Below are 230,686 nucleotides of genomic sequence, written 5' to 3' on the forward strand. Positions count from 1 at the left end.
GAGGGACCGATGCCGTGTGTTAATTGAAATTCTTTTGAAAACGGCTTAGCGGTCTGATCCTGGCTTAAAGCAATCATAAGAATCTTCTGGGATTGAGTGGCCGAGCGCCACAGCATTTCATAATGGGGTGAATCTTGGCGGGCAATAATGACCGGTAGTTTTTCAATCAAGGCCGGCTCTATGACCTTGGTCTCCCTGGCAGCGTCCCACATAACATTGCACAAACGCTGGATATTATAAGGGACATTATCACCGATATCAAAAATCCGTTTCAAATCCTCTTGATTTACCGCGTAACCGCCCTTTTTTAACCATTTCTGAATAAACCTGGTATAGACTTTGAGAGCAATCGGCCCCAGCTCCATGATGCGGCCCAACTTATAAAAAGCGCGCGTGCGGCCGCCGGTCATGGCCAGCATAACCGATTGCTCGGAACCGGAGAAAATATAGCCGATATGCGCGTGTTTCTGTATTTCAGACCGCAACGCTTTCTCAACTGTCTGGCCATTGAATTTTTCAAGATCGGAAAATTCATCAATGATGACCACCAGTTTATTTTTCTTTTTGGCGGCCAGATTTTCAGCGTGACGCAAACCTTCAAGCAGCGCCGAAAGGGCTTCTTTTTCGGCGATTGCAAGCTCAAGACCTGCGGTGATGTTTCCGTTCTGATCCACGCTGACTTTGGGTCGTAGCTTTTGAAAACCGGCAAACATCTTAAGGAGTTTGTCGGTATTCGTTTCCAGTGCTTTAGCGGTCAGGCCTGTCAGAGCTGTTGCAAAGCTTTTGACATCCGGATAGGCATTCAGGTCGATGTACACACAAGCGATGGCGTTGCGCTCCAACCTTTCGATGAGATTGAAAAGCAGGCACGTTTTGCCAAATCGGCGGGGAGACACCAAAAAGACCCGATTTAAGTTCAGCATTTCCCGCTTGAGCTCATTCATCTCAGTTCTGCGGTCCGCAAAGTAAGGTCCGCGAACGAGGCCGCCGTATTTAAAGGGGTTTTCCACCAAATGCTCCAATCATACGGTATTTACGATACGTTATTTACGTTTCGTAAAAACCGTATCATTAAATATGATTTTCGTCAAGAAGGTTTAGGGATGGAAAATTGCGCTAAGGGGGACAAAACAAGGAGGGCTCCTAGCGAGAAAGCCCTCCTAAATATGATCAGATTAAGTGAAGTGATTAGCTGCGGGTTTCTTCTTTGACCGAAACCGCAATTTTAAACAGCGCGGTCAAAACCAGAAAACCCATGGCCCACACGCCCAGAGCGATCACAACTTCCTGCCATGAGGGGATGTACTCGTTGACTTCATGCAGCGGTGAGGGGGTAAAACCGCCGGCGATCATTCCCAGCCCCTTGTCAATCCAGGTTCCCAGAAAAATAACCACACAGGCCACGGCCAGCACACCTTCATTTTTGCGGGTAGTAGGAACGACGGTCAAAATAATGCCGACGGTCATCAGGATAAACGAGGCCCACATCCAGGGTACATAGGCCCCATGGCCGTGCAGACCGACAAACAGGTATTTGATGTGATCCATGTGCTCGGGAATCTGGCTGTAAAACACCACAAAGACTTCACACAGGAAAAAGAACACATTGATGCAGATCGCATAGGCCACGATTTTGGCCAGAGATTGAATCTGCTCCCGCCCGGGATCAAAGCTACTTACGCGGCGAATGATCAGGCAGCACAAAATCAGCAGCGCCGGACCGGCCGCAAAGGCGGAAGACAAAAAGCGCGGCGCCAGAATAGCGGTCATCCAGAAGCCTCTACCCGGAAGGCCAGCGTAAAGATAAGCGGTTACGGTGTGAATGCTGATGGCCCAGGGAATGGACAGGTAGATCAGAGGCTTTAACCAGGGTTGGTAATGGACTCCGTTGCGCTCAGCCTCGAGCACATTCCAGCCGATGACAATGTTTAGAAACAGATAGCCGTTGAGAACGATAGCATCCCAAAACAGCACGGAGTTGGGTGTCGGGTAGAGCAAGACATTAAATGCCCGCATGGGCTGGCCCAAATCGATTAGGATAAAGGTCAAACACATCAGGACCGAAGCGATGGCCAAAAATTCGCCCAAAATGGTGACCTTACCGAATGCTTTGTAATCATGCAGATAATAGGGAAGTACCACCATCACCCCTCCGGCGGCCACACCCACCAGAAAGGTAAAATTGGCGATATAAAATCCCCAGGACGCATCCCGGGTTAGGCCGGTAATCCCCAGACCGAAATCAAGCTGTCTGAGGTACAGCAGAAAGCCGATGCCGACGATCACCATTAAAAGGGTCATCCAGCCGTAGTATTTTTTGCCGCCTTTAAGCGCTAATTCAAGCATTGTTCACCTCACACGATGTAATAGACACAGGGCTCGGTGCCCAGGGTTTGTTTTCGACGAATGGTAAAATGGGTTCGAATCAATTCGCGCACCTCCGATGCGGGGTCGTATAAATCACCGAAAGCCAGCGCGCCCTTGGAAACCTCCACACAGGCCGGTATCTGGCCCACCGCCAGGCGTTCGGCACAGAAATTACATTTTTCGACCACGCCTTTCATGCGGGTCGGAAATTTCTTGTTGGTTTCCTGGATAAAAGGTCGCGGATCCCGGTAGTTGAAGCTTCTGGCGCCGAACGGGCAGGCCGCCATGCAAAAGCGGCAGCCGATGCAGCGGTGAAAATCCATAAAGACAATGCCGTCATTGTCGCGTTTCCAGGTCGCCTGGGTCGGACAGGCCCGCACGCAGGGCGGGTTCTCGCAATGGTTACACAGCACCAGAAAGGGGCGATGCTCGACCTCTTCGGCTAAAAACCGGGCGGCCTTGCCCGGAAAGGCATTGTGAAAGTGCACATCCCAGATCCATTTGATTTCATGATTTTTGTTCTGCAATTTGGGGACATTGTGAATCTTGTGGCAAACATCAATCAAAGGCTCCACATCCGCCTCGGATTTTAGTTTGCGGGTATCGATGACCATGGCCCACTGTCTGGCTTTCAGAACATTGTCCCCTTCTTTAATAATGACTTCAGCCCCGGCTGCCTGCTCTTCTTTGGCGAAGGCATTCAAAACCGGCTTGGTGGTGGCCGCCAGAGCAGAAATTCCCAGTAATTGTAAAACGCGTCTTCTGCCGCTATCCATTAGCTCTTCTCCTTCGGGTTATCAATGTGGCAAGTCCAGCAATAGGGCCTGACTGAAGCAAAATTGTGACAGCGGTCACAAAATTCAGCTTTATTGGAATGACAGTCCAAACAGGTGTTGCTCAGGCTCATGTTAAATTCTTTGCCTTCGGGATTGACATAAATGCGTTTGCTTTCGCGCACCACTGAATCCCGCCAGATATCCAGCAACTGCATGTGCTCGGCACGCATGTATTCGGTCGAGCGCACGCATTTTTTGGCTGCCTTGGCCATGGGTGTCAATTCTACCTCCGGCATCGGGGCGGCTTTACCCCGCATGTACCAGAAGGGAAATAAAACGATGAGCAAAAATACGACCACTCCCGTTCCTATGAGTACTTTACTATTCATCAGCTTGTTCCTCCGACTCAACGTCTGATTCTTCCTCAGGTTCTTCAACGACTTCGCGGCCCGGAATGTCTTCGCCGCGCAGGTCGGTGGCGCGTTCGTTTTCGCCGGGCATAATCAGGGCATTGGCCACCATTTCATGCAATCCGGTGACATCGACTTCCGGCACCCAGTATTCCATCAGGGGGGGCAGTGCGGCCCGATCGATGGCGCAAATGCAGGCCAGCATGTTCACCCCATGTCTTTCGTGAACGTGTTTAACCGCGTTGGCGCGCGGCAACCCGCCGGTTAAGCGCAGTTCCATGTTCTCACCGGCATTCAAACCCGCACCACTGCCGCAGCAGAAGGTATTTTCGCGGATGGTGTTGGCCGGCATGTCGTAAAAATTGTTGCACACGTTATTAATGACATAACGCGGTTCGTCAAATATGCCCATACCCCGCGAGGGATTGCAGGAATCATGAAAGGTGACCTTTAGGTGATCGTTGCGGCTGGGATCCAATTCGAGCTTGTCATGTTTGATCAGATCGGCGGTAAACTCGGCAATATGGACCATTTTATTTGATCGGGCATTCTCGAATACGGTGCCGGTAATGGGTGATACCGGTTGCTCCAGAAAATCGGTCGGCCCGTTCATGGTGTCCATGTACTGGTTGATCACCCGCCACATGTGGCCGCATTCTCCACCCAGGATCCATTTGACCCCCAGGCGCTTTGCTTCGGCATACATCTTGGAGTTGAGCCGTTTCATGGTCTCATGCGAGGTAAAAAAACCGAAATTGCCGCCCTCGGAGCCATAGGTGCTCCAGGTAACATCCAGCCCGTATTTTTCCTTTAGATAATGAAACAGCATCAAATACCCCATGGCGGTGTAGGTGCCCGGATCGGCAAACACATCCCCTGAAGGGGTAATAAAAAGAATATCGGCGCCTTTTTTGTTGATATTGTAGTCCAACTGCACGCCGGTGATTTCTTCGATGTCTTCCACAAAAAAGTCGAGCATGTCTTTAAAGGCATGCGGCTGGATGCCCAGATGGTTGCCGGTGCGGTAACAGTTGGCCACCGGCGTGGCAATCCAGTCGATGTTGAGCCCCAGCAAGTTGAGCAGCTCGCGGCCCATGATGGTAATTTCGGCCGTATCGATGCCATAGGGGCAAAACAACGAACAGCGCCGGCACTCGGAACACTGAAACAGGTAGTACCACCATTCCTTGAGCACATCGAGGCTCATCGGCCGCGCCCCGTTGATTTTGCCCAGAATTTTGCCCATACGGGTAAAATCGTTGCGGTAAACGGATCGCAGCAGCTCAGCCCTTAAAACCGGCATGTTCTTGGGGTCACCGGTTCCGATATAATAGTGGCATTTGTCGGAGCAGGCCCCGCAACGCACGCAGATATCCATAAAAACCTTAAACGAGCGAAATTTTTCCAGGCGCTCCTTAAAGCCTTCATGGATGATTTCCTGCCAATTTTCGGGCAGCTGCCAGTCATCATCCAGCGGGTTCCACTGTCTGGCATTGGGCAGACCGATATATTCGACACTCTTGGGATTGGAGGCATAACAATACATGCCCTTGCGGATATTAGCCGGAACCTCCATCCAGTCCGTATTGGGCGGACGATGATCGATTTGGATGAGCTCTTCCGGTTTGGGTGTTTCGTCTGACATAGTTTACTCCTTTTCCTCTGCTGGCTCCGGTTCTGCGGCCGGCTCTTCCGCCGCTGCGGGTTCCGGCATTTTGTCAACCGGCAATCCGGCTTCAACCATTTTGTCCCTGAATTCGTCCTCGTATTCATCATAAGTATGCACCGACACTGGGTAATTCCAGGGGTTCACGTGCCGACGGGCCCTGGTGTCGGTGGGCAAATTGCGCGTGGGGCTTAAAAACACACCGCCCAGATGCATTAATTTGCTGAACGGGAAATAGGCAATCAAAATACTGACCAAAAAGACGTGCACATAAAAGATGGCGCTAATCCCATCCGGAATCGTGGGTCGGAAGGTGACCAGTCCCAGGGTCAGCTCTTTGGCAGCGGCCACATCGGTTTTGGTAAAATAGCGCATCAGAATACCGCTGAGTGCGATTCCGAAAATCAGAAACAGCGGAAAATAATCCGAAGCAATAGAGATGTATTTGACCTGACGCACAAAAAGCCGTCTTAAAAACAGATAGCTGACGGCCCCCAGCAGCACAAAGCTTGATAGATAGACTCCGGGCACACCGAATTTAAGCGCCGGATAAATAATCTCGACCCTGAAAAAACTGTCAATATTTTCAACTAGTTGAACAAAATATGGCACCGGCTCGGTGAAAAACCGCAAATGACGAATGAGCACCACCAGAAACGCATAGTGGAAAGCCAACGCGCCCACCCACAGGAAAATTTCAAGCTGGTATGACAGTCGTCCGCCTTGGGTTAATTTCATGTGGGTGTTTCTGAACAGCGAACGAAAGGTCAAAATTTCTAGCGCCATCCGCCCGACGACCTGCCAGCCCTTTGCCGGGCTGTCGAACTTGGAATGCTTTACCCAGGGCAACGATTTTTGCTGACCGCCCGTCGTGGGGATACTGAAGGGCACCGGTGAGCGTGACCAGTTGATCACGCGATAGGCAAATCCCAGCACAAAGGTAAGAATCGCCAGATAGGGGACAACAACCCCGAACACATATTGCAATCCTGACACCTGGGCGCCCAAATACGAAATCAGAAAAAGAATGATAACGGCAATCAGCGGAACGATGTACCTTAAATTCATTGAACAGCACCTCACTGTTTGGCTTCAGGCTGCCGGCACCGTCGGCAGTCCCGTTGCCGGGTTGTGTATATTATGGTTTAACGCCTTTTTGCTTTCGGGGCGCTTGTGAAGGGTCTACGATTAAGCCGGCCCGCTTAAAGGCTCGAAAGGTCTGGTTGCGCGTCTCGTTAGCGGCAATCTCGTAAACCTTTTCTCTGCATTCCATGTAAACGTCAAATGCCACCAGGCCAAGTTGATCAATTCTGGATTCAAAGGCTGCCAGTTCTTTTAGACGGGCGGTATCCTGGAGTTCATCGGCCAGACATTCCCTGAGAATCTCTTTTAAACCAAAGACAAAGGCAGTGGCCTGGGCGGCCGTAAAATCCTGCACGGCGCGGATGCGGATAATGGGATCCAGATGGGATTTGATTACATCCGAATCAAAATCGTTGAGCAATTGATCGAGTATAATGGGGAGGCCGTTAGAGGTGGCGCTACCGACCGGGTTGGCAAATGCGTCTTTCTGATCCTTGTAGAACCGCACAGTATCGGGTGCATATGTTTGAAGGGTGGCTTCAAACCAACGATGGATGATGTCCTTTTTCTTCTTTTCGATAAGTCCTTTCAGACTGTTTCCCATAAAAACTCCTGCAGACCCGATCAACATAGGCATTCGGACATAAATTTTTAGGATCAGGTCAAAGGGGTCCTTATAGACGACTTGCGAATTTCTGTCAAGAATAAATGGAAAAAAAGAGCTGTTAGAACCAAAATGGGGGCATGTCATATTTATCTAAAATAATTGCCTTTTTCGCCATGCTATTTTGGATGCGGGTTGGTTTCGGCTGGCCGTTAAAACCGGTGATCAGCCGGTTCCAGGGCCGAAAGCCTTAAAAGCGGAAAAAAATACCGGGTCATCTGATACAAGGAGGTGGTCAAATTAATTATAAGCGTATGAAATTAAACATAAAAAATTTATCTTAGATTTGGCATGAATCCTGCTAAATTAAGCTGCATTTTAGATCCGCAGCGCCTTTTTCCCTATGCAAGGTTACCCGGACACCAAAACAAATATACTATTAAAGGAATCGTGAGTGCATTTATTGACCGACCAGCATACGCTTTTGATCGTGGAGGATGATCCCGGTTTTAGCAGCTATCTAAAACGCTTGCTGCGACACAAGGATCTGCACATTTTAACGGCCAACAGCGGCCGACAGGCGATCGAGTGTATAGCGGACCACAAGGTTGATCTGGTCCTGCAGGATATCGGACTGCCCGATATTGACGGCTATCAGGTCATGGACCAGACCCTCAAAAACATGCCCGAGGCACTGGTGATCGTCATGACCGGTGAAGTCACAGTTGAATCAGCCATTCAGGCCCTTCGTCACGGCGCCTATGATTACCTGCGAAAGCCTTTTGAAGCTACCGAGCTGGTCAATACGATTGACAATGCCCTGGATCGCATAAAACTGGTGCGCCAGCACAAAGAAGCCCAGCAAAAGCTGCGTGAAAGCGAAGAACGCTATCGGCAATTGTTTGATAGCGAATCGGATGCGGTGGTCGTATTCGATGCCGAAACCCAGCAATTTGAAGATGCCAACCTGGCGGCACTGAAGTTGTTCGGTTATTCGAAAAACGAATTTTTAAAGCTCTGCGTTTTGGATTTATCGGCTGAAAAAGACAAAACAAAAAAATTTCTGCGTCAATTAAACCAAGCAAAACCATCAAAAAATTTCATCCCGCTGCGCTACTTGATAAACAAAGACGGCAGGGCTTTTCCAACCGAAATCAGTGCGGGTATGTTTATGGCTGACGGGCGCAAAAAAATCATTGGTGCCATCCGCGATATCACCGAGCGGCACCGCAAAGATGAAGAGCTGCGTCAGACCAAACAGCGTCTGCAACACATCCTGACATCCAACCCGGCGGTCATTTATTCCTGCAATCCAACCGGTGACTGCGCCACCACATTCATCAGCAATAATGTCCAGGCTGAGTTGGGCTATGACGCACAGGATTTCATCAATAATCGTCACTTTTGGATCGATCACATTCATCCCGATGATGTTCAATTCGTCAAAGCCGAATTTGCCAAACTGGTCGACCAGGGCAGTCATGTTCTTGAATACCGCTTCCAGCACAAAGACGGCACTTACCGCTGGATGCGTGACGACCTGCGCCTTTTATTCGGGGAGCAGAGCAATGCTGTGGAAGTGGTGGGTTCCTGGACCGATATTACCGACATGAAGCAAACCGAGGAAGCCCTGCGCAAAAGTGAGCAGCAGTTTCGGGATTTAATCGAAAATTCGCCGGTGTGCATTGCCATCTCCCAGGATGATCGGGTGGTCTATGAAAATCCGGAATTGAAAAAAATATACAGCCTGTCATCAGCAGACAACCTGCTTAAAGTTGTCGATTATGTCAATCCGGATGACATTGAGAAGGTCAAACACGCATATGCGCGCATGGTCTCAAATGAAACCGATATGGTGGACATCGACTTTCGTTTTCACCCCCCTACCAGCAATGGCGACAAAGGCGAATTGCGCTGGTTTCAGTGCCGGGTAACCCGCTTTTTGTATCAGGGGCGCAAAGCGTTATTGTTAAATGCGGTCGATATTACCGAAGCCAAACAACTCGAGCGTCAGCTGCTGATCAAAAATAAAATGCTCTCCCTGGGGCGCGTAGCTGCCGGCATTGCCCATGAAATTCGCAACCCCCTGACCGGTATTAACACCTATCTGTATACTATCGAGGATCTTTGCGACTCAGATCAGCTGGGTGCCGAAGATATAGAGATCATCCGGCAGGTCATCAGCCAGGTCCAGGTGGCCTCTAATAAAATCGAATCGGTTATCAAGCGCGTCATGGATTTTTCCAAGCCCGGTGCCCCCAGAATGGTCCGCACCGATATTAACGCATCACTGGAAGAAGCCATTGAGCTGTCGCTGGTCGCCATGCGTAAAAACGACATTAAAATTGAAAAATCCCTGGCTTCCGGTTTACCGAAATGCTACGCCGATCCGCACCTGATCGAGCAAGTGGTTCTTAATCTAATTACCAACGCCGCCCGAGCCATGGAAAAAACAAACGGTGGACCTAGATTGGTCGAAATCAAATCAACTGCCCACGATAATACCATCAGCATCCAGGTGGCTGACTCCGGACCCGGGGTGCCCGCCGAAATGCGCGAAAAAATATTTGATCCCTTTTTTACCACCAAAGAAGACGGTTCCGGTATCGGGCTGAACATCGCCCAGCGAATCGTTGCAGATCACAACGGCGCCATCACTCTGGGCAGCAGCCGGTGGGGCGGGGCCGAATTCACCATAGAACTTCCGATTGAACGAAGGATAAATAACTGATGAACCCTTATTGCATATATATTGTCGATGATGAAGCCCTGGCCCGCAACGGCCTCAAACTGGCTTTGAAGAAAAAGAACTATAACGTCCAGGGATTTGGCTCGGCCGAATCGGCGATTAAAGCCATTGATAAGGACCCGCCGGATCTGGTACTGCTGGATATCGGGCTGCCGGGTATGAGCGGTGTCGAAGCCCTAGAAATTATCAAAAAGCGGCACCCAGAAGTGATCATCGTCATGATCACCGCCTACGAAGACGTCCAGACGGTGGTGTCTTCCATGAAAAACGGTGCCTATGAATATGTGGTCAAGCCGGTTCAGATGGATGCCCTGCTGGTGATCTTGCGCAACGCTTTTGAAACCATCGCCATGCGCAAAGAAATTCAGGCCATGCATGAAAAATATCTCAAAGAGAACCTGCCCTGCTTTATTGGCGAAAGCAATGCCATTCAGGATGTCATGGAGCTGGTGACCAAGGTTGCCCAGAGCCCGGACACACCCATTTTAATCCTGGGGGAAACCGGCACGGGCAAAGAGCTGATCGCCAAAGCGATTCACTACAAAAGCCCCAACTTTAAGGGGCCCATGGTGGCCGTCAACTGTGCCGCCATGCCCAAAGAATTGATTGAAAGCGAGCTCTTCGGCTATGAAAAGGGCGCTTTTACCGGGGCTGAGCGTTCGGGCAAAGCCGGTCTGGTGGAAAAAGCGGCCCACGGTACCCTGTTCCTGGATGAAGTCGGGGACCTGAGTGCTGAAGCCCAGGTCAAGCTGCTGCGGTTTTTGGACACCGGCGAGTATTATCGGGTCGGCGGCACCAAAAAGCATGCCGTAAAAACCCGCATCATATCCGCCACCAATCGCGATCTGACCGCACTGGTGGCAACAGGCGAATTCAGAAAGGATCTCTACCACCGTTTTGCGGTGGTCAAACTTGAGGTTCCCTCCTTGTGCCAGCGACGTGATGATATCATACTGATGGCCAAACATTTCCTGGTGGAATTCAGCCAGAAGTTCGACAAATCATTTAAAGGTATCTCCGCCGAGGCCGAGGCCGCTTTAAAAAACTATGACTGGCCCGGCAACGTGCGTGAGCTGAAGAATCTGATCGAGCGCGGTGTGTTGCTGTCCGAGGGGCCGGAGCTGCTACTCGATGATCTGGGCTTAAAAAACAAAAATGGTCAGCCAAACAACAACCCACTGGTTGACAACCCTCAACTGCCTTCTGTTTCCCCTGAAGGAATTGATTTTAGTGCCATTATCGCCGACATCGAAAAAGCCTATTTTGAAGAAGCCCTCAAACTGGCCGACGGCAATGAGAGCAAGGCCGCCCTGCTGCTCAATCTGACCCGCGATAAATTCCGCTACCGCCGCCAGAAGCTCGATGCCATGAGTTGATATGTCTTAACCACAGAGCTCACAGAGACCTCAGAGAAAAACATAAAATAAAAATTTCAAAAAACCAATTCAATTTGCATATTCAGTCTCTTACCATCACATATGCCTTCACTGCAGACCTAAAACTATCTCACGTCATTTAAACCACGAAAGTTACGGAGAACTCCAAGGTGCACCTGCCTGAAAAGCTTGACATTTTGTATCGATCGTAGTTTTGTAAAACATATATTTTATCGATGGAGAATTTATAAAATGGAAGCCGTAACCATTTCCCCAAAATTCCAGATTGTCATTCCGCGTAAGGTCAGGGATTCCTTAAATTTGAAGCCGGGTTTAAAAGTTCAGGTCCTGGCTTACGGGAATCGGATCGAGCTCATTCCGTTAAAAGAGATTTCTGAAATGCGCGGATTTCTCGAGGGAATCAACACAGAAGTCGAACGGGAGCCGGACCGTATATGAACATCGTCGATTCTTCAGCCTGGCTTGAATATCTTGCAGACGGTCCCAATGCGGAGCATTTTTCTGATCCACTGATAGACGTCGATAAATTAATCGTACCGACGATATGTATATACGAAGTCTATAAGGTTGTTTTACGACAACGTGGCGAAGATGCTGCTTTGCAGGCGGTTGCCCTCATGAATCAGGGAATCACCGTTAATCTAACCGACGACCTTGCGCTTCAGGCTACCAAGATAAGCCTTGAATATAAAATTCCAATGGCAGATAGCATTATTCTGGCCACTGCACGCGCCCATAAAGCTATCCTTTGGACACAGGATCGTGATTTTAAAGATATGGAAAACGTTAAATACTTCCTAAAATGATGGGTTTGTTCAAACGGAACCATATATACCGGCATATTAACACCCCAATCAGTTCATAATATTCTCGCCTATAAGCTGCAGGCCGCTCCTTAATTGCGACGCTCATCAATCTGCCGTAGATTTGCTTCGCTCTTCCAGCAAAGCGACCTAAAAGCTTTTATAAACCAATAATTGAGTATTTTTCCGCAAAATTTTGCGTCAATTTCCACAATATCCTTCGCAGTATTGTCGAGCTATAACCACCGTACCTTCTAACCGTCTGATATTTAATGAATTATTTAAATAAATGCTTTTGGCACGCTTCCTCCTAAATAAACCACGGAACTCCTATATTCTAACGTGTTAACAGAAAAAATATTAATCTTTTCAATTAGTTATAAAAAGTTAAAACCTTACTAGTCGATGACGATGAGTTCATCCGGGACTCGCTCCGCATGGTATTTGATGCCAAGGGCTGTTTTATAAAAACCGCTGAAACCGCCGAAGAAGGCCTGCGGGCTTTAGAAAAGGAAAAATTTAACATTATCATCAGCGACTTGCGCCTGCCGGGCATGAACGGGCTGGACTTTTTAAAGCTGACCGGTGTGACCCACCCCAATGCCATCCGCTTTTTAATCACCGCCTACCGCGACGATCTTATGCTGTCTAAAGCCATCAGCAGCGGCATCGATCAGTTCATTGACAAGCCCTTTGCGGTTAACGTGCTTATCAATCTGCTGGCTGTAGCGCTCAAACAGCAGGCCAAAGGTGGACTCACGGAGCTTAATTAACGCACAATTTAAAAAAGTTAGCTTCGATCCAACCCATCATTAATTTCCTCTTTGCATTTATTTTCTTCAAATTTTCCCCGTGCTTCTTACGCCGTACACATTGTGCCTTAAATACATATCTAACAAATTGATATTATATGGAAAAAACTGCCAGTTTTGAGCCATTTTGCGCAATTTTTTGTGCCAAAAGACTCAAATTTGTCTGTCTCAAATTCAAATCAGAACCCAATTTGATATAAACATCTATAATCATTGAAGATAAAATTTTAATCCAATTTGGCACAGTGCCTGCATTCTAGCTATCGGACCCGTGAGTCCTAAAAACCCGACACAGAAAAAAAACACATATTTATAAAGACTTAATACACATAAAGACAGTGAAAGCCGATATCCAACGGCAAAAATTATTAAAAACCTAAAAACCCGATTAAAAGTTTAGCAGGCAAATGATCATTCTAAAAACAGCAAAATACAGAGCATGCAGTAAAAATCGGCGCTCTGATGCCGGAGGGATTCGGGCGCTTCAGTGCGTGCTTTTGCTGATGGTTGTTTGCGTCGGGATAGCCATGGTTCAGCCGGGCTGGGCCGCGGACACAGGATGGAAATATGCTGAAAGCGCTTCAAGTGACACTGGTTGGTCCAATTTTACCATAAAATATTTAGCCTCTTCTGATGACGCCTATGCAAGTAATACTTCCGGCAGGCCTTATGGATACTTATCGAGCTTTTCTTTTGGAGTTCCAGCCGGGGCAACAATCGATGGTATTGCGGTCGAGGTGGAAGGAGCCAGTCAGGGAACCACACCGTATTCTATACAGCTTTCCTGGAACTATGGCAATCCAACACCTAGCTGGACGACCGCCAAATCAGACAGCTTTACGAGCACAATCGATGCCACCGACACCCTGGGCGGCTCCGCCGATACCTGGGGGCGGACCTGGAACGATTCTGAATTTTCGAATACCAATTTTGGAATTCGATTATACCGCACAAATACCACCGCTGACTGGCGCATCGATCGCGTTCGAGTAATAATCTACTACACCCTCGTTCCCACATTTGACCAGGACAGCTTTCGGGCCCGCAATGATGATGGTAGCGAAAGTGCCGCCACCTGGCAGGCACCGGCCAATACCAACTGGACCCAGGCAGTCGATCATAATTTTAGGGTGCGCTTTGTGGTCCAGGAAACCAGTGGCTTTAGCGCGGCCGACAAAACTTTTCAGCTGGAATATAACCACAACGGCAGTGGTTGGAACGATGCAACCGGCGCTTCGTCGGTGGTGCGTTCCTGGATTTCTCCCAGTGTAGCCGATGGTGCCGATACCACACAACAAGTTGGTTCGGGCACTTTTGTGACCCCCAACGGCGGCTTTGATGAAGTTAATGGCCTTGCCGGCGGGGCTTCGCTGGATTTCAGCGGTAGCGATGAGACCGAAGTCGAATATTGCATCCAGATAAGAAGTGCGGATGTGTCCAATAATGACACCGTCCAGTTGCGTGTCAAAGGGCTTGACACCTACACCAGCACTCCCACCATCACCGTCAAAGAGACCGGCGTAGGGGGCGGTCGGGATGTGGCCATCTACCGGGACGCCACCGACACCACCAACTACAACAGCACCAGCGCAACGGATGTAACCTGGGACACTACAGTGCGAGAAGACACCCTCACCTATTCGCGCACCGGCGACACCGTAACACTTAAGCAGTCAGGTCACTATTTGGTCAACTGGAATTTGTCAGGAAATGAGAGTGGGGCCAACCGAGCCAAGCTGGAGGGTTTCCTAAATCTGGATGGCACGCCATCGGCGTATGGTCGTGGCTGGGGATATTTGCGCGATACAAGCACTACTACCGAAAGCTATGCCCAGGGCGCAACGATCATTGAGACAACTGCAGGCAGCGTCAACCTCAAGCTCCAGGTGTTCCGCCAGGATACCAACACAGCCTCTCAGGGCTGGGTGCGCCGAACCAACCTTTCAGGCATTTCGCTGCTTAAACTTGATGATAGCTGGTCCTATGCGCGTTACCGCAAAACCAGCGGCACACAATATGTAGACGTCATGGAAGCCACCGCCGTAACGCTGGCCTTAACGGTTACCGACGAGCAGGATACCGGCTTCAGCCGAACGGGCGGCACCATCACCTTGATCAACTCCGGACATTATTTGATCACCTATAACATCGGCATCGATTCCACCGGGGCTGCAGTGCGTCAGAATTATGTGGGGGCGGTATTTCTGGAGGGAACTGAGGTGCCCGGTACCCGCACCACGGGCTACATCCGCGAATCCGATGGAGATCTGGAAGGTGGTTTGTCGTTTACCGGCATAATCGTCGCTGATGCCAACGATGACCTGGAAATCAAGATCTGGGGTGATGCCAATGACGGCGACCCCACCGCCACGGTTGACCTGGGCACCACAGCGGTGGCCCTTGTCAAATTGCCTGATGATGCTGATTACATCCGGCTGAGCGGCACGGATGGCACACAGAATTTATCGACCAGTGAGTCCAATATCTCTTTTAACACCGAGGAAGAAGCGGACCCTTCGTTTGAATACAGCAGCGGCTCACCCGATGAAATCAAGGTTCTAACCGGCGGTGACTACCTGTTTACCTGGTCGGTATTTGCCCGCAAGCCCACCGCTGACGGCACCCGGGAGCACATCTGGACCAAATTGGCCAAAAAAGGGACACCGGATACCATTTATCAATGGGCGCTGGCCGGAAACTACATTCGCGGCAGCCAGGGCACGCCGGCTATCAACTGCCCATCGGGCGGCGCATCGGTAGGCGCCATTATTACGGTTGCGGCCGACGATGTTATTTTGCTCAAGCAGCAAAATGAGGCCAGCGATGCCAACGCTGTAATCGTCTCAGATCGCTACGCTATTCAGGGGGTCAATATCGACAGCCTTTTTGACACCACCTGCCGCTTTACCAAGTACCGCAGCATCACGATTCAATCCTCACAGGTGCTGGCGGATCTGACCGATTTTCCGGTGATGGTGACCCTGACCGGCGCCGAATTCCAGGCTGTCGAAGATGATGTCACCGATGCCCAGGGCGATGACATCATTTTCCGGGATGACCCCAACTACGGCGATCAGCTGTCCCATGAGATCGAAGTCTATGACACCACCAACGACAAACTGGTGGCCTGGGTCAAGGTACCCAGTGTATCGGGCAGCAGCAACACCACTTTCTATATGGTTTACGGCAACGCCTGCATCACCACATCGTCAGAGGATGCCGCCGGTGTTTGGACCGGCTATGAAGCTGTTTATCACATGGACGGCAGTGCCAATACCACCGATTCCACCGGCAACGGTCATACCGGCACTGATAATGATACCGATAGCATCGCCGGGCAAATCGCTGATGCCCGGGACTTCACAGCAGCTGATCCGGATCAAATCGATATTGCCAATTCAAATCAGATTAACACGATGACCGTTACCGTCCGCAGCTTCAGTCTGTGGTTTAAGGCCGAAAGCATGCCCGGTCTAAATTCAAAATATGTCCTTTATGAAGAAGGCGGTGGCACCCATGGATTTAACATATATTTGGACGATAGCAACGGAACCACCACCATTAAGTGCGGCCAGTGGGTGAGTTCCGTTGGTGGTTGGCTGTCGACGAGCTTCAGTGATACCAATAATTTGCACCACCTAGCCTTCTTATTTGACAGTGCTGGCACGCAAAAGATGATTCTTGACGGCGTCGAAGTCACCGGCTCTTACTCTGGTTCGGTACCCAGCCACTCCGGTGATATCACCATCGGGCGCTCGGGTGGCAATTCTGATTATCATGATGCCAACAATGATAGCAGCACTTATGCATTTGACGGTGTTATCGATGAATTTAGAATTGCCAACAGTTTTATCAGTGCCGACTGGATCAAAACCGAGCATAACAACCAGAACGCCCCCGGCAGCTTTTACCAGCTGGGCACCGAAACACTCATGGCCACCGCCGTTTCGCTGATATCTTTTACCGCTAAAGGCAAAGACCAGGCAATCAATGTCGAATGGCAGACCGCGCGCGAGTTTGACAATGTGGGGTTTCACCTGTACCGGGCCACCTCCCCGGCCGGACCCTATGAGCGGCTGACCGACAAGCTCATCTCAGCTACGGTAGTGCCTGGCAAAGGCGGCAGCTACAATTATGTGGACAGGCGGGTGAAGGTGGGCAGCCTGTATTATTACAAACTTGAAGACATCGACATCTACGGCAAGCACACCCGGCATGGGCCCATCTGTGTGGACTGGGATGCGGATGGGATGCCCGATGACTGGGAGATCACCCACGGGCTGAACCCCTGGGTCAATGATGCCGATTTTGATTATGACGGCGATGGACTTTCCAACCTGGAAGAATACGAGCGCGGCCTGGACCCGTTTAACGCCGACACCGATGGCGACGGCATCCCCGACGGTGAGGAAGACGGAAGGCTTCCTGCGCGGGACGATCCCGGTTCGCGGACCATCAGTCGCGGTGTTGAGGTGCTGGCTAAAGATGACAGCGGCATGACCCTTGTGCTGACCACCGGCGGGTTTGAAGCCGAGGTGATTAACGTCGGTAACGCAGAATATGAGCAGCTAAAAATTGCCGACTATGTGCACGGCTATACCGGCCAGGTGGGCGCACCCCAGCTGCCGCTTAAAGGGCTGCTGATCGATGTGCCGCCAGGCAAGGTTGTTGAGCTTACCGAGGTGGACAGCCAGGCAGAGCTTCACAGCGGATACCGAATCTATCCGGCGCCAGAAGCCGTTTTGGATACCGCCGGCGGCATGGCCGCGGTGGGCAGCAGCTTTTACCAGGATGATCTGGCCTACGGCAGCGATGGGTTTTACCCCCAGGCAGTGGCTGCTTTGGGTGACAGCTATCTTTTTGGCGATCAGCTCAAACAGCAGGTGATCTTTTATCCGACCAGCTTTAACCCGGCCTCCGGTCAGCTGCACCTGTACCGGCGCATTGAGCTGCGCATCGACTTTGTTGACAGCCTCTACGCCCAGTCAAAGCTCCAAGGCCAATCTCCCTGGCAGCCGCCGTCAAACAATCCCGGGGTGCTCTCACCGATTGCGCTGGGTCTGGCCGCAGCCCCGGCGCTGGTCAATCCCGCCAGCCCGCTGCTCTCAGCGCTGGGCGCAGCCATTACCGCATGGTGGAGCCCGCCGGATGAGGCTGCTGGGGATGTGTATAAGATTATCACCGATACAGAAGGCATTCACCGCCTTACCAAAGACTGGCTTGAAGCAGGCGGGCTCGACACCAGCACAATGAGCCTAAGTCATCTGCGGCTGTATCACCTGGGTGCCGAAGTGGCCATCGAGGTCTTTGATCAAAACAGCGACGACCAGATGGACGCAGATGATTATATCCGCTTTTATGCAGCCCCGCTCAGCGCAGCATATAGCAAATACAGCAACCAAAATGTCTACTGGCTCACCTTATCAGGAGGTACCGGCTCACCACTGCGCATGGACAGCATCCCAGCAGCGCCGGCCGGTGGAGATCTGGCCGCAGATTTTGCCGACAGCGCCCGGCATGAGCAAAACCAGACCATCTGGCTTAAGGCGCCGGGTGAAGATGACATCGAGCGCTGGTTTTTTAACACCTATGTGCAGGGCACAGCGCATGGCGGCGGCGGGCTGCCGGTGGCCTTTACCATCAATGTGCCCGATCCGACAAGCCTGGGCACCTTAGCGATCTTAATGGCCGGCCAGACCGAAACCTCTCATGAAGTTCGGGTGGCCATCAACGGGGTGCAGCAAGATTTTAGCTGGACCGGCATCAGCTACTACCAGGCCACGCTGCACAATGTGCCGTTGGTGGATGGCGACAATACCGTCACTTTGCAATGCTTGAGTGCCGACGGCAATGACTCCATCATTGTTGACTGGTTTAAGGTCGACTATTGGCGTGAGTATGTGACCGCAACCAATACGTTGAAGTTTACGCCCGACAGCGGCAGCCGCTATGCGATCGACGGCTTTAGCAGCGATACATTGCTGGCCTATGACATCAGCAATCCGGCAGCGGTGGCCATCCTCGATAACGCCGTGATTACCGGCACCGATCCGTACGCCATTGATTTTGAACCCGGCGTTTATGGCGACACCTATCTGGTGCTCAGCACCGATACGCTCAACATCCCGGTGGGGCTGATACAGGATACAGCGGCATCCCTGGCCGATGCGGCCAACGGCGCCGACTATATCCTGATCACCCACCGCAATGTGGGCTGGGACGGCAGTGGCGATCAACTCAGCTGGCTCACCGACCTGGTGGCTCATCGTGAGGCCCAGGGACTGCGTGTGTTTGTGGCTGACATTGAAGACATCTATGATGAGTTTAGCTTCGGTATTCAAAGCCCCCAGGCGCTTAAAGACTTTTTAGCCTATGCTTATGCCAACTGGACAGCCCCAGCACCTCAATACGTCATGTTGGTGGGCGATGCCACCTATGATCCCAAAGGCAACTGGAACATGGGCGATGCCACCGCCTATCTGCCCACCTATATGATCTACACCGACTTTAAGGGTGAAACAGTCACCGACCAGTGGTTTGTAACCTTCAGCGGTGAGGATGCCATCGCTGATATGTATATTGGCCGCCTGCCGGCAGCTGATGCTACCCAGGCGGCGGTGATGGTGGCCAAAATCATCGCCTATGAGAGCGCACTCAACACCCAGACCTGGCAAAACAATATGCTGCTGATTGCTGATAACCAGCGCCCGGGCAGCGCCTATGCTTACGAAGCCGCCTTTGAGGCCATCAACGAAGATGCCGCCGCCCTGATACCCGAAGCCATGGCCGATCCGTTCAGAGGCTATCTCAATGATTATGCCGCTACGGCCTTTTTAACCGATGACATCATCGATACCCTGAATGACGGGGCGCTGATCGCCAACTATGCCGGCCATGGCGCCACCCAGGTGCTGGCAGAAGAGCATATCTTTGATGCCGGTGATGTCTCGGCCTTAACCAACGCCGACCGGCTGCCCTTTTTTGTCTCCATGGCCTGTGAGGCGGGCTTTTTTGCCTATCCGGAAAACTGGGCCTTCCCCTCGTTGGCCGAAGCGCTGTTGCGTTCTCAAAACGGTGCGGTGGCAGCCCTGATGCCCACCGGCATGACTACCTCTGACGGCCAGCAGATCTTGGATGCCGCCCTGTTTGAAGCCATTTTTGTAAAAGACATCCGTCAGCTGGGGCCCGCCATTGCCGATGCCAAACAAACCCTTTTGGCCAATGGTGAAAGCGACTATGCCCAACTCAGCGATACCTTTTTGCTGTTTGGTGATCCGGCCACCAAGCTGAAGATCCCCTTGCCGCATGTACCTGGCGGAGTAAACGCGGACAAACAAGGCAACAAGGTACACCTCAGCTGGGATGCAGTCAAAGACTGCAACGACAGACCTGTGGCCGGCTACAACATCTATCGCGCTGCTTCGGCTGCAGGACCCTTTAGCAGAATCAACACGGAGCTGTCCACAGACAACCTCTATGTGGATAGCAGCGCAGTGGGCATGGCCGGCGGCGGCAGTGACAGCAGTTTTTATGCGGTCAGTGCGGTGGATGACACCGGTTTTGAAAGCGCCCACTCAACGGCAGTTAAACCTGCTTCGTATGCTGCATCTTCTGCATCAGCGATGTCTGGATGCTTTATATCAGCCACTCAACCGGCAGCGCCGTTACCCTGGATACTCTGGGTGCTGCTGATGGTCGCAGTGGCTACATATGTTTTGAAAAAACTGTCTGAGCGCTTTGCTATGAGAGCACTGTGATATAGGAGCGGCGCTTTGCGCCTTGAAGCCCAAAACCCTGAACTTATGAACCCATGAACGCTGAACCGAATAAAAAGATGGATGCCTTTGATGAATTAAAACAGGTGAAAACCCTGCTGGTCGATGACGATGAGTTTATTAGAAATTCCCTTGAGCTGGCCTTTAAAACCAAGGGCTGCCCGTTGCAGGTGGCCCAGAGTGCCGAAGAGGGTCTGAAAGCCATCAAGGAACAGCCGTTTGACATCATCATCAGTGATTTAAGGCTGCCGGGGATGAGTGGCCTGGATTTCTTAAAGCTGACCACCGTCACCCACCCGGATGCCATCCGCTTTTTAATTACCGCCTACCGTGATGAATGCACACTATCAAAAGCCGTTCGCAGCGGTATCCATCAATTTATTGACAAGCCTTTTTCTGCCAAAGCCTTCATTAATCTGCTGGCCGTCACCTTCAAACTAAAAAGAAAAGGGCGGCAACACGCAGTTCATTAATATTTCAATCCAATCGCTTATCTTTTTTGATGGCCCCTCTCTTCTACGCTCACAATCACCTCAATTTTATCTGTAGAACCTTGGAATTGACGATATATTTATTTTTAAAGCTATGCTGATGAGGAAGAAATTGCCGCTCGGGCGACTTTTTCCTTTATATTTGGTGTCAAAAGACACAAATTTGCCTACTTCGATCCCAAAATCAACCTCTCTCCATTTTAACTATTTGTAATTATTATTATTATTAACTTGGCCGAATTTGGCACAATGCCTGCAGAGCTGTTTTCAGACAATTTCTTTCCAAATAAAAATAGATAAATAAGCAATATTTTCAATAGATTAAAAAAATTAAGGGCCCTGCTGGTCGACGAAGATGAGTTCATCCGCGATGCACTCAAAATTGTTTTTGTCGCCAAAGGTTGCCCGCTTTAGGTCGCTGAATCTGTTGAAGATGGTCTTCAGCACAGTTTTTGATTACCGCCTATCGCGATGATCACATTCGGTCTGAAGCCCTACAAATCGGAATTCGGGGGTTTATCGCAAAACCCTTTTCAGTCAAAAAGCTCGTCAAACAACTGGACCTGGTCGTCAAAAACCAGGCGAAACATGACGCTGCGGTGGACTGCAGGACCGCATAGAAGGCTCCCGAAACAAATGATGACACTTACACGTACAAAAAAGAAAACTCATATACAGGGGCGGGGAGTGGGTAAGTTTGCATGCTTTTTTTTACTGATGGTAATCTGCACCGGACTCACAGCCGTACAGCCAGCCGAGGCTGCTTTTCCAGTTGTCCAGGCCATAAATACATCATCTGAACCTATCAATACAGCAAATCATACCGTTAATCTGCCCAGCAGTATCAGCTCAGGTGACCTCCTCATTGTTTTCTTTTCATGCGATGCCAATGAAACCGTAACCTGGCCTGGTGGTTGGACTTCCATTTTTCATCAAACGAATTCAAATACCCTCGATATCGGATATAAAATTGCTGACGGGGCAGAGGGTGCTGCAGTTACGGTTCTTACAGGCACTAATGAAAAATCGGCTCATCTTTCTTATCGAATAACCGGACATGATAGCGCACAGGCACCGCAAGCCTCAACCGGAGCAACCAGTACCAGCACCTCCCCCAATCCGGATTCACTGACACCGACCGGTGGGGCCAAAGATTATTTATGGATCGCCGTTGAAGGCAATGATGACGGTCGGGATTCGCCCAGCGTATACCCCAGTAGCTATACAAACGGGCAGACTAGTGCTCAGGGTTCTAGAGGTGGTGCCAATGTCGCGGTTGCTAGACGGGAGCTCAATGCTGCGAGCGAAGACCCTGGAGCATTCACCATTCCCAGTGAAGAATGGGTTGCCTGTACGGTTGCGGTTCATCCGATACTTATCCCCGACCTTAGCTGGACCACAGGGTCAGCCGACTTTAAAATATATCAGTCCTCAAACCTCACCTGGGATTCAGGAACTTTAGTGTGCTCCGGAAGTCTTAGCGATACGAACGGCGATACCATAGACTGTAATTCGGGAACCATTGCCAACTCCACCCAATACCGGGTGCAATTGGTATTGGATAATACCGGAACTGCAGATGCCACCATGGCATCTGGTGACTACGTGGATCACGTGGCGGTCAAAGGCGGCTGGGCCGGGACCTCACCCACCCTGGGCAATTGTGCATTTAATGATCTGGACAGCGATAATACTTCAACCACCTGTAGTGCGGCCTGGAATGCCACCAACAACGTGCGCATCACCAACACCGGCACCGAAGTCAAAATCGCCTATGCCGGCACCAACAATGCCGAAGGCTTTATGTATCTGATCACCACCGACAACGATGTGCCCGCCGCCCATACGGGCAGCTACATGAACGCCTCCATCGACACTATCACCGAGGATTCCAGTAAAATCAGCATCAGCGGGCCATCCAACCCTGCGCCCACCTGGGCCACGGGTTCAGCCGATTTTAAAATATACCAATCCTCAAACCTTACCTGGGATTCGGGGACCCTGGTGTGTTCCGGAACCCTTAACGACAATAACGCATCCACGATTGACTGTGATTCGGGTACGCTTGCCAACTCCACCCAATACCGGGTGCAGGTGGTCCTGGAAAATATCGGAACTGCCGATACCGAGATGTCCGGATCGGGTGAATACGTGGATCACGTGGCGGTCAAAGGCGGCTGGGCCGGGACCTCGCCTACTTTGGGCAATTGTGCGTTTAACGATCTGGACAGCGACAATGGTTCTACAACCTGCAGCGCGGCCTGGAACGCCACCAACAATGTGCGCATCACCAACACCGGTGGCGGCACCGTGAAAATCGCCTATGCAGCAACCAACAACGCCGAAGGGTTTATGTATCTGATTACCACCGACAGCGATGTGCCCGTTGGTGATTCGGGCAGCTATATGAACACTTCCATCGACAGTGTTACCCAGGATTCCAGCAAAATCAACATCAACGGTCCCCTGTCTGACCTCAGCTGGTCCATAGGTTCCCCTGAATTTATGATATATGAGTCCTCGAGCCTCACCTGGGATGCAGGGACCCTGGTGTGCGGCGGCATCCTTACCGATACCAACGGCGACACCATCGACTGCAAGCCCTTTACAATTGCAGACTCTACCCAATACCGGGTGCAGGTGGTCTTAGAAAATAACGGCGTTAATGATGCCAGGATGGCTGCCAGTGATTATATGGATCACGTGGCGGTCAAGGGCGGCTGGGCCGGGACCTCGCCCACTTTGGGCAACTGCGCTTTTTATGATCTGGACAGCGATAATACCTCTGCCACCTGCAGCGCGTCCATGAACGGCAATGATGTGCGCATCACCAATACCGGCACCGAGGTAAAGATCGCCTATGCCGATACCAACAATGCCGAAGGGTTTATGTATCTGATCACCACCGACAGTGATGTGCCCACATCAGATACCACCGGCTACATGAACGCCTCCATCGACACCGTCACCGAGGATTCCAGTAAAATAAGATTTAGCGGGCCCTCTCCAACTGTTCAGGACACAGCCAATTCTGCTCAAACCAGCAATACAGACACGCATACTGTTAGTTTGCCTTCAAATATCAGTGCTGGAGATCTCCTCATTGTTTTCTTTGCAGTCGATGCCAATCCAACGATTACCTGGCCTACAGCTGACGGTTGGGGTGTCATTTTTAGTCAAGCCAATGGAAACGTTAATAAACTCGAAATTGGATATAAAATTGCGGATGGGACAGAAGGTGCTTCAATTACGATTACCACAGACAGTACCCAAAATTCGGCGCATATCGCTAATCGCATAACCGGGCATGATCTATATGGGGCTCCGGAAGTTTCAAGCGGAGCAACCGGCAACAGTACCGCTCCCAATCCGGATTCACTGACACCCACTGGCGGTGCCAAAGATTACTTGTGGTTCGCCGTTGAAGGCAACGATGACGGCCGGGATCCGGCCAGCGCATACCCCGGCAGTTACACGGGCGGTCAGACAATGGCTAGTGGCGGGTCTGGCGGCACTAACGTCGCGGTTGCCAGGCGGGAGCTTAATGCTGTAAGCGAAGACCCGGGCACCTTCACCATTCCCAGTGAAACATGGGTCGCTTGCACAGTTGCCGTTCATCCAAGTACCGCGCCCACGGCTGTGGATCTGCTGTCTTTCAGCGCAAAAGGTGACGGCGCAGCAGTAAATGTGGAATGGCAGACCGCCAGCGAGACCGACAACCTGGGTTTTCACCTGTATCGCGCTACATCACCTTCCAGCCCCTATGAGCGGCTGACCGATAAGCTGATCTCCGCCACCGTCACCCCGGGCAAAGGCGGCACCTACAGCTACCTGGATACCGACGTTGCCGTCGGCACCCTGTATTATTACAAGCTGGAAGACATCGATGCGTATGGCAAGCACACCGAACACGGGCCCATCAGTGTCGACTGGGATGCGGACGGTATGCCCGATGACTGGGAGATCACCCACGGGCTCAACCCCTGGATCAACGATGCCGACCTGGACTATGACGGCGATGGGCTCTCCAATTTAGAAGAATACGAATACGACCTAGATCCGTTTAATGCGGATACCGATGGCGACGGCATCCCGGACGGCCAAGAAGACGGCCGTCTGCCCGCCAGAGAAGATCGCGGATCGCGCAGCATCGGCCCCGGTGTTGAAGTGCTGGCTGCTGATAGCAGCGGCATGACCCTGGTGCTCAATACCAGCGGCTTTGAAGCCGAAGTGGTCAACGCCAATAGCCAGGAATACGAGCAGCTGGCAGTTGCCGACTATGTGCACGGCTATACCGGCCAGGTGGGCGCTCCCCAGCTGCCGCTCAAAGGCCTGCTGATCGATGTGCCCGCTGGCAAAGCCGCTGAGCTGACCGTCATCAACAGTCAGGTTGAGCCCTACAGCGGCTACCGCATCTATCCGGTGCCTGAAACCGTTTTAGATGCTGCCGGCGGCATGGCGGCTGTGGGCAGCGCCTTTTACCAGGATGACCTGGCCTACAGCAGCGATGGGATTTACCCGGCTGCCATCGCAGCCCTGGGTGACAGTTATATCTTCCGTGATCAGCACAAGCAACAGGTCATTTTTTATCCGATCGGCTTTAACCCGGCCTCCGGCCAGCTGCTTTTGAATCGCAGAATCGAGCTGCGCATCGACTTTGTCGATGGCCTCTATGCGCAAGAGATTCCCACCGAGCAGATGCCCTGGCAGGTGCCTGATGGCAACCCCGGGGTGCTCTCACCGATTGCGCTGGGTCTGGCCGCAGCCCCGGCGCTGGTCAATCCCGCCAGCCCGCTGCTCTCAGCGCTGGGCGCAGCCATTACCGCCTGGTGGAGCCCGCCGGATGTGGCCGATAGGGATGTCTATAAAATCATCACCGACACAGAAGGCATTTACCGCATCTCCAAAGACTGGCTGGAAAGCTACGGGGTGGATACCACCACCATCAGCCTCAGTGCACTGCGGTTGTACCATCTGGGCGCAGAAGTGGCCATCGAGGTCTATGATCAAAACAGCGACGATCAAATGGATGCGGCCGACACCATCCACTTTTATGCCGCCCCCATCAGCCCGGTCTATACCAAATACAGCGATCAAAATGTCTACTGGCTCACCCTGTCGGGTGGCAGCGGTGCCCCGCTGCGCATGGCCACCATTGACGGCGACCGGCGCCGCGGCCGGCTGGCAGATGATTTTGCCGACACCGTCCATCATGAAAAAAACCAGGTCATCTGGCTAAGGGCACCGGGTGAAGATGACATCGAGCGCTGGTTTTTTAACACCTACGTGCAGGGCACCGAGCACAGTGGCGGCGGGCAGCCCAAATCCTTTACCATCAACGTGCCCGATCCGACCAGCAACGGCACTTTGACCATTTTAATGGCCGGTCAGACCAACACCAATCATGTGGTCGCTGTGGCCATCAACGGGGTGGAGCAGAGCTTTAGCTGGTCGGGGATCAGCTATTATGAGGCGATTGTTGAAGATGTGCCCCTGATGGATGGCGATAACACCGTCACCCTTCAGTGTTTGAGTGCCGATGGCAACGACTCCATTATCGTTGACTGGTTTAAGGTCAACTACTGGCGCAACTATGTGGCCCAGGGCGACACATTAACGTTTTCACCCGAAAGCGGCAGCCGTTACCGCATTGACGGTTTTAGCAGCGATACGGTGCTGGTCTATGACATCAGCGACCCGGTCGATGTCGCCAAAATCGAAAACGCCCAGATCAGCGGCAGCAACCCCTATTCAGTGGAGTTTCGACCCGACAAAGGCGGTGACACCTATTTGGCGCTCACGGCTGACACTGCCCAGATCCCCGTAGAGCTGATCCAGGATAGGGCGTCAAACCTGGCCGATAACGCCAACAGCGCCGACTATATTCTGATCACCCACGGTGAAGTGGGTTGGGATGCCAATGGGGATCAGCTCGCCTGGTTAACCGATCTGATCGCTCATCGTGAAGACCAGGGCTTGCGTGTTTTTGTGGCTGATATTGAAGACATTTATGATGAGTTTAGCTTTGGTATTCAAAGCCCCCGGGCGGTCAAAGACTTTTTGGCCTATGCCTACAGCAACTGGACAGCCCCAGCCGCGCAACATGTGGTGCTGGTGGGCGATGCCACCTATGACCCCAAAGATAACTGGAACATGGGTGATGCCACCGCCTATCTGCCCACCCATATGATCTACACTGGCCTCAAGGGCGAGACGGTCACCGATCATTGGTTTGTGACCTTCAGCGGCAAGGATGCGATGGCCGATATGCACATTGGCCGCCTGCCGGCCGCCAATGAAGCTCAGGCAGCGGTGATGGTGGCCAAGATTATTGCCTATGAAAATGCCACCACCCCTGAAAGCTGGCAAAACAACATGCTACTGGTGGCCGACAACCAAAGAGAGGGGTCAGAGTATGCCTATGAAGTCGCCTTTGAAACCATCAACGAAGATGCCGCGGCGCTGATTCCTGAGGCCATGGCCGATCCGTTCAGATTCTATCTGAATGATTATACGGCCACCGCCTACTTAACCGATGACATTATTGACGCCATCAATGACGGGGTGCTGATGGTCAACTATGCCGGCCACGGCGCCACCCAGATTTTGGCTGAAGAGCACATCTTTGATGCCGGTGATGTCTCGGCACTGAACAACAGCGACCGGCTGCCTTTTTTTGTCTCCATGGCCTGTGAGACCGGCTTTTTCGCCTACCCGGAAAACTGGTTTTACCCCTCACTGGCCGAAGCCCTGCTGCGCTCGCAAAACGGTGCGGTGGCCGCGTTTATGTCCACCGGCATGACCGCTGTCGAAGGCCAGCAAATCCTGGATGCCGCCCTTTTTGAGGCCATCTTTACCAAAGACATCCGCCACATAGGGCCGGTCATTGCACATGCCAAACAAACCCTTTTGGCCAATGGGGAAAGCGGCTTTACGGAGATCAGTGACACCTTTTTGCTGTTTGGTGATCCGGCCACCAAACTGAAGATCCCCTTGCCGCATATGCCCGCCGGGGTCAATGCCACCACCAAACCCAAAGGGGTCGCCATCAGCTGGCAGCCATCGTCTGACAGCAACCAGGAGCCGGTGGCGGGCTACAACGTCTACCGCGCCGATTCTGCCAGCGGTCCCTACAGCAAAATCAATATCGGGCTGGTCACAGACAGCGCTTATGTGGATACTGGTAGTAGTATCGCCGCGGCCTCAGGTAATGTCGTCAGCGGCAGCAGCTATTATAAGGTCAGCGCCGTCACTGACAGTGGTTTTGAAAGTATACAGTCCCTAGCCGTTAAACCCGCATCAGCCGGCGGCTCATCAAGTGGCGGCGGTGGTGGTGGGTGTTTTATATCTTCGGCTACGAGCACCGTAACGGTGAAAGTATCGTGGATGGTGTTAATAGTGATCGGGGCTGTTGTCATCTTTGGTGTCAGGTTTCAGGAAAAAAAGAAGGACTGAGCGTTGAGGACTGCGGACTGAGCATGTTGCCAAAAGCAAAAAGCCAAGCGCCAGAGGCCAGTAGCCAGAAGCACAAAGGTAATAGCTGATCTACCTGTTCTTAGCACTAACCTTTGACCCCAGAACCCTTGAACCTTTGAACCCTGAACCTTTGAACCCTGAACCTTTGAACCTTAAATATGGACCCATTTGAAGAACTGAAAAAAGCGAAGACCCTGCTGGTCGATGACGATGAGTTTATTCGCAACTCCGTTGATCTGGCCTTTCGAACCCGTGGCTGTGAGCTGCATGTGGTCGAAAATGCTGAAGACGGCCTTCAGGCCGTGAAAGACCGGCAGTTTAATATCATCATCAGTGATTTGCGCTTGCCCGGTATCAACGGTTTGGATTTTTTAAAACTGACCTCCGTCACCCACCCCAAAGCGATTCGGTTTCTGATCACCGCCTACCGCGACGACCGCTTTGTTTCCGAAGCCATTCGCAGCGGCATTCATCAACTTATAGATAAACCTTTCACTATTAACGTTCTTGTCAGCATGCTGGCTGTTGAATTGAAACGCCAATCCAAAGACAATTCCAATTAACACCCATTAAATTGCCAGCATTACACATGTAGCGCCCGCCAGATATTCCTTATTCTACTGCCCCTGTTCAACTTTTTTTGTTGTTTTACCGTGCGCCCTGCGCCTTTGGCCGTAGGCTTTAATCGCATATTGACAATGTGGTGTTGAAAAAGTACAAGATACTTAAATAATGATAGATTTTAATTTACTTAGCGCCTGCAGGTTGCACGCGCCCTCCAGAGGCGGTCAAGTCGGAGGCATTTATTAATTATTGAAATCAATATATTGTTTATTTAGATAATATGCTTAGAGTGATACCAAAACATCGTGTCTAACTTAGCATTCGATTTCATATAAAATTCAGGGATTAAAGGAGTAGACAATGGAGATTCAAAACAAAGTGGAGAACGGCGTGTTAATCGTTAGCATTGACGGCCGCCTTGACGCTGCAAATGCACCAGTTGCCGAAGATGAAATCAAAAAAGCGTTGGGAGAAGAACAAAACCGGTTGCTTTTTGACTTAAGCGAACTGGAGTACCTCAGCAGTGGTGGGTTGCGTGTTATCCTGGGGGCCGCCAAGGAAATCCGGCGCAGAGAAGGCAAAGTAGCACTTGCCGCCCTCAAAGAATACGTTTATGAAATTTTTGAGATCAGTGGGTTTAACGCCATGATTCCTATCAAAGATACCCTTGATGAAGGCATGACGGAAGTATCATCATAGCAAAGTGTTTTAGGAATTGGTTACAAAAGCTTTGCAGTATACGTTGTTGCAATTGAATTCTTTAGACAACGTAATGCCACTGGCTCCTAGCCACTGGCAAATGATTCGCTGCCTCCTGCCAGCCTGCGACGAGCCGTTCGGCCCTGAGCTCACGGCCGAGGGGCTCAGCCGAGTCGAAGCAAGAAGCGAGAAGCCAGGAGCAACAAAAGTTGACACCTGACACCTAAAGTAAAACCGGCCAGGTTATTTATAATCGGGGCGCATAAATGATGACCGAAGATAAAAATGCAGAAGAAGCCATCTTGCTGGTGGACGACAACCCCACCAATCTTCAGCTGCTGTTTGAAACCCTTGATGGCCGCGGCTATAAACTGCTGATTGCCAAGGACGGCAAATCAGCCCTGTCCATCGCCGGCAAAGCCCAGCCGAATCTGATATTGCTGGACATTATGATGCCGGAAATCGATGGCTATGAAGTCTGCCGCCAGTTAAAAGCCAATCCGGCCACTGCAGAGATACCCGTTATTTTTCTTTCAGCGCTGACCGAAACCAAGGACAAGGTGCAGGGGCTGGACCTGGGGGCAGTGGATTATGTGACCAAGCCGTTTCAGCCGGATGAAGTCATCGCCCGCGTCAACACTCACCTTACGATATACCGGCTTAACAAAAAGCTTCAGGAAGCCAACGATCTACTGGAAGAACGTGTCAAAAAGCGAACAACTCAGTTGGAAGAGCTCAATCGTGCCTATCAGCGTTTTGTTCCCCGGGAGTTTTTAAACCTGCTGATGAAGGAAAGTATCTTAGACGTTATCCTGGGAGATCAAACCGCCCAGCAGATGACCGTGTTGTTTTCGGACATCCGGGGCTGGACCACCCTTTCAGAAGACATGACCGCCCAAGAGAGTTTTAACTTTATCAATGCTTTTTTAAATCGGATCAGCCCGGTCATAACTGCCCACCAGGGATTTATCGACAATTTCCAGGGTGACGGCATGCTGGCGCTGTTCCCGGATTCAGCGGATGACGGTGTTCAGGCGGCGATTGCCATGCATGCAGCCGTTGCAGAATACAACAACGACCGCCAGAAAAAAGGTTATCAGCCCATCGGCATAGGCGTCGGGCTGCATATTGGTGATTTGATGCTGGGTATCATCGGCCACGCAGAGCGCATGCAGGGCACCGTTGTGGCCGATGCGGTCAATCTGGCCTCGCGCCTGGAAGGATTAACCCGCGTATATGGATCTTCGATCAGCATCAGTGAGCCCACCCTCAAACAGTTAATAGATCCAGACAAATATAAACATCGTTTTGTCGACAAAGTTCAGGTTAAAGGCAAAAAAGACCCGGTCTCGGTGCATGAGGTCTTTGACGGTGACCCACCCGCCACCATTGAGCTAAAAGAGCAGACCAAAGACGATTTTGAACAGGGGCTTTGTCTGTATTATGACCGCAAATTCTCCGAGGCCAGCGTCAAGTTTAACCAGGTTTTGGAGAAACACCCCGAGGATCGCGCCGCCCGCATTTATCTGAAACGCTCCGCCAACTATATGGTCAACGGGGTGCCGGAGGATTGGACGGGGGTGGAGGTCTTAACGCAGAAGTAATTTAAGTTGAGCGTTTCAAATTTAAAAATTGAGATAAATCTTTGTTATGAGGAATTCTATCCATCCTTATATTTTTAAATTTGAAAACCTTCGGGATTGCCGATCTTACTCCGCCTCAGGCGGATTAGATGCTATTCCGCATAGAAAACTATAGCGGAACAACATCTGCCGTGTAGCTTTGGGCTTCGCTTTCAGCTCTGCCCTAACAGGGCGGCAATCCTCCTAAGGCGGATCTTTGACCTCGACAATCGCTCAACTTAAATAAAAGCTATCTTAAAACCCCTGTGAAGCCATTGCCCGTTTGCCGGTTTAAAAAATAAGATTCGATCCTAGTCCTTTTCCAACGGGCGCAACCGGCAAACCTCTTTTAGGAAAACACCATGAAGCTTAAACACAAATTACTGCTATTGTACGCCGGAGCGGCGTTGTTTATCATGCTGGTCATCGGCAGCTTTCTGGCAACGGCACTAAAAGATATTACCATTGACCGCATCACCAGGAATTATCAACAACAGCTGAAACACATTGATTTCGGGCTGACCCGTTTAATCAAGGGCATGGAGCATGATCTGGAAGCGATTGCACAAAATGAATTCGTGCGCTCCCGCCAAGATCAAAATTTTACTTCTTTTCTGGAAGCGGACGAAAAAACCTTTGAGTACGACTACGGGGATATAGAGCAGCGCATCATTTCGATCTTAAACGGCTATCGCACGACCCATCCCTATGTCCATTCGGTCTATATGGGCCGTGAAAACGGCAGCTTTGTCCGCTCTCACCCACGCGCCCGGCCCACCCGCTATGATCCTCGTGTCCGGCCCTGGTATAAACTGGCCAAAGAAAATCCCGGTACGGTTGTGCGCACACCGCCGTTTCGCTCGGTCACCAGTCCCGATATCAGCATTGGATTCGTCAAAGCCCTGGTTGATGACGCGGACGAATTTTACGGGGTTGTGGGCACTTCAATCACATTAAATGAGCTGACTCAGTATATATCCAATATCAAGCTGGATTATAACGGCTACGTGGCGCTGGCGGATGAAAAAGGAACTGTTCTGGCTACCCCCAAACAAGCGCTTCTTTTTACTGACCTAAAAAAGACCGACCCCCAGCTTTTTGAAAATCTGTATACCAATATCGATGGACTAGCGGTTTTCGAGAGGGATGGGCAGGAGCTGTATGCATTTTATTATACCTCGCCTTTGATGGAATGGAAGATGGCCGCCATTGTGCCGGTTACCGAAATCAACAAGGTGATTTGGATATTTGTTTTAAAAATCCTGGCAGCATTATTTGTTTCGCTTTTGCTGCTCAGTATCCTGACAATGATGGGTCTGCAGCATTTTGTGATCAAGCCCTTAAAGCTGCTCAACGATGGGACCGACCACATCAAACAGACCGGTGAGCTCGATTACCGGATTGGCATAAAATCCAATGACGAACTCGGTAGTCTGGGTCAGTCGTTTAATGAAATGATTGGTTCCATAGACCAGGCCGAATCCGCGTTGAAGAAATCGGAAGCCGAACTTAAAAAACACCGCGATCACCTCGAAGACCTGGTTGAAGAGCGCACAGCCGAATTACAAGAAAAGCAGGATGCCCTGCGCAAGCAAAAAGATTTTATCGAGACCGTCATCGATAGCATCCCGGATTCCATTTCGATCATCGAAATCGACAGCGGCCGCATTGTCGACGCCAACGAAGCGTTTATCGCAGAAGTTGGAAAGCCACGGGACCAGGTTGTCGGTCAGTTGTGTTATGAGCTCACCCACAGCCTTTCAGAAATGTGTGCCCCGCCCCATCACACATGCCCCATGCTCAAAACCAAAGAGACCGGCCAGAAATGCACCGTGGAACACACTCACCAGCATGCCGACGGCCATGAAGTCATTGTGGAAGTTTCCACTTTTCCGATTAAAGATGAGGCCGGCATCTTTAGCCAGGTGGTCCATGTCGCCCACGACATCACCGAGCGCAAGCAAGCCGAAAGAACGCTGAAAGAAAGCGAAGAGCGAAATCGCATGCTTCTAGAGCGGCTACCGGAATCAGTTGTTGTTTATGACATGGAGGGTCGGACCATTTTTGTTAACTCAGCTTTTGAAAAAACGTTTGGATGGTCGCGTGATGCGGTATTGGGCAAGAAAATCGATTTTGTGCCGCCCGAACTGGTAGCCGAAACCCAGGCGGCAGTTAAAAAATTGCTGGCCGATGGAGAAGAGTCGGTGTTTTTTGAAACCAAACGACTGACAAAAAACGGCGACACCCTGGATGTGCAGATCAATACCGCACCTTTTCATGACTCCGCCGGTCGAAAAGTGGGCAATATCGTCATCTTAAACGATATCACCGAACGCAAAAAAGCAGAGGAAGCCATCAAAAATTCCGAACAGCGCCTATCCCAGATTATCAACTTTTTGCCGGATCCAACCATGGTGATTGATAACGATGGGACGGTAGTCACCTGGAACCAGGCCATGGAGAATCTGAGTGGCGCAAAAACAGATGACATGGTGGGCAAGGGAAATTACGAATATGCCCTTCCCTTTTACGGTGAAAGACGGCCGCTTTTGATCGATTTAGCTAAAGACTGGGATGAAGAATACGAAAAAAAATACCTGTCTGTTGAAAAGGTTGGGGAAAAACTTATTGGGGAATCCTATCACTCCAATTTGGGCGGCAAAGAAACATACCTACACGCCACGGCAGGATTAATCTATGACACTGCCGGTGAGGTGGCCGGTGCCATCGAGTCAGTGCGCGATATCACCGAAAAAAAGAAAGCCGACGACATCATCCGCGAAAATGAGGAGCGGTTGAGCAACATCCTTAAAACCACCAGTGAAGGCTTCTGGCTGATCGACACCGAGGACATCACCCTGGATATCAACGAAGCCATGTGCGAGATCCTGCAGCGACCGCGCGAAGAAGTTGTCGGCAGCAGTATCAGTCAGTACCTGGATGAGGAAAACGTCAAAACCGTTCACCGCCAGGAAGTCAAACGCGGCGAGGACGAAAAAGGTCTTTATGAAGTTTCAATAAATCGAGCGGATGGTAGCATTGTTCCCTGCCTGGTCAACGCCGCGCCGCTTTTTGATGCCGACGGTAATAAAATCGGCTCCTTTGGCATGTTTACCGACATTACTGAACGCAAGCAAATGGAGGATGAACTCATCGATGCCAAACACACCGCGATCGAGGCCAACAAGGCCAAAGGTGATTTTTTGGCCAATATGAGCCATGAGATTCGCACGCCCATGAATGCGGTCATTGGCATGACCCACCTGGCCCTGAAAACCGAATTGACTTCCAAACAGCAGGATTATCTGCACAAGATCCGGTCATCGGCCAACTCCTTGCTGGGCATTATCAACGACATCCTGGACTTTTCCAAAATCGAAGCCGGCAAAATGGATATGGAGTCGGTGAATTTTACCCTGGATGATGTGCTCGATAACCTGGGCAATCTCATCAGTGTCAAAGCTCAGGAAAAAGAAGATCTCGAGGTGCTATTCGCCACCGACCAGAACGTGCCGCACTTTTTGGTGGGCGATCCCTTACGCCTGGGGCAGGTGTTGATAAATCTGGCCAATAATGCCGTTAAGTTTACCGACACAGGTGAAATTGTGGTGTCTACCAAACTACTCCATCAAACCGAGGAAAAAGTCACGTTGCAATTTTCGGTCAGTGATACCGGCATCGGACTGACCGAAGAACAGGCGGGCAAACTGTTTCAATCCTTCACCCAGGCCGATACTTCCACCACCCGTAAATATGGCGGCACCGGATTGGGCCTGACCATCAGCAAGCGGCTGGTGGAAATGATGGGCGGCGAAATCTGGGTGGAGAGCGAGCCCGGCCAGGGCAGTTCCTTTATTTTCACGGCCTCTTTTGGCCCCGGTCAGGAGGATATGAAAAAACGCTTTACGCCCACACGCGATTTGCGCGGTATGAAGGTCCTGGTCGTCGATGATAATCCGACCTCCCGGGAGATATTACGGGATATGCTGGAATCATTTTCGTTTGAAGTTGCTCTGGCTGCGTCCGGCCAGGAAGGCATTGACGAAATTGAAAAGGCCGACAAAAATCAACCCTTTGAAATGGTCATCATGGACTGGAAAATGCCGGGTATGGACGGCATTGAGGCCTCACGGCGAATCAAGGAAAACAGCCGACTCAGCCATGTTCCCAATATTGTTATGGTCACCGCCTACGGACGGGAAGAAGTATTGCAAAAATCGCAAAAAATCGGCCTGGATGGTTTTTTACTTAAGCCGGTCAAACCGTCGGTGCTTTTTGACACGGTCATGCAGGCCTGTGGCGAGGACGTATCCGCAGCATCCCCGCTGGACCGCCAACAAGACGACGCTGCGGCCTTCGAACAAATCCGCGGCGCCAGAATCCTGCTGGCCGAAGACAACGAAATCAACCAGCAGGTGGCCAAAGAAATCCTGGAAGGCGCCGGCCTGATCGTCAGTCTGGCAGATGACGGGCAGCAAGCAGTCAATATGCTCAAAGAAAATTCGTATGATGTCGTTTTGATGGACATCCAGATGCCGGTCATGGATGGGTACGCGGCTACGAAAGCAATTCGCAAAGATGACCGCTTTAAAGAATTACCGATTATCGCCATGACGGCCCATGCCATGGCCGGTGATGAAGAAAAAAGCCTGCAGGCCGGCATGAACGGGCATGTCACCAAACCGATCGATCCGGATCAGTTGTTTGGTGCCTTGCAAAAATGGATCAAGCCGCCAGATGAGCGCGCACCGACTGAGCCCACGACAGAGGCCGCTCCCAGCGCTGCAGCAGGTGAACCCAAACCGGATGCGCCAGAACTTCCCGATACCTTGCCGGGTTTTGAGCTGGCCGAAGGGCTCAACCGGCTGCAGGGCAATCAAAAGCTTTACCGCAAACTGCTGCTGGATTTTGGTGTCAAATACACCACCGTAGCGGCCGAAATTAAAGAAGCCGTCACAGCCGGTGATTTTGACGCGGCCCATGGCCTGGTTCACAACATCAAGGGGCTGGCCGGCAACCTGGCAGCCACAAAGCTTCAGGCCGCCGCCGCGAATTTTGAAAAACTGATCAAAGGGGATCCCAAACCGTCACCTTCTCAACAGCAGCTTGACGGAAAATTCAGCATCCTGGAAGCGGCCATTAATCGCGCCCTGCAGGCCGTGCAATCCCTGGGCCCCGCTCCTGAGCAAGCTCCCGCAACGCCCTCCAAAGACGCTATGGCAGCCATTACCCCGCAACTGGCAAAGGAAGCGGCCGATTTACTCAAGGAACCCGTTGAGATGGGAGATGTCACCCAGATTAAAACCATTGCGGAGGCGTTAAAATTAAAATCCAGCGCATTTGAAGCATTCAGCGCCCAATGCATTCAACTGGCCGATGATTTTGATTTCGAGGGAATCGCGAAGCTGGTTGCAAAATTGGAAAAATAGGTGGGATCGGTTAACCCGTTGAGCCCGTTGAGCCCATATCATGTATTCGCAAGCGTATTATAAAAAAATTATGTGCCACGAATTTGTCAAGTCAATGTTTAGGAAGGCATGATAAGATAAGGTGGGATTCCGACTTTAACGCGCCTAACCGGCAAACGGGAAAACCGGCCAACCGTTATTGGCTATTCTACGATGGCCAATAACAACGCCTGATCATCATCCGCCGGACGGCCGTTGGCAAAATCGTTTACATCCTTCATAATTGCGGCAAGCAGTTCCTGGGGCTCAAGGTTTTCACCGGCTTCAAGCAGCCGCAGCAGCCGATCTTCCCCGTAGGTTTGCCCGTCCGTATTAAACCGTTCGGTAATCCCGTCGGTATACATCAGGATGCGATCACCTGGCTGCAGCTCAGCTTCAGTCACCGGCACTTGTTGGTAGGGATCTACTCCCATCGGGAATACCCCGCTGCAGGTATACTCGATCGCCTTTTTCTCAGCCGCCTGGTAGATCATCGGCGGCGGGTGCCCGGCCCGTGCAATCTTTAGGGTGCGGCTGCCGGCGTCGTAAACCACGTATAAAGCCGTGACAAAACTGGGGTCAGCAACCTTACACAAATGTTCATTCAGAAAATACAGCAGTTCACCGGGTTCGGCGGGCGGTTGCGGGTAGGAACGGAAAAGCGCGCAGGTCATGGCCATCATGACGGCTGCCGGTGCACTATGCCCCTCGGCATCGGCTACCAGAAAACCCCACTGGTCGTTTTCCATCTTGGCAATATCGTAATAGTCACCGCCGGCATACAGACTGGTTTCATAGTGAACGGCAAGCTTTAGACCCTCGATCTCGGGCAGATTCTTGGGCAGGAGCCGTCGTTGAACGTCGGAGGCGGCTTGCAGTTCATCTTCGAGGGCGTCTTTCTTTTCTTCGACTTCACGTTTGAGTCGATGAATGGTCATGTGGGTGTCCACCCGCGCGATAACTTCGTCGGGCTGAAACGGCTTGGAAACATAATCCACCGCGCCCAGTTGAAGGCCCTGGACCTTGTCTTTGGTATCGGTAAGAGCCGACAGAAAGATAACGGGTATATTGGCTGTGGCCGGGTCCGCTTTCAAGCGGCGGCAGACCTCAAAACCATCGATTCCGGGCATCATAATATCCAGCAGGATTAAATCCGGCGAAGCCTTTTGGGCAATGGACAAAGCGGTTTCACCGTTTTTGGCAACCAGAAGTTTACAACCGGTGGTCTCAAGGGTCTGGTAGAGAACTTGCAGATTGGTGGGGTTATCGTCTACAAGCAATAAAGATTCATTTTCTCTGTTATTTTCTGGCATCCGTAATTCCTTCAGCCGATCCTCTTAGATTGCATTTCAAGGGATTGATATAAAAAGGTAGGGGGTTAAGTGACTTCTTCAATACCCGCTTCAACAGAATCGGTAATGGGTATAATAGCGCCGAATCCGCTGACCTCAAAAACTTCCTTTACATACGCATTAAGCGCACAAAGCACAAATTTGCCCTCTTTGCGTTTTATTTCTTTGGCTGCACCTAAAACGACCCGCAAACCGGCACTGCTCAAATATTCAAGATCTGCAAAATCAAAAAGAAGCCGATTATATTCACCTTCCAGAATGCTTTTTACGACCTGTTCAGCTTCCATCGCTGACGACCCATCCAAACGCCCTTTAAAGGCCAAAAAAACAATTCCGTTTTCCTCTTTTTGACTGATCTCCATTACCAACCCCTTTTTAAATTGAATCAGGCACCATTGTGCAGCAGCAAAAGCCTTAATTTTGCAAGCGTCGGTGGCTTCCATCGGGTGAAAATTAATGAGATATACTGGTTTTCATCCATTTTACAAGCAGGTCGTTTGTTGGACCTCTATAACTTGCATGGCCTAAGGCCCATAATGGTTATCACATCTTCTCATTAATTTTGATGCAATATTTAGGCACAAAGTATTATCATATAACCATTTCCCCGACTAAATCAATACCTACCGACTGTATTCTGGCACCAGGCCACTATAATAGAAATGGTTACCCCTGCCAATAATTTATTTGCACCGTTTTTCTTTCGCCCCTCAAAAAGCAGCGACCGCCGGCCAAATGGGACCGAATATAAAGCTTGTGAAGAAAACCGATTAATGATAAACAAATTGAACTAAATGCTTATAAAATGTCATTATTGTACACTTTCTGGGATTCATCTTTGATTCAAGATTAAACTGCTTTTTAATTGATTAACTTGTCTGATAAGGGCCTTCTTCATATGTTATGAAAGCCAGCCCCAAGAAAATCGTACAGATGCTAAAGCACAGGAGGATGTCATATATGGCTGAAGGTCGTATCAAATGGTATAACGAGAAAAAAGGATACGGATTTATCGAATCCGAGGAAGAAGGGGATATCTTTGTGCACAAAACCGGCATCGTGGACCATGGATTTTTTACGTTGCGTGCTGATGACCCGGTGTCATTTGAAACAAAGCAAACCCAGAGAGGAAAACAGGCCGTCAACGTTAAGCGAATTTAGGCGTTCGCTGCCTAGTGTATAAACCAAAAGGCAGGGTCAGAATGGGCTCTGCTTTTTTATTTGATGAAATGGAGGATCATGAAACAACGTTATTTTATTTCCCGCGACGAAAAGACAAGTGAATTGACCATTGAGGAATACGCAGTGGTTGCTGGCAATATTAAACGCCATGAAATCACCGCAATTGCCCCGGATGACTTTACCCTGCTGTGCACTGAAACATACGAGGGAAAAGCCATCAAAAAGGCGATCTCAGAGGGCAAAGAAGCCCTGGTGACCATCTTGCGGACGGATAATTTGTACCCCATTGGGACTTATGCCAATGTGATTGCCGATTCGGTCATGGAAATTTACGGCAAAAATGACCATTCCTCAAAAGAGCTTTTGTTTGATGATCTGGATCTGTTCGAAACATTTCAGGAAAAAACTTCGCAGGATAAGGCTGCCGGTTCTTAGATCCGTATCAATCATCATATAAAAGCACTTGAGAACTGGCGTGGCGGGCAAAATTTAGGCAATGGATGAGTACCGATGAAAACCTTGCTCCTATACCCGTCCTTTCCGGATACTTTCTGGAGTTTTAAGCACGCCCTAAAGTTTATTCATAAACGATCTGCTTTCCCACCCCTGGGCCTGCTGACAGTAGCCGCCATGCTGCCTGTCGACTGGCCCAAGCGTCTGATTGATCTCAATGTAACCCCATTGACTGAAAAAGACCTGACATGGGCTGACGGTGTTTTTGTCAGCGCTATGGCCGTGCAAAGGGAATCCGCGCGCCAGGTGATTGGGCGTTGCAAAAGCGCCGGTTTGCGTGTCGTTGCCGGTGGCCCGCTTTTTACAGATGAACACGAAGCCTTTGAGCAAGTCGATCATTTTGTGTTGAACGAAGGGGAGCTGACGCTGCCGTCTTTTGTGCATGATCTGGAAAAGGGCTGCCCCCGTCGATTGTATCAAACCGCTGAATTTGCGGACCTGAGCCAAACACCGCCTCCGCTGTGGCGTCTGATCGATATGAAACGTTACGCCGCAATGAGCGTTCAGTTTTCGCGCGGGTGCCCGTTTAATTGCGATTTTTGCAATATCACGGCATTGCTCGGACATCGAACGCGCCACAAAACAGCTGTACAAATCATCACCGAACTAGACAGCCTCTACAACCTGGATTGGCGTGGAAATATCTTTTTTGTGGACGACAACTTTATCGGCAACAAAAAATATCTAAAGGCCAAACTGCTGCCGGCGTTAATCGATTGGCAAAAAGACAAAAACGCCATTCGGTTTAATACAGAGACGTCGGTCAATCTGGCAGACGATCCGCTTTTAATGGAAATGATGGTGGCAGCCGGCTTTGATGCGGTTTTTGTCGGCATCGAAACACCGGCCGAAGAGGGTCTGGCGGAATGCAACAAAAAGCAGAATAAAAACCGCAATCTGGTCGAAAGCGTCAAACGAATTCAACGGACCGGATTGCAGGTACAGGGAGGTTTTATCGTCGGTTTCGACAGTGATACAGCTTCCATTTTTCAACGCCAGATTGACTTTATCCAAAAAAGCGGCATCGTGACCGCCATGGTCGGTTTGCTGAATGCCCCCCCGGGCACGCGGCTTTATAGCCGGCTAAAAAAGGAAAACCGCCTGGCCGGCCTGGTATCGTGCAATACCGACGGCACCACCAATATCATCCCGCGTATGGATCTCAAAGTATTGAGCGACGGCTATAAGCGTATAATGGAACACATCTATTCACCCAAAATCTACTACGAGCGGGTGCGGACTTTCCTGACGGAGTACAAGGCCCCTAAAACAGATCTTTCCTTCAACATCCATGACTTGATGGCTTTTTTCCGCTCCTGCATCCGTCTGGGCGTTTTCGGCAAAGAGCGTTATCAGTACTGGAAGCTCTTGCTGTGGACGTTGCGTAAACGCCCTCAATTGCTGTCATTGGCCATTACTTTAGCCATCTACGGTCATCACTTCCGAAGAGTGTGCGAAATACACATTCTTTGAACCCGCCTCATCGCACCTGACCATATCTATCCATAGAAAAAATACCATCATTTACAGATCACTTTCGTTGCCAATGATTGTATTGACTGACACCACAATTTCGATAAAATGCCGTAATCAAGGTGTCAGGTGTTCCGTCGCAGGCGGATTCAGGTGTCAGTAGACACGGGATTGAAATCAGAAGAGATATAATGCGCGGCGACTGTAGTGGCTACTGAATAAAAAGGGCCCGAGACTGGCCACCGTAGGCCTGACACCCGAAACCTGACTCCTAAAAATTAAACCATGATCTTCATCGCCGGTGTTTCACCCAAAAAAAAGGTATTGGATCAAAATCCGCGCAGGTGTTCGGTGTGCGGATCCGACCAGGCCTACGAACAGCGCATCGATCACTACCTGAACTTATTTTTTATTCCCATACTCAGAGTCAAAAAAGGCGAGCCCTTTACCGTGTGTGACCGCTGCGCCCAGACCGGCCAAGGATTTGGACCGGACCCCTCCCGACAGCAAACCGAAGCGCCACGGACCTGCAGAAGCTGCGGAAAAGTGTTGGATTCAGGTTTTAAATATTGTCCGCAGTGTGGTAAGCGCGTATAAATAGGTTTCAGGTGTCAGGTTTCGGGTGTCAGGGCATACAGTTTATGTAGGGATTAGTGCCAGATTAAGCCGGAAAACGGCAAATCCAAATATGGCGCTGGGTTTCAGTCTTTGGCCCGGGGGCCTAACTTTGGCCTTGAAACCTGTGGACAAAGAGTATTTCAAGAGAAATTTCATTTCTCGGTTTAATAATCAGAACCCTGACACCTGACACCCGAAACCTGTACCACCTCAGGCGAAACTTTTGAATGCTGACACCTGAACACTTAAAAAAGTAGTAACCAATTTGACTCAAAAATCACAAAAAAATGAAGGCAGCACAGTTGAAAGGCATGTGGTTTTGGTGTCCCCGGAAATCCATTGGAATACCGGCAACGTCGGTCGTACCTGTGTGGCCACCGGATCCTATCTGCACCTGATCAAACCCCTGGGGTTTTCGCTGGACAGCAAACACCTCAAACGGGCGGGACTGGACTATTGGGAACGTGTCAATCTCACGATTTGGGATGATTTTGACAGTCTGCATTCTACCCTGAGACCACAGCCACAAGAGGTGGCGGTTTTTTCAAAAAAAGGCGCAAAACCATTTTGGTCGCTTCCGTCTTCCGCGCGCTTGTTTCTGGTATTTGGCTCCGAAACTCAAGGGTTACCCCCCGCCATTTTGAACATGTATGCCAATGCCACCTATCACATTCCCATAACCACAGACATCAGATCATTGAATCTTTCCACGGCTGTTGGCATTGCCCTGTATGAAAGCCTGCGTTTTGAAAACCCCTTTCATGGTTGGTCGGTGGATTGAATCCATAATTTAAAGTGTTGGATATTTTAGCAATTCAAGTATAATAGGAAAAGAGACAGGCCTATTGATGGCATCATTGTGGGATTGCAGTTACATTACTTTTATGCTATTGACATTTATAGTAATGTGATTATTTTCAAACAAATCAACGAATAGACACCTGATCTGTGTATATAGGAGGATGAGGAATAAATGCGCTTTGATAAATTTACCATTAAATCTCAAGAGCTTATACAAGTTGCCCAGTCACTGGCGTCCCAGCACAACAACCAGCAGATAGAACCCGAGCACCTGCTGGCCGCCATGTTTGATGAAAGTGATGGAATTGCCAGTGCCATGCTACGCAAGCTGGGCGCTTCTCCGGGTGAAATTGCACAGAAAATAAAGACTGCAGTTGATCAGCTCCCTAAAGTAAGCGGCAGCACAACTGCGGACGTTTATATTTCAACTAGATCCCAGGCGGTATTGGAACAGGCTTTTAGTGAAGCCACCAATATGAAGGATGAATATGTCAGTATCGAACATATTCTGTTGGCCATATCCGAAGAAAAGGTCGGTGAGGCGGCCAAGATTTTAACCGGCTCGGGGGTAACAAGAGATTCCATCTTGCAGGCTTTACGGGAAATCAGAGGGAAGCAGCGCATCACCGATCCCAATCCGGAAGACAAATATCAAGCTCTGGAAAAATTCAGTCGTGACCTGACCGATCTGGCGCGTCAGGGCAAATTGGATCCGGTCATCGGCCGGGATGAAGAGATCCGGCGCATCGTTCAGGTGCTTTCCAGGCGCACGAAGAACAACCCGGTGTTGATCGGTGAGCCCGGCGTCGGCAAAACCGCCATTATTGAGGGCCTGGCCCGCCGCATTGTGGAAGGGGATGTTTCCGAAACGCTTAAAAATAGACGCTTGGTTGCCCTTGATATGGGGGCCTTGATCGCCGGCGCCAAATATCGGGGTGAATTTGAAGATCGCCTCAAAGCCGTGTTGAAAGAGGTCGAAGGCGCCGAAGGTGAAATTATTCTGTTTATTGATGAGCTTCACACCGTTGTGGGTGCCGGTGCCGCTGAAGGCGCCGTGGATGCCTCCAATATGCTCAAACCCGCACTGGCCAGAGGTACGCTGCGATGCGTCGGGGCCACCACGCTCAATGAATATCGCAAATACATTGAAAAAGATGCCGCCCTGGAACGCCGCTTTCAACCGGTTCTTGTGAAAGAGCCCTCGGTGGAAGATACCATCTCCATCTTAAGGGGCCTGAAAGAAAAATACGAAGTCCATCACGGCGTTCGGATCCAGGATTCGGCTATCGTAGCAGCCGCCACCCTTTCGCATCGCTATATTGCCGATCGTTTTTTACCGGATAAAGCCATTGATTTAATTGATGAATGTGCTTCCAAGCTCAGGATCGAAATCGACAGCATGCCGGCTGAAATCGATGAGGTGCAGCGCAAACTTACCCAGGCCGAAATCGAACGTCAGGCCCTGAAAAAGGAAAAGGACCCGGCATCCAAAGACCGGCTTCAAAAACTGGAAGCTGAGCTGGCCGACATGAATGACGAGCTGACCAAAATGAAAGGCCACTGGCAAAATGAAAAAGATCTGATTCAGGCAATTCGCAAAATAAAGGAAGAGCAGGAACAACTGAGCACCGATGCTCAGCTGGCTGAAAGAGAAGGCGATCTGGCCCGGGTGGCCGAGCTGAGGTACGGCAAAGCCCTTGAGCTTGAAAAACACCTGGAAGAAGCCAATCAAAAACTGTCTGAGCTTCAGCAATCGAGCAAAATGCTCAAAGAAGAAGTCGATGACGAAGATGTGGCTGAAGTGGTTTCCCGCTGGACCGGTATCCCGGTCAGCAAAATGCTCGAGGGTGAGCGCGATAAACTCGTGCATATGGAAGAGCGGCTTCACCGGCGGGTGATCGGCCAGGATGAAGCGGTGGCAGCCGTATCCAATGCCGTGCGACGGGCCCGCTCCGGGCTGCAGGACCCCAACCGGCCAATTGGATCTTTTATTTTCATGGGGCCCACCGGTGTCGGCAAAACCGAGCTGGCCAAGGCCCTGGCGGAATTTATATTTGACAGCGAACAGGCCATCGTTCGCATTGACATGTCCGAGTATATGGAAAAGCATTCCGTTGCCCGGCTGATCGGCGCTCCTCCCGGATACGTGGGATATGAGGAAGGCGGATATCTGACCGAAGCCGTCCGGCGGCGGCCGTATTCGGTGGTTTTGTTTGATGAAATTGAAAAAGCGCACCCGGAAGTCTTTAATGTTATGCTGCAAATTTTGGATGACGGGCGAATGACCGACGGTCATGGACGCACTGTTGATTTTAAAAATACCATCGTCATCATGACATCCAATGTGGGAAGCCAGTGGATTCATGAGCTGGCAACATCCAACCGGGAAGAAATGGAAAAACGCGTGACCGAAGCCCTGCGGAGCAGTTTCCGGCCGGAATTTTTAAACCGTATCGATGAAATTATCATCTTTCAGAGCCTGTCCGCCAATGAAATTCTTAAGATTGTGGACATCCAGATGGCCCGACTGAGCAACCGTCTTGCTGATAAAAATATCGAGCTTATATTATCGCATGGCGCCAAGGAGCTGATTGCCAAACAGGGTTATGATCCGGTTTATGGGGCAAGGCCCCTGAAACGTGTGATCCAGCAATATATCGAAAACCCGCTGTCTTTGGAAATTCTAGAAGGCAAAATTACGGAAGGCGCGCATGTTAGGGCTGAGGCTAAAGGTGATAAGATCGTATTCAAGACCCCTTAACTGCAATTTAAGGTAAAAACCCGGCTCTTTGGGAGCCGGGTTTTTATTTACCGCATTAAATAATGAAAATCCTATTGTAATCTGGGTTCACCCATCGTAATATCCTTACGTTTATTATAGGAAATCAATTTCTTATGGGTCGATCAATCCCCGAAAAATTAAGACGCTTTTACGATCAATTATCCGGCAGCCATCAGGTGCTGATTGTGATTAATGCCGATCCGGATGCCATCGCCAGTGCCATGGCGATACGTCGTCTGCTTTGGCGTAAGGTGCCCAATGTGACCATATCAAATATCAACACCATCAATCGGCCGGACAATCTGGCCATGATACGGCTGCTGGGCGTCAAATTGATCCCCTTTGAAGATATCAACGCGGGCCAATTCAGCCGGGTGGTCATCGTTGACTCTCAACCGGACCATAATGAATTCATGGCCAGTTTAAACGTAGATGTCATTATCGACCACCACCCGGATTCAGGTTACAAGGCCCCTTTTGTGGATATTAGACCCCAGTACGGGGCCACCGCCACCATCTTAACCGAATATCTGCGTGCCGCCAAAATAAAGCCATCCGCCAAGTTGGCCACGGGTTTATACCACGGCATCAAGACCGACACCAATGATTTTAAAGGGAAAACCCAGATTGAAGATGTACGCGCTTTTCAATATTTATTCCGATACGCCAATATTCATCTGGCTCGCAAAATTGAGCAGGCGGATCTGCGTTTTGATCTTTTAAAATATTTCAAAATTGCCTTGCAAAACATGCGCCGGCGCAAGGGCAAAGTCTATGTCCATCTGGGCAATGTGGTCAATCCGGATGTTTGTGTATTGGTTGCTGACTTTTTTATGCGCGTAAATACCGTCACTTGGAGTATCGTATCCGGAATTTGCGACAAGAAATTAACCATCATTTTTCGCAACGATGGTATTCGAAAAAACGCCGGCAAGGTGGCCAAAGAAGGGTTTGGCATGCTGGGCAACGCGGGGGGCCATAAAAACATGGCCAGAGCAGAAATAGCCCTGAGTGAGCTGAAAGATCGCGTGGATGCCCGGGATGATAAAAAATTGCTGTCCTGGATTATTGGGAGGACTGCCAGACGCGCTGAACCCAAGTAGTTTCCAATCCTAAAAGGCCCTTTTTCCGAAGAGCTGCGTTCTCCGCGGGTTTTTCGTCTGCAACGTACAACACAGTACGCCTTGACGAAAACCCTTGTGCGGCCTGGCTCTTCGAAAAAATTTCTCATTTAGGATTGGAAACTTAGTAATTAATATAAGTAAAAGCTATCTCAAAAATAGTAGATCACGTCCAGGGGTCCGCCTCCGGCGGATTAGATGCATTTTTGAGATAGCTGTTAGTTAAATCATAACGGGTGGATAAAACATGGCGCAAAATCAACCAGGTATAAAGGTCACGATACTGGGTTCGGGGACCTGTGTGCCGTCGCTGGAGCGCAGTTCGTGTTCGGTGCTGATGCAGACAGGGGCCTCAAAAATGTTGTTTGACAGCGGCCCGGGCACCATGCGGCGGCTTTTGGAAGCCAAGACGACCATTTTTGATTTATCCCATATTTTTTACAGCCATTTTCATCCCGACCACTCGGGCGAATTCGTGCCACTTATTTTTGCCACCAAGTATCCGGACGGCAGTCGACGGCAAACGCCCCTGACAGTTGCCGGTGGTCGCGGCTTGCTTAACTTTTATGAAGGATTGAAAAGCGTATACGGTCACTGGATTGAACTGCCACCCGGTCTGTTGGAGGTCATCGAATTCGACAATAAAAATGCCGATGCGATTTCATTTGAAGATTTTGCCGTTTACACTGCTCCCGTCAAGCATAATGAAGAGAGCGTCGCTTACCGCATAACCAGCTCAGATGGTTACTCCGTGGTTTATACCGGCGATACCGAATACTGTGAAACCATCATCGATCTTGCAAAAGACACCGATTTATTAATCTGCGAATGTGCGCTTCCGGACAAATTGCGGTCACCCGGCCACCTGACACCATCGCTGGCGGGGGAATTGGCTGCCAAAGCCGGAGTGGGCAACCTGGTCCTAACTCATTTTTACCCGGAATGTGAACAGGTCGATATCGCTGCTGAATGCCGCAAAAGCTACAACGGCCACCTGGTTCTGGCCAATGACCTCATGGAACTTGAGATTAAAAGTTAATGGTTATCAGTTATTGGTGAAGATTGAAGCAGACCAATAACCGATAACGAATAACAAATAACGAAACGCATGAAGTATTATCCGATAAATTTGAATATCAAAAATCGTCCGTGTCTGGTTGTCGGCGGCGGCGCTGTGGGGACCCGTAAAGTGATCACCCTGCTGGACTGCGGTGCCCGGGTGACCGTTGTCAGTCCCGACCCAACCACCCAGCTAAAAAATCTGGCTGCAGAGGGATCAATCCAATTAAAAGAACGCCCGTACCAGAGCGATGACGTCAAAAAGATGTTTTTGATCATCGGGGCCACAGATGATGAGCGCTTAAACCGCCAGATTAGCACCGACGCCGAGCGCCTCAGCATCTTGTGCAATATTGCCGATCGACCTGAGATTTGCAATTTTATCCTGCCGGCAATTGTGCGCCGCGGAGATCTGACGTTTGCGATTTCCACCTCGGGCCAAAGCCCGGCTCTGGCAAAAAAATTGCGGCTCGAGCTGGAAACACAGTTCGGCAAAGAATACGCTGATTTTCTGAGATTAATGGGCGCCATTCGCGAAAAATTGCTAAGTCAGGCCCATGAACCCGAGGCCCATAAACCCTTGTTTAATGAGTTGATCGACAGAGATCTTATCGGGCTGATCAAAGCCAACAACACCAAAGGCATCAATGCCCTTTTGCATGATGTATTGGGAGAGGGTTTTAAAATTGAGGACCTATTACCTGAATATTGAATGAAAATTCAGGTTTTGCAGGTAAAGTGGTATAGCATTTTGTTCGACAAAGCCTTTATGGAGCATACATGGAAGCGATAATCCTCGTTAGCATTGTATTGTACTTGCTAAGTTCTGTCTGCTATTTTGCGTATCTCTTTGTTCAAAAAGATTATCTGCAACGCAGCGGTTTTTTCCTGCTATTGATTGGGTTCTTATTTCATACCTTGACCATTGGTTACGGTTTTTTCAAAAGCGGGCACTTGCCGGTCAGCAATATGCATGAAACCCTTTCTTTTGCCGGCTGGGCGATTGCCGGCGTATTCTTGGGCATCACCATTAAATTTAATTTAAAAGTTTTGGGTATATTTGCGGCACCGATCCTGACAATCATCATGATCATCGTTTCGCAGCTTCCCAACGAACCGGCTGCGGTTGGCAAAATTTTTAAAAGCTTTTGGCTGATCAGCCATGTATCGGTTATTTTCATTGGTGAAGCGGCTTTTGCCCTGGCCTGCGGGCTGGGGATCTTGTATCTGCTTCAAGAAAATGAAATTAAAACGAAAAAACATCGATTCTTTTTCAAACGGTTACCATCCTTAGAAATGCTGGATAACATCGGATACGTCTGTATCTTCGTCGGCTTTGCCATGCTCACCCTGGGCCTGGTCACCGGCTTTGTCTATGCCAAAGCGGTTTGGGGCCGTTTCTGGAGCTGGGATCCCAAAGAGGTCTGGGCAGGAATTACCTGGCTGTTTTATGCCGTTTTGCTTCATGGACGCCTGACCGTGGGGTGGCGGGGGCGACGCTCGGCCATCATGGCCATTATCGGTTTTGTGGTGCTGATTTTTACTTTTTTGGGCGTCAATCTTTTGATGGAAGGACACCACGAATCCTTTACCAGGTTTTAGGCCATTTGATTTGATATGTAATAAACCACAAAGACACAAAGAGCACCAAGTACACAAAGATATACAAAAAAAACTTTGTGACCTTTGTGCCTTTGTGGTGAAAAAAGCGCTAATTAAAACCACAAAGGGCACGAAGAGCACAAAGACAAGCATTAAAAATAAAAATTTAATATCCTTCGTGAACTTCGTGTTCTTCGTGGTGCAAACCAAACGCGATTAAAAACATAAATTTTTCAAGCTATGCTGGATATCATATTACTGGGCATAAACCACAACACCGCTCCGATTGAGCTGCGAGAGTGTATCGCCTTTTCAGAGGATCAATCGAAGTCTGCCCTGAATTCGCTCATGCGTAAAACATTTATCAAAGAGGCCCTGCTTTTTTCAACCTGCAATCGGGTGGAAGTTTTAGTAGTGACAGACGATAACGCCAGGGCAGTGGCTGAAACCAAAGACTTTATCGCCGAATTTAACAAAATCCCGCTGGAAGAATTTGAAAGTGCCCTGTACGTCCATGAAGGCAATGAAGCGGTACGACACATTTTTCGCGTCGCAGCGAGCCTGGATTCAATGGTTGTCGGCGAGCCGCAAATTCTGGGCCAAATTAAAGAAGCATACCGCACGGCAACAGAAGAAAAAACCTCCGGGGTCATTTTGAATCGCCTGTTGCATCGCACCTTTTTCGTGGCCAAAAAGATTCGTACCGAAACCGGTATCGGTGATCGCGCCGTCTCCATCAGCTATGCTGCCGTTGAGCTTGCCCGTAAAATTTTCGGTGAGCTAGAGGGTAAAAAAGTGTTGCTCGTCGGTGCCGGAGAAATGGCTGAATTGGCAGTTGAAAACCTCATCCGCGGTAAGGTCGACAAAGTCTGGGTTGCCAACCGTACATTTGAAAACGGTGTTGAGCTGGCCGAGCAGTTTAACGGTCAGGCCGTTCGATTCGAAGAAATTCCCGAAAGTTTAGAGACCGTTGATATCATCATCAGCTCGACCGGAGCATCCGATTTTGTCATCCGGCCCGATCAGGTCAAAGGCGTGATTCGCAAAAGAAAAAATCGGCCTTTGTTTTTTATCGACATCGCCGTACCCAGGGACATCGATCCGGATGTCAACCGTCTATCCAATTGCTATGTCTACGACATCGATGACCTAAAAGGGATCATAGATGAAAACATTGAAGATCGCCAAAAAGAGGCGATTAAAGGCGAACGCATTGTTGATGAAGCCGTCATTCGGTTTCGGGAATGGTACGAGAGCCTGGAGGTGGTTCCAACCATTATTGCGCTACGGAACAAAATGACCGCCATTGCCGAAGCAGAGCTTAAAAAAACCCTGCAGGCGAGCGTGATCTCTGAGAAGGAGGCCAACGCCATCCGCAAAATGGCTGATTCGCTCATCAACAAAATTTTGCACGATCCCACTCAGTTTTTGAAGCGCAACGGCATGCGTGAAGATAAATCCTTTTATATTGATTCGGTGAGAAAACTGTTTAAGTTGGATGAATAAACATCGTCCGTTGTCAGTGGTGAGTCGTCCGTCGAAAGTTTGTATTCAGGCCTTTGGGGAAAAATCGTCTCGTTTAATATAATTCAACGCATACAATGGACAACAGGCCACGAACAACGGACAATAAATCCGGAGGGTTTATATGAGCAAAACAGCATACCTTTTTCCTGGCCAGGGGTCACAAAGCGTGGGCATGGGTGCCGAATTTTATCAGGAGTACGATTTTGTGCGCGAAATCTTCGACATGGCCGAAGAGACCGTCAAAATGCACATCTCAAAACTCTGTTTCAAGGGCCCTATGGAAGATTTGACCCAAACGGTCAATCTGCAGCCGGCTGTGACAACAGTAAACATGGCATGTCTGGCGGTCTTGAATAAAGAAGGTGTTGCATATGACTTCTGCGCCGGCCACAGTTTGGGAGAATATGGTGCGCTAAATGCAGCCGGTGTCGTGTCTGCTGAAGACACCATCAGGCTGGTCCACAAAAGGGGCGAACTTATGCATCGGGAGTCTCTAAAAAACAAAGGCGCAATGCATGCCATCGTCGGGTTGCCCATTGCTGAAGTGGACCAACTGGTTGCCGAAATTCAGCCGCAAGGCATTGTGTCGGTTGCCAACCATAACAGCGAGCTGCAGATTGTCATCACCGGCTCACCGGAGCCGGTTGAAGCCGTCTCAGCGCTTGCCACCCAAAGAGGTGCCAAATCCATACCGCTCAAAGTCAGCGGTGCCTGGCACAGTGAGCTCATAAAAGGTGCCGAAAAAGAGTTCAATGGTGTTTTGGTGGACATCGATTTTCATCCCCCTGAAAAAACTGTGCTGCTAAATGTCACCGGCGATGTGGTCACCGAAGCAGACGACATCAAAGAATGTATGCAGCGGCAACTGTGCAGCCCGGTCAAATGGTATGATGCCATGGGTCAACTCATCGCACAAGAAATCGAAACCTTTGTTGAGGTCGGACCGGGAAGGGTCCTTGCCGGCCTATTGAAAAAGATTTTACCATCTGATTATCCGGCTAAAATTTATAATATCAGCAATATGAAACAACTTGATAAGTATTTAACCGAAACGGCATAATCCCTAAAATGCCTTCCAGATCATTTTGGGAATAGACGGTAATCAATAGATATTATTAACTTTTTACATATGTGCCGTTTTAAGGCGGGTCAACGTCCTTGGAAACAAGATTGCATAGGGGTAACGGTTTGTGGGCCGGTGATGGGCCACATGACAAAGCCCCGGGATGGCGGTCAGGAACTGTGTTGACAACTGCCGTTCAATACCAGTAAATTTGGCATAACCTTTTAAAATAGCTAAAGTTTTCGCATCATAAGACCGATGTAAACTTGATCTGCGGGAAGAATTAAGGATCATATATTGTCGCCTGTGCGCCAAGATGATATAATCGATAAAAATTAGCGAGGACAGAATTAATACTTTACAGGTAATTTGAGTTGTGCTAATGAAAGCAATTTTTGAAAGTCCTCAAATGCACGGGGAAAGACTAGGGGTTTGCTTATGAAAAAGAAAGACAAAGACTATTTTAAAAAATTGCTAACGGACTGGTTGGAAGAACTTTTGGATCAGGCAGGAGACACTGTGTCCGGTATGACCGTACCCAAGGAAAATTTTCCGGATCCCACAGATCGTGCTGCGCTTGAAGCTGACCGCAACTTTATGCTGCGCATACGAGATAGAGAACATAAACTGATCAAGAAAATTAAAGAGGCTATTGGCCGCCTGGAAAATGACACCTATGGTATTTGCGATTCCTGTGGTGAAGATATCTCGTTAAAAAGGCTCAAAGCCCGACCGGTTACAACTCAGTGCATTGATTGTAAATCCAAAGAGGAGGCGTTAGAAAAGGCTCTTGGATTATAACCATCATGTGGGCATAGACCTTCATATACACTCAACTGCCTCAGATGGCTCCTTGACACCAGCTGCAATCCTCGACCACGCCCAAAATCTCAATCTCGCTGCAATTGCTATAACGGATCACGACTCAATTGATGGATCCAAGGAGGCCCTGCGGAGCGGGATACCCCCCTCTTTACATTTTTTATCCGGTGTTGAAATCAGTGCCGCCCACCCCCCGTTTCTACCGGGCTCCGGCAGTTTTCATCTTTTGGGTTATGGTTTTCACCTTGACGATCCGGAATTGAATCAAGCGCTCAAAAAAATCCAGAAAGCCAGAAAAGGCCGTAATCCTAAAATTATCAAGCGCCTGAATGAACTGGAGATGTCAGTCTCATTGGAGGAGGTTCAGCAAATCGCGGGCGATGGCCAAATCGGCAGACCCCATATTGCCCAGATGCTGGTGCAAAAAGGGGTTGTGGCTTCCATTGGAGAGGCCTTTGATAAATATTTGGGAACCGCAAAACCCGCCTATGTCGACAAAGAGCGCATCGGCTGCCAAGATGCGATCGAAATGATCCGTGGTGCCGGGGGTATTGCTGCATTGGCCCATCCGGGACTTCTGAATATCACCGACAATTGTCAGATGGAAAAGCTCATTCAAAATTTAATGGGTATCGGAATGGGCGCAATTGAGGTTTATTATCCACAACACACCACCGAACAAACAGAACAGTTTGCACAGTTATCAAAACGATTTGGCCTGTTAATGACCGGGGGAACAGATTTTCACGGTTCGTTAACACCGGATACTCAAATGGGCTCCGGCTATGGTACTCTTTTTATTCCGCTCAAAATTTATGACGCTTTAAATAGCGCTCTCGCTTAAACGCTGGATAAAATCGATCACAAAATGAAGCCCGCACCGGTCAGTGGAAAGCGTTTGCTGGCTGTCACCTGTCAAATGGATATTGAATATCATTTGGCCACAGGACCGCATATGGATATTGTAAATTCAAACGAAATCGAACAAAATCTTGGCTATCAATTTCAATCAAAAGACTTGCTCGCAGAGGCTTTGAGACACAGCTCCTATGTTAATGAGCAATCAGAGCCAACCCTGCGGGACAACGAACGTCTTGAGTTTCTCGGCGACGCGGTCTTAAACCTGATTGTCGGCCATATATTGATGGAGCGCTATCCGCATTTGAAGGAAGGAGACCTTTCCAGAACCCGCGCCAATTTGGTCAATGAAACCCAGCTGGCCAGCATGGCACGCACCATTAACCTGGGGTCGCATCTCCAACTGGGCAAAGGAGAGATTCAAACCAAGGGTATGGAAAAGAATTCTATCCTGGCCGGAGCCTATGAAGCGCTAATTGCTGCTCTTTATCTGGACAGCGGCTATGAGGTCACCTTCAAGATTATCGAAAAAAACTTTGTGCCCATTCTCGATCAGGTTCATTCGGCCAACGACAGCCAGGACTACAAAAGTCGCTTGCAAGAATGGGTTCAGGAAAGACATGGTGCCATTCCAAGCTATAAGGTTATCGAAGAAAAGGGTCCGGATCACGATAAAACCTTCTGGGTGTCTGTGAAAGTTTTTGGCATCGAAGCGCAGGGCACCGGCAAAAATAAAAAAACCGCCGAGCAGGATGCGGCTCATAAAGCGTTGGAGCAGCTAAACGAGTCGTCGTAGTTCCATGTCGCTTAAGCCATTCAATACGTTACCGGTTCTTCTTATGGCTGCTGGCTGTTCGTCTCGCGCTGCTGGCCTCTTTACGGATAGCGCTCAATAGTTAGCGGTGGCACTTCGGTCCGGGTGAAAATGTCTCTTCCTCTAAAGGCATCTTTAAAAATATCGAAAATGTCCAGCAATCAGCAATTAGCGAAAAAAAGCCAAGTGTCAGTCGCAAGAAGCCAGAAGCCAGAAGCCAGGCATCAGAATCCTGATGCCAGCGGCCAGCGGCCAGACGCCGAAAGTCGTCCGTTCATCGTGCCGGTGTTTCTGCCACATGCCGGCTGCCCCCACCAATGCGCATATTGCAACCAGTCTTCGATTACCGGCACCCATGCAATGCCGGCAAGCAAGGATGTCCACCGCCAGATCAAGAACTTTTTAGGCTATAGGCGTCAACAACCCCAGAACATTCAGATTGCCTTTTTTGGTGGAAATTTTCTCGGAATTCAAACGCAGACGCTGCAGCGTTTGCTGGCGGATGCAACTGAATACGTAACAGCCGGCCACGTAAGCAGTATCCGATTTTCAACCCGCCCGGACACCGTCAACGGTCAACAGTTGGACTTGATTAAAAAATTTCCCGTATCCACAATTGAACTGGGCGTTCAATCCATGAACAACAGCGTGCTGAAATGCAGCAACCGGGGCCACACTGCCGAAGATAGCATCAACGCGGCACAGCTTCTCAAAAACAATGAATATGAAGTGGGTGTGCAATTGATGGTGGGTCTGCCGGGCGATAGCGCCCAGCGGTTGGGCGCCTCTGCCCGAGCGGTTGCCCGGCTAAAACCGGATTTTGTCCGCATCTACCCTACGGTGGTTCTGTCCGGCAGCCCGCTGGCGGCCTGGTACCAAAAAGGGGATTACGTTCCCTTGAGCCTCGCAGAAGCGGTGAGCCAGGTAAAAGTTCTGTACCTGCTGTTTAAACGTCAGAAAATTAGCGTAATTCGGATGGGGCTTCAAGCATCAGAGGATCTGCAAAACGCAGCGACCATTTTAGCCGGTCCGTATCATCCAGCGTTTGGGCATTTGGTTTATTCAGAGATCTTTTTGGATATGGCCATCGCAGCCATAAAATCGGAGAATCTATCGGGAGAGGTGCTTTGCCTGCATGTTCATCCACACAGTGTTTCCAAAATGAGAGGCTTAAAAAATGGCAATATTAAACAACTCTGCCAAAAATTTGATCTCCAAACAGTAGATATCGTCACGGATGATTCCTTGAGAAAGCATCAATTGAAAATAAGCGCCCGGCCTTAAATTTAGCAAAGAATGTCCACTTAAAAAAAAGAAAGGGCAATCCGGCCATAAAGCTGGATTGCCCTTTTTTGTCTTTGTTGATAAGATGTAGTGTTTTAAGTAAATATTAAGGGCATCAGATCGAGGCTCTTAGACGCAAGTGCCAACATGACAACACTTTCTATCAGGAGGAATGAAAATGGCCGCCAAATTGGATAAAAGCACCCTGCTGGTTGCAGTCGATTTTACCCTCTTCTCTGCAGAAGCACTCCTTTTTGCAAGTCAATTGGCAGAGAAAATTGATGCTCGGCTTCTGGTGCTCCATGTTATCCATGATCCGGCAGAAGCGCCGGGATTTTACGCTCAAAAAGGCAAAAAGAAAAAATTCCTCCAATCCATGGAAGAAGTTGCCGAAGAAATGATGAAAGAATTTTTGGCAAAAATGCAAAAAGATCATCCGGATCAGAAATCGATTAAAAAAGCCGAACCACTATTAGTGGTTGGCACACCGGTGACGCGGATCCTGGAAATTGCAGAAAAGAAAAAGGCCCGCATGATTATCATCGGCAGTCATGGACGAACCGGGTTATCCCATTTGCTGATCGGGTCAAAGGCCGAACGGGTTGTACAACTGTCACCCATCCCGGTATTGGTCGTAAAGGGTTCGATCCAGAAGTAAACGATTATTTTCCCTAGTTCAAGGAGATGACAAATGAAAGTGACGCGTTCGGGTCATGCGGTTGTGCTCCTGTTTTTGAGCGCAAGCGCGCTTTTATTGTTCTCACCAGTTGCTGCCAGTGCAGCAGAGACCTCACCAGACACTGAAATTAGTTGGTTTTTCCTGGGAATCGGGCTGCTCGGAGGATTATCCCTTTTTCTCTATGGGATGGAGCGAATGAGCGACGCATTAAAAAATGTAGCCGGCGAAAAAATGAAAGATATCCTGGGAATGCTGTCAAACAACCGTATTATGGGCATGATCACCGGTGCCATCGTAACGGCTGTGATTCAATCCAGTTCCGTGACCACCGTTATGCTGGTTGGTTTTGTGACGGCGCATTTGATGTCGCTTTCTCAAACCATCGGCGTGATCATGGGCTCAAACATTGGTACGACCATCACGGCTCAGATTGTGGCCTTTAAAGTCACCAAGTACGCCTTGCTGCTGATGGCCATCGGTTTTGGGATGCTTTTTTCATCTAAAAAAGAAAAAGTCCAGCAATACGGCTATATGATCATGGGGCTGGGAATGATCTTTTTCGGCATGGGGGTCATGAGCGACGCCATGCGTCCCTTAAGAACCTACCAGCCCTTTCTGGACTTGATGACCCAGATGTCCAATCCGGTATGGGGCATTTTAGTCGCCGCCCTTTTTACCGCTTTAGTTCAATCCAGTTCCGCCACCACAGGAGTGATCATTGTGCTGGCGATGCAGGGGCTAATCACCCTGCCGGCCGGCATCGCTTTGTCCTTTGGCGCCAACATCGGAACGTGTGTGACGGCGCTTTTAGCCTCGATCGGCAAACCCCGTGAAGCGCTGCGCGTATCGGTCGTTCACGTATTGTTTAATATCCTCGGTGTTCTAATTTTTCTGCCTTTTATCGAACCCTTCGCAAGGTTTGTGGTCACTATCTCTCCTTCACCGGCAGAAGGCCTCACAGGGCTAAAGGCTGCTGCTTCGGTCCTACCGCGGCAGGTCGCCAATGCTCACACCTGTTTCAACATAACCTGCGCACTGCTATTTCTTCCGTTCGTTTCCCAAATTGCCCGCTTGGTTTACCGGTTGGTTCCGGATAAGCCCCTGCCGGAAATTAAAGAAATACAACCCAAATATTTAAATGACATGCTGTTTCATACGCCCAGTCTGGCACTGGATGCGGCACGACATGAAATCAAGCGCATGGGCAAACGGGTTGACTTGATGAATGCGGCTATGATGCCGGCCGTCGTCACCGGAAACAAGGAAGCGCTGTTGGCCGTAAGGGATATGGATGAAGAGGTCGATATTCTCTACAAGCATATCGTCAACTATCTGGCAAGTGTCAGCAAGCTGCAGTTGAATGAATACCAGACGCAAAAAATGCTATTGCTCATGGGGGCCATCAACGACCTGGAGCATATTGGCGATGTCATCGAGGTCAATATGGTGAACCTGGGTGAGCAGCGGATTGAAAAGGGGATAACAATAAGCGAAGCGACTCAGAAAGTCATCAACACCCTTCATGTCGTCATCTCGGATGCGCTCAAAGCATCTGTGAGAGCAGTGGTTGAAGAAGATAAAGATTATGCCACGCGGGTGCTGTCGATGAATGAGGATATCAAGCGGCTGACATTAGAAGCAGAATTGCACCAGGCCCAGCGACTGGTTTGCGAAGACTCAGGTAAATTTGAGGCCTACAGTTTGGAAATCGAGATTATCGAAAAACTCAAACGCATTTATTATCACGCCAAGCGAATGGCCAATACGGTCGTGGCATCAGGCGTCGGCGAGGGGGTGCTTGCAAAAGCGGCCTAAAAATAGCATCCCGTTAAACCCAGTCGATTGTTTGCTCATCAGCGGGGCTTATTCAATAGTGGAGGCATACGGTTCCTGGCAAATCTTGATCAGGTGACCACCTTTACATCCTCAATGGAGAGGATGCCGACCAGCTGCTCCTTCTCAAGCACCGGGAGATGACGGAAGTGATGTTTGGTCATCAAGGACAGGCATTTTCCGACTTTCTTATCAGGACTGGTATGAATGACCTTGGTGGTCATTATCTCCCGAACCTGTGTTTTCTTTGACGATTTGCCCTTGAGAATAATTTTACGGGCATAATCCCGCTCGGATAAAATGCCCACCACCTTCTTATCTTTAACAACCACAAGCGCACCGATCTCTTTTTCGGCCATAAGCTGCAATGCATCGTAAACGGTGGCATCTGGCGAAATAGTATACACCTCGTGCCCTTTTTTATCCAATAGCTTTTTAACCCGCATAATTATAGAATCCCAGATTTCGTATAAAGGTTTGGATGCTAACGGCCAAAGGCCAGGTAGCGGCAAATCAATTTTCTTTTTCTAAACTATCTGTAATCGCGAGAAAAATATCTGTATCCCGAACAATGCCTACCGCTTTATCTCCATCATAAACCGGCAGCACGCTTATCTTTTTTTGAACAATCGTTGTGAGCCCCTCTTCAACGGTAGCGGACACATCAATGGCCCCCTTGACCTTGAGCATAATATCCTTGACCATTATTTTCTTTCCCAGTCCGCCGATTTGCGGAAAATAATTTTTAAGAAAACTTTTGAAGTCCAGGATTCCCATCAATTTTTCATTTTCATCCGTCACCAGAACGGCTCGGGGGCCCGCTACGGTGCGCATTCCGCCATCCAATTCAAAAAACGATTTTCTTAACGATTGGGCCGCCTTGCGCAGGGTGGCGTCAGGGGTTATGGTTGCGTAATTTTGTATCGGAATCATTCGCTCTTTGATTGGCTGATCTAATGGCATGGCCTTTCCTCCTCTCTATTAATTAGATAGCTTCTGGATGTATTCCTGATTTAGGTGACTCGCCCGGACCCGATACACAGTGAAGAAATTAAAATAGGTTTCTTTCAAGAAAACGACAGAGAATGTTGCGTACGATCTATGCTGCCAGGCCGATAGGAATACCCCGTATTATCCGGGCAGTTCTGTGGGTTTCAATAAGTTTTTTTCGAGCAATCTGATTTCCTCAATACCGGTTATCAAAACGTTGGGATCGGTTTTAAGTTCTTTTTTAGGGATTCGATCTTCATAATTGATTTGGGACAGAATATGCTTGATGCAATTGAGCCGCGCCATTTTTTTATTGTCGGAGCGAATGATCGTCCAAGGCGCCAGGGTTCGGTTGGTTTCATTAAGCATCTGGAATTTCCTGACGGTATAATCATCCCAAAGGTCTTGCGCCATTCGGTCCACCGGAGAAATTTTAAAGTGCTTCAATGGATCGGTTTCGCGTGAATCAAAACGGCGCAGCTGTTCATCTTTGGAAACCGAAAAGAAAAACTTGAACAATTTAATACCGTCTTTGACAATCATCTCTTCGAGAAAAGGTACATCTTTTAAAAAGCGTTTATTTTGCTCATCACTGCAGAATCCCATCACTGGTTCAACCATGGCACGGTTGTACCAACTGCGGTCGAAAAGGACGATTTCACCGGCCCCGGGGAAGTGTTGAATATAGCGTTGAAAATACCACTGGGTGCGCTCTTTGTCGCTAGGGGCCAAAAGGGCTACGACCCGCGTGCCCCGTGGATTCAGATGTTCGGTGATGCGTTTAATGGTACCGCCCTTGCCTGCGGCATCCCGCCCTTCAAATAAGGCGATGATGCGCATACCCTCGTTCTTGACATGCTTTTGCATCTTCAACAGCTCGATCTGCAGCCTATGGAGTTCCTCTTCATATGCAAGGGTAAATTTTTTAACCCACACAGCTCGACGGCTTGGCTTGTCCGGTTTATCCTTATTTTTAAAGGCGGTGTGTTCGGACAATTTCTTCTTAAACTTTTTTATTTTCTTCCCATTGTTGGCCTTTATTTTCTTATTCGCTTTAGGCACCGCCTTACCCTTTACCGCAACCGGCTTCGATTTTTTGGCTTTAGAATTTTTATGTTTGGATTTCTTTTTGTTTGCTTTGGCCATGTTGTCACCCTCCAGTTTATGGGTCAAAAGAATATCCGCAAGCTAACAAATCGCTTTTAATAAACCCTTGATCAAGCCAATGCAGGGCTGCATTTTTTCTGCTATTCTACCATAGTTTTCATTTCGGTGTCGATAGGAATGACGTGACCCAGGTTAATGTTTGCGCTTTTGGCCACTAGAACGTAACGCCACGCTGATAGTTGCTGGTATCAATTTAACTTTTTTCCTTGCCTGAACATCTTAGCATAGATATTCGGCAATTTTTGCTTTTTGAGACCACTGACAACATCTTTGACGGCATAGGGAATTCGAAAATGTTCCACGCCTATCTTCCCGGAAGCAATTTTTAGGATCGCAAAAGAGGTTCGGGGATCACCGTCAAAGGGCCGTCCCACACTGCCGGGATTGATAAAATGCACCCCATTAACGACTTTATAATAAGGCACATGTGAATGGCCCATAATCTGAATCTGGTAAACGGAGTCCCTGGCCAATTGCTGGAAACGGCTTTCAGGGGCTGTGGGAAACAGTTCTTCATCCGGGTCTTCCAGGGTCCCGTGGAATATCCCGATGCTGAAGCCGCCAACCTTTATATCCGTCTGCTTGCGTAATGTCTTAAGAAAGGTGATATTTTCGGGATCCAGATTTTCAGACGTCCAAAAATACATCACTCGCTTTTCATTTTTTCCAGGCTTCTTAAGTTTTTTGCCCTTCAATATTCTTAAGACTTTTCGATCCGTATTACCCCGTATACAGATGGCGTCTTTGCGCTCGCGAAACCATTGGATCGTTTCGTTGGGGAAAGTGCTGTACACCGTAAAGTCACCGGTATTAATGATCCAATCGAAGCGCTCCGGCTGGACATACCTGATAATTGCGTCTAAGGCCGGATAATTTGCGTGAATATCTCCCAGTAAGAGTATTTTTGTCATTTATTCGAGCGCTCTCTTGACTATTCTGGAAAATGACTGAATTTCCTCTAATACTTTTAAATAATTTTTCTTTTTGGGCTTTTTGCCCGCAATTTTCAGGGTAGCGCTCAACGCATTGGCTTTTTTTATGATATTTTTGGTCTTCTTTTTGGATAGCGTGCCCGCGTTGGTATTTAATCTATTCAAATGAACTTTGAGCTTTTTGGCTTTTTTCTTATACTCGATATAAAGTTCCAGATACTTCTTTTTGTCCAGGGGCTTTAATTTTTCATTGGCTTGCTTTAAGCGTTTTTTGAGCACCGTCATTCTGTTTTTAAAAATCGGATCAACGGCAGCCGTTTTCTTTTTTTTGGCAGAAGTGGTCTTTGGATCTGATCTAACCGATTTTTTCTCATAGAATTTCGCCGCTGCAGCCTTGATCTGTTTTGCATACTGATCACCAATGCTATTGATCCGCGTCAGCTTCTCGAGCGGTATCTTAGAAAGCTGTTTAATGGTCAGGATACCGGCATCGTTGAGCTTCTTCATCCGTAGCGGCCCGACATGTTTCACCTGGGTAAGATCCTCTTTTTTCATCATGTTTTCCTTAATTTACGATCATATTCAAGGTCGATTGGCATGCAAAATTAAACCGCGTTGCGGGTCAGTATCCGGTTTAACAGATCATTGATAAGATGGTTAAGAGGCTGAAATAGGAGCAGAATAGATCGCCGGGCAGTGTCCTCTAAATTTATATAGCGATATGGACAAAAAGTTGTCAAGCTGAAATAACAAATCGATTTTGTTAAAAAAAACTAAACGCTTTTCAAAACATTTAGATTTTGGTTCAGGGCATCGCATAAATGCGGGATTTCACATCTTGATTTTATGAATTAAGGTGTTCAACACGCACAAGGATTAAAGTAAAACCGGCCTTTAGGGCGTTAGATCTTGTTCGAGGGCCCCTCCAGCCGGCGGGATTTCACGTCTTGATTTTTATAAACACTAAGGTGTTCAACAAGGCTCAACTAAAATAAACCTAAACGCGTTTCTAAATGCTCGGGTTTTGGTTCAGGGCTCGGCGCGAGGATTGAAATAACCAAAACCGGCTTTTAGGGCGTTAGATCTTGTTCGAGGGCAAGGCTTGAGCCGGTTCGAAAGTGGAGCGTACACGATCGTACGTGAGCATTTCGAACCGGCTTGTAACGCAGCCATCGGGCAAGAGATGATGCCCTAAAAGCCGGTTTTAGGGGAGGCGAACGACTAACACCGGCACCTTCGACCGTCTAATCACCCGCCGTGCGGTGCTGCCCAGCATGACATCTTCCAGCGTACTCTGCCCGTGGGTTCCCATGACAATCAGATCGCATTTAATCTCTTCGGCGCTTTTGATAATCTCCTCGACCGGATTACCCCGCTGGACAATAATATCATCGGTGGTAAACCCATCACCCGCCTGCTGCTGCTTTACATCCTCACTGAATTGATGCAGGGCTTCTTTGATGGCCAGATGATCTCGCCTTTTGCCGATCAGGGCCTCTTTGGCCTCATCCACCTGCTGGGATTTAATTTCCTTCCAGCGATCCTCGCTGATATAACCGATAACACTCTGGTCCAAAAGCGCCGGCACTTCGGGCAGCACATGAATCATGGTGACAGAGGCCTTGTAAAGGTCGGCCAGGCTGACCGCGTAGGCAAAGGCATAGCGGGCATTTTCGGAAAGATCGGTGGCATATAATATCTTTTTGACATCAACTTTAGGAAGGTCCATTTTTTGCCTCTAAATATATTAAAGAGTACATTTTAGCTGGCCGGCGCTTTTGTAAACATGCCTTTTAAGGACTTAAACCAGATGCCGCTCAAAATCCAGGAATACGCATATGTGCCAAACAAAATCAGCACAAATGCTTTGATGATATCCCAGGCGCTGCCGTTTAAGGAAAAGCCCGGCACATATCCGAATAAAAAGGGTCCCAGATACAGAAATTTGGCAAATTTAAAGGAGGTAAAAGCCGTTTTCCACATATTGGCCTTGGCAATTGTAGCGCCGGCAAAGGCGGCGATACACACCGGTGGTGTGATGTTGGAGTCCTGCGACAGCCAGTAAACGATCATATGGGCCGCGATTTCATTGACCCCCAGATGGATCAGGGCCGGTACAGCCACCACCGCTGTAATCAGATAAGCGGCGGTCACCGGGACCCCCATCCCCAGCACCAGGGAAGCCAGGGCAACAAACAAAATCGTTAACACCAGGGAGCCGCCGGCCAGCTCGATCACAATATCGGCAAAGGTCAGCACCAGCCCGCTGTAAGTGAGCACCCCGATAATAATACCGATGACCCCCACGGTGGCACCGATCTTGAGGCTGTTTTCAGCACCGGCCCGAGAGGCTTCCACAAAGCTCATCAGTTCGGTTTTGACATCCGCTCCTCTGGATTTGCGGTAAACGAGCATAATGGCGGAAAAAATCAAGCCATAGAGCACTAAAAGCTTTGCCGAAAAGACTTTTTCCATAAAAGCTGTACCGGACTCACCCATTATGGGCGTGAGTATCCAGGGTAAAATCGTCCCGCCCAGGAGCAAAAAGGCGGCTATCCAAAATACCGTTAGGTCGATTCGCGTTTCTTTGGTTTTGAAGCTGACCGCAACACAGGTGGCCAATCCCAGGATGGCGGAGTAGGCCGGCGAATAACCGGTCAGCATAAAAATCGTAATAACGATTAAGGGCAATGTATACGGCCATTGTGTTTTTAGAATTTCAGAGGCGCTGTGTTCGCTTTTTTCGCCCCTGATATTGTGCATCTTGGCTTCATAGTGCACCATGACAAACACGCTGAAGACATACATAAACGCCGGGAATATGGCTACCAGCATGATTTTAGAATAGGGCACCCCGGTCAGCTCGGCCATGATAAAGCCGCCGGCACCCATGATGGGGGGCATAAACATGCCGGAAATGGAGGCCGCCGGTTCGATGCCGCCGGCCACATGGGGCCTGAATCCGGCCTTTTTCATCATGGGGATGGTAAAGGCACCGGTGGAAACCGTGTTGGCGATGGCGCTGCCGGATATGGAACCGAACAAACCGCTGGCGATGACCGAAACTTTGGCGGGCCCGCCGACGCGGTGACCCACCGCCGCCAGCGGATAATCGATGAAAAAACGCTGGGCGCCGGACCTTTCCAGAAAGGCGCCGAATAGGACAAATAAGATCACGTAAGTGGCCAGAACATTGGCCATGATCCCGAATACGCCGTCGCTTTTGTAAAAAATACTGGTACACACCGCCGGAAAGGTGTCGCCCGCGTGGGCAAACAGATCGGGCGCCAGGTGGCCATAGACCGCATAAAGCAGCATCAGAATTCCGATAATTACAAAAACAAAGCCCACCACCCGACGGGCAAGCTCGATGCCGATCAGAACTCCGATCATGGCGACGAACATATCAAAAGGCGTCTCGGCACCGGTGCGGTAGTTGATGGCTTCAAAGTTGAGGATCCAGTAGCCAATGCTGAAGATGGAAAGAAAAATCAGCAGGTAGTCAACGACGCGCAGCCATTTGTGTTTGGATTTATACAGCAAAAATACTAGAATGTAGGTGATGATCACGTATATGCCGCGATGGTACTGGGTGGAGGCAGGTTGCACAACAGCCGAATAGGAGTAAAAAAGGACCAGCGAGACGGCCAACACATCAAATACAATTTTCTCGAATCTATTCAATTTGTCGTACACTTTTTTACCCCCCTCTATTGCGTATAGCTTTTAGGATCGGCCATGAAATTCAAAAAAGGAAGATATTGATGCTGTTCCCGTGATGGGTTGTGAGATATGGGATAGCCAGCATCAACTGATACTTGAGCTATACCCATATCTCACGTCTTAGATCAAGCGGTAAAACCGCTTTAGCCTAAAATAAAATCGCTCTGCGGTTTTATTTCAGCATGCCTTTTTCTTTCCAGAATTTCTCGGCCCCCGGATGAAACGGGGTAACAATGTTGGTGGCCCCGGTTTCTACGCTCATGTTTTTGAAGGTCTTTTTCTGACCGTACATGTGCTTGAGGCCTTCATCCGAGTAAACAATGGAAAGCAACTCGTAAACAACTTCCGGGGAAACCTTGGAATTGGCAACCCACAGGGCGCTGTCCTGGAAAGAGCCGGCATCATAATCTACACCCTTGTAAGTGCCGGCCGGAACCGCCAGTTTGCCGAAATACGGATACTTTTTATAGAATCCGGAAGCTGCGGCATCCGCATCCAGGTTGACCAGAGCGATATCATTGGTCTGAGCGGCCATGATGACCGCACCGCTCGGAAAGGCGGTAAACAGCCAGAAGGCATCCAACTGCTTGTTGCCGAAGGCCGCCGCAGCATCGTTATAACCCATGGCGTTGCGCTCGATCTTGTCCCAAACACCCATATGGGAGAAGAACAGCTCGCAATTGGCAAAGGCACCGGAGCCGGCATTGCCGACACCGACTTTCTTGCCGACCAGGTCTTTGACGCTTTTGATACCCGAGCCCTGGCGAACCACCAGCTGGGCCGGTGCGCCGTACAGCCAGGCAACAACCAGCACATCTTCATATTTTTTGGGATCATTTTTCATCTGGCCGTTGCGGCCCAGCCAGACATGACCGGAATAGACCGTACTCATCTGCTGTCTGCCAGCATTGGTCTTTCTCAAATTTTCAACCGAGCCTGCAGATGTTTGGGCCTTGACGGAAAAATTTCCGCTGGCTTTAACCGGATCATAGACCTGGATGCCATTGGCAACCACCTGAAAGGTTCCGCCGGCCGGTCCGCCGCCGAAGATGATTCTTTCTTTGGCAAACGCACTTCCGGAAAAGGCAAGAGTTAATACACAAGCTGCAATCAGAATGGTAAAAAGTTTGCTTTTCATGGTTATCTTTCTCCTAATAATGTTTGGTTAATTAACATTCTGGTTTCATACAACGCTGAATCATCATTGTATGAAATGCCATTTCTGTCGTTATCATCATTGATATCAACACGCTTTTCCTTGCAGACCACCTCCTTTCAACTTTTCCCCCGGTATGCCTTATGCCGATCAATTGCGACATGTCACCATACCGGCTGACTGAAATATTGACGCTCACTTAGACGGTGTGACAAAATTGGCCGTCGCCAGTTCTTGCGGCCAGACACACTCGAATTTGCCGTCAATGATTTGCAAAACTTGAGTCGGCAAACTATTTTGCCTTTCAAAGTTTTCATATGAGGTGAACTTCACCGGCCCGAAAGGTGTCACCATGTCGGTTTCATCCAAGGCCGCGCGGATGCCTTCGGGACTGTAAGAATCGGCTCGTTTCAGGGCTTCAGCAGCCACCAGTAAAGCCGAATAAGCTTCAGCACCATGATAATCGGGCGGAGCACCGTATCGATTCGTATATTGATCGAAATATTGTTTTGTCCCCGGATACCGCAACTGGGGTGTCCAGAGGGTTGCGGTCAACAAACCATCAGCGCTGGCACCGGCAGTGTTGATGAATTTTTGGCTTGTGAAACCGCCGGCTCCGCCGGATAGCAAAGAACTGATTTTGGCCTCGCGGATATTTTTAACCAGCAGGGCCCCATCCTTGAGGTAGGAAACCATGTAGATCACATCAGGCGGATTCTCTTTGAGGCGCACCACGATCCGTTTAAAATAATCCGGCTTGAGTCTTTCCTTGTGGTAGGGCTCGATGGCGCGCAGCTCGATGTCATTGCCCCGGCAAAACCACATCATCCGCATGGCGCCACTGGTACCGTAAGGACTGTTTTCATACACGATGGCAATGGATTTGGGCTTGATTTTATTCAGAAAAAAATCCTCAAGCCCGGTTGTGTAACCCTGGGCAGGGGGGTTCAGACGATAGACGTTTTTCCATTTTCTTTGTGTAATGCGGTCATCGGCAGCGGTGCACACCAGCAGGGGACGGTTCAACTTATCGGCCATTCTGGCCATGAATATGGTGTTGCTGCTTTGATAGGCGCCCACGAGCATAATGGCTTTGTTTTTTTCGACCAGGTCGATAATGGCGGCTTCTCCGGGTTTGGGTTTGCCCTGGTCGTTGGCATACACCAGTTTGAGGGGGCGGCCCTTGATTCCGCCCTGCTTGTTAATCATTTCCAGGGCCATTTCAAACGAATTTTTCATCATACCGGCATAGGAATAGGCTTCTGAATGTGGGACGCCGATAATTATGGGTTCAGACGCAGAACCGGTTACCGGCGCGGCTAAAACTGTGACAATCGTGGAAAAGATGACAAGATAAGATGAAACTTTGAATGTCAGTTTCATGATCCACCTCCCATCACGGCCGAAAAGGCAAATAACAGATCAGTGGAAAGCATCATTACGGTTGACCCTGTCAGGACGGCCAGTTCCTTTAGCAGCAGTCAACGCTATCTTTCAGCAAAATAGCCATTGAATAAAAGTGATCCTAGCCGCAGTCATTCAACAAAATGAGCGAGGTGGGTATCGATGCTATTCAGCACACAAAGGGCTATTTGCAATAATACGGTGTTCATAGGTACAAAATAAGAGGAAAAACTGTCAATTAGATGATTTCTGATTCTTTTGTCAGAAAATTTCTTACATAAAAATAGTTTGCGGTTATCTGGGAAACTTCAGCTGGATACGTCTGGTATTTTCTCACCACGAAGCGCACGAACCCGCCCGCCTCGCCTGAGCGTCTCGCGATGGCGGGCGTGGGATACACAAAGGGAACTCACATAAATTTACTTTTACCTTTCGTTTCCTTAGTGGTTAAATTTGTCTCGCTTGAGCTTTCTGTTTAAACAAAAAATGGATTATATACAAATGTTAAAACACAATCGGCCAATTACAATTGACGGAAGACGGGTCTCAATCAATTTTATCAGGCAATTCAGACACATAAGACTTGATCTTCCGGCAGACTTTTTTTAAACCATTTGATATGAACAAGCGGTTGGTGTAAGTAAATAAGTGTTAATATTGCCGATGGGACCTATCAGGGATTTGCCGAAAATGGGCAATCGGCTTTTGGGTCCGGAAATATGAATCATGAAGCTTCGTATCATTTTAATCGTTTTGTCTTTGCTGGCTTTTTTATCGGCTTCCACCGGCGGGTATCTGTATTATTTTTCGTTAAAAGAAGCTGCCCTGAAAGAAGCTGAGCGACAAGCAGATCAGCGCCTGCGAACCATTAAAAAAAATCTGAGCATCTTCCTTGCTGAAAACGTCAAACCCGTAAAGACCCTGGCCGGCATGCAGACGCTCCGGGTTGCTCTGGCCGAGTCAAATGCCGAAAACCTGGCTGCGGCCAATATCACCCTGGACCATTTCAAAAAAACGCTGGCTGCCGATGAGTGTTACCTAATGGATCCCACCGGTAGCACCATTGCTTCGACCAATCGCGATGCGCCCGATAGTTTTGTGGGCCAAAACTTTGCTTTTAGACCCTATTTTAAAGATGCCATTTCAGGTTACCTCGGCACCTATTTGGCCCTGGGCACCACATCCGGCAAGCGTGGTGCCTATTACAGCCATCCGGTGTATGCGGAAAACGGGTATACCCCTGTCGGTATTGTAGTGATCAAAGCTTCGATCGAGTTAATTGAAAGCCAATTGGGAACTGAATTGGACGAAATTGTGATGGTCAATGATCCCAATGGGGTTATTTTTATTTCCAACCGCAAGGAATGGCTTTATCATCTGTTGTGGAAATACAATGAGAATAATATCCCGCAGATTGAAAAATCCCTGCAATTCGGCACCGGCCCCTGGAGGTGGACCGGTCTGGAATCCAGAGATGATCATATCCTGGACCGTGATGGCAACACCTACCAGATCCAGGTGGTGGAATTGGGATCAAACTATCCGGGGTGGAATGTGGTGCATCTGAGCAGGCTGGATGCCATCACGCAGGCCGTCATTGAGCCCCTGATTAAAACCACCGGCCCCATTGTGCTGGCGTTGTGCGTACTGATCGGTATAGCGGTTTTCTTTTTATACCGTCAGGCCAGCCATGAAATCCGACAGCGCAGATCAGCAGAGAGAGCGCTGCGCAGCAGCGAGGAGCGCTTTAGATCATTGTATCATCACACACCGGCCATGCTGCACTCCATCGATCCTGAAGGCCGCTTGGTCAGTGTCAGTGCATACTGGTCGGAGGTTATGGGCTACGATCGCGATGAGGTCATCGGCCGCAAGTTAACTGAGTTTTTTACACCGGATTCCCGTGAATACGCTGAAACCAGAGTAATTCCTGAATTTTTCAAAACCGGGTTCTGTCAGGATATCTCGTACCAGTTTCTCAAAAAAAATGGTGAAAAAATTGACGTTCTGCTTTCGGCCATTGCCGATCGCGATGCCAACGGCAACTTCGCACGATCTTTAGCTGTGTCAATTGATGTCACCCAGCGAAATCGCGCCGAGGAGGCTTTAAAACAGGCCAAAGAAGAACTCAGTCTGTACTCCAGGGATCTAGAGCGTCTGGTGCGCAAGCAGACTGAGGAAATAACGAATATTTTAACCTATACGCCGGCGGTTGTTTACATCAAAGACAAAGCCGGGCGCTACACCCTGGTCAATACCCGCTATGAAGAATTGTTCGAGGTCCGTAACACCGAAATCCGGGGCAAAACCGATTATGATATATTGCCGCAAAAACTCGCCGACCAATTCCGCGCCAGCGATGCGCAAGTTTTAGAGGAAGGACGGTCTTTGCAGCTCGAAGAACATATCCAGCAATCTGACGGATGGCATACCTATCTGGCAGTTAAGTTTCCCATTTACGATGAATCCGGTGCTATTAGTGGTTTATGCGGGATCTTGAACGATATCACCGCCGTCAAAAAGGCCCAGACGCAATTGCGCCGGCTTTCCGGCAGCATTATGGCCAATCAGGAAAAGGAGCGCTCCGCCATAGCGCGGGAACTGCATGATGAACTGGGGCAGGTATTGACCGCGCTGCGCATGGATTCGGTCTGGATGCATGAGCGCTTGAAAAAAGCTGACCCTGAAGCTGCTGTGCGTGCCTTGACAATGTGCAGGCTGATCGATAAGAACATCGAGGATGTGCGCGGCATGGCGTTTCGCCTTCGACCCGGTGTTCTCGACGACCTGGGGCTGGTGGATGCGCTGGAGTGGTATACGGCTGATTTTGAAAAACGCACCGAAATTGCGTGTGTATTCGAACACAATGATATACCCCTTTTGGACGAGACAATTTCAACTGCTGCCTATCGGATTGCTCAGGAAGCATTGACCAATGTTGCCCGGCATGCAGCAGCCAGTCACGTCGAGGTGGCTCTTAAAACCCAGAATGGTTTTTTGACCCTGGCGGTGGCCGATGACGGACAGGGTTTTGATGCACTGCATCTGTCTGAATCGGAAGGGCTGGGGGTTGCAGGTATGCGCGAACGCGCCACATTGGTGGGAGGTTCTCTGGACGTCCAATCGCAGCCGCAAAAAGGGACCCGGGTGTCCTTTAAAGTATCGATTGATGGACAGCCGGGTGGCTAAGGCATTTGGTCTACAAGGCGCAACCTTTTATTATGGTTTCAGGTGTCGGGTGTCAGGTGTCAGCAAAAAAATGATAGAATGCGGAAATTGATATTCCACGCGTCATCCAGTCGTAATTCTGACACCTGACACCTGAAACCTGAACACTGGTAACCTGAAACCATCAAGATTAAGACTTTTGACACGTTTCTGGGAGACGGGAATTGATAAGAGTACTGCTGGCAGACGACCATAGCATTGTGCGTGCCGGACTGCGCCGCATCGTCGAAGAAAGTGGTGATATGGAGGTGGTCGCTGAAGCCGACGATGGCCGTGAAGCTATTCAACTGGTCGAAGAAACAGATCCGGATGTAGCGGTCATCGATATCTCCATGCCCGGACTGGATGGTTTGGAAGTTATCAGCCAGCTACAAATCCGCCACCCAAAACTGCCGATTTTGGTGCTGACCATGCATGAGGAGGGACAATATGTGGTTCGTGCCATTCAGGCCGGGGCCATGGGTTACCTCACCAAACAATCCGCACCGGAGCAGCTGGTAAAAGCTATTTGCAAAATCCATGAAGGACAACGCTACATCACTGATGAGGCGGCTGAATCTCTGGCGCTGCGGGTGGCAAAAGGGTCGGATGGCAAATCCCCGCTGGATTCCTTGTCCATGCGAGAATTGCAGGTGCTGCGCCGCCTGGCCATGGGACAGACCAACCGTGAAATTGCTCGCGCCTATCATATCAGCATCAAAACGGTAGACACTTATCGCGCACGTCTGCTCAAAAAGCTCGGATTACGCAACAATGCGGAGTTATCTCGCTTTGCCATGCAGAATCAATTAATTGAGCCCTGATTCAAGCCCGGTTTTTAACGCTGTAACCGTACAATCTTAAGATGTCAATGAGAGGGAAATAAGTGTGGTGAGAAAGGCAGCAATAACAATCAGTTGTATAGCCTTGCTTAGTGGGATCATGCTTTCCAGGGCCTTTGCTGCTGACCCGATTAAGATAGGGGTGTTTTTGCCGCTTAGCGGTCCCAACGCCGCCATCGGCCAAATTCAAAAAACCGCGGTGCAAATGGCCGCCGCTGAAATCAACCGTGGCGGCGGTATTAAGGAGCGAAAGATTGAACTTGTTCTGGCAGACACCAAGGGCACGCCGGATGGAGGGCGGGCTGCCATCATAAAACTCATCCGGCAGGACAGGGTTCTGGTCATCAGCGGCGGTGTTTCAAGTTCGGCAACCTGGGCTGCAAGTGCCATCGCTCAGCAAAACAAGATCCCGTTTGTGGTGACCAGCGCCGCAGCAGACAAAATTACCGAGCAGGGGTGGGAATTTGTTTTCAGAATCAATCAACCTATCAGTGAACACCTGCCGGTTCTGACATCATTTTTGTCTTCGGTGGCGCAAGATATCAAATCAGTTGCCATCGTGCACGCACAGACGCTGCGAAGTTCAGCGGCGGCCAGGCGATTTTACATAAAATCTGAAACGTTGGGCCTTAAGATGGTGGTCAGGGAACGGTTTGAAGCCAGTGCCGGCAACTTATCTCAGAACCTTGACCGGGTTAAAGCCAAAGATCCCGACCTAATTTACGCCATAACCGACGATGTACAAAACGCCGCCTTGCTGGCGCGTCAATCTAAAGCCCTCAAGCTGAATCCGAAACTGTTTGTGGTTGAGGGACAGGGGTTTGTTCAATCAGATTTTGCCAAGCAGGCCGCAACAGCTGCAGATCATATGGTATCTACCGTTTTGTGGACACCATTGGCACCCCACCACGGCGCGGGCGCATTTCATCAGATATTTATGGACCGGCATGGTACCCCGCCCGGTCGCTACGGGGCTGAAGCCTATGCCGGAATAAAGGTGATTGCCGACGCCCTCAAGCGCGCTGATCAATGGATACCGGCAACCGTTCGCAATGCACTGGCCCGCACGAACATGACAACCCTTCTGGGGCCGATTAAATTTGAAGCCTACGATCAAAAAAGCCAGCAAAACAAGCTGCCGGCCTACCTTGTTCAGTGGATCAACGGTCGTCAAGAGATCATTTGGCCTCAAAAGTTCGCAACCCACAAGGCTGTTTTTCCCGCCTCGATGCACACCGATCGTCAGTAAGTTTGAAATTATTCGCACGCAAAGCCGCAAAGCTCGCAAAGAAAAGGGTTTAATGTTTTCTTTAAGTCTCTTTGTGACCATTGTGGGCTTCGCGTTATTCGTGGTGAATACAAAAAGTTTATATAACCACGAAGGTCACGGAGAACACAAAGAATTAATGCTTTAAACAAACAAGTCTTTGCGCCTTGGCGTCTTTGCGTGAGGCTTCACCATGCCTCTGGCAGCTTGTAATTCATTTCGCCGATCAGAAAATGACATGATCCGCTTTAATTTTGTTAAGCTACTGCAGAGACGTAAACAAATGGCAGGAACATGAGGCCAGTGGTTAGAGAAAAGCAGCCAGCGGCCAGATTAGAGATCTTTTTTGAAAAACTCGCTGGTATCGGCAATCTCTCCTGGCTTTAGGGAGTATTCGGTGGGTTCGGTGCCTTCCTTGAAACAGACAAACACCGTCTCTTTGGATTCGGGGATCGGCAACAGCCCGGTTTCAGCATCAATTTGGGTAAAGACCACGCCTTCGGGCACCTCAAATATTTTGGGCGTCTTGTCAGCCACAATGCGCTGCATAAAACCCAACCAGATCGGACTGGCTGCTCGGGAACCGGTTTCGGATTTACCCAGCGGGGCTTCATCATCAAACCCAACCCAGGTGCCGGTAATATAGCGCGCCGTATAGCCCATAAACCAGGCATCAAACAAATTGTTGGTGGTGCCCGTCTTGCCTGCCACGGGTCGATTGAGCGCTTTAACGCGCCAGCCGGTACCGTGCTTGACCACTCCTTCGAGCAAATGCGTCATCAGATAGGCAGTGGTTTCATCAATGACTTTAATGCGCTCCGGTGACATTTCTTCGAGCACGTTGCCATCACGATCTTCGATTTTGGTAATAAATACCGGTTCGATCAAATACCCCCGATTGGCAAACACCGAGTAGGCCTTGGTCAATTCGAGCAGCGATACACCTGAGGACCCCAGGGCAATCGAAAGATCTTTGCTCAAATCCGAATGAATGCCCAGTTTGTTGGCATATTCGATGGCATAATCAATGCCGATATCCTGTAAGATCTTGATGGTGACCACATTGCGCGATTTAGCCAGAGCATCACGCATTAATGTGGGACCAAAAAAGCGCTCTTTATAGTTTTTAGGTTTCCAGGTAAAATCGCGTTCCTCATCTTCAAATACGATTGGAGAATCAATGATCACCGAAGCAGGGGTATAGAATCGCTCCGGTTCTTCCTCGTAATGTTTATCTAGAGCCGCGGCATAGATCAGCGGTTTAAAGGCTGAGCCCGGTTGTCGCCTGGATTGGAAGGCGCGATTAAATTGGCTATCGCGAAAATCACGTCCGCCGACAATGGCTTTAACGAATCCTGTCTCAGCCTCTAGGCATAACAAGGCCGCCTGAGCCTCAGGCTCCTGCTCCAAGGCCAGTTGCCATACATCCGATTCTTCAGTTTTTTCTTTGACCTTAACCCAAATGACATCACCGCTTGTCAGGGCCTCGCTAGGGCGTTTGACTTTCACCTCGTAATAGGCCACCTCTATATCCGGCTTGCGGGCCCATTCCATATCGGCCAGCGCTATTTTTCCTAAAGAATTTCCAATTCGAACCGTGACGGTCTTGTTCTTATTATCGACCTTGATGACCACACCTTTGGTGGTTCGGCCAACAACAAGGGGATCTTTCTCAAGCTCGGCCTGAATTTTTTCCGAAAAAGACTCGATCTCTTCCGGCGCCAGCCTTTTTAGCGGTCCCCGGAATCCCTGGCGTTTATCGAGTTCATGCAAGCCCTTTACAATTTCATCCTGAGCGATGTTTTGCATCTCGATGTTAGCTGCGGTATAAATTTTAAGACCCTGCGTGTACAAAACCTCGCGGCCGTATTTTTCCTCTACGTAGCGACGGACCTGCTCGGTATAATATGGGATTTGCTCAATGTACAAATTTCGGCGCGGCTTAATCTCCACCTCCGTGTTGATGGCCTCGCTGGCCTTGCTCTGGGGAATATATCCCTCGGCAACCATACGGTTGAGAACATAGATCTGCCTTTGCTTGGCTCTTTCCGGATGCCGAAACGGCGAGTATTTGCTGGGAGCCTGGGGCAAGCCTGCCAGGATGGCGCATTCAGCCAGATTGAGCTCTGAAATGGATTTGCCGAAATAATTTTCAGCTGCCGCCTCAACCCCGTATGCACCGTGACCCAAATAGATCTGATTCAAATACAGATATAAGATTTCTTTCTTGTTAAAGGCCTTATCGATCCGATACGCCAGGATGGCCTCTTTGATCTTGCGTGTGTAAGTTTTTTGGGGGGTCAGCAAGAAAGATTTGGTGACCTGCTGGGTGATGGTGCTGCCGCCCTGAACTATCGTCCCGGCTTCAAGGTTCTTAAAAAAGGCCCGTAAGATGCTGTAAAAATCGATCCCTTTGTGTTTGTAAAACCGGGAATCTTCAGCGGCAATAAAAGCGTTAATCAACGCCGAGGGCATTTCCTCAAGCGGTTTTATTATGCGGCGTTCTTCAAAGAATTCAGCAATCTTGCGGCCGTCATCCGAGTAAACCGTAGTGATGATCGGCGGATGATATTGTGTCAAGCTGCTGATTTGCGGTAAATTCTTGCTCAGGTAAAAATAGACGCCGACACTGGCCGCCGCGCCCATTAGAACAAGGATAAACCCAAGCAAAAACGACCACAGCAGAAATTTCCTGAAAAAATGCCGCTTCTTGGGCTTTAACACGTCAGATTCGGTTTTTCGCTTTGCCATTATACGGCTATCTCCACAAGCAAGTACCTGCACGGCCGGGTTGATCAAGCTTAAGTCTTTTCATGAAAATTGAGCGCTTTTCGTGTCAGAATATTTTTAACCTCGAAGGCGCAAAGTTCACAAAAGGACTGAAAGATGTTTTGTATCTGTTTTTCTTTGTGCCGCCTCGTGCCTTTGTGGTTAAATTAATATCCGTTTTTGCCACCAGGGGCACGAATCTAGATAGTTTTGTAAGGTTTCGGTTTAAAAGAATTTAATTGACATTCAGTTACGTTACGGTTAGTTACAAAAGTTTGTAATTTTGCATGCTTGTTTTTGAATTCGTTCATATGTCAAACTTTAATTTTAACGCCTTTATGGTACAATTTCAACCTGTGATTTTATAAAAAATGATGACACCCGACTTTAAAAAGAGCGGCGGTCTGATTCCGGCAATCGCTCAGGATTATAAGACCGGTGAGGTGCTGATGTTGGCGTATATGAACCAACAGGCCTGGGAGGAAACCCTAAAAACAGGCAAAGCAACCTATTGGAGCCGATCGCGACAGGAACTTTGGATCAAAGGCCAATCATCCGGTCATCAGCAAATCGTCAAAGAAATTCGCATCGATTGCGATGCTGACACAGTCCTGTTAAAAATAGAACAGCTGGGCGGGGCGGCCTGTCACACCGGGCACCGCAGTTGTTTTCATAAAAAGGTTGAAAACGGCTCCGTTCAGATCGTGGGCGAGCCGGTATTTGACCCCAAGGAGGTATACGGTAAGTGAAGAATCCACTCAAGCTAGGCATTCCTAAAGGTAGTTTACAAAATGCAACGATCGCATTATTCCGGCGTTCAGGGTGGGATATAAACGTTAATGGCAGAAGTTATTTTCCTGAAATCAATGACAAAAGCATTGAATGCGCCATTTGCCGCGCACAGGAAATGTCCAATTATGTTGAAAGCGGCACGCTGGATGCCGGACTGACCGGTAAAGACTGGATTGCTGAGAACGAATCGGACATTCAGGTGGTCAGCGATCTGGTGTATTCCAAAGTGAGCTCCCGGCCGGCGCGCTGGGTGCTGGCCGTGCCTTACGACTCGCCCATTCAAAAAATTGAAGATTGCGAAGGAAAAAAAATCGCCACCGAGATGACCAATTTTACCCGGCGCTATTTTGCAGAACGAAAAATCAATGTCAGTGTTGAATTTTCATGGGGTGCGACCGAAGCTAAGGTTGTGTCCGGTCTTGCCGATGCAATCGTGGAGGTGACTGAGACCGAATCCACCATCAAGGCCCATGGCCTGCGCGTGATTCATGAGCTCATGCAGACCAATACCCAGCTGATTGCCAACCATGACGCCTGGAAGGATACCGCTAAACGGAATAAAATCAAGCAAATTGCCCTTCTGCTCAAAGGCGCCCTGCGCGGCGAAAAAATGGTGGGTATCAAAATGAATGTCCCCAAGGAAAAAATGGAGGAAGTGGTGGACATGCTACCGAGTCTAAATGCACCCACGGTGGCGCCGCTGTATCAATCCAGCTGGTATTCTGTGGAAATTGTGGTCAAATCCGAAGTCGTGCGCGATCTGATTCCCGAGCTGATGAAACACGGCGCGGAAGGGATCATTGAATATCCGCTGAATAAAGTTTTATAGGGTTACGTGTTGCAAGTTAGGATGTCATGCCGGCAATCGATACACGTAATCCGTAACGCGTGGTTCGACAGGCTCACCACCCTGAGCGAGGTCGAAGGGCAACGCGCATCAAAAGGACCCGATAATGGAATCAAGTCGCACCCGCGAAATGACCTCCTTTATTGTCATGGATGTATTGGAACGGGCTCAGGAACTTGAACGTCAAGGTGGCCGCATCATCCATCTGGAGGTTGGTGAGCCTGATTTTGATACGCCGGCCTGCGTCAAAGAAGCGGCCTGCAAAGCCCTTGATGACGGATTTACCCATTACACCCATAGTCTGGGCTTGCTTGAGCTCCGGGAGGCCATTTGCGAGTATCATCAACAGCATTATCAGGTATCGGTCGACCCGGACCAGATCATCATCACATCCGGCTCATCTCCCGCGATTTTTCTGGTTTTTTCAGCACTGCTTGAAAAAGGAGATGAGGTCATCATCTCAGACCCGCACTATGCCTGCTATCCAAATTTTGTTAAATTTGTGGACGGCAAGCTCATAACGATCCCGGTATATGAAGAAGATGGTTTCCAATACCGACCTGAAGTCATCCGGGAAAACATCACCCCGCAAACCAAAGCAGTCTTTATCAACTCGCCCTCCAATCCCACCGGCAATCTACTTTCATTTGAACGTATGCAGCAAATTGCCGAGCTGACAAAATGTGAACCATGCCCTTATATCGTCTCCGATGAGATTTATCACGGGTTGGTGTATGAGGGCCAGGCGCATTCGATTCTGGAATTTTCCGATCATGCTTTTGTGCTCAATGGATTTTCCAAGCAGTTCGCCATGACCGGGCTGCGCCTGGGTTATGTGATTGCCCCCAAAGCGTTTATCCGCCCCATGCAAAAGATGCAGCAGAATTTTTTTATTTCCGCCAATGCCATGGTTCAACAGGCAGGCATTGCAGCCCTGAAACATGGCGCCGAAGATGTCGCCCGTATGCAAAAAATCTATAATTCACGCCGCATTTTTATGATCCGTCGGTTAAAAGAAATGGGGCTTGGAATTACCGTAGAGCCCACCGGAGCGTTCTACGTTTTTGCCAATGCTAAACACATCACTTCCGATTCGTATAATTTGGCCTTCGATATTCTAGAAAAAGCCCATGTGGGTGTTAGCCCGGGAATTGACTTCGGCAATAACGGCGAAGGCTATTTACGGTTTTCATATGCCAATTCGATGGAAAACATAGAAGAAGGCATGGATCGGCTCGAGCAATACCTAAAAAGTAAATGATCTAAAGCAGCAAAAAGGATCGATCCATTTTATCTTATTCATCACGCAAAGTCGCGAAGAAAATCTGCTAATATTTTTTTCTTCCTTTTGTGAACTTCGCGGGCTTCGTGTTCTTCGTGTTAGGAAAAAACTGATTATTTAACCACGAAGACACGAAGGGCACAAAGTATAAAACTTAAAAAAATTGTTAAACTCTTTGTGAACTTTGTGCTTTTGTGGTTGAGAAAAGCTGATTATCTATCCACAAAGAATGATGCTTTAAATCTAAATATCTTTGCGCCTTTGCGTCTTTGCGAGAGGCTAAAGGCTTTCGATCAAATAAGGCATTATTTATGATTATAAAATCTGCCGAATTTATCAAAAGCGCCACCCGGCCAGCCCAGTATCCACCGGCACAACTGCCGGAAATTGCTTTTGCCGGCCGTTCGAACGTGGGCAAATCCAGCCTGATCAACACATTGGTCAATCGCAAACATCTGGTAAAGACCAGTTCAACGCCCGGCCGCACGCAACTGATTAATTTTTTTGATATCAATCAGCAGATCGTTTTCGTTGATCTGCCCGGTTACGGGTATGCAAAGGTGCCGCAGTCCGTTCGCAAGAAATGGGGCCCGATGATTGAAACCTATCTTTCCAGGCGCATAACCCTGCGGGCAGTGGTGGCTATCATGGATATTCGGCGCACACCGCAGCAGGAGGAATTAAATCTCCTGGGCTGGCTTAGCCACTATGCCATCAGCGCCATTGTGGTTTTAACCAAAACCGATAAGCTTTCCAAAAGTAAATCGGCCCAACAATATCGCCGCATTGCGGAGACCCTGACACTCAATCCTGATGATCTGATCCTTTTTTCCGCAAAAACCCGCCGCGGCCGCGACACCCTCTGGAAGGCAATTCAATCATTCGTTTACGAATAAGTTGCACCATTAAGCCAATATAAGCGTCTTTGTCCTGCTCGACGATTTACAATCGGTTGTTTAACCCTTACCTTCTTTTATAAAAGTATTTACGATACTTTCCGCACAAAGTTTGTTGGCGTCTTATTATTGACCGCAAAGACGCAGAGTCCGCAGAGAATTAAGTTTATTTGCCTTGTCGCTGACCAGCCGTCGCTTTCAGCTATGGCCTGGCATGGACGCCGACAAGGCAAAAACATCTCAACCCTGCGGGTTATAAAAATTGATTCTTAACTTTATCGTGAATTCAGCAACAAAATGTTTCCATAGTATCATTTAACAGCTGATGCTTAAAATCTGTATATTACTTGCCGGAGGCGGATTGTCTTTTGTTTTCCGTCCTCTCAACGGAAAACAAAAGAAAAAAATTATCTCTGCGGCCTCTGCGCCTTGAGCACAGCGGGCGGTGCAATAGAAATGTCTAACACGTCCGACACATACGAAGATTTCAAGTCCGGCTACGTCGCCATCGTCGGGGCGCCCAATGCCGGAAAATCCACTCTGCTAAATCGTCTGCTGGGTGAAAAGATTTCCATTACCTCCAAAAAACCCCAGACCACCCGTAATCGAATCCTGGGCGTTGTACATCAACCCAACACACAGATCGTCTTTATCGACACCCCGGGAATATTTAAAGCCAAAGATACGCTAAATTTGCGGATTGTGGATACGGCCCTGGCCGCCATAGATGAGGCTGATTTAATTCTTTTTGTTCTGGATGCAGCCCATCCGGATCCAACCTCGGAATACTTTTTGGCCAAACGCCTTCAAAAGCAGGAACGACCGGTTATTGTAGCGCTCAACAAAATCGATCAGATCCAAAAAACAGACTTGCTGGCGGTCATTCAAAAATGGTCAACGGAATATTATTTTGAAGTCATCATACCGATCTCAGCAACCGAAGGCACCCAGATCGAATCACTTCTGACAGCCATGCAGAATATGCTGCCCACCGGCCCGCCGTATTTTCCGGAAGATGCCCTGACGGATTTATCGGAACGGTTTATCGCTGCGGAGATGATTCGCGAAACGATTTTCCGTCTGACCGGTGAGGAGATCCCCTATGCCACAGCGGTCACAGTGGATACCTTTAAGGAAGAAAAGAAGGGCAAACTGGTCCACATTGAGGCCACCATTCACCTGGAACGCGGATCCCAGAAGGGCATCATCATCGGCAAGGAGGGTAACAAGCTCAAGCGCATCGGCATCGAATCGCGCAAAAAAATTGAGCAGATGCTGGAAACCAGGGTATTTTTAAAGCTATTTGTGCGGGTCCAGAAGAACTGGCGGAAGGATACCAGGGCCCTGCGCAAGTTCGGCTACTAAAAGCGATCTTAAAAATGCATCAGGGTATTCTGGTTGAGCCCGTTGCCCGTTTGCCCGTTGGCCGGTTAGTTCGAATAAGACACCTTCCTATTATATCGGGCTCAACGGGCTAAACCCGCCAGCGGCGGGCAAACCTATTTTGTGGTCAGCGGGTGATGCTTAGGATCAGGCTGCCTTCAACGGTTCCTTTTTTGACCGGGTGCTGTTCCTGCCCGGTGGCCCGGGGCACCCTGTCGGAAACATAGCGGTAGGCCTCATCCACTGTAACCAACCCATCACCGTCCGTGTCCGCCGGTCCTTTCAAACCCTCCAGCAGGTAATAGGTGAACACCCCGTGCTGAAGTTCGTCCCGTTCCACGCTGACCTCGTTGGCGGCGCTGGCAGTGATAATCACTTTGCCGCGGCCAGCTGCAACCCGATCCAGAAAGGTGTCGGCAATATTGGCCCGCATACCGGTGATGCTGACGGTACGCCCACCGCTGGCCCCGCTGTAGCAGGCGTCCGCGATGAAAATAAGGCGTTCGGAGCGGATGCGGTTAAAAATCAGGGCCAGATCCCGCATGGGCAGGGCGGTTGAAAACAGGTCCGACGGGTCGGTATCGTAGGTCAGAATGTATTTCTCGAGCCCATCGCCGTCTAGGCTCATGGCATCGCGCTCGGTGGCCCCGTGACCGGCAAAGAAGATGATGACCATATCGTCTGAATCGGCAGCCCCTTTCAGCCCGGTTCCCAGGGCGCTTCTCAGCTTTCGCAATGTGGCCTGCTTGTTGAGCAGCACGGTAATATTTTCAGCGGGGACGAGGTTCTTTTCCACCAAAAGACGCTTAAAGGCCCTGGCATCGTTGACCGCGTATTTAAGCTTCGGAAGCTGTGGATAATCGTTGATGCCCACCACAACCGCCCAGACGTTCCGCCGGCTGGGTGTGTAATGCACGCTCACCACTTTTTCGGTGACCAGTCCGTCGGTGTCGGTTACCCGCACCTTGATGCGGTTCTCACCATGGTTCAGCGGTACCGCCTGATCGAAATTGGATCGGCGGGGGGCATCCCCGGACACCGTTATTAGACCTCGGACGCCATCGGTTGCCACGGGCTGACCGTTGACCAGGATCTCCAGATTCATGATCCCGCGGTCGTCTTCCACAGCACCTCTGATTCGCACCGAATCAACCTCCAGCTTGCGGCCGTCTTCAGGACCGGTCAAGATGACAAACGGAGGCACTTTGGCACCTTCTCCGATTTTGCTCATCAATTCCTTTTCGCGCTGCGATTTTTCTTCAAGCTCCTGGCTCAACTGAGTTGATTTCTCTTTTTCCTGCTGCAGCTGAAGCGTCATTTCATCCAGCTGCTTTAGTTTTGCGGTCAATTCCTCCAGGCGGTTTTCCAGCTCTTGTACCTGGGCCGCATTTTGCTGGCCGGCTGCGCCTGACAGGTCCTGTTTAGAGTCTTCCAGTTTTTTGATTTCTTCTTTAGTTGCCGAAATTTGCTGTGACGCTTTTGCCTGGGCGATATCGTAGTCTCTTAGTTCTCGAGCCTGCGAAAGGGCGTCTGCAATACCTCGATGTTCGGGGTTCATTTTTTGCAGCCCTTCTAAAAACGTGCTGATCTGGCTATAATCTTTGGTTTTCCAGACAATAATGATGATGTCGTAATGGCCACTGTTATCCAAGTGATAGTTGTCAATAATACCTAAGGATAGACTGCCCGATGTGAGGGATTCAAAAGTGCCGCCGTGTACATGATAAAAAAGTGTTTGCCAACCGCCGTTGATCCATTTTGCTATGGTTCTGTAAGTTGCATCCGCTGGGGGTGCGTTTTTCCAACGGCGTATCTCGCCATCAACCATAATGGAAACATATTCGCCGGCAGTCAGATCTATTTTAGTGTCTTTTTTCTCAATGTGCCCATACAGTTTAAAGGTCTTAAATTCGCGTATGTAAGATGGCATCTGCTCAGGAGAATTGATTTCCGGGGCTGTTGAACAACCGGCAAAGATCAGCCCGATTGCACAGCAAACCCAAATTGTTACTCTTAAAATAGCAAGCCTGTCTTGGAAGCCTTCTTTTTTCATGGTGTCACAACCCTTGAAGATTAAAACCGATAAAACAAATGAAGCGACGTCATTGGCGTCGCTTTAGACCAGATAGATAGACCGCATCCGGTTTCAAAAAATTCAACTGGTGTAATTTACAGATGTGAAAAAATTCTATCGTGAAAGGCTTCAGATCTTTTGCGATCACCGAAGGTGCCGACGCGAACACCGACTTCGGTCAAATTTTCATCCAATCGTTTTAGGTTAATGGTAAAGCTCTGTCCAGCGGTCATTTTGCCTTTGATAACACCAATGGATTCGTCTTGCTTTTGGGATTCGATTGTCAGATTTAGATCTTTAACAGATTGAATCGCTGCTTTCCAGGTATCATCCATTGAGGCTTCGTAGTTTCGTTTGAGATTCCCCTGTGCGTAAATATACGCACCTGTGCCCACCGCCGCTGTGGCGCCGATAGCCACCATCTCGCGCGAGCAGGCCGTGAGGCCGATCAGAAAACAGCACAGCAATGCAACCAGCTGAAGTCTTCTCTGGTTCATAATTCCTCCTTTACAAAAAGGGCATGGGGAAATACCCGCGGGCAGGCAGTAAAAAATATCAGACTCATCAGGCCCTGTCAATTTCTAGAGTCTTAAATTCTATTGCTGAATCAAAACTCTCAAATTTCTTCCCAGGACATCAAAATATTCCATTATGCCGGACTTCCTGAGCTTTTCAATTGTCTCCACTGGCAATTTCTCTTCGGAAACGCCCTTTAAAATCAGATCTGTTTCTTCATTCTCAAAAGTCACACCGTTCACGATCCATTTAACAACCTCCTTATTGGCCGGGCATACCTTCTGACAGATCATACAGCCCACCAGGCTGTTGTGCCAGGCCGGCGATAACCAGTCCGGAAAATTCTGCGAACTTTCATTGAAAAATGTCAGGCAACGCTCGGCATGCAACTGGAAGCGATCCAAACCAATGGCTTTGGTAGGGCAGGCCTTCAAACAGGCACTGCAATTTTCGCAATTGTCCAAAATGGTCGCCTCACCCCAGCTTTCCACTTGGCATGGAAAATCGGAGATAAACACTGCCGGTCGATGAAAGCTTCCCATCCCCTTTACATAGGTAATGTTGTTTTTGCCATACTGCGCCAGTCCGCTGCGCACCGCCAAAAGTTTATCGGGCAGTCTGACTTTCTGAAGATGGTATCCCAGCGGTTCAAGATCGGCTTTGAGAATATCCGCCACTTCATTATCGATGGCAAAATAATAGGTGGGGGGAACAACAACCGGATAAGACTTATCTTCGCGCGAAAAGACAACTTTTATCTGGGGCTGCGGGATGGATGCAACGATAAGCGATTGAGCCCCTTTTAATTTCGTGTGGCAGGCAAAATCAAATGAGGCCAGATAGGCGTCGTACAAATCCGGGTCCAGCAATCCTTCTTGGTAAAGGGTCATTATTTCGGTTTCAAGCTCTTTGACATGCTCGATGGAAACAATTTTAATTTTCAGACCCTGTTTTTCCATGCTTTCATGCAAAGCCCTGCTTGAGAGTGTAGCGTCCATTTCTGATCTCCTTTTTTATGTGATCCATCTTTCCTCGAATTGCGGAAGATCATCCTCGATTTTATAGTAATCCGCGATCTGGCTGCACCAGACATGGCCCATTGTTTTCAGTTTTGTCGGTGCAACCAATGACCCGGCCGCGATGGCTATGGTGGGTTGATCTTTGGGGTGCCAGAATAGCGATGACCCGCATTCCGAGCAAAATCCACGGTGAACATTGGGCGTTTCATCAGTGATTGATTTAAACCACTTCAAGCTTTTTTGCTGGATGATGTTTAGCTGTTCGACTTTAACGCTTGTGTAGGCGCCATAATTGCCGTGAAATTTCATGCATTTAGAGCAGTGGCAATTGACAATGTCCCTCAGCTCACCATAAATTTCATACTGAACTTCTCCACATAAACAACCGCCTGTCGTTTTCTTTCGAATATGATTATTTTCCATTTGACTACACCTCCCGGCTTAAAGTTGCATGGTGAATGCCAATAGCAGCTTATTGTTTCAGGCCTAAGTTGAGCGATTGTCGAGGTTGCCGCAGCTACACGGCAGATGTTGTTTCGCTATAGTTTTCTATGCGGAACGACATCTAATCCGCCTGAGGCGGAGTAAGATCGGCAATCCCAGAGGGTTTCAAATTTCAAAAAATACAAATCGATAGAATTCACTGGAAAAAAAGACATCGTGACTCCTTTTTGAAATTTTAAACGCTCAATTTAGGTCAGATTAAAGTGCTTGACAAGCATATAACCACCTATTAAGTTTTAGACAGTTATATTATTAATTCACATTTTCTAACCTGTCAAGTAATTTTTGATGGTTATATAAAATTTGAAGGAAATCAGATGGCAGATGAAAAAAAACACGCCGTCAACTTGAGCCTTCTGGGCGGTCGACCCTGCCTGGATTTTGTCAACACCCTGGATTGGCGCGGCAGGAAACGGCCAACAGAATTTTTGAAGACCTACGCGGATCTGATTGCTTGGAGCCAGCATGCCGGCACCATGTCACGGAAGGCTGCCAAACGTATTACCCAATTATCCGAAAGCCAGCCAGCAAAACAAACCTGGGCTTTAAAACAGGCCATTCAGCTCAGGGAGACAATTTATCGAATATTTTCTTCGCTGGCAGATGGCAAAGCCGCCCCAAATAAAGATCTGGTAATATTCAATCAATTTTTTTCACGAACCATGAAGAAATCCAAAATTGTCAAAACCCCGCAGGGCTATAGATGGGATTTAGCGGAAGATCATGCCGATTTGGAGTGGATTTTAAGTCCGTTGATTCGATCCGCTGCGGATCTGTTGATTTCACAGGAGTTGAAAAGGGTCAAAAAGTGCGGCGATCCGGCATGCGGCTGGCTTTTTCTGGATACCAGCCGAAATCGCAGCCGGCGCTGGTGCAATATGAACGATTGCGGCAACCGCGCCAAAGCCAGCCGGTTTTACAAGAAAAAAACAGGCAAACGAAAATGATGCAACCAGCAGCAGGCAAGAAAATTTTTCTGCGGGCATAAACCGGTGGTGAAGAAAATTATCAGCCCTGCTTGCTGTGGGATTCACTGTCTGAATGCGTGAGGATTATTGGCTTTCCAATTTTCGTTTGGACATATAAGCAAGCACTTCACTGGTGGACAGCCGACGGCTTCCGGGACCGATCCGGACATAAAAGTCCTCATCTTTTCCAAATTTAAGAAATGCCGCCGAGGGTGAGGGCTGGCATTCAATCAGCAGCACCTTTTTTTCTTCCACCGGTATCAGCTGAAAGCGTATAAAGCCGGAATGCTCCAGCCCAATACGCTGCTGAAGGCAATTGTTGACATGCAAAAGATATTTATCCTCGTTATCAAACTGATCCGCCTCGGTGCCGAGGATTTGCCCGTCATCGGTGACGCCCACCAGCAACACACCGCCATCAGTATTTAAAAAGGCCACCACGGACTTGAGCCAGGCCTTCTCGATGCCCTTCTCTGAGCGATCGGTTTTTAAATTCCAGCGCAGTGTGGATTTAAATTCCAGGCGGTCACTTTCTCCGCTGCTGATCAACTTCTGGATCTTTTCCCGGTAAGCGTTTAAATCGGTGGAGCCGGATCGCAGCTCATCTTTCAACTGGCTGGCCAGCTGCTGATTTTGGGTCAGCAACGCTTGGTGCTGACGATGAACCTCAAGCTGACGCGATACGCGGGCCACGACTTCATCGGGCTCAAAGGGTTTGGTAATAAAGTCCACCGCCCCTAATGAAAGACCGCGTACTTTTTCCTTGGTATCGTGCAGAGCGGTCAAAAAAATGATGACTGTATTCTGGGTGGCTTCATCCGCTTTTAATCGCGCGCAGGTTTCATATCCGTCAATACCGGGCATCATGATGTCCAGCAGAATAAGATCGGGGGATGCCTGCTGTGCGATCCGCAGGGCGTCTTCACCGGACTTAGCACTCAATAGGCGGTATCCCTGACCCTGCAGCGTCTGGTGCAGCATCTGAAGGTTGAGGACATTATCATCGACCAGCAAAACAACCGGCGTTGCCGAATCTGTGTTTGGATTTTGATCTTTTGGGCCGTTGCTGAGTTTATTCATTTGATTCTGAGAAAAAGCGATAGCGGGTTTATCAATACCTGAATTGGGTCGTAAAGTCCGCCCAGATTAAAAAAAATATGGTTGCCTGTCAAATATTTTAGGTTGGCCCGTTGAGCCGGTTGAGCCCGTTGCCCGTTTACTGATTAAAGATAAGATCTGAGGGGATTACCTTCCAAACGGGCTCAACCGGCTCAACCTAATTTCAGACAGATTTTGACAGGACTTGCAATAAAGAGTCTAATTCGCTAATACCATATCCTTTGATTATTAACGCTCGATTAGAACCATAATGAATAGGTAGCGATGCAGGTCATTCATAACCGTTTCCTGGCCGGCGCTGAAGCCGCAAGAGGGCTGACGGTCATCATCGATGTTTTTCGTGCGTTTACCTGCACCCCACTACTGTATTCGCTGGGCATTGAAAAATCGATCCTGGTGGCCTCGCCACAGGAAGCATTTGCGCTCAAAAGAGACCGCAATGATGTCCTGCTGGTTGGCGAAATCGGCGGTGTCCCTATTGAAGGCTTTGACCTGGGAAATTCGCCCAGTCAAATTCGTCAAAAGGAGCCTTCTTTTTTTAAAGGCTGCACAGTTGTCCAACGAACCTCCGCCGGTGTGCAGGGTGCGCTGGCGGCCCTGGAAGTTGCCGACGAGGTTCTGGTGGCCGGTTATACGGTGGCCCGGGCCACCGCCGACTATATTATTGCCCAAAAACCAAAATTGGTCAGCCTAGTGGCCATGGGGTGGGAGCTCAAAGAGCGGGCCCCGGAGGATGAGGGCTGTGCGCGTTATATTGCGCATCTGCTGGGTGCCGGGGACTACGATCACAACAAAGCCCTGGGAGAAATCGTCTCCAATGAAACCGCCCAGCGGTTTTTACGAGCCGACAGCCCCTATTTTCCGGCCGAGGACCCCATTTTGTGTCTGCAGCGGGATATGTACAATTTTGCACTACGCGTCGAACGCGACCAGGCGCATGTTGTGGTTAAAAAAGCGTTAATCTAAGCGTTATTACAAATCTGCTATTGCAGTACGGGCTCGATGGTATTATCTTGTACACCTTTAGGTGTCAGGTGTCAGGTTTCGGGTGTCAGCAAAAGATGACATTATGCGGGCCCGGAAATCACGAATCTAATCGGCCCTTAATATTGGCATCAAGCCAGTCCCTGACACCAGAATCCGCCTGCGGCGGAACACCTGAAACCATTTATAAAGCGCTTTGGTAAAATTAAGACCAATTACTTATATTCTGAACGCAGATCGAGTTACTTTGATATAGGACCACGCATCCATGCGTTTTAACAACTTCTGGGATTATCGCCGAATCATATTCTCCAAAGGCTTTGCATCCGCGGCATGGCAGTCGCGAAAAAATGTGCTGGCCTATGCTCAGGACCGTCAATTGGCGGCCGGTCCTTACATGGCCGAACTGGATGTCACCTATCGCTGCAACTGCCGCTGCCAGATGTGCCAGCGCTGGAAAGATCCCCGCACCGATGAGCTGCAGGCAGATGAATATGAGGCCTTAGCCGCAGAGCTGCACAAGATGGGTTCTCATCAAATCAGTATTGCCGGCGGCGAGCCGTTAATGCGCGACGATGTATTTGACATCATCAACAGTTTTTCCGGCAGGGGAATGTCCGTTAATATATGTACCAACGGTCTGTTGATTGAAACGTTACACGAACAAATTTGCCGCTCAAAAGCCACCTGTGTGACCGTCAGCCTGGACGGCGCTTCTGCCGACAGTCATGACACCATCAGGGGCGTCGCGGGTTCCTACCGCCAGATTGAAAGCGGTATCCGGAAGCTCCTATCACACCCCCGCTCGTCTCGCCCGATCGTGCGCGTGCGTATGACCATCTCCAATCAGAATGTGAACGAAATGCGGGAATTCTACGAAAAATGGGAGGCTGTGGTCGATGATGTGCTGTTTCAGCCGGTGCATCATTGCAGCGACGCCTATTACACCGGCATGGACGAAAGCGACTTGCATCTGGATCCCGAATTGATTGCCGAGCAAATCGAAGCAACACCGCTTTCAAAGGATGGTTATCTGAACCGTCTGATTGACAGCCTGAAGGCCCACGGGTCGTTTCCTCAGCAGCAATGCTTTGCCGCGGTATTGATGGCCCGTATTGATCCCTGGGGCAATGTTTATCCCTGCCTCGAGCAGCATGTCAGTGTCGGCTCCATCCGCCAATCCGATTTTAAAACCATCTGGAATTCGCAACGCATCCAAAGAGAGCGCGATCAGCTGGCCACCGACCGCCCCTGCAGCTGCTGGTACAATAACACGGCCATCATCGGCCATTACGGCAATTTGCTGAAAAAGACCCGCATCCAATCATTATGGGATCTGGCCCGCCATAACGTCACCTGCCGTGTTCCGGCAGTTTCTTCGGGAAAGAAAATTTAATTCGGACAAAGCGGTTGACGATAAGAAATCACGAACGCGTGGTACCGATGAGCCCCTTGCCGGTCTGCTTAATATGAAACATGGCCTGATCCGCTAAGGCCAGCAGGCCTTCGCGATTATTGGTGTCATCCGGAAATGTGGCGATCCCAAAACTGGCCCCTAAATTCACATGGTAACCGGCTTTGGTTAAATATTTCGTATACATCATCTTTTCACGTATTTGCCCAACCAATGTGCTGGCCTGAGCCTTACCAAACCCGGGCAGTACGACCACAAACTCGTCACCGCCATAAGCAACGCCGAAGCATGGCCTCGAGAGACAGCTTTTGATGGTCTGAGCGACTTCCTTTAATGCCTGGCTCCCATTCAGGTGGCCATAGGTATCCACCACACGCTTGAAGTTATCCATATCCATAAACACCAAAGAAAATGGTTTCTGCGTGAGCTTGCTTTCATCAATGAGTTTATCCAATTTTTGATAAAGGTGGCGCGTGTTATAAAGCCCGGTTAAATTATCGTGGATCGCAAGATTACGGAATTTTTTGCGATCACGCCGAAGCTCTTTTTCCAGAGCCTTCTTTTTGGTGTTGTCGACTATAATGCCTTCAATAATGGCACCGCTCCTGTCATTTTTAATATATCGAATATTGGCCAGTATCCATACCGGCTTTCCATCCTTGCGCTTAAGCTGCAGTTCATGATTTTCGACAGAACCTTTTTTGCGCACTGCGCGGATCATCCGGTCGCGGTCCTCAGAATTAAAATAAAACTTATAGCCACCTTCATTAAGAGACATCACCTCATCAACAGAATCATATCCCAGAATCCGGGCATAGGCCGGGTTGATGCGAATCAGCTCTCCGGACGGCCGACTTTGAAACATACCCTGCACAGCATTTTGGTACATGTTGCGGTATCGTTGTTCTGCCTTTTTCAGCTCCTCCTGAGCTTCCTTTAAATCAGTAAGATCCGTCAGAAAATACATAAAGCCGGACATCTGGTTGTTTTCATCATTGAGTGTGCTGCGGCTAAAAAGCATTGGGATCAGGCGGCCGTCTTTAGCGCGAAATAAGGCTTCAAAGCTGAAATGATCGGGACTCGCGGATATGAAAATAAGGGAGGTTTTGTCGTAAAATTGATCGACGGATCGACCGTTAAAATCATCCCGCTCATAACCTGACTTCTTTAACAGGGCTTTATTGACTTCGATGATCATCCGATCCTCATCCAGCAGCATGAATCCTTCAGATCGGCTTTCAAGAACGCGATGGTACCTGTCTTCAGCCTGTTTCCTTTTGGTGATATCTGTCAAAACGTACAGCGTGGCGGGCTGATCATTCCAGGAGAACAGATTCGCTTTTAACTCTACCCATATGGTCCCTCCTTTTTTGTCCACAATTCTAAAAGAAACCATTTCAGGGTGTGAGTGACCTTCAAGGGCCCTTTCATGCTGCTGCACAACCATGTCACGATCCTTTTGATGGATAAAGTCGGACATGGGTTTTGACGTCAGCTCGTCTTGCGAATATCCAAAAAGCGCTTCAGCTTTGGGATTGACGTATTGAAAGCGCCCATTTTGCGCCACCAGTATGGCATCATTGGCACTTTCAACCAATTTGCGATATTTCAATTCGTTGTACTGCAGCAGCTCTTTTTTCAGGCGGCAGTCCTTGAGCTCTTCTTTAAGTAATGCAACCTCTTGCGACAGTTGCTGGGGTGATGGATATGAATTCATAGCCCTACCCTTATTTTTTAATCGATTAATTTTTAGATCGAATATTCCGGGGGCAATAATCTTGATTAAAGCTAGGAAGTAATCGGAAGATTGTCAATCATCTTGAATTTAAACTGGTTATAGATAGATAGCATAAACATATCCAAACGAAAAAGTAAAATGATTTCGGTGAATGATGTTTGCAGGCCCAGTAACTATTTCGGCAAGTTTTCAAAATTGGCAAAGCGGTAATTTTTGTTGGGATCAGGTGAAATCCGCGTCGTGGTTTTATTTTTCAAATGGTAAGCATATATTTGATACTTACCGGATCGATTGGAATCATATATCACACAGCTTTCATCCGTTGTCCATCTGGGGTATTCACAAATGTAATCTTTATTCATCTCCGTAATAATGATTTGATTTTCAACTTTTAGATCGGCGATATTCAAATCCGCTATGGCGATGACAACATCGTTATAGGTGTATAGTTTGCGGTCGTTGTCAAGCATATAGGCCACTTTGGTTTCGCTGGGCGAGACGCTTAATTTATGCCAGAGTTTTTCCGTCGGGCGTGTGATCTCTTCATAATTGCCAGGCTTGCCGGGATTTGGTGTCAGCAGAAATGATTTGGAATAGTCAGCCCCCTTGCGATCAATAAAGATGCGACCGTCCTTCAGACCGCTGAAAGCCCATTCATAGTAGGCATTGCTGGGATGGGAAACCAATTGCTCATCGCCAACTGCTCCGTTTGCCGGAATTAAAAAAATCTGGTTTTTCCAGCCCCTTTCGATCGAACGCCGGTTAAAAATGACCCGATTGCTGCCATCGCGTGTCCAGGTGGGGTTGAAATGGGGATAATCTGCGTTTGTCAATTCTCTAAATCCGGTTCCATCGATATTGATCACACATATTTTGGTTCGCCAGGTATGAAAACCACGGTCTTTGCTGACGAAACGAAAAAACGTCAGCATATCGCCGGCTTGCGACCAGACGGGTTTAAAATCACGGCGACCGACGGTAAGCGTTATGGGTGCTGCGTCTTGCTGGTTAATGGTAATCTGCAGGTTTTCAGACGATGCCCAGCGTTCTGCAAATGTTATATTGCCGGGCGTCAGGGGGATATCGGCATATTCAGCATCATTGGCCGAGCAGGCAATGCAGAGCATTATACCAGCGATGAATGCAGCGATCATGACATGGCGCTTCATTTTTTCCCTCCTTTTTTCATTTTTCTTCTGGAAAGTATCTTCGTTTGCTGCCGGTACCAACGACCACCCTGTTTGCATCCAATGCCGTGACGGTAATTTTATAGCGGCCGGGCACATCCGGCGGGCAGGGGCCCTGCAGTTCTTCAATGGCACCTAGCTTAATGATGCCCGATCCATCATTTTCAATGGTTACTTCGCCGTGATTGTGGATGTAAACACTGTCGAACATACTTATCTCAAGAAATTGGGTGTTTGCCGGTAGACCGCCAATGCGTATCTCAGGGTTGCCCATCGAACAGGCCTGGATGCCGTCCCATGAAAAATCTACTGCAAGATCAACGGCATCCGGGCTGACATCCGAACAAGTCAAACTGCAGAAACTGGCCAAAATCAAACACATACAAAATACGAATTTCATCGCTAGATCCTCATCTGGAAATTAAAATTACCGAATCGGGAGGTAGGCATATTTATAAAGTACAATTGTACAAAAATCAAGTACATTTATCTTAGGGTCCAAATAATGATCACGTAAGGTGTCAGGCTGGAAGTTGAAATGACATTTTTGACAAAAAAGGCGAAATCATCGATCGGCCAGCGCGGTGAGCACTTTTTTCATCATGGCCGCATCTTTGTATGGTTGGGGCGATTCACAGATCAGGGTGATATCAACCTTGTGCTTGAGCAGCGCCAAGGCCAGGGGCTCAAAAAATTTTTTGGTGGTTTTGAGATGTTTGCGCTCGCCCTTGGGGCCAAAGGCGATGCCGGAAAAATGGGCGTGAAATTTTTTAGGAAGCTTTTTTAAGATCTTGCCATAATCCACTTTGCCCTGATCGCGGGCATACAGATGGGCAAAGTCAACGCATATGCCACAACCGGTTTCCTTTTTGAGGCTTAACAGCTCTTCGATGGAGCCGAATTGAGACGCTTTGCCGGTAACCTCCGGGCATAGTGTGACTTTCCAGCGGTTATTCTTGATCCGGCGCTGAATTTCCCGGATGGCTTTTTTGACCATGACATAGGTCTTTTCGGCGCTTTTCTTCTGATAAAATCCGGCGTGAAATACTACGTTTTTAGCACCTAGGGCATGCGCTCGCTGGCATGAGTCCAAAATGCGCTTTTTGCTGGCCTGGATCTTTTCTTTTTCATCGGATGCCAGATTGATGTAATAGGGCGCGTGCACCGATAAGACAATGCCGTTGTCTTTAGCCAGCACCCCCACCTGCCGCGCGTCCCGCACAGACATCCGCACGCCGTACGTGAACGCCACCTCCATGCAATCCAGCTGCATGCGAGCCACTTTACGCACACCCGCCAGATTGCCCAGCCCTTCCGATCCTGCCGGTCCAATTTTTATCATTTTTTTATGTTAGTTTCACCGCAAAGACGCAGAGGCCGCAAAGGTTTTTTTCTTATTTCTTTTCGCTGAGAGGGCGAAAAGAAATAAACTTAAGCCCTATGTTCTTTAATACCAATGAAACATATAGCATAAGTAAAAGAAATGCCTTAAAAATAGTTTATATTCTCAATAAATAAGATCCTGCCGCGCAGCGGTTGAGCGATTTTCATTTGTCGGCGCCTCAGCGACAAATGAAAAAAATAAACTCTCTGCGAACTCTGCGCCTCTGCGGTGAGATAAAATTAAATCAAGAAGCAGCCCTCAGGTTTTCTAATGCATCCCCTGAGGAGTCGGACGGTTGCAGCACCTGCGGTGCGAAGTTCAAGGTGGTAAAAAGATCAGCTATGGTTTCTTCGCGTCGGATCAGCTCTACGGATCCATCGCGGCGCAGCAGCACTTCTTTAGGCCGCAGACGGCCGTTGTAGTTAAACCCCATGGAATGCCCGTGTGCGCCGGTATCGTGAATCAACAAACGATCACCATCTTGAATTTCAGGCAGCAATCGCTGGATGGCAAACTTATCATTGTTTTCACACAATGAGCCGACCACATCCACCTTCTCAAAATTATCTTTGGGATGTTTCCCGATGACGCTGATATGATGGTAAGCCCCGTATATCGCAGGTCGCATCAAGGCCGACATACAGGCATCGACACCAATATATTTACGATAGATGTCTTTTTGATTGATAGCGGTGGTTACCAACACACCGTGCGACCCGGTCATGTAGCGCCCGCTTTCAATGTAAAATTGCGGTTCATAGCCGTTTTGCGCTTTATAGTCACTAAACAGACCGGTGATTTCAGCGGCCATGGCCTCAATATCCAACGGTTTTTGCCCGGGTTTGTAGGGAATGCCCAACCCGCCGCCAATGTTAACAAATTCAATGCGGATATCCAGGGCTTTTGACACCCGCGCCGCCACATCCAGCAGCATGGCTGCGGTTTGAACCATATAGGCTGCATCCAATTCATTGGACACCAGCATGGTATGCAGCCCGAAGCGGCGCGCGCCCCGGGCTTTAGCAGCCTGATAGGCCTCGATAATCTGCGTATCGGCAACACCGTATTTTGACTCCATTGGATCGCCGATGATGCTGTTGCCGCTGCGGCTCGGGCCGGGGTTGTAGCGAAAGCTGATGGTCTCGGGCATCTGCGGCACTTTGCCAATCAAAGAGATATCGTCCAAGTTCAAAATGCAGCCGCCATCGGCATCCGCCACCTCAAATTCTGCTGCGGTCGTGTTGTTGGAAGAAAACATGATATCTTCGCCCCGGGCGCCGATTTGACGGCTGAGTACCAGCTCCGAAACGGAGCTACAATCAAAGCCGAATCCCAGATCCTGCATGATCTGCAGAATCCGCGGGTTGGGCAGCGCCTTGACGGCATAATATTCTCGGAATCCATTCAGCCTGGAGAAGGCCCTAATAAAATTCTGACCGGTTTCCCGAATACCGGCTTCGTCATAAATGTGAAACGGGGTTCCATAATAATCGCAGATTTCATCCAAGATGGGTAACAATCGGTTTTCAAATGTCGCTGACATGGGCATCGTTCTTCACTCCGTTCAGGGTTCCCGTCTTCGCTCTGTCGAGCTACGCCGCGGCGAGCAGGGTTCAGGGTTCAAAGGTTCCGCGTTGCGGGTTGCGGGTTACAAGCAGTTGGTAGTCACCAGATCAAATGCCAATAACCAATAACAAGTAACTAATAACCGCTAAAAATTTCATAAGAAATTTTTAGCTGAGTGCCTGCTTGATTCTTTGCATGGCAAGCGCAACGTTTTGGGAATCATTGAAGGCACTGAGGCGGATGAAGCCTTCGCCGCAGCGGCCGAATCCGGCGCCCGGGGTGCAGACCACACCGGCTTTTTCGAGCAGCCGGTCAAAAAAGGCCCAGGAATCGGTTTGACCATAAATCCAGATATAAGGCGAATTCTCACCGCCCACACATTCATAGCCCAGGGCCTCCATTTCCTTGCGTATCAAAGCCGCATTTTTAAGATAATAATCGATTAAGTCCTTGGCCTGTTTACGACCGGTATCACTGTAAATGGCTTCGGCAGCCCGCTGGACCGGATAGGATACGGCGTTGAATTTAGTGGACTGGCGCCGGAACCATAAATCATGAACCGAATGGGCCTGGCCGTCTGCCGTGTAGGCCGTGCAGGATGTCGGCACCACGGTATAGGCACAGCGGGTTCCGGTGAAACCGGCGGTTTTGGAAAAGCTTCTGAATTCAATGGCCACTTCGCGGGCGCCGTCAATTTCAAAAATCGATTTGGGTAGATCCGAATCCTGGATGAAGGACTCATAAGCCGCATCAAAAAGGATCAGCGCCTTGTTTTCGCGAGCAAAATCCACCCAGGTCTGAAGTTGCGCTTTTGTAATCGTCGCCCCGGTGGGATTGTTGGGAAAACACAAATAAATCAGATCGACATCTTGGGGCGGCAAATCGGGGATGAAACTGTTTTGCCGGGTACTTTCCAGGTAAATGATGCCGTCATAGCGGCCGTCATTAAACGCTCCGGTGCGGCCGGCCATCACGTTGGTATCCAGATAAACCGGATATACCGGATCGGGAATCGCAATGTGAATGTCGGTGGCAAAAATCTCCTGGATATTGCCGGTGTCACATTTGGCGCCATCGCTGACAAATATTTCCTCGGCGGATATATCGGCGCCCCGCTTCTGATAGTCTGTGCCGGCAATTTTTTCACGTAAGAATTCATAGCCCTGTTCAGGCCCATATCCACGGAAGGTGGCGGCAGCGCCCATTTCAGCGACACCTTGCTGAAAGGCTTCGATGCAGGCTTGCGGCAGGGGCCGGGTCACATCGCCGATTCCCAGCTTGATGATCTCTGCATCCGGGTTTTGTGCTTGAAATTCATCGGTCCGCCGCCTGATTTCCGAAAAAAGATACGATGCCTGCAGCTTCAAATAATTTTCGTTGATTTTAATCATAGTTTTCCACCTCATCATTCATTATTAGGACCATGGTAATTGTACATGCTCGGTTGAGCCCGTTGGCCGGTTTCCCGTTAGCCGGTTATAAAAGGATTTCTATCTGATTCTTTAACGGGCTCAACGGGCAACGGGTAAATCGGCTCAACCTAGCTTTCGATGGGAATGCGGGCCGTCTCCTTATACGTCGACAACACAATGGCTGTCTGGGTGGATTGGACCCCCGCGATGGCGGCAATTTTATCGCGAATCAATCCGCTAAGCGCCTCGGTGTCAGCTGCCCGTACTTTGACCAGAAAGGCGTCTTCACCGGCCACGTAATGCACCTCCTGCACCGCGGGCAATTTGGAGAGCGTTTGACCGACTTTAATCTCGGCATCCAGTTTTTTCAATTTGACGTTCACAAAAGCCACTAGGCTTTTGGCAAACCGTTTCGGATTCAGCCTGACCTCGTAGCCATCGATGAAGCCCTGTTTTTCCAGCTTGCGGATACGTTCCAGCACGGCCGATGGCGCCATGCCCACCTGCCGCGCGACCTCAACATTGGGAATCCGGGCTTTTTTCTGTAAAATCTTCAGTATTTTTAGGCTAACGTCATCAATCATTCTTAAATAATCCTTTTTTACAGATAATTATTCATTATAATTTAGTTTGTCAAGAATTTTTTTCGGTATTTTCCGGCCTATGACGACGCTTCAACTGTTTCCCAAATATTGTAAGGGCGGGGGTAAACCCCGCTCCCTACATCCTGAACCTTTGAACGCTGCTTGCCGCGGCGTAGCTTGATAGAGCGAAGCCGGGAACCTATGAACCTTTCTGCACATTAAGCCTCAAAACGATCCCTTTCCGCTCTGGCGAGCTTGGGTCTTCGCGCTTCGCGCTACGCCCCCACTAAGACGCCCGGGCAAGCACGTCAGGCCGCTAACCCATAGTGGTTTTGAGCAATTTGCGCACCTGGGGTAAAGTTCGGGTATTGAGCACATCCTTTTTTTCCAGCCAGCCGCGCCGGGCCTGACCGACGCCAAATTCGAGGTCATTGAGCGCATCGACGCTGTGGGCATCGGAGTTGATGGATACCAGAACCCCCTCATCTTTGGCCATCTGACAGTAGATGTCCGTCAGGTCCAGGCGCTTGGGATTGGCATTGAGCTCCAAAAAACAGCCGCGTTCAGCCGCTTTATGAATGACGCGGGTCAGATCGACCCGATAGGGCTCACGCTGATTGATCTTGCGGCCGGTGGGATGGGCCAGCATGCTGAAATAGCGGCGATCCATGGCGCGCAGGATACGCTCGGTCTGTTTTTCAAGCGACAGGTTGAAATGGCTGTGAACCGTTCCCACCACCAGGTCCAACCGCGCTAGATCCGTATCCGATAGATCCAGGGTGCCGTCTTTTAAAATCTCAACTTCAAGGCCTTTGAGTATCTGGATGCCTTTCAGGCGATCGTTGAGACGCTCGATTTCATCAAGCTGTTGCATCAAACGCTTTGCACCCAGGCCGCCGGCGATCTTAAGCCGCCCGGAATGTTCGGTAATGGCGATATAGGTCAATCCCTGCCGTTTGGCCGCCAGCGCCATTTCTTCAAGACTGTTGTGCCCGTCGCTGGCAGCGGTATGAATGTGCAAATCCCCTTTGAGGTCTTTGCGTTCAACCAATTGCGGCAGGCGATTTTCAGCTGCAGCCTCAATCTCGCCGCGATTTTCCCTGAGCTCCGGCGGTATCAGGGATAATTCCAAAGCGCGGTAAACAGAAGCTTCTGTGCGGCCGGCCACCTGTTTTTCAAACCGAAACACGCCGTACTCATTTATTTTTAGGCCCTTTTGCTGCCCCAGTCGCCGGATGGCGATATTGTGGTCTTTGCTGCCGGTAAAATACTGTAGGGCTGCGCCGAAGCTGGCAGGTTCCACCAATCGAAGGTCGACCTGCAAACCGGATCTTAAAATGATGCTGGCCTTTGTCGTGCCGCCGGCTAAAACCTTTTCGATGGCATCATATTCCAGAAAGCGTCGCATGACCGGGCTGTTTTTGCGAGCGGTGACCAGAATGTCCAGATCGCCGACGGTTTCACGCGAACGCCTGTAACTGCCGGCTACCGCTACCATGTTGACCCCGGTCACTTTCTTCAAAAAATCAAGCAGGCTGTCGACCGTGGGCTTGACCGTTGCCCTTTTAAAGCGCTTTGCCGTTTGCACCCGGGCGTCAATGGCCTCTAAAATGGCTTTTTCCGTTTTGGGGCCAAACCCATCCATAGCACTGATACGCCCTTTGCGGGCCGCCGAAGAAAGCTGCGCCAGGGTCTTGATCTTCAGTTTTTTGTATAGAATTCGCACCCGCTTGGGGCCCAGGTTGGGGAGCTTTAACAACTCGATGACCGATGAGGGAATGCGCTTTTGCAGCTTGATTAGCGCCTGAGCCGTACCGGTTTCCAGGATCTCGTGAATTTTGGCCGCCAAGTCTTTGCCGATACCCGGCAGCTGCGTCAGATCTTCTCCGGCGGCTACCATCTCTCTGAGTTCCGTGCCCAGGCTGCTGACCGAATGGGCGGCATTGCGATAGGCCCGAATACGAAAGGGATTTTCGCCTTCGATTTCTAAATAATCAGCAATGCTTGTAAATATCTCAGCAATGTCACTATTTTGAACAGGCATCATGGGGGTCGGTTGGGTTTAAGAATATGTCATCTAAAACGCCTGATGATTTAACTTGCCGTGTCAATTTCAAAATTGCATTTCAGTACCAACATGCCTTCTTCCATTTTGGTTTCGATTTTGTAAGGCAGTTTGTTAAACAGCTTGATCATGCCTTTATTGGTCGACAGCATATAGGCAACCAGGCTGGTAATACCGTTTTCACGGGCCGCTTCGGTAATTTTTTCAAGCAGGACGCTGGCAATGCCTTTGCCCTGCCATTCTTTGGAAACCGAAAAGGCCACTTCCGCAACGGTTCCCTCTTCCAGCGCATACATCCCGAGACCGATAATTTTTTCAAATCCAACCTCGCCGGTAACAGCCACGATCGACAGGTTCTTAATATAGTCGACCTGAAACATGCCTTCCATGTCTTCTCGATAAAAACTCCTACGGATACTGAAAAACCGGGTCTGGACGTCTTTTTCATCCATGCCGTAAAAATGCTCCTGAATGCGGCGGCCATCAACTTGTTTTGCCGGCCGAAACGTGACTTCGACTCCATCGTAGACCCGTTCTTCTTCCATTCTGGCCGGATAGACACCAAACAGGGATTCGTTCAGCGATCGATTGCGATCGATGATTCCTTTTTCCTGGGCGGTGTGAAACAGCTCATCGCGAAAATCCGGATGGGCCAAACTGATCATCGCCATGGCTCTTTCCTCAACATTTTTGCCAAAAAGATTGACCATGCCAAATTCACTGACCACATACGAAACATATCCTTTGGGAACCAGTATGGACCCCACATCTGATTTTGGGATAATCCGGCTGGTTTTGTCGTCCATGCTGCGGGCGGAAATGACAATAATCGATTTGCCCAAAGGCGACATGGTGGCCCCCATGATAAAATCGAGCATACCGGTAACCCCTGAAAAATGGTTCTGAGGCAGGGCATCGCCAAAAACCTGTCCGGTCAAGTCCATGGTGCGCGCAAAATTAATGGCCACCATTTTATGGTTTTGAGAAATAATGGCTGGATGGTTGACATAATCCGAAGGTCGAAATTCAAGGGCCACATTGTTGTCCAACGCTTGATATAATTTTTGACTGCCAATGGCGCCGCTGGCAATGAGTTTGCCTTCATTCAAATTTTTATAGCGATTGGTGACCACACCTTTGGACAGCAGTTCCATTAGATCATCGGTTAAAATTTCGGTATGAACGCCCAGATCGTTTTTGTCTGCCAAAGCTTCCGCGATTGGCCTGGAAAGCTCCGCCAATCCAAGCTGCACGGTGGCGCCATCATCCACCAGATTCGCTGTTATGTTTGCAATGTCGGCAGCGGATTCATATTCGGGCAAATCATATGCGCTCAACAACTCCTCTTCATGCTCGACGATCACATCCACGTCATTTAGATGAATGAAGCTGTGTCCCGGCACGCGGGGCATTTTGGGATTGACCTGAGCGATGACCACATCCGCGGATTGGGCCGCTGCCAGGGTGACATCCACTGAAATTCCCAGACTCATCCAGCCATGCTCATCCGGTGGTGATACCTGGATTAAAGCAAAATGCAGCGGAAAAAGCCTTTTTTTGAATAAATTGGGAACCGCGCACAGGTTCATGGGGGTAATAAAGCGTCTATTGGCGCGCAGACCCGCTGTTTGGTCGGAGCCCTGATATATGGACCTTATATTAAATGTATGCCCCCGGTATTCATCTGCCATCAGTGCTAAGAGGGAGCCTTCGACACTGAGCAGACGCACAATTTCGACATCTGAATAATAGGTGGCATTATCCATAAGCGCAGCGACCAGATGCTGGGGCTCTCCACAGGAAGAGCCGATAAAAACCCTTTGGCCGGCGCGGATCATGCGAACCGCTGAATCGGCAGGCTGAAGCTTGGCTTTGTAATTGTCTTCTAATGTGTTGGCTTTCATTTGAGGATCCCTTTTTGTGATTGATGGCAGTAACGATGGCGTTAGCGTTTTGCGTTCTTAATTGATAAAAAACTGTTGACTTTTATTTTTTAATCCGTATTGTAGCGGACTTTTGTAAGGGTGTTAAAAAATGCTGGGTTAATCAAGCGTTGCTTTGCAACACCATCCACGGCATATGATGGATTTATCACTGAAGCATAAAATAGCAACAACCAATCAAACTGTTTTACATCCGCATGAATTTGTGCGTTCTGGCAATGGAGTTGTTTACCATCTTAAGTTTTTAAATTCGATTTCCCAGACTGAGTAGCATTGAACGGCAGGGTCTTTTTCGTCTCTGCCGATTTTTTTTCTTTAAAGGAGATAAATTATGTATTTTGAAGCCGTTTTTCAACCGTCAAGTGAAAGTGAATATGATGCTAGCGCCACCGAATTTGTGGGCAAAAAAGTCGCCGTTCAAGAAGGCTGGATCCTGGAAGAAGGCCCTCACAAAGGTCAGCAATGCTTTTATATGCCCAACTCAACCGTTGGCTGCATTCCCGCCAGTGATCTGCAAGAGATCAAAAGCGTGCCCTACGTCCAGTGGCGAGACACACATGAGATGATCGGATTGGGCGCATAAAGTCGTATATTTTTCTCCAGTCGCGGCTATGAATGGATTCAATTTCAAATCATAAAGCACAATCACTATGGTTTCGGGTGTCAGTGTTCAGGTGTCAGTAAGCAAATGATTTACGGTAAAATAAAGTTTCGTCTGCTTTTTTCGTCATCTGCATTTTGTATTCTTTAGTTTGACCAACTTGCCCTGATACCAGAAACTTAACACTGAATCTGCCAATGGCGGAAGTTTTGAATCCTGACACCTGAACACTGACACTATTTTTTTGCTGACACCTGCCTGCCAGGCCGTAGCTTTCCAAGCGAAGGCTGGACACCTATAAACCTGCCTTCCTTACTTTTGGGTTGACACCACATGACAATATTTCTTAGTGGTGATACCATCGATTTAAAAGGTTCCAATCAAGCTCCCCTCAATACGCTTCGGATTCGGCCAGATGTGTTTAGGCCGGCAACGAAGATATCAATGCATGGCACCTTATCAGAAAAAGGAGCTGCACATGGATCTTATTGTCAGAAATGCCCGCCTGGCGGATAGGGAAAAACTGGTCGATCTGGCTGTTCGGGCCGGTACTTTTGCTGAAATAGGTCCCGGACTCAAGATCCAGGCCCAAACCGAAATTAATGCCGACGGACATCTGGTCTGCCCGCCCTTTATCGATCCGCATTTGCATCTGGATGCCGCGCTGACCGCTGGAATCCCACGCTACAATATCAGCGGCAGCCACCCGGAAGGTATCCAGGTATGGGGTGAATATAAAAATGCCTATCCCCAATTTGAAGATTTTAAAGATCGCGCGCGGCGAGCTATTGAGTGGGAAGTTGCCCAGGGCACGCTTTACATCCGCACCCATATCGATATCTGCGACCCCGGCCTGACGGCTCTAAAATACATGCTACAGCTGAGGGAAGAAGTCAGCGATATCGCCGAAATCCAGATCGTGGCCTTTCCGCAGGACGGCATCCTTTCCTATTCCAAGGCACCGGATTTGTTACGCGAAGCCTTAACGCTGGGCGCCGATCTGGTCGGCGGCATCCCCCATTGTGAATGGACCCGGGAAGATGGCGTTGCATCCATCGGTATCGTCTATGCGCTGGCGGAAGAATTTGACCGTATGATCGACGTGCATTGTGATGAAACCGATGATGAACATTCGCGTTTTCTTGAAGTGCTGGCCTCTGAGGCAATCAAACGCGGTTTTGAACATCGCGTCTCAGCCGGCCATACCACCGCCATGCACTCCTATAACAACGCTTATGCATTTAAACTTCAGGGTTTGTTGAGTCGCGCCGGAGTGAATATTATCGCCAATCCTTTTGATAACACGGTGCTGCAGGCGCGCTTTGACACCTACCCGAAACGCCGCGGCATAACGCGGGTCAAGGAACTACTGGCCGCCGGCATCAATGTCAGTCTGGGCCACGATTCCATTATGGATCCCTGGTATCCGCTGGGTAAAGGCGATATGCTGGCGGCGGCCCAGCTGGCCATCCATGTTTGTCATATGTCGGGCTTTGACGAAATGCAGCAGATGTTTGATACGATTACCATCAATTCGGCCAAAACCTTCGGTATCGCCGATTCCTATGGTATTGCGCCCGGTTGCCGGGCTGATTTTGTCATTTTGGATGCCCGCAGCGTGCTGGATGCGCTGCGCCTGTGCCCGGCGCGTTTAACGGTGGCCAAATCCGGCCGTGTGGTGGCTGAAACCCAGCCGTCACAGAGCCGGATTCAGTATGGCAAAGAGCAAAAACCGATTGATTTCCAATATCATCGTTAGATACGTTATCCATTTTGCTAGCAAATGTCGAATTAGGATCTTGGAGGTGCCTTTTGCTATCAGCGATATCTTAGTTATAGGCAAAAACGCTCACCGGCGCCCTATATTTGGGATTCTCGATACCATGCATTTTGAGCTGCGTTTTGCTGCTGGAATCCCAAATATGAGGGCCACGGTGCGGTGGAATTGATATCGCTGCAGGCAAAAGGACATCTCTGAGATCCCATCGAATTTTCATTTCAAATAACCCATATCAAAAGGACTGTCGCATGCAAAAAAGCACCCGTTGCGTTCACAGTGGTACCGCCAAAGACCCCCTTACCAGAGGCCTTAACACACCCATCTTTACCTCCTCGTCTTTTGAATATCTGGATACCGACCACAACGTGTATCCACGCTACTTTAACATTCCCAATCAAAAAGCGGTGGTCGACAAACTCTGCGCCCTGGAAAATGCCGAAGACGGCCTGCTGTTCAGCTCGGGCATGGCGGCCATCAGCACGGCCATGCTGGCCTTTCTCGGCAGTGGCGATCACGTTGTGCTGCAAAAAGATATTTACGGCGGCACCCATCATTTTGTAACCGCAGATTTTAAGCGCTTCGGCATCGAATTTACCTTTGTTAGCAATGAGGCTGACGACATTGAAAAAGCGGTCACAGCAAACACCAAAATCATTTACATTGAAACGCCATCCAACCCGCTGCTGCTGGTTACCGACATCGCATCTACCGCTCAAATCGCCAAACATCACAATGCGTTGAGCATCATTGACAACACCTTTGCAACGCCGATCAATCAAAATCCGCTGGATCTGGGTATCGACATTGTGGCCCACAGCGGCACCAAGTATCTGGGCGGCCACAGCGATTTGTGCTGCGGCGCGGTTGTCACACGCCGGGAACTCGCCGATAAAATCGCGGCAACCGCCGCTAATCTGGGCGGCAGCATGAACGCCATGACCTGTTATCTGCTGGAAAGAAGTTTAAAAACCCTGGGGGTCAGGGTCGATAAACACAACCGCAATGCCCAGATCATCGCCGAACATCTGCAAAAAGACGCACGCATTCAAAAAGTCTTTTATCCCGGTCTGGAAGACCACCCGGGACATGTGTTGGCCAAAAAGCAAATGCGCGGCTTTGGCGGCATGCTGGCATTTGAATTGGGCGGGCAGTCACCGGAACACTTCTTAAAAAACCTGAAAGTGATCACTCCGGCCCTTAGCCTCGGCGGGGTGGAAACCATTATCTGTTCACCGGCAACCACATCCCATCAGAAAATCTCTGCGGCCGAACGCGCTGAACTGGGAATTACCGACAACACCCTGCGTCTGTCGGTGGGCATCGAAGATCCGGATGACATCATTGCGGATATTGACAGGGCTTTGTCCGGTTAGAGGACGAGAATGTGGCCCATACTCGTCGTCGTTCTCGTGCTCGTCCTCGAATGTATTATCTTCAAGATATTTAATGAGCACCGTGCCATGATTTAGCAGTTGCACCCATAGGCCGACAAAACAATTGGCATCCAGGAGAAAAAACCATGAAAGCTTTGCGCGATGATCTGGTTCTGGCAGAAAGCGATCAGACGATTGTCATCGAAGGCAACCATTATTTTCCGCCGGAATCCATCAAAACAGAATATTTTCAAAAAAGCGATAAACACACCACCTGCCCCTGGAAAGGTCAGGCCAGCTATTATCACATCGTCATCGGTGATAAGGTCGAGCAGAATGCAGCCTGGTATTATCCGGAGCCCAGGGACAAGGCTAAGCAGATCAAAAATTACGTGGCTTTTTACAAAAGCGTCGTGGAAATCTCATAAAGATTGAATTTTTGATAAAATGCTGGCAATTATAGCGATCTTGCAATAGCTAGCAAACTTTCCTTTCAAGCGGCTTGCCGAACCGTGGCTGCTTGGCAATCATATTTGATTTAAACTGATAAGCTCAAAAAAATGGGGGAAAATTATGGGAATTCTATCATGGATTATTCTAGGGCTGGTTGTGGGAATTATCGCCAAATTGCTGATGCCCGGCAAGGATCCGGGCGGTATTTTTATGACCATTATCCTTGGGATTGCAGGCGCTATTGGTGGCGGTTTTATCAGCTCGGCAATCGGTTTCGGCAAGGTCACCGGCTTTGATTTTCGCAGCCTGGTCATTGCCGTCGGTGGCGCTGTACTCCTGCTCATTATTTACAGAAAGTTTAAAAAATAACGCTTGTGAAATGAAACCCATACTGAAATTCATTGTCGGACTACTCATTCTTATTATCGGTGCTGCGGATGCACCGGCCGGCGTTAAAAATCCGGATACCTTTATTTTGGCCACTTACGGTACCCTGCGTACCCTGGACCCGGCCGCTTGCTATGATACCACTGGCAGCCAGCGTATCTTGAATATCTACGAGCCCCTCATCTTTTTTGATGGATCCAAAACCGAAGCATTCATTCCCGTTTTGGCCACACAGGTCCCATCGCTTGAAAACGGCGCTATTTCAGCTGACGGGACCACCTATGTGTTTACCATCCGTAAGGGTGTTAAATTTCATAGCGGCGCTGAACTCACCCCGCAGGATGTGGCTTACTCGTTTAAGCGCAACATGATAGTGGATCCCGATGGTGGCCCCATGTGGATGCTGCTCGAGGCCCTGACCGGCAAAAATTCGACCCGCGATGAAAACGGTAAAATCTGGCCGGGTATTTTTAAAATGATCGATTATGCCATCAGCGCCACAGATGACAAGGTGATCATCCGTCTGCCCAGGCCCTATCCGCCGCTGCTGGGAATTCTGGCCAACTCTTCGTCGGTGGTTATCAATCGGCAATGGGCCATTGCTAACGGATGCTGGGACGGCCGTATCGACCAGGCGGCAAAATTCAATAACCCGGCACCTGGCCATGAGCCATTGTCAAAAGTGGCCAACGGTACCGGTGCATTTCGCTTTAAGTCCTGGGAGCCTTCCAAGCAATTCGTTTTCGAGCGCTTTGACGGATACTGGGGCACCAAGCCCAAGCTCAAAAGAACGATTGTCAAATATGTAAAAGAATGGAGCACCCGCAAGCTCATGCTGCAAAACGGCGATGCAGACCGGGTGACGGTGGACATCCCCTATGTGCCAGAAGTTAAGGCCATGCGGGGATTAAAGATCTTCAACGTGCCCCAGCTATCAGTATCATTTGCGCTTTTCTGCCAGAAAATTGATCCGACGGGCAATCCCAACATCGGCAGTGGCCGCCTCGACGGCAACGGTATTCCGTCGGATTTTTTTTCCGATATTCATGTCCGCAAAGCGTTTTTACACGCCATGGATCGCGAAACCTATCGCCAGGATGTCTTTGATAATCTGGTGATCATGCCCACCAGCCCGAACATTGAAGGGCTGCCGTATCATATAACCGTGCCACATTATGCCTTTGATTTGGATAAGGCCCGGGAGCACCTGCAGAAGGCCTGGGACGGCCGGGTATGGGACAACGGGTTCAAAATGGTGATCACCTACAATTCGGGCAATGCCATGCGCGAGGCGGCTGCGATGATGCTGTCTGAAAACATCATGTCGCTCAACCCCAAATTCAGCATTGAGATTCGAAACGTCGAGTGGAAGGATTATCTGGTTGAATATCGCAGCTATCGATACCCGATTTTTATAACCGGCTGGGCAGCCGATTATGCGGACCCCCATAACTTTTTACACACCTTTATGCACTCACGAGGGGTTTACGGCAGATTTATGGCATACAAAAATGATACCGTCGACCGGCTGTGTGAGGCTGGTATTGTCACGGTTGAACCGGATAAACGCGCTGAAATATACACCCGTCTGCAGCATCTGTGGTACGAAGAAGCCATCGGTATCCCGCTGTACCAGCAGATCAATATCCGTGCATACCGCGATTGGGTGGACGGCTATGTGCCCAATGCCATGCTCACCGATGCCTGGGAAGATCTTAAACGCCTCCAAAAATAAAGATCCCGCGATAACGCGGGATCTTTTTAATTTTCGATTCGTCAGTGGTGCCTGAAGTTGACGAGCAGAACCTGCCCGTTAGCCAGGCCGTCAGCCGATCACCTTAAAATTCAGCACCAGATTCTTATGCCTAATTTGCTGACCGGCGCGGGTAAGCATACCGGGCTGGTAGCCGCTGGCTTCCCAGGCACTGATCCAGTAATCCACTATTTCATTGACCGCAACATTATAGAGCCTATCGGTAATTTCGCGTTTCATGCGTTGGCGGCAAGGCAGGCGATAATCTTTGATCAGGCCGTCAATATGAGGTTTTACACTGACCGTATCAACCCGCTGGAAGCCATCGTACTCCACCTTTTCCGGTATCAGATGCGCAGGTGTCTTGTAATCATCCGGAGAAATCGTTTCGGCCAGAAAGCAGGCCAGCACGCCAAAGGCATGAGCGGTATTAAAATCTTCATGTCGGCCGTCTTTTAAATCCTTGATCAAATTCTGGTAAACCATCTCTGTATCATAGGGATTAATCGAATATGGGCTGTGACGGTGTCTTTCCTTAAAATGCATCCCGGCCGAGACCGTCTCCATATTGCTGAGCAGGTATTCTTTGAGCTCCGGAGGAGAAAATTCAATGGCATCATAGACCAGCTGGTCGCGGGTCAATGATTTAAAGGCAAGACCATTGCCCGGATATGACACAATGACGGCCAGCGCCAGGAAAAATAGTATTTTAAATAATTTCGAGTACATAACAATACTCTCCTTTGTTAAAAGCGTTGGTGGCACTCTGAATGTAAACTGTTGATAATGTTATTTTATTTTATCGGCCAAAATCATAAAAACTTTAAAAAATCCCTGTTTTTTATTTAAGGCTTTTCATTGGCGCCCAGTTGTGTTACACAGTGGTAACTTTATTGGCTGATGATGCTGGATGCAGACAGCTAAATAGCATTTTTTTTCTTACGAGCAGCGTTGATGACGAACAAATCCATATCACCACTGAGTAGATAGGAAGATCCTGCATGCTACCATCAAAAGCCCTTGCCAAGACCACCCATCGTATCGCATTTGCGGTCATACTGTCCGCCGGGATTCTTTTTTCGACAAATGCCTGCACCGTCAAAGTGCGCCCCATTGAACCCGGCACCATCCCCAAAATAGATGCCATGGCTCCAGGCGAATCCGCATATGGTCAAAAAATATTTGACGATTTGTGCGATGATCATGAGTTGAATTCCGACCCGAAGCGCATGAATAAGCTCGTGACCATTTTTGACGAGCTAATACAGGCCGCCGAAGCCGACCACCTTCCCTGGCACCTGCATCTTTTTGACGATCCGGAAATCGTCGATGTCCGCGCAGTTCACGGCAACTATGTTTTTGTATGGTCCGGCTTTCTGGATGCCGCCCAAAACAACGATGAGATCGCCGCCGTCATGTCTTGTGAAATTGCCCACGTGCTGGCCCGGCATACGTATCCGGTGGAATTTACCCTGTGGACAGATGTATTTTTTGATGTGGCCGAATTGGCCACCAGCATTGCCATCCTGCAGGCCACTCAGGGTGCGGTGATGATTTCAGGCCGGGGCTGGATGAAATGGGCCTATGTCGAGCTGGCAGATCTGGATGCGCTTGACCGCGAATACAATTTAAAAGAGGAGCAGGAAGCGACGGAAATTGCGATGCTGATTATGGAGCGTGCCAAGTACTCACCGGATGCGATGCTCACATTCTGGCAGCGTATTGAAGAGGACGAAGCCCTGCGCAAAAAGGCAAAGCCGCTCAAACGCGATCTTTCTGCGCTGGAGCGCACTAAACTGATAGAAGAGCTGTTACCGCAAACGGCAGCACAGCCGCAGACATCACCTCAGAAACAACCCCACATCCCGGACGAAATGCAATCCAGCCAGCGCGACTTTAATTCCGTAAAACGCACCGTTCAATGATGTCCGGTCGATACCGTCATCGTAACTGACGTCTTTTTTGTGAATTTTATGATGTGATGCGGATTTCTGCCCCTGAAGAAATGGGTTTATTTGGGGCGGGGCTAAAGATGAGCGCTCAGACTTCCTAGCCCCTGCTTTGGGGCAGAATAATAGGCCAATTTGAGCAACTAAATGCACAAGGCGGCTCGCGCTAGCTAAAGCCGCCTTTTCAATAGCTGAAGTTTTTTTCGAACCGGTCGATTTCAACATTGAAAGTTTTTAAGAGGGAGGCGCGCCGACACCACCGCCGAATCAGGCAAGGACATGAAGCACACAAACATGGGCATAAGAGGGTAATGCGAACCACTTATTTACCCCAAATATGCCCATCACCTCTGCTAAAATTTGGGATTTGTTACCCTCTTTGCAGTTGGAGGCGACCGTTTCGGTTTCATGGTCAAATTTCACCTGACAGTCGTATTTTTTCGCGATGCTGTTAATAATCTTGGATATGATTTCAATGTTGTAATTGATTTTTACGATTCTGAATGCGTCCATTTTTCCACCCCCGGGATGCCTTATGGTGTTCCCGGAGCGTATTGTGTTTTTAAACTTGTTTAGATCAAAACCTGTGCCATATTAGAGTCGATTCCTATTTTGGCGATGTATTTTAGACCTGTTAATTTTAACCTTTTGTAATTATTTTAAATAAATCATCGGCCGCACCGGCCGTGTCGGCAGATGGGGTTTTAGCCCTGAAGACCATTCGGCGTCTCATGGGCAAATGCCGCATAAAATTCTTCCGGACAGGCAAGTGCCCCACGATTTCCCACGGAAATGACTTGCCGTTTCAAATGCCGTTCCTATTTTTAGACAATAGTCCATCACCCTTCTTGAACGCCATTGCATTGCAGACACATAGGAGGTTTGATATGCGGTACAAACTTTTGGGGAAAAGCGGTTTAAGGGTTTCTGAGCTTTGTCTGGGAACCATGACCTTTGGAGACGATTGGGGCTGGGGGTCATCAAAAAACGAAAGCCGGTCAGTGTATGATGCGTTTGTGGAATCCGGCGGAAATTTCATTGACACCGCAGATCTTTACACCAACGGCACCAGCGAAAGTTTTTTAGGTGAATTCATGGCATCCGATCGTGAGCGCATCGTGCTGGCCACCAAATATACCAACACCGCTCCCGGCAGCGATCCCAACGCCGCAGGCAATCAGCGCAAAAATATGATGCAGTCCGTCGAAGCCAGCCTGCAGCGACTCAAAACAGACTATATCGATCTTTACTGGCTGCACGTTTGGGATTTTACGACACCCGTAGAAGAGGTCATGCGCGCTTTTGACGATCTGGTGCGCCAGGGAAAGGTTTTGTATATCGGCATTTCGGATGCACCGGCCTGGATAGTTGCCCGGGCCAACATGCTGGCCGAATTGCGTGGCTGGACCTCGTTTGTCGGTCTGCAGATTGAGTACAGCCTGATTGAGCGCACCTCGGAGCGAGAACTGTTGCCCATGGCCCGCGAACTGGATCTTGGTGTTACGGCGTGGTCGCCGCTGGCCGGCGGACTGCTGACCGGCAAATACGCGCCCGACGCAAATTCGGACGGTGCAGAAAAGCGGCTGGAACATCCCATGATGGCGCCGCTGGTTGATATCGATGAGCGCAAACAGGCCATTGCCGCAACAGTGGCAGAGATTGCGGATGCGATCGGTAAGACGGCGGCCCAGGTGGCCCTGAACTGGCTGCGTCAGCAGCCCGGTGTGGTGATTCCAATTATTGGTGCGCGTCGTTTGTCCCAGTTAAAAGACAATCTGGCCTGCGTAGAGTTCTCTCTTGACGAAGAACACCTGCAAAGACTCAACGATGTCAGCCGGATTGAACTGGGCTTTCCCCATGATTTCTTCACAAATGAGCTGGTGCAAAATTTTGCTTTTGGCGGCATGCGGGACTTGATTGATAACCATCGACAATTTTAAGCGGTTTGCTTGGCCTTGCGCTTTAAGGCCACCACACAGCCCTTGAGTCTTTGAATTTTTTCTTCAAGACCGGAGGTCACGTATTGCTCGGCAACATCATCGGGCATAAACAACCACGCCGGAGCGGTGCCGACCGACTCGGTAATGGTGTCAATATTGGGTGAACGCTCACCATAAACCCGGATCAAATGCGCCCTTGTCTGATCATTCCAGGCAGCGTATTCTTTTGATTGAATGGGTTGATTCAGCAACATCTGCTCTGCGGCTTCAATCTGCCGGGTCAGTAATTGAACGCCGGATGCCGGATCGACGGGGTCAACTGAATTTTGGGAATCATTGGGATTCTGCATGGCTGCTTTTCTCCTTGTACCAGGTCATAAAATAATGGATAGAAGCAGATGGTTAAAGTTCGACCCCCTTGCTCTTTGTGCATAGGGTGAGCATAAGGTCCCACCGGTGGCATCGCACTTAGGCTAGAAACCGTCTGCGACAGTCATCCGCACATTTTTCAAAATCGAACGGGCAAACCGGGGTGCCATCTGATTTTTCATAACACAGTTTGCTTGCTAAGTAGCATTCTTCAATGCAGTCTTCAAAGACCGCTTTTTTGGCATTATTTTCTTCAGGCATGGACCCATCCTCCAGAGTTGTTGTGGCTACAAGCGCCGGCCAGCTTGGATATGATCGCCACGAGCGGCAAATAGCAGGTACGCGGTTCCCAATTGTTGCGGGTGAACCCAATCACGATCATAAGTTCAACGAATTAAGTGATGGGCCTTTGTGATATATATTGAATAAATTATAGGGTAAGCATTTTGGAACGATTTTCCAGATGTTTCCTTTTTAAAATGGCTTTTAATTGAAACTTGAGGTGAGCCTGTCTTTTACAATATCCTTTTGCGAGTCTTTCCAGCCATAGACCGATTGTAAAAAAAGTCTGCATTCATCACAAAAACGAAGACCGCGACCATCCACAATCGCCCGCACATAGCCCCGATACCCAAACTTATTAAACTCGCCTCTACTCATAGGACATAAGGATCCATCCGGCGCCGGCCTAAAGGATGCGTGATCGGTCAATCCAAAATTATGACCGACTTCGTGCAGGGCCACTTTGGTGGTGCGATCAATCAGCAGGTCGATTTCTGCCTCGGAACCGATATGGTCGGGTGTTAGTTTTTTGGTTGAAACAACCGCAACATCATTATTGGGATTTTTCCCGCCGAGAATGGAGTTATAAAATTCATCGTCATCATCTATTTTGAGATCCGCATCGGTAATCCCCAGCGTGTTTCCTATGTATTCTTCACCCAGGATCAGCGTCAGCAGCCGCGCATCGATGCTGTCTATCATGGGCGATTCATGATGGGCTAAATCAATCTCACCGATGATACCGTGAAAAGATGCCAGCAAACCATTACCGATCTCTTTAAGACTGCTGATGGTAATGTGACTGCCAATCCGAACCAGGTTTAATTTAGAGTTAGCTGCAAGCATTTTTATCTCTTTGATTTCTTTTGAACCCCAGCCGGTAGATATATATAAAATGCGGTGCCGCGCCCTTTTTGGGACTCCACATTAATATAACCATCGTGGCTCTTTACGATCCCATAAACCGATGCCAATCCAAGACCGGTGCCTTTGCCGGTTTTTTTGGTTGTAAAAAAGGGATCAAAGATCCGGTGCTGAATTTTTTTGTCGATCCCCATGCCTTTGTCCGAAACCGTGATCTTAAGGTATTTCCCCGGTTTCGGCTCATAAAGATGGCTTTTGATATCCCGGTGGGTCACATTTTTGGTTTTAAGAAGTATATCCCCCCCATCCGGCATTGCGTCTGCTGCATTAATATAAAGATTTAACAGCATATGTTCTATCTGGCCCTGGTCGGCTTCAATGGTATGCGGCCGCTGGGTAAAATCTTTGTAGATAGTGATTTCCTTTTTCATTTTTTGAAATGTGTGAGAGGTCTTTTCAATAATTTCGTTGATCGCAATTGCTCTGGAGCGATACCTTCCCTTGCGCGCATAACCCATCAACTGCTGGGTGAGTTCAGCGCCTTCCTCAACGGCGGTTTCGATTTTTGTTAAATCCTCGTAATGGGGATGCTTAGCGTCGATATCCATCAGCAGCAATGATGCGTGCCCCTGGATACCCATCAAAAGGTTGTTAAATGCATGCGCAATCCCGCCTGCCAGAGTGCCGATGGCTTCCAGGCGGGCCGTAAACTGGAGCTGAGCGTCCAGTTTTCTTTTTTGGGTAATATTGCGGACAAAATTTAAAGTGGCTGGCTGCCCTTTCCAGAGAATCCGCACCGCAGTGTGCTCCACCCATATTTGCCTGCCCTTTTTGCTGATAACCCTGAAAGAATGGGTGACCGGGACTTTTCCACCTTTTAATTTTTTCTGATGACGCTCAAGCACCAGAGCTTTGTCTTTAGGGTGAATGAGCTCGGCAATTGCTGTGGTGGATAACTCCTCATCGCTGTAGCCCAGAACCGTTTTCGCGCGTCGATTGGCAAATCGAATCAGGTTGTCCTGAATGATGAAAATGGCATCCCGGGCTTTATTAAACATAAGCTTATACTGCTGCTCCAACTCGCGAAGCTCCGCTTCTGTTTTGATCCGCTGCTGCAATTCTTCTTCGAGCGCTTTGATTCTGTCCGTTAATTCTTTGGTTGTCGGGTGTTTATCCATTAAAGGCGCGTCCATTTTCACGGGTTGCCCGGTAGATTTATTGCGTTTTTGCGTTCCTTGATGCTGCATCATCTTCTCATGCCTTATTTAGGTTCTATATATTATAATATCGGCCGTTTAGTGGAAAAAGATAAGCTATATTCCTGTATACGAAAATAATTGCCAGGATTTGAACAGGCAAGATGCGTACCAGATATTGATTGTAAAATTTTTTTAAATAATATTCGTTATTTAGAATAGGGCTCTTCTTTGGCGGGAACGACGCTGAACAAAAATCGTCAGTTCGTCTGTCAATATGCGGTAAGGGCAAATTCAAACCGTTGCCAAACCACGGTTAAGAATTTATATGTATTTTAAATAGTTAGACTTGCATGAATTTCCCTGATGGCCTGCGCGGCCAGCCCGGCTTTATCAGCCATTTGAATCGCACGATCACATCGCGCCGGGGCCGAGCGGCCGATGCATTTATGATTAGGATCTGCTTGGATGGCTTTTTCCAAATCCGCAAGCAGGCGCTCACGGGGCAAATCCAATTGCACCAGCCACTCCTGTAGCTCGATGACTTCCACAGCGACATTGCGGGCCAGTTCGTTGTTTTTGTCCCACAGATGCGTCACTGTTCCGCCGGTTTTCAGCCCGGCGATATTTATTGTCAAAACAAACAAGTTCTTTAAGACCAGCTGCAACAACAAGTCTTGCTCATTGGCCAGACGGCGGCTGGGTATGCCGAGGCTATCCAGAGATATTTTGATCATATCTGCCTGGGGGCCATAAATCACAGAAGGCATCAGGACCTTGACAGCCTGTCCTTTTTTCTTTTCAAACCAGACTGATATTACCGTGGGGTTGCTGATATGGTGCCTTTGCCAGTCGTCCGGCAGAAGCTCGTTTTGTAAAAGCCCCATACGGCCGCGCCAACTTTCGGGTACAGCGACCAGGACATCATCCAAATCCTTTTCGGCTACCGCCACCAGAACCAATACCGGGTCTGGTATTTTGGGGGCCACATCGGCAATGCTCACGGACCGGTTTATCGGATAGACTGGATATCCGCAGCGCAATAACCCTCGGGCAAAAACGCCCCCCATTTCTCCGATTCCGATAATCGCAATGGCTTGATTCATGATCCCCCATATTTAAAACTACATTCCAGCCGGGATGCTGGAAAACCACGGGCATCCCAATTTGATTTAGCTCTCATGGTCATCGCCGGTTTGATTGGCGGCGCCTATTGTATCTCTTTAAGCAGGGAAATGTCTTTGGCCTTCATTTCTTCTAAGGCTACTGCCGTGGTATCCGCTGCCACGCCTTTGGACAAACCCTCAACCACCGTCACTTTATACCCGGCGTCGACGGCATCAAGGGCGGTAAGTTTTACACAATAATCGGTGGCAATGCCGTAGATAATCAGCTCCTGGATACCGTTTTGCTTTAAAATCTGATCCATCTCTGTTTCAGCACCGCCGTCATCCTTGAAGCCGGAATAGCTGTCGTAGCGTTTATCTTTTCCTTTTTTGACAATCGCCACAAACAGATTCTGATCCAACAGAACTTCCGCGTTTGGGGTTTTCTGAACGCAATGCGGTGGCCACAGCACCTGGGTGCGACCTTCGAGCTGGATGGTCTCGAATGGCTTTTTGCCGGCATGATTCGAATAAAAAGATACATGCTCGGGCGGGTGCCAGTCCTGGGTGGCAAAAATCGGATACCCTTTTTCTTTGAGCATCTGTGTGGTTTTCGCCACTTTTTCAACAAACGCCTGGTCTGTTCCATCGGCCGCAAGGGAGCCGTTTTTGTATGTGGTAAAATCGCCCTGCATGTCGACAACAATGACGCCTATTTTCTCAGCCGTGCTGGCTGAACTTTTAACCGTCACCATATAAAGGTCTCCTATAAGCAATCTTAGGGTGAAAAGCTATTATGCTTTCACGAGCAACCTCTTTTCGCTAAATTAAGGTTTTGTCTGACAACCTGATGACCGCCGCTAAAAAACCCGTTCCCAGGATATGAGAAGGGGTTGTGTTTTGTGAATTGCATTTGAAGTCCTGTCAAAAAGGAGGATGGATAGTTATGCAGCAGCCGTCCATTTATTCGTATCAGTAATCCGGTTTTTGAGTCAAGGATTACCAAAAGTATCGGCAATCAGTCGGGTCATTTCATGCTGTCGATGGCAGGCAACCCGATGGCCGCTTGCAGCCGCTTCAAGTGTTGGCTCTTCTGCCCGGCAATGATCAATGACAAACGGGCAACGGGTATGAAAACGGCATCCTGCCGGCGGGCTGGCAGGATCGGGCACATCGCCGCTCAATACAATGCGTTGCTGTGGGGGGGCAACATCTGGTATCGGGATCGCTGACAGCAGGGCATGCGTATACGGATGCAAGGGTCTGGAAAAAATCACACCGGTATCGGCCAGTTCCATGATTTTACCCAAATACATTACCGCCACCCGGTCACTGATGTATTTGACCACCAGAAGATGATGGGTGACAAACATATAGGTCAATTGCAACCTTTGTTGCAAAGATTTTAACAGATTAAGAATCTGAGACTGCACCGATACGTCCAGGGCTGAGGTGGGTTCATCGAGCACGATAAACTCCGGGTCCGTGGCAATTGCCCGGGCAACGGCAATTCGTTGCCTCTGTCCCCCGGAAAATTCATGTGGGTAGCGCAGCAGGTGATCGCGGGTTAACCCCACCTGCTCGAGTAGAGTCAGCACCCGGTCTTCAAGTTCGCGACCGCCCATGCGTTGCAATGTTTTAATGGGCTCGGCAACGATATGTTTGACCAACATGCGCGGATCCAGGGAGGTGGTTGGGTCCTGGAAAACCATCTGAAATTTGCTGCGCAGGCCCAGTTTTTTAATACGGGACCTGTTTATGCGCGCCAGGTCGGCTGTCCCTTTGGATGCCGCATCGGCGGGGGTGTAATAGATATGGCCGTCGGTGGGCTTGAAGAGACGCACTATGGCCTTTCCGGCAGTGGTTTTGCCGCAGCCCGATTCGCCCACCACCCCCAGACATTCTCCGCGGTAGATAGCCAAATCGATGCCATCCAGCGCCCTGACAGCACCAATTTCCCTACGCAGTACACCCCCTTGAATGGCATAGTGCTTTTTCAGATTTTTCAACTCGAGTATTTTTTCCATTATTCTGTTATTCACCGCCCGCTTCGCTCAAGGCGCAGAGTTCGCAGAGAGTTTTTTTTAATTTTGCTTTTCGTTGAGAGGACGAAAAGCAAAAAACAATCTGCTGTCGCATATATCGTATATGATATAAACCACATTAGTTAACCGGTACTTAAAAGAAATTAGGTTCAAAATCAGTTTTTTATAATCCGCAGGATTGAGATGTTTTGCCTTGTCGGCGTCTCAGCGACAAGGCAAAGAAACTATCCTCTGCGATCTCTGCGTCTCTGCGGTGAGTCACTTTTCCGCTGCGGCCCAATAGCAGGCCACCAGGTGATTTTTTCCAATCTCGGTCATTTCGGGAAAAGCCTCCTGGCAAACCGCCATCGCGTGCGGGCAGCGGGGGTGGAACCGGCAGCCGCCCGGCGGCATCACCAAATTGGGCACATGGCCGTCAATGCTTTTCAGGCCATCTTCCATAGAAAATTTGGGGACCGCATCCAGCAATGCCCGGCTATATGGGTGCAACGGTCGCTGGAAAAGGTCTTTGACATCGGCCACTTCACACAAATTGCCGGCATACATGACACCGACCCGATCACAGGTTTCGGCCACCACACCCAGGTCATGGGTGATCAGTAAAATAGAGGAAATCACTTCATGTTTTAGCTGTCGCAGAAGCTCCAGGATCTGGGCTTGAATGGTCACGTCCAGATTGGAAGTGGCCTCATCGGCTATAAGCAATACAGGGTTGCAGGCCAGCGCGATAGCAATAACGATACGCTGCTTCATGCCGCCGGATAGATTATGGGGATATTGATCTGCAATCTGTTCGGGATTGGACAGACCCAGTTTGGCCATAATTCCAACCGCGCGCTGTCTGGCTTCTTTCTTCAGATGACTCTGCCAGCGTTGTATTATTGGAATCCGTGCCAGCAGCTGAAGCAGCAGGCCATCCGGCTGCCGGGTAGCAAAACCATAAACAGCCTTTAAATATTGTTTAAGCGGTGGAAAGGTGCGACAATCAGCTGATTCAAGCTCATTGAGGACGGTTGCGCACAATTTCTGTTTTTGATGAAATAAAAAGCTTTCAGCCACCTGATCCCCAATGCTCATGGTGGGGTTCAGGGCCGCATTGGGCTCTTGAAAGATCATGGAAATCCGATCCCCGCGCAAGCTTTCCATAAAGGCCTCAGATTGCGCCAGCAGATCCATGCCCGCTGCTTGTCGTTTTTCATCTAAATAGACAATGACCTTGCCGCCTTCAATGCGTCCCGGCTCCGGCACAATGCGCATGATGGAGCGCACCGTGACACTTTTACCGCAGCCGGATTCACCTACCAGCCCAAAGGTGGCACCATGATCCACCACCAGGCTCACTTTGTTAAGCGCTTTGACCACACCCTCATAGGTGTAGAAGTTGGTCACCAGATTTTCAGTCTCTAACAATTTCGCCATTATGAGTGCTCTTTTTTCTCACCGCAGAGACGCAGAGGGCGCAAAGGTTTTTATCTTATTTCTTTTCGCTGAGAGGGCGAAAAGAAATAAACTTAAGCCCTAATAATGTTTAAATTATTTAAAATTAATCCTGCCGCGCAGCGGCTGAGGATTTTCATTTGTCGGCGTCTCAGCGACAAATGAAAAAAATTTACTCTTTGCGATCTCTGCGTCTCTGCGGTGAAAACATCAAACTACCTTCTTCTCAGTTTCGGGTCGAAGGCGTCACGCAAAGCATCGCCGATCAAGTTCCAGCCCAGAACAAAAAGAACGATGCAGCCACCGGGGATCACAATCGTATACCAAAATTTCAGGGGATCATCGGGAGGGCCGACAATATAGTTGCGCGCCAGCGCCACCATTTGTCCCCAATCAGCATACCCTTTGGGCGCGCCCAGACCCACAAAACTCATAAAGGAAGCGGTAATCACCATCGAACCCATGTCCATGGTCGCCATGATCAAAGCTGGATAAATGGCATTCGGCAGAATGTGGCGTAAAATTATCTTTAGATCCGATACGCCCATGATTTTGGCCGCCTGAACGAAATCCTGGTCCCGCAGTGTTAGAATCTCAGAGCGAATCACGCGCACATACCAGCGCCAGCCCACCAGTGCCAGCGCAATCATAATTTTGTCGAGCCCCCGCCCAAAGGCCACTACAATTGTCATGGCCAGCACCAAAGTGGGTATGGCCCACATGATATCGGTGATCCGCATGAGCACCTCATCAACGACACCGCCATAATATCCGGAGATAGCCCCTAAAGCGATTCCCACCAGCGCGGCAAAGCCCACCACAAAAAGCCCAATTTTAAATGCCGTACGGGTGCCCCAGACCACACCATAAAAAATATCATACTGACCAGAGGCTGTGCCGAAGATATGGGATTTGCTGGGCGGTTTGGGGGTCGGTGAAAAACCTTTGTGCGGCATCAAATACGGATTGTGGGCGTATTTCGGCGGGGCGATGACAGGTGCCAGCACCGCTACCGCCAAAAAAAACAGGACCAAAATGAACCCGATCACTGCTGAAGGATTTCTAAAAATGCGATGCAGTGTAAATTTAAGCTCACGCAGTCTGGGATGTTGGTCGGTCATGTACAAAATCTCTACATTTGTTAGATAATTTTAATTTAAATAATACGATATCCAATTCGTCATCGTGATCTCAGCGATGATTGTGATAAAAAATAGCTATCAGATCTTTTTAAGATATGAAATTTAAAGAGGTCTTAAAAATAGCAGATCATGTCCAAGGGCAAGGCGAAAACCGATTCAAAAGTGGAGCATACACGATAGTATTCGAGCATTTTGAATCGGTTTTTAACACAGCCATTGGGCATTAGATGCATTTTAAAGACCTCTTTTAGTTCAGTCTGATTCTGGGATCGATATACGCATACAATATATCCAGCGTCAGATTGGTGATCACAAATACGACGGCCATAAACAGGCAAATGCACATCAATACCGGTATATCGAGTTGGACGGCGGACTCTGCCAGCCACCAGCCGATTCCGTGGCGGTTAAAAACCACTTCAACAGCCACACTGCCTTCCATTGAATAGGCCACCAACTGACCGGCCACCGTGATAACCGGCAACAGGGCATTGCGCCGGGCGTGTTTGATATAAACCGTTTTCTTGTCTGCGCCCTTGGCGATGGCCGTAATCACATATTCTTTGGAGAGTTCTTCAATCATGCCCGAGCGCATCACCCGCATATTTAAGGCTACCACAACGATCACATAAGTGAGCACGGGCAAAACCAGATGCGACAGGGCATTTAGGGTAATATCCAAGCGCCCGTTTAAAATCCCATCAACTGTGTACAAACCGGTGTAACGCTTGAATGAGTCGGGATTGTCCAGGATGAACATGGTCAGCTGATCGCTGATGACCCCCGGCGAAAAAATCTGAAAATAGCCGTAAAAAACCATCAGCAATACCAGTGCGAAAAGAAAGGTCGGCAATGACCAGCCAATAATGGCCATAATGCGGGTGCTATGATCGATCCACGTATCGCGATGAATACCGGACAAGGTCCCCAGCCAGATGCCGAAAATGATCACTATCGGAGCGGCAAGTAAATTCATCTCTAGCGTAACGGGAAAATAATTCCAGAAGGCCTCGGACACAGGCCGGCTGGCCACAAGTGACCAACCCAGGTTGCCCTTAAAAACCTCTTTTATCCAGCGCACGTATTGGATGTGAAATGGATCATCCAGACCGAATTGCTTAATAATCCGGGGAATGTCTTTGGCTTGCTGAGGTGAAGTGACGAAGGTGGCCGCTCTGCGTTCGGGGCTGAAGGTCATCAAAATGCCAAAAATCAATACGGATACCCCGAACAGTACAAATATCAGCAACAATGACCGGCGCGTAATATAGGCAAGCATAGGTTTCAGGTTGAGCCTTGAGCACGTTAGGCCAGCCGAAGGCCCCCTCAAAACGGGATAGGGCCGTCTCCGATGGACTGCCGGTAACGCACTCACCGATAGATTGTTAGTATTCTTATAATACTGTCAACTTTTTGAATCTTGCATCTTTGAACCCTGAACCTTTGAACCCAAGTACGCCTGCGTATCTTCGGGCATCGCGGTAAATTGCAGTCGCAGATGTGCGCCAGTTGCCGTGACCGGTGATTTATCAGGTGGCAAAACTTTTGCGTACCATTCAGACAGTTCGCTGGTTTCGGGAGCGGACAACACAATTCTCAAATTAGTGTAGGCGGCCAGCTGTTGGTCTAAAACCACTCGGGCTGAATCTTCTCCCAGGTGGGTCAACCGGCCGGCAATCCCTGTGTCGGAAACGGTTTTACCTTCGAGTAGAAAACATTCAATGGCCAACGGTGAATTCAGAGGTGTGAGGGGAGCCGTCTTTTTTGGCGGCAAAGAAACCTGGTAGGGCTCACCGATGCCGATGACATCGTAGAGCGTAACCGGTGCATCGAGGCCTTTGAATTTGACCTCTTTGGTGCCCTCAATTTGCAGCTCGGTCCGGATCCGGTCATGGGTGGTCGGGCTGATGAGGATCTGGCCGCCAACAGTAAACGATTCAATGCGATAGGCAGCATTGATGGGCGTGCCCACAGCACCATAAGAGGCCCGGCGTTCCGAGCCAATGTTACCCACCACCACCTCACCGGTGTTGATACCAATGCCCATTGCCAGCTCCGGCAGCTTGAGCCGGCGTTGTTCGGCATTGACCGCCAGCAGCGCATTTTGCATCTCAATGGCACAAGCCACTGCCCGCTCGGGGTCATCGTCGGCATTCAGAGGCGCACCGAAAAAAGCGAGAATGCCGTCACCCAAAAATTCATTCACCGTTCCCTGATAGCGCGCCATCACATCCACCATAACCTCAAAATAGCGGTTCATGATTTCAATCACCTGGTGGGGGGAAAGCCGGGAAGTCAGGGCGGTAAATCCCCTCAAATCCGATACCAAAAAAGTGACCTCACGGTTTTCGCCGCTCATTTTGAGGCCTTCGGGAGAACCCAATAGCGACTCGACCACCTCATTGCTCAGATAGCGACCAAATGTGTCGCGAATAAAGTCCCGCTGGTGTAAGCTTTCCATCTTTTCTTTTTCTTCCACAATATAGCGATAAACGACGACGGCAATCACCGCAAAACCGATCATCAGCACGGGCCGCACAATATTCAAAATCACCTGCGCGTAAAAAAAACTGACCATCACTATGGCAATGTAAGCAAGCGCTACCAAACCCGTGCCCAAAGAAATTGCAAGCGAAGAAAAACGAACGCACAGTAAAAAGAGCACTGCCATCAGCAGGGCTTCGATGAGCAGCATTTGCCGATCCGAAAGCGCTTTAAAAAATGATTCAGTCAGAATGTTGTGAATAACATTGGCATGCACCCCGCTTAAAGGGTAGCTCGTATCGGTCGGCACCGGACCCACATCCGTTGATCCGGTTGATACGTCTGATATAACGACGATCTTGCCTTTGAGCTCTTCAGCCCAGATTTCCAGCTCATCTCGATCATCGGAGGCGCGCAATATGTCAGCAAAATTGTAATGATCCATGCGCTCCCAGGGGCCGATGAAGTTAACAATCATATCTCCCTGGCGATCTATGGGAATGTGAATATCCCGCGGCGCAGCGCCCGGCCGTTTGGCATCCTTTAAGATAATCGATCGGCCGGGTTTGACCAGAATTTTTCCCGGCGGCACCTGAAGATAATCGCAGGCCACCAGCAGCGGCAAGAGCGGATAAAACGCATCTTCATATCGCACCAGCAATGGAACCCGGCGCAGGACGCCATCCGGGTCAAATTTAACGCTCAATGACCCCAGACCGCGGGAAGCATGGGCCAGTTCAGCATAGGTCGTCAGAGGATTATCGCCCATGTAAAGCCTGCCACCGGCAGTATCTGCTCCCACATTCCATTGGGTTTGAATCAGGTAGCTTCTGCCCTTTGATGCCATCTTTTTGGGGCTACCCCGTTCACCGGGTTTGCGCAATTCCAGTGCCAGACCGAAATAGGCGTTGTCGGCAACTTTGACCGCCTCAATCAGTTCTTGATCGTCTTGTTCATTAATTTTGGCTGCAAAAATGAAATCATAAACCTGGGCCGACACCTGCATGGATTTTAGATTGCGAACCAGCTCGGCAAAATGGCGCCGATTCAAATACAGGTTTTTGAGCCGCTCGATACTGGTGTTGTTAAAATCTACATGCACCACGGTATTATCATAGGCCGGGCGAAGGGCTTCTGACCTGGAGCGCAGAATGAAGAGTTGATCGACGGTTTGGGAATTCCAGATTTCAAAGACATTTGGCAACAGCCAAAAACAGAGATGGGCCGCAATGAATGCGCCTAAGATTAAGACCAGTGGTGTGCGTATGTTGCGCGATTTACTTGTGGTCAATCGTGAAGGTCCTGCTAAAAAACGTGTCAGCTGAAATCTCAACGGCATATTTCGCAATGTCGTGCGTCTTTACAGTTTCAGCCTTTTCAGTTCCTCGCAAATTTCCGATAATGTTCACCGGCCGCTCGGCATAGGTTTTAAATTTCAGATGTTGTTTCCTGAGTCTACGAATTTCGGCCAGGATCTTTTTTGCCAGAGGTGGTTTTTTGGCCTTATCGGCACTTTCATATTCGTTGATCAGCGCCTCCAAATCGACCAGGCGCTTGATGGAAGCCAGCAGATAGAAGCGTTCTTCTCCAGTGTGGGCGTCCAGTTCAAACCATTGATCATCTTTAGGGATATAATGATGACCCGCCAGGGTATATTCAGCGCTCTGTAATTGAAATCGCTGGGGAAACAATACACTGAGCTCACCCTGTGAGCTGCGGTAGATGAGATAGACAAAACTGTTCTGATTGACACTCAAAAAAAATTTGATCTGGTCGCCAGTTTTTAAAACCGTGTCTTTTGTAACAGCTTCAAATTTGGATCCATTGGCTTTTTTCAGTGCGCCGAACGCCCACTGAAATTGCAAATTTGCTTCCTGTGGTGCCGAAGTCTCTTGGGCATATGAAACCGAACGACTTTCTATATACAACACACAAACAAGGGTGGCCAAGACGATACTGATAACGTGAAGCGTTCTCATTTCGTATTCACCTGATCGATAATTGAATTAACTATTCTGGACCGACTGATCCTAACCGATAGTCAATTGTACACCAATGTTGTTTCAGGACACAGCATATAACAGAACAATACGCATTGGAAAGGTGTTACTCGCGAGTATTTTAAGAAAAGGAAATTTCCCTGTCAAAAGAAAAATGGAAAAGAGCGAATTGTTAATTTCCACTAATTTCAATCTACCGGTCTTGGGGTACTCAATGAGACATTAAGTTTCAGGTACATGCTCGATCACGCGCACATCTTTCCAGCGGCCCTGACGGTAACGCCAATAAGAGGTGATAAAAAGGGTAAAAACAAAACCGGTGGCGCAGCTCCAGGCAAAATAGAGCCCGGCACCAAAGATGTGCACACCAATAACCAGAGGCAGGATCATAACCACCACAGACAGAATGCCGATGCTTAACATGATAAAACGCGTGTCACCGGCGCCTTTGAGCACACCGATACAGACCATATAGAGGGCATCAAAAAATATATAAGCGGAGACAAATCGCAGCAGCACGGTCCCGATGTCGCTGATGGCCGCAAAGTTTTCAGACGCCGCGTCCTGGGGCCTAAAAAGCTCGAGCAGCGGCCCCGGAAACACCAGGAAAAAAACAAATAGCAGCGAGATGTAAACCAGCACGATGTGAATCGTGGCCCTGGTGGCGGCAATGGCCTCAGGGACCTGATTGCGACCCAGGGCCTGCCCCACCAGAGTGCTGGTTCCCAGCGAAAAACCCATCAACGGCATAAAGGCCAGCGAGTTAATTGAAAAGACCACATTGGTGGCGGCCAGCTCGAGCTTGCCGATCCGTCCGACCATAAAAATAAAGAAGGTAAACGCAAAAATATCCAGACTAAACTGAATGGCACTGGGGATGCCGTAACGCATCAGACGCCCGAAAAGATTGGCATCAAAGGCGCGGTGGCTTAAGACCTTAAACACCCGATCATTTTTTTGTGTAAACACCATAAAGGCAAAGATTAAACTGACCAGCGACCAGGACATCACCGTGGCAATACCGGCACCAAAGATCCCCCATTGCGGGAAAAACCAGATGCCATTAATCAGAGCGTAGTCCAAGGGAATATTGAAAAGGGTGCCAATCAGCGTGATGACCATCACCAAACGCGTCTGGCCCCGTCCGCTAAAAAAACACGACAGGGCGGTCCCCCAAATATAGATCCCCGATCCCAAGCACAGAACCTTGAAATAAATCGCCTCCAGCACCTGCACCTCAGGCGGGTGCCCCCCGAAAGCAAACAGCGGCTGGGCTAAATAGCTCAGACCGACCATTAAAATTGCAGAAAGAATCGAAAAATATATCCCTTGCCACAGGGCTGCGCCGACACGCTGCGATCGGCCCGATCCGACATACTGGGCCACAAAGACGTTTAGGTACTGGGCGGTACCCAAAAAAATAGAAATAAATAAAAAGGCGGCAATGCCGGCCGGAAGCGCTGCCGCAATGGCATCCAGAGAATAATTGGCCAGAAAAACCCGGTCGGTAAACTCCATGATCATGGTCGAAGACATGCTGATGACCAGCGGCAAACTGATCCGCAATACCTGCCGGTAGGGTCTATGGGGTTGGCTATGAGTGGTGCGATCGTTCATTTATTGTCTTTAATAAAAGTCCGAATAGGGAAAAAAGAAGCTAAGGTGTATATTCAATGGGGGATTTTTGCAAGGGAGTAAAAATAGGTTCGCCGGTTGGCCGGTTTCCCGTTAGCCGGTTGCCTTATTGAGAAAGGATTTCTATCTAAATCTTTTAACAGGCTCAACGGGCAAACGGGTAACGGGCTCAACCAGATAAACATTGCACACAACCAGCCCAGAGGTAAGGCGCTAGAACGAGGACGAATTGAAAATTTAAGTACCGAACAGACCTACTGCCAGTCTGGTGAAAGCTTACCATCAGCCCCCTTACGATAGGGCATCCAGGTTAAACCGAAGGCCTCGAGCGTAATATTGGTGCTTTTCGGTTTGATCAAGACCTCTTCCAATTGTGCAGCAGCCGGGTCATAGCTGGCTTCTAGACTATCAATATCGCTTTGCAGGCGCTGGTCGAGTTCGGCCATCTCCTGTTTGACCGCAGCGGCGGTTTCCTGGGCCCGGGCGACATCCATGCGCTCTTTGCGCATCCGGCCGGCGGACTTCACAGCAGTGCCGAAGCGTGTCGCGGATCGGGTGCTGACGGTTTTGCGGCCCAAAAAAGCGCCCAGAATGGCGGTCCCAAAAGAGACCATGGTTTCCATTTTTTTGGATTTGGCCTGCTCCTGTTCCCGCTGCAAAGCCTGCTCAGCCCGCATTAAGCGCCGTTGCAGCGTATCGAATTTGGAGCTGTATTTACGGCGCAGCTTTTCGACTTCCAGATCACGCTTTTCACGGGCGGCCTGATTGAGGCGGGAGAGAAAATCACTTTTCGATTCGTCAGGATGGCTGGTTAATTTGAATTGTTTCGAGCGGTATAGCGTCAGCGAACGATTTTGCCGCACCCAGCGCAACAGGTCTTTGTTCCATTTGCTGTAAGATTTGGCCTTGCGGGCTTTAGAGGGCAATTCTGCAAATCCTGCACCGGGCAAAGGCGAGACTTGAATCTCATCGGAGGCCAGCCCGATTTCTTCAGCCTGATCCCAATCCAGGGGCACGGGCCCCTCTTCAAGCATGGCAGAAACGGCAACACTCTCGGTAGAATCAGCCTTATATCTGGCAGAAGAATAATGCACATCCAGCCAGCCGGCGACTGCCGGATAATACATCAATCCCTGACCGGCTCCGGACGCAGCCAGATACATCACATTGATCTCCGGTGCGACCACCGGCGGCTCGGAAACGCCTGAAGGCGTGGCATCGCTTGCGGCTTGAGCGGCAGTTGCTGTCGGCAATGCGGTCGCCGCAGCCGCCTGCACCGGTGCGGCCACCGCTGCCTGCTGTAATTTTTGGGATGCCGTTAATTTTTTGATCTGCTCACGGGTAAGAGGGCCGCGCAGATAGGAAAGCACCCAGCGGGTTTCAAAGGTTACCGGTGCATTTTCATGAACATTGTTGAGCAAAAAGACGCGCTTGCCCAGCCCGGCCAGGACCTCTTCCATACGGCCACGATCAAATCCGGTACCGGCTGCTGCCCCCTCGAGCCCTGCCAGAACCCGCTCTTTGTCCCGCTCGGTCTGTAAACGCCCGATAAACCATGATCCGGTATTGGATAATCCCTTATAATCCAGGTCAACCGGATTTTGGGTGGAGAGGACCACACCCAGGCCAAAGGCCCGGGCCTGTTTCATCAGCGTTAACAAAGGGGCTTTTGAAGGCGGATTTTTGACCGGCGGAAAGTACCCAAAAATCTCATCCATATACAAAATCGCGCGCAGGCTGGATGTGCCGGCCTGGGTGCGCATCCAGGCAAGTATTTCATTGAGCAGCATGGAGACAAAGAACATGCGCTCGGCATCCGAAAGGTGGCTGATGGTGAAAATGGACGCTTTTGGCTTGCCGTTGTCGGTGTAAAGCATGCGGTTGATGTTCAGCGGTTCGCCTTCAAGCCAGGCTTCAAAACCGGGAGCAGCCAGCAGGTTGTTTAGGCGCATGGCAAGCTGAAATCGATCTTTGGCCGGATAAAAAGAATCCAGGTCCATGACACCAATGCGCTCGAACCCGGGAGATTGAATGGCGCGAATCAGACCGGCCAGGTCAAGCGCGCGGGCCGCCGCCCAGGCGGATTCAAGAATATTGGATATTAAAATATGTTCACGACTGGTGATCGGGTCTGCTTCGATGCCCAGCAGCGCCAGCAGGCTGGTCGCGGTGGTCTGGATCCGCTCGCGCAGCAAATCCAGATCCTGCGCGATAGCGGGCGGTGGCGGGGCAAAGCCGCGCAGCACGCAGACCGGCAGACCGGCGCTGCTTCCCGGTGTATAAACAGCCACGTCGGCTGCCGACTGCAAACGGGCGATCCGTTCAGGTGCCTGCCCCCAGCCGCCTATTCCCTTGCGCCACAGCTCGGCCTGCTTGGCGGCAAACTGGTCCGGTGTTAACCCGGCATTTAACGCATCCTGCTCGTTAATCCACGGCCGGAAATCCTCTGAACGCAGCTGTGGAAAATTGAGCACCAGGTTGGTCAAATCGCCTTTGGGGTCGATGGCAATCACAGGGATATGATCGATCAACGCCTCTTCCAAAATGGCGATGCCCAGACCGGTCTTGCCGCTGCCGGTCATACCGATGATGACCCCATGGGTGGTCAGATCTTTTGAATCATACAACAGCAGACCTTCCTGACGTTTGCGTGACGGCATATCATATTCTTTGCCCAGATAAAAAGCGCCGAGTTTTTCATATTCGCTCATGGCAATCCTCCCCCAAACGGTTGCCGGTTAAGCCAGTTGAGCCCGTTAGGCCGGTTATTTTGAAAACATGACTTTTAAGACCGACCGGCTAAACGGGCTAACGGGCTCAACAGGTAAACCTATGAATTCACTTTTCTCTGCTGATATTGGTAGCGTATTAGATCACTTGTTATTGGTGTACCTTATTGTATTCAAAAAAATTATCCCAAATGGCGTCCAACTGTTGTTTAGCGCTGTCGAGGGGCACACAGCGCAGGTAATCGTTGTCAGCTGTAATTAATTTTAAGCGCTGCAATTTCTGGATGGCATCTCCGATTTCAAAATCAATATGGCATTCCCAGCGCTCCGCCAGCCATTTTTCGATGCGTTGATCGAGCGCAGTTTTGCTCAAGGGGTCTTTGGCGGTCAGCAAAAAAAAGTAGGCCAGTACCGCTTCTTTGAATTCTTCTTCTTCGGCGGTATCAATCAGGTGGTAGAATACACCGGCGTTGTTGTCAAGATTCTTAAAATACAGATTGTCAGCCAGGGCTTTCATAAATTTTATTTTGCGATTTTTATATTTGTTGATCTGTCTGAACAAAAAGCCTGCCAGGGTGCCCAATCCAGCACCCAGAGCAATCAGGTGCTGCTGTTTGATTTGGACCTCTTCATCCTTAAATCCCAGCCAAAATGAGATGACCGATCCTACCAATAACAAAGAGGCGCCCAGTTTGGTTACCAAAACAATGATTCCGCTGATAGCCGCCGGGACGCCAATGATAATCTTGTCGATGGTTTTCATGCGGACGTTGCTGTTTGGAAAGAGCATTTCCAGATCGGCTTTGGGGACATTATGAAAAAGCTTGATGACCGTTGAGCCAGGTTCAAAATAAAGGTGCTTGCGCTTTTGTTTTTCAAAATAATCGGCTTCTTTGAATTTAATATAGATGGCCACACGATCGTAATTGGTAAATTTAAATTTATTCTTCCACAGGCCGAAATACTTTACCAGTGTCTCTTCTTTGATGCTTTCGCCCCGTCGAAAAAATATCACATCTTCGAAATCTTCAAAATCAACTTCCAAACGAATCTGAAATATCGATTCTTCTCCCAGCGCTTGCTGAAGATCTTGCCCGGTAATTTTCTCGTAATTGGCCGCCGTTAAAACAGACGTCATCTCTTCAACCAGCTGCTTTTGAAGATCTTTTTTTTCATTGGGTGAATATTTTAATACACTGCGTGTATCCGCATCGGGATTAAAGGGCGCATAGCTGGTTTTCAATTTCTCAAGATGGCTGTAAAATTCAAAATGAAAAAGCGCTTCAAGTATTTGACAAAGCTCTCTAAAGGCTTTGATATCTGCCTCGTCCAGCTGCGATGTGTCGATACACATATCGACGATATCAGCTTTGCGAAAAGGGATGAAACGGTTGCGGTTTATCGTATCGGGCATGAAGATCTCCCTGTAATCATCTTCGAATCACTTCCGCTGCGTGCTCTATACTTCCTATCTGATGCCTTGGTGAAATGTCAAACGACTTGTCTGCGATAAATATGTCACCGGTCTGAGGATTGTAAAGTCCCATCGCCGTTTCAAATTTAAATATTTCTTGCAACCCAAAGAAAAGATGATTAGTGACAAAAGTACTGCTCTGTTATGCGAATCGGTCTAAAATGTGACCTGGGGGATATAGCACCGTACTGCATTGGATCTGCGCCATTCCACCCATGCTTCTGTCGCCTTATATTCGAATCTCTGGTTTGATTTCAATCACCTTTTTCATTTCAGCGGATGAATAAACATCGCACATTCAGATGTTTAACCTTCTTATCGAGCCGCACCCAACCTTGTTTCGACATATTTAGGGTCAAATGGCACGGCTTTTGATTTGCTTTAGAAGCAAATCGAACAATGGCATGTTTATCCATTTCCGGATGACCGCCGACAAGGACTCTTAGGCAACCATCCATTTTATATTGAAAGGCGGAGGTTAATGGCAACATACAAAATCAAGGATATTGAGGGAATTGGCCCCGCTTTCGCTGAAAAATTATCTCAGGCATCTATAAAAACAGCTGGTTCACTGCTTGATCAGGGATGTACCCCCCGGGGACGCAAACATCTGGCGGAAAAAACCGGGATCAATGAATCGACAATCCTTAAATGGGTCAATATGGCCGATTTATTCCGGGTCAAAGGCATCGGCAGCGAGTATTCCGAGCTGCTGGAAAAATCAGGGGTTGATACCGTTAAAGAGTTGCGCAATGCTGAAAATCTGCATACCAAAATGGCGGCGGTCAACAAAGCCGGAAGAGCTCTAGTGCGGCAGCTGCCCAGCAGGTCTCAGGTCGAAAAATGGATTCAGGAAGCCCAAAAAATGGACCCAAAGATCGCATACTAAGCCGGTCATACCGGATCCAGCGCAGGTCATTGCACAACCAATGATATCGGCTATACGGTTATTCACTTTATGAACCACTGACATCTGATAGTAAAAGGAGGTATTATCATGGGATTATTTTCATTTATTAAAAACATCGGCATGGATCTATTTAAAGGCGGCGACGAAGCCGAAGAGGTCCGGGAGATGCTCACCAAAGAGTTTCCAACTCAGATAACGGATCTTAATGTTGCCTTTGATGACGGCACGGTCAATCTGGCGGGAAGTTGTGATACCTGTGCCACACGCGAAAAGGCGGTTTTGCTTGCCGGTAATGTGAAAGGTGTTGAAAAGGTCAATGATGCGGATTTCACCGCACCACCGGCCGAGGAAGAAACCGAATTTTATGTCATCCAAAAAGGCGACAGCCTATCTAAAATAGCCAAACAATACTACGGCGATGCCATGAAATACCCGGTTATTTTCGAGGCCAATCGCGAAGTCATCAAAGATCCCGATCTTATCTATCCGGGTCAAACTGTGCGAATTCCAAAACTGACTTGATGTTATTTCATGGTTGATAAACTTGCATGGTGTGGCTTTTTGATAATGTCACAGGCAGAACTTGTTTGAATGCAGGTTTTAAAAAATGACCATTATAAAAGAAGGGGCAGGAGGAATGTGAAAGTTAAATTTGCATTCCTCCCCTCTTAAAAGAAGGGAACCCATAAAATGAACAAAATAATGGATGAATTTATGCGATCATTGGGCCCGGAGGTGTCCGATCAACTTTCGACCAATCTGGGTATTGAGAGCAATGCGGTTCAACAGATGCTGCCGCAGATCGCGCCGATGATCCTCGGTGGCTTAAAGCGCCAAAAAGATAACTATGGTGGGCAGGAGCGCGTTGATCATATATTAAACAAATATGGTAGCGCCGATGTGCTGGATAATATTGGTGATTTTTTTTCAGCCCAGGTACAGAACCCAAATGCCGACCCGCGCTTGGGCGGGTTATTGGGCGATTCGGGGATGCAGGCCACCCAGGCCCTTTCGAAACAATTCAACATAGATGGCAGCACCGCCATGAAAATCATCCCCATGCTGGCGCCCATCATATTGGGATTTTTGACCAAAACGCGCGATCAGGGCGGTGCCGGCTCTTCGGGTCTATCCGCTATTCTGGATCGCGATGGCGATGGCAGTATTCTTGATGATGTGGCTGAAATGTTTCTGCAGGGATCATCCGGGCGCTCCAGAACCGGCGGCGGCGGTCTTTTAGGCGGTTTGCTGGGTAGCTTATTGGGTCGCAGAAGATAGATAGCAGCTAACTTTTGTTCCAGACGGACCCATCAGGATGCATCGGTTTTGTGTCTTTTGTCGCTTGCGGATGGTAAGTGCCCGATATTCTGAACCCTCTGGCAGTCTGCAGTTGATGCTGTAGTGTCTGCCCTTCCGGACTGTGGTGCATGGCAGGCCGTAACCGGACCCGTGCATACCATTTCTGTTCCCACAATCACACTTTATTCCTTGCATTGATGCCCTTCTTCACTGATACAATTCAATACAATTTTTTCATATCTTTTTGAGCTAAACTCATTTACCTTAAAATGCCGGGTGTGTTATATCCATATTAATCAAACAGATTTAAGTTGGCCAGTTGAGTCCGCCACATACGGATTGAGCCTGTTAAGACAGAAATGACATTTTATTTATTATTTTAACAGAAAACGGGCTAACAGACAGCAGGCCTAACCCTAATGAGGTCAATCCCGATGAAACCCGCAGAGCACTTAAAATCTTATTTTCGTTTCTGGAAGCCATCAGTTGCCAGAAGAATCACCTTCTATTTTTTTATTTTCGGTCTGGTTGTTTTCTTTATTACCTCCGTGCTCTACATGGGCGGCACTCGCAGGCATTTTATTCGCTCCACCAGCCAACTAATCAACCATCAGTTTGAATTAATGGACTCGGCCCGAGTACCAGATTTTATATGGACGGGACTCGGCAAACCAAATCCCGAGCTGGACCAACTGTTTCAAATTCTGGCCAACCTTTCGTCCAGTTTTTACGCGGTTTCCGATATTGCGATTTATGCAAAAGAGGCAGACGATACCTTATGGTATCGCGTATTCCTGGACAACAATAAGGTGTTACACCTCAATCCGTCGCAGAGCTCGTTTGCAGAAAGGCTGGACCGCAACCTCGAGCGGCATTTTGTTAAGTCCGGCTTGATGGTGCGCACAGATGATGAACATGCGTTGTTTGTCAATGTCACCGGAGAAACTGACCGGAACACTTACTTTCTTAAAATCGGTATCAATAGTGAAAGTATCACCGGCATTATGAAAAGAGAGGCCAAGTGGATTGTTCTCATTTTTATTATGGCATTGGTGCTCTCCCGTTTTCTTGGGTATTACTTTGCCCGCAAGATCGCTCGACCGATAGAAAACCTTTCGGAAATATCCACCAATGTGGCCAAAGGGGACCTCACCCAACTGGCGCCGGTCAAGTCCGGTGATGAAATCGGCGAGCTGTCGACCAATTTCAATAAAATGGTCGAGGGATTGCGGGAATGGGAAAATGTCAAAAAAATCGAGTTTGAGCTGGAAAAAGGCCGTGAAATTCAACGAGAATTTTTGCCCAGTCAAATTCCGGAGCTGCCCAATTGGGAAATCGCCACCTGTTTTTATCCGGCCGGCCAGGTGAGCGGTGATTTTTATGATGTTTTCATGCTGCCGGACGGAAATGTTGGATTGGTGATTGCCGATGTGTGCGACAAGGGTGTTGGCTCGGCCTTGTATATGGCACTGTTTCGCAGCCTTATCAGGGTCTTTGCCGCCCAGACCATCCAATGCACCGGAGCTGAATCGACACAGATACAATCACCCTCGGGAAACATCGAAACGGTTTCGCCAGCGGTAAATGGCCCCCTGGCCCGCCTGGGTGCGGTTGCATCCACCAATAACTATATTGCCCAAATCCATGGCCGGGAATGCATGTTTGCCACCTTGTTTTTCGGTGTGTTGAATCCTGCGACAGGCATCCTCTCATATATCAACGGCGGTCATGAACCGCTGTTTATCATCAATGACCGCAATATTAAAAACCGGTTGAAACCTACCGGGCCGGCGGTGGGGCTGATGCCCGACATCACCTTTAAAGTCCAGGAAATTCAGCTTGAACCGGGTGATCTTCTGGTCGGCTACACCGATGGCGTGACCGATGCATGCTCGCCGGAAGGTGAACCCTATACCCGGGACCGTTTGCAATCCCTGCTAACGCAACCTTTTAAATCCGCCACTGAAACCATCGAGGGTGTCAAATCCAATTTATTTGCTTTTATTGATATCGCCGCCCGTGGTGATGATGTCACCATGCTGGCCGTTCAGCGGGCACTAATATAAATTAAACAAGTAATATTAAATAGTTATAAAAACAAGGCATTTCCGCTTGACATATAAAAAATAGAATGTGACTTATATTTGAGGCATCGGGCAATGTGTAGACGTTATTTAGGTAGATCGGCAATCTAACCATTACGGAGGAGGATCATTTAAACATGGCAAAAAAAGCGCAAAAAAAACCTTCCAAAAAATCAAAGACAAAAGATGTTGCTAAGAAGAAAAAGGTGACGGCCAACCCGAAGAAATCAAAAGCGCCGAAAAAAAAGGCAGCTGCAACTAAGAAAAAGGCAAAAGCAACGGCTAAAAAAGCCGCACCGAAGAAAAAAGCCAAGGCTTCAGCCAAAAAAGCAGCGCCAAAGAAAAAGGCCACAGCGCCGGCTAAAACGACAGCCGCACCAATGAAAATATCAACACCCAAATCCGCAAGCGCAGGAAAATCTTTTTCAATTACGCAATTTGCTGAAATGACCTATCTGACCGAAAACGGTGTCAGACAATGGCTGCAGCAGGGACTGCTCAGAGGCCGGCAGGACGCCAAAGGCAAATGGCAGATAGAAGCCTCGAATCTGGAGATTCCCAATGTAAAGCGTCTTGTACGCTAGATATTGGGTATTTGGTATTGGATGTTGGAATCGAACATGTGACAGCGATAAACAAAAACACACCGCAAAAATATAGGGGAGAAGAGTCATAATAGAATATATGACCCCTCTCCCCTTTTTGATCTTATTGATTTAGCACCCCTTGGCTCATTTGTTTGGGCGCGTTTCATGAAAACGCCTCATCAAGGGTATGATCCAACCCGAATCCCGGGGTCGATTTTCATCGCTGCGAAAAAAATCCTTTTTGTCCGGAATTCCAGCACCCGCCGCGCGATCGATAATCTGGATGCCTTCAACGATGCCCATTTCAAAATGGGGCTGTATCCCCCAGACCGGTTGATCTTTTAATTTAAACGCCAGAATATCACAGTCGGCTGAACGCGCAATGATCGTGGCATTTTCGACCGGAACGGTGCAGACCTCATCAAAATGGAAAACAAATCCGCGCAGGGTGCGGCCGGATTCACCCAACAACGCATCCGGTGCTAAAATGTGAATTTCCGGCCAGCCAATTTCAGGTTTTTCCCGCTGCCGGACAGCATCCAGACCAAATAAAGATCGGGCAATCATCTGGTGGCCAAAGCAGCTGCCCAAGATGACTTTGCCCTGGACGACGGCGTCTCTGATCAGTGCGGCTTCCGTTTGCATCCAGGTGGTATCATCCAGAACACTGGCTGTGGAGCCCGTAATCAAAATGTGGGAATAGGAATCCAATCCGTCGGGCCATTGGCCGGCTGAAACCCTAAAAAAATCAAAGGGGTACAGCAGCAACGGTTCCCAGTAGATGAGTGGCTGGTAAACATCTTCATCAATGGAGTTGTCTAAAAACAAAATGCGGCCCACAAGTCCGATCTCCGATTCAAAATGTAAGAAGGATTCGTTTAAAGATCATAGGCGATTTGCAATATCTTGACAAGCACCTTATAATTTCCCTAAATTCGAATTGATCCACACCACAAAAACCGGCTTCGAGGAGGCCCGTCATGACACTTGTCGTCGACAATGAAACAATACAAATTGAATGTTACGCTCTGGGTGTCTTTGGAACCAATTCATTTATCGTACGCTGCCTAAAATCAGGGGACAGCGTTGTTGTTGATGCACCGGGTGATGCGCCCAAAGTGTTGGATCGATTAAAGTCCTCAAATCCGCAATATATTCTGATGACCCACAACCACATGGATCACACCGATGCCCTGGCGGAATTAAAATCGGCTTTGAACGTTCCGATTGCGGCGCATGCCGCCGATGCTGCCAAACTGCCGGTTCCCGCGGACATGCTGCTGGCCGATGGAGAAATCATTACCATTGGACATCTGCGCTTTGCAGTCCTGCATACGCCAGGACATACACCGGGCAGCCTGTGTTTTTACACCGAGGGGTATCTGATATCCGGAGATACACTGTTTCCGGGCGGACCGGGTAAAACAGGGTTTCCGGCTGATTTCAAACAAATTGTCGCATCTTTGCAGCAGAAGATTTTTGTCCTGCCCGACGATACACAGGTATTTCCGGGCCATGGCGACCACACTTTATTAGGAAAAGAAAAGCTGGCGTTTGAGGCTTTTTCCGCCAGACCCCATGATCCTGATCTTTGCGGCGACGTTCTTTGGACTATGTAATAATCAGGTTTCAGGTTTCAGTGTTCAGGTGTCAGCCCGTCTAATCAACCCTGACACCTGATCCGCCTGCGGCGGAACACCTGAAACCATTATTTCACCAGCTGATCTCTTCACGGTGAAAAGCTTCGGCCAGATCAAAATCTTCACCTTCGGCCAAATCACTGCAGCGCTGTCGCAACCAGTCTTCGAGATCTGACGCCTTAGACTGCACCTGACTTTTATGACACCTTAACGCCTGCAGCTTAAGGTCAAAGGTATCGGTGATGTTGGATACATAGTTAATATCTTCCGAAGCCCAAAACAGCATTTCCTTGACTTTGTGGGGCAGCAGACCTTCTTCGAGCAAATCCGGATATGCCAGATGGTCCCTAGCATATGGGAAAACCGCATCAATGGTGACCTGGCCGGCGATGCGATGGTCCCGGTGCCAGATATAGCGGCGGTATGGGTCGGCGGTGACGACCGTATGAGGCCGGTACAAACGAATCATGCGTACAATTTGTTTTCGAAACTCCGGTGTATCTTCAAGACCCTGATCCGGGTTTCCGAGAAAAACGACCTCCCTCACACCCAGTATTTCAGCCGCCGCCTGCTGCTCCTTTTGCCGGATTTCGGCCAGCGCGTCTGGTTTTAAATCGGGGTCACTGGTTCCTTTGTTTCCGTTGGTACACACCACATAAACCACCTGCTTGGCCCGCTGGGTCCAGCGGGCCACCGTCCCGGCGACCCCGAATTCAGCATCGTCCGGGTGGGGGGTTACGACAACAACATCAGCTGGCTCTGTCACATTAAACCTCCGTATTTAAGATCACTGGATAATGATATCGACTTGGACATTGGTCAAATTGCCTTATGGATTTTAAAGGTTATGTTATCATTTAGCCCTAAAAGTTTAATTTAAAGCGGTTTTAAGGGTTTAGCAAGTTCATCCCTGCATCGATGCCGGGTTGGCAGATTGATAACAAAACAAGTTCTCAATAGGGTTTCACATAATGCCCAACAATAGGTTAATAGTACGTCATTTTTCAGATGTTGATTTTAACCGATATGTACACCTGCATGTCGAGTCCGAGCGACTGGCGCCTGAGGGACGCTTTGTATCTGCCCGAACGCTGTCAGATGAGCTGGAGCATCCCAAATTTGAACCGCAAAGGGATTTGTGGGTTGCCGACTTAAAGGGGGTTCTCGTTGGTTGTCTGAGCATTTTTCGTGAGCCTGAAATCGGACGCGCTTTGCTCGCGGGATGCGTTCATCCGCATCACCGGCGCAAAAAAATTGCATCAACATTGCTGATCAAGGCCTTTGAGCAAATCAAAGCAGCCGGTATCAAATCCGCTCAGATCTGCATCGGAGAATCCAATACAGGCGCAAAACACATGCTCGCACAACTTGGATTTACCTTTATCCGTTATTTTGTTGAAATGAGACTGGCCATCAACCGTCTTCAGCTGCCGGCCATCCGACAGGACGACATTACCAGCCGTCAATTGGCGCCAGGAGAAGCATCCCTTCTCGCTCAAATTCAAAACCGTTGTTTTGCCGGTAGTTGGGGGTTTAATCCGAATACCGAAGAAGAGATAGCCTATCGCTTGAATATGCAGGGTCGTTCCCCGCAGGATGTGATCCTCACATATTGTGGTAAGCATCCGATTGGTTACTGCTGGACGCTTATCAACAGCGAAGAAAATAAACGCAGTAAAAAAAACAAAGGCCTGATTCATATGTTGGGAGTGGATCCGGACTTTCGCCGGCAGGATATGGGTAAAGCGATATTGGTCAACGGGTTAGCAGACCTCAAAGCCAAAGGTGTTGACGTTGTTGAACTGACAGTAGACAGCGAAAACTCGGCCGCACACTCTCTTTATGAATCGGTGGGCTTTGAGATGGTTGCTAAATTGGAGTGGTATGAAAAGAGGATCAATTGAACTTAATGGATCACTGTCGACATATCGCTGGATTTGGTTTTTTCCAGAACGTCTCTGATGGTCGTCGCCAGGTCCTGAATGACAAGCGGCTTCATTAAAAATGCGCTAATGCCAACTTGCTCAGCGCGGTTGGCCAGGCTTTCATCGCTGTAGCCGCTGCAGATGATGACCGGTATGTCAGCGCGGATCTTGATAACCTCATCTGCCAATTGATCACCGGTCATATCCGGCATGGTCATATCGGTTATCACCAAATCAAAATCATCAGAAGCACTTTGAAACAATTTTAGTGCCTCAATACTGCTGGTGCAAGTTTCAACCCTGTAACCCAAACGCTCAAGTGATTTTTTTCCGATTTCGGCCAATGCGCGTTCATCGTCAACAAATAAGATTCGTTCATCTCCAACCGGAATCATCTGAGGGGCATCCGATTCGGGTTTTACTTCTTTAGCTTCGGTGGGAATATAAACGGTAAACACCGTTCCTTTGCCCTGCTCGCTGTCAACGGTAACAGCACCACCGTAGCTTTTTAAAATACCATGCACAACCGCCAGACCCAATCCGGTTCCCTTGTCTTTTTCTTTGGTCGTGAAATAGGGCTCAAAAATTCTTTCCGCAACTTCGGGTGCCATGCCGCTACCTGTGTCGGCGACCACCAGCGTCAAATACTTACCAGCATTTAATTCAAGATGCTCGGCTTTCTGGGCGCTCAGATGGATATTTTCAACCTTAACATCCAGCACGCCACCCGTTTCGCTCATGGCATGGTAGGCATTGGTGCACAGGTTCATGATAATCTGATGGATTTCAGTGGCATCGGCCTCGATAACCCCGGCTGCGGGGTCAATATATTGCCGAATTTGAATCGTCGCTGGCAACGATGCGTTGAGCATTTTAATGGCTTCTTTGATTATCGGATCTATTTTGAGTGGCTTTCGATCCTGATCTGACTGGCGACTGAAGGCCAAAATCTGCTTGACGACTTCTTTGGCGCGCTGGCTGGCTTTGTATATTTCGTTTAAATTATACTTGGCGTCGGTTTCTTTGACGATGTCTAGCATGGACAATTCCGTATAGCCCATAATAGCTGAAAGAATATTATTAAAGTCGTGGGCTATGCCGCCGGCCAGGGTCCCGATGGCTTCCATCTTTTGGGCCTGGCGCAGGTAGGCCTCCGATTTTAAGCGCTCATTTTCCAACTCTTTAAGCTTTGTGATATCCGTGGCAACCTGCAGGCGCACATAGCGCCCGTCAATCCATTTGATGGCCCGATCATAATTAATATACCATTTGCCGGTAAGGGGATTCTTGCCTTCCCAAACAATTGCACCTGTCGGATTGCCCTGCTTATCCAGCAGTCTCGCATTTGTGCAGTGCTCACAGGGCTGGTTATCAGCACGGAACACCTGGTAGCAGAGTTGTCCAACCAGATTGTCTCCGAAATTGTCCTGCATGTGCTTGTTCATGAAAATAATTTCATGGGTGTGCATGTCGGCGGCATAAATGGTTGCATCAATGCTGTCTAAAACCGTACGAAAGGTTTTGCGGGAATTATCTAATATTTTTTCAGTCTGGATGCGCTCTTGAAGCTCCTGCTGTATCTTGGCATGCAGGTGGGCATTGTCTAAGGCAACGGATGTGAGCTCGGCAAAGCGTGTTAGGACCGTAATTTCATTATCACCGAACTGCTTTTGTGGGTCAAAAGAGCAAAGACCGATGACACCGATGGTTTCATCGCCTGATTTCAGGGGTACGCCCAAATCGGCTGTCATATTATCGAATTTGGCGTCGCGGTGCCTGCCGGTCCAGTGGTGGTAATCGTCGACTTTTAATGGTTGGCCGGATTGCCACACTTTTCCGGATAACCCTTCACCGGGTCGCAGGCGAAATCCCAGCCATTGTTCGAATCGACCAGTGCCCACCTTGATGACGAGCTCATCCGTTTCAGGATCGTGTAAAAAGATGTAACCCTCGACTGTTCCTACCAGTTTACCGGCACGATCAACAATCGCTTTGAGCAATTCTTCGATGTTCAGGCGCTTGATCAATCCAAGGGTGGTCTCATGCAGCGCCATCAAATATGCATTGTGCTGCTTGAGGGAATCTTCCGCTTTTCTTTTTTCGGTCACATCGCGCACGATGGCCTGAATAACCTGGTTTTCACCCATTTGAAATAAACCCGATGATACTTCAGCCAGAAAAAGGTCACCATTTTTTCTGACAAACTCAATTTCAAAATCGATTTGTTGGCTAACCGTGAATTGATGATAGGCCTCCATGGATTTCAGAAGCGCTTCGGCGGGGTGTAAATCGGACATTTTTTGCTGCAATAACTCGGCTTTCGTGTAACCGAATTGCTCCACGGCCTTTTGGTTGGCATCTAAAATCCGACCCTCCATGTCGTGGATAAAGATGGCATCACTGGAATATTGAAAAAGGCGACGGTATTTATTTTCCCCGATACGTATGACGCTTTCAGCTTGCTTGCGGGATTCAACCGCTTGTTGCAGCTTTTCATGCTGGGCAACCAGGGCTTTGGTTTTCGAGACAATTTTTGTGTGGGAAAATAAGGCCGTAAACAAAAAGAGAAAAAACAGAAAAATAGCAACCACAACGGCCCGTTTGAATAACTTGGCAGAGCTGCTTTGATTGTTGTCGCTAAACCATTGATCCAAGGATTGATAATAAATTGAGCTGTTGTTGCTTTTTAGTTTTCGCAGGTGATGGTCTAAAGCATCCAGCAGGTTTTTATTTTTTCCGATCGGTGCCGCGTAAAATAATTTTTGGGGACTTAAGACGATGGGGCTTTTTTTAATGTTAAATTGATCTTCAAATCGAAAACCGTAAACATGATTGACCAATCCGGCCTGACAGCGACCCAATTCCACCAATTTAAGGACATCGGCATAGGCATTGGCTTCAATGAATCGGCATTGGATGCCAAATTGTTCCATTAACTGCTTAAGACCATCAAAATAGATGTCATCGTGTAAGACAGCGACCTTTTGGTTTTTGAGGTCAACAATCGATTCAATGGTTGAGTGTTGATCAACATAGAGCTGTCCCCAGTTGCTGATCACGCTTTCATAGGAATAGTCAAATACTTTCGCCCCGGATTCGGTTAAGGCCACCGCAGCGAGCAAATCGATTTGGCCGCTTCTGAGTTTTTCAAGACTTTCAAGGCGTGATCCGGGCACATATTCAATGACCCAGCTTTCCTTTTGAGCGACGTTTTCAAGAATATCAATGAAAAGACCGTAAACACTGCCATCATCCTTAAATCCGCTCAGGGGAATATTTTGATACACACCAACTTTAATCCGGGTTTCCGCCAGCGGCGCAGACGGCAAAATCAAGATTGTAAAGCATAAAAGTGCTAATATTTTTAAATATTTGACCATATGGCGACGATTGAACTGAATTAAACAATAATATGCTTAAATCATAACAAATTTATGCCGTTTTGGCTAATTTTTGCACTTTAAAAAATAGAGGCGACAGGTTATCTGAAGTGTACGGTTTGTGCAGGATGGGAGATTAAGTAAAAACTAGGATTTGAAAATTATAAAAACAATGATGGGGCGATTAAAAAATGTTAAACAGAATATAGTACTGGTCATATTGAATTTCAGAGGTTAAAGACAGTTTTTTTATATATCAATTAATTGCTTTAGTTTTCATCACGCCATATCTCCAAAATGGTCAAATCGTCACTAGCACTTGAATTCCCCCGCCAATTGGATAAGAATTCCAATAATCCCTTGCCCCAGGGAGGGCCCTTTGCATCCTTTATAAAACCAACCAGACGCTCATTGCCAAAAAGTTCATTATCTTCATTTTCGGCTTCAATAACGCCATCGGTGAAAAGGAGGATCGACTCTCCGCGAGAGAGCAAAATTTCTTTTTTCTCGTAAGGTGCATCCTGCGTGACACCCATTGAAATCCCGTTTATGGGAGGCAAATTTCGTATATGATTTTTGGCGATCCACAACGGCGGTATATGTCCACCTATTGATAATTGCATATTTCCGCTCTGGGGCCAATACCGCACAAGGACAATTGTGGCAAAGAAACCTTCTTCAGAAGCTAGATTGTAGGTGCTGTTGTTGACGACTTGCAAAAGGGCGTCGATTTCGTATTGATTTCTTGCTTCACTGCGGATTTTAGTCGACAATGCTGCCATAACCAGAGCAGCAGGAACGCCTTTATCAGAGACATCAGCGACATATGCCAATAAGCTGCCATCCGGTAACGGTATTACATCGTATAGATCTCCGCTGACATAGGCGGCAGGAATTGCAGCAGCCCAAATATGGCTGCCACCGTCTAAATCCGGAATATCCGGCCAGAATAGCGATTGAATCTTGGTTGCCGTCTTCAGTTGACCCTGCAGCTGAGCCGACTGCTCGATGACGGTGTCATGCAGTAGCTTGATGCGCAACATCGACTTTACTCTGGCAACCAAAGCAGCATGATTGACGGGTTTGGTTAGATACTCGTCAGCACCAGCCTCAAGACCGGCGACGACGTCTTTTGAATCAGTTTTGGCCGTCACGATGATGATGGGCATAAACGGTAATGAGGACTCCGCTCTGAGATGCCGGCAAACCTCAATGCCATCCATCTTGGGCATCATGATGTCCAGCAGAATCAGATCCGGCAAACGTTCTTTTGCCATGGCCAACCCTTCTTGGCCGTCTGATGCTGTAATGATTTCGTAATTGTTTGCAGCAAGACGCATCTCGAAAATTTCCAGGTTAGCGGGATTATCATCAACGATGAGGATCAGTGGAGGCGTTCGCATGATAACCTCTTGAAAAAATTAGCTAGGGTATGAATTCACGAATTTTCGCCAAAAGAGCCCGCGGGCTGTAAGGTTTAGAGACATATGCATCGCAGCCGGCCTCGTATGCTTTGACATCATCTCCGCTCAGGGCATATGAGGTGACAGCAATGATCGGGATAGCACTCAGCTTAGGATTGGCCTTGATTCGGCGAGTCGCTTCGTAGCCGTCAAAATCAGGCAATTGAATATCCATCAAAACCAAAGCTGGAAGATGGGTTTCAGCCACCGTGACACCCTCTTGACCGGTTAGCGCTTCGATTATCTCATAACCGGCGCTTGTGAGAAGATCCCGTATGATCCGCCGGTTGTCTTCCTGGTCTTCAACGACTAAAATCAGCTGACTCATGGTTGTTTCCTTTGCTTTTCGACTCGAATCGGCAAGGTGAACCGAAAAGTCGAACCTTTCCCAGGTGTTGACTCCACCCAGATGCGGCCGCCATGCATATCAATTATTTTTTTTGAAATAGAGAGACCCAGACCGGTTCCGCCTTTTTTGCGTGTACTGGATCCGTTGGCTTGCTGGAATTCATCAAAGATCTTCTGTTGGTCGGATTCCGTCACTCCAGGACCCGTATCATGCACAGAGACGCAAAACGTTTCGTTAGAAACAGTCACTTCCACTTTAACCTCTCCCTCATCGGTAAATTTGATCGCGTTGCCGACCAGGTTTAACATCACCTGAGCAATGCGTTGCTCGTCTGCTTTGCCGATCTTTAGATCTTTGGGCACTTCGACTTTCAATTTGAGATCCTTTTCCGCTGCTAATGCTTCAACAGAAGTAGACACCGTTTGAACCACCTCTTCCATTGAATATTCATTGAGCGAAAGGGTAAGCTGGCCGGCTTCGATTTTAGAAAGATCCAGAACATCATTGATGAGATTGAGGAGATGGCGGCCATTTTTTTCGAGGCGTTCAAGAACATCCTGAATTTTTACCGGTACAGCACCGTAAATGTTGTCCAGAATCAGCTCTGTATAACCCAAAATGGCATTTAATGGTGTTCTCAATTCATGGCTCATGTTGGCAAGGAACTCGGACTTATGCTGGTTGGCGCTCTCGAGCTCGTGCCCTTTCTCTTCGATCTCGCGGAAGAGACGGGCGTTATGAATGGCAAGCACAGACTGAGAGGCAAATGTTTGAAGCAGGTCGAGCACCGGCGCGGGAAATTCGCCGGCCGCCTTGCGCCGAACGACCAATCCACCAATAAGACGGTCTTCGCGCAACAACGGCAATGCCAGCAAAGCCCGATAACCTGACTGTTGAACATAAGAAAGGGGGTAGTTGGGCACGTCTGCAAGATCCGGAATCTGAGCCGGGGTTCGCTTGACAGCAGCCTGACCGATAACCGTCTGGTCTCCCACACGCAATCTCGACTCGCGCAGCGCTTCAATAAGATCGGCATGAGCGCCATAGTTTATGCTCGGCACAAAAACACCCTCCGCTTCGTCGAACTCGTAGATTGTCCCGGCATCTGTCTTTGAGAGCTGCACCGCATGGCGAACGATGCTTGTTAAGACCGTTTCCAGATCAAGGATTGAGCTGACGGCCTGGCTAACCTCCCCCAGGGCTTTGAGCTCTTCCACTGACTGCGCCAGCTCGCGGGTACGCAATTTGACTTTATGCTCCAGGGTGCGGCTGTAATCCTCCAGTTTGTCCTTGCTCTCTTGAAGCTCTGCAAATAACTGCTTAATCGATCCACGCATGACATCCAGATGCTGCGCCAATACGCCAATCTCATCACTGCTGCTTTTATCAACGAATGTGTCCAAATCGCCCCTGGCGATCATTGAAGCTGATTCCTGCAATTTTAGTAAGGGGGATGAGATGTACCGTCTCGTGATAAAGATGGATGTGAGCCAGATTGTGGCAATGATGAGAATTAACAGGGCAATTGTGCTGTAAATTTGAATCAGCACCTGTTTTTTTACGTTTTCGCGTGACATCACGATTAAAATCTTACTAATGACACTGTCTTTAAAGTAGATTTTAGATGATTTGGCGATCAGATCAGCATCTTTGAACGATTGCGGTGCTGCCCCCGACTGATCCTTCTTAAGTTGAAACCCAGTGCGATTTTTCTCGGTAATCAGCTGATCTTTCCAAGATATCTTAATATGAACAATGGATTCATCTAAAAATAAGGCGTCAACAAAATCATTTACGACCAGGTAGTCCATGTTCCATAATGGCGTTGGCAGACTATTCTGGGCGAACATGATGGCGTTGTCTAGCCGCTTTTGCATTTCGTTATCAATTCTGCTGATATCAACAATGATAACAACCGCAGCAAAAGCAATCAGCAATAAGGTAAGTATGCTGATCAGGGTATAACTAAAACGACGGCTGATGCTGTTGACTTTAGGAGAGGTTTCAGACGAAGCAGCTTTTTGCATGGACTCAATCCTTTATGACATGTTCCGTACGTTGTTTAAAGGCGATGTCTGGATGAGAGCAATCGGCGTATTTTAGTCCTTAATTTCGGGAAATGGATCATCCTCTAATTTGAAGTTCCATTTTTTTTGAATTTGCTTGACGGTGCCATCCGCTACCATTTCATCAAAAGCGGCCTTCCATCTTTGAACAATCGAATTCGATGTCTTTTTTGAAAAAGCGATCATAAGATCAATTTCGCGTAGATGATAGACCTCCTCAAAAGCGGTGTGGTCAACCCCGGCCAAATCACAAACGGTTCTGAGACCCGGTATTTTATAGGCCCATAAATCTATACGACCCAATGCAAGCTTCTTGGCATTAAATTGTTCATCTGAGACAGGCTCAAGATTTGTAAATCCTTGACTTTGGAGTAGGCGCCCCCTGGTATCGTCTCGAAGTGTGCCGATGCGTTTGACCTTTTTTGCGTCTTCCAGATCTTTAATTTTGATTCCCGAATCCTTTTTGGCGACAAGAATATCTCTTTTCGTGGCTAGCGGTCCAACCCATTTAAATTTATCATGACGCACTTTGGTATACGTCATTCCGAATAATATAACGTTTTTGTCTTCAAGGGCCATTTTGTAAGCCCTTGCCCATGGGTACACCTGGATTTCCTCCTCTGACCCAACTCTTCTCTGTATTTCTCGTACAATTTCCACAGAAGGACCAACCAGGACCCCATTATCCACATAGTTCAAAGGGGGTAAATTTTCCGTTAAAATCGTTAAATCAGCTGAAAGCACAGGTTGACCTACAAGCAGAAGTATTGAGGCTGCGAGCAGAAGCAGTTTTTTCATGAGAGATCTCCTTTCCTCATTTACGGATTAAAGACCTGAATACGTTATCAAAATTGTTGAACGAATTAAGGGGATTCTTTGCTCAGGATGCGACTCAGAGCAGGCTGTGCTTCTGAATAAGATCTGGAAAGAGTTTGTGGGATCAGGGCGATTTCACAATTCCGATCTGGAAATGCATTCAATATGAAAATAGTTATTAAATAGGGTCAACAAAGTCAATAAAACTTGTTATCCATCTTTGCAAGCACCGGTGCTGACAGCAGGAAAAAATTATACTTCCGGCAATTTTTTGCGGATAAATCGAATTCCTTTTAATACTTCTGATGCCGGTATACCAGGTTTTATCTCCAATATCCTGAGGGTCTCGGCCTCAAGAAACGGTTTTAGCGTCATAATATCAATTTCACCGGTACCCGGGGGGATGTGATCATCAAGACCGTTAGCATCATGAAGATGGACGCCGATAAGCCGATTTGCATAATTTTGCAACAACGCATTTCTAGGAATTAATCCCAGGGCCTCATTGGCATGCGCATGACCGGTGTCGTGCCAGTAGCCAATCGGGGCACCTTTTAGGGTATCAAAGATAAGTTTAAAATCATCAAGTCCGGGCAGCTCATGATAATGATACCGGTTTTCCAGCCCCAGCATCAGCCCCTGCTTTTCTGCTAAGGGTGCTAAATGCTCCAAACTGAACAATAAATTATCCAAGTAGGCTTGTTTTTGATTATCCCGCTCTTTTACTTTTTTGCGAATAAAGATTTGTGCTTCCTCTGAAAGGAGCTGATTCGAATTAAAGTATTGATAAAGCTTGTGCAGTTCATGATTCATTTCGACTAATCCGCAATGCAAAACGACTGCTTCGGCCCCGACCTCGGCTGCATATTGGATTGTTTTGGATGTGTAGTGAATGGCTTTTTGCCGTTCCTCTGTATCAGAACTGGATAGCAGAAACAGATCCCCGCTGCCTCTGACATTGCCACATACAGAGGGAATCGGAAAATAATTGTGAACACTGACGACTTTCAGCCCCGATTGTTTAAGTGGCCCCTTTAGCTGAAGAAACATGGCTTCCGACATTCGATAGCTAAGCTCGATTTCGCTAATACCAAGATTTTTAAAGGCTGCGATCAATTCTGCTACTGTTGCAGTTTTATCTGACAGCCAGGATGTTGAAAGCGCCAGCATCCCCCAAATCCTTTCTGTTTTGCTAATTGACTATCTTCTAACCATGGAATTGCAGTCTGTCAAAATGGTTTTGTTGACTCTAAACAGCGAATTTTTTATATTTGACCATTTGCTGATTTCTGCATAGTCGTTTAGCAAAACCGTATCAAATTGTTGCTACCTAATATGTCGCACCCAGACACAAGAGAAACAATGCCCAGCCGCGAGCGCTTCAGGGAAACCATGTGTTATGGCGCACCTGATCGCGTCCCGTATTTTGAAGAGGGTATCCGCAAAGATGTCTTGAAGGCCTGGCGCAAACAGGGTCTGGCCCGTGGTTCCGATCTGGCCAAACTGTTTCCTTCTGATGAGCGGGAACGTATTGAAGTAGATCTGGAGCCCCGGCCCAAAGTCGGATTCAAAGGCCATTCGCTTGCCGATCCGGAGGAATTCAAGCGCCGCCTGGATCCTGCCGATAAAAAGCGACTTCCCACTCGATGGTCCCGGCGAGTGCGCGCCTGGCGATCCAGAGACCATGTGCTGATGCTGTATGTGCACCGTGGTTTTTTTCTGACCATGGGTGTGCAGGATTGGCATTCGTTTAGGGATGCCATGATCATGCTGGTAGAGCAGCCCGATCAGGTCCACGAGCACCTGCAAATTCAGGGCGATTTTGCGGCCCGCTTAACCGATCGTATCCTGCAGGAGGTGGACGTTGATGCCATTGTATTCAGCGAACCCATCGGCGGGAATGACCGCCCCTTGATTTCGCCGAAGATGTATGAAGAGTTTGTCCTGAAAAGCTATGAACCGATTTTGGAAGTGCTCCACCAACACCGGGTCGCCACCATCTGTTTCCAGACCTTTGCCAATTCCCGTATTTTAATTCCACTTATCCTTAAATGGGGATTTAACTGCCTGTGGGCTTGCGAGGTCAATATTGAAGCCATGGATTACCGCCGCCTGAGAAAAGAATTTGGTCGCGATTTGCGTTTGATCGGCGGCATTGATCTGGATGCGTTGCGCAAAGATAAGGCCGCCATCCGGCAGGAAATCGAGGAAAAGGTTCCCCCGTTGATAGAAGACGGTGGCTACATCCCGCTGGCCGACGGCCGCGTGCGCGCAGATGTGCCGTTTGAAAATTATGTGTATTATCGTAAGATGTTGGAGGAAGTCACCCAACAGCCATAAAGCACCAGATCAATCAAGGCTGATGGGCTTTCCATCCAGTATATTGTTCATCATTTACCGCATAACCCCTTCGACTGATTTCAGTCGTTGCTTTTACCGTTGACCCGCAATCGTCACTTGACTTTGATTTTGGTCATTCGCTTTTTCTTTTTAGGCGCTTTTTCTTTTTCAAGGCTGTCAATTCTTTCATCCAGCAAGGCGCGCATGGCTTTTAAAAACTCAATACGGGATTGGGTCATGTGCTTAACAAAACCCGATTTTTTCCCCAACACATTTTCAAGGTCCATAAAAAATTTGCCAACAGGGCAAATCGCCATCTGGGGTTCACTCTTTTTGGCTGCCATCTTCTGCTCCTTCAAAGCATATGTCCAAGACCCGGCCCTTTAGCTTAGCGATAACCTGCTCTTTTGACGCCACCTGTCTTGGAAGTAGAATGTTTCGTTTATAACCACCGATCCGAATGATGAGTTCATCAGAAAATTTGTTCAACTCGACATCTTTTTTCATTAGAAAGGGCAGTTTTACTTTCAGATGATAGTTGCCGTTTTCTTTGACCAGTTGATAAGGCTCATCTTTATAAAATCGCTTCAGCGGGTTCTTCTTGCCGTATAATTGGTGCGCCAGTTTCTTCAGTTTGGCATAGCCTAAAATCTCACCCTGAAATAGATCGACTGATAAAATGGGTACCGGGCTAAAAATATCCTCAGCGGTCTGGCGGTGCTGCTGTTGATCTTTGATCCAGCTTTTAAAATAAGATTCAGTGATTTGCTCGGGCAAAATGCGGTTCATAATGATCGCGTCAATGCTCATTTTATACAAGCAAAAATACATAAAAGCCCGCTGGGTCTCCTTGAGAACCACTTTTTCAGGGTTGGTGATCAAGCGCACTGTGGTTATTTCGGGATCCGTTAAAATCTGATCAACCCCTTTTAAGCGCTCGAACAGCTCTTCAAGCGCTTTAAAGTAATCGTCATCGGGCAGGGGTACATCGGTGAATCTTTTAGCTACCGGTCCGACATATTTGGCGAGTGTTCTTTCCAATCTAAAAATTTTTTGCATATACCATTCCAGGGTAGCCGGTATGCTGATAAACCGCAGTGATTCCCCGGTGGGCGCACAATCCAGCAGGATCACATCATATTTTTCCCGCTGCACATATTGATTGATATACAACAGTAAGCTGACTTCTTCCATTCCGGGCAAAATGGCCAGCTCTTCTGCCAAAACTTCATCCAGTCCGGTGGTGTTGAATAAACTGGAAAGATAACGATGAATATCACGCCAGTATCGTGTGATTTCCTCCTGGATATCGATTTCCTGGATGTAGAGGTTGGGATTGATTTGAACGGGCCGGCCTTTGTTTTGATCGAGCAGATTTTTTTCAAGATCAAAGATATCGCCTAAGCTATGGGCGACGTCCAAAGACATGATTACGGTCTTTTTGCCCATTTCCGCTGCCCGGATACCTGTGGCGGCTGCTATTGAGGTTTTACCGGTTCCGCCTTTGCCGGCAAAAAAGATAATTCGCACAGGCAAACTCCTTTTTTATTATCTGACTGCGAGCGAGCGCTCACTTATGATGGATTCAGCTTCGGGTAATGCTTGAATTCAATAAACTGCCTATGGTATTGAAATTTTTGTCAGACCATTACTGGGCTCTGCATTTATACTCATAAGCATGAACAGCTGCGATTTCACCTATAAAGGAGAAAATTATGCCGATAGCAGATCAGATGGTTAAAATGGTCGAGGGGATGGAAATGGTCAAAAAGATGTTCGAAGAAGGTGCCCGGCTCAAAGCCGAGCATGGAGCGGACAAGGTTTTTGACTTTTCACTGGGCAATCCGGACGTGCCGCCACCGCCGGAATTTAAAAAAGTGCTCAGAGAGCTGGTCGGTGATGAATCCCTCGGACACGGCTATACACCTAATACCGGTTATCCCCATGTTCGGCAGGCGGTGGCTGATTATCTTAGCGGTATACATGATGTCAGCCTAACCCCGGATTTAATCGTCATGACCGTCGGTGCCGCCGGTGCTTTAAATGATGCCCTCAATGCGGTCATCAACCCCGGCGAAGAAATTTTGGTGCCGGCCCCTTATTTTATAGGCTACGACCACTATGCCTACGTTGCCAAAGCAACCATAAAAACCGTCCCCACCGACAGCAATTTTCATCTGGATACGGCTGCCATCGCAGCATCCATAACCGATAAGACCCGGGTGATGCTGCTCAACTCACCCAATAATCCCACCGGAGCTGTCTATTCGGCTGAGGAGCTGTCCAAACTGGGCCGGGTGCTGGACGATGCCAGTCAAAAATTCGGCCGGCGCATTTATCTGGTGGCCGATGAGCCCTATCGCAAAATCGCCTATGATGTGGAAGTGCCTTCGATATTTCAAGCCTATGCCCATTCGATTATCGTGACCTCCTATTCCAAGGAGCTGTCTTTGGCCGGGGAGCGCATCGGTTTTCTGGCCGTTAATCCGCAAGCTGAAGACGCCGGGTTGGTAGCCAGCGCCGCGGCGGTGATCAATACCATGCTGTGTGTTAACGCCCCCAGCCTACTGCAGCATGCAGTCGCCCAGTTGCAGGGAGTCACGGTTGATGTCTCCATTTATCATCGACGGCGGGATTTACTGTGCCAGGGCCTTTCTGAAATCGGTTACGAATTTCATGTACCCGAAGGCGCATTTTACCTGTTTCCCAAAAGCCCGCTGCCCGATGATGTCAAATTCACCGGTATTTTAAAGGAGGAGCTCATCCTAGCAGTGCCGGGTGTCGGCTTTGGCGGGCCAGGCTACTTTCGGCTGTCCTATGCTGTTCCGGATTCAGTGATTACCGGATCTATGGCGGGATTTAAAAACGCACTGCAAAAGTTCTGAATCCAAACTTCCATCCGATCAAACGGATGGAACCTGTCAATGGCACCATTTTTTCAAGCTGTAAAAAGGAATAACACCATGTATATTAAGATGTCTGATTTTTTTATGGGAATGGGCCGGGATTTTACCATGGAGGTTATGGATGTTGCCGAAAAATGTTCCCAGCATGAAAAAGATATACTGTTTCAGGAAGGCGATCCGGCCAGACATTTTTATGTGCTTCTCAAAGGGCGGATAAAGCTCAGTCTGGGCGACAGAGGGCCGACGGTATATATAGTTCAGCAGCCGGGGGAAATCATCGGCTGGTCGGGTCTAATCGGCAGAGATACCTATTCCGCCAGCGGCGAATGCGTGCAAGAAACAAACTTGCTCAAATTTGACCGCGATGTGTTTCTTGAAATTCTCAAAAAATATCCCCAGAACGAGGCCCTGCTGTTTAAGCGCCTGGCGGAGATGCTGGGCAATCGTCTGCTCGAACTGTATCCCACAATATCTTGAAGGCTCGTAAGTGTCCCGCTAAAGTTGCGTCCCGCAAGTAATTTAACAAGCCGTTTTTGGGGTGTCAGGTGTCGGGTTTCAGGTGTCAGGTAGTAGGTCTTCGGTTACTAAATTCGGACGTTTGTTACTCCGTAGCTATTACAGACGAAATGCTTTTTTGCTATCCGTTGTCATCTCGGTTTCTGCTGACACCTGAAACCTGACACCTGAAACCATAAACATTGTGTTATTTATAGAACTCCACTGAATTAAAAATACCACATGACTTTGGTAATATTATTAGGCGACATAACGCTAACAATTTGAGCACATCTTGGATCCCCCAACCCCCGGTGGCAGGTTGCCGCCCAATTTATCATCGTGACCAACCGAAAAGGTTGACATCAGTTTTTTCACGGCTCCCTGACAAAGGGGACATTTCACCTGATCATTAGCGCTCATCACCAGCTTATCAAATTTATGGCTGCAGTGCTCGCAGTTATATTCGTAAATCGGCATGGTTCTTATCCTCCATATTTACAGATATTTAATGTAAAGATAAGCCCGGTTAGGCATACCCGCAAGTCATAAAGAAATTATAATGATCTGTTTGACAAATGAATCGAACTGTGAAAGATGCAGAGTTTAATTCAAAATAAAGGAGATTCTTAGCATGTATGTAAAGGAGATCAATGAAATCGAAAAACTGATCCAGAAACAGGCCCAATGGCGCAATCGATGCATCAACCTAATTGCCAGTGAAAATATCGTCAGCGAGCGTGTTCGCGCTCAGGCCGGATCCGATTTTGCGCACCGCTATGCCGAAGGCCACCCGGGCGAACGCTATTACCGGGGCACGTCTTATATCGACGAGATCGAAAATCAGTTGACCACCAATTTAAAAATCCTTTTTGCATGCAGTCACGCTGAAGTCAGACCCATTAGCGGCACCAATGCCAACGAGGCGGTTTTCAGTCGCTTTGTCAATCCCGGTGATGTCGTAATGGTGAACTCCACACCGGCTGGTGGCCATATCAGTCATCATCGAGAGGGCTCACTTGGAAAGTTCACTAAAAATATTATTGACATTCCCCTAACTGCGGACGGGTACCATCTTGACCTTGAAAAAACAATATACCTGATCGAAAAAGCCAGACCCAAAATTATTGTCCTGGGCAAGAGCCTGTTTTTGTTTCCAGAGCCTGTGCAGGAGCTTTATGAAGCTTGCCAGCATAATGGTACGCGGATTATGTATGATGCGGCCCATGTGCTGGGTCTTATTGCCGGCAAACAATTTCAGCGGCCCTTGAGAGAGGGCGCCTTTCTGATGACCGCCAGCACTCATAAAACCTATTATGGCAGCCAGCGCGGTCTGATCCTAAGCAATATGGAAGATGAAGAATGGCGTAAAATTGATAGAGGTGCCTTCCCCGGGTCATCCAGTAATCACCACCTGGATACACTGGCCCAAATGGCCATCAGCACCTATGAAATGATGGAATTTGGTGAACAATACGCTGTGGATACCATTAAAAATGCCAAAGCGCTGGCAGCTGCCCTGGATCGCTTTGGTTTTGATGTTCAGGCCAAGGAATTCGGGTATACCGAAAGTCATCAGGTGGCAGTGAATGTGCGCGAATTTCGCGGAGGTGAACGGGTATCAAAAAACCTGGAAATTAATGATATTATTATCAATATGAATATGCTTCCCCATGAGCCTCTTAAGGCGCATGACCATCCGGACGGCATTCGAATCGGTGTTCAGGAAATGACCCGCTTCGGCATGGGTGTGGCGGAAATGGAACGCATTGCCGAATTGATGAAGGAATGCATTATGGATCGCAAGCCGGTTAAGGAAGAGGTAAACCGTTTCCGATCTGAATACCGGCGCGTTAAGTACAGCTATGATAAGCCCCAGCCCAAGCAACTGAAGGTATTAGAAGGTAAGCGCTTAGAAAATTAATAAGGGTTGAGCCCGTTACCCGTTGGCCCGTTTGCCCGAAAAAATAAAATCAGACATTCTTCCGATAGAAACCGGCTCAACGGGCAAAATCCCGTTTCACGAGGACCTTCGGCTGGCAACCGGCAAACCTGAATACAAACAAAAAAGGCAGATCCTTAGTTGGCTCTGCCTTTTTTTCTCATGGCTCCCTGAATGCCGTTGTTCTCGTGCGTGGTCATTCGCCTAAGTAGTTTGAAGCCCGCAGGGGAAGATGCACGCACATTCGAGAGACCAAGAAGATCGTTATCGTTTTTTCTATATAACTATACAAATAGCATGCCAGAATCGATAAAAACCGGCAAAAAGTAGTATATTAATAATAAAATCAATATTTTAAGATAATATTGGGATTCGATCAGAAAGGTGGTTATGACTTTTAGTTCACATCTGTTTATGGAAATGTTTACATATTTGCCAATTATTTGACATATCCCCGGTTTGAAAAGCGCGGTTTGCCCCAAATTGAGGCGCATGGTCTATTTAAGAAAGGGAAAAAAAGAAAAGGGCGTGCCGCAGCCGCCCTTTTCTTGCGGATCCTGTGTTATGGCTATCTTTAAATTTGTATTATTTTACAAATGGAAAAATATCGGTGTATCCGGCAATATCTGTCGCTAACAGGACCAGAAAAACAATGAGCAGCGCAATCAAAAGCAATGTGAAAAAACCCGTGCCACCGGCGGGAAGCTCCTGCAATTGATCGGCTGCCCGGGTCGCCTCTTCATCTGTAAGGCTGTCAATACGGTTTTTAGCCTCCTGGGGATCAACACCCTGTGATAGCAACATGTTTTTCACATCTTCACGCGCCAGAATGCTTTGAAGATAGTCACGGGCTTCTTGAGCGCGCTGGATATCAATGGCCGCCTCGGTCCCAACCATGGCCGCCATAGCGGATTGCAACGGGCCGGAGAGCATTAGCATGAAAATAGCCATAAAACATCCGATCGGTTTAACACTGGAGCGAAAGTGCTTCATAATGGGTCTCCTCCTTAATGGCTAAGGGACAACTGTGAAGCCCTTATATTCAATCTAAAAGTGGTTGTCAAATCTATTGCTACAGAAACTATGCGACTATCCGATCTGCGCCTTTTCTGCTATACCCGTTTTATGTTATAAACCGGCGCATAACCACTCCAAATCAAAAATGCTTATGATGAAAGCCCTATCGATCACCTTCATCTTTTTGGTTTTAACTTTGCCAGCCGGCAGCTGCTGTTATGCTGATACGGGTGCTGCTAGTCTGCATGCCGGATTAAATTTAAAGGTCCCTTCATCAACTGCGAATACGCTAAATATTGATAGTGGAACGCAAGCGGCAAAGAATGGCTCGGTGCGCTGGTTTAACAGGCAGCGCGATACCGAGCTAAAAGGGGTGGCACTGATTATTCATGGCCTCAACTGTCGCCCGGATAAAATGAAAGCCATTATCGACGTATTAAACACCAGCGGAATCGATTGTTTGAATCTGTCGTTGCGCGGTCACGGCATCAATTTTGCGCCGATTGATAATAAAAGTCCGGATGAGGCCCGCATGGTTGCATTCAAATCGGTATCATACCCGCTGTGGAAGACCGAAGCGTATAACGCCTATCAGATGGCGAAGAAAAGAAGCATATTATACGGGGAACCCATGTTTTTAATTGGCTTTTCGATGGGCGGGCTGCTGGGCATCGATATGATGGCATCAAACCCAAATGTAAAATTTGACAAAATGGTGCTGCTAGCCCCGGCAATAGCTATGCTGCAGAGAAATTATCTGATACAAGTTTTTTCGCCTTTTCCGAGTCTCGTTATACCCAGCGTCGGGCATAAATCCTATCTCGCCAATGACGGCACGCCCATGGCGGCTTACAATGCGCTGTTTGACATGCATGCCCATTTTGAAGATCATCTGGATCCCCAAAAAATAAATATCCCCTCCATCGTCTTTATCGATGCAGAGGATGAACTGGTTTCATATGCCAGTATGCAGGAAATGGTCCAGAAACATGATCTTGATCAATGGACGGTTCATCCAGTTACAAAAGATAAGACCGCAACCGAGGTCGACATGCACCACCTCATTATTGATGCGGTTTCCGTCGGCAGTCATATGTGGCAGGAAATGGTGGACGCTATCATTGTCCATCTTTCAAGCGAACAACCCAAATTTAATCAAGAAAATCAGCCAGATTGAAAAAGGTGTTCAGCGGTTTTGAACTGAATTAATCTCCCATCGCGCCGGGCTGCCACAGGTAATAAAAGCCCGCCTGATAGGATGTCAGGGATTCAGGGAGATCAAGGGATACGATTGACATGCCCTGGCCTTCATAACGTGAGGTAGATGTATTGTACAGGTTGTCGTCCGGAAATTCGGTGCGGCGATAAACGACCACTTTGGCATTTTCCGGCAGTTCAGCCAGACGTTTGGCCTCGTGGACCGCGTCCGGGAGATAGCCTACCCGGTCAATCAGACCCAGCTTCAAAGCATCATCGGCTAAGAAAATACGGGCTGTCGATATCTGTTCTAAGTGCTGGGAATCGATCCGGCGATGCGCATCAATCAGATCTAAAAATCGTTCTCCCAAGCGATCAATCAGGTTTTGAACAATTTGTATTTCTTCCTCGGTCGCCTGCCGAAAAGGCGACCCCATATCTTTGTTTCTTCCCGTTTTGCGCACCTCAACCCCAATGCCGATTTTATTCATCAGCCCGGCCACATCCGGTCGTAAAAAGACAACGCCCACTGAACCGGTCACCGTTGTTGGATGCGCCAGAATATAATCAGCGGGAAGCGATATGTAATAGCCGCCCGAGGCGGCGACATTCATCATCGCGACCACTACTTTTGCCCCAGTCTTTTGTTTGAAAGCGACAATTTCATGGTACAAGATGTCACTGGCGGTAGCCGACCCTCCGGGTGAATTGATCTTCAAAAGCAGGGCTTTGATTTCCGGGTCTTTTTCGGCTTTGCGCAGGTGCGATACCACTTCTTGCAGCATGCTTGGCCGCGTCGTCACAATTCGCCGCCGGGGCGCATCGGATATCGTGCCTCTGATATGAATGACGAGCACTTTACCTGTGGCAGTGCCCTCCAAGGTGTATTCCTGCAGGGGATCAGCAGCGCTGGAAAAAAGCCTTATCTTAGCCCCCTGGCAGCCGAGAAATAGCAGCACCGCCATAGCCGCAAACAAGACGATAAGTTTTCGCATTTTATTTTCCTTAAAATTGGTTTTTACCAGCAAAAGATAGGGAAACACGAACAAGCTGTCAAGAAATTGCAGGGATCTAATATCGCCCCTGACCTGTAAGACTAAAGTGCTTGACAAAATAGCGAGGCCCCATGATAACCCAAAGGCTTGCGTACCGTATAATAAGTTGAATTGCCAGAACTCAAGAAATCAACCATGTCTCGACGCTGGATCATATTTATACTGGCCACATCCCATTTTTTCCTGTCCCAGTTTTACCGGACATCAAACGCGGTGATTGCCCCGGAGCTGATCCGGGACCTATCCCTGAACACAGAGGAACTGGGATTATTGTCGGCTTCATTTTTTTATGGGTTTGCCTTAACGCAAATTCCGATCAGCGTGCTTCTGGATAAAGTGGGCCCCAGATGGATGATGACGGTTCTCTCTTTAATGGGTGTGGTGGGCGCCGTATTGTTTTCCATTGCCGATTCTTTGGGCTTTGGCTTAATTGGGCGGGTCCTGCTGGGGGTCGGCATGGCCTGCAATTTAATGGGCACATTTAAACTGTTAACCGAATGGTTTGAACCCCTGGTATTTGCCACCTTAACAGGCCTGGTGGCTTCAATTGGAACGTTTGGCAACATGGTTGCCGCTACGCCGCTGGTCGTACTGGTAGATCAATTCGGGTGGCGCCTCAGCTTCCAGCTGATTGCCGGAATTAATTTAATCTTAACATTGACACTATTTTTGGTCGTGCGCGATCGGCCTGAACACTCCTCAAGTCACACGGTAAGCAGCGCAGCAGCGATCAGTCTGGCTCAGGCGTTTTCCAATCTGGCCCTGCTCCTAAAAAACAAAAGCTACTGGATCATCTCATACGCCACGTTGGTTCGCTACGGGACCTTTGCCGCTTTTCAGGCGTTGTGGGCCGGGCCGTTTTTGATCGAAGTCATGGGCTATTCAGCCATCCGAACGGGTAACCTGATATTGCTGATGAATGTGGGCCTGATTATTGGAAGTCCATTATGGGGAGCGCTGTCGGACAGGGTATTCAAATCGCGCAAAGGACTAATTGTTTTTTGCCTGCTGATGATGGCAGCTATTTCACTGGCACTGACGACCTTTTCTGCAAAAACCGGGCTGTTATTGATAGCGACCGTTTTCTTTATGTTTGGGCTGGCGGCATCCGGCGGAATGTTGATGTATCCGCATATCAAAGACCTGATGCCGCAGGAAATGGCAGGGGCCGCCATGACCGGCATTAATTTTTTTAACATGCTGGGCCCGGCGATTTTTTTGCAAGGGTTGGGGACTTTAATGCAGCATCTGTACCCGGATGCCTCGCGCGGCCCGGCGGCCTTCGATGCGTCGTTTTTGTTATGCCTTGTTTGTCTGGTAAGTGTGACAATACTTTACGTTTTCACAAGGGAAAAAAATAAGGGCCATTCATAAAGCTATTACAGTGGACGCTCTGTCTTCTTTGGGGCCAAAGGTGGCACTTCAATTAAGCAAATCCGCTTTTTTTAAAATGGCCTTAATTTCTGATTTTTCGCTTTTTGAGGAAGGCAGCAAGGGCAAGCGGGGATCGCCGCCGAAATAGCCCAGCATATCCATAGCCTTCTTTAACCCCGGCACACCATAGACGGCAGTCACCGCCTGGTTAACCGGCAGCATTTTAAGCTGCAACTGTCGGGCGGCATCCAAATCGCCGGCCTTTACCAGATCCAAGATGGCCACGCACTGTTGCGGAGCGACATTGGCCAGGGCGTTAATGCCCCCCACACAGCCGATAGTCAGACCGCTGAATAATACACCGGCCGTTCCCACCAGCACATTAAACTCTTTGGCGGCTGCATTTATGATCTCCCCCAGTTGAATGACATTGCCGGAGCTATCCTTTAGACCAATGATATTGGGGTGCTCGGAGAGGTGGGCAACCAAATTGGCTGCCAAATTTATGTGGGTGAATTTGGGGACATTGTATAATAAGATCGGGATCGGCGATTGATCCGCTACGGCTGTATAATGTTTGACCAGGGCGGCTTCGTTCATTCGACCGCCATAATAGTGGGGTGAGATCACCAGGGCGGCATGGGCTCCCAGTTTGGCACAGTCTTCAGTGAGCCTTAGTGTCTCAAAGGTGGATTCGCAGCCCGTCCCGGCGATAATCCCCATCTTATCTCCAGCCGATTGAACGACGGTATCGACAACCGCTCGCTTTTCCTCTTCAGAGAGGGCCACATATTCACCATTTGACCCCAATACCACAAACCCCTTCAAACCGGTCGCGTTCCAGCGTTCGATATTGTCTGCCAGCTTGTCATAAGCCACTTTTTCATTGATAAAAGGCGTCGGAATCGGGGGAAAGATGCCGTTCAAGTCAATCTGGGTCATTTTCATATCCTTTTAATTTATTTTGACAGGATCAACCGGCCGGTTGCTGGTCTCTGGCTGCTGGCTGTCAGTACCGGTCATTGGCTCTTCGCCAGTAGCCAGCGGCCGAAGTATTGAACCTCTGAACCAGAAAATTACTGAACAATCTCTGAAATATGACAGACTTTGATGTTAAGACCGTGTTTGCGCACACCATATGACAGGTGCATGATACAGGCCGGGCATGAGGTGACCAACAGGTCCGCACCGCTTTCTTTCACATTGTTCATCTTGCGTTCCAGTACCTGCTGGGACAGCTCATAATGCGCAAACGCATAAGAGCCAGCACCGCCGCAGCACCAGTCTGCTTCAGGTAGCGGCCGGTATTCAACGCCCGGCAGACGATTCAAAATTTCACCGGGCTCGGCTGCAAGCCCCTGTCCCCGCGTCGCGTGACAGGGATGATGATAGGTCACGCTGACGCCGGTGTTTGACGTGGTGGCTGTCACTTCGTTTACATGAATCAATTCTACCATATCTTTTACGCGGGCGGCGACCGCTATCGCCCTGTCATGTTCCCCTAAGGTTTCGCGAAAAAGCCGGTGATAACTTTTCAAAAAAGAAGCACAGCTGGAGCAGTCCGTGACAACGACATCGAAATTTTGCTCGCTGAGAATCGGCAGGTTCCGGCGGGCCAGCTTGCGCGCCGCTTTCAGATCACCGTACGACCAGGCGGGCAGGCCGCAGCAACCATTGTCCAGAACATGCACTGATTTGCCGATCTTTTTCAACAGCCGCAGGGTCGCCCGGCCGGCCGCCTGACTGATAATATCAACACCGCAACCGACAAAATAGCCAATGCGCAGGGATTGGCCGCTACCGCTGTGGGCTCTGGTTTTGATTTTATCCCGCAACGGTCGTGTGGGAAATCGCGCGACAATCTCATTGGCATGCTCAAAATCACGCCCGAAAATTTTTAATAATCCCAGGGCCTGCGCCAGATCCGCCACACGGGTATTTTTTCCGAGCGCCACTGCACGCGCAGCCAGATGCAGTCGTCGCGGATATGGCAACAGATGGTCAAAGAGCAGACGATGAATCGATTTGCGACCCACTTTTTGCAGATACTGCGCCCGGGCCTTGATGATCAATTCAGAAGTGGGGATTGCGGGAAAACAGTTGGCTGTGCAGGCGCCGCAGAGCAAACAATCAAAAAGGGGAGCCTCGATGTCCGGGCTCCACTCTAAACGGTCCTCGATAATGGCTCGCAAAAGCGCCAGCCGTCCGCGCGCAACGCCGGTCTCGTGGCCGGTGGAGCGGAATATCGGGCAGGCCACCTGACAGAACCCGCAGCGGTTACAATGCGATATCTCGTCGTAATGTTCGGAAATGGTCATGATATATTTTCTTAAATACAAAAACCAGAAGCTATCTCAAAAATAGTAGATCACGTCCAAGGGTCCGCCTCCGGCGGATTAGATGCATTTTTGAGATTGCTTCTAAACTTTTCCCGGCAAACGACCAGGTGAAAATACATGCTGCGGGTCCAGGGCGGCCTTGATACGGTGCATCACCTTCCATTGCGGCCGATCGACTCCGAAAACATCGTTATGCGTTTTGAAATCAGCGGACGCTTTTTCCATGACCACATGCCCGCCCAGTCGATCGCCGAGGCCCCACAGCTGAGCCCACAGAGCATTGGACAGGTTTTCAAAGCCGGCCAAGATGCGGCCGCAGCCGACATCTAAGAATAATTTGGCGTCCGGCACCTGTTTATCCAGCACCTGAACAAACCCGATCGTCTGGTCAAGGGGAAGGTCAGCCCGCAGAATGAAAGCTGCCTGTGACAGCTCTGCATAGACATTTTTGAAAATGCCATCCTGAACATAATAATCTTGTTCCGGGTTTTGGGTCAAACCGGCCTTATCACATAATATATGTGTTCTTTTAATTTGCTCGGTAACGGTTTTATCAAACCCCTCAAATCCGAACGCCAATTTGTAGCGTCGGCGGGTGTCTTCATCCGCCTGCCCATTTGCCGGCCGCATGACAACAAAAACCGGTATGAGTTGAGATGTGATCACCTGCGACGCAAGAGCTGCGCAGGCCGATAAGGATCCTTCTACCGTTATGGCGCTGCAGCGCTCGGGTATGGTCATTGTACGACAGGTCACTTCGGTAATCAGGCCCAGGGTCCCGGCAGAACCGATCATCAAACGCGTCATATCATAGCCGGCGACATTTTTGACAACCTTACCGCCGGCTGAAATTGTCAGACCGCTGCCGTTTAAAAAGTGTAGGCCCAAAACAAGATCCCGCGGAGCACCGTAGTGCATGCGTTCGGGCCCGCAGGCGGCCAGCGCCATTACACCGCCAATAGAATGATCTTGTAGCGCGAAAGAGGGCCGCAGGGGCAGCCACTGGTGTTGCTCTGCAAGTTGCCGTTGGAGAACATCAAGGCCGACGCCGGCCCCTACCGATACAAACTGATTGTAAGGGTCAAACTCAAAAATCCTATCAAGCACAGCGCTATTTAAACGGTCACAGTCACCAATGGGCACGTTGCCAAAATGCGGAAACGTACCGCAGCCGGTGGGTATCAAGGCCTTTCCCCTGGCAGCTGTACTTTGAATCGTCTCGCTCAGTTCCTTTTCAGCCGCACTCTGATAGTCTGTGCTGACAATCGGCGATCGCAAAGAAGTTTTATGGGTGCTTTCTTCTGAAGGGGATAGCGGAATGACTTTACCGGGATTTAACAGTCTATCCGAATCAAAGGCTTGCTGTACGCCCCTTTGGGCAATGAAATCCAATTCTGAAAAAACCAGACGCATGGCATCAATTTTTTCAAGACCAACGCCATGCTCACCGGAAATGGTGCCCCCCAGTTCGACACAGGCCTGCATGATTTCCCAGCCCGCTTTTTTCACCCGTTTGAGCTGATCGGCATCCCTGGAATCGAAAAATATCAATGGATGCAGATTGCCGTCTCCGGCATGAAACACATTGCCATGCTTAAAATCGTATTTAGCAACGATCTGCGCCACCCGCGCCAGCGCCTCGGGCAATTTGGTTCGCGGCACCGTGCAATCGTTGACCAGATAATTGGGGGCCAGACGCGCCACCGCACCGAATGCGCCGCGCCGGCCTTCCCAGAGGCGATTGCGCTGGGCGTCATCTTTGGCCTCACGAATCTCACGGCAATGATTTTGACGACACAGCTCGCTGATTTGAGCGACCTGGTCCTTAAGGCCGACAGAAAGCCCTTCGACTTCTACGATCAGCACCGCCGCTGCATCCCGCGGATAGCCGCAGGCATAACTGTCTTCGACCGCATTGATGATCGGGGCATCCATCATTTCAAGCGTAGTGGGTAAAATTCCGGCCGAAATAATATCCGATACCGATTCAGCCGCATCGCCAATATCATCATAGACAACGAGCAGAGTGATAATTTTTTCAGGCAGCGGTAGGATGCGCGCCGTGACTTCAGTTACGATTCCCATGGTGCCCTCACTGCCGATCAGGGTGCCGCGAAGGTCATATCCCGGCGGGTCATAAGCGCAACCGCCGACGTGAATCATCTCACCATTGGAAAGAACAACGTCCAAACCCATGATGTGGTTAGTGGTCACACCATATTTTAAGCAGCGGGGGCCACCGGAATTTTCACCGACATTGCCGCCCAGGGTCGCCACTTTCTGACTGGCGGGATCGGGTGCATAGAAAAAGCCCAAGGGTGCCAAGGCGTTCTGAAGCTCTAGGTTGGTAACACCGGGTTGTATCACCGCACAGCGACGTTGCGGTGAAATGTCGATGATCCTATTTAAGCGCGACAGACAGATGACCACACCGCCGGATATCAATACGGTGCCACCCGAAAGATTGGTGCCAAACCCGCGCGGCACAAATGGAACCCCGGCGTCACGGGTTACTTTGACGACCCGGGCCACCTCATGGGTGTCGGCCGGAAAAACAACCACACCGGGCTGCCCTTTAGCCAGCGAGGCATCATAGGAATACAATTCGGTTTCTGCCCGTGACACAGAAACCTGGGCCTCGCCGACGATTTGCCGAAGGCTGGATATGAATTCATCATTCAGCATTTATCGACCTTGAGTGTGAAGTGACTAAAGTGATCTAAAGTGACTAAAGTTAAAAAATTCTGTCGTATTTTAAAAGATGGAGCAACGCGAGAACTTAGCTTTAGTCATTTCGAACTTTAGTTCAATTTAGTTCACTTTCCGATTCAAACTCAATCAAGCATTCAGCAGGGACATGGCAGCCTCGGAACCTGCGGCCAGATCGGTTTTGCAATCCTGCACCGCCAGCGCCCGGCTGATAGCCGTCAGGAAAAAGAGGACATTTTCTGCTGATGAAGAATATCCCATTAATCCCACGCGCCAGACCTGGCCGGCCAACGCTCCCAGACCTGCCCCGATCTCAAGATTGAAGGTTTCTAACAAATAAGTGCGCACCCTGGCTTCATCAACCCCTTCAGGCACGCGCATTGTATTCAGGGTCGGCAGGCGGTGCTCGGGTTTGACCAGCATATCAAGACCCATTGCCTCGACACCGGCAACCAGTGCCCGATGGTTCTTATAGTGACGTTCAAAACGATCCTGTAGGCCCTCTTCTTCGATCAGCAAAAGGGCTTCCAAAAGCGCATAGTTTAGCGTGCTGGAGCTGGTATGGTGATACACCCGGGGGGAAGATCCCCAGTATTTGTCCAGCAGGGTGATATCCAGATACCAGCTGCGGATCGGATGCTTACGGTTGTGGGCCGCCTCGATGGCGCGATCGCTGAACGTCACCGGTGCCAGCCCCGGCGGAGCGCCGATGCATTTCTGAGAGCAGCTGTAAGCGGCATCCAACCCCCATTCATCGGTTTTGATTTCGAGACCGCCTAAGGAGGTCACCGTATCGAGCATGATCATGACATCATTTTCCTTTGCCAATCGCACGATATCATCCATTGGCTGCTGTACCCCGGTAGACGTCTCAGCATGAACAAGCGCAATAATTTTAAACCCTTTATCTTTAAAGGCATCTTCAACCTGTTGTGGATCCGTTGGTCGGCCCCATTCACCTTCAATGACCGTTACGTCAGCCTCCTGGCGCTCGGCCATTTGGCGCAATCGATCTCCAAAATAGCCGTGTACACAGACCAGAACCGGATCTTCCGGCTCTATCAGGTTGGCCACGCAGGCCTCCATGCCCGATGTGCCGGTGCCCGGGGTGGCATGGGTCAGGCGGTTTTGCGTCTGGAAAACCTGACGCAGAAGGTCACCGATCTGGTCAAGCGCTTTAAAATAGGCCGGGTCCATGTGTCCGATGACCGGCGATGTCAGCGCCCGGTAAACCCTTGGATGAATATCCAAAGGACCGGGGCCCATAAGCTTTCTCAGCGGCGCTTCGGTTGATTGTGATGCCATAGTCAACTCCTTATGTTCAAACGGATTTAAAATTGTGGAAAGGATCTGAACAACTGCGATGACGAATCGTTCGGGCAAACCTTATCAGCAAATCGCCAGTTGATGCCGGCGATATGAGGCGAGTATAAAGAGATGCGACAACACTGTCAATAAAGAGCACCACTCAACTGTCATGTTCCACAAATATATACAAAATCTTGGTATATTTTTAAAACATTATGTTGTTTTTGCATGAGAAAAATTCCAAATCACAAAATCACAAATATCAAATGGTTCGACAAGCCGTTCGACAGGCTCACGGTCCTGAGCAGAGTCGAAGGACTCACCACCCTGAGCAAAGTCGAAGGGCAAATCGCAATGACCAGAATTCAAAATTTCAAATGTTTTGGTAAATGAAAACTTGAGATTTGGGATTTATTTGGCCTGCGACGAGTTCAGGCCAAGTCGTAATTTGGTGCTTGGAAATTGGGATTTTTATTTGGTATAAGATCGATGAGGGTTTCATAAAAGACGCACACAGGGTACATCGCTATAATCATAAATCGATTTTTAAAACAGGTTTTTTAGCCATGGAAATATTAGAAAAAATACCGGTCAAGATCGCCCCCAAAAAGGTCGCTAAAATTCTGCGTCTGGATTCCGACAGGGACGCTCAGCTCGTCCAACAGCTGATCGCCATGGCCCAGACCCATATTGCACCCAGGGCGGCGTATAAGCTTTGTTATATTGATGAAAAAATGGATGATGCCGTCATCGTTGAGGGCCTGCATTTTAAAAGCAAGGTGTTGCGCAAAAACTTAGATCCCGTTGAGCGCCTGTTTGCGTATGTGGTGACGCTTGGGCCCGGTCTGGAAGAGGAGATCCAAAAGTTAGATGACCCCTTGGAAAAATATTATCTGGATATCATCGGCAATGTGGCGTTAAACGGGGTTCGCAAAAATCTGCAGGAACACCTGTGCAAACAGTTTGGCCTGGAGAAAATTTCCTTTATGAGCCCGGGATCGCTGCAGGAATGGCCCATTGAAGAACAAGGCCAACTTTTTCGCCTGCTCACAGATGTAGAAGACGCCATTGGCGTCCGTCTGACGCCGTCCTTTTTAATGATCCCGACAAAGTCTATTTCCGGGATTTATTTTCAGACCGAAGTTTCCTTTTTCAACTGCCAGCTGTGCCAGCGCGGAAAATGCCCGGGCAGAAAAGCACGCTATGATGAAAAACTGGCCCAAGACTACGGAATAAAGGAATAAATTCAGGTAGGATTATCGATTTTCGTTCACCGCAGAGACGCAGAGATCGCAGAGTTAAGTTTCATTTAGTTTTCCGTTGAGAGGACGGAAAACTAAAAAAGCTCTCTTAGCCTATTTTTGGACAAGCTTCTAATTCTAAGTATTTATTGATCATAAGCTATTTTACCCCATAAAACCGACTTTATTTCAAAAGCTATTTGACGCAGGCAGATTGTTTGGTCTGATTTTCCCTCTCAGGAAATCAGACCAAGAAAAAATATTCTCTGCAATCTCTGCGTCTTTGCGGTGAAGGTTATGTTATTGCGAGGCGGGCTGTTTCAGGCGGGACAGACGTTCTTTGGCAAAATCGTATTCCAGCCAGGTATCCATAAAAGAGCCCAGAGCCTCCCGGTAGTGTTTGATGGCCTTTTGTTTGTCGCCGGCCCCTTCAGCCCAGAGCCCGACAGCCGTGTGAGCGGTCAATAGGTTTTCGGGGCTCTCACCGGCCTGCTCGAGCAGCGATCTTTCGGTCAGATTACCCAATAGATAATCGCTGATGATCAGATACCACGGGTCCATGGTTCGGGCCGTAAATGCTTCAAGACTTGAGCGGGCTTCATCGGCCTGGCCCTGTTTGTTTAAAATCCCGGCCTGTAGAATTCCCAGACTCATGCGATCTGCGTTTTGACGACCGCCGCTATCTAAAAAAGTACGGATGTATTCAAGTGCTTTATCCCAATCTCCATCGGCGGCGCTGTAAAAGGCCAAGGCCACGAAAACCTTACGATTGTCCGGGTATATTTCCGATATTTTGGCAAGCACTTCCCGTTTTTCCTTGATCGCGACACTCTGATCGATAAATTTGGCCATCAATAGGGGCAATTCAGCTTTAATCTTAGCGTCTTTTTCCAGCTTTTCCGCGACGCTTTTGTTAAACGTCTCAATGTCCTTGTTATAGGTCTTCCATTGCGCTTTGGTTTTGAGTGCCTTGCGGCGACGTTTTTGCAGCTGCTCCAGCTTGGCGCGCACCACAAAAAACTCCCAGGCGTCCGTATCGGCGGTCAACACCGCTTCTCTGAGCAGCTTTTCAGCGCCTTCCCAATCCTGTCGCTCAACCCGGATCAGGCTGATGGCATAATACAGCCAGCTTTTTTCAGCATCTGTGTGCCAGCTATCCAGGGCTGACACTTCATCGATTAAGTCCTCTAAAACCCGGACCAGATGCCCCTGGAATTCAGCCGGTGAGCGCCAATCCAAAGCCAACAGCTGCTCACGATAAGGACTGTTGGCACCTTCACCGGCTAGCCAGTCAATTAAAAACTGCATCAGTCGGGCTTCTGGATTGGCAGGATCCATGGAAAGGGTTTTTGAAAAAAGCTTGGCAGCACCCTTGTTATCCCCGGTGCAATAATGCATCATGCCGGCCGCCATGATCATTTCCGGCTGCGGGTTGCCCTTGAGTTCTTCATCGGCGAGCGTCTGGGCCTCGGCCCACAAGCCTTCAGAGGCCTTTTTCTTGATTTCTTCAAGTGTTTTTTCGATTGAAAAATCAAGCTCACCATTCCACTTGGCCTGACCGGCCTTTAATTCTTCAAGAAACTGGGCGGCATTGGTAATGGGTAAAACCATGCCCAGATCCCAGCGAGGCGTTGCGGCCTGCATCATCCCTTGAGCCACATCCATAGCAACACCGGCAGCAATGCCAATCACCTTGCCGCGCTCATCGATGAACGGCCCCCCACTGTTGCCGCCATACAGAGAGGTATCAACCTGGATCACATTTTCGAAAGACCGGCGCACATTGCCGCCGGTAACACTGGCGTTGACGGCCTCATCCTGGGTTCGGCTGCCCAGGGGAAACCCGATGGTAATCAGTCGCGAGAGCTTGGGAACACTTTTAGAATCCAGTTTTATGTCCAACGGCAGCGGTTCCATCCCTTGCGGCACCTGATCAATCTTTATGACGGCAAAATCATCCTTGAGCGGTGAGGTAATCACCTGACGGGTTTGAACCGGTGGCTTGGGTACACCGGCGATAGACAGGCGGGGTTCGGATTCGGTGCTAAACGCATTCTCGATAAAATAAACGTCGGTCAGATCCGGGCTTTCGATCACGCGCGAGACGCGGTTAAAGGCCCGCGCGCCTTCAAACCATAGATAGATACGGTATTTTAGTTCCGGTATCTTATCAACCGCGGTAAAATGCTGAACAGTGGCCAGAAGGGTGGTGTCTTCCAACCAGGGGCACACCACGTGACGGCTGGTCAGCATATAGCCGTCGCTGTCCACCAAAAAAGCCGTCCCCTCAGCCATATTGCGGTACATCTGCTCATTTTCGATTTCCAGCCAGTACTCTACCAGGATAAAACCGACTGCTGGTGAATATTGATTGGCATAATCCTCCAGACGGTTTTCAAATCCGGTCTTGCGTTGGCTAAGCTGATACCAGGCCATAAATCCGGCCATCGATAATATGATGATTAACACCGCCAAAATGCTGATGCGATTCTGAAGCCCTTTGATAGTCAACCTGCGGGCAACAGCTGCCGGTGACGGCACAGGCTCGGGCTTTTCATCAACAGGCTTTTCTTTGATGCGTGCAAGGGATATGGCCACCTCGGCCATGGACCGCGGGCGGATGTCCGGATCATCGGCCAGCATGACTTTCAGCAGGACTTTGGCGGCCTCCGGCAAATTGAGCTCGTCGACTTTGACCAGATAATCAGTTGTATCCAGATCCGCAGACAGCATCTCGACGAAAATTTTTCCCAACGACCAGATATCGCTTCTGAAATCAAGGGGGCGGTGGTTGACAATATCCGGGTGGACGTTCAGCAATTTTTTGAGCATGGGCCCGGGCCGGTCATTTTTGGGATCAAAAAACCGTGAAAGTTTGTAGTCAACCTTGACCTCAAGCTGTCCGCTTTCAGCGCGCACCAGCATAATATCGTTTAAAATCAGATGCGGTATGACGTAACCCTCCTGGTGCAATACGGTCAGGATGGAAGCCATCTGAAAAAACAGATCTAAAGCTATCTGACGATCCTGCAGCCGCCCGGAAGTCAACAAGGCACCCCAGCTTTCTGAGTCAATCCATTCGCTAATGCGGTACCACAGCCCGTCGGTAGATTTTCGAATGGCGTAATGGCGCACAAATCCTTTATCGGGCAGTTTTTTGAGACGTTCCAGCTCCTGGGTAAGTCTGGCGGCCACTTTTTCATCGACCCCCGCCTGGGGCGTAAACAGGCGGATCATCACCATCTCACCGGTTCGTTCCCGGATGGCCCGGCACAGAAAGCTGGAATGACCTTCGTGTAGAATATCGACGATACGGTAATCGTCGATGTATTTGCGGCCCTCGCCGATTTCATTGCCGCACGACGGGCAAAGCGTAATTTCTTCGGCGACTGGCTGGTCACATTGGGGGCAAAGTCTCATTTATTCCATGCAAGATTAAGGTTGTATCGTATTATGATCTGCAGGCCATAGTACGCAAAAAACGACCCGGCGAAAAAAGATGCCGCCTGTTTAAAGCTCTACTTTCATTTAAAAGCAGGAGTCAAGCTCCAGGATGGATAACCTTCGGAGCCGAATATGTTAGGGCAATATATCAAACGGAAGCATTTCGTTTCTGGACAAAAATTTATTGATGAAATATTTCCAAACTTTTCAATAAATTATATCTAACCAAATGCTAAATGTCAATCAAGGCCTTAGACCGATTTGGCCGCCACATGAATTCAACGGGACAACAAACGCCCCGGCAGCGAAAGCAAAAAAGTGTATAATGGCGACAGCTTGCGCCAAAATAGGATGGGATGCAACAAATAAGAAGGGCTATGGTGGTAGATTTTTTTTACGATGCTTTTTAGATCATCGCCACCAAGTAATTTGACAATAGCCGGATTTTGACTACCCAGCATGTTGACCAATTTTTCGTAACCCTCGTTGGATAATTTTTCAAACAGGTATCTGTTGATATGGGAAACTTCTATGGGTTTGAGCATAGCCGATTGCCAGCGCAGGTCATAGTCATCGTTTTGGATGATACTTTGGGCTGCGTGGTATCCGGATCTGAAAGCGTACATCAAGCCAAAACCAGACAGGCCATCCTGAAAGCCGCCTGCCTCGCCGACATAATAGCGGCCATCAATTCTGGCGCTCTTTAAGAAATTCAAGCTCAAGGGGGCGGCAAAGCGATGCGCAATGGTTGAAATTTTAACATTAAATATTTCTTCAAAGCGTTTAATGCTCCGATCCAAACGCAGCTCATGATCTGTTCTTTCGATTGGATTGATGACCACCAGCTGCCCGATTTTATCCGCTACTGTAATATAAGTATACATTTTATGCGACAGCCGGTCATCATACAAAACGATAACAGAATCCGGGTGATCAAATGGGAAAGAAATGCCGGTCATCATAAAGTTGGGTTTATGTTTTCCAATGGCAACGATCGTCGCATCATTGACGGTGAGCGTTGACTTAAACGTGATGGGGATATGGGCATCGATCACCTGTTTTTGAAGAGCACGGTCAATAGCGCCTTCCATCGGCCCTCTTTTTAAAAAATACATCAGGGGTTCAGAAGATTTCTTTAGGCACCTTTTTAAGGAGGGGCTTATAAATTCAAGAGAATACCAGGGTTTTACATAAAAGTTGCCGGTGATGTTAAATTTTTTCAATGCCGCTAAGGCATCTTCTTCGAAAATCCAGTTTTCCATTAATTGAAAATCACCTGTCGATTTACCGCAAAATTCTTTGCGCTCGTGTACTTCGACATCAATTCCCGCCTGTTTCAAATTAATGGCGGCTGTCAAACCGGCGATACCACCGCCTAAGATTTTAACTGGTTGCATCATATAAAAATCGATAACAATTTGAGGTTAACCCAATGACTGCTAAATACTTATTTAAAAAAAGTATTAACAATACCTTTTAATGAAAAAATATCCTGCGGATTTTTGGTTTCGGCAATCATACCGGCCAGCATTTCTTGCGCATAGGTGCTGGTACCGAATCGGCCAATGATAAAATTGTTAAGCCAGGGCCGGGACAGCCGTTTTTCAGCCATCCGATAACCGCGATAGCGGGGCTTTAACTTTGATTTCACATTTTGGCTGTACTGGTTGAGCTTGCTGAGGTCCTCTGATGCCAATGCGGCGCTGACGGCCGCAGCCGCCATTTGACTGGATTCTATGGCTTTGCCGATCCCCTCACCTAAGTAGGGTAAGGTCGTTCCAATGGTTTCGCCCACTGCGACGACCGGCCCGTTGACATAAGGGTGTGCACCTTCAAAATCACATCTCAAAGCAGCCGCTTGCAAAGCTGTTCTGTGATCACTCTGGCGCATTAATTCCCTGGCCAGCGGAAAGGCATCCACAAACTTATAAAACGCTTTTTTTAAATTGATGTTGCCTTTCTGAACATAATGCAATCTTATTCCACACCCCACATTGTATTCATTATCTTTTAAGGGAAAAATCCAGCCATAGCCCGGAACAATAGATTTATCATAGGAAACAATTAATCGATCGATTGGGTACGTTGAACGAACATAGCATCTGAGCGCTACAGCGCTGGGCCGTTTCTGGACTGACCACTTCAAATGACGAAACAGACGGACATTCACTCCGGTTGCCAACATTCCAATACGTGCCCGATATCGTCGATCACTTCCCTGGATGGTAAAAGTTACGCCACCATCCGATTCAGTGGCCAGCCAATTTGCTTCACCAAAAGCAAAAACAGCACCCCGCTCAACAGCATTTTGGGCAATGATCGTATCTAATATACTTCGCTTAATGGTTAAAAATTCACCGGGTATATCAACTTTGTTTCTGGACGGGCTAAATATTGAGCAAGTACTCTCCTGGTGACTGTGCGACCGAATCTTTCTGCCAATGCCTATAGCATCTAAACAACGTAAAGAATCAGGCAGCAAACCGTCGCCGCATACTTTTTCGCGTGGAAATTTTTTGCGATCCAAAAGCAAAACCTTATAATGTGCTGCTGCAAGGTGGCAGGCCGCAGTTGCGCCCGCCGGCCCAGCACCGATGATGACTACGTCCCAGAGCTGATCCGGTATAGATTGGATATCGGATTGCCAATTTACTTTTTCGTCTAACGCATGCATTTGGAACGGTTAAGTATTGTTTTTAGGCGAGATCAAGACTAAGACCGAATATTAAACAATGGGCAGGGTTATGTAAACAGATTTAAAGATTTTCTATAGAAAGAAAAAGGCATCAAAGCCTGTTTCGATGAGGCAAAGCATATGCCTGTCACCCTATGGCCGCCAACTGATCACCGAATTCAGGTCAATCATGTAGAAGGCATAAAGAAAGAAAATTAAAACCGTTAAACCCGGCAACAATAACCGTAGGGATTTCGGAAAAAAAGCGAGGTAGGTGGTGTATTTCCAGGCGTGTCTTTTTCGGATAAGTGAAACCGTATTCAGCATGACATAACATTCCACTGCAAAGGGCGGGAATCCCAGAAAACCCAGGATAGGCATTTCAAAGACCTTTAACCAGCCCACATAGGGAATGGTATAAACCCATTTCGTGATCGACCAGAAATTCCAAAATTCCCACAGCAGACCGCAAATGGCCCCGGCAACCAGTAAAAGGTAAAACGTCCGCAGGCTCCCCTGCTCCCATTCGCGCATCAAGGAACGCGCGCCAAAACGATGATTTAAAGGCTCAAGCAGAAAAATGAATGCCCCCCAAATCAAAGGGAAATAGTATTGGGGCCAGAGCAGCGGCAGCAGTAAAAAAGCAAGGCCAATAATGATAAAAGGCTTATACCAGCGGGTTGATGGCGAAATGGCCGGCACACGCGAATTTTTGTACAAACCATAGGCTTCCAGCAGCTCTTTGGTTTCAAAGATGGCCGGCAATACGGTCGCAAAGCAAATGGCATAGGCTATCCAGCGAAAAACAGAATTTACCGGCACCATGATGTAGTGCCAGTTGTTTAAAACAACGTTGAGCAACTCAAATACAAGCCAGAACGCAATGGACAATGGCAATAGCTGAAAAAATTTTTTGCGGTGATGAGTCAGTAAAGAAGATCCCTTGCGAAGATAGACCAGCCCGTCAACCGTCAGGATGTATGGCCACCACATCAAAAGGTACAGCTGGTGTTTGCCTCCGTTTAAATTCAGGAGCATTAAAAGATGCGCAAGCACCAAAAGTGCCAGACTGATCCAGGCATAAACCGGAAATCGATAGGTGTCAGACAAACCGTTCATCAGCAGCAGAATTCAAAATGAGATGTGAACACGTAATTTAAGATGATCTTTTCTAAGTCTTGTTTTCGAGTAAAATCCGAATTCGATTCTAAATTATACTCAGTCAGAGGTTCTATAATATCAAACTCAAAAGATCTTTATTCAAGTGAACGGTGATGCAAGGAATTATGCAGATTTAACACTAATAATAATCTTTTTTCATTACCACAAGGTGGCAAATTGTCAACCAAAAAAGCCGATAAATAAGGACAGTTCGCCTTTGCAAATTCGGCCGATTGTGGAATTGACAGCCTTGCCTCATCGTAGTAACGGTAAAAAATCAAGAAATAAAAATTTGCAAAATGGATTTAATCGTATGGGATTGATAAATTTTTTCCGACATTATTATACGGCCTTGCGGTGCAGTCATTTAAGCAAAGATCGTCTCTCTGAAGTTCAGAAGCGACGCTTTCGCCGTCTGTTGCGCCATGCGGTTCAATAATCAAAATTTTATCAGGAACTGTATAGCGGAATAGATATCGACAATTGCCAACTCGGCGATTTGCCCGGTTATTCTGGCCCTGTGCTTTTTTTTGTCAGTCTTTTTATGCTTTATAAATGGCATATAAAAAGCGACCTGTATTTTTACTTTCTAGCTTTCACTCTGGGGCCTATCGCAGAACTGTCGGCCATTTACATCGGCGTTTGGAAGTATTCGAAATCATATTTTATAATTCCAGTCTGGTTGCCATTTGCCTGAGGGATTGCGATGTTAACTATAAAAAAGCTATCTGAAACACTACTGGGAAAAAAATAGTTTTCCCATGGTTCGCTGTCTTCCATTCGCGTGGTATTTGATGAGATCCATTTGTTATGGCGGATGTCTTTTAATTTCTTCTTTCCTGTCCGGATTCTTGACACCCAGTCAAGGTCGCTTTATCCTTCACTTTACACCTTGATTTGCAATTATAAAATTCCGTGGAGAAGATAATGAAAATCATCATCGAGCCGTTTAAAATTAAAAGTGTCGAGCCGCTGCGCTTTACCAGCCGTGAGGAGCGCGAGGCCATCTTAAAGAAAGCCGGATACAATCTGTTCGGCATCCAGGCCGAGGATGTGTTGATCGATCTGCTGACCGACAGCGGCACGGCGGCCATGAGTGCCCACCAGTGGGGCGGTATGATCGAAGGTGATGAGGCCTATGCAGGTTCCAGAAGCTTTTCACGGCTTGAGCAAACCGTCAGGGATCTGACCGGCTTCCGGCACATCATCCCCACCCACCAGGGACGCGCAGCCGAAAAAATCCTGTTCAGCATCGTCGGCGGACAGGACAAAATTGTCCCCAATAACACCCATTTTGACACCACCCGCGCCAATGTGGAGATGAGCGAGGCAGAAGCCCTTGATCTGCCGATCGCTGACGGGCTTGATCCGAACTTGGTCGCTGATTTTAAGGGCAATATGGACCTCGACGCCCTGGAATCCCTGCTGCAAAGAGAGGGTCCGGAACGCATTCCGCTGGTGATGCTGACCGTCACCAATAACGCCAATGCCGGCCAACCGGTTTCGATGGAAAATATTCGTCAAACCGCCGAAATCTGTCGCGCCCATGGCATCCCCTTTTTCCTGGATGCTTGCCGCTTTGCCGAAAATGCTTATTTCATCAAACTCAGAGAGCCCGGTTATGCGAACAAAACCGCCCGGGAAATTGCCCGGGAGATGTTTTCGTACGCGGATGGCTGCACTATGAGCGGCAAAAAAGACGGCCTGGTCAATATGGGCGGTTTTCTGGCGGTCAACGATGATCAGCTGGCCGGCCGGGCCCGCAACATTCTGATTGTCACCGAGGGCTTTCCCACCTATGGCGGGTTGGCCGGTCACGACCTGGAGGCCTTTGCACGCGGGCTGGACGAGGTGTTAGAAGAAGACTATCTTAAATATCGAATTCGGTCGGTTGCCTATCTGGGTGAACATATAGCGGCGCTCGGTGCCCCGATTTTTCAGCCACCCGGCGGACACGCCATTTATATCGATGCCGGGGCATTTTTAGCGCATATCCCGCCGCATCAATACCCGGGCCAGGCCCTGGCCTGCGAGCTCTATCTGGTTGGTGGCATCCGCTCCTGTGAAATCGGCAGCGTGATGTTTGGCAAAACCGACCCGAAAAGCGGCGAATTCAAAGCAGCCCCCCTGGAAATGGTGCGCCTGGCGATCCCCCGCAGGGTGTATACAAAAAGCCAAATCGATTATGTGGTCGAGTGCATTGAATCAGTTTTTGAAAAAAGGGATGAGATCAAAGGCATGCGCATCACTTACGAGCCCCCCATACTTAGGCACTTCACAGCCCAATTCGAACCTTTGTAGAATAGTTCTTTGACAGGATTTACAGGATTTCAAAGATTTTCTTTTCGGCTTTCCGGAAGAAAGCCGAAAAACTCAATCGCCTTCGGCGAAAAAACAATCCCATAAAATTGAAGTTCTCTCAAAAATATACTTTTCTGTCAGTTAACTTGCTGAGAAAAAATAATCCCGTAAAATCCTGTAAATCCTGTCAAAAAAATAATCAGGACTTCTGAAATTCAGCGGCGATGCAGACGGTATTGAAATGAATGTCTACGGTGTCTTTGATGTTGGGGGCATAGCCGCCGGCCATGGTAACAGCTACCGGCAGTCCGGCGTCCCGGCAATACCGCAACACCAGTCGATCCCGTTCTGCCAGACCCTCTTTGCTCACATCCAGGCGCCCGAAACGGTCTTCGGTAAAAGGATCTGCCCCGGCCAGGTAGATGACCGCATCGGCTTTGGCCTCTTTTAAGGACGCCCTTATGCCGTTGTCCAAAGCATCCAGATACACCCGATCATCAGTCCCATCATCCAGGGCAATATCCAGGTCACTTTTTTCTTTGCGGAAGGGAAAATTGTTTTTTCCATGGATCGAAAAGGTAAAAACATTCGGGTCCTTCTGCAGCAGCGCTGCAGTGCCGTTACCCTGGTGTACATCGCAATCTAGAATGAGCACACGCTTGATATGGGTATCCGCCTGAAGCGCTCTCACCGCAATGGCGCTATCATTGAACACACAATACCCCTGGCCCCGGTCTTTGAAGGCATGGTGGGTCCCGCCGCCCAGATGAACTGCAACACCATCATCAAGGGCTGCAAAACAAGCGTCAACAGTGGCCCCGGCCGATCGCCTGGCGCGCTCAACGAGCTCTTGCGACCAGGGCAGCCCGATACGCCGGGTCTCTTTGGCGGTCAACTGGCCTTGCTGCAACCGCTGCAGGTATTCCGGATCGTGAGAGCGGCAGATTTCAATATCGGTTGCCGCGTGGGGGACACATAATTGCTGGGGAGAGAATCGGTTGGAATTTTCAATTCGTTTACGCAGGAGGGCATACTTGCCGATCGGAAAAGTATGATTCTCCGCCAGGGGAATGGTAAATGAATCCGTATAAAAAATTTTCAAACGTTGAATCCAATCCTATTCTTCATCGGGCGGCAGGATGCCACGATATGTACCGGCGTTTTGCAGGGCGGATTTCATCTCATCGATGCTGATACGTTGCGGATCGTAAGAGACTGTATTGGTTTCCTTAAACCACAGCTTGTTTTGCTGAATACCGCTTTCCACCTGTTTGACACCATCGAGCCCATCCAGGGCTGCTTTGCCGACATCGTATCAGCTCACGTGGAATACGACTTGCGCATCCGCCGCGGGCTGCTCGTCAGAGGCAACTGTCATCGCTGCAAACAAAAGCATCAAAATTAACACATTCAAAGGGAATCTTATGAATTTTTTCATCTTTAGGTCCACCTTATTTATACAATTAGCTGCGAAACACAAACCCTTAGTCAATACCGAGAAATTTTAATATTTGAAGCTGCCTTAAAAATAGCAGCTCACGTTCAAGGGCAAGGCGAAAGCCGATTCAAAAGTGGAGTCCGCCTCCGGCGGATTAGTATTCGAGCATTTTGAATTGGTTTTTAACGCAGCCCTTGGGCGTGAGATGCATTTTTAAGGCAGCTTCTAGATGTTGCACTGAAATTGCGCAATAGGCGCCTTCTTAAATTCCGCAAACTCCATAATAGAAGCCAGCTCAACATTATCACCGCCGCGGGCCATTCCAGCAGTAACCAGAAAGTCAAAGCAGCGCATCTCAGGGTTAACCTCCCTGGCTGCCCTTTCGATGCTTAGCAATCCGTTTTGTTTAAAATCCCGCGTAAAGTTAGCCAGGATTCCTTCGGCTTCATCCAGATCGGAAAACGGCAAAACAGTGCTGAATTGATTGACACGGCGGCGGGCAGAAAACCCGCCGACCAGACCAAAATGTTTATTGATGTATTCGCCCATTTTGCGGATGCCGACCTGGGTGGCGGTGTGCCCCAGGTTATCGATCATGCGATCCAGATCCTCCAGGGTAAAGACAACAACAATGTAATGTCTATGCCCGTTATTGCGGGCCAGATCGGTTTGATAGCGCACCTTAAATTGGCGCCTGGAATGCATACCGGTTAATTCATCCTGCAAATTTTCGATGCTGTCGATGATCTCATCGTAAAAGGGATGCTGGAATTCCTCAAAGGCTTCAGGGGTGCCCTGAAAAACTATTTTTTTGCCATAAAGGGCCAATATGTGATCGGAAATGAAAAATACATCCGGAATATCGTGACTGATTAAAACCGCCGTAAAACCATATTTTCTTTTGTATTCGGCGATCATACCCAGGATTGCATTCCGGCGAATGGGGTCCTGGCCGGTGGTCAATTCGTCGAACAAAACGATTTTCGGATCGGTTACCATAGCCCGGGCCAGCGCGGTTCGTTTTTGCATCCCGCCCGAGAGCTCGGATGGGTATCTGTGAGCCACTTCAATGAGCTCGGTTTGCTCCAGACGGGCCATTATCCGGTCATGAATTTGCTTTTTGGTGAGTCGGTTGAATTTTCTCAACGGCATGGCCACATTTTCATAAACCGTTTTAGAGTCAAAAAGCGCGTTGCTCTGAAACATGTAGCTGCACTGCGATAAATAGTCATTCCATTTTTTACGCGACATTTTTTCGATGGGCTGGCCTCGAAAAAGCACACTACCCTCTTCCGGTTTCAGCAGACCGATGATGTGCTTGAGTAGGACACTTTTACCCTCGCCGCTTTTCCCGATGATGGTGGTCACATCACCTTCAGATATGGTTAAGTTGACGCCATCCAGGATGGTGCGCTGGCCAAATCGTTTGGTAACATTTTTAAATTCTATTATAGGAGGGCTCATCATGGCACCCTGTATACAGCCGATCAATTATCAACGTATGCCATCTGATCACATATCACCATCGTTTGTGTCTAACACAGTGCAACTTCTGTCGGCTCTAGGGCAACACTTCGGGCGGGACTTAACGATCACATGGGTGGGGTATCGCTTCATGAGGGCAGGCGACATTCCCCAAAATGGTTACCAACGTCCCGGTAATGAGAAGGGCATCCCAGGGATTACACAATAATTTCTTTGCTGAATAATTGACAAACAGGTCAAAGGACCTGGAACGGTTTAATACCAATACCCTTTATAATATCCTAATCATAAAATGGAATCATGCAAGGCGGGAAATGAGGATAAAGCGGTAAATAGCAGGCGCTGGCAATAAAAAGCAAATAGTTATCTATACCCATGCGGTGGTGACCGTTCACGGTTGCGCGCTCAGCCAGTTCAAGGCGGCTTTCAATATCTGCGCGTAGGTATCATCCTGGGATATCGGATGGTTTTTGGGTACCCGAAAAGAATGATCACCCCCCTCAATGATTTCTAAGTGCCAGTGCGCTTTCAGGCGATCCAGCACCGAATCGAGACGCTCCAGATCACACAGGGCATCACGCGTGCCGGCCAAAAAAAGCATCGGGACCTTTATCTGGTATAGGTGGGCGTCCCGTAATTGGTCCTTTTTTCCGGGGGCATGCAGCGGATATCCCAGAAAAATCAGCTGGCTTACCGGAAGCAGATCTTCGGCCACCATCTGGGAAGCGACGCGTCCGCCCATGGATTTTCCGCAGGCAACAATACTTTGCGGGCTAAATTCGGGATGGGTATTCAAAAAATGATATACACGTTGCCAGGTTTGAACCAGTTTGGCTTGGGAATCGGGAGATTTTTTTCCTTTTTCCTTGTAAAGAAAATTAAACCGCAGCGTCAGATATCCCGCCTGCACAAGTTCCCGGGATACATATTTAATCAGTGGATTATGCATGTCATTGGCGGCACCGTGAGCAAAAATAACACCCCTGGTTTTTTGGCGCTCAAAATTCTCGGGTACCGAAAGGATCCCTGAGACGCTCTCGGTTTCTCCCACCGGGATCGACACATTTTGGGTGATCATTTTGTTGACTCCGTTTTTAAATTTTTCAATACTTTTTTGAGCCAGTAGTGAATTGGCGCCATATTTCTGTAATGCGCAAACACTTAGGCAACGATGGCTGCGGAATAAAATTGTTTTGAAAAAAGCTGAAATTCGATCATAACCACCTCCCATTGGCAACCACACTATCGAATCGATATAATGCCGCTTGTTGAGAATTATTCTGTGTCTAACAATGCTTGGGCCTGAGAGTCAAGTGCAATGGTGCAGGGCTTGACAAACAGATCGTTTCCATCAACAATGCAGTGTCTCGCAGCCCGGAGCGCCAACTGTTTTGATTCAATCACCTTCTATGGAATATTTCGAAAGGATTATTTTTGTCTGAATTTAAAATCAATCGATTGATATCCGGCGGATTGATTACCAACTACTTTTGCACATCGCGCTGCAAGCATTGCCTGTATAATTGCAGCCCGGCCTGGGAAAAGGATTATATGACGCCGCAGGTCGCCGAAGAAAACCTGCGGTCCATCAAGCAGCTGGGATGTACGGCAGTGCACATCGGCGGCGGGGAACCCCTTTTAAGACCCGAAAAGCTGGCAACGATTCTCGAAGTGGCAGCTGCCGTCGGTGTTGACGTCGATTATGTCGAAACCAATTCGTCCTGGTTTAAGGATGAGGACTCGGCAGCGGCCATGCTGTCGCACCTGCATCAAAAGGGCCTGCAGACGCTGCTGGTATCCATCAGCCCATTTCATAACGAATATATTCCATTGGCGAAGATGAAAGGCGTTGTGGATGCCGCCCGCAAAACCGGTATCAGCATATTCCCATGGGTATCAGACTTTTTAGGGGACCTTTCCCAGTTGGACGGCAGCGGCACCCACTCGCTGGCAGAATATGAAGCTTTGTTCGGCGAAAAATATATGAAAAATCTGCCGCAACGCTACTGGATCCACCTGGGCGGCCGGGCATTAAAAACGTTTAGACCCTTTTTTGCGGAAAAATCTGCGGAACAAATCCTAAATGAGAATGCCGGAGGTTGTGCGGGAGAGCTGACAAACACGGGGCATTTTCACCTGGATCTTTTTGGCAATTACATTCCCGGACTTTGTGCCGGTCTTTCCATCAGAAGAGAGGACTTAGGCCAGCCGATTGGGGCCGATACATATCCGGTTTTATCGACCTTGTTTGCAAAAGGCATCCGGGGTATTTATAAAATGGCCGAAGAGACCTTTGATTTCACACCCGCAAACCCTCGTTACATCAATAAATGCGATCTGTGCACAGAAATTCGAACCCTATTCGTCCAACACAATTTCGGCGGCCCCTACGAACTCAACCCCAAAGAATTCTACACCAATCCCTGATGTGCTTTAATCAAGCAACCCATCAAAATTAATTCGCTAAATACATCTGACCGCAAAAGGATATTTGGAATTGTTAAATTAGCACCCAGAATTAAGAAATTTTTTTGATGAGCCCCGCTTATAAAAAGCTCTAAAGAAAGAGGCAATAAGAACCATTTTGAGAATGGTATTGAAAAAATTTCGTTGTAATAAATAAATGAGGTAGTTTTTCGCTGAGCAAGGCCGCACAAGAATCTTAGCCCTCGACGTACTAATAGTACTTCGAGGGCTAAGATGTGCGGAGAACACCGCTCAGCGAAAAAATAACCATTTAGTTATTGCAACGAACGGATTCCCAGCCAAGTATGGCCAGCTTCCTGGCCTTCCCGCCGCCGTAATTTCCAAAATCCGCAGTTTTGCGAATCACCCGATGACAGGGGATCACAAACGGTATCGGATTACTTCCGACGGCATTGCCGACGGCACGTGACGCTTTGGGCATCCCGATGTAGGCGGCTACATCTTCATAAGAGACCACCGCCCCCATGGGTATCCGGACGAGCGCCTCCCAGACTTTGATTTGAAAATTCGTGCCGTTTAAAACCAGATGCAGAGGTGTTGTGTTTTGTTCGGCCAGGGGATTGAATACCCGATCAACAATATGCCGGGTTGTATTCGGTTTTTCAGTTAAAGTTGCATTTTTCCACCTGGATTTCAAACCTGACAGAGCTGCCTGCCGATTTTGATTTTGGACAAAATTCAAACCGCAGATACCCCTGTCGGTGGTTGCCAGCAAACATTCGCCGAACGGGGTGGCATGATATCCGTATGCGATTTCAAGACCCTTGCCCTTGGCCTTGTACTCTCCGGGGGTGACGGCTTCACAGGTAACAAATAAATCGTGTAGGCGGCCCGGGCTGGTCAGGCCGGCTTCATAGGTAACGTCTAACAGGTTAATCGACTTTTCCAGCAAGATTTTGGCGTGCTCTTTAGTCAAATATTGCAGAAACCGTTTGGGGCTGATTCCCACCCAGCGGCTGAAAAGCCGCTGAAAATGGTATTCGCTCATGTGAATCTTTTTGGCAATTTCTTCCAAACCCGGTTGGGAGTGAAAATTGTCGATCAAAAATGTGATGGCTTTTTCGATGCGCTCATAGTCAATGGCAGCCTGGGAAAATGTTTCAGCGGTCATGTTTGTCCCCCTTTTTTTAGCCTAAAATAGTCCATATGCAGTGCATCTGCCACCCGATTCTTGCGGTTTTTCACCTTTCGGTTGGCCCAAGACAAAAGCGCCAACAATCTCAAATATCTGGTCATGGTGTTGCTGCCGGATTAATTATCTACATATCGCTTATCAGAAAATGACATGCCCGGTTCTCAGGCCTGCAGCATCGGAGATATAGATCGATAACTCAGGATAAAGAAGCTGAGCACACCCATGGATATGGCAGCGAAATTTAAAAAAACATCTGATTTTTGAGCCGAAAAAGCGTAAATTTGGACACGCGCTGTATCTCCTTGTGGGTTTTGATGGCTGGGCCGAAGATTTAGCCTAACAGATTGAAAACCATATTCTTTTAATGCAAAACGCCCAAATCACAACCATTATGTATGGCATCTGTTACCTAATTTTCATTCATTTGTTACACACTAATTTTTAAATTGCAACAACCGTCATTTTAATAAGGCTCTGTTATTTATATAAATATATGATATTGGGGTTTTTGCATACTTTTTGCAGATTTAGAACTTGATCATAACATTGCAGACAATGAAACAGATGCTGCCGTGGGTCGCAAGGTCAATTTCTCCATCACATGTCGGATGCTGGTTAAATCTCGTAAATTTTTCAAGGCGTTAAGAAAGTAAGGTGAGCACCATATGATTTCCGCACTGCAACGGTCCACTAAATTAGGAAAAGATTTCACTGCAAAATCTGCTGGCGATCGAAAGATGAAGGATTATGAAATCATCGCTCAATTGTACTATTTAATAAAAAATCTGTCTGAGGAGCAGAAAAAGGATCTTTTCAAGCAATTTCTTAACGGGAACATGACCAACTTTTTGTTAAAAGCAGCCATCGATATGTCATCCGAGCAGCAGTTTATATTTATGAAACATCTGGAAGAAATGCAGCCCCAAGCCGAGCAGCCAGACCGCAGGGCAAGCGCCAGAAAGGATTGCCTGATAAACGTCCATTTTAAAATTCGAGGGCAAAAATTTCGCAGCTATATTCTGGACATCAGCAAATCCGGCGCCTTTATTGAAACCAGCGACCGGTTTTCCAGCGGTTTAAAAATGCTGCTTCGGTTCTCATCTCCCGAAAACCGCCAAGCATTAAATCTTATCGGTGAAATCGTCTGGGCTGATTCCCGCGGTGTTGGTGTGAAGTTTATCCATCTCACAGGCGATCAAATCCGCGTATTGAAATCTTTTACCGAAAAAACTGACGAGGTTTTGGAGATCACTAGTTAACACGGAAGTTAAATAGTCAAATAGTTGATTCGTTAAATGGTTGGAATCCTCTGACCAATTGATGTTTAGATTAATTGACTATTTTACATAGTTTCGAATCACAGAAGGGTGGAATCCACGCGAGTACAGAAAGCGATATATCTTATCGCTTCTTTTTTTTGGATCGGGTTCGCGCGCAAACGTCTTCTTTTTCTTTTCTAAAATCCGGCTGGCGTGTACATATTCATCAACTCCGGGGTATTCCGCCGAAAGAATCCTATCGATTGCGTCACCCCTTAAACGTTTCCTTTTTAACGCCAGTCGAATATAGCGTTTGCCGAAACACTTGCGTTTAAGCTGTAAAATATAAAGCCGGGCGGTTTTTTGGTCATCGATATAATTGAAACGCTCGCACTTTTCTATCACCCCATTGATAACGTCGCTCGCAAATCCCCGTTGCTGCAGTTTCCGTTTTAATTCGTATTGCGAATGGTCGCGATACGTTAAAATTCGAACCGCGGTATTCATCGCCTGCTGGTCATTCTTCTTATCAGGAGACGTAAGGCTCTGTATTCTGTCATCTGTCATCTGTCTTCTAATCTCTGCTTGCCGCGCCGACTTGTGGGGTCGTAGCCCTCAGGGCGGAGCCCCAAGCTCGTTAGAGCGAAGACGGGTCATCTGTTTTCCGCCCTCTGTCCTCTGACTTCTGTCCTCTGTCTTTAATCCGGCAGCCAGGGCCCTTTAACCTGGTAGCCATCGGCAAGAAGCAAACGGCTCATTCCCTTTAGATGCGGTGCCCCCAGGAAAGCAACGACATCCCCCTGGGCCAACTCCGCTTGCATCCTTTTAAAAAACACTTCATCGCGACGATCAATAATGGTGTGATGCCGGCTTGGAAAGCGGATACCGGAAAGTCGCAGTTTTTCCAGATCACCCTTCAAATAGGACTTGACGTAATCATTGGCCAGTGTTTCCCAATGATCCGTCTGCTTGAGAAAATACATGATTTTCTCGTGTGAAATATTTTTCAACACCGTTATTTGTTCTTCAATGCTTTCAAGAAACACGACCTGTTTGCCCAACTCTTGCGCCACATTGTATCCTTCCATATCGACCGAATATTTCCAGCCATTGCGCCGCAAGTAGGTGGACCACAGCGTAAAAAACGCCAGCCAAGGATGCATGCCTTTCACCAAATCGTAAACGGTCTCTCTGAGGCTGTCTTTACAATAATGAACAAATTGAGTTGAATTTCTCAGCCGACAAACTGGTATCAAGGCACCGGTGATGCCGGCAATGGTTTGATCATCCAGCTCATCAAAGAGATGATAGGACGATTCCGGATCTATACCAGCTTGCCTGACCCGGGCCATGTTATCCTCATCCAGCGGGCCTTCAAAAATGGCCACCCGAGCATCTTGCAGACAGCGGCGCAGCGAATCTCGAAAGCTATAGGGAAAGAAATGGGCGGTGCCGACAAGCTGAGAGCTGTTGCCGTTTTTTTGTACCTGCCAGATCATTTTAAGCTTTTTTTGTTTTGATTTAATTGAAAACATATGATCCCATCAGCGCGCTTAACGCGTTTTCCCCAAATCGCGCAAGATATTCAAAAAGGACATTTTTTTTGCTTTCAGCTCACCCATTTCATATCGGCGGGAGGGCATTGCGCCCCACTTTTCCTTAAAACGACGAATACCGGCGTTTACTCCCAGTCCAAGATGAATGTATGGCTTCTGATATTCCAGGCTCAGCTTAATCAGCTCAAAACATAAAAGATCCGATGCCCCCACAACATAATTTTTCTTGGAATGGCACCCGATAATGTAATTGGAAAATTTGCTGGCTTCAAGGTCAACCACATAAAAGGCGCTCAACCGATGGTCTTTATTCCATGCATTTAGCACAAAGGCCTTATCCGCCGCGGCCACAAAATCCGGCATTTTAAACAACAGCCGCTCCACGCGCTTTGACAACTGTTTGCGCTCGGCAAATTCCTGCATCAGATCATAATGGTCGCGCTGCATGCGCGGTGATAATTCCACCCGTAAACTCTCAAGCGCTTTTCTCAGATTGCGTTTTACCGGGCTGCGGATCGTTGGCGCTTGGGTCTCCAGCGTATAGTAAACATCGCTTTGGTGTTCGCGGCAGTTGACAGCCAGGGACGACGGCATTTGCGGTGCAACCAGCGAAATGAATTCGGGACGGAATGTTTCTTTTACTTTGGATAAAATATTTTTTAATGCTTCACTGGTAAAATTATCTTCCAGGGGGTAGCCGATCAGGATGAGCCAGTTTGCTTTGAGGCATATAAAAAAATCATCCATTAGAAACGGCTCCCCGCCGGATACAAAGGTCATCAACTGTACGCAATGCTCCGGTACATAGGCCCGGTTCAAAATATAGGCTTCTTCCTCAGCGCTAAGCATATCATTACTCAGATTAAAATGGGCCACAGCACCACACAGGCAAGCCCGGACCTTCCAAACACATTCTCAATATGAACAGATTTTTTTCTGTGTTCTCTGTGTGCTCCGTGGTTATGTTTTCCGCATTTTATAAATCAGATCGATAGCGTCTTTGGGCAGAGTGGTTATCTTTTTTTCGGTGGTTAAGGCATAAAAATAAATCTGGGCCACTTTTTCCAACAGCTCTGCATTTTTCCAGGCTTGGTCCAGGTCTTTTCCCAAGCTCAAGGCACCATGGTTTTGCAGTATATAGCAATAGCAATCGTTGTCTAGTTTGTGGACAACATTTTGGGCCAGCTCCGTACTTCCGGAAATGGCATAAGGAACCACATCCACCTCAGCACCGATCTCAAATGTGATTTCATCAAACAGGGCCGGTATCGGTTTATTGATTATCGACAATATACCAGCAAAGACCGGATGGGAATGAATGACGGCCTGGATATCGGGTCGGTTTCGATAAACGCTGAGGTGCATCGTTGCTTCAATCGATGGTGTCAGATGTCCTTCAATGGATTTGAATTGGTCATCAACCACACAAATGTCATCCGACGTCATTTCCTGGTAGGGGCGGCGGGACGGGGTTATCGCCATCATACAATCAGTGTTAAGTTTGACCGAAATGTTGCCCCCGCTGCCCCTGATACATCCGAAATAGCCATGTTCAGAGAGCCAGCGGGCACATTCAACGATGGCCTGTTTGTGTTTATCAAATTGACCCATGGCTTGCTCCGTTGTGTGCTTTTTACATTTAATACCATATGCAGCGATTATTAATAAATGGTTTTTCTTGACCCTGTACCCCAACCTGAGATAATGCCCGTAAAGATATCACCTATCAGGTTTGCCCGTTTGCCCGGCCGAAGGTCCTCGTGAAACGGGATTGAGCCCGTTGTGCCGGTTAAAAAAGGATAATGTCTGATTCAATATTTACGGGCCAACGGGTTAACGGGCTAACCGGCTCAACCCATCAATATAGCGAAAGGAGCAATAGAATGCCTGATGTGGAAGAAATGAAAGAAGGAAAAAAATATTTTACTGATATTCCGCAGCAAACAGAAGGGTTCTTTTTGAAAGGATCCAATGCGCTGGACTGGGGGATGAAAAACAGGCTGGCCCGCATTTTCAACCCCGAATCCGGTCGCACGGTCATGCTGGCCATCGATCACGGATATTTTCAGGGTCCCACCACAGGACTTGAGCGGGTTGACGTCAATATTCTTCCGATTGTGCCCTACGCGGACACCTTGATGCTCACCCGCGGTATTCTCAGAAGCATTGTCCCGCCAGCCATTACCAAACCGATTGTGCTGCGGGTATCGGGCGGCACCAGCATCCTCAAAGAGCTGTCAAATGAAGAGATCGCCGTAGATATTGAGGAATCCATTCGTCTGAATGTTTGTGCCATGGCCGTCCAGGTATTCATCGGGGGTGAATACGAAAGGCAATCGATTATCAACATGACCAAGATGGTGGATATCGGCACACGGTACGGCATTCCAACCCTGGCAGTTACCGCCGTGGGTAAGGATATGGCCCGCGATGCCCGCTACTTCAGGCTGGCCACCCGTATTTGTGCCGAACTGGGCGCTCATTATATTAAAACCTATTATATCGAGAAAGATTTTGAAACCGTTTGCGCTTCCTGCCCGGTACCGATCGTGATGGCCGGCGGCAAGAAAATACCGGAACTGGATGCCCTCACCATGGCCTATAATGCCGTGCAGCAGGGGGCTAGCGGCGTGGACATGGGTCGCAATATATTTCAGTCCGATTCTCCGATTGCGATGCTGCAGGCGGTCGCGGCAGTGGTTCATCAAAACGAAAAACCGGATAAGGCTCTGGATCTATACGAAACACTCAAAAATCAGTCATGAAAGTAGCCGTCTGGTATAACAACGAAGATATTCGAATCGAAGAAGTGCTGCGACCAAAACCCGGTGTCAAGGAGATGCTGATAAAAGTGGTGTCATGCGGAATTTGCGGCAGCGATATCGTTGAGTGGTATCGACTGCCGCGAGCGCCGCTGGTGCAGGGGCATGAAATCGGCGCCGAGGTGGTTGAAGTCGGCAGAGCGGTGTCGATGTATAAGCCCGGGGATCGAGTTTTTATTGCACCCAAAGTCCCGTGCATGGCTTGCTCTTATTGTCAGAACGGCCAATATCCGGTGTGCTCAAAAGTCAAAGAAAGACTGCCCGGCGGGTTTGCAGAATATGTTCTGGTGCCTGAATCTTTAGTCGAAAAAGGAACATATCGCTTACCGGACCCGATCACCTATGATCAAAGCACCTTTATTGAACCGCTGGCCTGTGTGATCAGGGCCCAACGATTGGCCGAGGTACGCAACGACCAGACAGTCATGGTAATGGGCAGCGGGATGTCCGGACTGCTGCACGTCAAGCTTGCCAAAAATAAAAATTGCCGGGTCATTGCAACCGATATCAATCCTCATAAGCTGAAAATTGCCGGCAACATGGGCGCGGATATCACCCTGGATGCCGCCGATAATGTTCCGGCGCGACTGTCGGCTGAAAACACCCGCAAAGCGGATGCGGTATTTGTGTGCACGTCTGCTATGAGTGCCGTCGACCAGGCATGGGATTGCGTCGCTAAAGGCGGTGTCATCGTTTTTTTCGCGGTACCGCACCCCGATAAAACAGTGACGATACCGCTCAATCGCTTTTGGACACGCGAAACGCGAATCATCACTTCCTATTATTGCGGCCCCCCCGATATTGATGCGGCCATTAAGCTGTTGGAAACCCGCGCAATAGAAGTTGATGATTTGATTACCCGGCAGCTTTCCCTGTATGATATCGCCGAAGGCTTCCGGCTGGTCTTGGAAAACCAGTCGTCTCTGAAAGTTATTGTGAAACCCCATTTCTAATCTAAACATTTAGCTGCGATGGAAAAATTAAGCCATCCGCCCGAATCCGAATATCGTTTATAGAGTTTCCGCGGTAACCGGATCCCGTTTTCATAGCGTAAAGGAACATTACGGAGGAATTTACAAATGATCATGCGGCATGCAGCGCTGACGTGCAGCTCGGAACAAAGATCAGATCGTTTTTTTAAAGACCTTTTGGGTCTGGAAAAGGAAAAACCGAAAACGCTGGCAGTATCCCTTGCCAAAGCCATTTTTAATGTCAACACCGAGCTAGTAATGATCAACTATCGCAGTGAAAAGGTTCATTTTGAGATTTTTATCACCGGCCAACCGGTGAAACAGGATAACGCAATCGATCATGTCTGCTTGGAGGTTAGAGACTTGGACGCCTTGCTGAGCAAATGTGATCTCCTGAAAATCCAGGTGATTCAAGTCCCCAAGGGTGACCGAACCCTGACATTTATTCGAGATGATGATGGTCATCTGTTTGAGATCAAATAATGCCGATTGACGTCACCCGCCGAAAATTCGTGAAATTAGGCCTGGTAACATTGAGCGGGTTCGGTCTGACCCCGCTCATGAAGGGATGCGCCCAAAAGCAAGTCGAATCAAAGCCCCGCATAATCACAACACCAAATCTGGAATCTCATGCGGCCATTCCGACACCGCAAGATCAGTGTTACCTGGGCTGGCACCATGATATCGGTTATCGTATCTCAGGCGCTTCTGATTTCTGGCGGCAAGAAAAAAGTGCCCAGGTAGAGAAACAGATATTAAGCAGCTATCAAAGAAAAATCGGTACGCTGCCGGCAGTGCACAGTATCGCTGATGATTTCCTGGGTGACAGTTATTACCCCGGCAGTGTTCTAGATGCGGCCATCGAGATGGGGGTTTATCCAATGATGCGCTACAGCCCGCGTGCAGACTGGATGGCCATTAGCAAAGGCCGTTACGATCATCATCTTCAACGCTTTTCACAGCAGGTCAGCCAGACGGCATTACCCGCCTTTTTCACACCCTTTCCGGGAGCCGGCCATTATGACAAGGATCATCCCTGGAAAAATTGGGATCCGCAGTACTTTATCCCTGCCTGGGACCGCATGTTTAATATTTTTGAGCAGGAAGGGGCGAACCGCTATCTTGTCTGGGGGCTTCATTTAACCAATAGATTATCCGGTTCTTGGAAGATGAGGCCCTATTACCAGGTGCCGCCCGAGCAGGTCGACTGGGTCGGTGTTTCCATCTGGAACCAGAGTTTCAAAAAAAGCGAACATTTTGAGGATCTGTTAGGTGATGATTACAATGAATTAACGACCCTCTATCGGACAAAACCCTTTGCGATCTGGGAATTGGGAGATCGCCACCGGGGTACGGATTGGTTTTATCGATATTCCAGTAAATGGTTTGAACGCACCTTTGCTGCCATTGAAAATTTACCGAGTTGCAAATTGGTCGTCTTTTATGATTTTCGTTGGCTTGAACTGGGCGTGGAAAATCAGCTGTTTAAAAAAAGAAACATCGAAATGATCAAAAATGTCGGTTCTAGGGGCTATTATCTAACAGGCGATAAAAATACATCAGAGTAATACCATAAAAAATCATCTTTTTCTCAGAGCACCGATTCGAAAATCAGCAAATTGCACAATTAAAAGGGGCTAAAGGCAAGTGAGCCCCTTTTTATGGTCTTGTAAGCACATGGGGTCTCATGGTTTGCGGGGGTTTTTTTCAATCGTTTGGGTTTCATCGGTTGGGAACGGCTTGAGGTTCGTTTTGGGAAGCGGCTGCATATCGCTGATGGGCACGCAGGATTCATATTCATCATTGCTTTTGGGGGTACAGCACAGCCAACGGTATTGGCTTAAGTCCCAAATAATCTCGGCAGCGGGCAGACGGGCACATGCCGCTTCTGTGACGCTTTCAGCCGGATCGCTGCTGCCAGTCGTTGGCATCCCCAGCAATAGTAGGCCACATATCAAACTGGTTAAATATTTTTCTAATAAAGTCATTCCCTTAACGATAAACGTTGACAGGCGGTGCCGGCGATTGGAAAAATAATGTTGATTGGGACATATTAAGCCCGCACTAAATCTAACATTAAATCAACGTTAATGAAAGCGTCTAGCAAAGATGGGACAGATCTGCTTAGCTCCGATGAGAGAAAAATGGATTGGGTCATCCACTCGGTCTTTGAAGCCAGAGATTGCGGCACGCATCGGCAATATCCTTTTTGCCGATCAGTTGGTGCAGGTGCTGATTGAATTTATGCAGGAATTTCGGCGTCATTCCGCCGCGGGTATGGTTGCGAATAAAATGTTTCAACTGATTTCGCTGACTGGACACCAAATCAATGAATTGAACAGCATAAATGTGTTGAAATGAACCGGCGGTGCTGTGTGGAAAGTTCCGCTGGGGCAAAATGAGCTGATACGGCAATTTATCCATGTAGAAATGACAATCATCTGTTAAAATCTCTAATTTCGACGCATCGCTGAATCCATCCGCATGCATATTGATGGCATTCACACAGACCGCCAGCCCTCCAAGGCTAATATCAATAATGGGTATCAGCTTCGTGGGTTCGGATTTGAAAACCGCATAAGCGTTATCCTGCACCTGATAGCGCGGATTCTTTCTTCTGTCATTTGCCATTTTATATGTTGCTCGCAGAATTGATTGCGTTAGGCTTTTGAACCTGAATATGTGTACCACAATGTAGGATGTCAATAATCCCCAACCATCACCTGGGACGATTAAAAAAGCCTGTACATCAATTCAATCACACATAGCGCAAAAGGCTTGTCTGGTGGGCGCGCTTGAAACGGTCGTAAAAGCAACAAAGCGGATAAAGCACCGCTAAAACGGCCAGCGTCGCCAGACCGGTTTCGAGCAGCCCGCCGGCCCGGTATAAATTCAGTGCCCAGGCCGCCCCTGCCAATAAATGAACATGCAGAATGTAAAATAAAAGCGGTGTGCGGCCGAACACCTGCAGCGGATTGGCCGCTGATGGTTTTTTATTCCTATACACAGCAAACAGAAAAGCCAACATCAGGAACATGAGGCCTAATTCAAGGGAGGCAAAGGAAAGGCTGGGCGGGTATTTGCTTACATGCAGCCACTGCGGTATGGAATGGTCATAGCGGTACAACAGCATGTTGCCGTATTGATTGAAGCCGCGAACGATAACAAACAGGATGAGGGAAATGAGGCCGGCCTTTGCGAAAAAATGAATCGGGTTAACACCCTTTTCTCCGAACAGATATCGTCCGCAGACCCAGCCCAGCAGCATGTAAGCCAGCCAGGGCAATAGCGGATAAAGAACATAGATGCCTTTTGTCACTGCCCCGCCGGTAATGAGAAAGGCGGCAATCAGATCCAGTATTTGATCGTTACCGGCCCACCGCGTCAGCCCTGCAAACCCTTCACCCAGAAAACAAAGTCCCAACCCCACAACCAGCAGGCTGCGCAGACCCATCCTGCGCAAGGGCACCATCAAACAAAAACTGCCCCCAATGGCATAGAGCACCTGCAGGGTGATATTTCCGCCAAAACCAAAGCTCATCCAGAGCGGGTCCAACAGCAAGATGAAAATTCCGCGTTTGATCATATCGCCGTCAATGGCGTGCTCTGCATCACCGCGGGCCTGTCGTCTGGCAACACTCAGTGCCAACACAAAACCGGCCAGAAACAAAAATGCGGGTGCACAGATATGCGTCACCCAGCGGACAAAAAACTGAATTGTCGGGATCTGCGTGCCGGCCGAATACCACAGGTAGGAATCTTGAGTATAGCGCCCGGCGTTGAAGGCATGCGACGCGTGGTCCATCGCCATGAGCACCATGACAAAGCCGCGCATGATATCGATGGCCGCAATACGAGAGCCAGGGTAAGCTGTTGGTGTTAGGTTCAAAGATTCAGTCATTCACTTTTTTCAGAAATATATCCGGCATTTTGCAGGTAGTTTTGTATTTCGCGTTCACGAGGATCTTCGGTGAGCAACGGGCTCAACCCATTATTTACATATAAATAAACTAGAGCCATTTAACGAACTGTAAAGGGTAAGGAATTATTCTCTGAGAATGCAGAGAATTAAATTTTTTTGGCATGATAATGGCATATTAATTTTAGGCCTGCGAAAACGACCTTGGGATCAAAATTGGCGTTTTGCGATGCAAAATACCAATTTTAACATTATTTATTGTTATATTAATATGTTGTAAATTTTCTCAAAAAGCGAAGCCATGCGGAAATTTGCAAAAAAAGACTAAAGTATGTAAAGTTTTTACCGATAATATAATTAAATCGTAATTTATTTGACACGCAGAAGCCAGTGAATTAGAATTATTGTTAATAATGAAGGTTGTGCGGTCAGAAAGATTGGCAACCCGTTAAAGTTTGAGGAGACTGCCATAAAATGGAAATTACCCCCAAAGACTCTGTTAACATTGAATCGTATGTGAATCAGGTACAGGATAAGGATAAGGTCGACGCCGCATCGGAGCAGCAGCAACAACAGCAAACCAAGGCAGATACGGTCGCGCTTTCAAACGCGGCTAAAGATATCCAGGAGGCCCAGAAACAGTTGGAAGCGATACCGGATGTCCGAGAGGACAAAGTTGCTCAGCTTAAAGAACAAATCGAAAATGGGACCTACGAGATTGATGAAGAAAAAATAGCCGATAAAATGCTAAAAGATGTGCTGTTTAACGATTTGGCTTGATCGTTCTCTTTCCCGAACGGCACATTTTTAACTGATAAAAAAGGCGATTACAGGAACATCCTGAATCGCCTTTTTTGTTTCCATAACTGAATGGTGCATTAAAACCAATGCGCCATTCAGTTATAGATTAAGTTAGCCCCTTTATCAGTAAGCTTAAGATTCAGGCTCGAGCCTCTGACATTTTTGACAAGCCCTCTTGAAATCAAATCCTTGACCGCATTTTGATAGAGTTGCTTTTCGTCCCAATTTAAATGCTGGAAATAATTCGATTCCAAAAATTCAGGCGGTAAAACATCTTTGCCTTCATTTTGTAACGATCGAAACATATTCAATATATCTTTTTTGATATCCTTTTTATCTTTTGCCATATCTGTCTCCGATTTATCCAGAATGGTTGATCTAAATCCATGAAAACATAATGATTTATTTTAGTGGTTGAAGCGCCCTTTTCCTTACAAACGTTTTTAGAGGGAATAATGATATTAAACGCAATTAAGAGACATTTATTCGGCGGAAGGTTTCAAAAATATTTGATTGGCTTTTAGAATTGTTTCGTAAAAGGGAAAGAAGGTGTAACAAATTGAATTTGATACAAATACGCAACTCCGGGTACTTATTTGATCAAGGATCGATACAATTTAAGCAGAATGCGTATAATCCGGCCGGATCGTCGTCCAGCAAAAGATGACCGATTTCGTTATCAACCACCCTCTCATATAATTTTTGTACTGGATGATCTGTCGACTGGGTAAAATTGAATACGGTCAAAATGAACCGATTAAGCTTTTTGATCAGCTGCTCCCTGGTTGTTAACGGTTGTGTGATGTAAGTAATGCCATAATCTTTTAAATCTGCCTGTGCAGCAGCCGCCTGAATGGTATCCTGCAAGTTGCCCAGTTGATCGACCAGTCCCAGATCTTTGGCCGTCGTTCCGGCCCAGACACGACCCTGGGCAATTTTCTCGACCGCCTCGAGTTCCATATTGCGGCCTTCGGCAACCCGCTGGATGAAACGCCGATAGCCCTGTTCGATCATCTGGTTCATTGATTGGGCGATCAGATCATTGAGCGGTCGGCTGGGAATAAATGCATCTGATAGTTGGGTCGTACCAACACCATCGCTGGTAATGCCGAGGGATTTGAGACTCTTTTCAAACGTAGGGAAGGCGCCGAATATCCCGATCGATCCGGTAATGGTCGTTGGTGTGGCCCAGATTTGATCGGCCTGGGCAGCAATCCAATATCCACCCGAAGCGGCCACCGATCCCATGGACACAAAAACGGGTTTGCCGCTGTCGCGGGTAAGCTGGATTTCCCTGCTGATAACTTCAGAGGCGGTCGCACTGCCGCCGCCACTATCCACCCGTAACACCACTGCCTTTATCTGGTCATCATTACGCGCCCGGATCAGCAAATCCGCGATGGTGTCACCGCCAATTCGGCCGGTCGGCTGTTCACCATCCAGGATGATGCCACTGGCCACAACAATGCCGACTTTGTCTTTGATCGGGTGGTCTTGCGTCAGCACAGGGCGAACGTGGCTAAAATACTCATCAAATGAGATCTGTTTAAAGGTCAGTCCGTCTTGATCCCGACCGACGATGTCGATAAGCTCCTCGCGCAGCTGGTCACGGGTTATCAACTCATCCACCAGACCAAGATTTAAAGCTGCTGCGGCAGCATCGCCACCGGCTTTTGCCAGATGAGCGGGATAATTATTGATAAAGACGTCAATATTTTGTGGTTCTAGCCCCCGCTGTTCGGCAACAACACGTTTGTAATCGTTCCAGAGGATGTCGAGCCACGCCAGGTTGGCCTCTTTGGCATAATCAGACATGTCATCGCGTAAAAAAGGCTCCAGGGCTGTTTTATAAGTACCAACACGAAAGGCATGAAACTGTATTTTAAGCTTTTCCAGCGCCGACTTGAAGTACATACGATAAAGACCAAAGCCTTGCAAAAAAACTGAGCCCATCGGGTTCAAATAAAGTCGGTCCGCATGGGTTGCCAGAAGGTACTGTTGCTGATTGAAGAAATCACCAAAAGCATAAATTTGCTTGCCGCCACTTTTAAAGCGCTCGAGAGCGGCCCCAATGTCTTGCAGCTTGCTAATGCCGGAACCGGCCATTTTCCTTAGATCCAGCACCATCACCGCTATGCGGTCATCATCTTTTGCATAATCGATTACATCGATAATGTCCTTCAAGAGCGTCTCTTTTTTTGCAGCTTCACCAAATAAGACACTGGACATCACAGTTTCAGTTTTTTGTTCAACGATATCGCCTTCCGGGGTTAAGATCAAAGCAGCGCCATCGGGCACTTCTTCTCCGCCATCGAAGAAGAATATGGCAATTAAAATGATGATCAGCAAAAGAAATAGCATATTGCCGACAAAGCGGCGCAGAACCGAGACACCGTTCCAGAAGGAACCTAAAATTCGACGGATAATTCCGGGTGGTTTTTTCATGTGCTTAAAAACCTCTGAGGGTATTGAATATAGTTTAACATAAGCGTGAGAAACCCTGCTCGCCACTAAGGCAGAAAGGGATATGAGTCCGAATGATTGAATGCTGTTCTTCGTGTTTTTCAGTTAAAACTCTTTTTATATTATAAGTCAATTTGAAAGTATTGCATAACAATAACCCATATTTTGCTTCAAAATAGTCGCGGTTTTGCTTTGATACGGATGCGGGCAAAATAATAGGGCGACGCTATGGTCGCCCTACATTTATTTACCCATCAACGCGCTGATCGCGTTACGGGAAAGACGTTTAATGAACCGTAATTTGTTTGGGCTTTTTTTCCTCGGGTTTTGGAATTTCAACTTTTAAGACACCGTCTTTAAAGTCCGCCTTAATTTGATCTGAATCCACATCGGCCGGTAGATTAAAAGTCCGTTTGAAAGTGCCGTAGACTCTTTCGCGACGATAATAATTCTCTTCCTTAACCTCATTGTCATGGTTGCGCTCGCCGCTGAGGGTTAAAACCCGATCTTCGATATCAACCGATATATCCTTTTTATCCATACCGGGTAGTTCGGCTTTGATGACAATGGTTTCGCCATCATCGAACATATCCACTGCCGGATACCAGGACCCCATGCGCAGTTCATCATTTTCGCTGTCGCTTCTGAAAAACGGTTCGTTAAATAAGTGGTTTACGCGATGCTGTAAAGTTGACATCTCTCTCCAAGGGTTCCATCTGACTAAGCTCATCATTTTAATACCTCCTAAGGTTGGATTGGATTATTATCTAAGCTATTTCTGACAAATAAAATAAATATAAAATTATTTTTGTCAAGAAAATATATTTATTTTTATATTGCATTACTAAAAAAATGTATTAATATGTAGTAATGAATCGTGCCAATGATTTCAAAGCAGATTTAGGAGGTGGTGAAAAATGGAACATAATAATGAAATGACAGCGAAAAATCAGATGTCTTTGCCGCATCCAACTGCTTTTGATCTAAGAGGCCGCCAATCGGTCAGGGTGACATTCAAATTATCTACTATGGCCATTGAAGCCCTCAGCATTGTATCAGCACACTTGGGTATCAAACAGAAATCGATTTTCGATCATTTAATGGAAGATGCGCGGTCATTGATACGCATTGCACGGGAGATTGACCGATTATCGCTGGTGGATCTGGAGCGCGTTCAAAAAACCTTTGTTATTAGTCGTAGTACGTTGACATCTTTAGAAAAAACAGCGGAAAAATTTAACGCGCCCAGAGATGCCTTAGTGGAACTGTCCATTCAGCGGTTGTTGCCGATTATTTCAAAGGAACGTCAAAGACATACGATCCGCAAACAAATATTAAATGATATCAATGCTTTTTTAAATGAAGGTCTTGAATTGCTGGCAGAATTTGAAAAAGATCTCGGCAATGAGGATCCGACATATGTACATTTTGTCAATGCCATCCAAGCGCTTGCAGAGGCGCAAGAAGAGATCCGTGACTTTGTTAACAAGGGAGACATGATCGAGGATTTCGAGCTCGAGAAAATCGCTGTCAGCACGCTGCAAAGTGATGGACAAATGGATAACGACTTAAATTAACATTCATAACCAAAACGACATCATTTAAGGAGGAATTTATCATGGGTAAAATAATTGGAATTGACCTGGGTACGACCAACTCATGTGTTGCCATTATGGAAGGCGGCGACGCAAAAATTATCACCAACCCTGAGGGCGGCCGCACAACACCTTCCATGGTGGCGGTGTCTGATAAAGGGGAACGCCTGGTTGGGCAGATTGCCAAAAGACAGGCGATCACCAATCCTGAAAATACTGTTTTTGGCGTCAAACGACTGATCGGCCGGAAATATGATTCTGCAGAAGTGCAAAGCGACATTAAGGTGCTGCCGTATAAAATTGAAAAGGCGTCCAACGGCGATGTTCGCATTACCTTGCGCGGCAAACAGCACAGCCCGGCAGAAATTTCATCTTTTATTCTGGCCAATATTAAAAAAGCCGCCGAAGAATACCTAGGTGAAAAAGTGACAGATGCGGTGATTACTGTTCCGGCTTATTTTAGCGACAGTCAACGGCAAGCCACCAAAGATGCCGGTAAAATAGCCGGGCTCAATGTTTTGCGCATCATTAATGAGCCCACTGCAGCATCCCTGGCTTATGGCTTGGATAAGAAGACCGATGAAAAAATTGTGGTGTTCGACTTGGGCGGCGGCACATTTGACGTCTCGATCCTTGAAATCGGCGATGGTGTTTTTGAAGTCAAATCCACCAATGGCGACACCCATTTAGGCGGTGAGGATTTCGACCTCAAATTAATCGAATACCTGGCCGATGAATTTATAAAGGACCAAGGCATTGATCTGAGGGGCGACAAAATGGCCCTGCAACGTTTAAAGGAAGCTGCCGAAAAAGCCAAAATTGAATTGTCCGCTTCCGTGGAAACAGATGTCAATTTGCCGTTTATCACTGCAGATGCCAGCGGTCCGAAACATTTGAACATAAAGGTCACCCGCGCCAAGCTTGAAAGCCTGGTCGGTGAGTTGCTGGACAAACTGGAGCAACCCTGTCATACGGCCCTCAAGGATGCCGGTCTTTCTGCTGCGGACATCAACTCGGTTATACTGGTGGGCGGGATGACCCGTGTGCCGGCTGTTCAGGAGCGCGTCAGTAAAATTTTTGGCAAAGAACCCAGCAAAGGAGTGAATCCGGACGAGGTGGTCGCCTTGGGAGCCGCCATTCAGGGCGGTGTTTTAAAAGGTGACGTATCCGATGTTCTGTTGCTGGATGTGACCCCGCTTTCTCTGGGTATCGAGACACTGGGGGGGGTGATGACTCGCTTAATCGAGAAAAATACGACCATCCCGGCCAAAAAGAGCGAAACCTTTACCACCGCAGAAGACAACCAGCCGGCGGTATCAGTTCACGTGCTGCAGGGAGAGCGAGAAATGGCTTCGGATAACAAAACTTTAGGACGCTTCGAGTTGACGGGTATTGCACCGGCACCCCGCGGCACACCCCAGATTGAAGTTTCCTTTGATATCGATGCCAATGGCATAGTGGAAGTATCTGCCAAGGACATAGCGACTGGCAAGCAGCAGTCGATTAAAATCACCCACTCTTCGGGACTATCCCAGGAGGAAATTGATCGGCTGGTAAAAGATGCCGAGCTGCATGCCGACGACGATCGACGGAAAAAAGAGCTGGCCGATGCACGCAATTCAGCCAACACGCTGATTTATTCCACTGAGAAGACCTTGACTGATTTGGGCGATAAAGTGGATAGCGGGCTGAAAGCCGAAATCCAGCAGACGATCAATAGTCTCAAAAATGAAATCGAAGGCGATAACAGCGAAGAAATCAAGCGCTTGACAGAGGCATTGAGCCAGGCTTCTCACAAGCTGGCCGCTTCAATGTATCAGCAGGCTTCACCGGAGGGACAACCCCAGGATGCGTATGCAGGCGGGGCGCAGCATACCTCAGGGGGGCCGCAACCTGGCGGCGACAATGCGGCTGAGGAAGTGGTGGATGCTGAGTATGAAGAAGTCAAATAGAAGCTAACGCAAAAATGCATCTAATCCGCCGGAGGCGGACCCTTGGGCGTGATCTACTATTTTTGAGATAGCTTCAAATTTTAACTTATATTATCTGATCTGAAAGAGAGGCGGTGGTCATTTTTTTGACCACCGCCTTTTTTATGTCGTAGTTTACTTCTAGTGATTAAAAAAAATCTTTATTTCATATAGAAATCCGGTTATTTTGTATTTAAATGAAGAAAACCCTCAAAATAATTGGCATCATCATACTGCTGGTTGTGGTTATCGGCGGGTTTTATTTTTTCCTGGGCTTGCCCGATGTGAGCGAGTTAAAAATCAAAAACCCCAGATCGACGGCCTTGATGGTTCAGCGCTACCGGGAGGCGAAGAAAGAAGATGCGACTTACCGTATCCGTCAAAAATGGATTGATCTTGAAGCCATGCCAAAGCTGTTGCGTGAGACCGTCAGGGTAACCGAAGATGCCAGTTTTTACCAGCACAAGGGCATCGACTTTGCCGAACTGAAAGAAGCCATTAAAAAGAATTGGCAAAAAGGAACCTATGCGCGCGGCGCCAGCACTATTTCCCAGCAACTGGCCAAAAACCTGTATCTGTCCACTGACAAAAGCATCATTCGCAAAATCAAAGAACTATTGATCACCATCAGACTGGAAAAAGACCTCTCTAAAGATCGAATTTTCGAACTTTATCTCAATGTGATCGAATGGGGACCGGGGATATTCGGTGTGGAGGTGGCCGCAGAGCATTATTTTAACAAATCCGTTGGACAGTTAACCCTGGAGGAAATCGTCCGGTTGGTGGCCGTCATTCCACGACCGCTAAAAACAAACCCAACCGAAAACAGCGACTGGTTGAAATGGAAAGCCCGCTGGATTCTGGATGCCCTCAGACGCTACGCTTATATCGACGAAAGCCAACACCAGACCACCTCGGCCCGTTTTCAATGACATCCCTTTAGCGAATACCCGCCTCATTGAGTACTAATTGGATTTGCCTAAACTTACATTTTCAGTTTTTTCATTGGACATAGTTTTAAAGACCCTTTTTCCTTTTAATTTTTTAGACAGGATTTACAGGATTATTCAGGATTATTTTTTTCTCTTTCTCACTTCCCGGATGGAAGTGAGAAAACTCAATCCGCCTTCAGCGGAAAATATTTTTCCCTTAATGACAACATTTAATTTGTCCTATTTTTATAGTGGCATTTCCTTAGTTAAAAACCGATAAGCAGGTTCGCCTTCGCCGAAGGCGATTGTGTATTTTCAGTTTCTTCTGGAAACTGAAAATGTAAAAATAAAATCTTGTAAATCCTGTAGATCCTGTCAGGAAATAATTTCTGATAATCGTTTTACTTTTGGCCTAAAATATGTCATGCAAAATAATACAAGCAGGCAGATTGCCATATGACTTATTGTGCATAATTTTATTGGTAATGAGTTACAAACCATGGATTTAAGACGAATAAAGGCGGGACAAAATGGCGAAAAAGGATAAGGGTGAACCGTTTGAGGAATTGAATATCCCATTGCCGTCATCTTCCGACCTGAGGGGAAGGCAATCGGTTAGAGCGACATTTAAATTATCAGCACGGGCAATCGATGTGCTCAGTATTGTCGCCACGCATCTGGGAATTAAACAAAAATCGCTTTTTGATCATCTGATCGAAGACGCCCAGTCATTGAGCATGATCGCCAATGAAATCGAACGCGAGGCCTTTGGCACCCTGGATCGAATTCAAAAAACCTTTGTCGTCAGCAGACGGACGCTCTCCAGCCTGGAAGAAACATCCCGCAGATTTAATACCCCCCGAGATGCCCTGGTGGAATATTCCATCCAGCGGCTGTTGCCGGTGATTGCAAAAGAGCGCGAGCGGCACCGAAGACGCAAGGCGATTTTAAAAGAGATAAATGCCCATCTGGCCCAGGGCCTAAAAATCATGCAGAAAGCCCAGATGCAGCTGGGTCAGGAAGATCCGGTTTATGCGCGTTTTGAAGCGGCGATGCATTCTTTGGTGAACGCCCAGAACCACATCGAAAATTACGTGGAAAAGGGAAGCGTCATTGAGGATTTTTAGACGCTATCGTTAAATATCCGGCAGCCTTTAGACGTTCAGCAGCATATAGTTCACCTGGGCGACGGCCACCATCCGCTGGTCTTCATCAAACAGCTCTACGGCAACCGGGCACATGGTTTTGCCAAATTTAATCAAACGGGCTTTGGCGATCACACCACTGCGGCAGGGCGCCAAGAAACGAATATTCATATCTGTTGTGGTCAGGGGTATATGAGGACCGCTGCGAGTAAAAATGGCAAAACAGGCCGCACTATCGGCAACGGTCATCAAGAGCCCGCCATGGAAGGATTCAAAAACACCGTCATAGCTTATTCTGCGCGGAACCTTCACCTCACAAGATCCTTCTGACAGACGAACCACTTCCAGTTTAAGAAAGTCAACAATTGGTATTTTCTTAATCCGCTTTAAAATGTCGTCGCGCAGGGCATCATTTAGCGTCATTCACAGGGTCCTTAACTATTCTCAAAATCACATCTTTATTTAGCTCTAATTTGCAATCCGGGTTCAAAAAATCAGGTTGGCCGGTTAGCCCGCTGCCCGCCGAAGGTCCTCGTATAAAGGGTTGAGTCGGTTTGTCAGAATATAAAATGTGGCATTTTACCTTACTTAACGGCCTCAACCGGCTCAACGGGCTCAACCTACTTAGGCGCCAGCATCAGCAAGCCGTCATCTGTGTTCAAATCCATTCTGAAACGGCGCAAATAATTTAGCCCCAGCAGCCCCACATTCGGCTGATTGGGCAGATCCATCACCAGCGCTGTTACATTGTTGACTTCGTATCCCTCTAGCGCAATCGAATCCAAGACCACTTCAGGCGCAAAAAGCTCGCCGCTGGCAGTATAGATCTTGCGGCGCGGGTTGCGCACCGAAATGACAATCCCAAGCGCTCTGACGGTTGAAAAAGGAATGGTGACCATCGATGCACCCGTATCAACAATAAAGTCTTGCGCGGCTTCCCCGTTGATTGAGGCCGTCACCGGTATCTGGTTGGTGCCGGGTTCAAAACGAATGACAATTTTGGACTCCTGGCCTTTAAGCTCAGAAATAAGCGATTGCAGGCTTCTGACTTCAGTGCTCAATGCCGGCGGATAATCTCTGGCCGCCAACAGCCGTTCGGCTGTTTCCCAATCATTTTCTGCCAGCGCTAATTTGACACCGTACAAATAAATGCTGAGATCTTGAGGTCGCTGCTCGCCGCCGCGAGCATATACTTGCCAACCTGCCTGGGTATCGCCGCTCTCAATCAACTCATTCAACCAGCTTTGATAAAGCCCGGAGTGCAGATCGTTCAATTGCGCTCGTTCCTGATTATTTTGGGGTGCCAACGTTTCGATAGCGATTTCCACTATATCGACGGCGTCTTCCTGGCCATCATTTTGCGCTGTCAAAACCACCACATCCATAATCAAAGGAACATCACCGGCTTGGGCAAGGATCTCGGCATCAAAATAGGCCAGTGCCTGGGTGCCGTCACCCTCTTGGACCGCACGCGACAGCACCAGGCGCAGCTGGCTGATGACCGCTTCGGGTTTCAAATAGTCGGGTGTCTGTTCAGCCGAAAGTTTGGGATCAAAACGAAAGGCTCGCGCAAATGCGTCCAGACGATCCAGGTTCGAATATTCGTCACCTAAAGCCAATGCCCTTAAAAATTCTTCTTCTCGGCTGTTGGCAAAGCTCAGTCGGTAATAGTCATCGACCCGGATATTGGGATTTAGGCTGCGCCCCGCTTCTCCGGCCCATAGAAAAGCGCCCGTTCCAGCATCACCAAAAGTCCAGCCCACCACACGGCCCTTTTGAATAAATACGCCGGCATCATTTATGTCGTCTGAAACAGCGCCTTTAATGTAATTGCCCTGGTATGTGACAGCACCGATCTCAATTCGTTCCGGTGGGTCCGGAGATCTGAGTGCCATCCAGGTCAACGGTGTGTCCGCCGACCAGGGATACAGTTCGGGTCCATCTATGGCTTGATCCTCGCGAATACGCCAGAGACTGATGGATTCCTCGTCGTTTACGATGCCGCCTTCGATAGTCTGCGGGGCACCGGAGCCCACCTGCAAAACCCAGTTATATCCGCCCAGTGTCTGACGGGTGGGCAACGCTACCCAACCGCCACCGATGACCGGTACCGTTAACTCGGCTAGCAAATTACCGACGACATCTCTGATGCGCAACAAACCGAGCGGTAAATTTATCCGTTCGGCCTCACTGGACTGTCCTGCTTTGACAAAGGAGGCTTTTTCGGGCAACGGCTCTGGCTCGCTTTTGGGTATGGGCTTTTCGGTGGGTGCGGTTTGGGTCTTTGAAAGGGGCGCATCGCTGCGGTTAAAATCGGTGTAAAAAAAATAAATCAGGCCAGCAACAAACAGGACAAACAAAAAGCCGGGGATCCACGACCGGCGTTTCTTTACAATTGGGACCTCGTGTAATGATACACCGCAATTGTAACAGATGTCAGACTCAATGGGGTTTTTAACGCCGCATTGCGGGCAGTCGATAATATTGTTATCGAGGTCGGCTGTTTCATTATCCATGGTTAAATCCGCACCGCTATCAGCTAAGGTCAACCGTGGTATACCAATGTTAAATAGCGTCTGTTGAAGTATAGCATATATCCCAGGGGTCCAAAATAAATAATCTGTTATTTTTAATTAGAATATGCTTTTGCCTGACCTCCAATACCCTGCGTGCAGAGGAAACATAATCCCAGATACTGTTAACCTATTCTACCGAATCGCGCCCTTTGACATACAAGGTCAGCCCTTCCATTCTGACAATCTGCACCGGTTGCCCGGCTTCAATCGGTGGACCTTCGCCCATTTTTTTTGCCCGCCAGAGTTCTCCGTGAACCTGCACATAACCAGAGGGTGCCAGCCTCTCCCGGGCAACACCCCGCTGGCCGATCATCGAACGCGATCGACCGGGCCGTTCCGAATCATAAGAACGCCAGACAAAGGGAAACAACAGGACGTCTTTGATAATCCAGAAAGCGACAATACCGACCGAAAGCCATACCGAAAGATCGACCCAATACCGAATAATTATCAACACCAGAATAACGGCCGCCAAACCCGGTAAATTCAGCAGAATATATCGGATGTAAACCGACCTCGGTATGTCCGTTAAATTCAGATCCATTTTAATAATTTTTAACCCGGACAGGATCTACCCGCCTTCGCTCGCTGAGCTTCGGCGCGCCAAGCAGAATTAAGTTGCTTTTTCTTTATCCTCTCATGCCAGTTAAAATTACGATTTTAATCCTGCTTGTCCACCGAAGCTTTAGCAAAGGTGGATTAATCCTGTCAGAAAAAAATATCCGTGTTTAGGATATAATTCGAATATATTCACTCTCCAGCAAATTGCGCTCGGCTTTGATCCGGGCAAGAGCCTGCTTTAACGATTCGTGCTCAGCGAGCAAGTCCTTTCTCAAAATGGCGGTTTGGGTCGGACAAAGATACCAGGAGCAGATCCAGGGCCGGTTGATGCGCGACAGTCGGCATCCTCGGGTTGAATGGTAGCAACACGGATTTTTTAAATCTGTTTTTGGCTGACACGGTGGAATGGACAGTTGATTAAAATGCATAAACAGCAGGTCTTTAAAATCAAACCAGACACTGGCCTTCTGGCAGCAGGGATCCGGACACCAAGGACAGCTTTGCGAACAAAGGTCATCCATAATGGGAAATACAGCGGTTAGACACGATTTGAGCGCTTGCGCCCGACGCTTTAAAGAAATGAGATCTGCAGAATAACAGTGCAGGTGATGAACAACAGCCTGATGGGCCGCCTGCCACAACTTATGGGAAGGCCATGGTATGCCTGATGCTGTGTGCTGGTCGATTAAGGATCCATACATGGACTATAGTCGCTTCAGATAACGCCTGGCCTGCGAAAGGTTTTCTGCACCGGCAACCATCAGATGATCGTCGATACGCTGACCATCCAGGTATTCATTAAGATGAAAATCGCTGCCGTCCATTTTACAGAGTTTTCCCCCGGCGGATTCTAAAATGACACGCGCCGCCGCCAGGCCCTGGAAGGAATCATTTGTAATAACAGCTGCATCAGCACGCCCCATGGCCACGTAACACACATGGGCAGAAGCGCATCCCAGCGAGCGAATCTTACCTGGAAAGGTGGATGTATATTGTTGGTGAAAACGGGAATAGGTCAATAAAAGGCTTTCATCATTCATATGGCCTGAATCGGTTACGCGAATTTTCTCATTACCCCAAAATGCATCCTTGCCGGGCTTCGCATGAAAAAGATCGCCGGTCGCCGGCATGTAGAACAGTCCCAATATCGGCCAAAAATTGTCCAGCACGGCTATGGACATACCCCAGATGGGAATGCCCCCCTGAAAATTCGCCACCCCCTCCAGCGGATCAAATATCCACAGATAGCGTTTTTGCCCATGGGAATAATTTTCATTGAGCTCACCAAAACGAAAGACCACATGTTCGGGAAACTCACGGTTTAGTCGATTCTGAAACACATCGGTAAGCTGATTTTCGGCTTCGGTCACCACGCTTTCGTCAAATCTGACATGCGGCTTGCCTTTGCCGTAATAGGCCATCGCTTTTTCACCTGCCTGATGAATGGCATCCATTGCAAATTCGCTAAGCTGATCGATCCCAGGGGCCATGTATTACCTCCTTTAATCAGTCAATTTTGGTGTTTGGTGTTCAGTGTTTAACATTTATTAAACTAAACACCAAATACGAATTACCAATCATTAGTCCTTGGTTATCTTTATCACCACAAGGGTAACATCATCTTCAGGTGCGCAATCTCCCAAAAAAACATTAAATTCATGAAAACACGCGGTCAGGATCTCTTTGGCGCTCGATTGTGCCAGTTTGCCAACGATCTGATGAACGGGTGCTTTACCAAACATATCCCCTTTGGGATTGCGGGCTTCCCAGAGACCGTCTGAGCCCAGCAAGATGATCTGACCCCTTTTGAGGTTCTCTTTCTGATATTGCGCATAGTGACCATCCATGTCAACGCCCAAGGCAATGCCGGCACCGCGAAGCTCTTCAAAGGCCTCGCTTTCCGGATCATACAAAATGGCCGGATCATGACCGGCACGAACCCAGTAAAGACAGTTATTTGGGGTGTCGATGGTCAGATAAAACAGGGTCATAAAGCCGCCTGTTTCCTCAAAATCTCTGGCCATCTGCTGATTCACGTCGGATACAATATCTACCAGAGTGCCCGGTAATATTGATCGTTGTCGCAGAAATGCTCTCGCGGAGGCCATCATCAGCGCAGCCGGAATGCCGTGGCCGGATACATCGCCAATCGTCACCGTAAAATCTCCAGGGTGGGATTCGTTGGTTTCCAGAAAATCGTAGTAGTCGCCACCGGTCTCGTCGCAATAGACGATGGTGGCCGCAACGTCTAGTTTTTCCAGTTGGGGGTTTTGACGGGGCAATAACGTTTGCTGGACTTCTTGGGCCAGAACCAATGACTGGCGAATTTCATCCCGTTCAATGAGCCCTTCAGTCATTTCATTTAAGCCATCGCCCAGAACACCCAGCTCATCATTGGAGACCACTCTCACCTTCTGCTTAAAATGCCCTCTTCTCACCCGGCGCACTAACACCATCATATCGGTGATGGGTTGAATAATCGATTTGCCGGAAAGCACATTCAAGCGCCCACCGACAAAAATAAAAATGACGCACAGGATAATCGAAAAAATAAGAAACTCCCGGCCAAAATCAGCTGCGGAAATAGTGACCAGATCCATTTCCCACAGAATAAAAGCCAAGGTGCCCACCAGAATAATCATCGGTGCCAGCGTTCCAACGCCGTAAAGTACCCGTATTCTTCTAAGAATTGAAAATTTGATGGTTCCCGGTATAGTGGCCAGTTTGCCGGCGGGAAAGAAAGTCCGAACCAGCCTTCTGCGGCTATAGGCCTCGGTCAGGAAAAATGAGATGATGGCGGAAATATATCCGACCATAAAACCTCGAAAAGCTACAAAAAAGCTTATTTGAGGGGGTGCGTCTCTGAAAATGACAAAAAATGTACCCAATAGGGATGTCAAAACAATCCACATCGCAAAATTGACCAGCCCGATAATAAACGGCAAATTCAATATTCGCCGATAGGCCTTTTCGGCCAGAGCGTCATCAATTTCCAGTCCTTGCCGCATACGATTGATCACCTGGGTAATCGGTCGCTGAACGATATATTGAAACCCTATTCCGATGCAAATAACCACGGGGTAAAATGACAGAATCACCATCCAGCCACCGGATAAAAGGAAGGCACGTTGAATTTTAAAAAATTCAACCGGGGTAAATAAGTTAAGCAGGGCAATGATAAGGAACCCCAAAACGTTGGCGCCGACATTTCGTCCATAAAGTTCGGTCAAATGAATTTTTTGAAAAGAAGAATCCAGCGTGGTTTTCAAACTCAGCGTCCTTTCTGCCAGCGTGAGGAGGTTTCGCCTTTGGGGCTTGAAGACAAAATAGCCGCTCAAATTAAAAGGATCAAGAGGAAATCAACGATAAGGCTTGACTGCCAAAGGATACGTGATATTCAAAATACCATTCACTAAAAAATACCGTAGAGGATAAGGAGAGAAACACATGGACCCAAAGATTCCGACACGTGAAGAAGCGCTGGCACTTCTGAAGCAATATAACAAAAACGAAAGCCTTATCAAGCATGCGCTGGCAGTGGAAGGCGTTATGCGCTACATGGCCCGCAAGCGGGGCGGGGATGAGGAAAAATGGGGGATCATCGGACTGATCCATGATCTGGATTATGAGCAGTTTCCGGATCAGCACTGTAAAAAAACCGAGGAAATTCTGAAAGAAAATAACTGGCCGGAAGAATACATCCGGGCGGTGATCAGCCACGGCTGGGGTATTTGCACCGATGTCAAGCCCGAATCGGATATGGAGAAGGTCCTGTATGCCATTGATGAGCTGACCGGACTGGTGGTCACTTCCGCTCTGGTGCGGCCTTCTAAAAGTGTCATGGACATGAAAGCCAAATCGGTTAAAAAGAAATGGAAGCAGAAACAGTTTGCCGCCGGTGTTGATCGCTCGATCATTGAAAGGGGTGCCGAAATGATGGGGGTGGAGCTTTCCGAGCTGATCACCGATACCATCATGGGCATGCGCGATGTCGCCGAGAAAATCGGCCTGAAAGGAAACATCGAATAGAATTCACCGCAAAGGCGCAGAGTTCGCAGAGTTTATTTTTCATTTTGCTTTCCGTTGAGAGGACGGAAAGCAAAAAGCAATCTGCCTCCGGCAATAACAAAGGGCTCTGATGGTTTACCAAGCTGTATAATATAGCCTTATTGTTTTTGCCGCGGAGCGGCTGAGTGGTTTTCATTTGTCGGCGTCTCAGCGACAAATGAAAAAATACTTTCTCTGCGAACTCTGCGTCTCTGCGGTGAGCTAGCCCAAACTAATCATCCGGTCGCAAGCGGCCGCGATAAAGCGAAAAGAAAATCCCACCAACACACAAAACCGAAAAGACAATAAACGCCACCTGCACGCTTTTGATCAACATGGCAAAAGATTGGGGCGTAATCTGGACCCGTCCGATATACAGCGCCAGAATCAAGGTTACAATTCCCATACTCAGCATCTGCCCTAAAAGCCGCATGGTCCCCACCGATGCCGATGCAATTCCGTAAAAGCGCTTATCCACCGAACTCATAATGGCGTTCATGTTAGGAGATGAAAACAAGGCAAATCCAAATCCTAAAATCATCAGGCTGGCAATTAGATAAGCCAGGGTCGTATGCGCATTTAACACGATTAAAAGCACCAATCCCAGCGCCGTCAGGCCCATGCCCAGCGATGAAATCACGCGCGGCTCGATCCGGTCGGAGAGCCGGCCCGCCAGCGGAGAAAAAATGGCCATCACCACCGGTGTGGATACCAGCACCAGCCCCGCACTCTGGGGTGACAAGCCTTTGATGTATTGCAGGTATAAGCTCAACAAGAAGCCGACGGCAAAAGTTGCGCTGTAATTGATCAATGCCGCCAGACATGAAAACGCATAGGTGCGATTGGTAACAAACAGATTAACCTCAAAAACCGGGCTCGCCACCACCAGCTCCCAGCGCACAAAGGCGAAAAGCCCAACGACACCGGTCAAAATTAAGACGATGCTCAGCATATCGGGCAAAATAGATATGCCGTACATAAACGCAAAAATGGCGGTACCGTATATGATGGAGCCGGTCAGATCGAATTTTTGGCCTTCAGCGCCCTTCCATTCGCCCTTGAGCTTAAAACTGATCAGCAAGATAATCACTACGCCAAAGGGGATATTGAGTAAAAAAAGACTACGCCAGCTCAGATGATGGGTTAAAAAACCACCGAAAAACGGCCCACAGGATAACCCTGTGTAAACCGCAGCAACGGCAATACCCAATACCTTTCCGCGCTCTTCAACCGGGTAAACCGAGCTTAAGATGGCAATTCCGGTGGCAAAAACCATGGCACTACCGGCGCCCTGGAATATTCGAAAAACAATCAGCATGGGTGCCGAGGTTGCCACCGCCGACAACAGCGATGTCAGGGTAAAAAGCACCATGCCGATCATGTAAACTCTCTTGCGGCCGTAAATATCGGCCAGCTTGCCAAAGGGCACCAGAGACACAGCCGCTGCCAGCAGGTAGGATGTCGCCACCCAGCTTAAGACGACGGCATCGGTTTTAAATTCTTTGCCAATAACCGGCAGCGCAATATTGATCGAAGAGATCATAAAGGGCGTGATAAATGAGCTCAGGGATGCAATCGTCAGGGCGGTTAATTTGGCGGCTCTATCATTCATTTAGCTGAATTTCCGGATAATAAGAATACAGATGAGACTTACATTTCATAAAAAGCATTAGCAGTCAATTAAATGTCATTGGCAAAAAATGTATTATAACTTTCAACGAGTTGCATTGATCTAATTGCCAAATATTCCCTTGACCCAAATGCCACCTTGTGGTACTCAGGAGTTGGCCTATTCGAGATTGAAACCTGCTTACACAATGCCTTTAACCTCTCCCTATTAAGGGTTTCCCCTCAGTCCAACATGTTAAGCTGACCTGGAGCCGCCAAATCACCTTGGGCCACCCATTCATTTAATTAAACACTTTTTGATTCAAGGGACATCAATCACAACCAAAACTTATGTTCAGTGTAGATGTGGCAGGTTACAGTTGCTTTAGGTATCGCTCATGAAAGATCGGAATCGATCCATCTTGGTCAAGGAAACCATTTATTATGGCCTGGGCATTTTTTTGATTTTCGGATTCGTCTATCTTTATTGGGGGCACTTTAGCAACACACCGGGGCCGCCTGCGGCCATTCGGTCCATTATGGGTCGTTGGGGCATGACAGCCGCCATTATTATCAATGCAACCCTGTTTCTACTTTTCATTTTATTTTTACCCTTTCGCGATCGAATTGAATGGCGTTCAAAGGGAATGCTTTCCGCTTTTTTCCTGGCGCTTTTCGCTGAAATGTTCGGCGTGCCTTTGCTTATTTTCCTGCTGCAGCCGCTGGGTACCGATTATCAATTAGTAAACAAAATATGGGACGCCATTGGGCTGGGTCAGCTAAAAACAACCGTTTATACCCTATCCAGACATTGGCCCACCAGAGCCGTGGGCGTATGGATGACGCTTGGCGGAATGCTGCTGGTTTTTTTTGGATGGATGAAAATTCATCGGTCAATGGGATTGGTCACAAGCGGCATATATAGATACATCCGTCATCCCCAATACACCGGCATATTTCTGATGATTACCGGCTGGTTGTTTCGCTGGCTAAACCCGACCATCTTGCTAATGTATCCGATTCTGCTTATTCTCTATTACAAACTTGCCAGAAGAGAAGAGCAGCAGGTTCTGAAAGAATATGGCGAGGCATATGCAATTTATAAGGAAAAGACGCCCATGTTTTTTCCCATCAAACTTTATTCAAAAAGAAAAAACGAAACATAGAAAGGAATCATTAATGAGCGCTTTAGAAACAACGACAAAACTATCGGCAGAGGATCTTCGCGAGGAGGTCAGGAAAGAATATGCTGAGGTCGCTCTTGATCCCCATAAAGGCTATCATTTTCATACCGGCCGAGCGGCCGCCGACCGTCTGGGCTATGATCCGTCGAGTTATGCAGACGTGCCTGGAAAAAATAGGGCTTCTTTTGCCGGGACGGGCAATCCCTTTAAGCTTGGAGCAATAAATCCCGGCGAGGTCGTGGTGGATGTCGGATCAGGATCGGGCTTCGATTCTCTGATTGCGTCCACTCTGGTCGGTCCGGAAGGTAGAGTGGTCGGCGTGGATATGACCCAGGAGATGCTGGGCAGGGCACGAGCCGGAGCAGAAGCGATGGGCGCAACCCACGTGGAGTTTCGTGAGGGTTACGCAGAAAATTTGCCATTGGCAGATGACTCTGCCGATGTAATCATCAGCAACGGCGTGCTTAATTTAACCCCCGATAAAGTCAAAACATTAAATGAGTGGGCGCGTATCCTAAAACCCGGTGGACGGCTGTATATCGGCGACATCTTAGTGGCCAAATCGATACCACCGGATGCACTTAACGATATTTCCCTGTGGACCGGCTGAATTGCCGGCGGTCTGCCGGAGGCAGACCTCATAGAGGCCGTGAACGCTGCCGGTTTTGAAAATGCCGAGATCGTTGAACGGCATGACATTTTTGCGGATGTTCCCAATCCGTCCAGCGCGATGGAATTTGGCACTAAGGGAATCAGCCTGCGGGCGCGCAAGCCCGTATAGCCAAAAGCAACTCTTTCGCAAAAAACAGAATGTTTATATTACTAATTTAAAAACTGTGATAGAAACTACGTTCGTTAAAGACTGCAGCACCAGCTTAACGCTTGTGTATCCAACGTATGGTCAAACTGATCTTAATCACCAGGTAAAAGGGGGGCAATCATGCGTATCGCGGTTATGGGAACCGGCGGAACGGGCGGCTATTTTGGTGGGCTGCTGGCCCGAGCCGGAGAAAAGGTAACATTTGTCGCCCGGGGGGCGCATCTGGAGGCCATTCGCCAAAACGGCCTAGCCATAAAATCCGTTTTGGCTGGAAATTTTACCTTCGCTGCCACAGCCACTGATAATCCCGGCGATATCGGTCCGGTCGACTGTGTATTATTCTGCGTCAAAGCTTACGATAATGCAGCGGCTGCCGAGCAGATCCGGCCTTTAATCGGGCCGGAAACCATGATTCTTTCGGTGCAGAACGGCATCGACAACGAGGAGCAGCTTGGAAATGCAATTGGAGCAGAGCATGTTGTGGGTTGCGTCTCATTGGTATCTTCGACCATCGAGTCTCCCGGGGTTATCGCCCAGACGGGTGGTCCCGGAAAAATTATCTTAGGAGAGATGCAAGGCGGTGCCAGCCCTCGAGCCGAGGCACTCCAGAAAACGATGCAAAATTCCGGTATCACGGCCGAGCTTCATACAGACATTCAGGTCGCCCTGTGGCAAAAATTCCTGGGGATCTGCGGCGTAAACGGCGTTACCGCCCTGACACGTTTGCCCATGGGGGATATTTTAGCCTGCGAGGAAACGCGCAACTTGATGAGAGGCACCATGCAAGAAGTCGAAGCGGTTGCGCGGGCAAAGGGGGCTAATTTGCCCCAAGAATGTGTGGATCAATCCATGGACTTTTTTAGCAGCCTGGAACCGTCGATTCGAGGCTCCATGTATTACGACCTGGCCGCGGGCCGGCGCCTGGAGCTGGACATCTTAAATGGAACGGTCGTTCGTATGGGGGGTGAACATGGGATCCCAACTCCGAATAATTTTGCCATATATGCCGCTTTGAAGCCGTACTTGAACGGAGCGCCTTCTTAAAATGTATTATAAAAACGTTTTGAAAAAAATATCCGGTCGACCCACCACCGCTGTAACTTGAAAAAGCAGGTCTGACCGGATATCGAGTTTATTTTATGTTTCGCTGGTAAATACGACTTTACCCGATTTTAATAACGATAAAACCGGCATTGGGCCGTTTAACCAGCAATTGAATTTTACTGTTCTTTTTAAGCGCAGCACGCAGCTCAGAAACCTCGGTGACCGGTTTGCGGTTGACTTCCTTTACCAGATCCCCCTGGCGAATGCCGGCTTCAGCTGCCTTGCTGCCGGACTCCACGCCCACCACCAGAACACCTTTTTCGGTCTCTGAATGCCCGTAGCGCTTGGCCATTTCAGGTGTCATTTCTGCAATTCGAATGCCGAGTTCGCCATTTTTTTCAGGCACCCGCCGAGCCAGGCGTTGGGAGTCGTCGCGTTTGGCAATTTGAACATTTACTGTTTTTTCCTTGCCATTGCGCAGAATGGTAATCGGTGTTTTTTGGCCCACCGGAATGTCCGCAATCGTTCCGGTCAGCTCGCGACTGGTTTTAATCGGCTTGTCATCTACGGCAATAATAATGTCATTTGTCTTAATACCAGCCTTATCTGCGGGGTCGCCTTCAAAAACCCTGGCCACCAGCACCCCTTTTTTGCTTTCGACACCGTAGTACTCGGCTAATTCAGGGGTCAGATCCTGAATACCGACACCCAGCCAGCCCCGTGTCACCGAACCGCTCTCTTCGAGTTGCTGAATGATGCCCTGTGCCAGGTTGACCGGTATGGCAAACCCGATTCCCTGCCCCTGGGCAACAATGGCGGTGTTGATGCCCACTACTTCACCGTTCATATTCAACAGCGGCCCACCGCTGTTACCGGGGTTAATCGACGCATCCGTTTGAATAAAGTCATCATAGGGGCCGCTGCCGATCACGCGCCCCTTGGCACTGACAATACCGGCCGTGACTGTCTGCTCCAAGCCAAACGGACTTCCCATGGCCACCACCCAGCTGCCTACGGTCAGCTGGTCCGAATTACCCATTTTCAGGGGCACCAGGTTCGCAGCACCTTTGATTTTGATCAGCGCCAGGTCCGTGTTGGGGTCGCGCCCGACAATCTCGGCATCATATTCCTTATCGTTGGACAGGCGCACCGTTATCTCATCGGCACCCTCGATCACATGATTATTGGTAACGATATGTCCCTCACGGTCGATAATGAACCCGGATCCCAGACTCCTCTGTTTGAAGTCCGGTTTGCGCTCATCACCGAAAGGTCCGGGATCATTAAAAGGGTTTCGGCGCTCAAATGGGTTACCGAAAAAATGACGAAAAACCCGGCCGCCGCCCTCTACCGTCTTTACCGTACGAATATTAACCACGCCCGGCTGGGCCTGTTTGGCAAGCTCACTGAAGCTGGCCGGGACCATCATCACCCCGGCTTCCGATGCCGGTTCGTTGCGGGCAGCAGTATTCGATTCGAAACTCGATAATCCCCAAATCAGTCCGGCGGCCAAAACGACCACCAACCCACCAACAATTTTGTTTTTACGGACACGAAACTTCATATTTTTCCTCCTTCAATAAACGGCATTAATAGCAATAGAAAGTATTTGTTCTTTACGTTAATTTGTCAAGATCACCGCAAAATGACCCCAAGATGATCAAATGGTTATGTTCCAATGTGGTAGGCAGTTCATTATATGGCAGAAGCAGGTTAAATTTGTAGATTTAACAACAAGTTGCCGGAGTGTTGGAGTAATGGAGTAATGCTATCTGATTCTTTTGCGGATCCAATACGCCAATACTCCAGCACTCCAGTATTCCAACTTATGATTTGTAACGCAGCTATCCGTCAAGAGGTAAGATTTTTGAAAAATTCTATAGTTAAAAAAGCTTATAAAGCTTTAGATCTTGGCCTAGGGCCAGGCGTGAATCGATTTAAAAACGGAGCGTACACGTCAGTACGCGAGTATTTTGAATCGATTCATAACACAGCCATCGGTCAAGAGATGAGGCTTTATAAGCCTTTTTTTGGGAGGGTGATGGTAAACGTGCTCCCTCGACCCAACTCACTGGCAACCGTTATATCGCCGCCATGGGCCTTGGCAATGGTTTGGGCAAAGCTTAGCCCCAGTCCGATGCCGGCCTCGGAACGACTGGGATCACAACGATAGAATCGCTCAAATATACGGGAGCTGTCTTTTTCAGATATGCCGATACCGGTATCCTTAATCACGAAGGAAACACCGTGGTTACCGTCTGGTCTTACGGTTATCTCAACCCGGCCACCGGCGGGTGTATATTTGATGGCATTATCCAGCAAGTTGGCAATCATTCTTTGTATCAGCCGATGATCACCGAAAATATCGAATTTATCGGTAACATCACAGGTTAATGTGACATCTTTGTCCTCTGCCGGTGCTTGGAACAATTCACAGGCATCACGCACTACGTCGCTGATATCCATCTGCTCAGCATCGAGCTTGTTGACACCGGCTTCAGTCTTGGAGATAACCAGCATGGTGTTGATCATATCCAGCAAGCGGTCACACTCCTCGATAGTGCTGGCGGCCATGTTTTCATAGTCTTTCTCAGATGCATTTGTGGTCAACGACACTTCGGATATGCCGCGGATGCGCGTGATGGGGCTTTTCAAATCGTGGGCAATGTTGTCGCTCATTTCCCGGATGCCGGTGACCAGCGTTTGAATACGATCCAGCATCTGGTTAAAAGTGATGGCCAGCTGGTCGATCTCGTCCTGGTTTTTTTTCACCGGCACCCGCTCATTGAGGCTGCCTTCGGATATGTGACGGGCAGTTTGCGTCACGGTTTCGACCCCCGCCAGGGCCCGCCTGGCCATAAACCATCCGACAATCACAGCGAAAATAAATAATGACGCCATTGTGAGAACAAATATCTTGCGAAAGGCCTCAATAAAACGGGTGTAGCTTTCCATGGATTGACCCAACTGCAATATAATGCTGCGGCCGATATGAGCATACACAACCCGGATTTTATGCTTGCGCTTGGGCAAACTGATGGTGTCAAAAACCGGTCGCTTTTCACGGATCAGTTGATTGATGGCTGCTTTACCGATAGCGATATCTTGCCAGTAGGACATATTGGATGAGGAAAATTCCTGGCCATCAAAGGAAAGCAGGCGAAAAAATATTTTCTTTTCACCGGCGGCCTGGGCCTTAAAAATAATCTGTCCTTTTACCGCTTCGATGCCCTGCACCTTTAAAATTGAAGACAGGGTGCGCGCTTCGCTCAGCAGGTCCTGATCGGTGCGGTCCTGAAGAACGGATGTAATTAAAAAATAGAAAAAGAAAAACGCCACGCAGGAGGTGAGCATAAAAATACCCGCATACCAAAGCGTGAGACGAAACGCCAGGGTATGGCGGGTGTTATTGATCTTCTTTAAGAACATAACCAACTCCACGCACCGTATGAATCAATTTGGTGTGAAACTCTTTGTCTATTTTTTCACGCAACTTGTATATTCTGGACTCAACCACATTCGTCTGGGGATCGAAATAATAATCCCAGACATGCTCCATTATCATCGTTTTAGACACGACTCTGCCGGCATTACGCAAAAGGTACTCCAGCAGCGAAAATTCCAGAGGCTGCAGGTCAATTTTTTTTCCGGCCCGCACAACTTCCCGGGTAATCAGATTCATGCTGATATCAGCCACTGTCAGTTTCGTTGGTTCGTCTGCATCGCTGCTGCGTCGGATCAAAGCCTGCAGGCGCGCCAGCAATTCAGAGAATGCGAAGGGTTTGGTCAGATAATCATCCGCACCAATCTGCAGCCCTTTGACCCGATCATCGACCTCACCTTTGGCACTCAGGATAATAATCGGCGTTTTCCGTTTTTCACGGCGCATATTTTCGATTAAACTCAGACCGTCTATTTTGGGCAGCATAATATCGATCACCGCCGCATCATATGGTTCGGTGAGCGCCATGTGCAAACCATCTTCACCATTGCTTTCATGGTCCACGGCAAACCCCTCGGCTTTTAAACCTTTGATGATGAAGGATGCAATCTTTGGATCGTCTTCTACCAGAAGTATTCTCATTTACGACCCCTCCGGATTTAGGCTAAACACGTTGCCCTGTGTGAAACAGTTATATTTTTTAACCAATTTTTCGTCTGGCTGCAATAGCTGCCCACTCTTCCTGTTCGCATATCTGCAAAATATCAAACTCCATATTCTTTAACCTGGCAACCACCAGTTTTTTGTTTTCTTCGTACATACCCGAGCAAAGAAATATGCCGTCTTTATTCAGGGCACTGGGCAAGTTATCCAGGAGTTCTAAAATGACATGCGTGAAAATATTGGCGGCGATAAAATCATAGGTGTCCTTGATGCCGGTCAACAGATTGCCTGTATGCAAATTATAATTTTCGGGAACCAGGCCGTTTAATTTAAGATTGGATGCCGCCACATCAATGGCAACTGGATCCTTATCAATGCCACAAATAAAACCCGCGTCTAGTTTGGCGGCTGCGATCATCAGGATACCCGAACCGGTGCCCAGATCCAAAAACGAATCACCCGAATTTAAATAGTCCTCCATCAGCCGAATGCATAGCGCCGTTGTCGGGTGGGTTCCGGTACCAAATGCCATCCCCGGATCCAGCTCCACAACGATATCACCGGATTCCGGTGTGTAGGTACACCAGGTGGGTTTGACGACTATTTTTTGACCAATTCTTTGGGGCTCAAAAAATGCCTTCCAGGCTTCGGCCCAGTCTTCTTCATCCAGTTCTTTATAACGAACACGGTAAAGTATGCTTAGATTCTTTTTTAGAAGCGACAGTTTTTTTTCAAGATCGCGGCATTTCTTTTGGATATGCCTGTCCTTAGGAAAATAACCCAACACCGCATATTGCGCCGATCGGCCGATTGCGTCCTCGGCCCAACCCTCGGTCGGTTCTATGGCCGGGTCCTCTTCAACCACACCCTTTAAGTCGAATTCAAAAAACAGGTTGGTCACCAGCTCGTTGGCCAGGACGTTATCCTCGGCATCAAAGACAACTTTGACTTCAATCCATTTCATAAATCAGGTTTCAGGTGTCAGGTGTCGGGTGTCAGTATGATCAAGCTGACACCTGAACACTGACACCTGACACCTAACCTATTGTGCGTTGTGATCCCACAACCGCCAACTTAAACCGCTCTGGCAGGTAAACAGCTGTGGGTTGAAATTAAAACTTCTCCTTAGGCGGGTTGAAATAGCCGAATTTGAGATCCGGAAATTCCCGCCGGATGTGATCCAGTAAATTTTGCATTCCGATGGGCGCGTCATTGGAGACCACAGCATCCATGATCTCAAAATAGCGCAGTGGATCAAAATTCAAGTTGCGCCACTGAATCATATGAATCGGGTGCGACATCAAAAATTTTTTCAAGGCTTCAATTTCCTGCTGCGCATCCGTAAATCCAGGGCAATTTAAATAATTGACCGATACAAAAAGATCGTTTGCTAACGCAAGATCTATGCTTTTTAAAACATCGAAAAATTCATAACCTTTCGGTCGAAAATAGGCCTGGTAACATTTCGGGCGGACACTGTTCATGCTGACCCGCATGCTGTCCAGTCCGGCATCGATCGCCTGCTGTAATGCCCGGGGCAAACTGGCGTTGGTGTTCATGTGGATCGTTCCCCGATCGGTTTCAGAGCGAATTAATCGGATGGCCGGCGCAATCACATCAGTTGCCAGCAGCGGATCTCCTTCGCAACCCTGTCCGAAACTGACCACACTGTTTTTGACCCGTTCGATGTGTGCCAGTGCGACTTCCGCGATCTCTTCCGCAGACGGGGTAAAACCGATGCGGTCCTGGCTGTGGGGAATATCACCGTGTGTTTGCGAAGACAGACAACCCAGGCAATGGGCATTGCAGTGTTTGGCGGTGGGCAGCGGTGCCTCGTAACGGCTGAGAAACAAATTTTTGGCTGCTGGGCAACCGAACTGTAACGCACATTTTTCAAGATGCGCCCTGAGGCGGTTGGCGGGCATCTGCTGGCGCATTTTATCGATACCGCAGACAATGTCTTCTGGTTTCATCAAGCGCAGATCCTGCCGTTTTTCCCGATCAACACGAATGACGGCAGATCGAAATTTTCCACGGTGCCATCCTACCGCACCATATGAGAAAAGCGGCAATGGCTGCGCGTTTGGGGTTTCTATGAATGTGCCCAGATGCGATATGACATAACCCGGTGAATTGAATGCCGTCACCGGAAACAACGCTTGGCCGGGCGTATAGGGGTTTTCGTTTACGGTTTCTACGCGGCCCGATTGCAAATTCAACAATATCGGGCGGCGCTCCGGCAGGTACATCAGTTCGCTGCCAAAAGGCATGTTGCGGGTATTGGACAGCGTCAGCGGTATGGGCGTTGCCCCGCCCGAACCCAGTGCAGCATAGCCGTCAAGCTCAAAAATTTCAGCATCCGCATTGGCCACCAGCGCCTTTAGGAAAACATTTTTCATTTTCGTCGCTTTTCATTACTGTCTTTTAACAATCCGATGGCTTTCGCAAAAAATGCAAGGTAGGAAATCAAGGTTAAACCCGTGTGCCCCTGATCGTCCAACGGGACAATGGGCTTAACAGACTAACGTTTAATATACATGACACATTTTGAGGTGCGTCCATCCACCTTGAGGTTGAATGGTTCGTGGAGTCGGATATGGGCTACGTGGGCCGTTTCATTAGCCACCGGCTGGGCAGTCAACCAGTCCCAATCGATAAAATCGGTGTCACCTTCCAAAACGGTGGCATAGGTAATGCCCAGCGTTGTGATATTATGGAAAAAATGCGAGCCTTGAGATGGATCGGCCTTTAATTTCTCTGAATTGGTCTCAACCATCGCTCCAACCCCGCAAATCTCCGCCCAGCTCACCGGGATTCCCAACCAGCGATCGGCTGAGCCCCACCGGCCGGGGCCCACCAACAGATATTTGCGGGAATCACTTAGCAGACCGGCGTTTAACTCACCAATTTCCCTGGCGATTTGCGGTGTTTTGGCGGTATCAAACTCATCGGGTTTTACATAAAGGATGTCGGCCATATCCTCTTTTTCAGCATTACCCAGTGCGTGGGAAGAAACACAAAATGACCGCGCTAATTCATCAGGGCTGATTTCAACTTGAAGCAGTTCCGCGCGGGCTGTCATCGGCCGGAGCTGTAAAAATGCAAATTCTGATTTTTGTTTCGGCTTCGCGGACATATGAATTGAAAATTCGAGCTCCACCGGGCAACCCATTCCTTCCTGGCCCAGATCCAGTGCATCTACCAGTATTTCGGCCAGCGGGAACTGGCCGAATTTTAAGACCTGCGCAAACGTTAGTACCCGATAGCCGGGCATGTGGGCCGAATCTCGAATGCGATGTTCCTCAGGGATATAGGTGCTGGCCAAAAGCTTTACCGGCGCTTCGTCGTCCGCATCGCTGACATCCCTTTTGGCAAGATTGGCATCTTCCAAAATGCCCACCTCCGGTGCATCGCCTGCCATGTTCAGGGCATAAAAATATTGTTGGGAGTTCTCGAGGATATCATCGACTATAGAACGCTGCGGCAGTAATTGCGGATATTTGGGGGAAAACCGCAGGGCTTTTTCACCTTCCATGACCGTCTTGCCCAATCCCAGCGCCACGGTTGCAATGCCCTCTTCCGGCTTCATTTTGGCAAATGGGTAGTAATTATGAGACTGAGCAACACCGGATATGGTCGGGTAAAAAAATTGGCCGTATTGTTCCCCCACCAGCTGCTGAATGATGACGGCCATTTTCTCTTCTTCAGTACGGTGACCGACACGTTTTGAAAAGGCCTTGGGATCCCGGAAGTACGTTGAGGCGTATACCAGCTTGATGGCGTTAATCAGCTGGTACAGGCGGGTGTCGAGATCTGCATGATCATTAGGAAGCATATAAGTTCGATACAAACCCGCATAGGCGCGGAATTGCGCATCCTCCAGCAAGCTCGACGACCGAACCGCCAGCGGGTAGTCAATATGTTCAAGATAAGCCCGAAGCTGATCTGCAATCCAGGACGGGAAATTAGCGCCTTGAAAAATCTGCGCAATTTCCTCATCCGGTATGTCGGATTTTGCCAGCTCTTTGAGATTATTTTCTTCGATAAAGGCATCAAAGCCTTCAGTGGTGACCACCAGCGTTTGGGGAACCAGAATGCTGACATCCTCAAATTTTTTCTGAATAGCTGGCAGTCGCTGCAGCAAATTGGCGATAAACGCCAGCCCCCGGGCCTTTCCGCCCAGAGACCCTTTGCCGATCTTAAAAAACTCTGTGGACGGATCAAAATCGCCGGAGTCAAAGTCGATCACCACCCCTTTTTGCCGCCGCTGGCGCCAGCTTTGAATCATGGAAATCAGATAGTTGCGGTGGCTTTCAACACTGGCAAAGTCATCATAGCGTAAGGGACGAATTTTAGATGCCAGGACGATTTCGGTCCGCGCAAACAACCATCTGGATAAATCATTGCGACTGCAATGATGCACAAAACTGTCTTCGGGAACGGTCGCCAACAGTTCTTCGAATTTCCGCAGGTTATGAGCGCGGGTAATTTCGCGGCCATCGGGTTTACGAAAGACAAAGTCTCCGAACCCCAGCTGATCCACAAAAAACGAGCGAACTTCAGCATGCAGACTGGGCGAGTTTTTATCGACAAAAGCGGCCGGAATGTCTTTTGCTTTTTCGGCATTGGAAGATTCCGAGCTGGTGAGCAACAGCGGGATGTCAAAGCGTTCTTTTTTGATCTGCAATAAAAAAGTGACCCCGGCATTTTCATCAAGGACACCATTGCGCGGAAAACGAACATCCGAAATCACACCCAGGATGTAAGGCTCAAATTTTTTAAAAAGTCGCAAGGCATCCTCAAAACTTTCGGCCACCAGTATTTTAGGCCGTGCCCGCATGGTCAGCAGTTTGTGTTCTTCATGGTGACGATATTCCATTATGGCCTGGGTCTGACTGACCAGTTCTTTGTAAAGCACCGGCAACAATGAGGAAATATATGTTGGTGAGTCCTCCACAAATAGAATGACCCGGATACCGGCAAATCCGGCATCGTGCTCAACGTTTAAACGGTCTTCAGCGCTTTTAACCAGGGCCACTAGGATATCGGTGTTGCCTGACCACACAAAGCATTGGTCAATTCCGGGCGGGCGGCTAAAATCCAGCAGGCATTTCTGCGCGGGCGATGGCAAAGAATCATGAGCCAACAAAACCACTGGCAGATCGGGAGCCTTTTTCTTGATTTCTTCGCCCAGGGTAAAGACATCCATATCCGCCAGTTGGCTCATGGTGATGACCATGTCAAATTTCTTAAGATTTAGCATGGCCAGGGCTTCCTGGGCTTTAGAAACCCAGGTAAAACGGGGCGGATTGCTCAGGTTCAGGCCACGATATTCATTAATGATGCGTTCTGACAGGCGGCAGTCTTCTTCAAGAATCCAGGCATCATACGGGGTGGAGACCAGCAAAATATCCCTGACCTTGAGGGCCATCAATTCATGAAAAAGTTTAAACCGCGGGTCAAAATCTTCGGCAAAGCTTTCAATTTCTAACGCCATATGTTTACCTACCATAAAAACGTAAGACGTACTATGTTGGTATTGTAAACTGGAAGCTACTCGGAATATAAATGATCACTTAATCAGTTTGCCCGTTAGCCAGTTTAGCCGGTTAGACCCGTTAAAAAAAGGAATAATATTTGTTTTTTATTTTACAGGTCAACGGGCTAACGGGTAACGGGCTTAACCTGTACATCTTTGAGATCGGTTTTGGTTACGCCACAGCACATCATGTTACCTGTAAACATGTGTTGCCTGCATCTTCATTTCAACCATATCTTTTGTCAAATCGCAATGATTTTGGACTTGGCATTCAAAAAGGTTATGGTTTATAAGATCTTAAAGCAAGTCGGCCATGTGCCAGATTAAACCTAAGGAAATAAATGTGAACATCTGGATGACCCTTAAAAAGGCATTGGATCTATACCCTGAAAAGATTGGCGTCGTCGACGGCAACCGATCGTATACCTATCGGCAGGTCGCAGAACGCGTGGCCGGGTTGGCCCGCTATTTCCAAAAACAAAGAATTCAACCGCAAGATCGCATCTCTGTTCTTGAGGTCAATTCGCATGCTTATCTGGAAACCTATTATGCCGCAGCCGGGATAGGTGCTATTGTTAATCCGCTCAATTACCGCCTTTCCGCCCGGGAGGTAGCTTTTATTTTAAACGATGCCGGCAGCCGCTGGTTAATTGCCGCCTCGCGTTTTGCAGATGTCGTCCAAGGCGTATTAAAAGAAGGTGTACCTCTCGAAGGAATTGTCTGGATTGGCGACCCGCCGGAAGCGTCATTTCCGCTTCAATGCCACGGCTACGAAGATGCCATTTCTACGAGTGTCGGGATTTTTGAGCCGGTACCGGTTGAAGAGGACCAAGTGGCGCATCTGTACTATACCAGCGGCACTACCGGGCGCCCCAAAGGGGTCATGCTCACGCATAAGAATGTGTGCAGCCACTCCCTGGGAACGATCGCCGAACTGAAACTGGTGGACACCGATGTCTGGGGCCATATTGCACCCATGTTTCACCTGGCAGATGCCTGGGCAACATTTGCCATAACTTGGGTTGGCGCACGGCATGTGATGCTCGATCAATTTGAGGCTGAAGCCGTAATGGCCACCATCGAAAAACGAAAGATAACGCTGAGCAATTTAATCCCCACCATGCTCAACCTGATGATCAAACACCCGCGGGTGGCCGAATATGATTTTTCCAGCCTGCGGGAAATCCTGAGCGGAGGCGCTCCGATTGCGCCTGAGCTCGTCAGGAGCATTATGGAAACCCTTGGCTGCGATTACATCCAAACTTACGGCATGACGGAGACCAGTCCGTATTTGACCTTCAGCATTTTAAAAGCCCATTTGAAGACCCTGCCACCTGATGCGCAATTGAAATATAAATCCAAGACAGGCCGGCCGGCGATCGGGGTGGAGCTTAAAGTTGTGGACGAGCAAGGGACGCCGATTGCGGCGGATGAGCAACAGGTTGGGGAGATTTGGGTGCGGGGGGATACCATCACACCCGGCTACTGGTATCAGCCCGAGGAAACCGCCAATGCTTTTACCGATGGATGGCTGCGCACCGGCGATCTGGCCACTCTGGATTCGGAGGGCTATGTCAACATTGTGGATCGTAAAAAGGACATGATTGTCACCGGCGGGGAAAACGTGTACTCCACCGAAGTTGAAAACGTGCTGTACATGCATCCCAAGATTCTGGAAGCTGCTGTTTTTGGCGTGCCGGATGAACGCTGGGGAGAGGCCGTTAACGCCGCTGTTGTTCTCAGAGCCGGTGAGACCGCCACCGCAGATGAAATTATTGCCTTTTGCAAAACGCATCAGGCCGCCTACAAAGCCCCCAAAGCCATTGTTTTTTTGGAAGAACTACCCAAAACGGGATCCGGAAAAATCTATAAAAAAGGCCTGCGCGATCCTTACCTGCAAAAAAGGGCGGACAAGTGATTTATTTGCGGGTGCGCACAGCATAGGCTCGCGGGGTTCGGGATTGCCAGTCTCTGGTCCCTCGGCTGAAATCGAAAAGGCTTGATGACGGCCCATCATCCTGTTCAGCTGTCCAAACCCACCAGCTCACAGTTTCCAGCAGCGGGGTTATATTGCGTTTCCCCTTTCCTTCTTGAAAAAGTGTTTCGAGCTCTTTGCTTGTGGGCATTCTCCAACCACTGCCATCTATATCAAGGCCCCTTGCCCAATCGTTGGCTTCATCCCAATTCATGATTTTGCCAGGCCCCGCTATCCATTCTAGACCTGTATTAGAGTCAACCACGACCCCGTTTTCATATTTTACATAGGGATCATCGCGATCAATAATTTGGGAATCTCCATCCATCTTGCGACCTCCTTTTAATGATTTTAACTGCGAAAATAAGATGGGGATGGTTTATGGAAACGCAAGTCGCGATAAGAAATGGTGTTTGATTATAAAACTGGAGAAGCGGTTCTGCCAGTTGCACCCGTATGGACTGGGACGCTGTCATGTATTGTCTTCAACCGGCTAATCCACCACAGGCGGACAAGCGGGTAACGGGCTCAACCTATAAACCATTCAGGTTGTCCCGTTGAGTCCGCCATCGGCGGATTGAGCCCGATAAGAAGGGTAATCATTCAGGTATCATCTTTAACCGGCAAGCGGGCCAACGGGTAACGGACTCAACCAATAACAGAATACATTTTTAAGATAGGTTTTAGTCGTTAACATGCTTTACCAAATGCCCCAGCTCAGGAAAAATCAGCCGGGTGCAGGCCAGCTTGCAGGCAGCGAGACTACCAGGCATGCAAAACACAACCGTGTTGCCGATAACCCCGGCCGTGGCACGGGACATGATGGCGGCGGAGTCGATCTCCTCCATGCTGAGTTTGGCAAACAGCGGGCCAAATGCACTCAGCTCCTTGGTAAATAGTGGGTTAACGGCTTCGATGGTCACATCCTTTTTGGTGATCCCAGTACCACCGCTTAAAAGAACCACCGCGGGATTTGCTTTTAAAATACCATCTTTCAGGGTGTCTGCAATTTCATCGGCTTCATCGGGGATTACCTTGTGAAAAACAATCTTATGTCCCTTTTTTTCAGCCTGCTGACGGATCCATTTGCCGCTGGTATCATTATCTAATGTGCGGGTGGTGGAAACCGTTATGATACCCAGGTCTACGGACGCGGGTGCCTGTTTTTTATGGTCTTTTACGCTCATGTTTAAAAAATTGGATTAATGCAGTAGTGGTCTACAGGAGTAATGGTTCTGATAGATGATAATAGCCTCTTGTTGTATATGTACATCATGATATATTTTTGGATCAAGAAATATATTATAGGTTAATACAGTGATTCAGCAAACCCCCTGATTATACCTTGATTTTGGTTCTCTTTTTTCTTAAGCTGAAATGTTATAGAAACATATTAGAATAAATTTACGTAACCTGAGCCGGTCATGTCATTTTCTTTCAGGCGCTATGATAAGCGTGTTGCCTGGTGGCCTGATATTTGGGATTAATCAACGCTGTTCCTGAATTAAAAGCCTGGATGCCGATCATCCCAAATATCAGGCCACCAGGTAGCATTTAGGTAATTTGCCAGAATAGCGCCTTCCAGAAAAAACATGACCTTTTTTGACATTGAAATAACAAAAAATCATGACATCGAAGAGCAAATTCCCCTGCACAGGGGTAATCCTGTCCGGTGGTCTGGCCAATCGCTATGAGGGGACCGAAAAGGCCCTACTGATGGTTGGCGGGATTCGGATACTGGATCGATTATACCACATTTATCAGGAGTTGTTTGACGAAATTATTCTGGTCACCAACAGCCCGCATAAATTTTTAGAATGGGATCTGCTGATTGTATCAGACCTTTTCCCGATTCGCAGCTCTCTGACCGGAATTCATGCCGGCCTTTTTTACGCGACGAATCCGTATGCCTTTATTTCAGCCTGTGATACGCCTTTTCTGAAAAGGGAAATGGTTGAAACCATCATCGGAAAAATTGAAGCCCAAATCGATATTGTGATGCCCGAAACCTCCGCCGGGTTTGAGCCCCTTTGCGCGGTCTACTCCAAACGCTGTCTTGAAGCCGCACAAAACCACCTGGAGCGCAAAAAATTAAAAATTACCAAAACATTTCGCAAGAGCCGAATCAAAACCGTTTCAGAGAAGGCATTGCGTAAAATAGATCCCGAACTGCAGTCATTTTTCAACATAAATACGCCTGAGGATTTAGCGCGTGCGGAGGAGATGGCCGAAGGATAAGTTTTCAGATGACAGATAGAGCCCATCATTTTCCATTTTTACCATCTGTTCTCTGTCGTTTGACACTGACACCTGCTTGCCGCGGCGTAGCCCGACAGGGCGAAGACGGGACACCTGAAACCAAATGCATTACCCTGAATGCTCTGTGAGCTCAGGGATTAAAAGATTATAAGGAAGAACTATGCCTAAACTTACCCACATTGATGAAGAGGGCCGGGTCCGGATGGTGGATGTCACCGATAAAAAAGCCACGGTACGAACGGCCGTGGCCGGTGGGATAATCTCTATGAACCCGGAAACATTTGCTTTGATTCAAAACCAGAAAGTCAAAAAAGGCAATGTCCTTGAAACCGCCCGCATTGCCGGTGTGATGGCTGCCAAAAAGACCGCAGAGCTCATCCCCATGTGCCACCCGTTGAACATTACCCATATCCAGGTTGACTTTTCGCCTGATGACGCTAAAAACTGCATTGGCATTGAAGCCTCCGTGCGAGCCATCGATCAGACAGGTGTTGAAATGGAAGCCATCACCGCAGTCTCGGTTGCGGCGCTGACGATTTATGATATGTGCAAAGCCACTGATAAAGAAATGACGATCACCAAAATCCAGCTTTTAAAAAAAACCGGCGGTAAAAGCGGTACCTACGTTCGCAAAGGATGAAAATATTGATGAAATTTTACCTGTTTATAAATACCAAATCCGCACTGGCATTATTCCTTGCCCTTGCGGTCTTAATGGCCGGCTGTCCGGCGCCGATTAAAAAGCCATCGGAAGAAGCGTCAATGGTCCGCCGATCCAGTTTTTCATACCCGGATTTTCATGATGATCTGGAAATGGATGGTCTGGAGCACAGCATTTTAAAAAGTCTAGAATACCTGGAAAGGATACCGGCCGATCGAACGTTTACATTTGGTGAAGACCAATTTGATGCAGTCCATCTGAAAAAATCATTGCAGTATTTTCTGGACTTTATCCACACCAGCCCCACCAGCAAGCAACTGGAACGCTTCATCCGCGATAACTACATCGTTTATCAATCCATCGGCAGGGATCAAAAAGGGGAAGTTTTGTTCACCGGTTATTACGAACCGCATTTAAGTGGTCGTTTAGACAGAAACGAGGAATTTCAATATCCCCTTTACGCGCTGCCAATGGATCTGATGAAAATCGACCTTTCCCCTTTTAGCGAAAAATTCAAAGGACAAAGCATTGTGGGGCGCTACACCGATAACACGGTGGTTCCGTACTTTGACCGCCAGGAAATTGAGGAAGAAAATGCACTGGCCGGCAGAGCTGAGCCCCTGGTATGGGTGAACGATCCGGTTGATGTGTTTTTTCTGCAGATCCAGGGTTCTGGCAAAGTATTTCTGGATACCGGTGAGGTTATCAATGTCCATTACCATGGCAGCAATGGCCGGCCGTACCGCAGCATTGGGAAGCTTTTGATTGATGAGCAAAAAATCCCCCGTGAGGAAATGTCGATGCAAAAAATCCGGTCCTATTTGCAGGAGCATCCGGAGGAAATGGCGTCGGTGTTTAACTATAACCCCAGTTATGTCTTTTTCAAGATAGAGCCTGAAGGCCCACTCGGCTCCCTGAATGTCCTGCTGACACCGGGGCGCTCCATTGCTCTGGACAGGCGCATCTTTCCATATGCGACCCTGGCGTATATTGAAACCCAGAAACCGGTGGTCAACAGCACCGGTCAAATTGACCGCTGGGTGGATTTTCAACGGTTTGTCCTTAACCAGGATACCGGAGGTGCCATTCGGGGGCCGGGACGCGCCGATGTTTTCTGGGGTAACGGACCTTATGCTGAAATTGCCGCCGGACATCTGGCGCATGTCGGGCAGTTGTATTTTTTGATTTTAAAACCTGAAAGACCAAAAGAATAGATTAATTAACGCGTATTGGAGTACTGGAGTGATGACGATAAGATGCTTTAGGACCCATCCGATAAGGGGTTATCCTTGACACTTATACCTAAAATCAGTACTTAAAGAATTTTTCAGCAATATTTAGAACCCCTAAAAAGGGAGTCAGAGACAACAAATGTTTGGCATCGGCATGCCCGAATTGCTTTTGCTGCTGGCGATTGCGCTGATCGTCATTGGCCCCAAAAAATTACCGGACCTGGCCAAATCGCTGGGCCGTGCAATGCGGGAATTTAAAAAAGCAACCAATGAATTTAAAGAAACCATCAGCATTGATGAGGATCTTTCGGATGTCAAAAAGGCCTTTGATGATCTGGGCAGTGACATCAAAGATTCCGTAAGCCTGCCAAAAGATACGGCTGAGTTTAAGCGACCCGATGAGCCTGAATCCAAAGAAGATCAAGCCGATAAGGAAACTGAAACCACCGAAAAAGTCGATTCCAAGGACAGAATAAACCAGGCCTTCAAAGAATTGCAGAAAAGTAACAAGGCATCTTCTGAAGACGAAACAGAAAACGGCGCTGACACAAACGGAAAAGAACGGCAAAAGGGATCCGATAAAGATGATCGCTGAAGAAGAAAAAATCCCATTTACCGCTCATCTTGAGGAACTCAGAAGTCGGCTGATTAAAATCTTTATTGCGGTCGGTATCGGTTTTGCGGCTTCTTACGGTTTTAAAGAAAAGTTGTTCGAAATCCTGGTACAGCCTTTGGTTAAGGTGATGGAAGAAGGAGATCACCTGATCTTTACCGGCCTGCCGGAAGCGTTTTTTACCTATCTGAAAGTATCATTGCTG

General features: G+C 48.6%; 187 protein-coding genes and 1 pseudogene (1 of these 188 cut by a window edge). 88 read left to right on the forward strand and 100 right to left on the reverse strand.

Annotated features, from left to right (window positions below):
• The 7 genes from QNJ26_02920 to QNJ26_02950 all read right to left on the reverse strand — a co-directional run.
• Positions 1 to 1,010, reverse strand: a 1,010-nt coding sequence (locus QNJ26_02920) for an ATP-binding protein (GenBank protein MDJ0984472.1), incomplete at its 3' end; no start/stop codon positions are given.
• 178 nt (positions 1,011 to 1,188) lie between these two features.
• On the reverse strand, positions 1,189 to 2,346 hold the full coding sequence (gene nrfD / locus QNJ26_02925) for a polysulfide reductase NrfD (protein ID MDJ0984473.1): 1,158 nt from the start codon (positions 2,344 to 2,346) through the stop codon (positions 1,189 to 1,191).
• An 8-nt stretch (positions 2,347 to 2,354) separates the two neighbouring features.
• Positions 2,355 to 3,143 carry a 4Fe-4S dicluster domain-containing protein gene (locus QNJ26_02930; protein ID MDJ0984474.1) on the reverse strand — a complete coding sequence of 263 codons (789 nt, stop codon included), beginning with the start codon at positions 3,141 to 3,143 and terminating at the stop codon, positions 2,355 to 2,357.
• On the reverse strand, positions 3,143 to 3,532 hold the full coding sequence (gene dsrJ, locus QNJ26_02935) for a sulfate reduction electron transfer complex DsrMKJOP subunit DsrJ (GenBank protein MDJ0984475.1): 390 nt from the start codon (positions 3,530 to 3,532) through the stop codon (positions 3,143 to 3,145). The genes QNJ26_02930 and dsrJ overlap by 1 nt, the downstream gene beginning before the upstream one ends.
• On the reverse strand, positions 3,525 to 5,198 hold the full coding sequence (locus QNJ26_02940; GenBank protein MDJ0984476.1) for a (Fe-S)-binding protein: 1,674 nt from the start codon (positions 5,196 to 5,198) through the stop codon (positions 3,525 to 3,527). The genes dsrJ and QNJ26_02940 overlap by 8 nt, the downstream gene beginning before the upstream one ends.
• Positions 5,199 to 5,201: 3 nt before the next feature.
• Positions 5,202 to 6,287, reverse strand: coding sequence for a sulfate reduction electron transfer complex DsrMKJOP subunit DsrM (gene dsrM / locus QNJ26_02945; protein MDJ0984477.1), 1,086 nt, complete (start codon positions 6,285 to 6,287; stop codon positions 5,202 to 5,204).
• A gap of 70 nt (positions 6,288 to 6,357) precedes the next feature.
• Positions 6,358 to 6,906, reverse strand: a complete 549-nt coding sequence (locus QNJ26_02950; protein MDJ0984478.1) for an RsbRD N-terminal domain-containing protein — start codon at positions 6,904 to 6,906, stop codon at positions 6,358 to 6,360.
• A 454-nt stretch (positions 6,907 to 7,360) separates the two neighbouring features.
• Here QNJ26_02950 and QNJ26_02955 point away from each other — a divergent pair, with 454 nt between their 5' ends.
• The 12 genes and pseudogenes from QNJ26_02955 (at position 7,361) to QNJ26_03010 (ending at position 36,723) form a co-directional block, all read left to right on the forward strand.
• Entirely contained in the window at positions 7,361 to 9,637 is a 2,277-nt protein-coding gene (locus tag QNJ26_02955) for a PAS domain S-box protein (GenBank protein MDJ0984479.1), read from the forward strand.
• Positions 9,637 to 11,031: a sigma-54 dependent transcriptional regulator gene (locus QNJ26_02960; protein ID MDJ0984480.1), complete on the forward strand. Its 1,395-nt coding sequence runs from the start codon at positions 9,637 to 9,639 to the stop codon at positions 11,029 to 11,031. The genes QNJ26_02955 and QNJ26_02960 overlap by 1 nt, the downstream gene beginning before the upstream one ends.
• Positions 11,032 to 11,283: 252 nt before the next feature.
• Positions 11,284 to 11,490: an AbrB/MazE/SpoVT family DNA-binding domain-containing protein gene (locus QNJ26_02965; protein MDJ0984481.1), complete on the forward strand. Its 207-nt coding sequence runs from the start codon at positions 11,284 to 11,286 to the stop codon at positions 11,488 to 11,490.
• On the forward strand, positions 11,487 to 11,858 hold the full coding sequence (locus tag QNJ26_02970) for a type II toxin-antitoxin system VapC family toxin (protein MDJ0984482.1): 372 nt from the start codon (positions 11,487 to 11,489) through the stop codon (positions 11,856 to 11,858). Before QNJ26_02965 ends, QNJ26_02970 begins: the two co-directional genes overlap by 4 nt.
• 404 nt (positions 11,859 to 12,262) lie before the next feature.
• A pseudogene (locus tag QNJ26_02975) lies at positions 12,263 to 12,628 on the forward strand (response regulator).
• A gap of 446 nt (positions 12,629 to 13,074) precedes the next feature.
• Positions 13,075 to 20,424, forward strand: coding sequence for a DUF2341 domain-containing protein (locus QNJ26_02980; GenBank protein MDJ0984483.1), 7,350 nt, complete (start codon positions 13,075 to 13,077; stop codon positions 20,422 to 20,424).
• A gap of 53 nt (positions 20,425 to 20,477) precedes the next feature.
• A complete protein-coding gene (locus QNJ26_02985; protein ID MDJ0984484.1) occupies positions 20,478 to 20,915 on the forward strand; it encodes a response regulator in 438 nt (145 codons plus the stop codon).
• Between the two features lie 705 nt (positions 20,916 to 21,620).
• Positions 21,621 to 28,388: a C25 family cysteine peptidase gene (locus tag QNJ26_02990; GenBank protein MDJ0984485.1), complete on the forward strand. Its 6,768-nt coding sequence runs from the start codon at positions 21,621 to 21,623 to the stop codon at positions 28,386 to 28,388.
• A 179-nt stretch (positions 28,389 to 28,567) separates the two neighbouring features.
• Complete coding sequence (locus QNJ26_02995) at positions 28,568 to 28,972, forward strand: response regulator (GenBank protein ID MDJ0984486.1); 405 nt, start codon at positions 28,568 to 28,570, stop codon at positions 28,970 to 28,972.
• A 361-nt stretch (positions 28,973 to 29,333) separates the two neighbouring features.
• Entirely contained in the window at positions 29,334 to 29,672 is a 339-nt protein-coding gene (locus QNJ26_03000; GenBank protein MDJ0984487.1) for an STAS domain-containing protein, read from the forward strand.
• 266 nt (positions 29,673 to 29,938) lie between these two features.
• Positions 29,939 to 31,276 (forward strand): response regulator, encoded by a 1,338-nt coding sequence (locus QNJ26_03005; protein MDJ0984488.1) that lies wholly within the window; start codon positions 29,939 to 29,941, stop codon positions 31,274 to 31,276.
• Between the two features lie 380 nt (positions 31,277 to 31,656).
• Entirely contained in the window at positions 31,657 to 36,723 is a 5,067-nt protein-coding gene (locus QNJ26_03010; GenBank protein ID MDJ0984489.1) for a PAS domain S-box protein, read from the forward strand.
• A gap of 182 nt (positions 36,724 to 36,905) precedes the next feature.
• Here the strand turns inward: QNJ26_03010 and QNJ26_03015 are convergent, their stop codons facing one another.
• Both QNJ26_03015 and QNJ26_03020 read right to left on the reverse strand, forming a co-directional pair.
• The gene (locus QNJ26_03015) at positions 36,906 to 38,054 is read right to left on the reverse strand and encodes a SpoIIE family protein phosphatase (GenBank protein ID MDJ0984490.1); all 1,149 of its coding nucleotides are present in this window, start codon (positions 38,052 to 38,054) and stop codon (positions 36,906 to 36,908) included.
• Positions 38,055 to 38,119: 65 nt separating this feature from the next.
• The gene (locus QNJ26_03020) at positions 38,120 to 38,455 is read right to left on the reverse strand and encodes an STAS domain-containing protein (protein ID MDJ0984491.1); all 336 of its coding nucleotides are present in this window, start codon (positions 38,453 to 38,455) and stop codon (positions 38,120 to 38,122) included.
• Positions 38,456 to 39,053: 598 nt separating this feature from the next.
• On the opposite strand from QNJ26_03020, the gene QNJ26_03025 reads away from it, so the two are divergent.
• The 18 genes from QNJ26_03025 to QNJ26_03110 all read left to right on the forward strand — a co-directional run bounded on the left by QNJ26_03025 (position 39,054) and on the right by QNJ26_03110 (position 58,106).
• Positions 39,054 to 39,254: a cold shock domain-containing protein gene (locus tag QNJ26_03025; protein ID MDJ0984492.1), complete on the forward strand. Its 201-nt coding sequence runs from the start codon at positions 39,054 to 39,056 to the stop codon at positions 39,252 to 39,254.
• A gap of 78 nt (positions 39,255 to 39,332) precedes the next feature.
• Positions 39,333 to 39,710: a hypothetical protein gene (locus QNJ26_03030; protein ID MDJ0984493.1), complete on the forward strand. Its 378-nt coding sequence runs from the start codon at positions 39,333 to 39,335 to the stop codon at positions 39,708 to 39,710.
• A 75-nt stretch (positions 39,711 to 39,785) separates the two neighbouring features.
• Entirely contained in the window at positions 39,786 to 41,261 is a 1,476-nt protein-coding gene (locus QNJ26_03035) for a B12-binding domain-containing radical SAM protein (protein MDJ0984494.1), read from the forward strand.
• A gap of 285 nt (positions 41,262 to 41,546) precedes the next feature.
• Positions 41,547 to 41,858: a zinc ribbon domain-containing protein gene (locus tag QNJ26_03040; protein ID MDJ0984495.1), complete on the forward strand. Its 312-nt coding sequence runs from the start codon at positions 41,547 to 41,549 to the stop codon at positions 41,856 to 41,858.
• Positions 41,859 to 42,201: 343 nt separating this feature from the next.
• Positions 42,202 to 42,660, forward strand: coding sequence for a tRNA (cytidine(34)-2'-O)-methyltransferase (locus tag QNJ26_03045; GenBank protein MDJ0984496.1), 459 nt, complete (start codon positions 42,202 to 42,204; stop codon positions 42,658 to 42,660).
• Positions 42,661 to 42,852: 192 nt separating this feature from the next.
• On the forward strand, positions 42,853 to 45,441 hold the full coding sequence (gene clpB, locus QNJ26_03050; GenBank protein ID MDJ0984497.1) for an ATP-dependent chaperone ClpB: 2,589 nt from the start codon (positions 42,853 to 42,855) through the stop codon (positions 45,439 to 45,441).
• Positions 45,442 to 45,575: 134 nt separating this feature from the next.
• Positions 45,576 to 46,565 carry a DHH family phosphoesterase gene (locus QNJ26_03055; GenBank protein ID MDJ0984498.1) on the forward strand — a complete coding sequence of 330 codons (990 nt, stop codon included), beginning with the start codon at positions 45,576 to 45,578 and terminating at the stop codon, positions 46,563 to 46,565.
• A gap of 265 nt (positions 46,566 to 46,830) precedes the next feature.
• Positions 46,831 to 47,622: a ribonuclease Z gene (locus QNJ26_03060; protein MDJ0984499.1), complete on the forward strand. Its 792-nt coding sequence runs from the start codon at positions 46,831 to 46,833 to the stop codon at positions 47,620 to 47,622.
• A 69-nt stretch (positions 47,623 to 47,691) separates the two neighbouring features.
• Positions 47,692 to 48,354: a bifunctional precorrin-2 dehydrogenase/sirohydrochlorin ferrochelatase gene (locus tag QNJ26_03065; protein MDJ0984500.1), complete on the forward strand. Its 663-nt coding sequence runs from the start codon at positions 47,692 to 47,694 to the stop codon at positions 48,352 to 48,354.
• Between the two features lie 68 nt (positions 48,355 to 48,422).
• Positions 48,423 to 49,244 carry a c-type cytochrome biogenesis protein CcsB gene (gene ccsB / locus QNJ26_03070; GenBank protein ID MDJ0984501.1) on the forward strand — a complete coding sequence of 274 codons (822 nt, stop codon included), beginning with the start codon at positions 48,423 to 48,425 and terminating at the stop codon, positions 49,242 to 49,244.
• 240 nt (positions 49,245 to 49,484) lie between these two features.
• Entirely contained in the window at positions 49,485 to 50,750 is a 1,266-nt protein-coding gene (gene hemA / locus QNJ26_03075) for a glutamyl-tRNA reductase (GenBank protein MDJ0984502.1), read from the forward strand.
• Between the two features lie 142 nt (positions 50,751 to 50,892).
• Positions 50,893 to 51,831: an ACP S-malonyltransferase gene (gene fabD / locus QNJ26_03080; protein ID MDJ0984503.1), complete on the forward strand. Its 939-nt coding sequence runs from the start codon at positions 50,893 to 50,895 to the stop codon at positions 51,829 to 51,831.
• 441 nt (positions 51,832 to 52,272) lie between these two features.
• Positions 52,273 to 52,635, forward strand: coding sequence for an RNA polymerase-binding protein DksA (dksA, locus tag QNJ26_03085; GenBank protein ID MDJ0984504.1), 363 nt, complete (start codon positions 52,273 to 52,275; stop codon positions 52,633 to 52,635).
• 7 nt (positions 52,636 to 52,642) lie between these two features.
• The gene (locus QNJ26_03090) at positions 52,643 to 53,500 is read left to right on the forward strand and encodes a PHP domain-containing protein (GenBank protein ID MDJ0984505.1); all 858 of its coding nucleotides are present in this window, start codon (positions 52,643 to 52,645) and stop codon (positions 53,498 to 53,500) included.
• Between the two features lie 24 nt (positions 53,501 to 53,524).
• Positions 53,525 to 54,310, forward strand: coding sequence for a ribonuclease III (gene rnc, locus QNJ26_03095; protein MDJ0984506.1), 786 nt, complete (start codon positions 53,525 to 53,527; stop codon positions 54,308 to 54,310).
• A gap of 204 nt (positions 54,311 to 54,514) precedes the next feature.
• On the forward strand, positions 54,515 to 55,612 hold the full coding sequence (locus QNJ26_03100; protein MDJ0984507.1) for a radical SAM protein: 1,098 nt from the start codon (positions 54,515 to 54,517) through the stop codon (positions 55,610 to 55,612).
• Between the two features lie 178 nt (positions 55,613 to 55,790).
• Positions 55,791 to 56,270, forward strand: a complete 480-nt coding sequence (locus QNJ26_03105) for a universal stress protein (protein ID MDJ0984508.1) — start codon at positions 55,791 to 55,793, stop codon at positions 56,268 to 56,270.
• A 33-nt stretch (positions 56,271 to 56,303) separates the two neighbouring features.
• Complete coding sequence (locus tag QNJ26_03110) at positions 56,304 to 58,106, forward strand: Na/Pi cotransporter family protein (GenBank protein ID MDJ0984509.1); 1,803 nt, start codon at positions 56,304 to 56,306, stop codon at positions 58,104 to 58,106.
• A gap of 89 nt (positions 58,107 to 58,195) precedes the next feature.
• Here QNJ26_03110 and QNJ26_03115 read toward each other — a convergent pair whose 3' ends face one another.
• The 9 genes from QNJ26_03115 to QNJ26_03155 all read right to left on the reverse strand — a co-directional run bounded on the left by QNJ26_03115 (position 58,196) and on the right by QNJ26_03155 (position 67,475).
• Positions 58,196 to 58,570, reverse strand: a complete 375-nt coding sequence (locus tag QNJ26_03115) for a CBS domain-containing protein (GenBank protein MDJ0984510.1) — start codon at positions 58,568 to 58,570, stop codon at positions 58,196 to 58,198.
• A gap of 67 nt (positions 58,571 to 58,637) precedes the next feature.
• On the reverse strand, positions 58,638 to 59,087 hold the full coding sequence (locus QNJ26_03120) for a CBS domain-containing protein (GenBank protein ID MDJ0984511.1): 450 nt from the start codon (positions 59,085 to 59,087) through the stop codon (positions 58,638 to 58,640).
• Between the two features lie 168 nt (positions 59,088 to 59,255).
• On the reverse strand, positions 59,256 to 60,260 hold the full coding sequence (gene ppk2, locus QNJ26_03125; protein ID MDJ0984512.1) for a polyphosphate kinase 2: 1,005 nt from the start codon (positions 60,258 to 60,260) through the stop codon (positions 59,256 to 59,258).
• A 209-nt stretch (positions 60,261 to 60,469) separates the two neighbouring features.
• Positions 60,470 to 61,192, reverse strand: a complete 723-nt coding sequence (locus tag QNJ26_03130) for a YfcE family phosphodiesterase (protein ID MDJ0984513.1) — start codon at positions 61,190 to 61,192, stop codon at positions 60,470 to 60,472.
• Positions 61,193 to 61,768 (reverse strand): hypothetical protein, encoded by a 576-nt coding sequence (locus QNJ26_03135; protein MDJ0984514.1) that lies wholly within the window; start codon positions 61,766 to 61,768, stop codon positions 61,193 to 61,195.
• 649 nt (positions 61,769 to 62,417) lie between these two features.
• A complete protein-coding gene (locus QNJ26_03140) occupies positions 62,418 to 62,942 on the reverse strand; it encodes a universal stress protein (GenBank protein ID MDJ0984515.1) in 525 nt (174 codons plus the stop codon).
• 32 nt (positions 62,943 to 62,974) lie between these two features.
• Complete coding sequence (locus QNJ26_03145) at positions 62,975 to 64,909, reverse strand: TRAP transporter fused permease subunit (protein MDJ0984516.1); 1,935 nt, start codon at positions 64,907 to 64,909, stop codon at positions 62,975 to 62,977.
• Between the two features lie 199 nt (positions 64,910 to 65,108).
• Complete coding sequence (locus tag QNJ26_03150; protein ID MDJ0984517.1) at positions 65,109 to 66,074, reverse strand: TAXI family TRAP transporter solute-binding subunit; 966 nt, start codon at positions 66,072 to 66,074, stop codon at positions 65,109 to 65,111.
• Positions 66,075 to 66,287: 213 nt separating this feature from the next.
• Positions 66,288 to 67,475 (reverse strand): ABC transporter substrate-binding protein, encoded by a 1,188-nt coding sequence (locus QNJ26_03155; GenBank protein MDJ0984518.1) that lies wholly within the window; start codon positions 67,473 to 67,475, stop codon positions 66,288 to 66,290.
• 747 nt (positions 67,476 to 68,222) lie between these two features.
• Between QNJ26_03155 and QNJ26_03160 the strand changes: the two genes are divergently transcribed.
• The 3 genes from QNJ26_03160 to QNJ26_03170 all read left to right on the forward strand — a co-directional run bounded on the left by QNJ26_03160 (position 68,223) and on the right by QNJ26_03170 (position 72,794).
• Positions 68,223 to 70,685 (forward strand): PAS domain S-box protein, encoded by a 2,463-nt coding sequence (locus tag QNJ26_03160; GenBank protein MDJ0984519.1) that lies wholly within the window; start codon positions 68,223 to 68,225, stop codon positions 70,683 to 70,685.
• Between the two features lie 203 nt (positions 70,686 to 70,888).
• Entirely contained in the window at positions 70,889 to 71,527 is a 639-nt protein-coding gene (locus QNJ26_03165) for a response regulator transcription factor (protein MDJ0984520.1), read from the forward strand.
• A 118-nt stretch (positions 71,528 to 71,645) separates the two neighbouring features.
• On the forward strand, positions 71,646 to 72,794 hold the full coding sequence (locus QNJ26_03170; protein MDJ0984521.1) for an ABC transporter substrate-binding protein: 1,149 nt from the start codon (positions 71,646 to 71,648) through the stop codon (positions 72,792 to 72,794).
• A gap of 351 nt (positions 72,795 to 73,145) precedes the next feature.
• Here the strand turns inward: QNJ26_03170 and QNJ26_03175 are convergent, their stop codons facing one another.
• A complete protein-coding gene (locus QNJ26_03175; GenBank protein MDJ0984522.1) occupies positions 73,146 to 75,563 on the reverse strand; it encodes a PBP1A family penicillin-binding protein in 2,418 nt (805 codons plus the stop codon).
• Between the two features lie 389 nt (positions 75,564 to 75,952).
• On the opposite strand from QNJ26_03175, the gene hisI reads away from it, so the two are divergent.
• The 5 genes from hisI (at position 75,953) to era (ending at position 80,763) form a co-directional block, all read left to right on the forward strand.
• Positions 75,953 to 76,330 carry a phosphoribosyl-AMP cyclohydrolase gene (gene hisI / locus QNJ26_03180; GenBank protein MDJ0984523.1) on the forward strand — a complete coding sequence of 126 codons (378 nt, stop codon included), beginning with the start codon at positions 75,953 to 75,955 and terminating at the stop codon, positions 76,328 to 76,330.
• Positions 76,327 to 77,202: an ATP phosphoribosyltransferase gene (gene hisG, locus QNJ26_03185; GenBank protein MDJ0984524.1), complete on the forward strand. Its 876-nt coding sequence runs from the start codon at positions 76,327 to 76,329 to the stop codon at positions 77,200 to 77,202. Before hisI ends, hisG begins: the two co-directional genes overlap by 4 nt.
• A gap of 124 nt (positions 77,203 to 77,326) precedes the next feature.
• On the forward strand, positions 77,327 to 78,481 hold the full coding sequence (locus QNJ26_03190; GenBank protein ID MDJ0984525.1) for a pyridoxal phosphate-dependent aminotransferase: 1,155 nt from the start codon (positions 77,327 to 77,329) through the stop codon (positions 78,479 to 78,481).
• 332 nt (positions 78,482 to 78,813) lie between these two features.
• A complete protein-coding gene (gene yihA / locus QNJ26_03195) occupies positions 78,814 to 79,398 on the forward strand; it encodes a ribosome biogenesis GTP-binding protein YihA/YsxC (protein MDJ0984526.1) in 585 nt (194 codons plus the stop codon).
• Between the two features lie 456 nt (positions 79,399 to 79,854).
• Positions 79,855 to 80,763: a GTPase Era gene (era, locus tag QNJ26_03200; protein MDJ0984527.1), complete on the forward strand. Its 909-nt coding sequence runs from the start codon at positions 79,855 to 79,857 to the stop codon at positions 80,761 to 80,763.
• Between the two features lie 145 nt (positions 80,764 to 80,908).
• Here the strand turns inward: era and QNJ26_03205 are convergent, their stop codons facing one another.
• From QNJ26_03205 to QNJ26_03220, 4 genes are all read right to left on the reverse strand, one after another.
• Positions 80,909 to 82,834, reverse strand: coding sequence for a caspase family protein (locus tag QNJ26_03205; GenBank protein MDJ0984528.1), 1,926 nt, complete (start codon positions 82,832 to 82,834; stop codon positions 80,909 to 80,911).
• 116 nt (positions 82,835 to 82,950) lie between these two features.
• On the reverse strand, positions 82,951 to 83,352 hold the full coding sequence (locus QNJ26_03210; protein MDJ0984529.1) for a DUF3568 family protein: 402 nt from the start codon (positions 83,350 to 83,352) through the stop codon (positions 82,951 to 82,953).
• 99 nt (positions 83,353 to 83,451) lie between these two features.
• A complete protein-coding gene (locus tag QNJ26_03215) occupies positions 83,452 to 84,369 on the reverse strand; it encodes a 4Fe-4S double cluster binding domain-containing protein (GenBank protein ID MDJ0984530.1) in 918 nt (305 codons plus the stop codon).
• Positions 84,370 to 84,384: 15 nt separating this feature from the next.
• Positions 84,385 to 84,813 (reverse strand): GFA family protein, encoded by a 429-nt coding sequence (locus QNJ26_03220; protein MDJ0984531.1) that lies wholly within the window; start codon positions 84,811 to 84,813, stop codon positions 84,385 to 84,387.
• 398 nt (positions 84,814 to 85,211) lie between these two features.
• Between QNJ26_03220 and QNJ26_03225 the strand changes: the two genes are divergently transcribed.
• Positions 85,212 to 85,841 carry a CGNR zinc finger domain-containing protein gene (locus tag QNJ26_03225; protein ID MDJ0984532.1) on the forward strand — a complete coding sequence of 210 codons (630 nt, stop codon included), beginning with the start codon at positions 85,212 to 85,214 and terminating at the stop codon, positions 85,839 to 85,841.
• A gap of 105 nt (positions 85,842 to 85,946) precedes the next feature.
• Here QNJ26_03225 and QNJ26_03230 read toward each other — a convergent pair whose 3' ends face one another.
• Positions 85,947 to 86,942 (reverse strand): response regulator, encoded by a 996-nt coding sequence (locus tag QNJ26_03230; GenBank protein ID MDJ0984533.1) that lies wholly within the window; start codon positions 86,940 to 86,942, stop codon positions 85,947 to 85,949.
• Between the two features lie 303 nt (positions 86,943 to 87,245).
• Between QNJ26_03230 and QNJ26_03235 the strand changes: the two genes are divergently transcribed.
• Both QNJ26_03235 and QNJ26_03240 read left to right on the forward strand, forming a co-directional pair.
• Positions 87,246 to 87,947, forward strand: coding sequence for a 2-phosphosulfolactate phosphatase (locus QNJ26_03235; GenBank protein MDJ0984534.1), 702 nt, complete (start codon positions 87,246 to 87,248; stop codon positions 87,945 to 87,947).
• 286 nt (positions 87,948 to 88,233) lie between these two features.
• A complete protein-coding gene (locus QNJ26_03240; GenBank protein ID MDJ0984535.1) occupies positions 88,234 to 89,361 on the forward strand; it encodes a radical SAM protein in 1,128 nt (375 codons plus the stop codon).
• Positions 89,362 to 89,389: 28 nt separating this feature from the next.
• Here QNJ26_03240 and QNJ26_03245 read toward each other — a convergent pair whose 3' ends face one another.
• From QNJ26_03245 to QNJ26_03285, 9 genes are all read right to left on the reverse strand, one after another.
• Complete coding sequence (locus QNJ26_03245) at positions 89,390 to 91,096, reverse strand: PAS domain S-box protein (protein ID MDJ0984536.1); 1,707 nt, start codon at positions 91,094 to 91,096, stop codon at positions 89,390 to 89,392.
• Between the two features lie 194 nt (positions 91,097 to 91,290).
• Complete coding sequence (locus QNJ26_03250; protein ID MDJ0984537.1) at positions 91,291 to 92,286, reverse strand: hypothetical protein; 996 nt, start codon at positions 92,284 to 92,286, stop codon at positions 91,291 to 91,293.
• 16 nt (positions 92,287 to 92,302) lie between these two features.
• Positions 92,303 to 92,704 carry a hypothetical protein gene (locus tag QNJ26_03255; GenBank protein ID MDJ0984538.1) on the reverse strand — a complete coding sequence of 134 codons (402 nt, stop codon included), beginning with the start codon at positions 92,702 to 92,704 and terminating at the stop codon, positions 92,303 to 92,305.
• A gap of 165 nt (positions 92,705 to 92,869) precedes the next feature.
• Positions 92,870 to 93,646, reverse strand: a complete 777-nt coding sequence (locus tag QNJ26_03260) for a TIM barrel protein (GenBank protein ID MDJ0984539.1) — start codon at positions 93,644 to 93,646, stop codon at positions 92,870 to 92,872.
• 286 nt (positions 93,647 to 93,932) lie between these two features.
• Positions 93,933 to 95,237 (reverse strand): diaminopimelate decarboxylase, encoded by a 1,305-nt coding sequence (locus QNJ26_03265; protein ID MDJ0984540.1) that lies wholly within the window; start codon positions 95,235 to 95,237, stop codon positions 93,933 to 93,935.
• Between the two features lie 184 nt (positions 95,238 to 95,421).
• Positions 95,422 to 96,645: an LL-diaminopimelate aminotransferase gene (locus tag QNJ26_03270; protein MDJ0984541.1), complete on the reverse strand. Its 1,224-nt coding sequence runs from the start codon at positions 96,643 to 96,645 to the stop codon at positions 95,422 to 95,424.
• Between the two features lie 149 nt (positions 96,646 to 96,794).
• A complete protein-coding gene (locus QNJ26_03275) occupies positions 96,795 to 97,250 on the reverse strand; it encodes an Lrp/AsnC family transcriptional regulator (GenBank protein ID MDJ0984542.1) in 456 nt (151 codons plus the stop codon).
• 316 nt (positions 97,251 to 97,566) lie between these two features.
• Complete coding sequence (polX, locus tag QNJ26_03280; GenBank protein MDJ0984543.1) at positions 97,567 to 99,297, reverse strand: DNA polymerase/3'-5' exonuclease PolX; 1,731 nt, start codon at positions 99,295 to 99,297, stop codon at positions 97,567 to 97,569.
• A gap of 47 nt (positions 99,298 to 99,344) precedes the next feature.
• Positions 99,345 to 101,219, reverse strand: a complete 1,875-nt coding sequence (locus QNJ26_03285) for a GNAT family N-acetyltransferase (GenBank protein ID MDJ0984544.1) — start codon at positions 101,217 to 101,219, stop codon at positions 99,345 to 99,347.
• Between the two features lie 370 nt (positions 101,220 to 101,589).
• On the opposite strand from QNJ26_03285, the gene QNJ26_03290 reads away from it, so the two are divergent.
• From QNJ26_03290 to QNJ26_03315, 6 genes are all read left to right on the forward strand, one after another.
• Positions 101,590 to 101,841: a hypothetical protein gene (locus QNJ26_03290; protein ID MDJ0984545.1), complete on the forward strand. Its 252-nt coding sequence runs from the start codon at positions 101,590 to 101,592 to the stop codon at positions 101,839 to 101,841.
• A gap of 496 nt (positions 101,842 to 102,337) precedes the next feature.
• The gene (locus tag QNJ26_03295; GenBank protein ID MDJ0984546.1) at positions 102,338 to 103,618 is read left to right on the forward strand and encodes a cytosine deaminase; all 1,281 of its coding nucleotides are present in this window, start codon (positions 102,338 to 102,340) and stop codon (positions 103,616 to 103,618) included.
• Positions 103,619 to 103,887: 269 nt separating this feature from the next.
• Positions 103,888 to 105,012, forward strand: a complete 1,125-nt coding sequence (locus tag QNJ26_03300; protein MDJ0984547.1) for a PLP-dependent aspartate aminotransferase family protein — start codon at positions 103,888 to 103,890, stop codon at positions 105,010 to 105,012.
• 146 nt (positions 105,013 to 105,158) lie between these two features.
• Complete coding sequence (locus tag QNJ26_03305) at positions 105,159 to 105,440, forward strand: DUF427 domain-containing protein (protein MDJ0984548.1); 282 nt, start codon at positions 105,159 to 105,161, stop codon at positions 105,438 to 105,440.
• A 145-nt stretch (positions 105,441 to 105,585) separates the two neighbouring features.
• Entirely contained in the window at positions 105,586 to 105,834 is a 249-nt protein-coding gene (locus QNJ26_03310) for a GlsB/YeaQ/YmgE family stress response membrane protein (protein ID MDJ0984549.1), read from the forward strand.
• Positions 105,835 to 105,844: 10 nt separating this feature from the next.
• The gene (locus QNJ26_03315) at positions 105,845 to 107,587 is read left to right on the forward strand and encodes an ABC transporter substrate-binding protein (protein ID MDJ0984550.1); all 1,743 of its coding nucleotides are present in this window, start codon (positions 105,845 to 105,847) and stop codon (positions 107,585 to 107,587) included.
• A gap of 90 nt (positions 107,588 to 107,677) precedes the next feature.
• Here the strand turns inward: QNJ26_03315 and QNJ26_03320 are convergent, their stop codons facing one another.
• Positions 107,678 to 108,334, reverse strand: coding sequence for a hypothetical protein (locus QNJ26_03320; GenBank protein ID MDJ0984551.1), 657 nt, complete (start codon positions 108,332 to 108,334; stop codon positions 107,678 to 107,680).
• A 272-nt stretch (positions 108,335 to 108,606) separates the two neighbouring features.
• On the opposite strand from QNJ26_03320, the gene QNJ26_03325 reads away from it, so the two are divergent.
• Positions 108,607 to 109,530: a M48 family metalloprotease gene (locus QNJ26_03325; protein ID MDJ0984552.1), complete on the forward strand. Its 924-nt coding sequence runs from the start codon at positions 108,607 to 108,609 to the stop codon at positions 109,528 to 109,530.
• Between the two features lie 291 nt (positions 109,531 to 109,821).
• Here the strand turns inward: QNJ26_03325 and QNJ26_03330 are convergent, their stop codons facing one another.
• Positions 109,822 to 110,067, reverse strand: coding sequence for a hypothetical protein (locus tag QNJ26_03330; protein MDJ0984553.1), 246 nt, complete (start codon positions 110,065 to 110,067; stop codon positions 109,822 to 109,824).
• Between the two features lie 374 nt (positions 110,068 to 110,441).
• On the opposite strand from QNJ26_03330, the gene QNJ26_03335 reads away from it, so the two are divergent.
• Positions 110,442 to 111,494, forward strand: a complete 1,053-nt coding sequence (locus QNJ26_03335; protein MDJ0984554.1) for an aldo/keto reductase — start codon at positions 110,442 to 110,444, stop codon at positions 111,492 to 111,494.
• Here the strand turns inward: QNJ26_03335 and QNJ26_03340 are convergent.
• The 15 genes from QNJ26_03340 to QNJ26_03410 all read right to left on the reverse strand — a co-directional run bounded on the left by QNJ26_03340 (position 111,491) and on the right by QNJ26_03410 (position 130,197).
• A complete protein-coding gene (locus tag QNJ26_03340) occupies positions 111,491 to 111,844 on the reverse strand; it encodes a hypothetical protein (GenBank protein ID MDJ0984555.1) in 354 nt (117 codons plus the stop codon). The two genes, QNJ26_03335 and QNJ26_03340, sit on opposite strands and share 4 nt — an antisense overlap.
• A 118-nt stretch (positions 111,845 to 111,962) precedes the next feature.
• Positions 111,963 to 112,124: a hypothetical protein gene (locus QNJ26_03345; protein MDJ0984556.1), complete on the reverse strand. Its 162-nt coding sequence runs from the start codon at positions 112,122 to 112,124 to the stop codon at positions 111,963 to 111,965.
• A gap of 225 nt (positions 112,125 to 112,349) precedes the next feature.
• A complete protein-coding gene (locus tag QNJ26_03350) occupies positions 112,350 to 112,991 on the reverse strand; it encodes a hypothetical protein (GenBank protein ID MDJ0984557.1) in 642 nt (213 codons plus the stop codon).
• 2 nt (positions 112,992 to 112,993) lie between these two features.
• Complete coding sequence (locus QNJ26_03355; GenBank protein ID MDJ0984558.1) at positions 112,994 to 114,187, reverse strand: PAS domain S-box protein; 1,194 nt, start codon at positions 114,185 to 114,187, stop codon at positions 112,994 to 112,996.
• Between the two features lie 353 nt (positions 114,188 to 114,540).
• Positions 114,541 to 115,311: a hypothetical protein gene (locus tag QNJ26_03360; protein ID MDJ0984559.1), complete on the reverse strand. Its 771-nt coding sequence runs from the start codon at positions 115,309 to 115,311 to the stop codon at positions 114,541 to 114,543.
• A gap of 104 nt (positions 115,312 to 115,415) precedes the next feature.
• Positions 115,416 to 116,066: a bifunctional nicotinamidase/pyrazinamidase gene (gene pncA / locus QNJ26_03365; GenBank protein MDJ0984560.1), complete on the reverse strand. Its 651-nt coding sequence runs from the start codon at positions 116,064 to 116,066 to the stop codon at positions 115,416 to 115,418.
• Between the two features lie 237 nt (positions 116,067 to 116,303).
• On the reverse strand, positions 116,304 to 117,338 hold the full coding sequence (locus QNJ26_03370) for an ABC transporter ATP-binding protein (GenBank protein ID MDJ0984561.1): 1,035 nt from the start codon (positions 117,336 to 117,338) through the stop codon (positions 116,304 to 116,306).
• A 276-nt stretch (positions 117,339 to 117,614) separates the two neighbouring features.
• Complete coding sequence (locus QNJ26_03375) at positions 117,615 to 118,775, reverse strand: ABC transporter ATP-binding protein (GenBank protein MDJ0984562.1); 1,161 nt, start codon at positions 118,773 to 118,775, stop codon at positions 117,615 to 117,617.
• A 233-nt stretch (positions 118,776 to 119,008) separates the two neighbouring features.
• Positions 119,009 to 119,914 (reverse strand): ABC transporter permease, encoded by a 906-nt coding sequence (locus tag QNJ26_03380; protein ID MDJ0984563.1) that lies wholly within the window; start codon positions 119,912 to 119,914, stop codon positions 119,009 to 119,011.
• Positions 119,915 to 120,182: 268 nt separating this feature from the next.
• Entirely contained in the window at positions 120,183 to 121,214 is a 1,032-nt protein-coding gene (locus tag QNJ26_03385) for an ABC transporter permease (protein MDJ0984564.1), read from the reverse strand.
• 126 nt (positions 121,215 to 121,340) lie between these two features.
• Positions 121,341 to 123,710, reverse strand: a complete 2,370-nt coding sequence (locus QNJ26_03390; GenBank protein MDJ0984565.1) for an adenylate/guanylate cyclase domain-containing protein — start codon at positions 123,708 to 123,710, stop codon at positions 121,341 to 121,343.
• Complete coding sequence (locus tag QNJ26_03395) at positions 123,697 to 124,398, reverse strand: DUF4384 domain-containing protein (protein MDJ0984566.1); 702 nt, start codon at positions 124,396 to 124,398, stop codon at positions 123,697 to 123,699. The genes QNJ26_03390 and QNJ26_03395 overlap by 14 nt, the downstream gene beginning before the upstream one ends.
• A 243-nt stretch (positions 124,399 to 124,641) precedes the next feature.
• A complete protein-coding gene (locus QNJ26_03400; protein ID MDJ0984567.1) occupies positions 124,642 to 126,036 on the reverse strand; it encodes an MATE family efflux transporter in 1,395 nt (464 codons plus the stop codon).
• A 272-nt stretch (positions 126,037 to 126,308) separates the two neighbouring features.
• Positions 126,309 to 128,765 (reverse strand): ATP-binding protein, encoded by a 2,457-nt coding sequence (locus QNJ26_03405; GenBank protein MDJ0984568.1) that lies wholly within the window; start codon positions 128,763 to 128,765, stop codon positions 126,309 to 126,311.
• Between the two features lie 169 nt (positions 128,766 to 128,934).
• Positions 128,935 to 130,197 (reverse strand): TMEM143 family protein, encoded by a 1,263-nt coding sequence (locus QNJ26_03410; GenBank protein ID MDJ0984569.1) that lies wholly within the window; start codon positions 130,195 to 130,197, stop codon positions 128,935 to 128,937.
• A 541-nt stretch (positions 130,198 to 130,738) separates the two neighbouring features.
• Between QNJ26_03410 and QNJ26_03415 the strand changes: the two genes are divergently transcribed.
• The 5 genes from QNJ26_03415 (at position 130,739) to QNJ26_03435 (ending at position 135,134) form a co-directional block, all read left to right on the forward strand.
• On the forward strand, positions 130,739 to 131,146 hold the full coding sequence (locus QNJ26_03415; GenBank protein MDJ0984570.1) for a DUF4332 domain-containing protein: 408 nt from the start codon (positions 130,739 to 130,741) through the stop codon (positions 131,144 to 131,146).
• A gap of 108 nt (positions 131,147 to 131,254) precedes the next feature.
• A complete protein-coding gene (gene lysM, locus QNJ26_03420; GenBank protein MDJ0984571.1) occupies positions 131,255 to 131,689 on the forward strand; it encodes a peptidoglycan-binding protein LysM in 435 nt (144 codons plus the stop codon).
• 168 nt (positions 131,690 to 131,857) lie between these two features.
• Positions 131,858 to 132,445 carry a DUF937 domain-containing protein gene (locus tag QNJ26_03425; GenBank protein MDJ0984572.1) on the forward strand — a complete coding sequence of 196 codons (588 nt, stop codon included), beginning with the start codon at positions 131,858 to 131,860 and terminating at the stop codon, positions 132,443 to 132,445.
• A 455-nt stretch (positions 132,446 to 132,900) separates the two neighbouring features.
• A complete protein-coding gene (locus tag QNJ26_03430; protein ID MDJ0984573.1) occupies positions 132,901 to 134,532 on the forward strand; it encodes a SpoIIE family protein phosphatase in 1,632 nt (543 codons plus the stop codon).
• A 155-nt stretch (positions 134,533 to 134,687) separates the two neighbouring features.
• Positions 134,688 to 135,134 (forward strand): hypothetical protein, encoded by a 447-nt coding sequence (locus QNJ26_03435; GenBank protein MDJ0984574.1) that lies wholly within the window; start codon positions 134,688 to 134,690, stop codon positions 135,132 to 135,134.
• A gap of 147 nt (positions 135,135 to 135,281) precedes the next feature.
• Here the strand turns inward: QNJ26_03435 and QNJ26_03440 are convergent, their stop codons facing one another.
• Positions 135,282 to 135,977, reverse strand: coding sequence for a type 1 glutamine amidotransferase (locus QNJ26_03440; protein ID MDJ0984575.1), 696 nt, complete (start codon positions 135,975 to 135,977; stop codon positions 135,282 to 135,284).
• A 140-nt stretch (positions 135,978 to 136,117) separates the two neighbouring features.
• Here QNJ26_03440 and QNJ26_03445 point away from each other — a divergent pair, with 140 nt between their 5' ends.
• Positions 136,118 to 136,756, forward strand: a complete 639-nt coding sequence (locus tag QNJ26_03445) for an MBL fold metallo-hydrolase (GenBank protein MDJ0984576.1) — start codon at positions 136,118 to 136,120, stop codon at positions 136,754 to 136,756.
• Positions 136,757 to 136,850: 94 nt separating this feature from the next.
• Here the strand turns inward: QNJ26_03445 and QNJ26_03450 are convergent, their stop codons facing one another.
• Positions 136,851 to 137,543 carry a PIG-L deacetylase family protein gene (locus QNJ26_03450; GenBank protein ID MDJ0984577.1) on the reverse strand — a complete coding sequence of 231 codons (693 nt, stop codon included), beginning with the start codon at positions 137,541 to 137,543 and terminating at the stop codon, positions 136,851 to 136,853.
• Positions 137,544 to 137,748: 205 nt separating this feature from the next.
• Here QNJ26_03450 and QNJ26_03455 point away from each other — a divergent pair, with 205 nt between their 5' ends.
• Complete coding sequence (locus QNJ26_03455; GenBank protein ID MDJ0984578.1) at positions 137,749 to 138,681, forward strand: GNAT family N-acetyltransferase; 933 nt, start codon at positions 137,749 to 137,751, stop codon at positions 138,679 to 138,681.
• 2 nt (positions 138,682 to 138,683) lie between these two features.
• On the opposite strand, the gene QNJ26_03460 is transcribed toward QNJ26_03455, so the two are convergent.
• The 6 genes from QNJ26_03460 to QNJ26_03485 form a co-directional block, all read right to left on the reverse strand.
• A complete protein-coding gene (locus QNJ26_03460; GenBank protein MDJ0984579.1) occupies positions 138,684 to 142,037 on the reverse strand; it encodes a PAS domain S-box protein in 3,354 nt (1,117 codons plus the stop codon).
• 314 nt (positions 142,038 to 142,351) lie between these two features.
• Positions 142,352 to 143,485 carry a SpoIIE family protein phosphatase gene (locus QNJ26_03465; GenBank protein MDJ0984580.1) on the reverse strand — a complete coding sequence of 378 codons (1,134 nt, stop codon included), beginning with the start codon at positions 143,483 to 143,485 and terminating at the stop codon, positions 142,352 to 142,354.
• A gap of 22 nt (positions 143,486 to 143,507) precedes the next feature.
• The gene (locus tag QNJ26_03470; protein ID MDJ0984581.1) at positions 143,508 to 143,873 is read right to left on the reverse strand and encodes a response regulator; all 366 of its coding nucleotides are present in this window, start codon (positions 143,871 to 143,873) and stop codon (positions 143,508 to 143,510) included.
• On the reverse strand, positions 143,870 to 145,921 hold the full coding sequence (locus QNJ26_03475; GenBank protein ID MDJ0984582.1) for an ATP-binding protein: 2,052 nt from the start codon (positions 145,919 to 145,921) through the stop codon (positions 143,870 to 143,872). The genes QNJ26_03470 and QNJ26_03475 overlap by 4 nt, the downstream gene beginning before the upstream one ends.
• Positions 145,922 to 145,993: 72 nt before the next feature.
• Positions 145,994 to 146,758 carry a transporter substrate-binding domain-containing protein gene (locus QNJ26_03480; protein MDJ0984583.1) on the reverse strand — a complete coding sequence of 255 codons (765 nt, stop codon included), beginning with the start codon at positions 146,756 to 146,758 and terminating at the stop codon, positions 145,994 to 145,996.
• Positions 146,759 to 147,028: 270 nt separating this feature from the next.
• Entirely contained in the window at positions 147,029 to 147,946 is a 918-nt protein-coding gene (locus QNJ26_03485; protein MDJ0984584.1) for a sugar phosphate isomerase/epimerase family protein, read from the reverse strand.
• Between the two features lie 192 nt (positions 147,947 to 148,138).
• On the opposite strand from QNJ26_03485, the gene QNJ26_03490 reads away from it, so the two are divergent.
• Positions 148,139 to 149,116, forward strand: coding sequence for a uroporphyrinogen decarboxylase family protein (locus QNJ26_03490; GenBank protein MDJ0984585.1), 978 nt, complete (start codon positions 148,139 to 148,141; stop codon positions 149,114 to 149,116).
• Between the two features lie 113 nt (positions 149,117 to 149,229).
• Here the strand turns inward: QNJ26_03490 and QNJ26_03495 are convergent, their stop codons facing one another.
• Entirely contained in the window at positions 149,230 to 149,460 is a 231-nt protein-coding gene (locus QNJ26_03495; protein ID MDJ0984586.1) for a hypothetical protein, read from the reverse strand.
• Positions 149,441 to 150,646, reverse strand: a complete 1,206-nt coding sequence (locus QNJ26_03500) for a TRC40/GET3/ArsA family transport-energizing ATPase (GenBank protein ID MDJ0984587.1) — start codon at positions 150,644 to 150,646, stop codon at positions 149,441 to 149,443. The genes QNJ26_03495 and QNJ26_03500 overlap by 20 nt, the downstream gene beginning before the upstream one ends.
• Before the next feature lie 185 nt (positions 150,647 to 150,831).
• Between QNJ26_03500 and QNJ26_03505 the strand changes: the two genes are divergently transcribed.
• Both QNJ26_03505 and QNJ26_03510 read left to right on the forward strand, forming a co-directional pair.
• Entirely contained in the window at positions 150,832 to 152,001 is a 1,170-nt protein-coding gene (locus QNJ26_03505) for a pyridoxal phosphate-dependent aminotransferase (GenBank protein MDJ0984588.1), read from the forward strand.
• A 78-nt stretch (positions 152,002 to 152,079) separates the two neighbouring features.
• A complete protein-coding gene (locus QNJ26_03510) occupies positions 152,080 to 152,499 on the forward strand; it encodes a cyclic nucleotide-binding domain-containing protein (protein MDJ0984589.1) in 420 nt (139 codons plus the stop codon).
• Between the two features lie 294 nt (positions 152,500 to 152,793).
• Here QNJ26_03510 and QNJ26_03515 read toward each other — a convergent pair whose 3' ends face one another.
• Complete coding sequence (locus QNJ26_03515) at positions 152,794 to 152,997, reverse strand: zinc ribbon domain-containing protein (protein MDJ0984590.1); 204 nt, start codon at positions 152,995 to 152,997, stop codon at positions 152,794 to 152,796.
• 154 nt (positions 152,998 to 153,151) lie between these two features.
• Between QNJ26_03515 and QNJ26_03520 the strand changes: the two genes are divergently transcribed.
• Entirely contained in the window at positions 153,152 to 154,441 is a 1,290-nt protein-coding gene (locus QNJ26_03520) for a serine hydroxymethyltransferase (GenBank protein ID MDJ0984591.1), read from the forward strand.
• Between the two features lie 603 nt (positions 154,442 to 155,044).
• Here QNJ26_03520 and QNJ26_03525 read toward each other — a convergent pair.
• A complete protein-coding gene (locus QNJ26_03525; GenBank protein MDJ0984592.1) occupies positions 155,045 to 155,452 on the reverse strand; it encodes a PA2779 family protein in 408 nt (135 codons plus the stop codon).
• Positions 155,453 to 155,627: 175 nt separating this feature from the next.
• Between QNJ26_03525 and QNJ26_03530 the strand changes: the two genes are divergently transcribed.
• Positions 155,628 to 156,653, forward strand: a complete 1,026-nt coding sequence (locus QNJ26_03530; GenBank protein ID MDJ0984593.1) for an alpha/beta fold hydrolase — start codon at positions 155,628 to 155,630, stop codon at positions 156,651 to 156,653.
• Between the two features lie 28 nt (positions 156,654 to 156,681).
• On the opposite strand, the gene sppA (QNJ26_03535) is transcribed toward QNJ26_03530, so the two are convergent.
• Positions 156,682 to 157,668 (reverse strand): signal peptide peptidase SppA, encoded by a 987-nt coding sequence (gene sppA / locus QNJ26_03535; GenBank protein ID MDJ0984594.1) that lies wholly within the window; start codon positions 157,666 to 157,668, stop codon positions 156,682 to 156,684.
• 195 nt (positions 157,669 to 157,863) lie between these two features.
• On the opposite strand from sppA (QNJ26_03535), the gene QNJ26_03540 reads away from it, so the two are divergent.
• Entirely contained in the window at positions 157,864 to 159,102 is a 1,239-nt protein-coding gene (locus tag QNJ26_03540; GenBank protein MDJ0984595.1) for an MFS transporter, read from the forward strand.
• 48 nt (positions 159,103 to 159,150) lie between these two features.
• Here the strand turns inward: QNJ26_03540 and QNJ26_03545 are convergent, their stop codons facing one another.
• From QNJ26_03545 to QNJ26_03560, 4 genes are all read right to left on the reverse strand, one after another.
• Positions 159,151 to 160,044 (reverse strand): dihydrodipicolinate synthase family protein, encoded by an 894-nt coding sequence (locus QNJ26_03545; GenBank protein MDJ0984596.1) that lies wholly within the window; start codon positions 160,042 to 160,044, stop codon positions 159,151 to 159,153.
• Positions 160,045 to 160,178: 134 nt separating this feature from the next.
• Entirely contained in the window at positions 160,179 to 161,420 is a 1,242-nt protein-coding gene (locus QNJ26_03550; protein ID MDJ0984597.1) for a (Fe-S)-binding protein, read from the reverse strand.
• A gap of 102 nt (positions 161,421 to 161,522) precedes the next feature.
• Complete coding sequence (locus tag QNJ26_03555) at positions 161,523 to 164,126, reverse strand: FAD-linked oxidase C-terminal domain-containing protein (GenBank protein MDJ0984598.1); 2,604 nt, start codon at positions 164,124 to 164,126, stop codon at positions 161,523 to 161,525.
• 153 nt (positions 164,127 to 164,279) lie between these two features.
• On the reverse strand, positions 164,280 to 165,455 hold the full coding sequence (locus QNJ26_03560; protein MDJ0984599.1) for an aminotransferase class V-fold PLP-dependent enzyme: 1,176 nt from the start codon (positions 165,453 to 165,455) through the stop codon (positions 164,280 to 164,282).
• Positions 165,456 to 166,024: 569 nt separating this feature from the next.
• Here QNJ26_03560 and QNJ26_03565 point away from each other — a divergent pair.
• Positions 166,025 to 166,702: a vitamin B12 dependent-methionine synthase activation domain-containing protein gene (locus QNJ26_03565; GenBank protein ID MDJ0984600.1), complete on the forward strand. Its 678-nt coding sequence runs from the start codon at positions 166,025 to 166,027 to the stop codon at positions 166,700 to 166,702.
• A 297-nt stretch (positions 166,703 to 166,999) separates the two neighbouring features.
• Here QNJ26_03565 and QNJ26_03570 read toward each other — a convergent pair whose 3' ends face one another.
• From QNJ26_03570 to QNJ26_03585, 4 genes are all read right to left on the reverse strand, one after another.
• Positions 167,000 to 170,119 (reverse strand): trypsin-like peptidase domain-containing protein, encoded by a 3,120-nt coding sequence (locus QNJ26_03570; GenBank protein ID MDJ0984601.1) that lies wholly within the window; start codon positions 170,117 to 170,119, stop codon positions 167,000 to 167,002.
• A gap of 302 nt (positions 170,120 to 170,421) precedes the next feature.
• Entirely contained in the window at positions 170,422 to 171,543 is a 1,122-nt protein-coding gene (locus QNJ26_03575; protein MDJ0984602.1) for an NAD(P)-binding protein, read from the reverse strand.
• Positions 171,544 to 171,590: 47 nt separating this feature from the next.
• Positions 171,591 to 172,817 carry a geranylgeranyl reductase family protein gene (locus QNJ26_03580; protein MDJ0984603.1) on the reverse strand — a complete coding sequence of 409 codons (1,227 nt, stop codon included), beginning with the start codon at positions 172,815 to 172,817 and terminating at the stop codon, positions 171,591 to 171,593.
• A 153-nt stretch (positions 172,818 to 172,970) separates the two neighbouring features.
• The gene (locus QNJ26_03585; GenBank protein ID MDJ0984604.1) at positions 172,971 to 173,936 is read right to left on the reverse strand and encodes a hypothetical protein; all 966 of its coding nucleotides are present in this window, start codon (positions 173,934 to 173,936) and stop codon (positions 172,971 to 172,973) included.
• A gap of 969 nt (positions 173,937 to 174,905) precedes the next feature.
• Here QNJ26_03585 and QNJ26_03590 point away from each other — a divergent pair.
• The gene (locus QNJ26_03590) at positions 174,906 to 176,279 is read left to right on the forward strand and encodes a tryptophanase (protein ID MDJ0984605.1); all 1,374 of its coding nucleotides are present in this window, start codon (positions 174,906 to 174,908) and stop codon (positions 176,277 to 176,279) included.
• A gap of 199 nt (positions 176,280 to 176,478) precedes the next feature.
• Here QNJ26_03590 and QNJ26_03595 read toward each other — a convergent pair whose 3' ends face one another.
• Complete coding sequence (locus QNJ26_03595) at positions 176,479 to 177,381, reverse strand: histone deacetylase (GenBank protein ID MDJ0984606.1); 903 nt, start codon at positions 177,379 to 177,381, stop codon at positions 176,479 to 176,481.
• 3 nt (positions 177,382 to 177,384) lie between these two features.
• Between QNJ26_03595 and QNJ26_03600 the strand changes: the two genes are divergently transcribed.
• Positions 177,385 to 177,684 carry a hypothetical protein gene (locus QNJ26_03600; protein ID MDJ0984607.1) on the forward strand — a complete coding sequence of 100 codons (300 nt, stop codon included), beginning with the start codon at positions 177,385 to 177,387 and terminating at the stop codon, positions 177,682 to 177,684.
• Positions 177,685 to 177,942: 258 nt separating this feature from the next.
• Here the strand turns inward: QNJ26_03600 and QNJ26_03605 are convergent, their stop codons facing one another.
• Positions 177,943 to 179,181, reverse strand: coding sequence for an ATP-binding cassette domain-containing protein (locus QNJ26_03605; GenBank protein ID MDJ0984608.1), 1,239 nt, complete (start codon positions 179,179 to 179,181; stop codon positions 177,943 to 177,945).
• 412 nt (positions 179,182 to 179,593) lie between these two features.
• Positions 179,594 to 180,280 carry a dienelactone hydrolase family protein gene (locus tag QNJ26_03610; protein MDJ0984609.1) on the reverse strand — a complete coding sequence of 229 codons (687 nt, stop codon included), beginning with the start codon at positions 180,278 to 180,280 and terminating at the stop codon, positions 179,594 to 179,596.
• 356 nt (positions 180,281 to 180,636) lie between these two features.
• Here QNJ26_03610 and QNJ26_03615 point away from each other — a divergent pair, with 356 nt between their 5' ends.
• The gene (locus QNJ26_03615; GenBank protein MDJ0984610.1) at positions 180,637 to 181,629 is read left to right on the forward strand and encodes a radical SAM protein; all 993 of its coding nucleotides are present in this window, start codon (positions 180,637 to 180,639) and stop codon (positions 181,627 to 181,629) included.
• Positions 181,630 to 181,939: 310 nt separating this feature from the next.
• Here the strand turns inward: QNJ26_03615 and QNJ26_03620 are convergent, their stop codons facing one another.
• Entirely contained in the window at positions 181,940 to 182,800 is an 861-nt protein-coding gene (locus QNJ26_03620) for a bifunctional helix-turn-helix domain-containing protein/methylated-DNA--[protein]-cysteine S-methyltransferase (protein ID MDJ0984611.1), read from the reverse strand.
• A gap of 761 nt (positions 182,801 to 183,561) precedes the next feature.
• Here QNJ26_03620 and QNJ26_03625 point away from each other — a divergent pair.
• Complete coding sequence (locus QNJ26_03625) at positions 183,562 to 184,083, forward strand: PilZ domain-containing protein (GenBank protein MDJ0984612.1); 522 nt, start codon at positions 183,562 to 183,564, stop codon at positions 184,081 to 184,083.
• Positions 184,084 to 184,161: 78 nt separating this feature from the next.
• Here QNJ26_03625 and QNJ26_03630 read toward each other — a convergent pair whose 3' ends face one another.
• From QNJ26_03630 to QNJ26_03645, 4 genes are all read right to left on the reverse strand, one after another.
• Positions 184,162 to 184,650, reverse strand: a complete 489-nt coding sequence (locus QNJ26_03630; protein MDJ0984613.1) for a regulatory protein RecX — start codon at positions 184,648 to 184,650, stop codon at positions 184,162 to 184,164.
• Positions 184,651 to 184,781: 131 nt separating this feature from the next.
• Complete coding sequence (locus tag QNJ26_03635; GenBank protein ID MDJ0984614.1) at positions 184,782 to 185,618, reverse strand: TraB/GumN family protein; 837 nt, start codon at positions 185,616 to 185,618, stop codon at positions 184,782 to 184,784.
• Between the two features lie 18 nt (positions 185,619 to 185,636).
• The gene (locus tag QNJ26_03640) at positions 185,637 to 186,488 is read right to left on the reverse strand and encodes a hypothetical protein (GenBank protein MDJ0984615.1); all 852 of its coding nucleotides are present in this window, start codon (positions 186,486 to 186,488) and stop codon (positions 185,637 to 185,639) included.
• Positions 186,489 to 186,599: 111 nt separating this feature from the next.
• Entirely contained in the window at positions 186,600 to 187,250 is a 651-nt protein-coding gene (locus QNJ26_03645) for a class II aldolase/adducin family protein (protein MDJ0984616.1), read from the reverse strand.
• A gap of 272 nt (positions 187,251 to 187,522) precedes the next feature.
• Between QNJ26_03645 and lsrF the strand changes: the two genes are divergently transcribed.
• From lsrF to QNJ26_03665, 4 genes are all read left to right on the forward strand, one after another.
• Complete coding sequence (gene lsrF, locus QNJ26_03650) at positions 187,523 to 188,404, forward strand: 3-hydroxy-5-phosphonooxypentane-2,4-dione thiolase (protein ID MDJ0984617.1); 882 nt, start codon at positions 187,523 to 187,525, stop codon at positions 188,402 to 188,404.
• Positions 188,401 to 189,414 (forward strand): alcohol dehydrogenase catalytic domain-containing protein, encoded by a 1,014-nt coding sequence (locus QNJ26_03655; protein ID MDJ0984618.1) that lies wholly within the window; start codon positions 188,401 to 188,403, stop codon positions 189,412 to 189,414. Before lsrF ends, QNJ26_03655 begins: the two co-directional genes overlap by 4 nt.
• Positions 189,415 to 189,540: 126 nt before the next feature.
• Positions 189,541 to 189,915, forward strand: coding sequence for a VOC family protein (locus tag QNJ26_03660; GenBank protein ID MDJ0984619.1), 375 nt, complete (start codon positions 189,541 to 189,543; stop codon positions 189,913 to 189,915).
• Positions 189,915 to 191,000, forward strand: a complete 1,086-nt coding sequence (locus QNJ26_03665) for a hypothetical protein (protein MDJ0984620.1) — start codon at positions 189,915 to 189,917, stop codon at positions 190,998 to 191,000. The genes QNJ26_03660 and QNJ26_03665 overlap by 1 nt, the downstream gene beginning before the upstream one ends.
• Before the next feature lie 117 nt (positions 191,001 to 191,117).
• Here QNJ26_03665 and QNJ26_03670 read toward each other — a convergent pair whose 3' ends face one another.
• The 3 genes from QNJ26_03670 to QNJ26_03680 form a co-directional block, all read right to left on the reverse strand.
• Complete coding sequence (locus QNJ26_03670; protein ID MDJ0984621.1) at positions 191,118 to 191,420, reverse strand: hypothetical protein; 303 nt, start codon at positions 191,418 to 191,420, stop codon at positions 191,118 to 191,120.
• Between the two features lie 166 nt (positions 191,421 to 191,586).
• Positions 191,587 to 192,063 (reverse strand): PilZ domain-containing protein, encoded by a 477-nt coding sequence (locus QNJ26_03675; GenBank protein MDJ0984622.1) that lies wholly within the window; start codon positions 192,061 to 192,063, stop codon positions 191,587 to 191,589.
• 127 nt (positions 192,064 to 192,190) lie between these two features.
• The gene (locus QNJ26_03680) at positions 192,191 to 193,333 is read right to left on the reverse strand and encodes a heparan-alpha-glucosaminide N-acetyltransferase domain-containing protein (protein MDJ0984623.1); all 1,143 of its coding nucleotides are present in this window, start codon (positions 193,331 to 193,333) and stop codon (positions 192,191 to 192,193) included.
• Between the two features lie 492 nt (positions 193,334 to 193,825).
• Here QNJ26_03680 and flgM point away from each other — a divergent pair, with 492 nt between their 5' ends.
• Positions 193,826 to 194,131, forward strand: a complete 306-nt coding sequence (flgM, locus tag QNJ26_03685; protein ID MDJ0984624.1) for a flagellar biosynthesis anti-sigma factor FlgM — start codon at positions 193,826 to 193,828, stop codon at positions 194,129 to 194,131.
• 116 nt (positions 194,132 to 194,247) lie between these two features.
• Here flgM and QNJ26_03690 read toward each other — a convergent pair whose 3' ends face one another.
• From QNJ26_03690 to QNJ26_03700, 3 genes are all read right to left on the reverse strand, one after another.
• A complete protein-coding gene (locus QNJ26_03690) occupies positions 194,248 to 194,499 on the reverse strand; it encodes a hypothetical protein (protein MDJ0984625.1) in 252 nt (83 codons plus the stop codon).
• 253 nt (positions 194,500 to 194,752) lie between these two features.
• Positions 194,753 to 196,597 carry a signal peptide peptidase SppA gene (sppA, locus tag QNJ26_03695; protein ID MDJ0984626.1) on the reverse strand — a complete coding sequence of 615 codons (1,845 nt, stop codon included), beginning with the start codon at positions 196,595 to 196,597 and terminating at the stop codon, positions 194,753 to 194,755.
• Between the two features lie 304 nt (positions 196,598 to 196,901).
• The gene (locus QNJ26_03700; GenBank protein MDJ0984627.1) at positions 196,902 to 197,348 is read right to left on the reverse strand and encodes an Hsp20/alpha crystallin family protein; all 447 of its coding nucleotides are present in this window, start codon (positions 197,346 to 197,348) and stop codon (positions 196,902 to 196,904) included.
• 184 nt (positions 197,349 to 197,532) lie between these two features.
• Here QNJ26_03700 and QNJ26_03705 point away from each other — a divergent pair, with 184 nt between their 5' ends.
• The 4 genes from QNJ26_03705 (at position 197,533) to QNJ26_03720 (ending at position 202,239) form a co-directional block, all read left to right on the forward strand.
• Positions 197,533 to 198,192 (forward strand): hypothetical protein, encoded by a 660-nt coding sequence (locus QNJ26_03705; GenBank protein ID MDJ0984628.1) that lies wholly within the window; start codon positions 197,533 to 197,535, stop codon positions 198,190 to 198,192.
• Between the two features lie 41 nt (positions 198,193 to 198,233).
• On the forward strand, positions 198,234 to 200,162 hold the full coding sequence (gene dnaK / locus QNJ26_03710; protein MDJ0984629.1) for a molecular chaperone DnaK: 1,929 nt from the start codon (positions 198,234 to 198,236) through the stop codon (positions 200,160 to 200,162).
• Positions 200,163 to 200,377: 215 nt separating this feature from the next.
• On the forward strand, positions 200,378 to 201,112 hold the full coding sequence (mtgA, locus tag QNJ26_03715; GenBank protein ID MDJ0984630.1) for a monofunctional biosynthetic peptidoglycan transglycosylase: 735 nt from the start codon (positions 200,378 to 200,380) through the stop codon (positions 201,110 to 201,112).
• 530 nt (positions 201,113 to 201,642) lie between these two features.
• Positions 201,643 to 202,239: a hypothetical protein gene (locus tag QNJ26_03720; protein ID MDJ0984631.1), complete on the forward strand. Its 597-nt coding sequence runs from the start codon at positions 201,643 to 201,645 to the stop codon at positions 202,237 to 202,239.
• Between the two features lie 27 nt (positions 202,240 to 202,266).
• Here QNJ26_03720 and QNJ26_03725 read toward each other — a convergent pair whose 3' ends face one another.
• From QNJ26_03725 to QNJ26_03750, 6 genes are all read right to left on the reverse strand, one after another.
• Positions 202,267 to 202,680 carry a PaaI family thioesterase gene (locus tag QNJ26_03725; protein ID MDJ0984632.1) on the reverse strand — a complete coding sequence of 138 codons (414 nt, stop codon included), beginning with the start codon at positions 202,678 to 202,680 and terminating at the stop codon, positions 202,267 to 202,269.
• Between the two features lie 197 nt (positions 202,681 to 202,877).
• Entirely contained in the window at positions 202,878 to 204,773 is a 1,896-nt protein-coding gene (locus tag QNJ26_03730; protein ID MDJ0984633.1) for a TIGR02281 family clan AA aspartic protease, read from the reverse strand.
• 187 nt (positions 204,774 to 204,960) lie between these two features.
• On the reverse strand, positions 204,961 to 205,377 hold the full coding sequence (locus QNJ26_03735; GenBank protein MDJ0984634.1) for an NfeD family protein: 417 nt from the start codon (positions 205,375 to 205,377) through the stop codon (positions 204,961 to 204,963).
• 184 nt (positions 205,378 to 205,561) lie between these two features.
• Positions 205,562 to 206,095: a hypothetical protein gene (locus tag QNJ26_03740; protein ID MDJ0984635.1), complete on the reverse strand. Its 534-nt coding sequence runs from the start codon at positions 206,093 to 206,095 to the stop codon at positions 205,562 to 205,564.
• Between the two features lie 3 nt (positions 206,096 to 206,098).
• A complete protein-coding gene (locus QNJ26_03745; protein MDJ0984636.1) occupies positions 206,099 to 206,884 on the reverse strand; it encodes an inositol monophosphatase family protein in 786 nt (261 codons plus the stop codon).
• Between the two features lie 90 nt (positions 206,885 to 206,974).
• Positions 206,975 to 208,663 (reverse strand): PP2C family protein-serine/threonine phosphatase, encoded by a 1,689-nt coding sequence (locus tag QNJ26_03750; GenBank protein ID MDJ0984637.1) that lies wholly within the window; start codon positions 208,661 to 208,663, stop codon positions 206,975 to 206,977.
• 178 nt (positions 208,664 to 208,841) lie between these two features.
• Between QNJ26_03750 and QNJ26_03755 the strand changes: the two genes are divergently transcribed.
• On the forward strand, positions 208,842 to 209,423 hold the full coding sequence (locus tag QNJ26_03755) for an HDIG domain-containing protein (protein ID MDJ0984638.1): 582 nt from the start codon (positions 208,842 to 208,844) through the stop codon (positions 209,421 to 209,423).
• A 250-nt stretch (positions 209,424 to 209,673) separates the two neighbouring features.
• On the opposite strand, the gene QNJ26_03760 is transcribed toward QNJ26_03755, so the two are convergent.
• Positions 209,674 to 211,053, reverse strand: a complete 1,380-nt coding sequence (locus tag QNJ26_03760) for an MFS transporter (GenBank protein MDJ0984639.1) — start codon at positions 211,051 to 211,053, stop codon at positions 209,674 to 209,676.
• A gap of 394 nt (positions 211,054 to 211,447) precedes the next feature.
• On the opposite strand from QNJ26_03760, the gene QNJ26_03765 reads away from it, so the two are divergent.
• The 4 genes from QNJ26_03765 (at position 211,448) to QNJ26_03780 (ending at position 214,097) form a co-directional block, all read left to right on the forward strand.
• Positions 211,448 to 212,215 carry an isoprenylcysteine carboxylmethyltransferase family protein gene (locus QNJ26_03765; protein MDJ0984640.1) on the forward strand — a complete coding sequence of 256 codons (768 nt, stop codon included), beginning with the start codon at positions 211,448 to 211,450 and terminating at the stop codon, positions 212,213 to 212,215.
• Between the two features lie 13 nt (positions 212,216 to 212,228).
• Positions 212,229 to 212,843 carry a methyltransferase domain-containing protein gene (locus QNJ26_03770; GenBank protein MDJ0984641.1) on the forward strand — a complete coding sequence of 205 codons (615 nt, stop codon included), beginning with the start codon at positions 212,229 to 212,231 and terminating at the stop codon, positions 212,841 to 212,843.
• 39 nt (positions 212,844 to 212,882) lie between these two features.
• Entirely contained in the window at positions 212,883 to 213,014 is a 132-nt protein-coding gene (locus QNJ26_03775; GenBank protein MDJ0984642.1) for a hypothetical protein, read from the forward strand.
• 159 nt (positions 213,015 to 213,173) lie between these two features.
• Positions 213,174 to 214,097, forward strand: a complete 924-nt coding sequence (locus QNJ26_03780) for a 2-dehydropantoate 2-reductase (protein MDJ0984643.1) — start codon at positions 213,174 to 213,176, stop codon at positions 214,095 to 214,097.
• Positions 214,098 to 214,215: 118 nt separating this feature from the next.
• Here the strand turns inward: QNJ26_03780 and QNJ26_03785 are convergent, their stop codons facing one another.
• The 6 genes from QNJ26_03785 to QNJ26_03810 all read right to left on the reverse strand — a co-directional run bounded on the left by QNJ26_03785 (position 214,216) and on the right by QNJ26_03810 (position 223,699).
• Entirely contained in the window at positions 214,216 to 215,661 is a 1,446-nt protein-coding gene (locus QNJ26_03785; protein MDJ0984644.1) for a DegQ family serine endoprotease, read from the reverse strand.
• A 452-nt stretch (positions 215,662 to 216,113) separates the two neighbouring features.
• Complete coding sequence (locus QNJ26_03790) at positions 216,114 to 217,526, reverse strand: ATP-binding protein (protein ID MDJ0984645.1); 1,413 nt, start codon at positions 217,524 to 217,526, stop codon at positions 216,114 to 216,116.
• Positions 217,504 to 218,181: a response regulator transcription factor gene (locus QNJ26_03795; protein MDJ0984646.1), complete on the reverse strand. Its 678-nt coding sequence runs from the start codon at positions 218,179 to 218,181 to the stop codon at positions 217,504 to 217,506. The genes QNJ26_03790 and QNJ26_03795 overlap by 23 nt, the downstream gene beginning before the upstream one ends.
• A 58-nt stretch (positions 218,182 to 218,239) precedes the next feature.
• Positions 218,240 to 219,166, reverse strand: coding sequence for a 50S ribosomal protein L11 methyltransferase (gene prmA / locus QNJ26_03800; GenBank protein ID MDJ0984647.1), 927 nt, complete (start codon positions 219,164 to 219,166; stop codon positions 218,240 to 218,242).
• 148 nt (positions 219,167 to 219,314) lie between these two features.
• Positions 219,315 to 220,601 carry a radical SAM protein gene (locus tag QNJ26_03805; GenBank protein MDJ0984648.1) on the reverse strand — a complete coding sequence of 429 codons (1,287 nt, stop codon included), beginning with the start codon at positions 220,599 to 220,601 and terminating at the stop codon, positions 219,315 to 219,317.
• Between the two features lie 122 nt (positions 220,602 to 220,723).
• Complete coding sequence (locus QNJ26_03810; protein ID MDJ0984649.1) at positions 220,724 to 223,699, reverse strand: PEP/pyruvate-binding domain-containing protein; 2,976 nt, start codon at positions 223,697 to 223,699, stop codon at positions 220,724 to 220,726.
• Between the two features lie 385 nt (positions 223,700 to 224,084).
• Here QNJ26_03810 and QNJ26_03815 point away from each other — a divergent pair, with 385 nt between their 5' ends.
• Positions 224,085 to 225,659 (forward strand): long-chain-fatty-acid--CoA ligase, encoded by a 1,575-nt coding sequence (locus QNJ26_03815; protein MDJ0984650.1) that lies wholly within the window; start codon positions 224,085 to 224,087, stop codon positions 225,657 to 225,659.
• Position 225,660: 1 nt separating this feature from the next.
• Here the strand turns inward: QNJ26_03815 and QNJ26_03820 are convergent, their stop codons facing one another.
• Entirely contained in the window at positions 225,661 to 226,044 is a 384-nt protein-coding gene (locus QNJ26_03820; protein MDJ0984651.1) for a DUF1566 domain-containing protein, read from the reverse strand.
• A 355-nt stretch (positions 226,045 to 226,399) separates the two neighbouring features.
• Positions 226,400 to 226,903 (reverse strand): MogA/MoaB family molybdenum cofactor biosynthesis protein, encoded by a 504-nt coding sequence (locus QNJ26_03825; GenBank protein MDJ0984652.1) that lies wholly within the window; start codon positions 226,901 to 226,903, stop codon positions 226,400 to 226,402.
• A gap of 439 nt (positions 226,904 to 227,342) precedes the next feature.
• Between QNJ26_03825 and QNJ26_03830 the strand changes: the two genes are divergently transcribed.
• The 6 genes from QNJ26_03830 to tatC form a co-directional block, all read left to right on the forward strand.
• Positions 227,343 to 227,954 carry a molybdenum cofactor guanylyltransferase gene (locus QNJ26_03830; GenBank protein ID MDJ0984653.1) on the forward strand — a complete coding sequence of 204 codons (612 nt, stop codon included), beginning with the start codon at positions 227,343 to 227,345 and terminating at the stop codon, positions 227,952 to 227,954.
• Between the two features lie 8 nt (positions 227,955 to 227,962).
• Positions 227,963 to 228,103, forward strand: coding sequence for a hypothetical protein (locus QNJ26_03835; protein MDJ0984654.1), 141 nt, complete (start codon positions 227,963 to 227,965; stop codon positions 228,101 to 228,103).
• A gap of 32 nt (positions 228,104 to 228,135) precedes the next feature.
• Positions 228,136 to 228,615, forward strand: a complete 480-nt coding sequence (moaC, locus tag QNJ26_03840) for a cyclic pyranopterin monophosphate synthase MoaC (GenBank protein ID MDJ0984655.1) — start codon at positions 228,136 to 228,138, stop codon at positions 228,613 to 228,615.
• Positions 228,616 to 228,623: 8 nt separating this feature from the next.
• Positions 228,624 to 229,850 carry an MltA domain-containing protein gene (locus QNJ26_03845; protein ID MDJ0984656.1) on the forward strand — a complete coding sequence of 409 codons (1,227 nt, stop codon included), beginning with the start codon at positions 228,624 to 228,626 and terminating at the stop codon, positions 229,848 to 229,850.
• A 157-nt stretch (positions 229,851 to 230,007) separates the two neighbouring features.
• Positions 230,008 to 230,463 (forward strand): twin-arginine translocase TatA/TatE family subunit, encoded by a 456-nt coding sequence (gene tatA / locus QNJ26_03850; protein ID MDJ0984657.1) that lies wholly within the window; start codon positions 230,008 to 230,010, stop codon positions 230,461 to 230,463.
• On the forward strand, positions 230,453 to 230,686 hold the start of the coding sequence (tatC, locus tag QNJ26_03855; GenBank protein MDJ0984658.1) for a twin-arginine translocase subunit TatC. It continues 531 nt past the right edge of the window; only the first 234 of its 765 coding nucleotides appear in the window; it begins with the start codon at positions 230,453 to 230,455; its stop codon lies off the right edge, out of view. Before tatA ends, tatC begins: the two co-directional genes overlap by 11 nt.

The organism is Desulfobacterales bacterium (genome assembly GCA_030066985.1).
GTDB lineage: Bacteria > Desulfobacterota > Desulfobacteria > Desulfobacterales > JAHEIW01 > JAHEIW01.

What these genes read in the sequence shown, in the direction of transcription:
- nrfD (MDJ0984473.1), bottom strand. Translation starts at nt 2,346, where the DNA reads ATGCTTGAATTAGCGCTTAAAGGCGGCAAAAAATACTACGGCTGGATG.
- QNJ26_02930 (MDJ0984474.1), bottom strand. Translation starts at nt 3,143, where the DNA reads ATGGATAGCGGCAGAAGACGCGTTTTACAATTACTGGGAATTTCTGCT.
- dsrJ (MDJ0984475.1), bottom strand. Translation starts at nt 3,532, where the DNA reads ATGAATAGTAAAGTACTCATAGGAACGGGAGTGGTCGTATTTTTGCTC.
- QNJ26_02940 (MDJ0984476.1), bottom strand. Translation starts at nt 5,198, where the DNA reads ATGTCAGACGAAACACCCAAACCGGAAGAGCTCATCCAAATCGATCAT.
- dsrM (MDJ0984477.1), bottom strand. Translation starts at nt 6,287, where the DNA reads ATGAATTTAAGGTACATCGTTCCGCTGATTGCCGTTATCATTCTTTTT.
- QNJ26_02950 (MDJ0984478.1), bottom strand. Translation starts at nt 6,906, where the DNA reads ATGGGAAACAGTCTGAAAGGACTTATCGAAAAGAAGAAAAAGGACATC.
- QNJ26_02960 (MDJ0984480.1), top strand. Translation starts at nt 9,637, where the DNA reads ATGAACCCTTATTGCATATATATTGTCGATGATGAAGCCCTGGCCCGC.
- QNJ26_02965 (MDJ0984481.1), top strand. Translation starts at nt 11,284, where the DNA reads ATGGAAGCCGTAACCATTTCCCCAAAATTCCAGATTGTCATTCCGCGT.
- QNJ26_02970 (MDJ0984482.1), top strand. Translation starts at nt 11,487, where the DNA reads ATGAACATCGTCGATTCTTCAGCCTGGCTTGAATATCTTGCAGACGGT.
- QNJ26_02980 (MDJ0984483.1), top strand. Translation starts at nt 13,075, where the DNA reads ATGATCATTCTAAAAACAGCAAAATACAGAGCATGCAGTAAAAATCGG.
- QNJ26_02985 (MDJ0984484.1), top strand. Translation starts at nt 20,478, where the DNA reads ATGAACGCTGAACCGAATAAAAAGATGGATGCCTTTGATGAATTAAAA.
- QNJ26_02995 (MDJ0984486.1), top strand. Translation starts at nt 28,568, where the DNA reads ATGGACCCATTTGAAGAACTGAAAAAAGCGAAGACCCTGCTGGTCGAT.
- QNJ26_03000 (MDJ0984487.1), top strand. Translation starts at nt 29,334, where the DNA reads ATGGAGATTCAAAACAAAGTGGAGAACGGCGTGTTAATCGTTAGCATT.
- QNJ26_03005 (MDJ0984488.1), top strand. Translation starts at nt 29,939, where the DNA reads ATGATGACCGAAGATAAAAATGCAGAAGAAGCCATCTTGCTGGTGGAC.
- QNJ26_03010 (MDJ0984489.1), top strand. Translation starts at nt 31,657, where the DNA reads ATGAAGCTTAAACACAAATTACTGCTATTGTACGCCGGAGCGGCGTTG.
- QNJ26_03015 (MDJ0984490.1), bottom strand. Translation starts at nt 38,054, where the DNA reads ATGCCAGAAAATAACAGAGAAAATGAATCTTTATTGCTTGTAGACGAT.
- QNJ26_03020 (MDJ0984491.1), bottom strand. Translation starts at nt 38,455, where the DNA reads ATGGAGATCAGTCAAAAAGAGGAAAACGGAATTGTTTTTTTGGCCTTT.
- QNJ26_03025 (MDJ0984492.1), top strand. Translation starts at nt 39,054, where the DNA reads ATGGCTGAAGGTCGTATCAAATGGTATAACGAGAAAAAAGGATACGGA.
- QNJ26_03030 (MDJ0984493.1), top strand. Translation starts at nt 39,333, where the DNA reads ATGAAACAACGTTATTTTATTTCCCGCGACGAAAAGACAAGTGAATTG.
- QNJ26_03035 (MDJ0984494.1), top strand. Translation starts at nt 39,786, where the DNA reads ATGAAAACCTTGCTCCTATACCCGTCCTTTCCGGATACTTTCTGGAGT.
- QNJ26_03040 (MDJ0984495.1), top strand. Translation starts at nt 41,547, where the DNA reads ATGATCTTCATCGCCGGTGTTTCACCCAAAAAAAAGGTATTGGATCAA.
- clpB (MDJ0984497.1), top strand. Translation starts at nt 42,853, where the DNA reads ATGCGCTTTGATAAATTTACCATTAAATCTCAAGAGCTTATACAAGTT.
- QNJ26_03055 (MDJ0984498.1), top strand. Translation starts at nt 45,576, where the DNA reads ATGGGTCGATCAATCCCCGAAAAATTAAGACGCTTTTACGATCAATTA.
- QNJ26_03060 (MDJ0984499.1), top strand. Translation starts at nt 46,831, where the DNA reads ATGGCGCAAAATCAACCAGGTATAAAGGTCACGATACTGGGTTCGGGG.
- QNJ26_03065 (MDJ0984500.1), top strand. Translation starts at nt 47,692, where the DNA reads ATGAAGTATTATCCGATAAATTTGAATATCAAAAATCGTCCGTGTCTG.
- ccsB (MDJ0984501.1), top strand. Translation starts at nt 48,423, where the DNA reads ATGGAAGCGATAATCCTCGTTAGCATTGTATTGTACTTGCTAAGTTCT.
- hemA (MDJ0984502.1), top strand. Translation starts at nt 49,485, where the DNA reads ATGCTGGATATCATATTACTGGGCATAAACCACAACACCGCTCCGATT.
- fabD (MDJ0984503.1), top strand. Translation starts at nt 50,893, where the DNA reads ATGAGCAAAACAGCATACCTTTTTCCTGGCCAGGGGTCACAAAGCGTG.
- dksA (MDJ0984504.1), top strand. Translation starts at nt 52,273, where the DNA reads ATGAAAAAGAAAGACAAAGACTATTTTAAAAAATTGCTAACGGACTGG.
- rnc (MDJ0984506.1), top strand. Translation starts at nt 53,525, where the DNA reads ATGAAGCCCGCACCGGTCAGTGGAAAGCGTTTGCTGGCTGTCACCTGT.
- QNJ26_03105 (MDJ0984508.1), top strand. Translation starts at nt 55,791, where the DNA reads ATGGCCGCCAAATTGGATAAAAGCACCCTGCTGGTTGCAGTCGATTTT.
- QNJ26_03110 (MDJ0984509.1), top strand. Translation starts at nt 56,304, where the DNA reads ATGAAAGTGACGCGTTCGGGTCATGCGGTTGTGCTCCTGTTTTTGAGC.
- QNJ26_03115 (MDJ0984510.1), bottom strand. Translation starts at nt 58,570, where the DNA reads ATGCGGGTTAAAAAGCTATTGGATAAAAAAGGGCACGAGGTGTATACT.
- QNJ26_03120 (MDJ0984511.1), bottom strand. Translation starts at nt 59,087, where the DNA reads ATGCCATTAGATCAGCCAATCAAAGAGCGAATGATTCCGATACAAAAT.
- ppk2 (MDJ0984512.1), bottom strand. Translation starts at nt 60,260, where the DNA reads ATGGCCAAAGCAAACAAAAAGAAATCCAAACATAAAAATTCTAAAGCC.
- QNJ26_03130 (MDJ0984513.1), bottom strand. Translation starts at nt 61,192, where the DNA reads ATGACAAAAATACTCTTACTGGGAGATATTCACGCAAATTATCCGGCC.
- QNJ26_03135 (MDJ0984514.1), bottom strand. Translation starts at nt 61,768, where the DNA reads ATGAAAAAAGAGGATCTTACCCAGGTGAAACATGTCGGGCCGCTACGG.
- QNJ26_03140 (MDJ0984515.1), bottom strand. Translation starts at nt 62,942, where the DNA reads ATGGACCTTCCTAAAGTTGATGTCAAAAAGATATTATATGCCACCGAT.
- QNJ26_03150 (MDJ0984517.1), bottom strand. Translation starts at nt 66,074, where the DNA reads ATGAAAAGCAAACTTTTTACCATTCTGATTGCAGCTTGTGTATTAACT.
- QNJ26_03155 (MDJ0984518.1), bottom strand. Translation starts at nt 67,475, where the DNA reads ATGAAACTGACATTCAAAGTTTCATCTTATCTTGTCATCTTTTCCACG.
- QNJ26_03160 (MDJ0984519.1), top strand. Translation starts at nt 68,223, where the DNA reads ATGAAGCTTCGTATCATTTTAATCGTTTTGTCTTTGCTGGCTTTTTTA.
- QNJ26_03170 (MDJ0984521.1), top strand. Translation starts at nt 71,646, where the DNA reads ATGCTTTCCAGGGCCTTTGCTGCTGACCCGATTAAGATAGGGGTGTTT.
- QNJ26_03175 (MDJ0984522.1), bottom strand. Translation starts at nt 75,563, where the DNA reads ATGGCAAAGCGAAAAACCGAATCTGACGTGTTAAAGCCCAAGAAGCGG.
- hisI (MDJ0984523.1), top strand. Translation starts at nt 75,953, where the DNA reads ATGATGACACCCGACTTTAAAAAGAGCGGCGGTCTGATTCCGGCAATC.
- QNJ26_03190 (MDJ0984525.1), top strand. Translation starts at nt 77,327, where the DNA reads ATGGAATCAAGTCGCACCCGCGAAATGACCTCCTTTATTGTCATGGAT.
- yihA (MDJ0984526.1), top strand. Translation starts at nt 78,814, where the DNA reads ATGATTATAAAATCTGCCGAATTTATCAAAAGCGCCACCCGGCCAGCC.
- era (MDJ0984527.1), top strand. Translation starts at nt 79,855, where the DNA reads ATGTCTAACACGTCCGACACATACGAAGATTTCAAGTCCGGCTACGTC.
- QNJ26_03205 (MDJ0984528.1), bottom strand. Translation starts at nt 82,834, where the DNA reads ATGAAAAAAGAAGGCTTCCAAGACAGGCTTGCTATTTTAAGAGTAACA.
- QNJ26_03210 (MDJ0984529.1), bottom strand. Translation starts at nt 83,352, where the DNA reads ATGAACCAGAGAAGACTTCAGCTGGTTGCATTGCTGTGCTGTTTTCTG.
- QNJ26_03215 (MDJ0984530.1), bottom strand. Translation starts at nt 84,369, where the DNA reads ATGGACGCTACACTCTCAAGCAGGGCTTTGCATGAAAGCATGGAAAAA.
- QNJ26_03220 (MDJ0984531.1), bottom strand. Translation starts at nt 84,813, where the DNA reads ATGGAAAATAATCATATTCGAAAGAAAACGACAGGCGGTTGTTTATGT.
- QNJ26_03225 (MDJ0984532.1), top strand. Translation starts at nt 85,212, where the DNA reads ATGGCAGATGAAAAAAAACACGCCGTCAACTTGAGCCTTCTGGGCGGT.
- QNJ26_03230 (MDJ0984533.1), bottom strand. Translation starts at nt 86,942, where the DNA reads ATGAATAAACTCAGCAACGGCCCAAAAGATCAAAATCCAAACACAGAT.
- QNJ26_03235 (MDJ0984534.1), top strand. Translation starts at nt 87,246, where the DNA reads ATGCAGGTCATTCATAACCGTTTCCTGGCCGGCGCTGAAGCCGCAAGA.
- QNJ26_03240 (MDJ0984535.1), top strand. Translation starts at nt 88,234, where the DNA reads ATGCGTTTTAACAACTTCTGGGATTATCGCCGAATCATATTCTCCAAA.
- QNJ26_03245 (MDJ0984536.1), bottom strand. Translation starts at nt 91,096, where the DNA reads ATGAATTCATATCCATCACCCCAGCAACTGTCGCAAGAGGTTGCATTA.
- QNJ26_03250 (MDJ0984537.1), bottom strand. Translation starts at nt 92,286, where the DNA reads ATGAAGCGCCATGTCATGATCGCTGCATTCATCGCTGGTATAATGCTC.
- QNJ26_03255 (MDJ0984538.1), bottom strand. Translation starts at nt 92,704, where the DNA reads ATGAAATTCGTATTTTGTATGTGTTTGATTTTGGCCAGTTTCTGCAGT.
- QNJ26_03260 (MDJ0984539.1), bottom strand. Translation starts at nt 93,646, where the DNA reads ATGATAAAAATTGGACCGGCAGGATCGGAAGGGCTGGGCAATCTGGCG.
- QNJ26_03265 (MDJ0984540.1), bottom strand. Translation starts at nt 95,237, where the DNA reads ATGCCCATGTCAGCGACATTTGAAAACCGATTGTTACCCATCTTGGAT.
- QNJ26_03270 (MDJ0984541.1), bottom strand. Translation starts at nt 96,645, where the DNA reads ATGATTAAAATCAACGAAAATTATTTGAAGCTGCAGGCATCGTATCTT.
- QNJ26_03275 (MDJ0984542.1), bottom strand. Translation starts at nt 97,250, where the DNA reads ATGATTGATGACGTTAGCCTAAAAATACTGAAGATTTTACAGAAAAAA.
- polX (MDJ0984543.1), bottom strand. Translation starts at nt 99,297, where the DNA reads ATGATGCCTGTTCAAAATAGTGACATTGCTGAGATATTTACAAGCATT.
- QNJ26_03285 (MDJ0984544.1), bottom strand. Translation starts at nt 101,219, where the DNA reads ATGAAAGCCAACACATTAGAAGACAATTACAAAGCCAAGCTTCAGCCT.
- QNJ26_03290 (MDJ0984545.1), top strand. Translation starts at nt 101,590, where the DNA reads ATGTATTTTGAAGCCGTTTTTCAACCGTCAAGTGAAAGTGAATATGAT.
- QNJ26_03295 (MDJ0984546.1), top strand. Translation starts at nt 102,338, where the DNA reads ATGGATCTTATTGTCAGAAATGCCCGCCTGGCGGATAGGGAAAAACTG.
- QNJ26_03300 (MDJ0984547.1), top strand. Translation starts at nt 103,888, where the DNA reads ATGCAAAAAAGCACCCGTTGCGTTCACAGTGGTACCGCCAAAGACCCC.
- QNJ26_03305 (MDJ0984548.1), top strand. Translation starts at nt 105,159, where the DNA reads ATGAAAGCTTTGCGCGATGATCTGGTTCTGGCAGAAAGCGATCAGACG.
- QNJ26_03310 (MDJ0984549.1), top strand. Translation starts at nt 105,586, where the DNA reads ATGGGAATTCTATCATGGATTATTCTAGGGCTGGTTGTGGGAATTATC.
- QNJ26_03315 (MDJ0984550.1), top strand. Translation starts at nt 105,845, where the DNA reads ATGAAACCCATACTGAAATTCATTGTCGGACTACTCATTCTTATTATC.
- QNJ26_03320 (MDJ0984551.1), bottom strand. Translation starts at nt 108,334, where the DNA reads ATGTACTCGAAATTATTTAAAATACTATTTTTCCTGGCGCTGGCCGTC.
- QNJ26_03325 (MDJ0984552.1), top strand. Translation starts at nt 108,607, where the DNA reads ATGCTACCATCAAAAGCCCTTGCCAAGACCACCCATCGTATCGCATTT.
- QNJ26_03330 (MDJ0984553.1), bottom strand. Translation starts at nt 110,067, where the DNA reads ATGGACGCATTCAGAATCGTAAAAATCAATTACAACATTGAAATCATA.
- QNJ26_03335 (MDJ0984554.1), top strand. Translation starts at nt 110,442, where the DNA reads ATGCGGTACAAACTTTTGGGGAAAAGCGGTTTAAGGGTTTCTGAGCTT.
- QNJ26_03340 (MDJ0984555.1), bottom strand. Translation starts at nt 111,844, where the DNA reads ATGCAGAATCCCAATGATTCCCAAAATTCAGTTGACCCCGTCGATCCG.
- QNJ26_03345 (MDJ0984556.1), bottom strand. Translation starts at nt 112,124, where the DNA reads ATGCCTGAAGAAAATAATGCCAAAAAAGCGGTCTTTGAAGACTGCATT.
- QNJ26_03350 (MDJ0984557.1), bottom strand. Translation starts at nt 112,991, where the DNA reads ATGCTTGCAGCTAACTCTAAATTAAACCTGGTTCGGATTGGCAGTCAC.
- QNJ26_03355 (MDJ0984558.1), bottom strand. Translation starts at nt 114,187, where the DNA reads ATGGATAAACACCCGACAACCAAAGAATTAACGGACAGAATCAAAGCG.
- QNJ26_03360 (MDJ0984559.1), bottom strand. Translation starts at nt 115,311, where the DNA reads ATGAATCAAGCCATTGCGATTATCGGAATCGGAGAAATGGGGGGCGTT.
- pncA (MDJ0984560.1), bottom strand. Translation starts at nt 116,066, where the DNA reads ATGGTGACGGTTAAAAGTTCAGCCAGCACGGCTGAGAAAATAGGCGTC.
- QNJ26_03370 (MDJ0984561.1), bottom strand. Translation starts at nt 117,338, where the DNA reads ATGGAAAAAATACTCGAGTTGAAAAATCTGAAAAAGCACTATGCCATT.
- QNJ26_03375 (MDJ0984562.1), bottom strand. Translation starts at nt 118,775, where the DNA reads ATGGCGAAATTGTTAGAGACTGAAAATCTGGTGACCAACTTCTACACC.
- QNJ26_03380 (MDJ0984563.1), bottom strand. Translation starts at nt 119,914, where the DNA reads ATGACCGACCAACATCCCAGACTGCGTGAGCTTAAATTTACACTGCAT.
- QNJ26_03385 (MDJ0984564.1), bottom strand. Translation starts at nt 121,214, where the DNA reads ATGCTTGCCTATATTACGCGCCGGTCATTGTTGCTGATATTTGTACTG.
- QNJ26_03395 (MDJ0984566.1), bottom strand. Translation starts at nt 124,398, where the DNA reads ATGAGAACGCTTCACGTTATCAGTATCGTCTTGGCCACCCTTGTTTGT.
- QNJ26_03400 (MDJ0984567.1), bottom strand. Translation starts at nt 126,036, where the DNA reads ATGAACGATCGCACCACTCATAGCCAACCCCATAGACCCTACCGGCAG.
- QNJ26_03405 (MDJ0984568.1), bottom strand. Translation starts at nt 128,765, where the DNA reads ATGAGCGAATATGAAAAACTCGGCGCTTTTTATCTGGGCAAAGAATAT.
- QNJ26_03410 (MDJ0984569.1), bottom strand. Translation starts at nt 130,197, where the DNA reads ATGCCCGATACGATAAACCGCAACCGTTTCATCCCTTTTCGCAAAGCT.
- QNJ26_03415 (MDJ0984570.1), top strand. Translation starts at nt 130,739, where the DNA reads ATGGCAACATACAAAATCAAGGATATTGAGGGAATTGGCCCCGCTTTC.
- lysM (MDJ0984571.1), top strand. Translation starts at nt 131,255, where the DNA reads ATGGGATTATTTTCATTTATTAAAAACATCGGCATGGATCTATTTAAA.
- QNJ26_03425 (MDJ0984572.1), top strand. Translation starts at nt 131,858, where the DNA reads ATGAACAAAATAATGGATGAATTTATGCGATCATTGGGCCCGGAGGTG.
- QNJ26_03430 (MDJ0984573.1), top strand. Translation starts at nt 132,901, where the DNA reads ATGAAACCCGCAGAGCACTTAAAATCTTATTTTCGTTTCTGGAAGCCA.
- QNJ26_03435 (MDJ0984574.1), top strand. Translation starts at nt 134,688, where the DNA reads ATGGCAAAAAAAGCGCAAAAAAAACCTTCCAAAAAATCAAAGACAAAA.
- QNJ26_03445 (MDJ0984576.1), top strand. Translation starts at nt 136,118, where the DNA reads ATGACACTTGTCGTCGACAATGAAACAATACAAATTGAATGTTACGCT.
- QNJ26_03455 (MDJ0984578.1), top strand. Translation starts at nt 137,749, where the DNA reads ATGCCCAACAATAGGTTAATAGTACGTCATTTTTCAGATGTTGATTTT.
- QNJ26_03465 (MDJ0984580.1), bottom strand. Translation starts at nt 143,485, where the DNA reads ATGCGAACGCCTCCACTGATCCTCATCGTTGATGATAATCCCGCTAAC.
- QNJ26_03470 (MDJ0984581.1), bottom strand. Translation starts at nt 143,873, where the DNA reads ATGAGTCAGCTGATTTTAGTCGTTGAAGACCAGGAAGACAACCGGCGG.
- QNJ26_03475 (MDJ0984582.1), bottom strand. Translation starts at nt 145,921, where the DNA reads ATGCAAAAAGCTGCTTCGTCTGAAACCTCTCCTAAAGTCAACAGCATC.
- QNJ26_03480 (MDJ0984583.1), bottom strand. Translation starts at nt 146,758, where the DNA reads ATGAAAAAACTGCTTCTGCTCGCAGCCTCAATACTTCTGCTTGTAGGT.
- QNJ26_03485 (MDJ0984584.1), bottom strand. Translation starts at nt 147,946, where the DNA reads ATGCTGGCGCTTTCAACATCCTGGCTGTCAGATAAAACTGCAACAGTA.
- QNJ26_03490 (MDJ0984585.1), top strand. Translation starts at nt 148,139, where the DNA reads ATGCCCAGCCGCGAGCGCTTCAGGGAAACCATGTGTTATGGCGCACCT.
- QNJ26_03495 (MDJ0984586.1), bottom strand. Translation starts at nt 149,460, where the DNA reads ATGGCAGCCAAAAAGAGTGAACCCCAGATGGCGATTTGCCCTGTTGGC.
- QNJ26_03505 (MDJ0984588.1), top strand. Translation starts at nt 150,832, where the DNA reads ATGCCGATAGCAGATCAGATGGTTAAAATGGTCGAGGGGATGGAAATG.
- QNJ26_03510 (MDJ0984589.1), top strand. Translation starts at nt 152,080, where the DNA reads ATGTATATTAAGATGTCTGATTTTTTTATGGGAATGGGCCGGGATTTT.
- QNJ26_03515 (MDJ0984590.1), bottom strand. Translation starts at nt 152,997, where the DNA reads ATGCCGATTTACGAATATAACTGCGAGCACTGCAGCCATAAATTTGAT.
- QNJ26_03520 (MDJ0984591.1), top strand. Translation starts at nt 153,152, where the DNA reads ATGTATGTAAAGGAGATCAATGAAATCGAAAAACTGATCCAGAAACAG.
- QNJ26_03525 (MDJ0984592.1), bottom strand. Translation starts at nt 155,452, where the DNA reads ATGAAGCACTTTCGCTCCAGTGTTAAACCGATCGGATGTTTTATGGCT.
- QNJ26_03530 (MDJ0984593.1), top strand. Translation starts at nt 155,628, where the DNA reads ATGATGAAAGCCCTATCGATCACCTTCATCTTTTTGGTTTTAACTTTG.
- sppA (MDJ0984594.1), bottom strand. Translation starts at nt 157,668, where the DNA reads ATGCGAAAACTTATCGTCTTGTTTGCGGCTATGGCGGTGCTGCTATTT.
- QNJ26_03540 (MDJ0984595.1), top strand. Translation starts at nt 157,864, where the DNA reads ATGTCTCGACGCTGGATCATATTTATACTGGCCACATCCCATTTTTTC.
- QNJ26_03545 (MDJ0984596.1), bottom strand. Translation starts at nt 160,044, where the DNA reads ATGACCCAGATTGACTTGAACGGCATCTTTCCCCCGATTCCGACGCCT.
- QNJ26_03550 (MDJ0984597.1), bottom strand. Translation starts at nt 161,420, where the DNA reads ATGACCATTTCCGAACATTACGACGAGATATCGCATTGTAACCGCTGC.
- QNJ26_03555 (MDJ0984598.1), bottom strand. Translation starts at nt 164,126, where the DNA reads ATGCTGAATGATGAATTCATATCCAGCCTTCGGCAAATCGTCGGCGAG.
- QNJ26_03560 (MDJ0984599.1), bottom strand. Translation starts at nt 165,455, where the DNA reads ATGGCATCACAATCAACCGAAGCGCCGCTGAGAAAGCTTATGGGCCCC.
- QNJ26_03565 (MDJ0984600.1), top strand. Translation starts at nt 166,025, where the DNA reads ATGGAAATATTAGAAAAAATACCGGTCAAGATCGCCCCCAAAAAGGTC.
- QNJ26_03570 (MDJ0984601.1), bottom strand. Translation starts at nt 170,119, where the DNA reads ATGAGACTTTGCCCCCAATGTGACCAGCCAGTCGCCGAAGAAATTACG.
- QNJ26_03575 (MDJ0984602.1), bottom strand. Translation starts at nt 171,543, where the DNA reads ATGATGCAACCAGTTAAAATCTTAGGCGGTGGTATCGCCGGTTTGACA.
- QNJ26_03580 (MDJ0984603.1), bottom strand. Translation starts at nt 172,817, where the DNA reads ATGCATGCGTTAGACGAAAAAGTAAATTGGCAATCCGATATCCAATCT.
- QNJ26_03585 (MDJ0984604.1), bottom strand. Translation starts at nt 173,936, where the DNA reads ATGAACGGTTTGTCTGACACCTATCGATTTCCGGTTTATGCCTGGATC.
- QNJ26_03590 (MDJ0984605.1), top strand. Translation starts at nt 174,906, where the DNA reads ATGAAAATCATCATCGAGCCGTTTAAAATTAAAAGTGTCGAGCCGCTG.
- QNJ26_03605 (MDJ0984608.1), bottom strand. Translation starts at nt 179,181, where the DNA reads ATGAGCCCTCCTATAATAGAATTTAAAAATGTTACCAAACGATTTGGC.
- QNJ26_03610 (MDJ0984609.1), bottom strand. Translation starts at nt 180,280, where the DNA reads ATGATCACCCAAAATGTGTCGATCCCGGTGGGAGAAACCGAGAGCGTC.
- QNJ26_03620 (MDJ0984611.1), bottom strand. Translation starts at nt 182,800, where the DNA reads ATGACCGCTGAAACATTTTCCCAGGCTGCCATTGACTATGAGCGCATC.
- QNJ26_03625 (MDJ0984612.1), top strand. Translation starts at nt 183,562, where the DNA reads ATGAAGGATTATGAAATCATCGCTCAATTGTACTATTTAATAAAAAAT.
- QNJ26_03630 (MDJ0984613.1), bottom strand. Translation starts at nt 184,650, where the DNA reads ATGACAGATGACAGAATACAGAGCCTTACGTCTCCTGATAAGAAGAAT.
- QNJ26_03635 (MDJ0984614.1), bottom strand. Translation starts at nt 185,618, where the DNA reads ATGTTTTCAATTAAATCAAAACAAAAAAAGCTTAAAATGATCTGGCAG.
- QNJ26_03640 (MDJ0984615.1), bottom strand. Translation starts at nt 186,488, where the DNA reads ATGCTTAGCGCTGAGGAAGAAGCCTATATTTTGAACCGGGCCTATGTA.
- QNJ26_03645 (MDJ0984616.1), bottom strand. Translation starts at nt 187,250, where the DNA reads ATGGGTCAATTTGATAAACACAAACAGGCCATCGTTGAATGTGCCCGC.
- lsrF (MDJ0984617.1), top strand. Translation starts at nt 187,523, where the DNA reads ATGCCTGATGTGGAAGAAATGAAAGAAGGAAAAAAATATTTTACTGAT.
- QNJ26_03655 (MDJ0984618.1), top strand. Translation starts at nt 188,401, where the DNA reads ATGAAAGTAGCCGTCTGGTATAACAACGAAGATATTCGAATCGAAGAA.
- QNJ26_03660 (MDJ0984619.1), top strand. Translation starts at nt 189,541, where the DNA reads ATGATCATGCGGCATGCAGCGCTGACGTGCAGCTCGGAACAAAGATCA.
- QNJ26_03665 (MDJ0984620.1), top strand. Translation starts at nt 189,915, where the DNA reads ATGCCGATTGACGTCACCCGCCGAAAATTCGTGAAATTAGGCCTGGTA.
- QNJ26_03670 (MDJ0984621.1), bottom strand. Translation starts at nt 191,420, where the DNA reads ATGACTTTATTAGAAAAATATTTAACCAGTTTGATATGTGGCCTACTA.
- QNJ26_03675 (MDJ0984622.1), bottom strand. Translation starts at nt 192,063, where the DNA reads ATGGCAAATGACAGAAGAAAGAATCCGCGCTATCAGGTGCAGGATAAC.
- QNJ26_03680 (MDJ0984623.1), bottom strand. Translation starts at nt 193,333, where the DNA reads ATGACTGAATCTTTGAACCTAACACCAACAGCTTACCCTGGCTCTCGT.
- flgM (MDJ0984624.1), top strand. Translation starts at nt 193,826, where the DNA reads ATGGAAATTACCCCCAAAGACTCTGTTAACATTGAATCGTATGTGAAT.
- QNJ26_03690 (MDJ0984625.1), bottom strand. Translation starts at nt 194,499, where the DNA reads ATGGCAAAAGATAAAAAGGATATCAAAAAAGATATATTGAATATGTTT.
- sppA (MDJ0984626.1), bottom strand. Translation starts at nt 196,597, where the DNA reads ATGAAAAAACCACCCGGAATTATCCGTCGAATTTTAGGTTCCTTCTGG.
- QNJ26_03700 (MDJ0984627.1), bottom strand. Translation starts at nt 197,348, where the DNA reads ATGATGAGCTTAGTCAGATGGAACCCTTGGAGAGAGATGTCAACTTTA.
- QNJ26_03705 (MDJ0984628.1), top strand. Translation starts at nt 197,533, where the DNA reads ATGGAACATAATAATGAAATGACAGCGAAAAATCAGATGTCTTTGCCG.
- dnaK (MDJ0984629.1), top strand. Translation starts at nt 198,234, where the DNA reads ATGGGTAAAATAATTGGAATTGACCTGGGTACGACCAACTCATGTGTT.
- mtgA (MDJ0984630.1), top strand. Translation starts at nt 200,378, where the DNA reads ATGAAGAAAACCCTCAAAATAATTGGCATCATCATACTGCTGGTTGTG.
- QNJ26_03720 (MDJ0984631.1), top strand. Translation starts at nt 201,643, where the DNA reads ATGGCGAAAAAGGATAAGGGTGAACCGTTTGAGGAATTGAATATCCCA.
- QNJ26_03725 (MDJ0984632.1), bottom strand. Translation starts at nt 202,680, where the DNA reads ATGACGCTAAATGATGCCCTGCGCGACGACATTTTAAAGCGGATTAAG.
- QNJ26_03730 (MDJ0984633.1), bottom strand. Translation starts at nt 204,773, where the DNA reads ATGGATAATGAAACAGCCGACCTCGATAACAATATTATCGACTGCCCG.
- QNJ26_03735 (MDJ0984634.1), bottom strand. Translation starts at nt 205,377, where the DNA reads ATGGATCTGAATTTAACGGACATACCGAGGTCGGTTTACATCCGATAT.
- QNJ26_03740 (MDJ0984635.1), bottom strand. Translation starts at nt 206,095, where the DNA reads ATGTATGGATCCTTAATCGACCAGCACACAGCATCAGGCATACCATGG.
- QNJ26_03745 (MDJ0984636.1), bottom strand. Translation starts at nt 206,884, where the DNA reads ATGGCCCCTGGGATCGATCAGCTTAGCGAATTTGCAATGGATGCCATT.
- QNJ26_03755 (MDJ0984638.1), top strand. Translation starts at nt 208,842, where the DNA reads ATGGACCCAAAGATTCCGACACGTGAAGAAGCGCTGGCACTTCTGAAG.
- QNJ26_03760 (MDJ0984639.1), bottom strand. Translation starts at nt 211,053, where the DNA reads ATGAATGATAGAGCCGCCAAATTAACCGCCCTGACGATTGCATCCCTG.
- QNJ26_03765 (MDJ0984640.1), top strand. Translation starts at nt 211,448, where the DNA reads ATGAAAGATCGGAATCGATCCATCTTGGTCAAGGAAACCATTTATTAT.
- QNJ26_03770 (MDJ0984641.1), top strand. Translation starts at nt 212,229, where the DNA reads ATGAGCGCTTTAGAAACAACGACAAAACTATCGGCAGAGGATCTTCGC.
- QNJ26_03780 (MDJ0984643.1), top strand. Translation starts at nt 213,174, where the DNA reads ATGCGTATCGCGGTTATGGGAACCGGCGGAACGGGCGGCTATTTTGGT.
- QNJ26_03785 (MDJ0984644.1), bottom strand. Translation starts at nt 215,661, where the DNA reads ATGAAGTTTCGTGTCCGTAAAAACAAAATTGTTGGTGGGTTGGTGGTC.
- QNJ26_03790 (MDJ0984645.1), bottom strand. Translation starts at nt 217,526, where the DNA reads ATGTTCTTAAAGAAGATCAATAACACCCGCCATACCCTGGCGTTTCGT.
- QNJ26_03795 (MDJ0984646.1), bottom strand. Translation starts at nt 218,181, where the DNA reads ATGAGAATACTTCTGGTAGAAGACGATCCAAAGATTGCATCCTTCATC.
- prmA (MDJ0984647.1), bottom strand. Translation starts at nt 219,166, where the DNA reads ATGAAATGGATTGAAGTCAAAGTTGTCTTTGATGCCGAGGATAACGTC.
- QNJ26_03805 (MDJ0984648.1), bottom strand. Translation starts at nt 220,601, where the DNA reads ATGAAAAATGTTTTCCTAAAGGCGCTGGTGGCCAATGCGGATGCTGAA.
- QNJ26_03810 (MDJ0984649.1), bottom strand. Translation starts at nt 223,699, where the DNA reads ATGGCGTTAGAAATTGAAAGCTTTGCCGAAGATTTTGACCCGCGGTTT.
- QNJ26_03820 (MDJ0984651.1), bottom strand. Translation starts at nt 226,044, where the DNA reads ATGGATGGAGATTCCCAAATTATTGATCGCGATGATCCCTATGTAAAA.
- QNJ26_03825 (MDJ0984652.1), bottom strand. Translation starts at nt 226,903, where the DNA reads ATGAGCGTAAAAGACCATAAAAAACAGGCACCCGCGTCCGTAGACCTG.
- QNJ26_03830 (MDJ0984653.1), top strand. Translation starts at nt 227,343, where the DNA reads ATGACATCGAAGAGCAAATTCCCCTGCACAGGGGTAATCCTGTCCGGT.
- QNJ26_03835 (MDJ0984654.1), top strand. Translation starts at nt 227,963, where the DNA reads ATGACAGATAGAGCCCATCATTTTCCATTTTTACCATCTGTTCTCTGT.
- moaC (MDJ0984655.1), top strand. Translation starts at nt 228,136, where the DNA reads ATGCCTAAACTTACCCACATTGATGAAGAGGGCCGGGTCCGGATGGTG.
- QNJ26_03845 (MDJ0984656.1), top strand. Translation starts at nt 228,624, where the DNA reads ATGAAATTTTACCTGTTTATAAATACCAAATCCGCACTGGCATTATTC.
- tatA (MDJ0984657.1), top strand. Translation starts at nt 230,008, where the DNA reads ATGTTTGGCATCGGCATGCCCGAATTGCTTTTGCTGCTGGCGATTGCG.